Origin of the sequence: Nocardia sp. NPDC050717, from assembly GCF_040654275.1 — a bacterium.
In the GTDB taxonomy this organism is placed as follows: domain Bacteria; phylum Actinomycetota; class Actinomycetes; order Mycobacteriales; family Mycobacteriaceae; genus Nocardia.
This window is the reverse complement of the sequence record NZ_JBFAHR010000014.1, coordinates 1-209,272: the sequence shown is the minus strand read 5'-3', so window position 1 is coordinate 209,272 and position 209,272 is coordinate 1. Positions and strand designations below refer to the sequence as shown.

175 protein-coding genes, 1 rRNA gene, 2 pseudogenes and 1 riboswitch are annotated in these 209,272 nt (G+C 69.0%); of the genes and pseudogenes, 81 read left to right on the top strand and 97 right to left on the bottom strand.

Features of this window, described 5'->3' with window-relative positions; translation table 11 throughout:
• Window positions 1-92: ribosomal RNA gene (gene rrf / locus AB0H56_RS25595) — 5S ribosomal RNA — on the top strand; the annotation flags it as partial.
• 264 nt (window positions 93-356) lie between these two features.
• Entirely contained in the window at window positions 357-908 is a 552-nt protein-coding gene (locus AB0H56_RS25590) for a hypothetical protein (RefSeq protein WP_357167793.1), read from the top strand.
• Window positions 909-926: 18 nt separating this feature from the next.
• Here AB0H56_RS25590 and AB0H56_RS25585 read toward each other — a convergent pair whose 3' ends face one another.
• The 8 genes from AB0H56_RS25585 to AB0H56_RS25550 all read right to left on the bottom strand — a co-directional run bounded on the left by AB0H56_RS25585 (window position 927) and on the right by AB0H56_RS25550 (window position 8,808).
• The gene (locus tag AB0H56_RS25585) at window positions 927-2,468 is read right to left on the bottom strand and encodes a CBS domain-containing protein (RefSeq protein WP_357167791.1); all 1,542 of its coding nucleotides are present in this window, start codon (window positions 2,466-2,468) and stop codon (window positions 927-929) included.
• Window positions 2,469-2,708: 240 nt separating this feature from the next.
• Window positions 2,709-4,643 carry a UvrD-helicase domain-containing protein gene (locus tag AB0H56_RS25580; RefSeq protein ID WP_357167789.1) on the bottom strand — a complete coding sequence of 645 codons (1,935 nt, stop codon included), beginning with the start codon at window positions 4,641-4,643 and terminating at the stop codon, window positions 2,709-2,711.
• Between the two features lie 133 nt (window positions 4,644-4,776).
• Window positions 4,777-5,205, bottom strand: a complete 429-nt coding sequence (locus AB0H56_RS25575) for a hypothetical protein (protein WP_357167787.1) — start codon at window positions 5,203-5,205, stop codon at window positions 4,777-4,779.
• A 364-nt stretch (window positions 5,206-5,569) separates the two neighbouring features.
• Entirely contained in the window at window positions 5,570-6,187 is a 618-nt protein-coding gene (locus AB0H56_RS25570) for a hypothetical protein (protein WP_357167785.1), read from the bottom strand.
• A 159-nt stretch (window positions 6,188-6,346) separates the two neighbouring features.
• Complete coding sequence (locus AB0H56_RS25565) at window positions 6,347-7,027, bottom strand: DUF4352 domain-containing protein (RefSeq protein WP_357167783.1); 681 nt, start codon at window positions 7,025-7,027, stop codon at window positions 6,347-6,349.
• A gap of 54 nt (window positions 7,028-7,081) precedes the next feature.
• A complete protein-coding gene (locus tag AB0H56_RS25560) occupies window positions 7,082-7,672 on the bottom strand; it encodes a DUF4352 domain-containing protein (RefSeq protein ID WP_357167781.1) in 591 nt (196 codons plus the stop codon).
• A 65-nt stretch (window positions 7,673-7,737) separates the two neighbouring features.
• Entirely contained in the window at window positions 7,738-8,316 is a 579-nt protein-coding gene (locus tag AB0H56_RS25555) for an exonuclease domain-containing protein (RefSeq protein WP_357167779.1), read from the bottom strand.
• Window positions 8,317-8,427: 111 nt separating this feature from the next.
• Entirely contained in the window at window positions 8,428-8,808 is a 381-nt protein-coding gene (locus tag AB0H56_RS25550) for a hypothetical protein (RefSeq protein WP_357167777.1), read from the bottom strand.
• Between the two features lie 413 nt (window positions 8,809-9,221).
• Here AB0H56_RS25550 and AB0H56_RS25545 point away from each other — a divergent pair, with 413 nt between their 5' ends.
• From AB0H56_RS25545 to AB0H56_RS25525, 5 genes and pseudogenes are all read left to right on the top strand, one after another.
• Window positions 9,222-11,162 carry an N-6 DNA methylase gene (locus AB0H56_RS25545; RefSeq protein WP_357167775.1) on the top strand — a complete coding sequence of 647 codons (1,941 nt, stop codon included), beginning with the start codon at window positions 9,222-9,224 and terminating at the stop codon, window positions 11,160-11,162.
• A 235-nt stretch (window positions 11,163-11,397) separates the two neighbouring features.
• The gene (locus AB0H56_RS25540; RefSeq protein ID WP_357167773.1) at window positions 11,398-12,525 is read left to right on the top strand and encodes a hypothetical protein; all 1,128 of its coding nucleotides are present in this window, start codon (window positions 11,398-11,400) and stop codon (window positions 12,523-12,525) included.
• Between the two features lie 50 nt (window positions 12,526-12,575).
• Window positions 12,576-13,283 carry a hypothetical protein gene (locus tag AB0H56_RS25535; protein WP_357167771.1) on the top strand — a complete coding sequence of 236 codons (708 nt, stop codon included), beginning with the start codon at window positions 12,576-12,578 and terminating at the stop codon, window positions 13,281-13,283.
• Window positions 13,284-13,363: 80 nt separating this feature from the next.
• Entirely contained in the window at window positions 13,364-13,816 is a 453-nt protein-coding gene (locus tag AB0H56_RS25530; protein ID WP_357167769.1) for a hypothetical protein, read from the top strand.
• 138 nt (window positions 13,817-13,954) lie between these two features.
• Window positions 13,955-14,104: pseudogene (locus AB0H56_RS25525) on the top strand (integrase core domain-containing protein); the annotation flags it as partial.
• Between the two features lie 158 nt (window positions 14,105-14,262).
• Here the strand turns inward: AB0H56_RS25525 and AB0H56_RS25520 are convergent.
• The 5 genes from AB0H56_RS25520 to AB0H56_RS25500 all read right to left on the bottom strand — a co-directional run bounded on the left by AB0H56_RS25520 (window position 14,263) and on the right by AB0H56_RS25500 (window position 19,567).
• Window positions 14,263-15,564 carry a uracil-DNA glycosylase gene (locus tag AB0H56_RS25520; RefSeq protein WP_357167767.1) on the bottom strand — a complete coding sequence of 434 codons (1,302 nt, stop codon included), beginning with the start codon at window positions 15,562-15,564 and terminating at the stop codon, window positions 14,263-14,265.
• Window positions 15,565-15,623: 59 nt separating this feature from the next.
• Window positions 15,624-16,295, bottom strand: coding sequence for a hypothetical protein (locus AB0H56_RS25515; RefSeq protein ID WP_357167765.1), 672 nt, complete (start codon window positions 16,293-16,295; stop codon window positions 15,624-15,626).
• Window positions 16,296-16,356: 61 nt separating this feature from the next.
• Complete coding sequence (locus AB0H56_RS25510) at window positions 16,357-16,698, bottom strand: hypothetical protein (RefSeq protein WP_357167763.1); 342 nt, start codon at window positions 16,696-16,698, stop codon at window positions 16,357-16,359.
• 11 nt (window positions 16,699-16,709) lie between these two features.
• Complete coding sequence (locus tag AB0H56_RS25505; protein ID WP_357167761.1) at window positions 16,710-17,069, bottom strand: hypothetical protein; 360 nt, start codon at window positions 17,067-17,069, stop codon at window positions 16,710-16,712.
• Complete coding sequence (locus AB0H56_RS25500) at window positions 17,066-19,567, bottom strand: AAA family ATPase (protein ID WP_357167759.1); 2,502 nt, start codon at window positions 19,565-19,567, stop codon at window positions 17,066-17,068. Before AB0H56_RS25500 ends, AB0H56_RS25505 begins: the two co-directional genes overlap by 4 nt.
• A gap of 408 nt (window positions 19,568-19,975) precedes the next feature.
• Here AB0H56_RS25500 and AB0H56_RS25495 point away from each other — a divergent pair, with 408 nt between their 5' ends.
• On the top strand, window positions 19,976-21,841 hold the full coding sequence (locus AB0H56_RS25495; protein ID WP_357167757.1) for a DNA/RNA helicase domain-containing protein: 1,866 nt from the start codon (window positions 19,976-19,978) through the stop codon (window positions 21,839-21,841).
• 17 nt (window positions 21,842-21,858) lie between these two features.
• Here the strand turns inward: AB0H56_RS25495 and AB0H56_RS25490 are convergent, their stop codons facing one another.
• The 7 genes from AB0H56_RS25490 to AB0H56_RS25460 all read right to left on the bottom strand — a co-directional run bounded on the left by AB0H56_RS25490 (window position 21,859) and on the right by AB0H56_RS25460 (window position 41,110).
• Window positions 21,859-23,985: a DEAD/DEAH box helicase gene (locus AB0H56_RS25490; RefSeq protein ID WP_357167755.1), complete on the bottom strand. Its 2,127-nt coding sequence runs from the start codon at window positions 23,983-23,985 to the stop codon at window positions 21,859-21,861.
• 131 nt (window positions 23,986-24,116) lie between these two features.
• Window positions 24,117-25,430 (bottom strand): BREX system ATP-binding protein BrxD, encoded by a 1,314-nt coding sequence (brxD, locus tag AB0H56_RS25485; protein ID WP_357167753.1) that lies wholly within the window; start codon window positions 25,428-25,430, stop codon window positions 24,117-24,119.
• A gap of 364 nt (window positions 25,431-25,794) precedes the next feature.
• Window positions 25,795-28,611 carry a BREX-2 system phosphatase PglZ gene (gene pglZ / locus AB0H56_RS25480; protein ID WP_357167752.1) on the bottom strand — a complete coding sequence of 939 codons (2,817 nt, stop codon included), beginning with the start codon at window positions 28,609-28,611 and terminating at the stop codon, window positions 25,795-25,797.
• Window positions 28,608-32,504, bottom strand: coding sequence for a phage resistance protein (locus AB0H56_RS25475; RefSeq protein ID WP_357167750.1), 3,897 nt, complete (start codon window positions 32,502-32,504; stop codon window positions 28,608-28,610). Before AB0H56_RS25475 ends, pglZ begins: the two co-directional genes overlap by 4 nt.
• Window positions 32,504-36,142 carry a BREX-2 system adenine-specific DNA-methyltransferase PglX gene (pglX, locus tag AB0H56_RS25470; RefSeq protein WP_357167748.1) on the bottom strand — a complete coding sequence of 1,213 codons (3,639 nt, stop codon included), beginning with the start codon at window positions 36,140-36,142 and terminating at the stop codon, window positions 32,504-32,506. Before pglX ends, AB0H56_RS25475 begins: the two co-directional genes overlap by 1 nt.
• The gene (gene pglW, locus AB0H56_RS25465) at window positions 36,139-40,620 is read right to left on the bottom strand and encodes a BREX system serine/threonine kinase PglW (RefSeq protein ID WP_357167746.1); all 4,482 of its coding nucleotides are present in this window, start codon (window positions 40,618-40,620) and stop codon (window positions 36,139-36,141) included. Before pglW ends, pglX begins: the two co-directional genes overlap by 4 nt.
• A 130-nt stretch (window positions 40,621-40,750) precedes the next feature.
• Window positions 40,751-41,110, bottom strand: a complete 360-nt coding sequence (locus AB0H56_RS25460) for a DUF732 domain-containing protein (RefSeq protein WP_357167744.1) — start codon at window positions 41,108-41,110, stop codon at window positions 40,751-40,753.
• Between the two features lie 248 nt (window positions 41,111-41,358).
• Between AB0H56_RS25460 and AB0H56_RS25455 the strand changes: the two genes are divergently transcribed.
• Window positions 41,359-42,741: a serine/threonine-protein kinase gene (locus AB0H56_RS25455; RefSeq protein WP_357167742.1), complete on the top strand. Its 1,383-nt coding sequence runs from the start codon at window positions 41,359-41,361 to the stop codon at window positions 42,739-42,741.
• Between the two features lie 55 nt (window positions 42,742-42,796).
• Window positions 42,797-44,353, top strand: coding sequence for a serine/threonine-protein kinase (locus AB0H56_RS25450; RefSeq protein ID WP_357167740.1), 1,557 nt, complete (start codon window positions 42,797-42,799; stop codon window positions 44,351-44,353).
• A gap of 63 nt (window positions 44,354-44,416) precedes the next feature.
• Here the strand turns inward: AB0H56_RS25450 and AB0H56_RS25445 are convergent, their stop codons facing one another.
• Genes AB0H56_RS25445 through AB0H56_RS25435 form a run of 3 tightly spaced genes read right to left on the bottom strand, consistent with a single transcriptional unit; the run spans window position 44,417 to window position 51,413 of the window.
• Window positions 44,417-47,215 carry a DEAD/DEAH box helicase gene (locus AB0H56_RS25445; RefSeq protein ID WP_357167738.1) on the bottom strand — a complete coding sequence of 933 codons (2,799 nt, stop codon included), beginning with the start codon at window positions 47,213-47,215 and terminating at the stop codon, window positions 44,417-44,419.
• 55 nt (window positions 47,216-47,270) lie between these two features.
• Window positions 47,271-49,349 carry a DUF262 domain-containing protein gene (locus AB0H56_RS25440; RefSeq protein ID WP_357167736.1) on the bottom strand — a complete coding sequence of 693 codons (2,079 nt, stop codon included), beginning with the start codon at window positions 49,347-49,349 and terminating at the stop codon, window positions 47,271-47,273.
• A 45-nt stretch (window positions 49,350-49,394) separates the two neighbouring features.
• A complete protein-coding gene (locus AB0H56_RS25435; protein ID WP_357167734.1) occupies window positions 49,395-51,413 on the bottom strand; it encodes a hypothetical protein in 2,019 nt (672 codons plus the stop codon).
• 211 nt (window positions 51,414-51,624) lie between these two features.
• Here AB0H56_RS25435 and AB0H56_RS25430 point away from each other — a divergent pair, with 211 nt between their 5' ends.
• The 5 genes from AB0H56_RS25430 to AB0H56_RS25410 all read left to right on the top strand — a co-directional run bounded on the left by AB0H56_RS25430 (window position 51,625) and on the right by AB0H56_RS25410 (window position 61,679).
• On the top strand, window positions 51,625-52,920 hold the full coding sequence (locus AB0H56_RS25430; RefSeq protein ID WP_357167732.1) for a serine/threonine-protein kinase: 1,296 nt from the start codon (window positions 51,625-51,627) through the stop codon (window positions 52,918-52,920).
• Between the two features lie 38 nt (window positions 52,921-52,958).
• Window positions 52,959-58,112: an AAA domain-containing protein gene (locus tag AB0H56_RS25425; RefSeq protein ID WP_357167730.1), complete on the top strand. Its 5,154-nt coding sequence runs from the start codon at window positions 52,959-52,961 to the stop codon at window positions 58,110-58,112.
• A 159-nt stretch (window positions 58,113-58,271) separates the two neighbouring features.
• Window positions 58,272-59,354, top strand: a complete 1,083-nt coding sequence (locus AB0H56_RS25420; protein WP_357167728.1) for a Fic/DOC family N-terminal domain-containing protein — start codon at window positions 58,272-58,274, stop codon at window positions 59,352-59,354.
• Window positions 59,355-59,624: 270 nt separating this feature from the next.
• Window positions 59,625-60,386, top strand: a complete 762-nt coding sequence (gene gntA / locus AB0H56_RS25415; protein WP_357167726.1) for a guanitoxin biosynthesis heme-dependent pre-guanitoxin N-hydroxylase GntA — start codon at window positions 59,625-59,627, stop codon at window positions 60,384-60,386.
• Between the two features lie 414 nt (window positions 60,387-60,800).
• Complete coding sequence (locus AB0H56_RS25410) at window positions 60,801-61,679, top strand: ATP-grasp domain-containing protein (RefSeq protein ID WP_357167724.1); 879 nt, start codon at window positions 60,801-60,803, stop codon at window positions 61,677-61,679.
• Between the two features lie 153 nt (window positions 61,680-61,832).
• Here the strand turns inward: AB0H56_RS25410 and AB0H56_RS25405 are convergent, their stop codons facing one another.
• Together AB0H56_RS25405 and AB0H56_RS25400 are read right to left on the bottom strand one after the other, a co-directional pair.
• On the bottom strand, window positions 61,833-63,116 hold the full coding sequence (locus AB0H56_RS25405; RefSeq protein ID WP_357167722.1) for a hypothetical protein: 1,284 nt from the start codon (window positions 63,114-63,116) through the stop codon (window positions 61,833-61,835).
• Entirely contained in the window at window positions 63,113-63,328 is a 216-nt protein-coding gene (locus AB0H56_RS25400; protein ID WP_280217969.1) for a hypothetical protein, read from the bottom strand. Before AB0H56_RS25400 ends, AB0H56_RS25405 begins: the two co-directional genes overlap by 4 nt.
• A 246-nt stretch (window positions 63,329-63,574) precedes the next feature.
• Between AB0H56_RS25400 and AB0H56_RS25395 the strand changes: the two genes are divergently transcribed.
• Entirely contained in the window at window positions 63,575-64,891 is a 1,317-nt protein-coding gene (locus tag AB0H56_RS25395) for a hypothetical protein (RefSeq protein WP_357167719.1), read from the top strand.
• Between the two features lie 41 nt (window positions 64,892-64,932).
• Window positions 64,933-65,754, top strand: a complete 822-nt coding sequence (locus tag AB0H56_RS25390) for a DMT family transporter (RefSeq protein WP_357167717.1) — start codon at window positions 64,933-64,935, stop codon at window positions 65,752-65,754.
• Here AB0H56_RS25390 and AB0H56_RS25385 read toward each other — a convergent pair.
• The 4 genes from AB0H56_RS25385 to AB0H56_RS25370 form a co-directional block, all read right to left on the bottom strand.
• On the bottom strand, window positions 65,714-66,502 hold the full coding sequence (locus tag AB0H56_RS25385; RefSeq protein WP_357167715.1) for a phosphoribosylanthranilate isomerase: 789 nt from the start codon (window positions 66,500-66,502) through the stop codon (window positions 65,714-65,716). The two genes, AB0H56_RS25390 and AB0H56_RS25385, sit on opposite strands and share 41 nt — an antisense overlap.
• A 49-nt stretch (window positions 66,503-66,551) precedes the next feature.
• The gene (locus tag AB0H56_RS25380) at window positions 66,552-67,130 is read right to left on the bottom strand and encodes an NERD domain-containing protein (protein WP_357167713.1); all 579 of its coding nucleotides are present in this window, start codon (window positions 67,128-67,130) and stop codon (window positions 66,552-66,554) included.
• Between the two features lie 174 nt (window positions 67,131-67,304).
• Window positions 67,305-67,583 (bottom strand): MoaD/ThiS family protein, encoded by a 279-nt coding sequence (locus tag AB0H56_RS25375; RefSeq protein ID WP_357167711.1) that lies wholly within the window; start codon window positions 67,581-67,583, stop codon window positions 67,305-67,307.
• Between the two features lie 2 nt (window positions 67,584-67,585).
• Entirely contained in the window at window positions 67,586-68,683 is a 1,098-nt protein-coding gene (locus AB0H56_RS25370; protein ID WP_357167709.1) for an exo-alpha-sialidase, read from the bottom strand.
• A gap of 286 nt (window positions 68,684-68,969) precedes the next feature.
• Between AB0H56_RS25370 and AB0H56_RS25365 the strand changes: the two genes are divergently transcribed.
• The 4 genes from AB0H56_RS25365 to AB0H56_RS25350 all read left to right on the top strand — a co-directional run bounded on the left by AB0H56_RS25365 (window position 68,970) and on the right by AB0H56_RS25350 (window position 71,225).
• Window positions 68,970-69,512, top strand: a complete 543-nt coding sequence (locus AB0H56_RS25365) for a hypothetical protein (RefSeq protein WP_357167707.1) — start codon at window positions 68,970-68,972, stop codon at window positions 69,510-69,512.
• Window positions 69,513-69,582: 70 nt separating this feature from the next.
• Window positions 69,583-70,317: a glucose 1-dehydrogenase gene (locus AB0H56_RS25360; RefSeq protein WP_357167705.1), complete on the top strand. Its 735-nt coding sequence runs from the start codon at window positions 69,583-69,585 to the stop codon at window positions 70,315-70,317.
• 96 nt (window positions 70,318-70,413) lie between these two features.
• Window positions 70,414-70,953, top strand: a complete 540-nt coding sequence (locus tag AB0H56_RS25355) for a nitroreductase/quinone reductase family protein (protein ID WP_357167703.1) — start codon at window positions 70,414-70,416, stop codon at window positions 70,951-70,953.
• Window positions 70,954-71,072: 119 nt separating this feature from the next.
• Window positions 71,073-71,225 carry a hypothetical protein gene (locus tag AB0H56_RS25350; RefSeq protein ID WP_357167701.1) on the top strand — a complete coding sequence of 51 codons (153 nt, stop codon included), beginning with the start codon at window positions 71,073-71,075 and terminating at the stop codon, window positions 71,223-71,225.
• 2 nt (window positions 71,226-71,227) lie between these two features.
• On the opposite strand, the gene AB0H56_RS25345 is transcribed toward AB0H56_RS25350, so the two are convergent.
• The 11 genes from AB0H56_RS25345 to sucB form a co-directional block, all read right to left on the bottom strand.
• A complete protein-coding gene (locus tag AB0H56_RS25345) occupies window positions 71,228-71,482 on the bottom strand; it encodes an Ada metal-binding domain-containing protein (RefSeq protein WP_357167699.1) in 255 nt (84 codons plus the stop codon).
• A gap of 2 nt (window positions 71,483-71,484) precedes the next feature.
• Window positions 71,485-72,201, bottom strand: coding sequence for a 2OG-Fe(II) oxygenase (locus AB0H56_RS25340; protein ID WP_357167697.1), 717 nt, complete (start codon window positions 72,199-72,201; stop codon window positions 71,485-71,487).
• Complete coding sequence (locus AB0H56_RS25335) at window positions 72,198-72,812, bottom strand: methylated-DNA--[protein]-cysteine S-methyltransferase (protein WP_357167695.1); 615 nt, start codon at window positions 72,810-72,812, stop codon at window positions 72,198-72,200. The genes AB0H56_RS25340 and AB0H56_RS25335 overlap by 4 nt, the downstream gene beginning before the upstream one ends.
• A complete protein-coding gene (locus AB0H56_RS25330) occupies window positions 72,809-73,306 on the bottom strand; it encodes a sigma-70 family RNA polymerase sigma factor (protein WP_357167693.1) in 498 nt (165 codons plus the stop codon). The genes AB0H56_RS25335 and AB0H56_RS25330 overlap by 4 nt, the downstream gene beginning before the upstream one ends.
• A gap of 7 nt (window positions 73,307-73,313) precedes the next feature.
• Window positions 73,314-73,820: a methylated-DNA--[protein]-cysteine S-methyltransferase gene (locus tag AB0H56_RS25325; RefSeq protein ID WP_357167691.1), complete on the bottom strand. Its 507-nt coding sequence runs from the start codon at window positions 73,818-73,820 to the stop codon at window positions 73,314-73,316.
• A 102-nt stretch (window positions 73,821-73,922) separates the two neighbouring features.
• Window positions 73,923-74,234: a pyrimidine/purine nucleoside phosphorylase gene (locus AB0H56_RS25320; protein ID WP_232997700.1), complete on the bottom strand. Its 312-nt coding sequence runs from the start codon at window positions 74,232-74,234 to the stop codon at window positions 73,923-73,925.
• Between the two features lie 74 nt (window positions 74,235-74,308).
• A complete protein-coding gene (lipA, locus tag AB0H56_RS25315; RefSeq protein ID WP_280340033.1) occupies window positions 74,309-75,331 on the bottom strand; it encodes a lipoyl synthase in 1,023 nt (340 codons plus the stop codon).
• Complete coding sequence (gene lipB, locus AB0H56_RS25310) at window positions 75,328-76,077, bottom strand: lipoyl(octanoyl) transferase LipB (protein WP_357167689.1); 750 nt, start codon at window positions 76,075-76,077, stop codon at window positions 75,328-75,330. Before lipB ends, lipA begins: the two co-directional genes overlap by 4 nt.
• Window positions 76,078-76,120: 43 nt before the next feature.
• A complete protein-coding gene (locus tag AB0H56_RS25305; RefSeq protein ID WP_357167687.1) occupies window positions 76,121-76,624 on the bottom strand; it encodes an N-acetyltransferase family protein in 504 nt (167 codons plus the stop codon).
• Entirely contained in the window at window positions 76,624-77,520 is an 897-nt protein-coding gene (locus AB0H56_RS25300) for a TIGR01777 family oxidoreductase (RefSeq protein WP_357167685.1), read from the bottom strand. The genes AB0H56_RS25305 and AB0H56_RS25300 overlap by 1 nt, the downstream gene beginning before the upstream one ends.
• A gap of 16 nt (window positions 77,521-77,536) precedes the next feature.
• Window positions 77,537-79,306, bottom strand: a complete 1,770-nt coding sequence (gene sucB, locus AB0H56_RS25295; protein ID WP_357167683.1) for a 2-oxoglutarate dehydrogenase, E2 component, dihydrolipoamide succinyltransferase — start codon at window positions 79,304-79,306, stop codon at window positions 77,537-77,539.
• A gap of 256 nt (window positions 79,307-79,562) precedes the next feature.
• On the opposite strand from sucB, the gene AB0H56_RS25290 reads away from it, so the two are divergent.
• Window positions 79,563-79,907, top strand: a complete 345-nt coding sequence (locus AB0H56_RS25290; RefSeq protein WP_110040843.1) for an oxidoreductase — start codon at window positions 79,563-79,565, stop codon at window positions 79,905-79,907.
• A 1-nt stretch (window position 79,908) separates the two neighbouring features.
• Here the strand turns inward: AB0H56_RS25290 and AB0H56_RS25285 are convergent, their stop codons facing one another.
• On the bottom strand, window positions 79,909-81,420 hold the full coding sequence (locus tag AB0H56_RS25285; RefSeq protein ID WP_357167681.1) for a leucyl aminopeptidase: 1,512 nt from the start codon (window positions 81,418-81,420) through the stop codon (window positions 79,909-79,911).
• 200 nt (window positions 81,421-81,620) lie between these two features.
• On the opposite strand from AB0H56_RS25285, the gene AB0H56_RS25280 reads away from it, so the two are divergent.
• The 7 genes from AB0H56_RS25280 (at window position 81,621) to AB0H56_RS25250 (ending at window position 89,680) form a co-directional block, all read left to right on the top strand.
• The gene (locus tag AB0H56_RS25280; RefSeq protein WP_357167679.1) at window positions 81,621-82,232 is read left to right on the top strand and encodes a GNAT family N-acetyltransferase; all 612 of its coding nucleotides are present in this window, start codon (window positions 81,621-81,623) and stop codon (window positions 82,230-82,232) included.
• A 125-nt stretch (window positions 82,233-82,357) separates the two neighbouring features.
• Window positions 82,358-83,149, top strand: coding sequence for a hypothetical protein (locus tag AB0H56_RS25275; protein WP_357167677.1), 792 nt, complete (start codon window positions 82,358-82,360; stop codon window positions 83,147-83,149).
• Window positions 83,146-84,255: a hypothetical protein gene (locus AB0H56_RS25270; RefSeq protein WP_357167675.1), complete on the top strand. Its 1,110-nt coding sequence runs from the start codon at window positions 83,146-83,148 to the stop codon at window positions 84,253-84,255. The genes AB0H56_RS25275 and AB0H56_RS25270 overlap by 4 nt, the downstream gene beginning before the upstream one ends.
• Window positions 84,252-85,733, top strand: coding sequence for a hypothetical protein (locus AB0H56_RS25265; protein WP_357167673.1), 1,482 nt, complete (start codon window positions 84,252-84,254; stop codon window positions 85,731-85,733). The genes AB0H56_RS25270 and AB0H56_RS25265 overlap by 4 nt, the downstream gene beginning before the upstream one ends.
• A complete protein-coding gene (locus AB0H56_RS25260; protein WP_357167671.1) occupies window positions 85,730-87,031 on the top strand; it encodes an AAA domain-containing protein in 1,302 nt (433 codons plus the stop codon). The genes AB0H56_RS25265 and AB0H56_RS25260 overlap by 4 nt, the downstream gene beginning before the upstream one ends.
• 286 nt (window positions 87,032-87,317) lie before the next feature.
• The gene (locus AB0H56_RS25255; protein ID WP_357167669.1) at window positions 87,318-89,303 is read left to right on the top strand and encodes a nitrate- and nitrite sensing domain-containing protein; all 1,986 of its coding nucleotides are present in this window, start codon (window positions 87,318-87,320) and stop codon (window positions 89,301-89,303) included.
• Window positions 89,300-89,680 (top strand): DUF742 domain-containing protein, encoded by a 381-nt coding sequence (locus tag AB0H56_RS25250; RefSeq protein ID WP_357167667.1) that lies wholly within the window; start codon window positions 89,300-89,302, stop codon window positions 89,678-89,680. Before AB0H56_RS25255 ends, AB0H56_RS25250 begins: the two co-directional genes overlap by 4 nt.
• Here AB0H56_RS25250 and AB0H56_RS25245 read toward each other — a convergent pair.
• Both AB0H56_RS25245 and AB0H56_RS25240 read right to left on the bottom strand, forming a co-directional pair.
• Complete coding sequence (locus tag AB0H56_RS25245; protein ID WP_357167665.1) at window positions 89,677-91,632, bottom strand: GMC family oxidoreductase N-terminal domain-containing protein; 1,956 nt, start codon at window positions 91,630-91,632, stop codon at window positions 89,677-89,679. The two genes, AB0H56_RS25250 and AB0H56_RS25245, sit on opposite strands and share 4 nt — an antisense overlap.
• Before the next feature lie 110 nt (window positions 91,633-91,742).
• Complete coding sequence (locus AB0H56_RS25240) at window positions 91,743-92,183, bottom strand: carboxypeptidase-like regulatory domain-containing protein (protein WP_357167663.1); 441 nt, start codon at window positions 92,181-92,183, stop codon at window positions 91,743-91,745.
• A 202-nt stretch (window positions 92,184-92,385) separates the two neighbouring features.
• Between AB0H56_RS25240 and msrA the strand changes: the two genes are divergently transcribed.
• Both msrA and AB0H56_RS25230 read left to right on the top strand, forming a co-directional pair.
• Window positions 92,386-92,898, top strand: coding sequence for a peptide-methionine (S)-S-oxide reductase MsrA (msrA, locus tag AB0H56_RS25235; RefSeq protein ID WP_357167661.1), 513 nt, complete (start codon window positions 92,386-92,388; stop codon window positions 92,896-92,898).
• 188 nt (window positions 92,899-93,086) lie between these two features.
• Window positions 93,087-94,151, top strand: coding sequence for a hypothetical protein (locus AB0H56_RS25230; protein WP_357167659.1), 1,065 nt, complete (start codon window positions 93,087-93,089; stop codon window positions 94,149-94,151).
• Between the two features lie 48 nt (window positions 94,152-94,199).
• Here AB0H56_RS25230 and AB0H56_RS25225 read toward each other — a convergent pair whose 3' ends face one another.
• Window positions 94,200-94,451 (bottom strand): hypothetical protein, encoded by a 252-nt coding sequence (locus AB0H56_RS25225; RefSeq protein WP_357167657.1) that lies wholly within the window; start codon window positions 94,449-94,451, stop codon window positions 94,200-94,202.
• A 115-nt stretch (window positions 94,452-94,566) separates the two neighbouring features.
• On the opposite strand from AB0H56_RS25225, the gene AB0H56_RS25220 reads away from it, so the two are divergent.
• Window positions 94,567-95,601: a hypothetical protein gene (locus AB0H56_RS25220; protein WP_357167655.1), complete on the top strand. Its 1,035-nt coding sequence runs from the start codon at window positions 94,567-94,569 to the stop codon at window positions 95,599-95,601.
• A gap of 10 nt (window positions 95,602-95,611) precedes the next feature.
• On the opposite strand, the gene AB0H56_RS25215 is transcribed toward AB0H56_RS25220, so the two are convergent.
• The 3 genes from AB0H56_RS25215 to AB0H56_RS25205 form a co-directional block, all read right to left on the bottom strand.
• A complete protein-coding gene (locus AB0H56_RS25215; protein ID WP_357167653.1) occupies window positions 95,612-96,241 on the bottom strand; it encodes a hypothetical protein in 630 nt (209 codons plus the stop codon).
• Between the two features lie 81 nt (window positions 96,242-96,322).
• Window positions 96,323-97,876, bottom strand: coding sequence for a phosphatase PAP2 family protein (locus tag AB0H56_RS25210; RefSeq protein ID WP_357167651.1), 1,554 nt, complete (start codon window positions 97,874-97,876; stop codon window positions 96,323-96,325).
• Window positions 97,877-97,972: 96 nt separating this feature from the next.
• On the bottom strand, window positions 97,973-98,161 hold the full coding sequence (locus AB0H56_RS25205) for a hypothetical protein (protein WP_357167649.1): 189 nt from the start codon (window positions 98,159-98,161) through the stop codon (window positions 97,973-97,975).
• 148 nt (window positions 98,162-98,309) lie between these two features.
• Here AB0H56_RS25205 and gcvT point away from each other — a divergent pair, with 148 nt between their 5' ends.
• The gene (gene gcvT / locus AB0H56_RS25200; protein WP_357167647.1) at window positions 98,310-99,410 is read left to right on the top strand and encodes a glycine cleavage system aminomethyltransferase GcvT; all 1,101 of its coding nucleotides are present in this window, start codon (window positions 98,310-98,312) and stop codon (window positions 99,408-99,410) included.
• Between the two features lie 26 nt (window positions 99,411-99,436).
• Window positions 99,437-100,537 (top strand): branched-chain amino acid aminotransferase, encoded by a 1,101-nt coding sequence (locus AB0H56_RS25195; RefSeq protein WP_232997724.1) that lies wholly within the window; start codon window positions 99,437-99,439, stop codon window positions 100,535-100,537.
• A 64-nt stretch (window positions 100,538-100,601) separates the two neighbouring features.
• Here the strand turns inward: AB0H56_RS25195 and AB0H56_RS25190 are convergent, their stop codons facing one another.
• The 6 genes from AB0H56_RS25190 to AB0H56_RS25165 form a co-directional block, all read right to left on the bottom strand.
• Window positions 100,602-101,315: an MBL fold metallo-hydrolase gene (locus AB0H56_RS25190; RefSeq protein ID WP_110040822.1), complete on the bottom strand. Its 714-nt coding sequence runs from the start codon at window positions 101,313-101,315 to the stop codon at window positions 100,602-100,604.
• 132 nt (window positions 101,316-101,447) lie between these two features.
• The gene (locus tag AB0H56_RS25185) at window positions 101,448-102,197 is read right to left on the bottom strand and encodes an adenosylcobinamide-GDP ribazoletransferase (protein ID WP_357167817.1); all 750 of its coding nucleotides are present in this window, start codon (window positions 102,195-102,197) and stop codon (window positions 101,448-101,450) included.
• Between the two features lie 35 nt (window positions 102,198-102,232).
• Entirely contained in the window at window positions 102,233-103,303 is a 1,071-nt protein-coding gene (gene cobT, locus AB0H56_RS25180) for a nicotinate-nucleotide--dimethylbenzimidazole phosphoribosyltransferase (protein WP_357167644.1), read from the bottom strand.
• A 190-nt stretch (window positions 103,304-103,493) separates the two neighbouring features.
• On the bottom strand, window positions 103,494-104,030 hold the full coding sequence (gene cobU, locus AB0H56_RS25175) for a bifunctional adenosylcobinamide kinase/adenosylcobinamide-phosphate guanylyltransferase (protein WP_357167642.1): 537 nt from the start codon (window positions 104,028-104,030) through the stop codon (window positions 103,494-103,496).
• 34 nt (window positions 104,031-104,064) lie between these two features.
• Entirely contained in the window at window positions 104,065-104,997 is a 933-nt protein-coding gene (locus AB0H56_RS25170; protein ID WP_357167640.1) for an alpha/beta hydrolase family protein, read from the bottom strand.
• Between the two features lie 149 nt (window positions 104,998-105,146).
• Complete coding sequence (locus AB0H56_RS25165) at window positions 105,147-106,118, bottom strand: helix-turn-helix domain-containing protein (protein ID WP_357167638.1); 972 nt, start codon at window positions 106,116-106,118, stop codon at window positions 105,147-105,149.
• Window positions 106,119-106,204: 86 nt separating this feature from the next.
• Here AB0H56_RS25165 and AB0H56_RS25160 point away from each other — a divergent pair, with 86 nt between their 5' ends.
• Window positions 106,205-106,372, top strand: a complete 168-nt coding sequence (locus AB0H56_RS25160; protein ID WP_167456445.1) for a hypothetical protein — start codon at window positions 106,205-106,207, stop codon at window positions 106,370-106,372.
• Between the two features lie 55 nt (window positions 106,373-106,427).
• On the opposite strand, the gene AB0H56_RS25155 is transcribed toward AB0H56_RS25160, so the two are convergent.
• Window positions 106,428-107,030 carry a DUF3043 domain-containing protein gene (locus AB0H56_RS25155; protein ID WP_357167815.1) on the bottom strand — a complete coding sequence of 201 codons (603 nt, stop codon included), beginning with the start codon at window positions 107,028-107,030 and terminating at the stop codon, window positions 106,428-106,430.
• Between the two features lie 315 nt (window positions 107,031-107,345).
• Here AB0H56_RS25155 and erpA point away from each other — a divergent pair, with 315 nt between their 5' ends.
• Together erpA and AB0H56_RS25145 are read left to right on the top strand one after the other, a co-directional pair.
• Window positions 107,346-107,702 carry an iron-sulfur cluster insertion protein ErpA gene (gene erpA / locus AB0H56_RS25150; RefSeq protein WP_067496006.1) on the top strand — a complete coding sequence of 119 codons (357 nt, stop codon included), beginning with the start codon at window positions 107,346-107,348 and terminating at the stop codon, window positions 107,700-107,702.
• A 122-nt stretch (window positions 107,703-107,824) separates the two neighbouring features.
• Window positions 107,825-108,793, top strand: a complete 969-nt coding sequence (locus AB0H56_RS25145) for a carbohydrate kinase family protein (protein WP_357167636.1) — start codon at window positions 107,825-107,827, stop codon at window positions 108,791-108,793.
• 54 nt (window positions 108,794-108,847) lie between these two features.
• Here AB0H56_RS25145 and asnB read toward each other — a convergent pair whose 3' ends face one another.
• A complete protein-coding gene (gene asnB / locus AB0H56_RS25140; RefSeq protein WP_357167813.1) occupies window positions 108,848-110,791 on the bottom strand; it encodes an asparagine synthase (glutamine-hydrolyzing) in 1,944 nt (647 codons plus the stop codon).
• A gap of 457 nt (window positions 110,792-111,248) precedes the next feature.
• Here asnB and AB0H56_RS25135 point away from each other — a divergent pair, with 457 nt between their 5' ends.
• Together AB0H56_RS25135 and AB0H56_RS25130 are read left to right on the top strand one after the other, a co-directional pair.
• A complete protein-coding gene (locus AB0H56_RS25135) occupies window positions 111,249-112,343 on the top strand; it encodes a cytochrome c oxidase subunit II (protein WP_357167811.1) in 1,095 nt (364 codons plus the stop codon).
• A gap of 10 nt (window positions 112,344-112,353) precedes the next feature.
• Window positions 112,354-112,770: a cytochrome c oxidase subunit 4 gene (locus AB0H56_RS25130; RefSeq protein ID WP_019046172.1), complete on the top strand. Its 417-nt coding sequence runs from the start codon at window positions 112,354-112,356 to the stop codon at window positions 112,768-112,770.
• A gap of 63 nt (window positions 112,771-112,833) precedes the next feature.
• Here the strand turns inward: AB0H56_RS25130 and AB0H56_RS25125 are convergent, their stop codons facing one another.
• Entirely contained in the window at window positions 112,834-114,321 is a 1,488-nt protein-coding gene (locus AB0H56_RS25125) for an MFS transporter (protein ID WP_357167634.1), read from the bottom strand.
• Between the two features lie 172 nt (window positions 114,322-114,493).
• Window positions 114,494-115,054, bottom strand: a complete 561-nt coding sequence (locus AB0H56_RS25120) for a hypothetical protein (RefSeq protein ID WP_357167632.1) — start codon at window positions 115,052-115,054, stop codon at window positions 114,494-114,496.
• A gap of 28 nt (window positions 115,055-115,082) precedes the next feature.
• On the opposite strand from AB0H56_RS25120, the gene AB0H56_RS25115 reads away from it, so the two are divergent.
• Window positions 115,083-115,682 carry a TetR/AcrR family transcriptional regulator gene (locus AB0H56_RS25115; protein ID WP_357167630.1) on the top strand — a complete coding sequence of 200 codons (600 nt, stop codon included), beginning with the start codon at window positions 115,083-115,085 and terminating at the stop codon, window positions 115,680-115,682.
• Window position 115,683: 1 nt separating this feature from the next.
• On the opposite strand, the gene AB0H56_RS25110 is transcribed toward AB0H56_RS25115, so the two are convergent.
• Both AB0H56_RS25110 and AB0H56_RS25105 read right to left on the bottom strand, forming a co-directional pair.
• Window positions 115,684-116,973: an FAD-binding oxidoreductase gene (locus AB0H56_RS25110; protein ID WP_357167628.1), complete on the bottom strand. Its 1,290-nt coding sequence runs from the start codon at window positions 116,971-116,973 to the stop codon at window positions 115,684-115,686.
• 33 nt (window positions 116,974-117,006) lie between these two features.
• Window positions 117,007-118,563: an alkaline phosphatase D family protein gene (locus AB0H56_RS25105; RefSeq protein ID WP_357167626.1), complete on the bottom strand. Its 1,557-nt coding sequence runs from the start codon at window positions 118,561-118,563 to the stop codon at window positions 117,007-117,009.
• Window positions 118,564-118,808: 245 nt separating this feature from the next.
• Between AB0H56_RS25105 and AB0H56_RS25100 the strand changes: the two genes are divergently transcribed.
• On the top strand, window positions 118,809-119,681 hold the full coding sequence (locus AB0H56_RS25100; RefSeq protein WP_357167624.1) for an alpha/beta hydrolase: 873 nt from the start codon (window positions 118,809-118,811) through the stop codon (window positions 119,679-119,681).
• 9 nt (window positions 119,682-119,690) lie between these two features.
• On the opposite strand, the gene AB0H56_RS25095 is transcribed toward AB0H56_RS25100, so the two are convergent.
• Both AB0H56_RS25095 and AB0H56_RS25090 read right to left on the bottom strand, forming a co-directional pair.
• Window positions 119,691-120,716 carry an AraC family transcriptional regulator gene (locus tag AB0H56_RS25095; RefSeq protein WP_357167622.1) on the bottom strand — a complete coding sequence of 342 codons (1,026 nt, stop codon included), beginning with the start codon at window positions 120,714-120,716 and terminating at the stop codon, window positions 119,691-119,693.
• A gap of 38 nt (window positions 120,717-120,754) precedes the next feature.
• Window positions 120,755-122,143: an AarF/UbiB family protein gene (locus tag AB0H56_RS25090; protein ID WP_357167620.1), complete on the bottom strand. Its 1,389-nt coding sequence runs from the start codon at window positions 122,141-122,143 to the stop codon at window positions 120,755-120,757.
• Between the two features lie 159 nt (window positions 122,144-122,302).
• On the opposite strand from AB0H56_RS25090, the gene AB0H56_RS25085 reads away from it, so the two are divergent.
• Complete coding sequence (locus AB0H56_RS25085) at window positions 122,303-124,594, top strand: serine/threonine-protein kinase (protein ID WP_357167618.1); 2,292 nt, start codon at window positions 122,303-122,305, stop codon at window positions 124,592-124,594.
• Window positions 124,595-124,625: 31 nt separating this feature from the next.
• Here AB0H56_RS25085 and AB0H56_RS25080 read toward each other — a convergent pair whose 3' ends face one another.
• The 10 genes from AB0H56_RS25080 to AB0H56_RS25035 form a co-directional block, all read right to left on the bottom strand.
• A complete protein-coding gene (locus AB0H56_RS25080; RefSeq protein ID WP_280219165.1) occupies window positions 124,626-125,354 on the bottom strand; it encodes a lysophospholipid acyltransferase family protein in 729 nt (242 codons plus the stop codon).
• Window positions 125,355-125,471: 117 nt separating this feature from the next.
• A complete protein-coding gene (locus AB0H56_RS25075; protein WP_357167616.1) occupies window positions 125,472-126,467 on the bottom strand; it encodes an ROK family protein in 996 nt (331 codons plus the stop codon).
• Complete coding sequence (locus AB0H56_RS25070) at window positions 126,464-127,342, bottom strand: hypothetical protein (RefSeq protein WP_357167614.1); 879 nt, start codon at window positions 127,340-127,342, stop codon at window positions 126,464-126,466. The genes AB0H56_RS25075 and AB0H56_RS25070 overlap by 4 nt, the downstream gene beginning before the upstream one ends.
• The gene (locus AB0H56_RS25065) at window positions 127,332-128,582 is read right to left on the bottom strand and encodes an ArsA family ATPase (RefSeq protein ID WP_357167809.1); all 1,251 of its coding nucleotides are present in this window, start codon (window positions 128,580-128,582) and stop codon (window positions 127,332-127,334) included. Before AB0H56_RS25065 ends, AB0H56_RS25070 begins: the two co-directional genes overlap by 11 nt.
• Window positions 128,583-128,608: 26 nt before the next feature.
• Entirely contained in the window at window positions 128,609-129,046 is a 438-nt protein-coding gene (locus AB0H56_RS25060; RefSeq protein WP_232997742.1) for an SRPBCC family protein, read from the bottom strand.
• A gap of 51 nt (window positions 129,047-129,097) precedes the next feature.
• Window positions 129,098-129,493, bottom strand: coding sequence for a polyketide cyclase / dehydrase and lipid transport (locus AB0H56_RS25055; protein ID WP_357167611.1), 396 nt, complete (start codon window positions 129,491-129,493; stop codon window positions 129,098-129,100).
• Between the two features lie 43 nt (window positions 129,494-129,536).
• On the bottom strand, window positions 129,537-130,664 hold the full coding sequence (locus AB0H56_RS25050) for a glycosyltransferase family 4 protein (RefSeq protein WP_110040802.1): 1,128 nt from the start codon (window positions 130,662-130,664) through the stop codon (window positions 129,537-129,539).
• A gap of 32 nt (window positions 130,665-130,696) precedes the next feature.
• Window positions 130,697-131,710 (bottom strand): hypothetical protein, encoded by a 1,014-nt coding sequence (locus tag AB0H56_RS25045; RefSeq protein WP_357167609.1) that lies wholly within the window; start codon window positions 131,708-131,710, stop codon window positions 130,697-130,699.
• 7 nt (window positions 131,711-131,717) lie between these two features.
• The gene (locus tag AB0H56_RS25040) at window positions 131,718-132,731 is read right to left on the bottom strand and encodes an NlpC/P60 family protein (RefSeq protein ID WP_232997746.1); all 1,014 of its coding nucleotides are present in this window, start codon (window positions 132,729-132,731) and stop codon (window positions 131,718-131,720) included.
• A 226-nt stretch (window positions 132,732-132,957) separates the two neighbouring features.
• Window positions 132,958-133,527: a C40 family peptidase gene (locus AB0H56_RS25035; RefSeq protein ID WP_110040799.1), complete on the bottom strand. Its 570-nt coding sequence runs from the start codon at window positions 133,525-133,527 to the stop codon at window positions 132,958-132,960.
• Window positions 133,528-134,184: 657 nt separating this feature from the next.
• Between AB0H56_RS25035 and AB0H56_RS25030 the strand changes: the two genes are divergently transcribed.
• From AB0H56_RS25030 to AB0H56_RS25020, 3 genes are all read left to right on the top strand, one after another.
• Complete coding sequence (locus tag AB0H56_RS25030) at window positions 134,185-136,137, top strand: DEDD exonuclease domain-containing protein (RefSeq protein ID WP_357167606.1); 1,953 nt, start codon at window positions 134,185-134,187, stop codon at window positions 136,135-136,137.
• A 275-nt stretch (window positions 136,138-136,412) separates the two neighbouring features.
• Window positions 136,413-136,964, top strand: a complete 552-nt coding sequence (locus AB0H56_RS25025; protein WP_357167604.1) for a hypothetical protein — start codon at window positions 136,413-136,415, stop codon at window positions 136,962-136,964.
• Window positions 136,965-136,968: 4 nt separating this feature from the next.
• Complete coding sequence (locus AB0H56_RS25020) at window positions 136,969-137,244, top strand: Lrp/AsnC ligand binding domain-containing protein (protein ID WP_357167602.1); 276 nt, start codon at window positions 136,969-136,971, stop codon at window positions 137,242-137,244.
• Window positions 137,245-137,253: 9 nt separating this feature from the next.
• Here the strand turns inward: AB0H56_RS25020 and trpD are convergent, their stop codons facing one another.
• Both trpD and AB0H56_RS25010 read right to left on the bottom strand, forming a co-directional pair.
• Complete coding sequence (gene trpD / locus AB0H56_RS25015; RefSeq protein WP_357167600.1) at window positions 137,254-138,315, bottom strand: anthranilate phosphoribosyltransferase; 1,062 nt, start codon at window positions 138,313-138,315, stop codon at window positions 137,254-137,256.
• A 93-nt stretch (window positions 138,316-138,408) separates the two neighbouring features.
• Complete coding sequence (locus tag AB0H56_RS25010) at window positions 138,409-138,828, bottom strand: hypothetical protein (protein WP_357167598.1); 420 nt, start codon at window positions 138,826-138,828, stop codon at window positions 138,409-138,411.
• A 181-nt stretch (window positions 138,829-139,009) separates the two neighbouring features.
• Here AB0H56_RS25010 and AB0H56_RS25005 point away from each other — a divergent pair, with 181 nt between their 5' ends.
• From AB0H56_RS25005 to AB0H56_RS24990, 4 genes are read left to right on the top strand one after another with little or no spacing between them, the layout of a single operon-like run.
• Window positions 139,010-139,621, top strand: a complete 612-nt coding sequence (locus AB0H56_RS25005) for a heme-copper oxidase subunit III (protein WP_110040793.1) — start codon at window positions 139,010-139,012, stop codon at window positions 139,619-139,621.
• Window positions 139,622-139,676: 55 nt separating this feature from the next.
• Window positions 139,677-140,540, top strand: a complete 864-nt coding sequence (locus AB0H56_RS25000; RefSeq protein WP_232997752.1) for a cytochrome c — start codon at window positions 139,677-139,679, stop codon at window positions 140,538-140,540.
• Window positions 140,541-140,545: 5 nt separating this feature from the next.
• A complete protein-coding gene (locus tag AB0H56_RS24995; protein ID WP_357167807.1) occupies window positions 140,546-141,685 on the top strand; it encodes a ubiquinol-cytochrome c reductase iron-sulfur subunit in 1,140 nt (379 codons plus the stop codon).
• Complete coding sequence (locus AB0H56_RS24990; protein WP_357167596.1) at window positions 141,682-143,304, top strand: cytochrome bc complex cytochrome b subunit; 1,623 nt, start codon at window positions 141,682-141,684, stop codon at window positions 143,302-143,304. The genes AB0H56_RS24995 and AB0H56_RS24990 overlap by 4 nt, the downstream gene beginning before the upstream one ends.
• 63 nt (window positions 143,305-143,367) lie before the next feature.
• Here AB0H56_RS24990 and AB0H56_RS24985 read toward each other — a convergent pair whose 3' ends face one another.
• Window positions 143,368-143,865 carry a polyadenylate-specific 3'-exoribonuclease AS gene (locus AB0H56_RS24985; RefSeq protein WP_357167805.1) on the bottom strand — a complete coding sequence of 166 codons (498 nt, stop codon included), beginning with the start codon at window positions 143,863-143,865 and terminating at the stop codon, window positions 143,368-143,370.
• Window positions 143,866-144,001: 136 nt separating this feature from the next.
• On the opposite strand from AB0H56_RS24985, the gene AB0H56_RS24980 reads away from it, so the two are divergent.
• Window positions 144,002-145,387 (top strand): class II 3-deoxy-7-phosphoheptulonate synthase, encoded by a 1,386-nt coding sequence (locus tag AB0H56_RS24980; RefSeq protein ID WP_110040895.1) that lies wholly within the window; start codon window positions 144,002-144,004, stop codon window positions 145,385-145,387.
• A gap of 246 nt (window positions 145,388-145,633) precedes the next feature.
• Here AB0H56_RS24980 and pknB read toward each other — a convergent pair whose 3' ends face one another.
• Window positions 145,634-147,568 (bottom strand): Stk1 family PASTA domain-containing Ser/Thr kinase, encoded by a 1,935-nt coding sequence (gene pknB / locus AB0H56_RS24975; RefSeq protein ID WP_357167803.1) that lies wholly within the window; start codon window positions 147,566-147,568, stop codon window positions 145,634-145,636.
• A 133-nt stretch (window positions 147,569-147,701) separates the two neighbouring features.
• Between pknB and AB0H56_RS24970 the strand changes: the two genes are divergently transcribed.
• Entirely contained in the window at window positions 147,702-148,070 is a 369-nt protein-coding gene (locus AB0H56_RS24970) for an Rv2175c family DNA-binding protein (protein ID WP_357167594.1), read from the top strand.
• A gap of 279 nt (window positions 148,071-148,349) precedes the next feature.
• Here AB0H56_RS24970 and AB0H56_RS24965 read toward each other — a convergent pair whose 3' ends face one another.
• Window positions 148,350-150,638, bottom strand: a complete 2,289-nt coding sequence (locus tag AB0H56_RS24965; protein WP_357167801.1) for a heavy metal translocating P-type ATPase — start codon at window positions 150,636-150,638, stop codon at window positions 148,350-148,352.
• Window positions 150,639-150,800: 162 nt separating this feature from the next.
• On the opposite strand from AB0H56_RS24965, the gene AB0H56_RS24960 reads away from it, so the two are divergent.
• Together AB0H56_RS24960 and AB0H56_RS24955 are read left to right on the top strand one after the other, a co-directional pair.
• A complete protein-coding gene (locus AB0H56_RS24960; RefSeq protein WP_110040789.1) occupies window positions 150,801-151,163 on the top strand; it encodes a metalloregulator ArsR/SmtB family transcription factor in 363 nt (120 codons plus the stop codon).
• 28 nt (window positions 151,164-151,191) lie between these two features.
• Entirely contained in the window at window positions 151,192-151,479 is a 288-nt protein-coding gene (locus tag AB0H56_RS24955; RefSeq protein WP_357167592.1) for a hypothetical protein, read from the top strand.
• Here the strand turns inward: AB0H56_RS24955 and AB0H56_RS24950 are convergent.
• The 4 genes from AB0H56_RS24950 to AB0H56_RS24935 form a co-directional block, all read right to left on the bottom strand.
• On the bottom strand, window positions 151,463-152,524 hold the full coding sequence (locus tag AB0H56_RS24950) for a phytoene/squalene synthase family protein (RefSeq protein ID WP_357167590.1): 1,062 nt from the start codon (window positions 152,522-152,524) through the stop codon (window positions 151,463-151,465). The genes AB0H56_RS24955 and AB0H56_RS24950 overlap by 17 nt on opposite strands.
• Window positions 152,521-154,185 carry an alpha-(1->6)-mannopyranosyltransferase A gene (locus AB0H56_RS24945; protein ID WP_357167588.1) on the bottom strand — a complete coding sequence of 555 codons (1,665 nt, stop codon included), beginning with the start codon at window positions 154,183-154,185 and terminating at the stop codon, window positions 152,521-152,523. Before AB0H56_RS24945 ends, AB0H56_RS24950 begins: the two co-directional genes overlap by 4 nt.
• 102 nt (window positions 154,186-154,287) lie before the next feature.
• Window positions 154,288-155,958: a phytoene desaturase family protein gene (gene crtI / locus AB0H56_RS24940; protein WP_357167586.1), complete on the bottom strand. Its 1,671-nt coding sequence runs from the start codon at window positions 155,956-155,958 to the stop codon at window positions 154,288-154,290.
• Window positions 155,959-155,963: 5 nt separating this feature from the next.
• On the bottom strand, window positions 155,964-157,289 hold the full coding sequence (locus AB0H56_RS24935; protein ID WP_357167584.1) for a polyprenyl synthetase family protein: 1,326 nt from the start codon (window positions 157,287-157,289) through the stop codon (window positions 155,964-155,966).
• A gap of 154 nt (window positions 157,290-157,443) precedes the next feature.
• On the opposite strand from AB0H56_RS24935, the gene AB0H56_RS24930 reads away from it, so the two are divergent.
• Window positions 157,444-158,385 carry a methylenetetrahydrofolate reductase gene (locus AB0H56_RS24930; RefSeq protein WP_357167799.1) on the top strand — a complete coding sequence of 314 codons (942 nt, stop codon included), beginning with the start codon at window positions 157,444-157,446 and terminating at the stop codon, window positions 158,383-158,385.
• Window positions 158,386-158,388: 3 nt separating this feature from the next.
• Here AB0H56_RS24930 and AB0H56_RS24925 read toward each other — a convergent pair whose 3' ends face one another.
• From AB0H56_RS24925 to AB0H56_RS24880, 10 genes are all read right to left on the bottom strand, one after another.
• Window positions 158,389-158,901, bottom strand: coding sequence for a DinB family protein (locus AB0H56_RS24925; protein WP_357167582.1), 513 nt, complete (start codon window positions 158,899-158,901; stop codon window positions 158,389-158,391).
• A gap of 78 nt (window positions 158,902-158,979) precedes the next feature.
• A complete protein-coding gene (locus AB0H56_RS24920) occupies window positions 158,980-160,128 on the bottom strand; it encodes an LLM class flavin-dependent oxidoreductase (RefSeq protein WP_357167580.1) in 1,149 nt (382 codons plus the stop codon).
• The gene (locus tag AB0H56_RS24915; RefSeq protein ID WP_357167578.1) at window positions 160,125-160,934 is read right to left on the bottom strand and encodes a DUF1684 domain-containing protein; all 810 of its coding nucleotides are present in this window, start codon (window positions 160,932-160,934) and stop codon (window positions 160,125-160,127) included. Before AB0H56_RS24915 ends, AB0H56_RS24920 begins: the two co-directional genes overlap by 4 nt.
• Window positions 160,931-162,298, bottom strand: coding sequence for an NtaA/DmoA family FMN-dependent monooxygenase (locus tag AB0H56_RS24910; RefSeq protein ID WP_357167576.1), 1,368 nt, complete (start codon window positions 162,296-162,298; stop codon window positions 160,931-160,933). Before AB0H56_RS24910 ends, AB0H56_RS24915 begins: the two co-directional genes overlap by 4 nt.
• Window positions 162,295-163,410 (bottom strand): LLM class flavin-dependent oxidoreductase, encoded by a 1,116-nt coding sequence (locus AB0H56_RS24905; RefSeq protein ID WP_357167574.1) that lies wholly within the window; start codon window positions 163,408-163,410, stop codon window positions 162,295-162,297. The genes AB0H56_RS24910 and AB0H56_RS24905 overlap by 4 nt, the downstream gene beginning before the upstream one ends.
• Complete coding sequence (locus AB0H56_RS24900; protein ID WP_357167572.1) at window positions 163,407-165,134, bottom strand: ABC transporter ATP-binding protein; 1,728 nt, start codon at window positions 165,132-165,134, stop codon at window positions 163,407-163,409. The genes AB0H56_RS24905 and AB0H56_RS24900 overlap by 4 nt, the downstream gene beginning before the upstream one ends.
• Window positions 165,131-166,114 (bottom strand): ABC transporter permease, encoded by a 984-nt coding sequence (locus tag AB0H56_RS24895; protein WP_357167570.1) that lies wholly within the window; start codon window positions 166,112-166,114, stop codon window positions 165,131-165,133. The genes AB0H56_RS24900 and AB0H56_RS24895 overlap by 4 nt, the downstream gene beginning before the upstream one ends.
• Window positions 166,107-167,183, bottom strand: a complete 1,077-nt coding sequence (locus AB0H56_RS24890; protein WP_357167568.1) for an ABC transporter permease — start codon at window positions 167,181-167,183, stop codon at window positions 166,107-166,109. Before AB0H56_RS24890 ends, AB0H56_RS24895 begins: the two co-directional genes overlap by 8 nt.
• Window positions 167,184-167,185: 2 nt before the next feature.
• Complete coding sequence (locus tag AB0H56_RS24885; RefSeq protein ID WP_357167566.1) at window positions 167,186-168,805, bottom strand: ABC transporter substrate-binding protein; 1,620 nt, start codon at window positions 168,803-168,805, stop codon at window positions 167,186-167,188.
• The gene (locus AB0H56_RS24880; protein WP_357167564.1) at window positions 168,802-169,872 is read right to left on the bottom strand and encodes an LLM class flavin-dependent oxidoreductase; all 1,071 of its coding nucleotides are present in this window, start codon (window positions 169,870-169,872) and stop codon (window positions 168,802-168,804) included. Before AB0H56_RS24880 ends, AB0H56_RS24885 begins: the two co-directional genes overlap by 4 nt.
• Window positions 169,873-169,880: 8 nt before the next feature.
• Window positions 169,881-169,974, bottom strand: a riboswitch (SAM riboswitch).
• A gap of 211 nt (window positions 169,975-170,185) precedes the next feature.
• Here AB0H56_RS24880 and AB0H56_RS24875 point away from each other — a divergent pair.
• Window positions 170,186-170,884 carry a hypothetical protein gene (locus AB0H56_RS24875; RefSeq protein ID WP_357167562.1) on the top strand — a complete coding sequence of 233 codons (699 nt, stop codon included), beginning with the start codon at window positions 170,186-170,188 and terminating at the stop codon, window positions 170,882-170,884.
• A 137-nt stretch (window positions 170,885-171,021) separates the two neighbouring features.
• Here AB0H56_RS24875 and AB0H56_RS24870 read toward each other — a convergent pair whose 3' ends face one another.
• From AB0H56_RS24870 to AB0H56_RS24850, 5 genes are all read right to left on the bottom strand, one after another.
• Entirely contained in the window at window positions 171,022-172,200 is a 1,179-nt protein-coding gene (locus AB0H56_RS24870) for a glycosyltransferase family 2 protein (RefSeq protein WP_357167560.1), read from the bottom strand.
• Between the two features lies 1 nt (window position 172,201).
• Window positions 172,202-172,981, bottom strand: a complete 780-nt coding sequence (locus AB0H56_RS24865; protein WP_357167558.1) for a DUF3153 domain-containing protein — start codon at window positions 172,979-172,981, stop codon at window positions 172,202-172,204.
• A gap of 101 nt (window positions 172,982-173,082) precedes the next feature.
• The gene (locus AB0H56_RS24860) at window positions 173,083-174,129 is read right to left on the bottom strand and encodes a carotenoid biosynthesis protein (RefSeq protein WP_357167556.1); all 1,047 of its coding nucleotides are present in this window, start codon (window positions 174,127-174,129) and stop codon (window positions 173,083-173,085) included.
• Between the two features lie 178 nt (window positions 174,130-174,307).
• Window positions 174,308-175,885: an NAD(P)/FAD-dependent oxidoreductase gene (locus AB0H56_RS24855; RefSeq protein WP_357167555.1), complete on the bottom strand. Its 1,578-nt coding sequence runs from the start codon at window positions 175,883-175,885 to the stop codon at window positions 174,308-174,310.
• Window positions 175,882-176,511 (bottom strand): N-acetyltransferase, encoded by a 630-nt coding sequence (locus tag AB0H56_RS24850; RefSeq protein WP_110040774.1) that lies wholly within the window; start codon window positions 176,509-176,511, stop codon window positions 175,882-175,884. The genes AB0H56_RS24855 and AB0H56_RS24850 overlap by 4 nt, the downstream gene beginning before the upstream one ends.
• A 116-nt stretch (window positions 176,512-176,627) precedes the next feature.
• Between AB0H56_RS24850 and AB0H56_RS24845 the strand changes: the two genes are divergently transcribed.
• From AB0H56_RS24845 to ftsZ, 15 genes are all read left to right on the top strand, one after another.
• A complete protein-coding gene (locus AB0H56_RS24845) occupies window positions 176,628-177,077 on the top strand; it encodes an SAV_6107 family HEPN domain-containing protein (protein ID WP_110040773.1) in 450 nt (149 codons plus the stop codon).
• A gap of 125 nt (window positions 177,078-177,202) precedes the next feature.
• Window positions 177,203-177,631 (top strand): DUF3040 domain-containing protein, encoded by a 429-nt coding sequence (locus AB0H56_RS24840; protein ID WP_357167552.1) that lies wholly within the window; start codon window positions 177,203-177,205, stop codon window positions 177,629-177,631.
• Window positions 177,632-178,050: 419 nt separating this feature from the next.
• Complete coding sequence (gene mraZ / locus AB0H56_RS24835; RefSeq protein ID WP_110040885.1) at window positions 178,051-178,482, top strand: division/cell wall cluster transcriptional repressor MraZ; 432 nt, start codon at window positions 178,051-178,053, stop codon at window positions 178,480-178,482.
• Between the two features lie 182 nt (window positions 178,483-178,664).
• Complete coding sequence (rsmH, locus tag AB0H56_RS24830; RefSeq protein ID WP_357167550.1) at window positions 178,665-179,663, top strand: 16S rRNA (cytosine(1402)-N(4))-methyltransferase RsmH; 999 nt, start codon at window positions 178,665-178,667, stop codon at window positions 179,661-179,663.
• Entirely contained in the window at window positions 179,660-180,826 is a 1,167-nt protein-coding gene (locus AB0H56_RS24825) for a hypothetical protein (RefSeq protein WP_357167548.1), read from the top strand. The genes rsmH and AB0H56_RS24825 overlap by 4 nt, the downstream gene beginning before the upstream one ends.
• Window positions 180,823-182,706 (top strand): penicillin-binding protein 2, encoded by a 1,884-nt coding sequence (locus AB0H56_RS24820; RefSeq protein ID WP_357167546.1) that lies wholly within the window; start codon window positions 180,823-180,825, stop codon window positions 182,704-182,706. Before AB0H56_RS24825 ends, AB0H56_RS24820 begins: the two co-directional genes overlap by 4 nt.
• A gap of 104 nt (window positions 182,707-182,810) precedes the next feature.
• Entirely contained in the window at window positions 182,811-184,466 is a 1,656-nt protein-coding gene (locus AB0H56_RS24815; protein ID WP_357167544.1) for a UDP-N-acetylmuramoyl-L-alanyl-D-glutamate--2,6-diaminopimelate ligase, read from the top strand.
• Complete coding sequence (gene murF / locus AB0H56_RS24810) at window positions 184,463-185,962, top strand: UDP-N-acetylmuramoyl-tripeptide--D-alanyl-D-alanine ligase (RefSeq protein WP_357167542.1); 1,500 nt, start codon at window positions 184,463-184,465, stop codon at window positions 185,960-185,962. The genes AB0H56_RS24815 and murF overlap by 4 nt, the downstream gene beginning before the upstream one ends.
• Entirely contained in the window at window positions 185,959-187,035 is a 1,077-nt protein-coding gene (gene mraY, locus AB0H56_RS24805) for a phospho-N-acetylmuramoyl-pentapeptide-transferase (RefSeq protein ID WP_110040767.1), read from the top strand. The genes murF and mraY overlap by 4 nt, the downstream gene beginning before the upstream one ends.
• Before the next feature lie 50 nt (window positions 187,036-187,085).
• Entirely contained in the window at window positions 187,086-188,522 is a 1,437-nt protein-coding gene (gene murD / locus AB0H56_RS24800) for a UDP-N-acetylmuramoyl-L-alanine--D-glutamate ligase (RefSeq protein WP_357167797.1), read from the top strand.
• Between the two features lie 122 nt (window positions 188,523-188,644).
• Window positions 188,645-190,012, top strand: coding sequence for a putative lipid II flippase FtsW (ftsW, locus tag AB0H56_RS24795; protein WP_357167795.1), 1,368 nt, complete (start codon window positions 188,645-188,647; stop codon window positions 190,010-190,012).
• Window positions 190,009-191,124, top strand: a complete 1,116-nt coding sequence (murG, locus tag AB0H56_RS24790; RefSeq protein WP_357167540.1) for an undecaprenyldiphospho-muramoylpentapeptide beta-N-acetylglucosaminyltransferase — start codon at window positions 190,009-190,011, stop codon at window positions 191,122-191,124. The genes ftsW and murG overlap by 4 nt, the downstream gene beginning before the upstream one ends.
• Window positions 191,121-192,632 (top strand): UDP-N-acetylmuramate--L-alanine ligase, encoded by a 1,512-nt coding sequence (murC, locus tag AB0H56_RS24785; RefSeq protein WP_357167538.1) that lies wholly within the window; start codon window positions 191,121-191,123, stop codon window positions 192,630-192,632. The genes murG and murC overlap by 4 nt, the downstream gene beginning before the upstream one ends.
• Complete coding sequence (locus AB0H56_RS24780) at window positions 192,629-193,318, top strand: FtsQ-type POTRA domain-containing protein (RefSeq protein ID WP_357167536.1); 690 nt, start codon at window positions 192,629-192,631, stop codon at window positions 193,316-193,318. The genes murC and AB0H56_RS24780 overlap by 4 nt, the downstream gene beginning before the upstream one ends.
• Before the next feature lie 131 nt (window positions 193,319-193,449).
• On the top strand, window positions 193,450-194,703 hold the full coding sequence (gene ftsZ, locus AB0H56_RS24775) for a cell division protein FtsZ (protein WP_357167534.1): 1,254 nt from the start codon (window positions 193,450-193,452) through the stop codon (window positions 194,701-194,703).
• A gap of 60 nt (window positions 194,704-194,763) precedes the next feature.
• Here the strand turns inward: ftsZ and AB0H56_RS24770 are convergent, their stop codons facing one another.
• Window positions 194,764-195,309: a hypothetical protein gene (locus AB0H56_RS24770; RefSeq protein WP_280221076.1), complete on the bottom strand. Its 546-nt coding sequence runs from the start codon at window positions 195,307-195,309 to the stop codon at window positions 194,764-194,766.
• 170 nt (window positions 195,310-195,479) lie between these two features.
• On the opposite strand from AB0H56_RS24770, the gene AB0H56_RS24765 reads away from it, so the two are divergent.
• The 9 genes from AB0H56_RS24765 to AB0H56_RS24725 all read left to right on the top strand — a co-directional run bounded on the left by AB0H56_RS24765 (window position 195,480) and on the right by AB0H56_RS24725 (window position 206,583).
• Complete coding sequence (locus AB0H56_RS24765; RefSeq protein WP_357167532.1) at window positions 195,480-198,263, top strand: AAA family ATPase; 2,784 nt, start codon at window positions 195,480-195,482, stop codon at window positions 198,261-198,263.
• Between the two features lie 141 nt (window positions 198,264-198,404).
• Entirely contained in the window at window positions 198,405-199,139 is a 735-nt protein-coding gene (pgeF, locus tag AB0H56_RS24760) for a peptidoglycan editing factor PgeF (protein ID WP_357167530.1), read from the top strand.
• The gene (locus tag AB0H56_RS24755; RefSeq protein WP_357167528.1) at window positions 199,136-199,867 is read left to right on the top strand and encodes a YggS family pyridoxal phosphate-dependent enzyme; all 732 of its coding nucleotides are present in this window, start codon (window positions 199,136-199,138) and stop codon (window positions 199,865-199,867) included. Before pgeF ends, AB0H56_RS24755 begins: the two co-directional genes overlap by 4 nt.
• Before the next feature lie 105 nt (window positions 199,868-199,972).
• A complete protein-coding gene (locus AB0H56_RS24750) occupies window positions 199,973-200,728 on the top strand; it encodes a cell division protein SepF (protein WP_110040758.1) in 756 nt (251 codons plus the stop codon).
• An 89-nt stretch (window positions 200,729-200,817) separates the two neighbouring features.
• Window positions 200,818-201,120, top strand: coding sequence for a YggT family protein (locus AB0H56_RS24745; protein WP_110040757.1), 303 nt, complete (start codon window positions 200,818-200,820; stop codon window positions 201,118-201,120).
• A 60-nt stretch (window positions 201,121-201,180) separates the two neighbouring features.
• Window positions 201,181-202,041, top strand: a complete 861-nt coding sequence (locus AB0H56_RS24740; protein WP_357167525.1) for a DivIVA domain-containing protein — start codon at window positions 201,181-201,183, stop codon at window positions 202,039-202,041.
• Window positions 202,042-202,124: 83 nt separating this feature from the next.
• A complete protein-coding gene (locus AB0H56_RS24735) occupies window positions 202,125-202,325 on the top strand; it encodes a hypothetical protein (protein ID WP_110040755.1) in 201 nt (66 codons plus the stop codon).
• A gap of 276 nt (window positions 202,326-202,601) precedes the next feature.
• Window positions 202,602-205,733, top strand: a complete 3,132-nt coding sequence (gene ileS, locus AB0H56_RS24730; RefSeq protein ID WP_357167523.1) for an isoleucine--tRNA ligase — start codon at window positions 202,602-202,604, stop codon at window positions 205,731-205,733.
• A 334-nt stretch (window positions 205,734-206,067) separates the two neighbouring features.
• On the top strand, window positions 206,068-206,583 hold the full coding sequence (locus AB0H56_RS24725) for an NlpC/P60 family protein (RefSeq protein WP_357167521.1): 516 nt from the start codon (window positions 206,068-206,070) through the stop codon (window positions 206,581-206,583).
• A gap of 9 nt (window positions 206,584-206,592) precedes the next feature.
• On the opposite strand, the gene AB0H56_RS24720 is transcribed toward AB0H56_RS24725, so the two are convergent.
• Window positions 206,593-207,468, bottom strand: a complete 876-nt coding sequence (locus tag AB0H56_RS24720; RefSeq protein ID WP_110040752.1) for a UTP--glucose-1-phosphate uridylyltransferase — start codon at window positions 207,466-207,468, stop codon at window positions 206,593-206,595.
• A 93-nt stretch (window positions 207,469-207,561) separates the two neighbouring features.
• Here AB0H56_RS24720 and AB0H56_RS24715 point away from each other — a divergent pair, with 93 nt between their 5' ends.
• Both AB0H56_RS24715 and AB0H56_RS24710 read left to right on the top strand, forming a co-directional pair.
• On the top strand, window positions 207,562-208,950 hold the full coding sequence (locus AB0H56_RS24715; RefSeq protein ID WP_357167519.1) for a DNA polymerase IV: 1,389 nt from the start codon (window positions 207,562-207,564) through the stop codon (window positions 208,948-208,950).
• Between the two features lie 56 nt (window positions 208,951-209,006).
• Window positions 209,007-209,272 (top strand): annotated as a pseudogene (locus tag AB0H56_RS24710) (hypothetical protein); the annotation flags it as partial.

Here is a 209,272-nt window from a genome sequence, read left to right as displayed (position 1 = left end):
CGCCCGGTCCCATTCCGAACCCGGAAGCTAAGGCCACCTGCGCCGATGGTACTGCACTCGACAGGGTGTGGGAGAGTAGGACACCGCCGGACATATTCTGCGAAAGGCCCCCAGCATCTGCTGGGGGCCTTTTTGCGTTCTCGATCTCTCGATCGTCCAATGATCGCCCCTCCCAACGGAACTGGCGCTACTCTGTGCCGGTGAGTGCAGAACTCCCGCCCAGCGAGGGCGAACCGAAGGCCCACGTCCACGGTCGCGCGAGCCTCGGGGCGGAGCACCGGAGTGGACAGAACGAGTCGTATACACGGAGTGCCCGGTCCAGCACGAACTTCGGTGTGTGGCGGCGTGAATCCGAGGTGAGCCGTGAGGGCACGAAGGAGAAGCGCAACACCCTGAAGCTGGCGGTCGCAGGTGGCTTCCTCGTGGCGGGCGTAGTGGGCGCGGCCATCGTGTTCATGGCTTTCCAATCCGATGCGCATGGCGACGCCGCACCGAGCGTCGGGTCCACAACATCCGCTGCCCTTTCCGGAGCGCCGGCCGTGGTCACCACCTCGGTCTCACCGACCACGATGAATCCGACTGCGACGTCGGTGATCTCGTCACGCACACCGACCGCGGTGCTCACCCAGCCCTGCCCGGCCGGCACGGTCTGCTGGTGGGGGATGCCCGACTTCAAGGACCTGCTGCACTCACTCCCGCACGGCGAGGTGCCCTCGGTCGATCCGCAGAACTGCTTGGAGCTCGGCGTAGCTAGTCTCGGCCCGCAAGGCGCCGGCTCCATCGTGAACGGCGGATCCGTCCCTCAGACCTTCTGGGAGAACGGTGACTGCACCGGCCGATCGTTCGTCATGAAGCCGGGAGAACAACTCGCGAAGCTGCCCGTGTTCCCGTTCTCCGTCAGCGGCTGACCGCGGTTCGACTCGGCATCACGGGTTGGGTTCCGCGGTCCGCAACACCTGGAGCAGCCCGTGCACAGCTGCTTCCTGTCCAGCCGACAGCGGATCGGTGGCGAAGTGCATCAGTTCATTCCGTACCACCCGCACCTGCTCGACCAGCTCGATCACCTGCCTCTGATCCAACCGCCACCCGAGCTTGCGCCAACTCGTCGGACTCTGCAGCAGATGCACATACCCACCGAACGTCAGATGCTCCGGCTCGGTGACATACGCCCGCCGATTCTTCGGCGCCGCCGCCTTGAAGTCCTCGGTGTCGAGGTGATCCCGCGCCGCCCTGCGCAACCGATTCTCGGCCTCCTCGATGAGGACGAACGGCTTCGCCAGCGTGCCGAATTGACGCGTCAGGTCCGCGGCAGTGAGGATCCCGGTCACCCGCACCCGATCCGGATCCCGCACGAAGATGAACCCGTGGTCGTAGATCGCCTCGATCTGGTCGAGCAGGGGAGCGTCATGATCCACCACGATCGCGGGCACCGTGGCATCGGCCAGCGTCGGATGATCCGTCGCGATGTGCGCCCGCCCGATCGACTCCCAGGTCACCGCCCCGTGATACGCCCCGTCGTGCTCATCGATCACCGCCAGCTGCGAATACTGGTGCCGCACCATCGTCGTCTTCGCGGTCGTGAGCTCCACACTCGACGGCACCGAAACCAGCGCCGCCGGCAGACTTCCCAACCGCCTCGTCATCGGCTCGGGCTCGACGACATTCTCCACCGACACCCGCTCCGCGGCCCGTGCACCGCCCACCGCCGGCTCACTCTCGAGCGGCACGATCGCGACCACTTCACTGAGCGGCCCCTCGGTGAACGGCGGCCGCGTGGTGAGCCCGTTCTCCGCCAGATCCGCCTTGATCATCGCGACCGCGGCAGCAGTCCGCCGCTCGAACCCCCAGTGCTCGAGCAGACTCCGCACCGTCAACTCCCGCGGATTCCCCGCATCCCGCGCCCCGGCCTCCGCGAGCAGCTCATCGGACCCCGTCGCCGCCACATCACCCACATACCCGGGATCGCTCCCGTGCTCAGCGAGATGCGCGATCCGCACCGCCGCATTGTGCCGCCGCAGCCCACACACCGTGAGCAGCGACCCGAGACTGGCCCGCAGATCAGACCGAATAGCCTCCCACGGCACATCGGTCCGGACCCACTCCACCCGGCGCACCTGCCGAAACGACTCGGGCTCCTGCTCCCGATACTCGTACTCCCCGGCAACCCGCCCGATCGCGACCACCCCGGCGGGCCCCTTCAACGGCATCACCACCAGATCGCCTTCCACGATCTCGGTTCCGAACTTCCACAACTGTCCGGCCCAATTCCCCACCACCGTCGCCGAAGCCTCCGGATAGGCCCGCCGAATCCCCGCCTTCAACTCCTCCCAGGTCCGATACTTCCTGAGATCTCCCACCTCATCCCACCCGACAATCACCGACCCCTCCGCGAGAGCCCGCCCCTCCCGCTGCCCATGACTCCCGGCCCGTACCAGCCAAGCATGCTGCGCCCGCCCACCATCAACCACCGTCTGATCCTCCCCGCCGTGGAACACACTGCCTACCAAAATAGTTCAGCACCGGCGCTCATGCAGCGACCAATGTGGATGTCGATACGGCGTTCCCACCGCACGGCCAAACGGCGGTACCGGTGAAGCAGCGCGAAGGTCTGCTCCATGTCCCGCGGCTGACGGTGACCTTGTCTCGGGATCTCGGGCGAAGTTCAGCGAGAGTGGTGGGACTGCGTCTCGACCAAGTCGGAGGAGCCTTCAGTCGGTCAGCGTGCACACCCAGAGGTAGTCCCGGGCACGGCTCGCGGCCACCAGGTGCTGGCGGGAGCGGAGAGCGTCGGTGTCGCGCCCGCCGGGGTGGGTAGTGGGTGGATTCGCCAGGAGGAGGAACACGGCGGTGAAGTCCATGCCCTTGGCGCGGTGGACGGTGCCGACTTTGATGTCGGTCGGTTGGGTGCCGTCGTAGTGCTCGAGTGGCATGGCGCGCAGGCCCGCCCTGCGCAAGACGGTGAGGTAGCGGTCGATATCGCTTCTGGTGGCGACGATGACGGCGACGTCGGCATCGGGATTCAGGTTCGCGTCGCGAATGGCCTGAGGGAGCGCGGCGAGTGATTCGCGGCGGGTGAGTCGGGCTTCGACGACGTGGCCATCGGGGAGGGTGGCGTCGCTTTCGCGGATGACGACGCCTGCGCCGCCATTGAGGTCGTCGACGGAGCCGGCTGTTTCGATGCGCTGGACATAGGACAGGACCGCGGCGCGATTGCGATAGTTGGTGCGCAGGATGCGGCCGCGGCCACCGGGGACCGGGATGCCTGCCTCGGCCAGGGTGCAGCTGCCCACGTAGACCCGTTGCTGGCTGTCGCCTACTAGGAGCAGCTGCGAATCCTCACGGGCACCGGCGATTTCGTAGACGAGCTGGAGTTGGCGGAGAGTGAAGTCCTGGACTTCGTCGACGACGACCAGGCCGAATCGTTCTTCGCCGGTGAGGGGGCGAGCACGCAATTCCTCGACGGCGAGGGCGATGAGGTCGTTGAAGTCATGTGCGCCCCGCGCCGCGAGACCTTCCTCGTAGGGGACGTACCAGTCTTCCCAGACGGTATGGCGCATCGACGGCAGCAGGCTGATGCCCTCGCGGCCAGTTCGCTGTACCGCCAGATAGCTGGCGGAGTCGCGCAACCCGCGACCCTTGATGATGCGGTCGATTTCGTCGTGCCAGTAGCCGAAGTCGGTGCCTTTGACGCTGGTGAGGGTGTCGCGAACACGGCGCCACGCATCCGCGAGGGAGGCATTGACGGCCGCCTCGTCGAGGTTGAACGGTACGTCCCGGTCTTTGAGGAATCGGAGGGTCCAGGCGTGGAGGCCGGTGAAGAGCGCGCGGTCGGCCGCCCGAGGGGCCAAGTGGGCGAAGCCGCGTTCGTGAAAGGTGGGAAGGGTTTTCACGAACGTGGTGAACATCAGGCGGCCCGGATTGCGTTTGGCCCAGTGGGCCATGCGATGCAGGGCGACCACGGACTTACCGGTGCCGGCGGGCCCGCTGATACGTGCGGGACCGTTGAAGTTCGCGTGAACCAAGGAGAGCTGAGCTGGGTCGAGGAAAGTCATCCAGTCCCTGAACGGGCGGGCCAGGGCGGCGGCGCGCTCGGCCTCGTTGAGGTCGGTTTCGGTAAAAAGCTCAGCGGGAGCGTCGGATTCGTCGAACAGATCGAGTCGAAGATGCGTGTACTTGTCGATGGTGGAAGCCGTGAGTTGGGCGACGCGGGCAGGCTTGTAACGCCGGTCGCCTCCGGTCAATGTGGCGACGAAGCCGGGTTCGTCGACGACGTGTATGCGTCCGTCGGATTCGGGGCGGACCCGGCCGGGGAGTACCACGACGATCTCGGCCATGTGCGGGACGAAACGGAAGTCGTCGAGGGCCAGGCGCGCGAGCGGTTCCTCGGCCTGCTTGCGCAGTTCACCGAATTGAGAAGGATTCGGCATGGTCGCGGCGAACACGACGGCGAACATCCCGGTGGGGCCGATTGCGAAAGCTGTGGGCCTACCGGGGCGGAACGCCGTGGTGCGGACCAGCAGCTGCCAGCCTTCGTTGGCGAGAATGCCCGTGAGCACGCGACGTTCCGACGAGCTCAGGTGGGTCTGGACGGCGAGCGCCTGCTCGGCGGCGCGCAGGCGCCGCTCACGTCGGATGTTGGCCATGGTTCCCCCAACCTGGTCGATGTCGCCGCTTACGGTGTCAGGCGACGCTAATCCCTTGCTGGACAACATAGTTGAAGATCTGCGCCGTCGCATTGGTTCCCTCGACACCAGCGAGAGTCGGCTTGACGCGGTTCTAGCAGAGGGCGTGGATGAAGACAACCTCGGATGTGTCCTTGGTCGTGTAGGCGACCCACCTGGTCTGGGCGAGCTGCTCTTCGTCGGCGCGATAGGCCTGCTCTGATTCCAGCAGTGGGAGACTCTTCGTGTCCCGCCAGTGGTACTTCCAATCTTTCGGCACTCCGGCAATGAATTTGGCAAGGCCTGACTTGGTCTTGAAATCATCCATTTCGTCGGCGGGGATTTCCACCACTGCGGTAACCACTTCGTCTCCGAAACCCGTCTGCTGCTCGAATTCGACGAGTTCGACGCCGTGTGGGAAGACGAGCGAGCCGCAGGTCTCGAGGGATAGGAGGTCTTTGCGCTCGCTCGAGCAGGCTGTCAGTGCAAATGATTGCGCGCCTATCGCAGCGGTGAGGAGTACAAAGGTCAGTCTTCGTTTCATAGCCTCTGCGTCCAGGTCTGGATGGTGTCGGATTGTCTGCGGGCTATAAAACTTCGTGCCCACCCGAATTCTTCGAGATCACGCATGTGATTGCCGATGGAGTTGGCTAGGTTTCGCTTGACGTTGCCGAATGGAATCCAATTCTTCGTTTCAAAGTTGTAGTAGTCCCAGATGTACACCTTGTTGCTCAATTCAGCGTACAGCCCGTCGTCTCGGGAACGTACGATCGTGTCGCTTCCGACTGACACATCGAAGTGCCCGATCCCGAACTCGACGTCTGGATCCCTTGTTGGTCCGCAGCCCTTCCAGTCGGAGGTGAGCTCCCGACCTGCCCGGTGCCGTCCAAGCCGAGATGGCTGATTGTCTATTTGGGCTGAACCTTGGTGAACACGCAGCCACCCGATACCTTGACGCCCTGTCCATCGTCGACCGTGAGGTAGCCAGGGCCACTGAGATTGTCGTTCTCGATGATGTTGGATACTGCGCCGCTGGTGGGGTCACGTCGCAGCTCGTAGTAGCAGGAACTGGCGCCGTCGGTCTTGTAGGTGCCGGACTCGATGTCTGTGCCGGCGATGTAGATGCCTGCGGTGATCACCGTGCGAAGTTCGGTGATCGTGCCGGCCAGCCGAACCGCCTGAGTGTAGCTGGCAGATGTTCCGTAGTACTTGACCGATTTGACGATGAATTCCTTCGAGAGGTCGCGCGTGAATCCGGACTGGGTGAGAATGTCGCGAACGGACTCGTAGGTGCTGCGCCATTCCGCGTCGGAGATGCCTTCTGGAAATGCGCGGGCGGACGTCTTTGCCAGATCGATCAGGGACTGGTCACTGTTGGACAGCATGTAGGTTCTGTTGCTTCGAAGGTCACGAATGAAGTCTGCGTCGCTCACCACCGAAGTCGTCGTCGGTGCCACGCTCATGGTCGTCGTGCTGACCGGGCTCGTTGTCGTTCCGTCGCCGGATGAGCAGGCGGCGACCGACATCGCTGTTGCTACCACTGTCAGGGCGGTGAGGACCGCATGCTTGGATCTGTGAGTTGTGAGGCGGGCGCGGGCCGTCGGACACATGGAAATCTCCGTTCTTGATGTGCAGAATTCGGCGTTGTGGGTCTGCGCGAGACCGTTACAACTGGGCGGAAAGACCTAGCCGACTCGGACCTTGACCCCTCCTGAGAAGATCGAGTCGTGAAACTGCAGCACCGCGGGCACAGTCCCCGGCGGTACGTCGAACACAATGGCCGTGCTCACACCCAGACCCGGATTGAGCTCGATGCTGCCGAAGTCGTCCGACAGCGCCGCATTGGCGCCAAAGCTGCTGTCGAACTTTCGATTGTGCTCGTCGTAGAGGTGCTGGTTGGCGCCGTAGAAGGTGCGGGCTTCGTTGCCGATATTGGTGACCTGGACCCGAACCACGAGGAACTCTCCGGTGGCGCGCTCTGACCAGAAACCACTCCCGAGCGCCGTGGCACCCTGCTCGATGCCGGTCACCAGAAACTCGAATTTGCCGTCTCGCACCGCTGTCCCCGCGGGCGCCGGCTGGTTCTTGGCCGGTTTCGGGGCGACGGTGGTCGGCGACGTGGGATCGGACGGGATGCCTACGCCCTGAACTACACGACTGGTTGTGGTCGCGCGCGAATGATTCGTGGACTCGGATGAGTCCGCACCGATAGCGAACACACCGAGCAGGCACACGCCGATGCACGAACCCGCGATCCACAGGATCAGCGCGTTGTTGTTCATGGGCGGCGGCCGGAATCCGGGAGCAGGATTGGGGCGCGGCGCGTTGAAGGGCGGTTGAGGTGGATAGCCGGGCGGGTTCGTCATGGTGGTTCCTCGGTTCGAGGCGCCGGGACACATTCGTCCCGGCGCCGAGGTCAGCTACTTCAGTGCGACACGCACGCCGCCGGAGAACGCCGAGTCATGGAACTCGACCGCCGCGGGCACAGTGCCCTGGGGCACGTCGAATACAAGGGTGATCGACACTTTGTTGCCGGGATTGATCTCTTCGGCCAGATGGTCATTGACGTTGAGCTCGGCACCCGTGTCGTTGGCGAATTCGCGCCCCTGATCGTCGATCAGCTTCTGATTCGACCCGAAGTAGTGCTGCGCCACGGTGCCGACGTTGGTCACATCGATGTGCACCTGCACGAACTCGCCCTGCGCCTGTTCCTGCAGGATGTCGTTGGTACCGATCACCGCCACCGGTTCTTCCACACCGATGACAAGGAAGGAGAACTTTCCGTCGCGGACTTCGGACCCGGCCGGCGCGGCAGTGTTGCGCTTCTCCTCTGCCTTGGTGACCTCATTCGCCGCTCCGCCGATCAGTGCGACGCAGCCTCCGAACATCAGCAGGATGACGGCAAGGATGCCGCCGACCACCCAGGGCCACACCTTTCTCCTCCGCGGCGGCTGCGGGTAGTGGGGTCCCTGCGGGTAGCCGGGCTGGGAGGGGTACTGGGGGTTGGCCATCGTGACTCCTGGGAGATAAGAGAATTGGTATTCAGTTGTCGGAATTTGGCTGCGATCGACCGCAATCAGCCGTAGACCCCGCCGAGCACGCTGAGCGGTGAACCGTTGATCTGGGCCAATGCATCGATGGAGGCAGCGCCGGCCAGGCGGGCCAAGGCGAGGGTGATATCTGCGGCCGCGGCGGCGTCGGCTCCCGCTTCGTGGTGCTGGTCGAGCGTCACCCCGAGCGCGGCGGATACGGTGCTGAGCTTGTAATTCGCCAGCCGCAGTTGCTGTTTCGACCACGACAACGAGCATCCGTACGACCATCGGGGCAGCGGTGCGCCGCTGAACTCGCAGGCCCGCATCATGTTGTTCATGTCGAACGTCGCGTTGTGGGCAATCACTGGCAGGTCGCCCACCAGGGCTCGTACCTCGGGCAGCCGTTCGGCGAAGGTGGGCTGGCCCGCGACAGTCGCCGGCGTGATCTTGTGGATGCGCACATTGAACGGCGCGAAACTGTCAACGGCGGCAGGCGGCCTGCACAGCAGCGAGTAGGTCCGCATCCGGACGCCATCACGGACAACCGCAACGCCGATCGAACAGATACTGCCGCGGGCCGGGTTGGCGGTTTCGACGTCGAATGCGGCGAACGACAAAGTCATCGGGGTTCCTTCAAATGCTGGATCGTGTGGTTCGGCGGCCTGTTCCGGGCGTGCGGGGTCGCGCCGCGGCAGTGCCTGCCGGGCGGAACCAGCGGGGTGTATCGGTGGTCGTCAGTTCCTGCGGCGCTCGGTGAGCTGTCGCCGAACCCGGTCGAACAGCCTGCGGAGCCGGGCGGTCGCGAAGGAAGGCCGCGGTGCGGGTGGAGTAATCGGCCGCACGCCGAGCCGGGCTGCCAGCTGCGCCGGGGTCGGCACCGGGCTGCTGCTGACGGGAACGTCCAGCTTGATCGGCGCGCGGACCGGCGAAGTTTCCGCACGGCTCGCCGAGTACTGCTCGACCGTCTGACTGGTGAGATGCCAGCCGTGACATGCCGGGCACTGGTAGCACCGCACCTCGCGACGTCGAGGGTCACGCGTGTCGATGCTGCCGAGGACGAGTTCGGCATCAGCGCGGGTGAAGTACCGCCGTTTGCCGTGGAAGCAGCGGGTCATCGGGGTTCGAAGTCGCTGTTTGCGGAGATCGTCGCCATTCCGGAGAGTCAGCGTGCGTGAGCTTTCTGACCGGTGCCGATGGCCTCGAGCTCGTCGGTGGGTGGACATACGCTCTCCTCTCGAGTGATGGAAGGCACGACGAAACACGGCCCGGGAGGGCCGGATCATGGTTGGGATCTGTTGTGGAGCAACAACTTCGGTGTGCTCCATCTGGTCGGCGGGTGTGTCGCTGCCGATGGTTAGAAGGTAGCAGCTTCGTCATCCAACCGTCAACAGGTTGACAATGTTTTCAAGGAATCGACCTGTGAACGTGTGCCTTGCGTGGTCGGAATGTTGAAAACATCGTCAACCTCGATGCGTGTAACCTTGCGCTTGACGACCACTCCATGTGGTGGCAGGTCGAAAGGAGACATATGTCGGACTCAACCGCCACAGTCGCCGCAGCGGAGATCGCGCGGATGGCCGGCGTCACCCGCGCTACAGTCAGCAATTGGCGCCGTCGGCACGCCGACTTCCCGGCCCCGGTGACCGGTGGCTCCGAGGCTCGACCGCTGTTCGATCTCGGCGAGGTGCAGGAATGGCTTCGCGGTCACGGGGTGCAGACCGCCGACTCACCGTTGCAGCGATTGCGCACCGAGCTACGGTCCGGTGTCGAACCTTCCGCCGTGCCGGAGCTGATGGAGGTGGTCGGTGACCTAACTTCGGCATCCGACACGCCAGTGCACGCAGCCCTCCGCGGCGCCATGGCCGCGTCTGACGTCAAGCAGGTGCTGGATGTACTCGCCGAGCGCGGCTTGGATGCGGTGCCGAGCACCGGTGTCTACCCGACAGACCCGCCGGTCGCTGCTCTCATGGCCGACATCCTCACCGCCGCAGCCTCGCCGCGGCCGCGCAGCCTGCTTGATCCCGCGTGTGGCAGCGGCGCTCTTCTTCTCGAAGCGGCCAGGATCGGTGCCACCGCGCTGTCCGGCCAGGACGTGCTTCCCGTCCAAGCGGCCCGCACTACTGCCTTGCTGCACGCGAAGGTTCCCGGCGTAAGGGTAGATATCCGTACAGGCGACAGCCTGCTCGACGATGCCTTCCCCGGTGAGCAGTTCGACGCTGTGTTGGCAAACCCGCCCTACGCGCAACGTGATTGGGGTGCGGAGTCGTTGGCTGTCGACCTTCGCTGGGAGTACTCGGTGCCCCCTCGCGGCGAATCCGAACTTGCCTGGGTTCAGCACATCCTTGCGCACCTGCGTGTCGGAGGGACTGCCGTTGTCCTTCTTCCGCCTGCCGTCGCCTCCCGAACATCGGGTCGTCGAATCCGAATGGAACTGCTCCGTGGCGGTGCCCTGCGTGCGGTAATCGCGCTACCGCAGGGAGCATCGACTCCGCGCCAGGTCGGTCTGCAGATCTGGGTGTTGCGTCGACCTGGGGCCGAGCCGGCTGAATCGGTACTGTTCGCCGACTCGGCACGACTGTCCGGACATGGTGACGCCCAATCGGATTGGCAAGTTCTCGCCGAACGGGTCCTCGACTCATGGCGAGCGTTCGACCACGGTGACGTGGATACGGCCACTGTCGCAGACTTTTCTGCTGTCGTCCGAACCATGGACATTCTCGACGACGATGTCGACCTGACGCCCGCCCGCCGAGTCCGCGCTGCCATCGACCCCGGCAACGTGGCGGCCGCCGCACAAGCCGCTATCGCGCTTCTCGGCGAGCAGCTCGCCGAACTTCGCAGCGTCGCGGGGACGGTGCAGGAGTGGTCCACCCGCGGCGACACCGCTCTGCGGACTGCCACGGTCGGAGATCTCGAACGAGGGGGGGCGGTTCGACTCGTGCGGACAACCTCTGAGGCTGCCGCCCCCGACGCCCCTCAGCGCCCTGTGCTGTCCGGTCGTGACCTCTTGACTGGTCAAGGCCCATCCGGCCTCACCGGCACAGGTGTACCGGTATCTGCCGAACTCATTCGCGAAGGCGACGTCCTGGTGTCCAGATTCCGCGACGATCACGGCGCCGCGCAAGGCGCCCGCGTCGCCGAGGGCGCCGATATCGGCGCGGTCCCCGGCGCCGGCGTCATCATCTTCCGGACCGATCCGACCCGGATGGATCCCTGGTTCTTCGCCGGCTTCATCGGTAGCCCCGACAACGCGGCGGCGATGCTCGGTTCAACCACGATTCGACTCGATCCGTCCCGGCTCAAGATCCCGATCCTGCGCCTTGCCGAGCAGAAGCCGTACGCCGAGGCGTTCCGTCGACTGCATCTGCTACGAGTAGCGGCGGCCCGGACCGCCGATGCAGCCCTCAGCGCCGCCGAGTTGATAGGAACAGGCTTGACCGCGGGGGTGCTTGGTCCAAGCCGCGAGTAGCGGCCGACCAAATGGGAACCTTCACGACGCCCAGCCCGGCTCGTGCAGTGCTGTGGCCTGACGTGCGTTGCTGCCTTCTCGGTGGATCAGGAGAGCGGCCGTTGTCGCCGCGCCCGACATGACCGTATACACTCCCGTCCGAAGGGGTGGTGTACTCAATGTTATTGTTCGGCAAGGTGATTGACTGTGAGTCGACAGGCGTCGGACGATGCCTGTCCGGTCTCGTGGTGCTCGCGTGACTGACCTGTCGGTGCAGCTTTCGAACTGTGCGGGATTCGCTGTAGACCTTGGGGAGATAAATGCGTGCTCGGCGTCGAACGTCTCACGCCTGCTGCCGGCGATCTCATTACCAGCCGAGTCGTCGGGGCTGATAGCGACCGTGGCGCCGTCGCTGGAGAAGTTTTGCAGTGCGGTCGGCGCAGCGCTGAACGCAGAGGCGACGGCTCTCGGCGCCCTCGGCGACAACTTGTCAACGGCAGCAACGCAGTTCGGTTCAACTGATGAGACAATCGCGGCTGCGATCTCCGCGACGTCGAATGATGTAGCGGCTGGGACGGCGCAGGTTGCCGACGGCGCGAGTTACGGTGTGACCCGATTCGGCGGGCTGCAGCTCCCCAGCCTTCCTGCCGTGCCAGACAATCCGTCCACGGTGCGGCAGACTGTGGAATCGGTGATTGGCCTGGTCTCGGTCTACGACGAGAGACTGAGTGTCGCAATCGGAGTCCAGCCGACGGTTGATCTGCTCTCGCCGTTGGTGGGCGACTGGGAAGCGATACAAGCGATCGGTAAGCGGATCGGTTTGCTTGGAATCAATGACTATGTGACGTCGCAGAACCTCATCAACGGCACCAATTGGCTCCAGGGCACGTGGTCCGGCGAGGCTGCCGAGTCATTCGGGTTCGCTACGAAAAACTTCGGAGAGACTGTCGGCGGCAGAAGCGTCGACCTCGACGTCGTATCCAAGGTGCTCGAGTACGGCGGACCCTACATCGAGCGCCTGGTGTACAACCAAGCGGCGGATTTGTGCGGAAAAATTCTGCAGCCCATGACATTTCTTGGGGCAACATTTCCGCTGGGTGCATGGGCCCCGCACATCAATAACCCGATCAACGAGACAATGAAGTCGGAGATAACCGGCGCGCTGGATGCGCTCCAAGTCGCGGCAACGACACGTCAGGGGGAGATTCAGGCGGCGGTCGAAAAGATCTCGTCCGCGCTCGATTACGCGCCGGGTCGTGCGGTACCAGCCTTCAATTCCGGTGAGTTCGATCTTCCGGAGAAGATAGCAATCGATATCGGCACTCGAAAGTTTGGATATGGTGACAACATGTGGTGGGAGGATCGCGTTGACTCCGTATTCTGACCCAGCTGCTTCCGGTGTGCGAACCGGTGCCTTCAGGGTGGTCGATGTAGATGGCGAGTGAACTCCCCGGCATGCCGCCGACGCCGCCACCGGATCCGGGCCAGGGCCCGCATGGATCTCAGCCGCTGTGGGCTCGATACGATGACCTGCAGTTCTTCGACCAGATGATCTACGCAACTGCGGCTGCCGATGCGGCCGGACTGACCAATGCTGCTGATCATCTCGAACACTACCTTGCGAACACCGGCACGGATTGGAAGCTGGATCCGGATCGGATCATGAATGACGAGCCTGCGTTGAAGTTGCATTTTGACAACCTCATTACGGTAGAGGTTTCAAATATCGCGAGACGTATCGGCACTGTCTCAACTAATCAATCCATCACGGCCTCCTTCCAGGCCGCGTGGAAAGAGTACATCTTCGCCGACCGCGATTGGTACCTGGCAATCGGAGCGGTGGAAACTGCTGCTTGCGGAGCGGTTAAGATCGAGAAGCTCGCTGATGAAAACGCGCAGTATCGCGTTGAACTGGTCTATCAATGCCACTTGTACGATCGCTATAACTGGGATGGCGACAAGCAGACCGAGATCGGTGGATTCACTTGGACCGATCGTGAACTGGGCGCCTTACATACTGCAGGTCTGGCGAAGGAGTTCGACATGATCGGCTCGTCTACGATCAAACGCTATGTGGGAGATCTTCCCTCGACGGGCGATCTGAGTCTGCCCGCGCCAAGTGGGACGGGGACCCCTCGATGACACAACCCCCAGCTGGAAGGCAAGGTTTCAGCCGCCGACGACTGCGGACGTGGCTTACATGGGCGGTGGGATTGTGCTTAGTGCTTTCGCTCGCGATGTACGGATGCAATCGTGCTGTCAACCACGCCGTCGATCGGATGATGGTGCCAGACGTCGAGATGTCGACCAGTCCGGCGTTGGTGCAAGAGGCAACCGAGTACGGTGGGTGGGTCCTGCCGAAGGGTGTCGAGGTGCTGCTCGCAAAGCGCGAAATAATTCGCGATAGAAAGTATCAGATCGCCGTGAAAGCATCCCCTGGGGACCTCGCTCTAATGCTGAGCCAGTCTCGATTTCCGAATGTGCTCCAGCACCGCGGAACACCCTACCCAGTCACGACGATCGCCGGGCCGCCGCTGGAGTCATCGCCGCGGGTGGAGCAAGGACAGGAGGCGTGGTTCACTTCGTCGTCGGGCAAAGTGATGATTCGCGAAGTAACCGTTGATATTCGGGATGAGGCAACGCGAATCGTCCATATCGAATTCCGCGGAGTCTAGTGCCGCGTATCGGAAGGTTGATGCTCAAACCCGACAGTGGGGCGGCGGGTTGATCATCGACCGGTGACCGGCGATGCTGCCGGTGGAGGTGGTGCCGGTGGCTCGCAAGCCGGATGTGTTCGTCAGGGCTGTCACGCCCAATGCCTCAACATCAACAGCTTCTGGTCGTTGCCCCAAGCCCGCGTCGTGATCAGCGTCTGGAAGGACGAATACAACCACCGCCGAAGACATTCCGGCCCGGGCTACAACACCCCAGCCGGATACGCTGCAACCTGCATCCACCGGTAAACGGCTCTCACATGCGGTGGACCGAACCATGGGGTCCCGTCAGAATGTCGTCGGCGGGATGAAGACGGCTCCGGTGGTGGTCCGCCACGAACGCACACTCGGATGATACGAGCAATGTTGGCCGCCGTCGTGGGGACCTCGGGGATCGAGCGAGCGATTCAATCGAGCAGCGCGGCGGCCTTCGCATACGCGTGGGCGATATCGGCCTGGCGGCGCTGTCGCTCTTCGACGTCGGGCGTCCAGAGTGCCTGCTGGCTGGTGTGGTAGGTCTTGATCACCTCTAGACGATTGGCGATGCGCGGGTGTTTGCGCTCAAACCGTCGCCACGCTGTCTGGGCGGCACCCCCATGCGCGATCAGTACCTCGAGATCTGGCAGCAGATCGATCAGTCGGCGCAGCGGGTCGAGCCCACGGTCGATCTCGCCTGATGCGGGGTTGCGGTTGATGTACCAGGGATAGGCGTTCCACACCGTGAGGTCGGTGGGACTGATACCGGCATCTGTGACGAACCCGAGATGCCGTTCGGCGGACGGATCGTCATTCTCGAGCGACAGGAATCCGCTGCCCTTGTCCTGCTGGGTGCGTGGACCAGGATCGCGAAACACTGCCAGGATTCGTGCCTCGATGCCACCGTAGGTGGGTGCGACGTACGGCATCCATTCGCCCTGCTCGCTGCGAAGCGCGTCGACGAGCTGGTTGATCGGTGCCAGGCGATCTACATAGACGAGGGAATGCTGGTGCCGCCGGTACTCCGGGTCACGCATGCGTCGGGCAAGGAGCACCGGCGCGGCTGGTTCACCGTCGCTCGGCGTTTCGTCGGCGGCTTGCGCGTCGGTCAACTCGGAATCAGACGGCGCCGAACCTGTGTCCGCTGGGCCGTCGTCGCCTTCACTGGAACCGGGTGGGCACTGATCGAACATTGCGGCGTGAAGCCGGGTCAAAGCATCTTCCGGATGGAACTGGCCATCGAATCGGTTCCGCAGATACAGGTCGATGGAGTCGACCATCGCATTCGACTGGAGCACAACTTCGCGGATGGACGACGGTTTGATGGTCGTCACGAATTGCTCTCGGAGGAAAGGGAATTCACGGCGTGCGTCTGACGTGGACTGACGGATGGAGTCTCGATACATCCGTCGCTCCTCACGCACGGACCCGGTCGAGAGGTCCTCTCGGGTTGGCATCTCGGAGCTGAGTTCTCGCTGCGCATGCTCGATCGCGCTGATGTGACCGACGACGGACTTCGCTGCCTGGTAGAACGAATCCTCGGCATCTTTGATCTGAGGATCCTGCGCCGTCGACGGGTGGTTTCGTCGGTATCGGCGTTCCTGCCATTCGTCCTTCAGCTCGCGGGCGCGTTTCCGCGCAGCGGTGAGACGCGTCCGTGTGCTCGCCGTAACTTCGGACATCTGCGCCCGCGCTGCGGACGGAGCTTGCGCGATGCGTTTCCTCAAACCCATCGCTCAGCCCTTCTTTCTGTTCGAGGTCGCAGGATTCGGCATCGCCACACCGACGATAATCAGTTCCGACCGGCAACGGAGGAATTCCGCGCGGATACCGAACAATCCGGGCACCAGCGATCACGTCGGGCAAGTTCGCGGGCGTGGCCCTGGCTGTACGTCCCGTACAGCGTGCGGTGTTCGGTGCACGTCGCGAACACATCCGGATCGACTTGATCGGCGGCAACCACACGATAGGTGGACAGTTCCGCCACGGAGATCGGCTTGCCCGCACCGGGACGATATGGTGCGGTCTCGATGACACCGCCAGGCCGCCATTCGCCGGCCTTACGATCTGGGTCAACGGAGCCGAGCCGTCGGCACAGCCTCTCCTGGACAACAGGGCCTCTCGCCTTGTCTTCCTCGAGCCGTGCCTCTTCCTGACGGCGCCAATATGCTGCCCGTTCAGCGCCTTCGGCGAACTTGGCAGTGAGGATCGCCTGCGCGGCCGGTGCGGACTCCGCGGCGAGCTCCAGCGCCAGCGAATCGGCACGGCGGCCGGTCGTGCGTTCACCAGTACTCACAGTCTGACCGATCTGGAGTGCACCGGTGGAATCGAGATAGGCAGTCCGAACGACGAACCTCCATTGTCGGGGCGCCACCTTCCGGAGGTAGACCGCAACGCCTCGATCGTGATCGGTGATCGTCCGGTCGGCGCGCCCGCCGAGTTCTCGCTGCACAAGTTCACTCATTCCGTTGGCTACCTTCTACATTCACGAGACTTACAGTGACGACCTGTTGTCGAGTCGGTCATCAGCACGGGCCGGGGATTCGGTGACGCTGCTGGTCGGCGATCCACCACGAGAGTGCGCCGGACCCGGCTCCGATGAGGGCACCTGGCACCGCGCCGATGATGAAGACGGGCAGGCCGGCGAACGCGCCGATCGCTGCGCCGATACCGGCGCGCACTTCCAAGGTGTCGCCGGGCGTCATGCACATGGCTACCGGATGTCCCGCGGCGTCGAGACTGATCAGGATCGCGGCCGGCGGGGCTGCAGACGCGGGGATGGGAGGCGTCGCCTCAGCAGCCGCGGGGCCGGCAGTTCCGAGGGCGATCAAGGCCGAGCCGGCAAATGCGGCGATGGTGGTCTTCATGGTTGATTCTCCTATTGCTGATGGGTTGACTTCGAGGTGATCCGTTCGTGTAGCTTCTGCACGATGCCGAGCAGATGGATCACTTCCTGGTGGGTCGGTGAGAGCTGGTACGCGTGGTGGTGGCAGGCCTCTGACAGTCGCGCCCACGCGTATTGCGCTTGTGTCGCCACCTCGGGGCTGTCGCGGTAGGCGACCTCCAGGAAGGAGAGGCGTGCGTTGCCGCTGGCCCGGCCGGGTTCGATCCCACGTGCTCGGAGCAGGTCGCCGATGATCTCTTCCAACGCCGTTCGCGTCAGCCAGGCACTGATCCGGTTGGTGTGTGGTGTTCGGCCCGCGACCTGGTCGGACGCAAGCGTCAGCAGGACGGTCATTTGGCCGCCGCCTCGATGTCGCGCACCATGCGCTGAACGTCTTTGGCTGCCTGCCGAGGGTCTGTCCCTACGGCGAGCCCGTTGTGCATCTTGGAGCCGACCGTGCTCAACGCCGACTTGAGGTACTCCGCGCGTGCCCACTGGTCGAGGACATGATTCTCCCGCGGCTCACCGAAGATGGCGAGGGTCACCTTCGACCGGGTGGTCGTGGCCGCTTCCCACTCATTTTCGAGCGTTGTAAGTGGCTTTCCCGCACGGATATTGCGGGTGAAGTAGCTGTGCCGTGCCGCTGCCTCCACCGCGAATCGCAACATCCCTGGCAGCGTGCGACGGAGTGCTTCGTCAGGGATCTTGTTCTTCTCGTACTCCATGACGAGCCCGAACGCGTCGGACAGGTAGCGGCGGGACGGGTCGGTGACTGGTGTGATGCACACCTGTGAGTCGTTGTTGCGGCTCACCTCCACGATCGTCGCGGTGAAATTCGCGCGGCGCACCGCGGCGGGCAGCCTGTCGTCGTGGGAGAAGACGATGACCTGTCGGGTCTGGGCGAGTTCGCTGAGCAGCGAAACGAGTCCGTCGACCTTGGCGGGGTCCATCGCCTGAACCGGATCGTCGAGAACAAGGAAGCGGAAGGGTGATTCGGCCATGGTTGCGCGTGGAAGAAACAGGGCCAGCGCCATGGCGTGGAGTTCGCCCTGGCTCAACACGGTGAGTCCGCCTGCAGGTACGCCGTCGACCTTCGAGTCGATTCGAAGCCTGCGCCGGGTCGAGGTGCCTTCCAGGACGAGGTCACCGATTTCGATGTTGCTTTCCTGCTTCAGCATTTCCCACGCGTGGATGGCTCCTTCGCGGATCGGCGCGAGCCGTTCGTTGCGCAATCGAATATCGTTGTCCTGCAGCCATTTCTTCGCATCGTCGAGCTGGTCGACGAGAGGCTTGTCCGCGAGCCATGCTTCCCAGGCCACGCTCCATGCGCGTATGCGGGCATTAAGTGGCTGCCAGTTGTCCTCACGCGCGGACACGCATTCGGCGGCGGCATCGGTGAGCTGATCGATGGCCTCCACCAGCGCATCGACCTCGGATTCGAGGTGATCGGCGATTTGCAGCATGGTGGGGGTGGCGTCGCTGCGGGTGATCGATCCCCACCGGTTCCACGCGGTGCGCGCGGCGGCGACAGCCGATTCGAGTTCGGGCACGGGGGAGTGGTCGAGAACCGAGGGTGGCTTCGACAGCATGCCCAGCGCTTCGGACTGCGCCAGCTCCACCATTTTTCGGGCCTGAGTGAGCGCGGTCAGGTGGTCGCGCTCGGCGCTGACGGCTTCTCGACTCAGTGTGGCCCACGCGTTGTCGAGATGCCCGCCCTGGCACACCGGGCAGGTCATGTCGCCATGCTCAGCGTGTACCCGGAGGGCCTGTTCGAGCAGGTCAAGGGTGGCGAGCTGCTTGTCGCTGGCCGCGACGCCGAGCTCGGCAAGCGCGGTCATACTCGATCGCAAACGTTTCGCCACGGACTTCGCGTCGTCAGAGGTGACGGGAGCGCGCAGCTGTGCGAGCGTGCGGAGGCCTGCGAGCGGACCGTTGTCAGTCTCGGCGTTGTGCAGCAGCTCGCGCAGGCGAGCGAGGTCGGGCAGGGTCTTCTTCAGGACGGGCGCAACGGCAGCGGCGCGGTTGTCGTCGAGTGCGGCGGCCTCGGTAGCGAGGTCGCGGCGCTGTTTGGCGAGCTCGTCGCCCGGTCCCTTGCGGGCCTTGTGTCGTACCTGGATTCGGTTGATCGCATCCGTGAGCTGGCCGACGCCGAGCACCCGCGACATCGCGTCGTGCAGGTCGCTCGGTGCGCCGGTGAGCATGGCGCCGAGCTCGTCGTAGGAGAGGATCGGCCGGAACTGTCGCAACGGTCCGTCCCATCCGAGGTCTGCGCGTCCGATCTGCTGTTTGCCACCGCGCCGTTGCGTGCGGGTGGTGTGCTGGTCGACATCGGTTTCGCCGTCTGCCCAGTTGATGCTCACCGTGATCGGGTCTTCGCCTTCCTCGACCAGGTGAACAGCGATTCGTGCCGTTGGGTGGTGCAGGTTGCGCCACTCATCGCGCCACTGGGTCGACTTCTTGCCGATCCAGCGGTAGGCGCTGTCGGTCAGCGTGAGCTCCAGTGCTTCGGAGATGCTCGATTTCCCGGAGCCGTTGCGGCCGGCGACGATGGTGAGGCCTGGTTCGGGTCGAAGTGTCAGCGTGGTGGCCGGGCCGATTCCTCGGAAGCCTTCGACGTCGATCGCGGTGAGGAAGGTGCCGCGTGAACTATCCGGTGCGGCAATCGAGTTCGTGTCGGTGACCGGTCGGTCTCGTGATGCGCCACCGAGGTAGTCGTCGAGCGCCCGGTCACCCTCGAGCGCCGCGAGGATCACGAGGCCGACTTCGTCGCTCGAGTCGGATCGGTCGAGTTGAGCGGCGATCCAGGGAAGGAGATCGGTGGGGGCAGAGTGTGCCTCAGCGTTGTCTTCCATGCGGTGAACCCTTCTCGTGCTGAACTGAATCGGGTGGAACCTGGGGGCAGAGGGCATACAGCGGGCGCCCGACTGGGTGGTGATCGCGGGCCGGGAGCGCCTTGGCGAGGGGCCGGTTGTACAAGTACAGCCTGCACTGAATTGAAAACATTGTCAAATTACAACTTGGGTATTGACAAGTCCCTTGGTCTGCCGTCGCGCAGTACGCCCAGGTGATGCATCGCCTTCTTGGCCCGCCAAACCGGTGCCTCTGAGGGTTGGGTGGGGCCTGGCGTGCGATACGATCTTGGTTGTCGGATTGCGGCCTGACGGGCTTCCACCGTGTGGATATGCCTCCGCTGCACGGGGTTTCGTGCTGTCTGGGGAAATGGCGTGGTGACAAGGGCTCTGCGAGCGACTGCAGCTGACGTGCTGAACTGGTCTTCCGAGGCTGTACTCGCTGACATACTGGCCGATCATCTGCGACGGAAGACTTCGCGTCGCGATGCCGAGGCGCGGTCGTGGAGTGCGAGTCTTCCGCTCATCGCGCAGCACTTGATCGACCTCGGGCTGGACCGGGTCGAGATGCTGCTCGAATATCGGCTGCCTGCGGCGAGTTCGCGAGCGGATGTGATCCTCTGTGGGGTCGATCCCGACACCGGCGCAGACACGTACGTGGTCGTCGAGCTCAAGCAGTGGAGCGCGGCCGAACTGGAGTTCAACAGTGACCGTATCGTCAGGGCGACTGGACTGCCGGGGGAGCAGCTTCATCCGATCGACCAGGTCCGGGGCTATTGCAAATACCTCACTCAGTACCTCGAGGTGTTGCACGATCGGCCGCGAGCCGTGCACGGCGTTGCCTACTTGCACAATGCGACCGAGAGTTCGATCAGCAGCCTGCGTGCTCGGCAACCCGATCAATCCGGGCGCATGTACACGGCCGACGGCCGCGAGGACTTTCTCGGGTTCCTCGCAAAACGACTGGCGCCGAAGTCCGGTGCCGCGGCAGCTGAAAAGCTGCTCGAAAGCCCGATTCGGCCGCGGGCAGACCTGATTTCCTTCACCGCATCGGAACTACGTCAGGCGACGGAGTATTCGCTGCTTGACGCTCAAGAGATCGCCTACCGGCGTGTTATCGATCAGGTGCGTCTGTCGCATAGGCAGGACGGCAAGGGCGTTGTCATTGTTACCGGCGGTCCTGGAAGCGGCAAGAGTCTCATCGCAATCACTCTGTTGGCGGAATTGCACCGCGAAGGAAAGAGGGTCCAACACGCGACCGGATCGCAAGCGTTCACGGAGTCGCTACGAAAATTCCCGGCCGCGGGATCGAGCACGCTCAAGAAACTGTTCCAGTTCTATCGAACCTTCGCCAAGTATGAAAAGAACGAACTGGATGTGCTGATCTGCGATGAGGCGCATCGTATTCGAGCTGTTTCAACCAACAGGTTCTCGAAGCAAAGTGAACGGACGGGACGACCGCAGGTCGACGAGCTCATCGCTGCGGCAAACGTACCCGTGTTCCTCCTGGATGAGCACCAGGTCGTTCGGCCAGGAGAGGTCGGGACGTATCGCGAGATTCATGATCATGCGACGCGTGCCGGTTGTCGCGTTCACCATGTTGAGTTGGATGGGCTGTTCCGATGCGGCGGCAGCGAAGATTATGAGGAATGGGTTCGACGGTTGCTGGGACTTCGGGTAGGTGGACCGACTTCCTGGACCGGCGATCCGAACTTCGAGGTTCTGGTGGCCGAGTCACCGCAGGAGATGGAAGATTTTCTGCGAGCGAAGGACGCGGAAGGCCAGGTAGCGCGGATCACCGCCGGATACTGCTGGCCCTGGAGTGATCCGAACCCGGACGGTAGCTTGGTCGACGATGTCAGGATCGGATCGTGGTCCATGCCGTGGAATCTCAAGAGCGACAGGTCGGTCAACGGTATCCCGTCCCGCTTGTACTGGGCGACGGAGCCAGCCGGGATCGATCAGATCGGTTGTGTCTACACGGCTCAGGGGTTCGAATTCGACTGGACAGGTGTGATTATCGGCCCCGACTTGGTTGCTCACAACCGGGTGCTGAAGAGTGTCCGGGCAGGAAATCTGGACAAGGCAATGCGGGCCAAAGACCTGTTCGACCAAGAATTCGACCGGTTGATTCGTAACATCTACAAGGTGCTGCTCACGCGGGGGATGAAGGGTGTCGTTCTCTACGCCACCGATCCGGACACCCAGGAATTGCTCGTCAGCCTGGCCCCCCGGCTGGCACACCCCGAGGTGACGTCACCTCGGATCGACGCGTGACCGATAGCGTGTGAGGATCACTGCAAGTGCAAGCTGGTGCGCTCGGCCAATGCTTTTCGAGCACCGTCGACATCTGCCAGGCGCGCGGAGACCGTGGCTGTTGCCAGGCTGTCGGGTAGCACGTCGGAGAATTTCAGTCCGCGGACTGCTCGCTCGTCTGCAATCGGAAGCACCAGCGCCGAGTGGGGTCTACGCAGTTCGGCCACTGAGATGTGCCACATCTCGGCGGTCAGGTCCGGTCGGAGGCGGATGCTGAAATCGTTGGGCCGCTGAGCGGGATCGACGATCGTCGACAAAGTCGCAGCGAGAGTGGCGTTTGCGCGGAAGCCTGCGAAAGTCCACCAGCGCACGGCATCACCCTCGCGGTCTATCACCGTGGCGTTGCCCTTGACATTGCGGACCGATTTCGTCGCTCGGATGTCCGCCAGCTCGTTCTTTGCGCGCCGAGTGAGCGTGACCGGGGGATCGTCGCCGAGCAGCACATCCCGAATGGCCCGCGCCAGCTCGAAGGACAGCCCGCGCAACCCGACGTTCGACCATTTCGCGACACCGCCGCTCTCGGCAGGTTCGACGAACGCCCGGCGACGAGACCAATCGATGTAGGTAACTCGCCAGCTGCGGCCGGCAAGCAACAATAGTCGCGGCCCTGGCCGGTCGTCTGTCAGTACCGAGGGGTCGGTATGGCCGATTTCTTGGCGACCGGCCAGCACCGTGAACTGTGGCGGTGCCGTGAAGGCAGCGGTCAGATCGAGGAAGTGCCGTTTGCCGAACCGCTTTTCCGCGGAGGGCCCTATGTGGAGAAGGCCGCCGTCCTCGTCGAGGTGTCCCTCCGCGACCAGGTGGCGCAAGATCGATGCAGCACTGATGTCGAAGGGCGGCAACCCGTTCCATTCTTGCGCCCAGATCCGGTCACCGATCGAGTGCTGTTGCAGTGTGACGGCGAGGAGTTGCTGTGCAACCAGGTGACGAGGTTCGGGCGGCGCGATGATCGGCTCGACCCAGCCGCGGCTCCACAGGAGTATGAGGGCGGCAGCTTGGACAAGGGTGTCCGCTGTGGTCGCAAGGAACAGGCAATTGCGTGTTGTGCCCGCACGACGACCGGTTCTGCCGATCCGCTGGAGGAACGAAGCGACTGTTGTCGGCGAATCGATCTGGATCACGCGGTCGAGATCGCCGACATCGATGCCGAGTTCCAATGTCGACGTGGACACGATCACACAGTCACGTGCTTCGGCGAAAGCTTGTTCGGCCCTGGCGCGTTCGTCGACCGAGAGCGAAGCGTGGGAAAGGAACACCGTTACCCCGCGCATGCGCAGCGCGGACCCGAGCTCTTCGACCTGCCTGCGGGAGTCGCAGAACACCAGGCGCTTTTCACCGCGGTGCAGTGTCGCGATGACCTTGGCCGCATTCTCCAGCGACGCTACGTAGTCGAGTTCGACGTTGCCCGGCGGCGACGTTGTCCGACCGGGAGTCGGGAGTGTGACACCGGGCGCGACCACGCGCGCTGCCCGCGTGCCTGCCCCCGATCCCTGCAGCCAGGTGAGGAGTTCGGCGGGGTTGCCGACCGTGGCGGAGAGGCCGATACGTTGGATGGGGCGGCCCGCGACACGTTGGAGTCGCTCGAGAACGGCCAGCAGGTGCCAGCCACGGTCGTCGCCGGCGAAGGCGTGAACCTCGTCGATGACGACGGCGCGGATGTTACCGAGGAGCTGGTTGTGATCGGTTTTCGTCCCGATGAGCATTGCCTCGAGTGATTCCGGCGTGGTCAGCAGGATGTCGGGGTGCTCACGACGAATCCAGTCGCGTTTGGCGTTGGAGATGTCGCCGTGCCACAGCGCGGCCCTGCGGCCGAGCCATTGGGCGTAGCCGTCGACCCGCGGTGCCAGATTGTTCAGCAACGCTTTGAGCGGACACAGATACAGCACCGAGGTGCCAGTCCAACGGCGCTGCGCCATCGCACTGAGTAGCGGGAAGCAAGCCGCTTCTGTCTTGCCGCCCGCTGTCGGCGCGAGCAACACGACGTCCTCGCCCGCGAGGAGCGGTTCGATCGCCTCGCGCTGCAAGGGGCGAAGACCTGGCCAGCCGAGCGTGTTGACGATGTGGTGCACCACCACCGGATCGAGTCGATCCCATACGTCGTTCACAGGCCGATCTTCCCATGCATTCCAATCCACCAGTTCGGTCGCCCGCTACGGCTGGCGTGGTCGAGGATGTGGGCGGAGCAGATTCAAGGGGTGTCTGTGGTGACCGGCAGACGAGGTGCTGACTCCCGAGGTCACAGGTCGAGGTCGATGTCGTCGGCGCTGACGAGATTGCGTTCGGCATCGGTGAGTTCTGCGACGCCGACTGTCAGTGTGTAATGCTCACGGGGGTCGAAGTCGGGGAACTGGTCGATGCGGTCGAGTACATCGCCGACCAGCTTCTTGAGGTAGACCCTTGGTGCGATGCCGACTTTGCCGCCGAGTGTGCCGCTCACCGCGGTAGCCAAGTCGGCGATGTAGGCGTCGTCGGCGACTCGTCGGATACGGTCCGGCTCGGCGCTGCCGTCGGCGTAGAGGTTGCGGATCGTGCTGCCCAAGGCCACGAGGGATTCCATTGTGAATCCGGGCAAGCGCAGCTGGACAGCTCGCGGATTGTCGAAACGCGGGTCGGTCGTGAAATCGGTGGCGAGGCGCTGAGCCAGGGGCGACAATCGCTGCACGCCTTGTTGCCCGTCGTAGAACGCGGGCGTGCCGGTGATGAGCAGGTAGAGACCGGGAAACCGGCCGGAATGAACCTCGTCGATGAGTTGGCGCAGCGCGTTGAGTGCTTTGTCCCGGGCATCCGAGCGCACCCGCTGCAGTGTCTCGACCTCGTCGAGGACAAGGAGCAGGCCGCGGTGGCCACTGTCGCGCAGCACCGTCAGCAGACCCTGTAGGAAGCCGAGTGCGCCGAAATGGTCGAGCTCACCGCGGACGCCAGCGGCCCGGCGTGCGGCCGCCGCCACGTTGGGCTGGCCACCCAGCCAGGCGATGATCGCAGATGCCGTGGCTTCGTCGTTGTCGAGCAGGGCGCGGTGGTAACCGCGCAGGGCCGTGGCGAACGACGGAGCATGCCGCGATACTTCAGCGAGCCGCGCGGCCATCAGTTCGCTGACCGCGTCGGGTAGGCCTTCCTCATCGGCGCCGGCAGCCAACGCGTCTTCCTCGAGCGCATAGAACCAGGCATCCACCACAGGGCGTAGCGCGCTGGGCGGAAAACTCGTGGTGGTCAATTGCTCGGTGACCCGGCGATATACGGTCTCGAGTTTGTGCAGCGGCGTCTCGGTCTCCGAGATCTGGATCTCCGCGACGGCGAACCGCTTCGCCCTGGCCCGCTCGCCCAGCCACCGTGAGAAGAACGTCTTGCCCGATCCGTACTCGCCACGGACCGCTTTGAACACCGCGCCGCCGGAAGCGACGGTGTCCAGCTCGGCATCGAGGGCCGCCTCGAACCGGTCGAGGCCGGTCGCCAGCAGGTCCAGCCCGTTACCTGGCACGGCGCCGCGGCGAAGCGCGTCGATCACGTCACGGCGGCGGACGGCGCTGACCGAGGAAGGAACGCTATTCACCTGGGTGATCTTTCCATGCGGGGGTTTCCGGGAAATGCTGCGCGTAGTGGCGGAACTTGTCGGGGGCGGACGCGACCATAGGGGGAAGTGACACTCGGACCCGTCGAGAGGATCGTGATCGGCTGTGATGCGAAACGAGTTTCCAGCAACGTGCGCGATGTGTGGCGATGATCTGGCCCCAGGCCAAGGCCTGGTACAGACCAGGCGTCATCGGCCGTACCCGGTGCTGTGCGACTCCTGCATGACCGAGGTCGACGAGAACGAAAAGGAGGCGCGGGACCTGATGGGCTCCTCGGACTGATCGTTGCGAGGCACCCACGATTCGGACGGCACCCTGCCGCCGCGCACACCACCGCGCGATACGTCAATGGATGCCGAACTGTGCCCGAAGCAACCCGACGTCTAGCCGCAATGTGCGGCCATCGGCCAGCGTCTCCAGGACCTGGACGCCATCCACGTTGAGCAGCTGCCCGAGTACTGCAGCGAATCCGTGCGCCCTGATCGGTGGATCACCGACCCGCTGTGCAAGGGCTGTGGTGGACTGCGGACCGTCGAGCAGAGCGCGAATGGCCTTCTCCAGCTTGGCGCTACTCGGTTTGCGCGCGAGCTGTTCCAACTGCGCCGCGAACACGTCCGAGGCGAGGAGCCGGCCGACCAGGTCCTTGGCTGGATCGGCCGGTGGTGACAGCGGCTCATGGCTCGGCAGCGGTATGTCGAGCGTGATCTGTGCGGCGGACTCTTCTGCGATCCGGTTGGCCACGCGCTTGGCAGCCTTCTTGACGACTATCGGAGCCTCGGGCTCGGGCAGTGCATCACCATCGTCGCGCCACCAGGTCGGCCGCTGGTCACCCAGCTCGCGCCAGCCGGCCGGCCGATCGGCGCCGTAGGGGAGAAAGGCCAGAACCGGAATGGTGATCTCGGCCAGCGAAGCCCCACCGTGATAGCCGGCCTTTTGGGCCGTGTAGCGGGAATCGTTGTCCCACAAGGCAACAATCGTCGCGTTGGGCTCGGGCCAGACGACGCGCGGACCGTGCAGCGTGATTTCGGTTTCGGAACCGCGATCGAACTCGGCGGGCAGACGGTGACGCGCCGATTCGATATTGGGCGCGACGACGGTCGTGCCGTGTCGATCGATGACGTGACCGTGATCGCTCGTGATCAGGACGACCATGCCCTGGGCGGTGGCGGCCGAGGCGAGGGCCCGCAGATCACCGATCTCGCGAGCCTCCCAGCCGGAGTCGTCGAGTTTTGCCTCCTTGGCGAGGCGGTCGTCGATCGTATTGAGGACTACCGCGACGTGGCAGTCCGGATCATTGATCGCGGTGCTGAGATCGGAGCCGAAACGGTCGCCTGCCTTGCTGCGGAGGTCGTTCTTGTGGAAGACGGCGGCCCGCTTGGCTCCCCAGAACGAGTGCGCGGGGAACACGCGCTGCTCGGTCTTCTGGTCACCCTTCATGAGCTTGCCGGCAAACAACGAAGTGCGCGAGACCGCGGTCAAGCTCGGCAGCGCCGCTGCCATGCATCGGCGGCGAGCCTCTCCTTCGGACAGCGGATCGTGCTCGGCGAAGGTAGCGCGCAGCTCACCTGCCAGCTCGGTGGCAATAGCGGCGCTCATACCGTCGACCACGATCAGCAGTACGCGATGCTCGGCGGCGAGCGGACGGACCACTCGGTGGAGGAAAGTTTCCACAGTGAGCAGGGACGCTGGTGCCGTGCCCGCATCTGTCCACACAGCGAGGTTCTTCGCGAACTCGCGGTCGAATTCGCGGCGCACAGCGCGCGCCCGGCCGGCGATGGTTTCGTACGCGACGCGCAGTGCCGGATCGTCGTCGCCGCCGGCGTCGAGGTAGTCGAGGGCGCGGTCGGCCCATGCCGTGCTGTGCATCTGACGGTTCAGCGCGCCACCGACGTGACTGTCCACCGTCGGGTCGGGCTCGGTGGCCAGCCACCGCGTCAGGCGTTGGGCCATGCGAACCCGGGTGATCCGCACGCGATGATCGGCGGCAAGGTCGTGGGCGCGCAGCGCCGCGACGGCCCGGTCGATCTCCGCCCGATTACCCCGGCCGAGCGCTTGTCCGGCAGCGGCGAATCGGGCTTCGAGCCCCGCGGTGAGCAGGGGGCTCTGTGCGGCGGCCTCGCCTGCGCCGAACTGTCGCACCAACAGATCAGCTTGGGCGAGGACAATTTTCGCGGTCTTGTGTGCGGCAAGCGCGGCGTCGTCCAACTCGTCGTCGAGACCAGCGGCAGCACGTGCTTTCACAAGGAGATCGCGAACGTAGTCCTCGCAGGTGCGCCCATAAGTAGCGAGCAGGCGGTCGAGCGCTTCGCCCTGAACAGGAGGCCGATCTCCGAGCCAGCGCTCGACACGCCCACGCGCCTGATAGACGGTGTTGCCGGGTGTGGCGTGTTGCCACAGGGCAGCGCACACCAGTCCGTATGCGAGCGCTTCCGACCCGTGGTCGGCCACGGTCAACGCGGCCACGGCTGTGCCGGTAGCACCACTTTGTTCCGGCTCGCTGAGGAACTCGATGAGGCCGTCACGTTCAGGGGCCCGGAGATCGAGTAACTGCTGGGCCGCGCCGGGGCGTTGAGTCCACTCGAGCAGGGTGACGGGGTCGATACGGTCTGTGCCCGACTCGATGCGTAGTCGACGTCCGGTCAGAGCGGTGAGTGCGGCGACACGAGACAGGACGCGACCTGCCATCGCGGTGGGCCACCCCCGCGCGCCCGCGGCGTCGAGCAGTGCTTCGCAAGCCCAGCCGTCCCGTTTGAGCCGAGGATCGAGGGATATGGCGCCGAACGACTCTCGGACGATGTCCCAACGGTCGATCGCGTGCACGCGTCCTCGATGTGCGCGCGCGAGGATCGCGGGATCGAGATCGTGTTCCTCGATATCGGTGAGGAGTACGAGAACCCGCGGGTCGGGGGTGATCTCGCGGGCGTGCGCCAGGACGGTTTCGTGCACCGCAAGTGGCGACGCTGCTACCGCTACCCGGGCTCGACGGCCCTCAGCGAGCGAGAGGACAGGGTCGCCCTCCCACTCCGGTTCACCGCGAAGCAGGAGGGTGACAGGGCCGCCTGGCGTGGCCAGCTCGGCTTGAATCCTCTTGTGTGCCGAAAGATACTGGGCGACAGTCGCCCTCGACATCCGCAGGGCGGTGGTTTCGGTCGTGCTGGTCATTCGACGACCCGCCACGTGATTTCGACTTTCGCGGTTGGCTCCAACTCTGCCAGCTCAGCCAGCTGTGCGGAGAAGCTGGCGACGGCCTCGCGTGCCGTAGTGGTGTAGATACCGGTCCGGCGACCTGCGTGCGACTTGTCGGGGCCGATCGGTGGCGTGCTGGATTTGGTGCTCAGATCGATGTCGTCGGGAGTGGGTGTGGGTGGGGCGATCACCGGTGCGGGCTCTACAGGAGCCGGTGCGTCCTTCTGCCGGCGGAGGGCATCCTCACGCAGCTTTCGCGTCGTCAGCTCGGTGACCTGTCGGTCGATCGTGCGCAGTGCCGCAGCAAGATCGGCTGAGCGCTGATCAGCCCGTGCCGTCGTGCGCAGTGAGTCGAGCAGCGACGTGCCCGCGGGTCCGAGCAATGTGGCCTGCTCGAGGTTGCGCCAGGCTGCGTGAGTCAGCGCAGAGGTCACCTGATCGGCGGACTTGATCGAGGTCGCGTACCGGTCGGCATTGACCCCGGCCAGGTCGAACCGGGCCAGTGTTTCGACAGTCTTCTTCGCCCCCGCGGACCCACCGGTACCGACCGCGGCAAGGGTGGACAGCAGCTCGAGCGAGCGTCGGGCCAGGGCAAGCCGCTCACCGGCGTCGCTGTCGTCGAGCTGGAGGAACTCGGCGTGCTTCTCCAGCTGTTCGACAAGGCGCGCGGCGGAGTCCTGGTACCTGGTGGCGGCACCGTTGATCTGACGCGCGAACTGCTGCACCGGTCCACCTCGAAGGAGCGTCGGAGCCTTCTCGCCGAGGATCACCTCGAACCGGTTACGGGCGGCGTCGAAGTCGGATTCACTCGGCAACGGCTGAGTGCGCAGTGCGTCACCGTTTTGGATCTTGGTGAGTTCGGGTGTGTCGATGGGCACGCCACCGCGGACCCAGATCCGGTCGTCCATTTCGGCGAACGAGGCGATCACCAGGTTGGCGATATGGGGTTCCAAGCCACGCGGTGTGGGCTGGTCGATCCAATCGGCGAGCGAGATGACCGACAGGTCGCCGGTGCTGCCGTTCGTCTGCGCGGCTCGGCGGAAGTGGTCGGCCCACCGCTTGGACAGCTCGAAGTAGGCCTCCTTCTGCTGGCCCAGACCGAGCGGTTCCGCGATTCGGCGCATGAGTGCGCGCTCTTTCGCAGGCACTTCGAATCGTCCATCGCGGGCTTCGGCGGCGCCTTTTACCTGTGCAAGAACGACTTTCGCTTCGGTCGCCTTGACGGCTACGCCCGTCCCCTCTCGGTCGAGGTCCGGATGCTCGGGGAACTGGTGGGCGAGGAGCTTGCCTGCGAGGTTGCGGATGGCATCGTGCAGTGGCTGGCCGATCGAGACGGTAAGCCCGTCGATATCGGGCAGCGGGTGGAACAGCTCGCCCAGGTCGTTGGTGACGTCCTCGGGCTTGCGTTCGGCCAGGCCGTAAGCCTGCTTGAAGGTGGCGAGGACGCGCTGTCGCAGGACCTCACGCTGCGATTCGAGCAGCTGCTTGGCGCTGGCCCGGTTGTCCGGGTTGAGGTGCTGGGCGTACTGCGTGTCGAACCGATAAGGATCGGCGAGCGCCTTCGTGATGACCAGCAGCCGCCGGAAGTCCTCCCAGCGCGGTTTGGTCAGGTGGGTGGGCAACCACGCAACGGTGTTGGGGTGATTGGTGCCCTGCTCTTCCTTGAGCCGCCGAATACGGTCCGCATCTTCGATCGGGGTGTGGGTCCCTTCGTCGTAGGGCAGGTCGATGACAATGCGCCAGCGCCCCTCGATGGCGGGCTGCAGATCATGATTGGGCAGCGCGTCGTCGTCGCTGACGTTGCCGAACACCACTTCCGCGACGCGGTTGGACCCACGCCAGACGAAGCGCAGCTCATCGGCATCGAAGCGGCCATTGGCACGATCGAGCCCGAACTCCTCGGCGAGCAGGTCACGGGCGAGGGCGAGCCGGTTCGCCGGATTGTCGTTGACCTGCGCGTTGGCGATCACCGACTCGACGTCGACACCGGACAGTTCCAGGCGCACACCGGGATTGGCGTCGGTACCGGTGGGCTTGATCTCGGGGAAGCGACCGGCCCATTCGCCGATCATGTCCTTGATAACGCCCTCTTCCCGACCGGGGATCATGGTGGTGATCGAGCCGTAGTTGAGCGCGCCGAGACGGCGAATCGTCAAATCCCGCAGGGCAGGTACGCTAGGCGCCAAGGCCGCCAGGAGTATGGTGCAGGCGAGTCGGTTCTGGCCGACGAACTTCTTGCAGTTGCCGAGAAGTTTGGCATCGGTGATGGTCTCGCGCCGGTTGATATAGGCGTCGATGTCGTCTTCGGTGACCTCGCACGTGTTCAGCAGGTACGGGCGCAGGCGATGGCTGTAGAGCTTGTCGGCAGCGTCGAACAGGACCTTCTTGTCGGCGACGAAGGGACGGTCGCCACCGCGGGTGAGCTGTTCATAGAGGTCGCCCAGTGGGACCAGGTCGCCGAGGCGCAGCTCGTTGCGGTGATCGGCAAGGAGCTGGCCCATCAGCTTCAGACCGGTGCGGGAGCGCTGGAGGGCGGCCGAGATGTGGACGAGGGTGTCGAGGAAGGCGGGGGAGAACGGGTAGCTCAACCGGAAAGACGCCTCATCGGCGCCGGTGGTCGATTCGTCAGATCCGAGAAGGGTGTCCCACACCTTCGGGCTGAGCTTCCTGGTCCGTTCGAACGCCGCATCGAACTGGACTACAGCGGCTTCGTCGCGCGGCTTGAGCAGTCGGGCATGCGCGATCTGCGGCAGGTTGCGGTCTTCGAGGCTGATCAGGTCGAAGCGGCCGGACGCGTGGTTGAGGGCATCCTGAATTGCTGATTCCGCGGCGCCCGCGAGTTCCTCACCGACCAGCTCGCGGAGATCGCGCTGGCGAGCGATGAACGAGATGATCGGGATATCGCGACGAGCATCGCCGCCTTCACGGAAGTTGGTGATCTTGCTGGCTTCGCGCGCGACCCGCTTCTCGTCGTGGATGAGGCTGGCCAGCCACAGGATCAGCTCGTCCAGGAACAGGATGATGCCGTCGTAGCCGAGCGATTTCGCGTGGGACGCAATGACGCTGAGGCCGGCGTCGAGGGAGATGAAGCCGGTCTCGTCCTCGGCGGCGCGCTGGGTGAAGCCGGGCAGGAGCGTGGTGCCCGCATCGTGGACGAGCTTGGCGCGCAGCTCCGGCGGGGTGGACGGACTGACCAGATTGAGGCCGCTGCCGTCGTGGGCCTCGGATGCGGCGAGCGCGGCATCGACTTTCTCCGTGGTCCAGAAGGCGGTCGGATCACCCCATTCGTCGTCCTCTTCGTCTACGTGGTCGCTGTTGAGTGCCGCGAGGAACGACTCCTCACCCATTCTGGTGCGCAGTGAACGCAGGTCGGTGAACAGCGCGTCGGTGCGGTACACCGGCGGGATGATCGCGTCGGGATGCCGCTTGCGGACGAAGTCGACGTACCCGCCCAGCACCCGCTGCTCCATCGCTTTGGCGTCGATCATGTGATACGGCACCATCAGGAACTTCTTGCCGTCCGACAGCAGCCACTCATGCTTGGTGAGCAGCGGGTCGAACTCACTGCGGGAGCGCGCGGCCGGGTTGCCGGACAGCAGGGCGTAGAGCACCGCCATGAAGTGCGACTTACCGGCACCGAACGAACCGTGCAGGAAGGCAGGCTTCGAGGTGTTGCCGTCGAGCGCCGACTTGATCAGCGCGAGGGCTTCATCGAAGTTGCCGAGAAGGCGCTCGGTAAGCACATAGTCCTCGACAGCCTTGGTCGAACCCTCCTGGGTGACCGCGTCTGCCAGGGTGAGCACATAGTCCGAGCCGGCGATGTGCTCCTTGATATCGATGAGGTCGCGCAGAAGTGGGCGCTGGTCCATCAGTTGTCCCCCTGGGCTGCTTCAGTCTTCTTGGTGGTGCGCTTCGCTGTCGTGCGGCGACCGCGGGTTGCGGGTTGTGGGCGCCAGTTGCGCAGGTCGTCGTCGGTCAGGCCGTGTTCGCCCTGCCTCTCGTGGCGGTCGCCTGCGAGGAAGGTCGAGGGGGCGATGCCGAAGTCCGGATCGATCTCGTTGTGCCACTGGTCGAGCCACGGCTGCAGTTCGAGCAAGCCCGCCAGGAACGGGGTGATCTCCTCGGTGGAGAGGCTGTGCTCGGCGAGGTAGATGGCGATGGCCATGGCTTGTTCTCGGTGGTCCCAGCCTGCCCAGCCGTAGAGCTCCGGGGTTGCGGTGTTGGTGGCGCCGTAGGAGATGAAGCGTTCCTTGGGCACGTCGAGTTTGCCGCGGGCCTGCCAGAAGGAGGTGCGCAGGAAGTCGGCGGAAGTGTATTTGGGTGGGACCGGGATGGTCTTGCGGTATTCGTTCTTTTCGTGGCCGTCGGGCATGCCGTCTTCTTGACGCTGCATGTTCCAGACGTTCTCCCAGTCCTTACGCTTCTTGAGGCCGGATGGCTTGTAGCGCAGGGCAGAGACGAACGGGACGTGCTGGTCAGTGATGAGGTCGCCGACTACCTTTGCCAGATCGGTGCGGGGTGCATAGAGCGCTGAGACGGAGACGAAGTCGTCATCGGAGGCCAGGCGATCGGTGAGTCTGGACAGGGTGAGGATCTGCGGTTGGCCACTGTCGCCGAACCACAGGTCCCGGGACTCCATGCGGTGGAGAAGCCAAGAACCGAGCGCCTGCTCCTGCAGCGAGTCCCAGCCATCGGTCAACCATCGACGCTTGTTTTCCGGTCGTTCAATCATCCCGAGCGCGCGGTTCGAGTCGATTGCTGCGATCCGTTGCTCGATGATATGGCGGTACTCGTTCGGCCAGTGTGCAGGGATTTCCACAATAGGAGTGGATCGGTGTCGGCGGAACCAATCAGTTTCGAGGCCTTCGTTTTCGACAAGCCGGGCCAAATGAATCTCGAATGCGCGTTCTCCGAGGTTGACCTCAGGGATTTCATAGGAGTGGGCCGTGAAGTCGCGGTCAGTTAGGCCGTAGATCGAATATACCTCCCAGTCAAGTTCCTCCTGGAGTGCAACCATTTTTCCGCGGAGGTGGTGCCACTTGTCGCGGGCATCACGAATTGCATCGGCGGTCGGTATCGAAGATGCGCAGATCGATGCAGGCGACACCGAATTCAATTCGGCAGCCAACCGGTCAAGCTTCGTGCCGATGGCTTCTGGGTATCGGTCTGGTAGCGGGAAATCCTCAAGATTGCTGCCGGTGAATTCATACCGAACCGTCCATTTTTCGGACTCTAGCCCGCGCCCTACACCATTGCTTGGCTTGTCTTGGCTCACCATCTTGAGCCAGAAGCAGGCGGTGGAGCTGTTGAGCAGCCCGAGCAGCCGCAGATGCTCCTCCTCGCTCGCCCCCTCCGGCAACTTGATCACCGGCGCGGACTGCTTGAACACCTTCCCGCCCCGGTCCAGCACGAAATGGTTGTGCGTTGCTACGAAGGCGAATGTGATGGATAGGGGGTTCCTGTAGCGGTCAGCCACCCATCGATACCATGTCCACCATGGCTTCCCAAGATCTTCCTGGCTCTTTCCATTGAAGTCGGTTGTCGAACGCAGATGACTGCGAACTCCCCAAAGCAGCGTACCCCATGCGCTGTTCTCGTCGTATGGGAGTGGTTGAAGTTCGGAGTCGTAGGGAGTAATGGCTTGTTCATAGCAGTGCGTGTCCCAGTCTCGGACAACCTCTCCAATGATTAGCCATCGAGCCATCGGATCTACAATGCTGCGACGATTCAGAGCGCCGGGCGTGCTGATAAATGCGTCATCCTGCCCAGGAAAGCTGGCGAATCCGATATCGCGCCCCAGGCTTGCGCGCAGGATGGATGATCCGGTGTCGTTGATCTGTTGCACCATTTCGAGCCCGCCGTCGACCAGGATCCAGGGCTGCTTAGAGAAGTATCGGTGGCGATCGAGATCGTCGACTGAAACCCACTGACTCACGCTAGGAGCGCTGTCGATTTGGTCGACGATTGCGCGCCAAACTAGGCCATTCTCCGGTTCGAGGGGTGCTTTTGGTTCGCCCTGCACACTTCGGACGGTCCGGATTGTTGTTGATCGGTTCTTTCCTGACCGGCGTGTTCCGACGAGGATTACGGTTGGCGTGCCGTGTCCCGGGATGTAAGCGCCCGAGGTGTCTACGACCTCGGTGAGTTCGACTGTGTGCGCGAAGAACTCTTCGATTAGTTTGGTTCCGAATTCACGCTTCATGAAGGAGTTGGCGGTAATTTGCCCGACTAGGCCGAAGCCGCGGCCGTCAGGGCCGCCAACCTTTGCCAGCTCAAAGAATCTTTGTGCGAAGGGGACTGACAGTGCGTATTTGCCTGCACACGCCTTGTAGAGTCCGCGGTATATCTCGTTGAGGTTCTTGTCCTTAACCGTGATGTATGGCGGGTTGCCGACCACGACGTGGTACTTGCCCGGGCTGAGAATTCCTGGATGCTCGTGCACATCCTCCGTCGCGTAGGAGAACTCGGCAAGCGGGTCGCCGTCGTCCCCGTCGAGGCTGAGCTCCAACTGTCGAGACTTGATCAGTGAGTCGCCGACGGCGAGTTTGATCGGCCAGTCATAGCGTGTCGCTTCTGCGAGGCTCCGGACATTCGCGGCGGCCATTGCGGCTACGAGGAGACGGAACCGGGCAACGGCGATAGCGAAGGGATTGAGGTCGACGCCATGGACGGACTTCAGTGCGGCCTGGACGCGTTCGTGCCGATCCTTGGTTGGCTGCTCGACGGTCCAACCCTCGTTCAGTCGTTTGAACGCTCCGAGCACGAAGTGTCCTGATCCGCAGGTCGGGTCGATAAGTTTGATCTCCGTGTACCCGAATTCGCGAATAGCGGGCTCGAGGGTGCGGTCGAGGATAAATTCTTCGACGAACTCTGGGGTTTGGAGGAGGGCGTAATTCTTGCGGATGTCTTCGGAGAGGTCCTGGTAGAGGTCGCCGAGGAAGCGGGTGTCCCAGCCGTTGATACCGTCTTCGTCGAGGGGGTCGGTGAAGTTGTGGACGAGGACGCCGTGTTCGTCGCGGGTGCGCCAGAATTCGATGAGGTCGCGGGCGCCGTCGTGGGAGAGCGGGATTTGGTAGAGGGCGTTGTGGGCGGGGTCGAAGAGGAGTTTGCCCGCCTGGCCTGCGCCGAGTTCGGCGAAGGCGGTGGTAAGCCAGCCGCGGTACGTGGGGTCCGGGTCGGATTCGACGTAGGCGTCGTAGCGGGCGTGGGCGAGTTCGCGGCGGTCGTCGGTGGGGCCGGTGAGGTAGGGCTCGGCGATCAGGTGGTTGTCTTCGCAGAAGCGGACGAAGACGGTGCCGAGGACCCAGGCGACGGCGACCTGGGTGATGCGTTCGTCGAGCCAGGAGGTCTCGGTGGCTGCGGTGCGGTTGAGTTTGCGGGCGTGAGCCCACTCGTCGTGCAGGCGGGACTTCACTTCGGGCAGGGCGCGTAACTGCTTGTTCAGATCGTCCTCTGCCGCGGTGACCTGCTTCTTCAGGTCGGAGAGCAAGGCGGCGCGGTCGATCATGCGGAGACTCCTGAATCGGTCGAGGGGCTGGCGCGGTGGATATTGTTGATCCACGAGGCAGGGAGCTGGATCCACTCGTTGAGAGCGGACTGGTACGGCACGGCAACGGCGCCGAGGTGCGGCGGGCGCATCGGGTCGGACTGCGGGCACAGCAGCCACAGACCGCCTTTGCCGCGGCGGGCCTGCTCGGCCAGGCGGCCGAGCACACCCATGGCGTCGTAGCGGGCGAATACCAGGGTGTCGGTGAGTAGCAGCGGCCCGTTACCGGCGATGTTGTCGGCGATCTCGGCTTCGATGCGGCTCCACGCGGTGCGGGCGTATTCGGAGAACTTCATGGCGGGACGGGAGCCAGGCGGCGCGATGTCCGCGCGCAGGATCGTTTCCCAGGTGGGCTTCGTATTCGGGGGGACCAGGTCGTGCATGGTGGCCAGGAACAGCGCTGTCGCCGACATCGGGCGGGCCGCGAAACGGTCCCGCAATTCGGCAGCGGCGTTGGGGCGGTCCTTGTCGTCGTTGCGCATGATCGGCGCGGTGAGCACGCGGAAGCCGTCTCGTGGAGCCGCACCGACGAGCAGTTCCTCGGCGCGGGCTGCCTTGGCGAGGTTCGGGTCGTCGGAGTAGCGGCCCGCTGCGTGTGAGTTGACGGCTGTTGTCCAGCGGGGGGTGTGCTCGGTGAAGCTGGAGGTCTCGTCGGCGTGCTCGGGGATGTAGCGCTGGACCCGGGACACGGGGTGCGTCGCGACGACCAAGCCGAAGCCGGCTTCTCGCAACGCTTTCGTGAGCTCCGGGGTGGGCAGGTCCTCGTCGCTGCCCGCGATGGACAGTTCAGGGAACCGTGCCAGGATCCGGTCGAACACCGTGCGCGCCAGCAGACCGGGCTGCTGTGGCAACGGCATGCCAGGGGTCAGAGTGATCAGGCCGGCCTGGGTCAACCTGACAGCTCGCACCAAGGGCAGGTCGCGCGGGTAGATCTCCAGCCGTGGGGTGACCGCAGCCCTGCGGGACGCGCTCACGGCCACCTGCACCAGACGGCGTTCGTCCAAGGTGAAGGCGCCTTCCGGTGGCTCGATGGCGCCGAGCCGGTCGAGGACCGTCGCGGCGGTCGGCAATGTTTCCTGATCTGCCAGCGTGTCGGCGGTTTTGCCCAGTCGCAGAGCGTACTGCGCCAAGGCGGGCGCGGCAGGTGTGTCGAAGGAAGCGTCTTCGTCGGCTTCGAGCGCCAACACGACCACCGGGTTGGCGCCGGAATCACGCTTCTGCGCGACGTAGAACGCGGCCTCATCCGGTGCGAGTTGTTCTACTTCGACGACCACTCGCAGCGCAGCCAGGCCCAAGACCCGGCGTTGTGCACGATCGTGCAGGCGGGTGCCGCGACGGGCGATGAGCGCGTCGGCGAGTTCGGTTGCCGCTGCCACGCGACCGAAGTTCTCCAGCAGTTCCAGCATTTGCTCGCGCAGCGCCTGGACAGCGGGGTCCTTTTTCCATTGCGTGCGTTGGGCTCGCAACAGCTGGGCTACGCGGCCCGAGGTCAGGCCGAGGGTCTCGGCCACCGCGGACTGGGTCGGCCAGGCGTCGAGCTCTGGCAGGTCACCCGCGCCCGGGATGCGGAGTAGCCGGGCCACTGCGTCGACCTTGTTGGTGTTGGACCCGTTGTTGTTGCGCTCGGGGACGAAACCGGCAGCGAGAGTATCCAAGCTGAGGGTGCGGAGCAGGCCGGCACTGAGGTCGGTTCCGGCTGCGGTGAGCTCGGCCTTGGCTTCTTTCCTGGCTTCCGGGGTGAGCGGTGCCGGCTCATCCTTGCCGAGGCGCTTGCCCCACTCCTTGAGGCGGTCTTGGATTTCGCGACGAGCGCGCGCACCCAGCCCGGGTGCGTTGATCAGCTTGCCGCGGCCGTAGTCGAGCAGCTCGCCGACGGTGTTGACGCCGAGGCCGTAGAGGAACTGCTCAGTGGCCGCCGTCATTCCCGCCTGGGAAAGATGGGTGTCGACCGTCGCTTGTTCCGCGATCTGGCGGCGCTGGTCCTCGGGTGATACTTCATCCACGTCGGCGGGCGGTGCCGGATGCGCGCTCAACGGCCGTGACGGCACCGAGCGAGTCATGTCCAAGAAGATCTTGCGCCAGGCGTCGCGCATCGGCTTCAGATCCGAAAAGCGTTGGGCTACATCACGATGCAAGGCTTTGCGGAAGAACGCGACCAGGCCGTCGCGGACGGACGGGTCGAACGCGTCCGCGGCGACCTCGGGGTACGGGTATTCCGCGGCGTCGAGCTGGCTCGGGAGCACGCTGCCATCACCCCAGCGGGGCAGTTCACCCGAGGCCATCTCATGCAGGGTCACCGCCAGTGCATAGCGTTCGGCGTGTGCGTCGTAGACACCGCGGGTCAGAGTCGTGATGAACGGGTCGAGGTAGCCGTCGGTACCCGCCTCGGTGTTCTGCACCGGGTAACCGGCCAGCGAGAAGTCGATCAGGACAAGTTCGCGAGTCCTGTTGGGGCGCACGCGGATAGCGATGTTGTCCGGCTTCAGATCGCGATGCCAGACGCCTTCGCCTTCGAGGAAGTCGAGGGCGCCGAACAGGTAGTCGCTGTAGGTCTCGAGGCGACCGACCTGCAGGCGGCCGTTGTCGCGTAGCTCGCGGGCAACGGTTTCTTCGGTGCGGTGCTTGGATTCGGTTTCCAATCCCTGTTCGTCGCCGACATATTCGAGGACCAACGCAGTGCGGTCAGCAAGGGTGAGCACGCCGGGGTCGATCAGGTCGATGATGCCTGAGTGACGCCGCAGGCCGCGGAGAACGCTCGCCTCGCGTTTCAGCACCTCGCCGCGGTCGTCGGAGAGAGCGACCTTGAGCACCACATGGTTCTTGCGGTTGCCGGAGTCGGCCGCCAGATCACGGACGAGGAGGGCACGGCTCGTCGATCCGGTGCCCAGCCGGCGACGCACCAACCAGCGTCCTGCCAGCACGTCGTCGCGGACCGCTTCGAGAGGGTCTTTGTCCGGTGTGCTGGGCTCTTCCTCCGGGGTGGTCAGCGCGTTCTCGACATCCTCGAGCAGCTCGATGAACTCGGCGATCGACGTCAGCCGCCGGGTCGGCCGGTAGTCCGTCGCGGCCGCGACCAGGAGGTCGACATCCTGCGGGAGATCATCGACGACCGCGCTGGGCCGCAGGTCCTCGCCGGCTTCGAACCGTGCCAGCAGTTCTGCTTGAGCTGTGGCTGGTGCCTTGCCGGTCACCAGCAGATAAGTGAGCATGCCGAGGCCGTAGACATCCATCGCGATGGGATCGGGGGACGTCGCGGCGACCTCAGGCGCCAGATAGGCATCCGACCCGGTCGAGAGGTGTTGCGCCGACAGCAGCGTCGGTGCGTGGCGCGTCATGGACAGGGCGGTACCTGCCGAACGCTGCGTGGCCACCTGCCAGTCGGAAATTTGCAGCAGTGGTGCGCGCCACCGCTGGGTTTCGGACGTACCGCGTTGGGGAATCACGTGGATCGACCGGGCGGCGAGCGCGCGGTGGTACAAGCGTGAGGAATGCGCAGAGCGCAGTGTCTCGGCCAGCTGGCGCACCAAACCGATGCGATCGCCGATATCCAGCGATTCGCCGTACCGGGCGAGGTAATCATCCAGGTGCAGGGTGTCGGGGTGGTACCGGAAGATGAGCGCGGGCCCCGCGGAGTGCGCGGAGGAGTCGAAATGCTCCAGCTGGACCGCGCCCTGGTGACGGAATCGGCGCAGGACCGCCGCCTCTCGGCGTGCGGCGGCATCCACCGACTTGCGGGACTCCTCGTCGGCGCCACGTTCGCGCAGGTAGACACGCACGCGAACGGGTTCCCTCAGCTCGGTGTGGACGGCGAGGTAGTCCTGCCACGTCGGGCCCGCATCGATCGGCTTGCGCTGCAACAGGTACGGACCGACGGTGAACTCGGCATCGCTGCGGCGCACGCCGGCATCTTCGAATGCCTTCTTGATCTTGCGCGCCAGGCGGGCATCGATCCGCCGTCTGGCGTCGGTGACCGGAGCGTTGAGCCGGTCCAGTAGCTCTTTGATCGTGTGCGTGTTGGCGCGGTCGCCCGCGGGCAACTCGAAGCGCAACCCCTGGTTGGTGAGGCAGACCGCCGAGCTGACGAAGACGCGAGTTCCGTTGGCGCCGAGCAGGCTCGCGAGCTCCTTGCTCTTCTGGTTCACCAGATGCAGTGGACTCCGGAACAACCTGCGGTCACCGCGCTTGTTCGTCTGAACCCAGTCGCCGCCCTCCGAGGTCAGGCGACCGCTCCAATCTTTGAGCTCGATCATGTGCACCCCGTTCGGGGCGATCACCAGCAGATCGACCTCACGTACATGGCCGGTGTCGGCGGTGAAGGTGAAGTTCGACCAGGCAAACCACGGATCGACATTCGGCAACTGCGTCCGGATAGCTTCCAGCCCCCGGCGCTCGTGCTCGAAACTCGACTCGGTGACCGTTGTCCACCGACCCTCGTCCATACTCGCGCGTCCTGTTCTCGTCGTCCCTGCATCGCCCGGCCGCCCCGCCGTCGCGACGTCCACAGTAGCCGTCGGAATGCGTGCTCGAAGCATCGACGGCCAACCGTGAGTTTGCCGCGTCGCGGTGATGTCAGTCCTGGTACTGCGGGCAATATGCCTCGATTGCGGCAGCCAGGAAGGTGAAGGGGTACTCCAACGTGTCTTCCGTGCTCTCCGCCAGCTCGATCCGATTGGCCGCGGAGTTGCCGTGGGCGTCGAGCCAGCGGCATTCCGACTGCGCCAGCCGAATGCCTGCGTCCTGGACATCGCAGTCTTCTCTGTCGAAGTAGGACTCGCGCAGGAACAGGCGATCGGCGTCGCTGCGCGGGCCACATCCGCTGCTCGAACCGCCGGCGGAGCCGGTGTTCGGGGCGGCGGCAGCGCTGGGGGCAACGGCGGTGAGGGTCAGCGCGGTTGCGCCGATCACGAGCAGGGTGGGAAGCGTGCGCATGGGTGGTCCTTGAAGATGCGTTGACGGAGCGGGGTGTGACGGGAAGAAAGTCAACTCCCTGGAGACTTTGCTCTACGGGACTACCGCGTTGAGCAATGTAAACCATATGTGAAGCTGAAAGCATTGTCAATCAATGGTGCTTCCGTTCTGGCGACGGGTGAACAGGTCGGCGGGCGAGATGGGAAGATGTAGGGGGTGTGCGGGTTGCTCGCCGTGGCATCGTGGACGGACTGACGGAGGTAGGTGCCGTGCAACCAGAGGTTGTCGGGGGGCGGTACGAGCTCCGTGCGCAGATCGGGTCCGGCGGGATGGGGCGGGTCTACGACGGATTCGATCGCAATCTCAAACGGCGTATCGCCGTGAAGTTCACGCAGCCGAGCCTCGACGGCGAGCCTGGCTGGGCCAAGCGCTTCCTGCGTGAAGCCGAGGTGATGGCACGACTGAGCCACTCAGGGTTGCCCGCGATCTACGATGCGGGCCTCCTGCCGGGCAGCCCCGAACGGCCGTATCTTGTGATGGAATTCGTCGAGGGCGTCACCTTCGACGAATTGCTTGCCAGCTATGGAGCGCTGCCGATCGGTGTGGTGGCAGCGCTCGGTGCGCAAACCGCCGCGGTGCTGGCTGCCGCGCACCGTCATCAGGTCTTCCATCGCGACCTCAAGCCGTCGAACCTCATGCTGTGTCCCGATGGGACCGTGAAGGTCCTGGATTTCGGGCTGGCACTGGTTCTCGACAGCGACGTGACCAGCTACACCACTACAGGAACCACGCTGGGTACCCCCGCGTTCATGGCGCCGGAACAGGTCGAAGGAAAAGCTGTCGTTCCGCAGACCGATCTGTATGCGCTCGGGCTGGTGCTACACGAAATGCTCACCGGAAAGCGGGTGATGACCGGTGGGACGCCTTTTGTCGTGTGGCAGAACCAGATTCACCGGCCGGCACCGGAGATTGCGACTGCCCGTCCCGAGATCCCGGTCGAGTTGGCAGAACTGATTATGCGTATGCTCGCCAAATCGCCTGGGCAACGGCCCTCCGACGCTGCCGTCGTGCATGCCGGCCTGCTCCGGCACGCCGGAGGACTGGGTTCGTTGCCGGAAGTGACCGGCCTCGACGGGCCTGCGCTGATGTATGCGCTCGCTGTGGGCGCCGCGGAGAAACCCGAGCTCGGCCATGAGGACGTGACCGACAGCTCGCCGACCGCCCCGGACAGCGAAAGAAGCGGATTGCGGCAGGCGGTCGAACGCACTCGCGAGCTCTCCGACGAGGAAAGCGCGAGCAGGCTGAAGACTGTGGTGGACGCCGTCGTACCGGTTCTCGGCGCACATGACCGCGAAGTGGTCGAGGCACGGACCAGACTCGCAGACCTTCACCTCGAGACCAGTGAGTACCGTGAGGCTGCAGACCTGTACCGCCCACTGATCGACGAGCTGACCGAGGCGTGGGGGCCCTACGATGACCGGGTGACGTATTGCCAACGGCAATTGGCCCGCTGCGACGTCGCCGCAGGTGATGCTCGGGGCGCTGTGCAGCGGCTGCAGCGGCTTCACACACAGATGGCCATTCGGTACGGTGAGCAGGATCGCCGCGTCATCGAACTGGCCGCACAGATCCGAAACATTCGGGCCGACTGACCGGCCGCGGAATCTCAGTCCGCACGAGGCTCGAAGAAACGGCAGGTGATGGACGGTGCGGACGCGCATCGGCGCGCGATACGAGCTGATCGACCAGATCGGCTCAGGCGCGATGGGTTCGGTGTGGCGCGGTTACGACACCGTGCTCGACCGCGAGGTCGCGGTCAAACTCATTCGGTTGAACCAGGCCCGATCCGGCGCCGACGTTGCCGAGCTTGCCGAACGGTTTCGACGGGAAGCCAGGGTCACGGCCCGGATTCGGCACCACGGAGTCCCACAGGTGTTCGATGCCATTCTCGACGCCGAACTCGCCGATGTTTGCCTCGTGATGGAGTACATCTCCGACGCGTCCACCCTGAAGCACTACCTCAGCCAAGGTGTCGAGCTGCCGGTCAACTGGGCTGTTGCCGTCGCCGCGCAGATCGCTACGACGCTCGCATATGCCCACGCCCTGCCGGTGGTGCACCGTGATCTCAAGCCGGACAACATCCTGCTCACGGATGACGGCACGGTGAAGATCATCGACTTCGGCCTCGCCGCCCTGCTGGCTTCCGATGCGCCGAAACTGACGATGACCGGCATGTTGCTCGGCAACGTCGAGTACATGTCACCAGAGCAGGGAATCGGCGGAAAACCCACGCCACGGAGCGATCTGTACGCACTGGGCGGCATCCTGTACGAGATGCTGTGCGGCCGACCGGTGTTCACCGGCAGCGCGCCCATCGTCGCCAACCACCATGCCTTTACCGACCCGGTCCCGCCTGTCTCGGTTCGCGCGGATATCCCATCAGACCTGAATCTGTTGGTGCTCGATCTTCTCGCCAAGTCGCCCGAGCGTCGACCGGTTGATGCGGAGGCGGTGTACGACCGACTGCTGGCTCTGCTGCTGTCTCCTGTAGCTCCCCGGAGTTCGGAGGCAGCACCGACAGGCTATCCGGACCCTGCCCAGATCTTTCGACGGCCGAATGCCCCCAGGCGGGCTGCTTCACGTGGGGCGTGGGCTCGACTGGACGGTAGCGACGCCGTGCTCCACGCAGAGTCCGAACGTGACAAGCAGATTGCCGCGGGAGAAGCCGAATATCAGCAGCTGGTCGACGAAGGTCGTTTCGCGCAGGCAGCGGACGTGCTTGCCAGGCTGGTGCCGGACATGGCGACTGACAGCGAGGACCGCCGAGCTCTCGAAATTCGGGGAAAGGTTGCGCGAGCCCTGTTGTCCGGCGGGGAGTTCCGCAGGGCTGGCGCCGAATTCGATCACCTCGCAGATCGTTACGCGCTGCTGGTCGGCCCTGATGATGAGCTGACGCTGCAGTGCCGGAAGTCCGCGATGTTCTGTCGGGCGGAGATGGGTGAGCTGGCTACCGCCGTCGCTGAGATCAGGACGCTGCTGGCACAGGTGCGTGGTAGCCAGGGCGATGGCAGTCAGCTTGCGTTGGAGTTACGCCTGGAGCTCGGGCGGCTGTTGATGTTGCTCGGGGAGCGGGTCGAAGCCTCAGTTGTGCTCAATGAGGTCTACGACGATCTCCTTCTCGTACGAGGGACTGAGGACGCCACCACTTCCGCGGCCCTCGAGGTGCTCGACCAGCTGGCAGCCTTGGAGCCACCGTCCAGCTGATCAGCCCGGTTCGTCGGGCGCATCAGTTCTGCCCATTGTCCAGGCCAGGAGTATCGGGCCCACCTAGTCGCCACAGGACCGGCAGACACTGTGGACGCCTTTTCGGGGGCCGCCGCTGATTTCTTCGCGGACCCGCAGTGACCCGCAGCCGCAGCGCACCGCGTGTTCGCCGGTACCGGGTGCGTCACCGACGGTGCGGCGCAGGAACTGGCGTCGGAGCGCGTCGGCCAGGCCGGCGTGGTCCGTGCGGAGCAAGGTGCCGGATCGACTGCCGAGGATCGGGCCGGTCGCAGACCACACGACAGCGTCGGCGACTATGCACGACTCATAGACCGGGCGAAGTGGATGCAGCATCGTGTGGTGGTGGCGCAGCGGGTCTTCCACGCACCGCAGGCTCGTCGGGTCCCCGGCTCGGTACCAGATCGACACTTTCACGGCGTCTGGGAGCATGGCGATCGTCTCGGAGATCTGACGTGTGAGCGGCCCGTCGGTGGCAGCCGTGAAGATGTCGACGGTGCTGGTTGCAGCGGCGATGTCGTCGAGCACCTGGGTGAGGTCTTGCTCGCGCCGTGTTGGGCCCTCGCTGTCGGCGACCGTCGGCCAGGGTCGGAGCTCGGCGTATTCGCTCATATGTGAGAGGAATCGGCGGACCGGGGTGCCCGCCGGGCAGATGGTGCGCAGATAACTCATGTCGGCCAACAGGATTGCTTGTTCGCGGGCGCGGCTCATAGCGACGTTCAGTAGCCGGGCGCCTTCACTCCCCATGTGGGTCTCGGTGAACCAGGTGTGCGGGGCGAATCGACTGCCGGTCGACTCGACGGCGTCGTAGAGCACGATGTCGGTTTCGCCGCCTTGGAACCGGTGGACCGTGGATGCCACTGCCGCAGGCTGCAGACCGGACGTGAGCGCCTGTAGTAGGCGGGCTTGCGGGACGAACGGACTGATCAGGCCGACAGAACCCGGGTTGGTTGCACTGGTCAGGGGAACATGCAGGACATTGGCCGCGAGTTGGGCGTTGGCAAGGTTGTACCGGGAGCTCGTGCCGCCTCGGCGGGCAACAAGAGCGGAGAGGGCGCCGGTGTCGACGATCACCACCTGTGGCTGGTGGGTGGGGACCGTCCGGGCCGGCCGGGTGTGGACCGATGACGCGGTGCGCAGATCGACCTCGAGATAGAAGGCGGTGCCGATGGCGTCCCCGATCTGCCGGCGCATGCGGTGTTGCTGGTTCAAGGCGATCAGATTCGCCGGTGGTCTGCCACGACGCACTGCTTCGGCGATCCCGGACTTCTCGAATGCACTGCGGCCGAGCCACTCTCGGGAGCCAGGTGTGTCGGCCTGAACGATCGGAGACAGCTGACGGAAATCACCGGCGATGACGGTATGACCATTTCCGGCACCCGCGACGAGCATCGCCATCGACGACGAGACCATGCTCGCTTCATCGATGATGACAGTGTCGAAGTTCTTGCTGTACAGGCCCTTCAGCATCACTTGATGAGTAGTGCAGGCGACCAACTTCGCGTTTCGGATCACCTGGTCGCGAACGTCCCCGAGTAACGCGCTGAGTTGGCGCTGAAACTCGGTGTGATCGGCGATTTTGCGAGTCAAGGCACTGCGGTCGGGCGACTTGGCTTCGGTGGCGACCTTCAGGCGATCGCGCAGTTCGCTCAGTTCGGCCTGGATCTCCACCAGCCGGCGTGCGGCTCTTTCCCCGGCGACCGCGGCAATCTCGTCGAGGATGACCGGTGTGGGCAGACCGATGAGCGCGGTGTTGTCAGTGACTCCGATCCGGGCGATCTCACCGTTGCGGAAATTCGGTCGCCGGGCCAGTAGTGCGCTGAGCGCCACATCTACGGCGGCGTTGGTAGGAGCTGCGAGTAGGACCGTTCTTCCCGAATCCAGGAGTTCTGCGAGCAGAGCGGCAAGAGTCGTGGTTTTGCCGGTGCCGGGCGGGCCCCACAACCAGGTGACCCGCGGCTGCAAACCATGCGCGACAGCGCAGGCCTGCCGATCATTCAGGCCGACAGCGATATAAGGGTCGACCGGCGGGACAGTGTCGAGGAGGCCGGCCGCGCTGATCGTGGCCAGCGCGGCCTCCGTGCAGAAGCCAGGTGCCGTGTCGGCACGGAAGTCGGCGTAGGTCTGAATCTGGCGGTGCACCAACCACGACAAATCGCAGCGTAGCCGCGCCGTTTCGCGAAATATGCTGTCGGCTGGCACTTTCAACGTGATCTCCGCGCCGAACTGAGTGAGAACTTCGGCTTCGACCGGCTCGGCGGCGCCGGAGTTCTCGGCAGGTACGAGCGTGGCGGTGAGGCCCTCGCGAACATTGTCGCTGCTCTGGATCTCATAGCGGACGATCAGCCGAGTGGGCGCGCGCTCGACCAGCTCACCGGCAACCAGTGGTATCTCCTGCTGTGTCCGCTGGCGTGTGACAGTGGATAGTTCGTCGCGCAGCGCTGCCGATACCTGCGCGGCGATGGCGGGCCAGGACGGGTGGATCGGGTATTCGGCAGGCGTGTCGGGGGTTTCGTCGTCGAGCAGGAGCTCGCGCATCTTGCGCAGTTCGACCCTGCTGCTGATGTCGATTCCGGGCTGTCTGCGAAGGCCGATCTGGCGGTCGGCCTCCCGGCGTTCTGGCCGCGTCTGCGCCGGCCGGACCGTGCCCGGCACGGCCCATGTGTTGGTCCACGCGTCGAAGGTCGCCAATCCGAACTCGTTGCACAGCAGGAACAGTTCGGTGGAGTCGATCCGAATCCCTCGCTCGGCGAGTTGCGCAACGAGTTCCGCGGTTGTTTGAGGCCCGGCGTCGAGAACCAGGCGAATCGCCTGCTGTTTCCGGTCGGATCGGCTCTTCGTCACGCACTGCTCCGTCGCGAGATGACTTCAGACTGGATTCGGCAGAAATCGGCCGATCCTATGTGGCCAGCGGGTGGTCATGACCGGCCTGTACTGGACCGGACTGCAGCAGCTGTTGCAACTCGGTGGGCGTGAGGCGCTGGGTCGAATCGGCTCGTCCGGACGCGGAGAATCGGACACCTTCGCTCTCGAGCAGCTGGCGGGGGTCGTCGGTGCGGTCAGGATCCGACCAGCGGAAGCCATCGGCGAACGTGCCACCTGCGCCGAGGACTCGATGGGCGTTGGGGGCGGGATGGGTACGCATGCGGTTGCCGAGAGGTTGAGGCGCCGTTCCGAGTTGGGCGGCAAGGTCGCCGTAGGTGGTCCATCGGCCCTCGGGAAGGGCCGTGAGGAGTTCGGAGAGGGCCGTCCAGAGCGGATTTTCCGGAAGCTCGGATTCGTCGACGGGTCCAGGCCAGAACTCGATGATCCGCTCGGCCAAGCTGAGCCCGCGCTTTTCGATCTGTCCGGGTCCCCAGGACTCGTGTGCGGCGATCTCCTGATTCATCCGAATGCTGCTGGCACGCAATGTCTCACGCTTGCGGGCGAACTCGTGGTTGCTCAACGACTCGTTGTAACCGGTCAGTGTGAGGTTGCCGAGCGTGTGGACATAACGCTCGTGGAGGGTGTCGACGTTGTCCTCGCCGAATTCGGCGCTCAACTGTGCGCGCCACTGGGCCGAGAGTTTCTGGGGCATCACATGCTCGATCGTGAGTGACGCGGGGGATACGGACTCACGGGTGGCGAAGAGGTTCTCGATCCACGTCATCATGACCTTGCGCTGAGCTGCCCGGCCGTACAGATAGAACGGCGTGCTCGAAATTCCCTCGATGAGCTGCTTGTCGGTCGCGTAGTGCTTCCGGCCGAGTGAGAAGTGCATGCGGAGAGCCGCATCCACGGGCATCGAGGTATCGAGTTGGGGTACCGCCTCGGCGAACAGCCGGTTGAGGTTCATGGTGGTGCGACCGGTCAGGAACCGGCGGACCAGGAGGGACTCGATGTAGAGGAGCGCAGTCGCGAGTTGCTCGTCGGTCGCCTTGCCCTGATCGCGCAGCACCAAAAGGTGCAACACCAGGGGTGCAGGGGTGTTCGAGTCCCATTCGGCCAGCCGGGAAAGCCGCAGCCGTACCGCTGGATCCGACTCCGTCTCCGGCTGCAGAATCAACCGGTAGAGCCTGCCGAGTCGGGCGATCCGTTCGACCTCGGCCACGATGTGAGCTTCGGTCGCCAACTTCTCCAGTCGGGCCTGCTGCGCTGCGAAGGTCTGGCCCTGCTTCAACTTCGGCCGTTTGTGCAGGATATCGATCCAGAACAGGGTTTCGATGCGCTCGTTACCGAGGGATTCCTGCAACGGCAGCCAATGTGTGCGGTACACCTCCTCGCTCCGCGAGGGCAAACGCATGAACAGGTAGTTACGCAGCAGGTCGCCCTGAGTGAGCATGAGTCCGGTGTTGTTGAGCGACTGGAAGATCCGGTGCACATTGTCACTGGCGTGAGCGCTGATCGAAACGACCGATAGGCCTGAAACAACGGCATCAACGATCTGCGACAACCCGAAGGACATGTCCTCTGCGTCGGCCACGGCACTCAGTCGGCCTTGGAAGAACCGGTAGGCGTTGACGACTCGTCCGTCGTCGTCAGGAAGCGGTCGGCCATCGATCACCGCGGTGTACGCGGGTCGGTCGACCTGTGTCGGCAGGAGCTTGAGTCGGTCGGGGTCGTCGTTGTATTGATTCGTAAGAAGTTGGTTGTGGATTCGGTCGCTGTCGCGGCTTGGCGAACCGTCCACTTCTCGCAGGAAATCGCGGATCGCGGCGAGCAACAACGTCAGTGTGGTCAAGCGTTGCTGACCGTCGACGACGAGGAACTGAGTCACAGTCCCTGCGACGCTCGCGGGTGCAGGCGCGAGAACCACCGAGCCGATGAAGTGAGTCGCGCGAGGCTCGTCGAGCCGGTCCTCGGCCAATTGGATGACGTCATTCCACAGTTCCTGCAGCTGTTCATCACCCCAGCCGTATGGCCGCTGATACAGCGGAACAAGGTACTGCGAGCTCCCCTCGAGAATCCGCTGCAGGCTGGTTTCCTGTGCCGCGACCACTCGTAACTCCTTCGTTGGATACCACCGAACACCGACGAGGTGCCGCTACTCGAACACGACGCCTTGCTCGGCTGCCGCCGCATCGATCAGGCGTGCCACTGCTGTCAGAAGCGCATTCGATTCCGGCGCCCGTCCCGTTACCGGCATCGGCGCGCCGCGCTCCAGTATTCGGACGTCGAGGGCCTGGGCTCGACGGGCGACCGAGCCGCTGCCGGACATCGCGTAGGCCTCTACCCACTCCGCGTGTGGTTCCTCGACGATGCGACTCTCGACCAGATCGGTGAGGCGACTGGTGACGGCGATCATGAAGTTGTCGATCAGGACCTGGCGTTCCTCGGGGGTGGGCCGGGCCCCGAGCCATCGCTGCGGGTTCTGGACGATGTTCCAGACCTGCTCGTTCAGGGATTCGCGGAGTTCGGCGACCGGCTTGAGGTTGTCGTATTCGTTGTTGTCCCACCGGTTCGCGACTCGGCGGGCCAGTGCTTTGATGCGGCTGCCGTGCTCGGGAAGGACCGAGGCGTGTGACTTCAGCTTGAGCAGGACCTGCCACTTGCCGCGGAACTCGACAACTGCCGCCGAGATGCCATCGAACAGCTCAGCCTTGCGATACACGGGGCGAGACTCGCCTGCCCGGTTCGCGATTTCCGGATCGTGGATGTGTGCCAGCAGCTTGTCGAGTTCCTCGATGGTGCGGCGGCCGGCGTTGCTGGTCGGCTTGAGCTGTTTGTGGATGCCGCCCACGAAGAACGCGCCGTGCTCGAGGCGCTGCTGCAGTACACGTTCCGCCGATTCGAGTGCGGGGTTGACCTGGCGGCCTTCGGCGCGGAGCTGGCTCAACACATTGTGCAATGACTGACGGACATGTTCTTCGCGCTCGGTGAAGGTGTCCAGGTTGTCACCTTTGACCTGATCGAAGTGGGTGAACAGGAAGTGCAGCTTCGCGGAGTGCCCGGAGATGGCAACGCTTTTCAGTGCGGCGGCCGCCGCTGCCTGCATCGGCTGCTGGGCATTGTCGACGAGCAGCACGGCGTCGACCTGGTCGAGTTGGCGCGAGATGCGGGTCGACAGTGGTGAGGCGTGGGATTTCGCATGGCCGAGACCTTCGCCGTCGATGAGGACCAGACGTGGGCGGGTCTCGGCCCATTTCGGAACGAACGGACCGCTCACGCGAACTGCACTCACCAATGGGGTGAGCAGGCGACCGAACAGTTTGGCGTTGTTGCCGGTGAAACGGGTGATGGTGGTGAGGAACTCGGCCCGGTTGGTGCTCTGCAGGGTCCACAGGATGGGCCAGTCGCGGGAGTCGTAGCGCAGCTCACCGATATCGACGGCTTCGAATCGCCGCAGGAGTTCGGCGAGGAGCATGTTCACGATCTCGGCGAAGCGTGGGTTCCGCGGGAGGTCGGAATCAGCGTTCCGTTCCACGTATTTGGCGACTTCGTCGGGCGGCATCGCGTCGGCGATTTCGACCGCGTACTCCTCGGCCATCAGCCGGAGCGACTGGATGGCGGACTTCAAAGCCAGAGCGGTGGCGGCCTCGTCGATCTGGCCGAAATCATCGGGGTCGAGGTCGTCGTCTTCGTCGTCATCGTCTTCGTCGTCGATGACGTCGTCGGCCGAGGCGGCCTGGATTCGGCCGAGGGCGTAGCTGAACCGGAACCTCTGATTCACGTGGTCGAGCAGCTTGCGGCCGACGACGGCGTCGTCTTTGCCTGCGTAGGCAGCCAGGGCGGCCTCGACGACGTTCTCCTGGAGGTGCCCTTCGATCACGTCACGTGGCGCAAAGGTGACCGCAGCGCGGAACGTGAGTTCGTCGCTGACGATCACTTCCATGTCGGCGACCGTGGTCTTCGCGGTGGAGGTCGACGGGAACTTCTCTGTCCTCGGGTTCGTGCCGAGCAACTGACGGACGACCGTTGTCTTGCCGGCACCGGTGGTCCCGAGCAGCAGCACTTTTCGGTAGCCATCAGTGCTGGTCGGCAGCGGTATGGAACGCTCACGCAAAGACAAGGAATCGGTCTTGGAAAGGTCCACGCCCCCGTTGGCCATGTCGCTGTCACCCATCTTGCTGCTGTCGGCTGGTGGTTCCAGCCCCGGCAACTGTAAGATCGGCTGAAAACTATGTCAAACAACGTGCACCGAATGCTGTAGTGGCGCAAAGTCGACCGAATGGTTTGCCTTACAGTCGGTCTGGGTAAGCATAGAGGCCACCTCTGCCGCCCGTGTTCCTTTCATCCGGTATTTTGTTCCTTCGACCGAGAGGCACGGAGGGGTGATGGTGGTGCTGCAACCGCAGGTCGTCGGTGGTCGGTACCAGTTGTCCGACCAGATCGGCGCCGGCGGTATGGGTCAAGTGTTCGCCGCATACGATCGCCACCTCGACCGCCCGATCGCGGTGAAGCTCACCCGGCCGGACCTGGATACCGACCCCCAGTGGACTCAGCGGTTCATCAGGGAAGCGCGGCTGATGGCCCGCTTGGTACACCCAGGGCTGCCGGCGATCCATGATGCCGGAATCGAGCCGGGCCCACCCGAGCGTCCCTATCTGGTGATGGATTTCGTGCACGGTGTGTCACTGGATCGGATCGCCGGATATCGCAGCATGCTGCCGGTCGGAGTGGTCGCATCGATCGGCGCCCAAGTGGCGGCGGTGCTGGCGGCCGCGCATCGGCAATCCATCTTCCATCGTGACCTGAAACCGTCCAATGTGATGTTGTGCCCGGACGGCACTGTGAAGGTTCTCGACTTCGGGTTGGCTGTGCTTCTGGACAGTGACGTCTCCCGGCTGACCTCCACTGGCAACACCCTCGGGACGCCTGCCTATATGGCGCCCGAACAGATCAACGGTGACCCGGTCGTGGCGCAGACCGACCTTTACTCACTGGGCTTGGTGCTGTACGAGTTGCTGACCGGTGCGCAGGTGATCACCGGGAGCACACCTTTCTTGCTGTGGCGCAAGCAGATCGAGCTGGTGCCGCCCGAGGTCTCGACGTTGCGTCGCGACGTTCCGCGAGACATCGTCGCTCTGTTGTCGGACATGCTCGCCAAGAATCCGCGGAAACGGCCGCGCGATGCGTCTGCTGTGCACAGCGTCCTCCATCGGCATATCGGCGGGCTCGACGACCTCGACGATGTCCGCGAGCCGACAAGCCCGGCGCGAATGTATGCGCAGGCGCTGGTGGCTCCACCGAACTACCGTACGGCTCGCACGCTGATCGCGCCACCGGCCGACATCGCCTTCATCGAGCCGCGCACCGCGCCCACCTTGCAGGGGTTCGGTGACGACCGACGTGGAAGTGCGGACCGGCATTTCGACGCAGGTGAATTCGCGACCGCGGCTGAGCTGTATCGAACGTGCGCCGAGGAACTGACGGCCGCGAACGGGCCGTATGACGAACAGGCGATGTACTGCGTCCAGCGACACGCGATATGCCAACTGCGCCTCGGTAATCCGAAGGCAGCACTGAATCGGCTCAAGCGATTGCACCAGCAGATGGCTGTGCGATTCGGTGCGCAGGACCCTCGCGTCATCGAGCTGGCGACTCAGATCGACGGCATCCACGTTCGCTGAGCACCACGGTTGCTCACTACTGTTATTGGAGGATTCGGGTGATCGACACTGCGAACGGGGAACAGGTTCCCACCGATCTGGCCGGTCGTGGTGCGCGGCTGTTCGACTTCTTGGCGCATGCGCAGCAGCTACGGGTGAGCCGAATCAAGGACATCGCCACCTATCAGCGCGATGGTGAAGTCATCTGGGTTGCCGACCTGCCCGCCGACCCCGCCGTCACCTATCAGTCCGACGAATCCGGCGCGCCATTCCTCATCGTCGAGAAGACACAGGTTCCGCCTGCGCCCGCGCCGCCGCCGATCCTGCGGGACTGGCTGGTCGGGACCATCGACGATCCCGAGATCGAGCCCGAACTGGAGCCACGTCGGTTCGATGCCGCCGGAGCCGAACTCGAACTCGCCGACCACCCGGACGTTGCCACCGCCCACGCCGAGTGGCTGCCGCGGTGGTGCGAGTGGGCATCGGTGGCACGGGTGAAGCTTGCGGTGCTTGCGCTTTACCAGACCCTGTACGAGGTCTACACCCGATATGAAGGCGAGCGGGAGACCTTCGAGGTCGTCTTCGGGCTCGGTTTGCTCACTTGGCAGAACAGCGCGGTCGGATCGGTGCGCCGCCACGTGCTCACGGTGCCGGTGACGGTGCGGTTCGACTCCGGATACGGTGCGCTGTCCGTCGCCCTGGACCCGACGAGTACCGGCTACACCCCGGAACTGCAGGACATCGTGGAGGCGGGCCAGATGTCGGCGCCCGGTGATCTGCAACGCGCCGAGGACCAGGCCAGAACCGGCGACGTGAGCGCATTCGAGCGGGCGGATATCGCCGCCTTGGTCAGGATGTTCGTCAATTGCATCAACCCTGATGCCGAATACCGTGACGATCTCTCGCCCGCGGCCGCGACATCGAGCCCGGTCGCCTACTACGCGCCCGCGATCGTGCTCCGTAAACGAAGCAATCGGGGCATGGTGAACGCGTTGCGGGCCGTCGCCGACAACATCAGGAACACCGGCCTGATGCCGGCCGGGATGATGAACCTAGTCGATCCAGATCATGAACCTGTCGTCACCACCTGTGACGACACTGGCGCGATCGTCCATGACGGGCCGGACAAGTTTCTCCCGCTGCCGCTCAACGACGTTCAGCTGCGAATCCTCGACCACGTCGACCGCCATGCGCACACACTCGTCCAAGGGCCACCCGGCACCGGCAAGACGCACACCGCGGCCGCACTCATCACCCACCTGCTCGCGCAGGGCAAACGGGTCCTCATCACCGCCCACACCGACCGGGCGTTGCATGAGGTGAGGAACCGACTGCCAGACGAAATCAAGCCGCTGTGCGTGACAGTCGTCGGGGATTCCCGGACAGAGCTCGAAGAACTGAAGACTTCGGTGAGCCGCATCAACCAGGCTGCCGCAGAACATGATCCGCTTCGCTCGAAGCGCACTGCGGCGGCCACCGAGGCGCAGATCGAGGAACAGCGCCGCATCCGTGCAAGGCTGCATCGTGACTTGGTCGATTTGCGGGAACGGGACGTCACCGAACATCGGATCGGCGACCTGACCGGCACCATCGCAGACATAGCTACCCAGTGGGTTATGGACCGAGACGTTTTCGAGTGGACCACGGGTCTCCTCGAAACCGGTTCGAACGAGCAATGTCCGTTCTCGGCTGACGAGCTGATCGAATGGCTCGGTCTGCTTCGAGATCCTGATCTCGCAGACCCGGAGGCCGCGGCACCGGACCTGGTCGCGGCCGCAGATCTGCCCAGCGCGGACGATTTCGAGCACCGTCACGCCCAGGAAGAAGCAGCCGGTAAGCGGCGGGAATCGTATTCGCGCCATCATGGAACACACACAGTCGCTCAGTTGCTGGCGATGTCGCCGCAGGAGCGTGCCGCGCTCGGTCGCGCCGTGGCGGAGCTGGACACTCGGGCAAAGGACTTCGCCGGGCGGCCAGATGCATGGGTGCGTGCGGCCGCTGAAGCGATCCGAGCCGGTCACCAGCACGGGTGGCAAGGATGCGCGCAGATCGTCGACGCTCTCATCTCGCAGGCCGACGCCGCGTTGTCGGCAATCGGATTCGCCGATGTGCAGGTGCCCGAGGGAGATCTCGCGCCACTGCTGTCGTTGGCCGAAAACCTGCGTAGCCATATCGAGCAGGGTGGCAAGTTCGAGATCAAAACCGATGGCACTCCGAAGTTGGGTTTCCTCACTCCGCGAGTCGTCAAAGACGCACAGCCGTTGTTCGAGAACGTCCGCGTAGACGACCGGATCCCGACCAGGGTTGAACAGCTCACCGCCTTCCTGGAAACCCAGAACTGCCGGCGACTGCTCGGTCGTCTCGACGCCGCCTGGCCGGTGCAGATCCCCGTGGCCGGAACGTTGCGTGACAGGGTGGCTGCACACCGGACTGCGCGGGCGGTGCTCAGCCAGGTACTGACATACGGTGATGGGCTCGCTGCGACGAGTAACGCGTTGCGCAACGTCGGGATTGCGGTACCCGACTGGGCCAAGGCGGAAGACGTCGCGCATCTGCTGGAGGCATTCGCTGCCGTCGAAGCCGAGCTGGCGTGGCGGCAGACCAGTGAGCCCCTGGCTGCGCTCACCGAACAACTCGACCGTTGGTGCCGTGATCCTCGGGCGACGGACAACCTGCATGCTCTGGCGGACGCCGTTCGTGCACGCGACATCGCCGCATACCGGCATGCGGGGGATCGTCTCAACCAGCTTCACCAGCTCCGGCACAGGTTCGCGCGACGACGCGAACTCGATGCCAGGATTGCCGGACAGCCCGGCTTGCACGCCGCGGTGATCGCAAATCTCGACGATGCCGCGTGGGCCCGCAGGTTCACGGACTTCCGGGCAGCGTGGCAGTGGAATGCGATGGGCACGTGGCTGGCCAGTCACAACGTTGGCGAGGTGAATGGCCTTTGTCACCGCCTCGACGATGTCGAGGAGCAGTTGCGGGTCCAGGCAACAATATTGGCGACGACCCGCGCATGGGACCGGGCGATCGACAGACTCACCTACAAGGCCAGAGCAGATCTCAAGCAGTACTCGGATCTGGTCAAGGATCTGGGCAAGGGCACCGGCCAGAATGCGGCACGAAAGCGAGTCGGGGTGCAGCGCGCGCTGGCGAAATGCAGGCCCGCGGTGCCGGTGTGGATCATGCCGATCTACCGTGTGGTCGAACAGTTCGAGATCAAGCCGGACATGTTCGATGTGGTCGTCGTCGACGAGGCTTCGCAAGCGGGCGTCGCCGCGGTGTTCTTGCAGTACCTCGCACCGAGGGTTGTCGTGATCGGTGACGACAAGCAGGTATCGCCGTCGGCCGTCGGTGTGAACGAAGACGAGCTCGTCAGCCTCAGTAAGCAATACCTGGCAGGCGATCAGTACGCCGACACGTGGAAACTGCCAAAGCGCAGCCTGTTCGACGAGGCGGCGATGCGGTATCCGAAAAAGTTGACGCTGGTCGAGCATCGCCGGTGCGTCCCCGAGATCATCGGGTTCTCGAACAAGATCGCCTATGAGCCGGAAGGCGTGTCGTTGATCCCGGTGCGGCGGTTCGGTAGTGACCGCCTGCCACCGGTCCGAGCGGTGTATGTCGAGGGTGGGCAGGAGATTCGGTCGAAAGTCAACGAGGTCGAGGCCGACCGGATCGTCGAACAGATCGCTGCCTGCGTGGCAGACCCCGCATACGACGGCAAGACTTTCGGTGTCATCACGCTACTCGGTACCGAACAGGCAAAGGTCATCTGGCGCAAGCTGATCGACGTTGTGCCGCCGGAGGAACTCGAGGCACGGCGCCTGCTCTGCGGAAGTGCCGCAGACTTCCAGGGCGCCGAGCGCGATGTGGTTTTCCTGTCGCTGGTCGCTGCTCCGCGCGAAGGTGGCCGACTGACCTCGCAGACGAAGGACGAAACCGTACAGCGCTACAACGTGGCTGTCTCGCGTGCTCGTGATCAGGTCTGGTTGTTTCACTCGGTGACCACCCAGCATCTTGCCAACAGCGAGGACATGCGATTCCGGCTGCTGGACTATTTCCTGGGAGTTCAGGCGGGCGTCGAGGAATCGGATTCTTCCCCCGAAAGGTTCAGCGATGACACACTGAGGAATCCGTTCGAATCACTGTTCGAACAACGGGTCTACAACGGTCTCGTCGACCGGGGATACCAGGTCACCGCGCACCATACGGAGACGGCCTGCGACCTGGACATGGTGGTGACCGGTCGGGGCGGCCAGCTCGCCGTGCAATGCGACAGCGATCGCTGGCAGGGCGCCGAAGCCTACCGAGCCGAGCTGGCATTGCAGCGCGATCTGGAACGGTGCGAGTGGCCGATTCATCGGATTCGGCAGGCAGATTTCATCGTCGACCAGGACGGCGCACTGGATGCCCTGTGCGCGGTCCTCGGCAGTAACGGAATTCTGCCGCGTGGCGAAGACCCGGTCGAGGAAATCGACACCGTGGCCGAATCGGTTGAGCCGCCCCAGCTGGAGACGGACCTCCTCGATGAATTCGTCTGGGAACGGCCAGAAGCGGCACCATCCGCGACGGCAGCAGCTGACGAGCCCGCGGTCGAGATCGGCGACATCGGCCTGACGGACCAGGCGCGGTGGTTGAAGCCCGCACCCTCCGCGCCGGAATCCACCGCACTGCGTGCGGAACCGTCAGCGGACGCGCTCCGTGAGTACTCCGAGTTCACGGGTGCACTGGAGAGCCCGACCACCGCCCCGCATGCCACTATCGTCGCCGATCTGTGCGGCATCGTCGGTGTCGAAGGGCCGGTAACCGGATTGCGCTTGCGCGCGGCCTACGTCAGCGCGGCCAAGACTCGGGAGCGTGACAACGTCAAGGCCGCCATTGATCGCGCGCTCCACGCCGCGGTAGCGCACGGTCGACTGCTGGTCGACGATCCGCTCGATCTGGGTGACCCCGGTCTGATGGCCTATCGGGTGCCCGACCAGCCACTGTCGAGATGGCGACTGCGTGGTCCGCGCCAGATCGAACAGATCCCACCCCGGGAGCTGGCCGAGGTCATGGCGCGTCACGGACAGGAGCTCGGCTGGACAGACCAGGGCGGTTTGTTCCGTGCGGTGATCAAGGCGTTCGGTCAGGTGCGCCTGACCGGCAACGCAAGCGCGGCACTCGAACGGGTCATAGGACTGGCGCGGTCGCAGGGGGAGGTCAGGTGAAGCGCGAGCCGGTTGTTGGGTAGCGCCCAGGGCAGAGCTTCGGGCCGAGCACTAGGAGAACTTGCACAGCACGTGCAAAACAACTTCACATATCCCCGAAATATGTAAAGAAAATCAAGAAAACTTTACATGTCCTGCCTGTTGTGGCAGGTTGTGTCGATGACCAGCTGGCGTCCGGATGTCCCATACAACGACCTTCCGGCGGTTCCGAAGCCCGAGATTCTCGAGACGCGACCTGTGCTGAAAGCGGCGATCGCGGCAAACCGGGCACTGGCGCAGCTCGACCAGGCAGCCATGGCTATGCCCAACCCTACGGTGCTGATCAATACGATTCCGCTGCTGGAGGCGCAGGCCAGTTCGGCGATCGAGAACATCGTTACAACCACTGACGCCCTCTTCAGACACGTTGACGACGATGCCAACGCCGACGCCGCCACAAGAGAGACCCTTCGATACCGACATGCGCTCCGGATCGGGTATGACCACACAGTGACCCGGGGGCTCACCGCTTCGACCGCGGTCGAGGTGTGCGGGATCATCAAGAACCGGCAGATGAGGCTCCGTGATCTGCCGGGTACCCGCATCGGAAATCCGGCGACGAACGAGATCATCTACAGCCCGCCCGAAGGTCAGGAGATCATCGCAGCGAAAATGGCCGACTGGGAGCGGTTCGTACACTCCGAAGACGGCGTGGATCCGCTGGTCGTCATGGCTGCCGCGCACTACCAGTTCGAGGCCATCCACCCGTTCTCCGACGGCAACGGGCGGACCGGACGCATCTTGAATGTGCTGATGCTGGTGGAAGCCGGGCTGCTGCGGCTCCCGGTGCTGTACCTCTCGCGCTACATCATCGACACCAAGCGGCAGTACTACCGGCGGCTGCGTGCGGTCACCGCGGAGAGGGACTGGGAGGCCTGGTTGCTCTACATTCTCGCCGGTGTCACCCAGACTTCGGAGACCACTGTGGCGAAGATCAACAACATCCGGCAGCTCCAGGAGAACTTCGCGCAGCGGGCCAGGGCAGTGTGTAAGGGCGGGTCCGATTCGGAGTTCCAGGCAGTGCTTTTCGAACAGCCGTACTGCCGCATCGCCACGGTGATGGAACGTTGTGGTGTTTCGCGGCCGACCGCGACGGGCTGGCTGAACGGGCTGGCCGAAGCCGGGATGATCCGGGACGTGAAGATCGGTCGGGACCGAGTGTTCATCAATGCGGAATTCCTGGATTTGCTGACGGCGCCCTGACTCGTTCGTCGGCACAGGTCTGATCGCCTCGCCTCAGAACGGTAGGGGCTCGTGAGGAGGTGATCGCGTCACAGTGAGTCGTGGTCGAGCGGTCGATAAGCAGGTAGCGCCCTGCTGCACGACGATCGTGGGGCGACCCGCTGACGTGATTCGCAGCACTTGATGGGGACCGACCAGGCCCTCGAGCGGGGCAAATGGTAATCGATGTCGTTTCTATCGATTCGCGCGCGGGCTGGTCGGCTGACAGGATCAGCGCGCAGTGTGGGCGAGGTGGCTGCATTCGCCGATTCGATCGGAGCGCACCCGCTCGGTGTCGGATGTGGTTGGAAAGGATCGGCGGGGTTGACGACGGATGCGCGGGCTGAGGTGGAGCGGTTCCTTCTCGGAGATCGGTTCGCTTGTCTGGCGGGTCGCTCCGCCTGGCGGCAGGGTGGGATCACGCATCGCCATTATGAGGTGATGGGCGGGGATGAGTCGGCTCGGTTGATGGCCGCGGATCTGGCTGAGTTCGTCGGTGGGGCGGACTGGGGGTTGCGGAAGTTCACCAGTTTCATCGCGACGTTCGAGCAGCCGCGAGGGGTGGATGAGCTGCGGTTCGAGGAGTTGTTGTGGGAGCATCTGCAGCTGTTGCACGAGGCGGACGCGGATCGGTTCGGGTGGGCCGAGGGGTGTTCGTCGGATCCGCAGTCGAGTGAGTTCAAGTACAGCGTGGCGGGGCATCCGTTCTTCGTGATCGGGCTGCACGAGACGCATCGGCGGTTCGGGCGGAGGCCGCCGTTTCCGATGCTGGCGTTCAATTCGCATGAGCAGTTCGCGCGGATCAAGGCCGATGGAATGTGGGATCGGCTGGCGGACAAGATCCGGAAGCAGGACATCTCGCTGCAGGGGGATATCAATCCGAATCTGATGGAGTACGAGACGTTGTCGGAGGCGCGTCGGTACTCCGGGCGGCCGAAGCCGGTGGATTGGCAGTGTCCGTTCAGTGCGCGGCCGGCTGCGGAGCGTGAGTTGGCGGGTTCACAGCACATGTGACGCGTCTCGATCTCCTCGAGGGGGTTTCATGGCCGGCACGCCGATCGAGCCACGGCCATTGACGGGACTCGAATCCGCGGTCGTCGGCAAGTTGCTGGCTGAGGGCTGGGTCGAGGCGGCGAATATCTGTGCCAGGTCTCCCAGGCGCAGGTCATCGCGACGTGGGGCGAAGGGTCGCCGAGTGTCGACCTCATCGTTCAGCCCGGACCTGCGCGGGCAGTGAGTCGAACCGAGGGAATCATTGCCGAGGGCACCGTCTCGGATCAGCACGGATCATCGGTCGGGGAGCTCATTGTGTGGGTCGAAGATGGTTGGCTCAGCGGGATCGAATATGCCTGGTACACGGACGAGCGGCCGGCGGCGCTTCCTGATCCGGAACGGGTCGAGGTGTATAGCAGGCCCTAGGATTCGGCGGTGACTGCGACATTGTTGTTCTGTTCGGACCCTCTGAATCCCCGGCGGGTCGACGACCACTTCGCCGCGCAGGCCGAAGCCGTGCGGACAGCTGGTGGAACGGTCGCGTTGCTGGACCACGATGCGCTCATCGCCGGTGAACTGAATGCGGCTGTGCGGCGGGTGCCGCGGTCCGCTGGAACGATGTGGTATCGCGGTTGGATGATACCGGTGGATCGCTATCGTGATCTGGCGCAAGTGCTTTCGGGGCGAGACTGTGCGCTCGCGGTGTCGCCCGAATGTTATGCGAAGGCCCATGAGCTGCCGGGCTGGTATGAGCCTTTCGCCCTGTTGACACCGCGGTCTCAGTGGACGGTGACGAAGCCCGGCGAGGTGCCCGGTGAGTCGGTGCTGGCGGGACTGGCCGGATCGCTCAGTGCCGGTCCGGGGATCGTGAAGGACTACGTGAAGTCGCGCAAGCACGAGTGGGACACCGCTTGCTACGTGGCCGATCTGCGGGACACCGCCACGTTGCAGCGCATCGTCGAGCGGTTCGTCCAATTGCAAGGGGAGTACCTGGCCGGTGGGGTCGTGTTGCGTGAGTTCGAGGACTTCACCGATGATGCGGGCGGTCGGGCGGCGGAGGCCAGGGTGTGGTGGCTCGACGGTGAACCTGTCTTGGTCGGACCGCATCCCGACGATCCCGCGGCGTGCCCTGCACCTGACCTGTCGGCAGTGAGGCAGGCGGTGTCAACTCTCGGCTGCCGGTTCGTGACCACCGATGTCGCTCGGCGGGCGGACGGCAACTGGAGGGTGATCGAAGTCGGTGACGGGCAGGTCAGTGACCTGCCGTCGGGGGTGGATGTGATGGCGTTGATCGGGCCGCTGGTCGCTGGGTGAGGTCGGCGAGTTCGGGTCCGGAGTCGAGTCAGCGGCCCGATACGTCGACCGCTGTCCACCTCGATGGCGACCTGGAGGTCTCGCGCCGAGGTGGCCTGGTGTCCCGGATCGCCGGTGCGAGCGAGGTCCGAGGCGGCGATGGACCTGCGGCGGTCAGGATCTCGAGTTCGAGCGTCCCGACAAATCCGGCGCCGCGTAGTTCCCGAACATTTCCGAGACGACGTCCAGCCCGCAGTTCGCCGCGCGGACGGCCAGCAGTTTGCGGGTGCGGTCAGGGAGTTCGGGGATGAGAGTGACGAGGGTTTCCCAGGCTTCGGTGTGGTCGGGGCCTAGGACGTCGATGAGGGAGTCGAGTTCGGGGAGGGCGTCGAGAAGGGCGAGGACTCGGGGTCGCGCGTCGGGGACGGAGAGGGCCAGGGGGATGACGGTGGGGGCTTCGGGGGCGGCGTCGAGGATGAGGGTGCGGAGGGAGTCGTCGTCTTCGGCGAGGACTCGGGTGGCTATGGCGCGTTGCTGGGATTCGTCGAGGTGGGGGACGAGGGGGAGCAGGGCTAGCCAGAGGTTTTGGGTGAGGGAGATGTCGGAGACGCGGGCCAGGGTGGCGGGGTCGTGCATGACGGGGCGTTGGGCGAGGCGTTGCAGGCCGGTGAGGGAGATGTCGGCGGCGACGGGGAGCAGGGCGTCCCAGGCGTCGAGGGCGGCTACGACGGTGAGGAGGCCGTCGAGGATCTCGTCTTCCTGTTCGGCGACGATATCGGCCATGCGGGCGCGTTCGGCGGGGCCGATGATGTCGAGCAGGGAGATGGCGTCGGCCCACTTCTCCTCGGCGTACATGGTGGCGACCATGCCGGGGACGCGGTCGGTGACCATGCCGAGCAGGCGTTCGGCCTGGGAGCTGTCCTCGAGGTGCAGGCCCACCTGGAGGATGTCGCGGTCGGCGGCCTGGGGGAGGGCGGCCCAGAGGACGGATTCGGGCATCGCGCCGGCGAGGCGGCCCATGGTGAGGTAATCGCCGCGTTCGATCAGGACGCGGGCGACCTCGGCGGCCATGGTGTCGGGGACGCGGGCGATCACCTCGGCGGCGCGTTTCGGGTCGAGCAGGACGGTGGCGTCGGCGAGGAACTCCGGGGACAGGGATTCGGCGATGGCGACCGCGCGGGCCGGCTCGACGGCGCCGGCGACCGCGGCGGCCAGGGCGGGGCCGAGGGCCTTCTCGGCGACGAGGGCTGCGATCGGTTTGGGGACCAGTTTCACCGCGGCGGCGACGCGCTGCATGCGGACGACGTCGCGGCCGGACAGTTCGTCGCTGACCTGGTCGCGGAAGGTCTTGATCGCCGAGGCCGGTTGGGTGGCAAGGAATTCCAGCTCCGCAGGGTCCACGTCGAGGACGCGGGCCAGCTTGGCGATCTCGGCCATCGTGTGGCGCAGGGTGGTCATAGTCCCAGGACCTTTCGGACGGCGGGGCGGGCCAGGCGGGGGATCAGGTGCATGCCGGCGCCGAGGGCCTCGTCCATGGCGGCCTTGCGGGCGGCCAGGGCGGATTCGACGAAGGTGTCGAGGCGGGCCAGGTCGTCGGTGTCGAGCGTCGCGAACTCCGGCGGGGGTGGGGTGCCGAGGGTTGCGGTCAGCTGGGCCAGGCGATCCGGCACGGGGGTGGCTCCTTCGAAGATGTTGGGGGAGTGGTGATTACACGATAGTCGTAGCGGTCGCCCGGCACCGCGCGAGCGTTTGTCGCCACCGGCCGCGGGGTATCTCACCTGGACTGGAGGGGGAAACGGCGTCGGTGCCGAATCGGTGTCGGTCGACCGAACACACGAACCGCGGAGACCGCCTTCTGCTTCCATGTACATGAATGCGCCTGTCTCTGAACAGGTCTCGAGCTCGTGGGAGTGGGCATGTCCAATCTTGATGAACGGATGGGGTTGGCGGTCGAGTGGCTCGAGCGCAATCAGTTCTCTGACGGGGCGGGCGGCGCCGGCTGGGGATGGGTGCACGACGTGCCGCCGAATCCGCAGAACACGGCGGAGGTGGTGTGCGCGCTGACCGCGGCGGGACTGGCGGTTCCGCGCGCCGAGGAGGTACTGCGGCTGGTGCGGCGGACGATGATGGTGCCCGCCTGGGCGGGCGAAGGCGAGTTCACCGGCGCGATCGATATCGCGTGGCGACTACGCGCGCTGCACTGCCTCGGGGTGAGTTTCGTCGATCCGGATGTGCGTTCCTGCATCGACGCGCTGGTGCGGGAACAGGACGAGGAGACCGGTGGGTACCGGATGTCGGGCACCACCGGCCCGATCTCGATCACCGCGACTGCCACCGCGATGCACGCGCTGGCGCCGTTTCTCGGATTCGGTGAACAAATCGCCAAGGCGACCGAGCGCGGGGTGGGGTTTCTCGTGCGGACGATGCTGTCCGACGACGTCCGGGTCGAACCTGTCTACGCCGCGGCACAAGTCGTGACCGTGCTGGCCAGGACCGAGTTCTCGTCGCTGGGCGGTCGGCGGCCTCGGCGGGCCTCGGAACTGGCGATCGAGCGGATTCTGGAGGGGCTCGAGGACGACACCGACTGCAATGAAGAAGAGCCCTATCATCGCGGGGAGGTCGCGCACACGTGGCGGCATCTCAGTTTGCATCTCGCGGTGGGCGCGTTGTTGTCGGCGAACGCGGAGCTGATCTTCCATCCGACGGTGCGCGCGGCGCTGACCGAGATGTTCGATCTGCAGGAGATGTCGGCCCAGCACGCCGAATTCGGTGGGTTCCGTACCTCGGCGGAGGGTTTCCACACCTCGTACGCGACCAAGCTGGCGATCGAGACGATGACCTATGTCCGGGTCGCAGTCGGCGAAACCGTGAATCCCGGCAGGATCTTCGACATCATCTGCCGGTTCCAGGGCGCCCATCACACCGACGGGAACACGGTGGCGGTCTGGGGGAAACGGCGGCTCGTGCTCAACAGCGCCGCCGGTCTCGCGGTGTTCGCGCTCTGTGCGCTCGCGGCGATCACGATCGCCCTGGTCGTGGTGATCTTCAACGACAAGCTCGGTGACTTCGCTTCGCGCGCGTTGCTGGTGTGGAGTACGGCGTACTTCGCGATCGGCGCGCTGATCTGGTTGGTCAGTAGATTCCCGGCGGTGTCGTCGACCCGGATCGCGGCGGGGATCTTCGCGGGATTCACCGCGGTGGTATTGCCCATTGTGACGTTCATGTTCTCGTGACCGTCGCCGGATCATCGGTCGCCCGGTCGTCGATATGGATCATGCTCGGCGCGACGCTGCTGTGGGGCGCGTCCAGCGCCGCGCTGGCCGCCGTGGACGGAGCGCTCACCTCCTCGGCGCTGGTCGCGGCCGCCGGCGGGGTGACCTTGTTGATGATCGCGGGAGTCCGTGGGCAGCGTCCGCTCCGGGTGTTCACCGAGACCCCTTGGCTCTATGTGCAATTGGGTGCGCTGGAGGCGGCGAATCTGCTGTTGTTCGTCGCGGCGTTGAAGTGTGGGCCGCTGCCGGTGGTGGTGCCGCTGCACCTCACCGCGCCGCTGCTGCTGCTCGGCTTCGCGGTCTTGCGTGGGCGGCGACCGATGACGGTGCCGGTGGGGGTGGAGTTCGTGCTGGTCGCCGTCGCGATCGCGGTGGCGGCGGGTGGCTCGGCCGATATCGGGACGGGCCGGGCGGTGCTGGGATGTGTCCTGGCGGTGGGCAGCGCGGTCTGTGTGGCGTTGCTGGTGAGTCTCATCGCGCGGGAATCCCCGCAGCGACCGACCATCGCCTCCGCGGGGTGGCAGCTCGCGGTCGCCAGCGCGCTGGGCGCGGGTCTGGTCGCGTCCGATCCGCCCACCGTGTCGGTGGTCTGGGCAATGGTGTTGATCGGTGCGCTGCTGCTCGGGCCGGGGTTCGTGCTGTATTGGCTGGGGTTGCGGCATCTGGACGCGACGACGGCGAGCATTCTCGGCTTGAACGAGGCGGTGTTCGCCGCGGTGGTGAGCGCGTTGTTCACCGACACCCCGATCACCGCCGGGGCGGTGATCGCCGGGGCGCTGGTGCTCAGCGCGCTCCTGCTCCGAGAAGGGCTTTCGGCTCGGTGAAGGTCGCGTGCAGGGGGTGATCTGTGTAGGTCCAGGAATGGGCGATTCGGGTGAAGGCTTCGCATCTGGTCGCTGATTTGTCGAGGTCGCCGGGTTCTTGCACGCCGGTGTTGACGTCGACGCTGTGCGGGCGGACCTCGTCGATCGCCTCCCGGACGTTGTCGGGGGTGAGGCCACCGGCGAGGGAGACCTGCGTCGAGGTTCCGGCGAGGGCTTCGACGATCTTTCTGCTGATCGTCCAGTCGTGGACGCGTCCGGTGCCGCCGATGCGGTCGGATGTCCGGGTATCCAGGACGACCCCGGCGCAGCCGAATTCCGCAGCTCGGAGCGCTGCGTCCAGGGCATCGGCGGGGCCGGCGCCGTCCAGGTCGGTGACGTGGACGGCTCGATAGACCTCGCGGCCGTCACGGTGGTTCATTACCGCGTGCACGGTTTCGTCGGGTATCAAGCCGTGAAGCTGAATTCGTTCGACACCGATGAGTTCCGCGAATCCCAGTATCGTGTCCGGGTTCGCCTCGTGGGTCACCAGTGTCCGAGTGACCGCGCCCTGACCCCACAGCTCGATCGCTCGCGTGGACAGACGCTTGGCTTCGTCCGGGAGCAGGCAGTCTTCGCTGAAGTGGGTGACACCGCAGATCAAACCCACCGCTTCGGCACCCGCCGTGTGTGCCTTCGTCAGATCGTCACCGGACCGGATGCCACAGATTTTCGCCTTGACGTGGAGGGGTTCCGGGTCGGAGACAGTCATGGGCACGAGGATACGAGCCCGGACCGGGGACGACCACGTCAGTGGGGTTTCACGGTACCGACCGGCCGTTGTCGTCGTTCGTGAAGCTGACGGGGCGCGCGAAAGTGGTCAACGCTTCCGCGAGGCGGGAGACCCGATCCGGTGGCATGCGGTGACGCGGGTCGTGGGTCGGCCGGGACAGGCGGCTCACCAACTCGTCGACGGTGTGCACGTAGCGGCGGTTCAGCGCGGGCAGATTCAGCTGGACGCGGTGGTCGGTGAAACAGACGCCCGTGCGCACGATCGCCGGTTCGTCGGCGTGACGCAGCTGCTTCATGAGCAGTGCGCTTTTGAAGTACGCGTATTCGAGGACATTTCCGTGATCGACGCGGTGTCCGTTGAACGCGGTCTGGATCCAGCGGTCGTTTTCGACATCGACCGTCCCGGACCATGCCTTCAGCTCGATCATGTGCAGGCCGCTCGGGGTGGTCAGCAGCAGATCGATTTCGAACGGATTTCCGTCTGTGACAGGGAGTTCGAAGTTGGACCAGGCTCGCCACGGGCCGTCCGTCGGGAGTCGCTGGATGATGGCGTCGAGTCCACGGCGCTCGTGGTGGTGCTCGGACGCGCTGACGGCGGTCCATGGCATGGTGGGCCCGGGCGCCCGACGGCTTTTCGGCATCTGGCCGGGATTCGGTCGTGCCGGGGCAGTGGACGTCGCCGGAGGGCCCGGAAGTGGTGGATCGACCGCCATGTTGCCTCGCAGTGTTCGTCGAGTTCGATGGCGCGAAAAGTAGCAGGGCGCACCGACATCGACCGACTATCAGCGACTACCCCCGGCTACCGCGGGGATGATCATCAGTTCGCTGTTCGGGCGTAGTGGGGTGTCGGCGCCCTGCAAGGTGCGGCATTCGTCGCCGTCGATGAAGAAGTTGACGTAGCGGCGGAGGGTGCCTCGTTCGTCGCGGAGGCGGCGTTCCAGGGCGGGGGAGCGGGTGCGGAGGTGGTCGAGGGCGGCGGCGAGGGTGGGGGCGTCGATGGTGAGGGATTTGGCGCCGTCGACGTAGGGGCGGAGTTGGGCGGGGAGCAGGACGGTGGCCATGGTCAGGGGAGGACGGCGGCGCGGACGCAGAGGACGTCGGGGAGTTTGTCGGCGACGAGGGTCCAGTGGTCGCCTTCGTCGGGGCTGCAGTAGACCTCGCCGTTGCGGGTGCCGAAGTAGATGCCGGTGGGGTCGGCGTTGTCGGCGGTCATGGCGTCGCGCATGACGGCGGCCCAGAAGGGGACGGTGGGGAGGCCGTCGGTGCTGGCTGTCCAGGTGTCGCCGGCGTCTTCGCTGCGGTAGACGGCGCAGGTGGCGTCGGGTGGGAAGCGGAAGCGGTCCATGTCGGCGACGAGGGGGAAGGTGTAGAGGACGCCGGAGCGGCGGGGGTGGGCGACGATGGGGAAGCCGAAGTTGGCTGGGGGAAGGTCGGAGTCGATGGACTGCCAGGTGGTGCCGTCGTCGGTGGAGCGGAAGACGCCGCCGTGATTCTGCAGGTAGAGGGTGGTGGGGGCGTCGGCGTCGCGGGCGACCTTGTGGACGCACTGGCCCCATTCGGGGAGTTCGCCGGGCAGGAAGTCGGCGGTGACGCCCTTGTTGGTGGGGCGCCAGGTGGTGCCGCCGTCGGCGGTTTGGTAGACGCCGCCGGTGGACATGGCGACGGCGAGGCGCTGCGGATTCGTGGGGTGGGGCAGGACGGTGTGCAGGGCCAGGCCACCGCCGCCCGGTTCCCACTGTGGGCGGTGCGGATGGTCCCACAGGCCTCTGACCAGCGTGAAAGTTCGTCCGCCGTCGGTCGATCGGAACAGGGCCGAGGGTTCGACGCCGGCGTAGACCACCTCGGGTTCGGCGTCGGTCGACGGTGTGATCTGCCATACCCCTTGCAGGGCGGCGTCGGTGTCGTCGGGGAAGGCCAAGGGGGCGTCGTCGGGTTCGGTCCAGGTCGCGCCGAGGTCGTCGCTGGCGACCATGGTCGGGCCGAAGTGGCTGTTCAGGACGCCGGCCAGGAGGCGAGGGGTGTCGCGACGGGTGTCGATCGCGAGGGCCTTCACGTCGGCGACCGGGAACTGGGGCGGACTCACGGTCCAGCTGGCACGGCCGTCCGAACTCCGGGCCAGGAACAGGCCTTTACGGGTTCCGATTCCGAGGAGCACGTCCATGCGAACCTCCAGGTCGGCGCGGCGACGCGGACGACATGAGCGTACTCCCGACGCGCGATCGGACTACACAATCGCGGCGCATAGGGGATACTTGTCCGATCGTGCGCGACCCGTCGCACGAGCGTGACATTTTCGCGACCATTTCGTAATCTGACAGAGACCTTGTTCTCGACAGTAGCTGGTGATTGAAAACGTGCCTGGTCAACATCGCGTTCCCGCGGCTCCCACGGGCCGCGCATCTCTGGCTGTGTGCAGCCTCGCCGCGACTGTGCCTGCGATGATCTGGATGGCGTTGCGGCCGGCCGGGTCCGAGGTGCAGCAGGTCAGTGCGGTGGAACCGCACACGCCGTCGGCGATCGAGCTCGATCCGCTGCCCGCGCTCGCGCACGACGCGCCGCTACCGGAGCCGGGACCGCCGCCGGTCTCCGCCGACGACGAGGACGCCAAGCTCTCGGCGATGAAGGCCAAGCTGCTGTGCTCGACGGAGTGGAAGGGCACGCAGCCGCACGTTGCGCAGGTCAGCCACATGGTGCAGAAGATGTTCGGGCTCTCCGATATCGGTGGCGCGCACGGTCGGTACGACGGTGACCACGGCGCGGGTCTCGCGCTCGACATCATGACGTCGAACCCGGCGCAGGGCGACGCGATCGCCGCGTTCGTCCTGGCCAACAAGGCGCGCTTCGGCGTCACCTATGTGATCTGGCAGCAGCAGTTCAACGACGGCAGCGGCTGGTCCTACATGGAAGACCGGGGTAGCGCGACCCAGAATCACTATGACCACGTGCATGTTTCGTTCGCTTCGTACGGCGCCGCGAACCTCACCTGCTGATATCGCCTCGTGAACCGGGCGGCCCTCCTACGGTGAGGGTGGCTCAGTTCGATCGAGGAGGAATGCGGATATGGGACGATTGGCGGGCAAGGTCGCGCTGATCAGTGGCGGAGCGCGGGGGATGGGTGCCGCGCACGCGCGCAGGTTCGTTGCCGAGGGTGCCTCGGTGGTGTTGGGGGACGTGCTCGACGACGAGGGTGCCGCGGTCGCCGCGGAACTCGGCGACGCGGCGATCTACCGGACCTTGGATGTCCGGGAGCCGCAGCAGTGGGCCGACGCGGTGGCCGCGGCCGTCGAAACCTTCGGTGGGCTGCACGTGCTGGTGAACAACGCGGGGATCGCGAACGGGAATCTGCTGGTCGACTTCGCGCTCGAGGAGTGGCAGCGGATCATCGACATCAACCTCACCGGGACGTTTCTCGGGATGCAGGCCGCGGTGCCCGCGATGAAGGACGGTGGGTCGATCGTGAACATCTCCTCGGTCGAGGGGATGCGCGGCAGCCCGGGGCTGCACGGGTACACGGCGACCAAGTTCGCGGTGCGCGGGCTCACCAAGTCGGCGGCGCTGGAGCTGGCGCCGCAGGGGATCCGGGTCAACTCGGTGCATCCCGGACTGATCGCCACGCCGATGACCGAAGGGATTCCGGCCGACTTCCTGCAGATTCCGGTGCAGCGGGCGGCCGAGCCGGACGAGGTGTCGGCGCTGGTGGCCTATCTCGCCTCGGACGAGGCTTCGTACTCGACCGGTGCGGAGTTCGTGGTCGATGGTGGGCTCACGGTGGGGATTCCGCACAAGAGTTCGTGAGCAGTGCCGTGGCGGGTCGGTCTCGGCAGGCCCGCCACGCAAGACCCCGGTGGGCTACCGCTCGACTTCCGGCCGCCGCGGGTTCACCATTGAGGCGTGGATGCTACCGAGTCCCGCCGCAGCCGGGCCCGGGGTGAACTGGCCAGACACGGTCGCCTGATCCGCAGCTCGCGCGACGGCAGGCTGCTCAGCGCGGCGATGGCTCCCCTGTTCCGCCTGTACACGCCCCGCGGCTACGGGATCCTGACCACCACCGGCCGCCGCAGTGGGAAGGCGCGGCCGAAATGCGTGCGCGTCCTGCGCGAGGGCCGCCGCGCGTATCTGGTCGCTCTCATGCCGCCCCACATCACGGTGCAGCGGCCCGACGCGGTCAACGCCTGGGTGCACAATGTGCGCGCCGATCCGCGCGTCAGCCTGAGACTGCCCGACGGGACGCATTCCGGCGTCGCCAGAGAGATCACCGACCCGGCCGAGCTGGCCACCGCACGGGATCTGCTCTGCGGCACGGTCGTCGGTCTCGACATCGGTGAATGCGCGGTGCACCTCCGTGGCATCCCCTCGCGCGCCAAGATCCGAGACCTGCACGCCTACTGGTTCGACACGGGACGTGCGGTCGCGGTGGATCTGATCGACTGAACACCTTTCGGATCGTGGCCGCACAGTCGACAGACTGGTACACGCTGATGTCCACCGACGGAACCACTTGGGGGCACCCACAATCGGGGCTACTCTGGAGGTCGGCTGGAGGAGGGGTTATGGCTGACGAGGATCCGCGGGCGAAGTGGCGGCAGTTGCCGCCGGAGCCGGAGCGGTTGGTCGAGGAGACGTCCGTGGAGACGCGGGCGACGGATGCGGGGGTGCCCGCGGTGGATGTGACCGAGGAGTTCGTGCGCAAGTACGGGTTGTGAGGTCACGGGGTGGCTTTCCAGCGCGCGTAGCGCTCCGGGCAGCAGACGGCGCACGGGCGGTAACCTGCTGCGACAGCGGTGCGTTCGTCGGGGAAGAACACTCGGTGCGCGGCGTAGTGGCCGCGGGACAGTGCGCGCAGCGCTGACGGGCAGTTCAGGCGGCCGTAGATCTTCGTGCGGCGGTGGCCGCCCCAGGCGCCCGGTGTCGGGGAGCGGTAGGGGCGGCCGTCGGCGCCGAGGAGCTGGTAGGTGCGCACAGTCAGGCGGCGTCGTGGAAGACCAGGGCGAGGGTGGTGCGGTGGCCGGAGCGGATGGCGGAGACACCGTGGCGGACCGGGGCCGCCGACCAGCCGCGCGTTGAGCGGACAGGGCGGTCGCGGGTGGTGAACAGGTAGCCGTGACCGTGCGGGAGCAGGGTGGCGGTGCCGCGGGACTGGGCGCGGGGGCGCTGTTCGAGGAGCAGGAATTCGCCGCCGGTGTGGTCGACGCCGGGCTCGTTGAGGTTGATGACCACTTGGAGCGGGAAGACCAAGTCGCCGTACAGGTCTCGGTGCAGGGCGTTCCAATCCTTGGGACCGTAGCGCAGCAGGATCGCGGTGGACTTGGTCTGGCCCGCGTCGTGGCACATCCGCAACCACTCGTCGAGGGTGTCCGGCCACGGTGTCTCGCGGCCGAGTTTGCGCCACCAGTCGCGGGCGATCGGGAGCAGGCGCGGATACAGTGCCTGCTTCAGGCGTTCGATCGGTTCCGGGTAGGGGGCACGCAGGTACCGGTACTGGCCTTCGCCGAATCGGTACTGCCCCATGGTGATCGTGGAGCGGAACAGCTCCTCGCGGTCGTAGAGGTCGCGGATCTCGGCGGCCTCGGTCGGTGTGAGCAGCTGGGGGAGCAGGGCGCCGCCGTACTCGTCGAGTTCGGCGGTGATCGCGGGCCAGTCGCCCGCCGCGACCCGGTCGTGCCAGGGGTCGGTGGTCATGCCGCCTCCAGGGTGAGCAGGGCGGTCTTGGCTGCGGCGCCGCCGATGTAGCCGCCGAGGCTGCCGTCGGTACGCACCACCCGGTGGCACGGCACCACGACCGGCAGCGGGTTGGTGGCGCAGGCGGTGCCCACCGCGCGCACGGCCTTCGGATTGCCGACGAGCTCGGCGACCTCGCGGTAGCTGCGGGTCTGGCCGTAGGCGATCTCGGGCAGATGGCGCTGCACGAGCTGGCGGAAGCCGTGCGACAGTGACAGATCCAGATCGACGTCGAAGGCGCGGCGGCGGCCGGTGAAGTACTCGTCGAGTTCGCGGGCGACCACGTCGAGCCGGCCAGGGGCGCGCAGGATTCGGGGACTCAGCTTCTCGCCCAGCGTGGCGAGCACCCGATCGTGGTCCTCGCTGGCGTAGGCCACACGGACCAGGCCCCTGGGGGTCGCGGCCAGCAACAGCTCGCCGACCGGGGAATCGACGGTGGTGTAGGCGATGTCGAGCAGGTCGGCCTCGTCGGCGCGTTGCGCGAGGCGCTGGTGCAGGCGGGCCATCAGGTCGGCGTCGACGGGTGTCGACAGCAGGGCGGTCAGGTCGCCATCGCGTCCGGTCTCGGTCATGCGTGGACTCCTTCCATGATGGCGCCCGGGTAGGTTCTTCGGAGCTTCTTCAGGCCGTCGGCGGCGGCCCGGCGGGCCGCGTCGACGGTGCCGCCGAGGATGCCGGCGATGTCGGCGTAGGGCAGGCCCGCGACGAAGTGGTAGGCGATGGCCTGGCGTTGCTTGGGTGGCAGGGCGGAGACCGCCGCCCACAGGTCGGGTTCGCCCGCACCGGGAATGCCCAGGCGCGTGGGGGATTCGGGCAGCTCGTCGACCGGCAGCGCGGTGCGGTTCGCCGCGCGCACCACGTCGATCGCCTTGCGGTGCGCGATCGTCACCAGCCACGCCTCGACATTGGCGTCGGCGGGGAGATCGGGGTAGGCGCGCATCGCGGCGAGGAAGGTCTCCGACCACGCGTCCTCGGCGTCGTGGGCACCGAGGACGACGCGGCAGACCCGCAGCACGGTCGGTCCGTGCTGCTCGACGATCCGCTCGAACGGTGGCTTCATCGTCATCCCGGGGTCAGAACAGCCGGCCGGCGCTGACGGGGGCCGGTGCTTCGAGGTCGAGCAGTGCCCGTTTGCGTGGCAGCCCACCGGCGTACCCGGTCAGTGAGCCGTCGGCGCCGACCACGCGATGACACGGCACGAACACGCACAGCGGATTCGCGCCGACGGCCTGGCCGACGCGCTGGGCCAGGGCGCGGTCGCCGAGGCGCTCGGCGATGCGGCCGTAGGTGGAGGTCTCGCCGCGCGGAATCGCCGCGACGATCTCCCACACGGCACGCTGGAAGTCGTCGCCGCGCGCGGACAGCGGCAGGTCGAAGCTCAGGCGACGGCCCGCGAGGTACTCGCGCAGCTGACGGGCGGCCTCGGTGAGCAACGGGTCGGCGGGGGCCTCGGCGCCGAAGGTCTCGATGCCGGGTCGGCGGACGTGGTGACGGAAGTACAGTCCGGTGACGGCCGCGCCGGTCGCGACGAGGGTGATCGGTCCGAGATCGGTCTCGACCACGGTGTGGCGGATGCTCATCTGCGGTGTCCTTTCGTTGTCCTACCGAGAAGACGAACGGGGAACGCCAGACGTGAGATACGAAAATCGGGTGCCGCCGGTGCACGGCGGCACCCGGATCGATCAGCCGTAGTGGCAGACGTAGTGCACGGTGTCGACGACCTCGATGTCGAAGGAGCTGTCGCCCGGCACCTCGAAGGACTCGCCACCCCGGTAGGTGACCGCCTCGGTCGCCCCGGCCAGGGTCACCTTGGCCTCGCCCGCCACGAGTTCCATGCGCTCGGGCGCCGCGGTGCCGAAGGTCAGCGACGCGGGCTGGATGACGCCGACCGACTTCTTGGTGCCGTCGGGCAGCTCGAGGCTGTAGCTGACGCACTTTCCGTCGAAATAGACATTGGCCTGCTTGGTGACGGAGACGTTCTCGAACTTCGACATGGGTCCTTCCGGGGGGTGAGGGGACCCTTAGTCTACTGACGGGCCAGAGCTCACCGAGCCCTGGCCCGGCGCCGTCAGCTGCCGTAGCGGGCCAGCACGGAGCTGGCTTCCTGGGACGCGGTGCCCTCCTGCGCCAGGTGCGCCATGGCCTCGGGGATCTCGCGACCGTGATGGGCCATTGCCTGGGCGTAGAGGCGGCCGGCGCGGTAGGAGGAACGGACCAGCGGCCCGGCCATCACACCGGCGAAACCGAGTTCCTCGGCCACCTTGGAGTGCTCGACGAACTCCTCCGGCTTCACCCAGCGATCCACCGGATGGTGCCGCGGCGAGGGCCGCAGGTACTGGGTGATGGTGAGGATGTCGCAGCCCGCCTCGTGCAGGTCGCGCATCGCCTCGGTGACTTCCTCCGGGGTCTCGCCCATGCCGAGGATGAGGTTGGACTTGGTGACCAGACCGGCCTCGCGGGCCGCGGTGATCACCGCGAGGGAGCGCTCGTAGCGGAAGGCCGGACGGATGCGCTTGAAGATGCGCGGCACCGTCTCCAGGTTGTGCGCCAGCACCTCCGGGCGCGTCGAGAAGACCTCGGCCAGCTGATCGGGGTCGGCGTTGAAGTCGGGGATGAGCAGCTCGACGCCGGTGCCGGGGTTGAGTGCCTTGATGGCGCGCACGGTTTCGGCGTAAAGCCAGGCGCCGCCGTCGTCGAGGTCGTCGCGGGCGACGCCGGTGATCGTGGAGTAGCGCAGGCCCATGGCCTGGACGCTCTCCGCGACGCGGCGAGGCTCGTCGCGGTCGAGCGCGGCGGGCTTGCCGGTGTCGATCTGGCAGAAGTCGCATCGGCGCGTGCACTGCTCACCGCCGATGAGGAAGGTGGCCTCGCGGTCCTCCCAGCATTCGAAGATGTTGGGGCAGCCCGCTTCCTCGCAGACCGTGTGCAGGCCTTCGCGCTTCACCAGGCCCTTGAGCTCGGAGTACTCCGGGCCCATGGTGGCGCGGGTGCGGATCCACTTGGGTTTGCGCTCGATCGGGGTCTCCGCGTTGCGCGCTTCGATGCGCAGCAGCTTGCGTCCGGCGGGGGCAGAGGCGTCTACGGAGGTCACTGCACCGACTCTACGCTCGGGGCCGTCGCGTTCGCGGCGCTGGTGGTGCGATCAATGTCATGGGGCCGAACGGGAATTTCGCCGTTCAGTGCGGCAACGATCGCGGTGGCGACGAGCGGCTTGAGTTCGGCGACGGTGACCTCGCGGCCGAGTTCGCGGGTCAGGGTGGTGACCCCGGCGTCGCGGATGCCGCACGGCACGATCGCCTGGAAGCCGTCGAGCGCGGAGTTGCAGTTCAGCGAGATGCCGTGCAGGGCCACGCCGCGCTGCACGCGCACGCCGATCGCGGCGATCTTGCGTTCGGCCAGCCACTCGGTCGCCGGCAGCCACACACCCGAACGACCGTCGATGCGCCCGCACTCGATCCCGAGCCCCGACACCACCTGGATCAGCGCCTCCTCGAGCCGCCGCACGTACTGCACGACGTCGACCGGCTCGGCCAGGCGGATGATCGGATACCCGACCAGCTGACCGGGCCCGTGCCAGGTGATCTTGCCGCCGCGGTCGACCTGAACCACCGGGCTGCCGTCGATCGGCAGATCCTCGGCCTCGGTGCGGCGGCCCGCGGTGTACACCGAGGGGTGCTCGAGCAGCAGCAGCCTGTCGCTGCCTTCGCCTGCGGCACGCTCGTCGGCGATCTGCCGTTGCAGCTCCCAGGCGGCGTTGTATTCGATGAGTCCGAGATCCTCGACCACGATCGGGGTCGTATCGAATCGTGCGGACGCGGTGGGGCGCGTGTCGTTCACCACCCTGACGTTACGCCCACCGGCCTGCCCGGACACAAGCTGGTCAGACGTCGAGCGGGAAGTCGCGTTGCAGCAGCGTCAGGTCCATCCAGCGGCCGAATTTGTGGCCGACTTCAGGCAGTTGGCCGACGGTGCGGAAGCCGAAACGCTCGTGCAGCACGATCGACGGCGTGTTGCCGGATTCGATCGCGGCGATCATCGCGTGCACGCGCCGCGACTCGGTCGCCCGGTCGATGAGCGCGCCGAGCAAAGCGGTGGCCACGCCGCGCCGGTGGAAGCGGCTGTCGACGTAGACGGAGTTCTCGACGGTGAACCGGTAGCCGGTCTTGGGGCGCCACTGCCCGTAGGACGCGTAACCGGCGACCTCGCCGTCGATCTCGGCGACGATGATCGGCATGCCCGCGGCGGTGCGGTCGGCGAACCAGGCGAGGCGGTCGTCGAGGTCGACCTCGTCGGTGTCCCAGATCGCGGTGGACTCGGCGATATTGGTGTTGTGGATCGCCAGGACGGCGTCGAGGTCGGCCTTGTCGGCGTCGCGCAGCAGCATCAGCGGTCTCCGAACGCGGCGGTCAGGGCGGCGCCGATCGTGGGGTGCTGGAAGGTGTAGCCGGCCTGTTCGAGCGCGGCCGGAATCGCGCGGGGGCCGTGCAGGATCGCCTCGTCGGCGAACTCGCCGACGAGCGCGCGCAGGGCGAACCCGGGCACGATGAACGGCGCGGGCCGGTGCATCGCGCGGCCGAGCGCGCGATTGAATTCGGCATTGGTGACCGGTGCCGGGCCCGCGGCGTTGATCGGGCCGGACAGCTCGGGACGGGTGAGCGCGAAGACGATCGCGCCGATCTCGTCGTCGAGGGAGATCCACGGCATGTACTGGCGGCCGCTGCCGAGGCGACCGCCGAGGCCGAGCCAGTACAGCGGATGCAGACTGCTCAGCATGCCGCCGTTGCGGGCCAGCACCACCGCGCTGCGCACCAGGACGGTGCGCACGCCCGCGGCGCTCGCCGGTTCGGTCGCGGCCTCCCAGTCGCGGCACAGGGTCGCGAGGAAACCGGCTCCGGCGGGGGAGTTCTCGTCGACGACGGTGTCACCGGTGTCGCCGCCGTAGTAGTGCGCGCCGCTGGCGTTGACCAGCGTCGGCACTCCGGCGGCGGCGACCGCGGTGGACAGGACGTCGGTGGGGGTGATGCGGCTGTCGCGCAGTTCCTGCTTGTAGCCGCCGCTCCAGCGGCGGCCGCCGATGTTCGCGCCGCACAGGTTCACCGCGGCGTCGGCCCCGCGCAACGCCCGCTCGTCGAGCTGGGCGCGCGCGGGATCCCACGTGAATTCGTCCGGCGCCGCGGCCGCGCGGCGCACCAGTCGGGACACCTCGTGCCCGTCGCGGCGCAGTGCCGCGACGAGCGCCCGGCCGATCAGCCCGGACGAACCGGCGACCACCACCTTCATCTGTCGAATTCCCGGATCACAGACCGAGATCGGCCTCGAACGAGGCGTCCTCGAGACGGTGCTTGACGGTGGTCAGGAAGCGACCGGCGTCGGCGCCGTCGATGAGGCGGTGATCGTAGGTCAGCGGCAGGTACACCATCGAGCGCACGCCGATGGACTCGCCACCGGTCTCGTCGGTCACCACCACCGGGCGCTTGACGATCGCGCCGGTGCCGAGCATGGCCGCCTGCGGCGGAACCAGGATCGGGGTGTCGAACAGCGCGCCCTCGGAACCGATGTTGGTGATGGTGAAGGTGCCACCCGAGAGCTCGTCCGGCTTCAGGCCACCGGTGCGGGCGCGGTTGGCGATGTCGGCGATCGCGCGGGCCAGCCCGGCCAGCGACAGGTCGCTGGCGTTGTGGATGACCGGCGAGAGCAGACCCTGCTCGGTGTCGACCGCGATACCCAGGTGCACCGACGCGTGGTAGGTGATCTCCTTGGAATCCTCGTTGTAGGAGGCGTTCACGTTCGGGTGCACACCGAGGGCCTCGACGACGGCCTTGGCGAAGAACGGCAGGTACGTCAGGTTGACGCCCTCACGGCTCTTGAAGGAGGCCTTCGCGAGCTGCCGCAGATGCGCGATCTTGGTGACGTCGGCCTCGTGGACCTGGGTCAGCTGCGCGGTGGTCTGCAGCGATTCGCGCGTCTTGGTGGCCGTGATCTGCCGGATCCGGCTGGCCTTCTGCGTGGTGCCGACCAGGCCGGCCAGCTTCGGCGCGGCGGTCTGCTTGGCCGGGGCCGCGGCGGGCGCGGCAGCGGCGGCCGGAGCCGGGGCGGCGGGCGCCTTCTTGGCCTCGGCGGCGGCGAGCACGTCCTGCTTGCGGATGCGGCCGCCGACACCGGAACCGGTGAGGGTCGACAGGTCGACGTTGTTCTCGTCGGCCAGCTTGCGCACCAGCGGCGTCACGTACGGGGTGCTGCCGTTGCCGCCTGCGGCGGGCGCGGGGGCCGGAGCCTTCGCCGGCGCGGGGGCCGGGGCGGGCGTGGAAGCCGGAGCCGGAGCGGGCGCGGGAGCCGGGGCGGGCGCGGGCTTGGGAGCCTCGGCGGCCGGAGCGGGCGCCGGGGCGGGCTCGGGTTCCGGAGCGGGGGCGGGAGCCGGGGCGGGCGCCGACGCGGGCGCACCGCTGCCGATCACACCCAGCTGACCACCGACGGCGATGACATCGTCTTCCTGCGCCGAGATCTCGAGCAGCGTGCCCGCGACCGGCGAGGGGATCTCGGTGTCGACCTTGTCGGTGGACACCTCGAGCAGCGGCTCGTCGACGGCGACGGAGTCACCGACGGCCTTGAGCCAGCGGGTCACGGTGCCCTCGGTGACGGACTCGCCCAGCTCGGGCATCTTCACCGGGGTGCCGTCGGCGGCGGACGCGGCGGGCGCGGCGGCCGGAGCGGGCTCGGGTTCGGGGGCGGCGGCCGGGGCCTGCGCCGCGGGGGCGGGCTCGGGTTCCGGCGCCGGAGCGGGCTCGGCGGGCGCGGCGGCAGGGGCGGGCGCGGACGCGGCGGCCTCGCCGGGCTCGCTGATCACGCCGAGCTCACCGCCGACCTCGACGATGTCGTCTTCCTGGGCGACGATCTTCGACAGCACACCGGCCGTGGGCGACGGGATCTCGGTATCGACTTTGTCGGTGGAGACTTCGAGCAGCGGTTCGTCGACCTCGACCGTGTCTCCTTCCTGCTTCAGCCACCTGGTCACCGTTCCCTCGGTGACGCTCTCACCAAGAGCCGGCATCTGGACGGAGAAGGCCATGTTCTCTGACTCCTCGACTGTTCGACGGGTAATACAACAGTGCTTCGTTTCCGGCAGACACCCGTCGCGGGTCGCGGCGAGCATCCACCCCACCGGCCTCGGCGGGGCACCCGGGAATCGTTGGTTCTTGTTCCGGCAACCATCCTTGCACTCGCTCGCCGTCGCTGTGGCGCAGGGCGGCGATCCGGGCAGAGCTGGCACCATGGAATGTACGGCGGTGAGCAGATTTCCGCCGCAAAGCAGGAGGTTGTTACCGGTGGGTTTGCTGGATCGTTTCCGCGGTGGGCGCGGCCGGAGCAGGACAGTCGCGCGCGGTGAGGCGTCGGAGATCGCCGCGCTCGCCGAGTGGGCGCGCTCGCGGCGCGGCGTGGAAGCCTTCATCGAACCCAAGACGACTGTGACCGATGTCACAGCGGTGCTGGTCGCCGTGGACGGGGAATGGACCCGCCGGATCGTCGGTGAGCGTGGCGCGCGGCGACTCGCCGGTGCGCTGAAGATTCCCGTGTACGACGTGAACAAGACCGGCTACCCGCAGCGGATGCGCGACTACGATGCCCGCCGCCGCGTCGAGCAGCGGCGGGCCCGCGAGCAGGAGGGCTGACCTACTCCGCCCCGATCTCCTCGATCACGGTGATCAGGGTGCGCACCGGGACGCCGGTGCCGCCCTTGCCGATGTAGCCGAACGGGCCGCCGGTGTTGTAGGCCGGACCCGCCACGTCCAGGTGCGCCCACTGCACGCCCTCCGGCACGAACTCCTTGAGGAACAGCGCCGCCGAGAGCATGCCGCCCCAGCGGTGCGCGGCGACATTGGCCATGTCGGCGACCTTGGAGTTGAGGTCGGTGCGCAGCTCGGCGGGCAGCGGCATCGCCCAGCCGTTCTCGCCGACCGCGCGCGAGATGGCGGCGACCCGGTCACGGAATTCGTCGGTGCCCATCACGCCGGGCGTGCGGGTGCCGAGGGCTACCATCTGCGCGCCGGTGAGGGTGGCGACGTCGATCAGGTAGTCGGGCTCGTCCTCGGCGGCGCGCACGATCGCGTCGGCCAGGATGAGCCTGCCCTCGGCGTCGGTGTTGAGCACCTCGACGGTGGTGCCGCCGTACTGGGTGAGCACGTCGCCGGGACGCTGCGCGGTAGCCGAGGGCATGTTCTCGGCCATCGGGACGGTCGCGGTGACGGTGACCGGCAGCCCGAGGCGCGCGGCCAGCAGGGTGGTCGCGATGACCGCCGCGGCCCCGGCCATGTCGGAGGTCATGTTCTCCATGTTGGCCGCGGGCTTGATCGAGATGCCGCCGGTGTCGAAGGTGATGCCCTTGCCGACGAGCGCGATCTTCTTCGGCCCGCCCGCGTAGGTGATGCGCACCAGCCGCGGCGGCCGGGCCGAGCCCTGGCCGACGCCGACGATCCCGCCGTAACCGCCCGCGACGAGTGCGTTCTCGTCGAGCACCTCGACCTCGAGCCCGGCGGCCTCGGCGAGCAGGCGGGCGCGGTCGGCGAACTCGGCCGGGTACAGGGCGCTCGGCGGCGTGTTGACGAAATCGCGCGCGGTGGCGACGGCCTCGGCCACGAGCTGAGCCCTGAGCAGCTCCAGCACGCCGAACTCCGGCTCGGGAACCAGCAATTCGACGCGCAGCACCGGCTGCTCGTCCGGCTTCGGCGCGCTCTTGGCCGACTTGAACGTGGTGAAGGAGTAGGCACCCAGGTAGAAGCCCTCGGCCGCGGCCGACAGGTCGATGCCCGACAGCGTGGTCGCCACCAGTTCGGTGCCGCTGAGCGCGCGCCCGGCGACGCCGGCGCTGCGGCGCACCTGCTCGGCGTCGAGCTTGTCCGCCGCGCCGAGACCGACCGCGAGCACGCTGGTGACGTCGGCCAGCGCGGCGGGCGCGGGCACCCTGGTCAGTTCCTCGGGCTTGCCCTTCGCGCCGACCGCGCCGAGGGCGTCGAGCAGTTCCGCGCGGACCTCGGGGGTGAGCACGTCGCCGAACAGGTCGGCGGGGACGATGGCCGGGCCGTTCTCCGAGGAGGTCAACCCGATCACCAGCACGTCGGTGTCCGGGCTGATGGATTCGATACGTGCCAGTTCCGGTCCGAGTGAACGATCTGCAACAGCGGTCATTGCCCCAGGTTATTCGGTGCCGGTTCGATGCCGCACCGCGACGCCGTCGAGCAGCAGTCCGGCGCCGGCGGTGAGCAGTTCGCCGAACGGGAGTTGGGTGAGCGCCGCGCAGGCCCGTTCCAGTGAGTCGAACAGACGGGCCCGGTGGCGGTCGGCCTGGCTAACCTGGCACGAACGCTGTCCACCCGGAGGAGAGAACGATGATTCCGCACGTCTGGCGCGCCGGTCCCGCCGAACTCGAGAAGGTGACGGCGGCCTTCGCCGCGGGCAGTGCCGACGAGGTCGTGGCGACCTGGATCAAGGCGGGCGACCCGGCCGTCGAGGAGGCGTACCGGACCGTCCACGTCCCGCGGTTCGTCGCGAAGTCGATGGCCGAGGACGAGGTGTGGGTGGCGGGTACCGAGGACGAGGTCTGGGCGGTGTCGCTGTGGCAGCGGGCCACCTCCGCCGACCGGTTCCGCGCCGAGGCCGCGGAAGTGCGGGCGCTGGCCGAGACGGTGCCGGACAACGTCTCGGTGCGGCGGATGGCGGCGGTCTCGACCCTGGTCGCCGACGCGCATCCGCGCGAATTCCCGCACCACTACCTGCATGTGATCGTGACGGTGCCCGAGCATCGCGGGAAGGGCGCGGGCGGGGCGATCCTGGCGGAGCGGCTCGCGGGATTCGCGGCGGCGGGGGAGCCCGCGTTCCTGGAGGCCAGTACGGAACGCTCGTCGCGGCTCTACGCCCGGCGGGGGTTCGCCCGGACGGGCGAGCCGATCGTGCTGCCCGAGGACGGACCGACGCTGCTGCCCATGTGGTTCCGCGGCTGAGCCGGCAACCCGGCCCGGTCCGCGCGCCACCGGCATCGAACGAATCCGGCGCGGCGCGCGGCAATCTCGCCGCGAATACTGGCAATCACTGGACAATACTGGAACGCCTGAATACGCTCACGCTCGTGACGGAGTCGGCCGAGGAGCTGGAGACGCGCATCGCCGCGCTCCGGGCCGAGGTGCGCCGCGCCGCCGCGTCCGGTGACCGGGCCACCGCCCGGCAGTTGCGCACCCGACTGCGGCAGGCCGAATCCGCCTGGGACGCGGTGGTACTCGGCGCGGCCGCCGAACCCGGCGAACCCGAGCAGATCGACGCTCCCGCCGTGCCGGTCCGCGAGCACGTGCATCGGGCGCTCACCCTGCTGTCGGTGCCGTCCGCGCCGAAACTGGTGCTGGCCACCCACGACGCCTTCTTCTCCGGCGAACTCCAGCCCGCCCGGCTCACCAGCCTGCGCCGCGACGAGGAACGATCCTTCCGCTCCGCGCCCTACGCCCGGCCGTACTACCTGTGCGCCGCGCTCACCACCGACCTGCTGTCCCCGGCCAGGGGTGTGATGGCGGTGAGTTCGTGGCCGCTGGAACGCCGGATGGTCGGGCCGCTGAGTCCGCGCGTCGGCCTGCTGACCTCGGCCATCCGCCTGGCCGAACATCTTTCGGCCCATCCGGGCGATTCGGGCGGGCGGCTGCTCTGGCGGCTGGCCACCTCGATCCCCGGCGTGTCGGGCGGTCCGGACGCGCTCGATCCGGCGAAGGTGATCGAGGCCGCCCGCGGCGAGTTGGCGGTGCACGAGGACGAGGACGCGCGCGCCCGGCGTGCGGCCGCGCGCCGGGCGGCCGAACAACTGGCCGATCCGGCCGCGCAACTATTCGGTGTGCGGCTGGGGGTGGCCGACCGGCGACGAATCGAGGTGACATGAGGGAGCGGAGCGAACGCCCCACGAGCACGATCGCGGCACAGTTGGACCGGTTGCGCGGCGCCGCGCCGGCGACCAGGCACAACGCCCGCACGATCGCCGCGCTGACCGCGAATCCGGGGTGCGCGCGCCGCGCCCTGCTCGACGCGGCCGCGGTGGACAAGACGGTGATCGCCCAATCGCTGGGGTTCCCACCGCAATTCGGCCAGTCCCAGTTCGCGATCACCCGCGGCAACGCCTTCGAATCGATGGTGAAGGCCAACGGCTGCGCCGAACTGCTGGCCCTGCTGCGCGACACCCTCGGCCTCACGCTCCCCGAAGTCGCCTACCACGACCTGAATTCGGTGGGCGAGAACACCGGCAACGCCGTCCGCTACCAGCGCACGAAGCAACTGCTCGCGAGCAGCATCGCCGCAGGCGACGGCACCCTGTTCGACCATCCGATGCTGCGCCTCGACATCGCGGGCGCCACCGCGTATCTGGAGCCCGACGTGGTCGCGGTGCAGCTCGACGGCAAGTTCCACGTCGTGGAGATCAAGGCGTTCCCGGTGATCGACGGACAGGCCGACCCCGCGCAGGTGGCCGCCGCCGCGCGGCAGTCCGCGGTGTACGTGATCGCGCTGCGCGAGTTGATGACCGAGATCGGGGAGTCACCGGAGCTGGTCTCGCACAACACGATCCTGGTGTGCGCCAAGGACTTCACCAACCGGCCGACCGCCGAACTGGTCGACCTGCGCAAGCAGCTCGCGGTCGTTTCCCGGCAGCTGACCAGGCTCACGGCCATCCCGGATCTGCTCGAGGTCCTCCCGCCCGAGGCCACCTTCGCGCCCGGTGAGGATCTGGAGAAGACCATCGCCGCCATTCCGGCCAGGTACGCGCCCGAGTGCATGTCGAGCTGTGAGCTGGCCTTCGCCTGCCGCGACGAGGCGCGCACCTGCGGGTCGGTCGACGCGCTCGGCCGCGGCGTGTGCGACGAGTTCGGCGGCATAGACAACATCGACACCGTCCTCGGCCTCGCCGACGGCACCCTGGAACCGGGGCCGGAGCACGCCGACATCACTGCGATCCTGCGTACCGCGCATCGCTTGCGGCTGGAGATCGCCGGATGAGCGTGCTGTCGGCTCTCGCCAAGGCCGAGGCCGTCCGGTCCGGCCGCGCGCAGCCCACCGCGGCGGTGCGGCACACGCACCTCGCCGAGCGACCGCTGGTGGCGGTGCCGTTGCGGCTGGCGGGCGAGGCGGCGGCGCCGTTGGCCGTCATGATCGGCACGTCGGCCGGCGACCAGAACGTGCTGATCGTGCCGCAGCCGCGCGACCGGGTGCTGCGGCTGCGCTTCATCGAACAGCTCGCCGATGTGCTGCTGCCCTACGTGGCGTCGTTCCTGGCCGAGGCCGAGGAACTCACCAGCAAGTCCGGGGAGACCTACACCCGCTGCCTGGACGCGCCGCAGCTGTGGACGCCGAACCCCGGCGGCGTGAACTTCCTGAAGCTGCTCGGCCGGTCGGTGCGCTTCCACCGCACCGACGGCGACAACGCGGTGCCCGCGTCGATCCCGCTGCTCGGCCGCTGGCTCACCTGGTTCGGCGACCGCGCCGAACACCCCGGCTCCGCGGTGCTGCCCGCGATGACCACGGTCCTGGCCCAGCACTGGGCCTCGGGCCAATCCTCGCTGGAGGACGGCAATCTCGCCGCCCTGCTCGGCTGGATCGATCCCCCGCGCGGGCTCACCGGCGCCGAAGCCGCCGCGATCGCCGAGGACCCGCTGCAGACCCCACCCGCGGGCCCGGCCACCGATCCCGGCTTCGACAACGAGGAACTCGCGCCGCTGATCACCGCCTACAACACCGCCGCCGACGAGAACGCGAGATCGGTGGCCGCCGAACGGCTGGAGCGGTCGCTGCGCGGACAGCTCGAGCCCACCTGGCGCCTGATGTGGCGGGCGCTGGAGCTGCTGCGCGGCCTGCCCGCGGGCGCGAGCGTCGTGAACCGGTGGACCGACGATCGCGGCGCGTTCTCCTACTTCGCGGCCGAGGTGGCCGAGGGGGTGCCGCAGGCGCGGCGCGATCCGGCCGTGCGCGCGGTGCGCAAACTGCTGGAACGCGAGCGCGCGCTCGAGGCACTGCAGGCCCAGTGCGCCTTCGACGACCCGCTGCTCATGCTCGAGCACCGGGTCACCGGCGCCGCGTTCCGCGGGACGGTGACGCACAGCGAACCGGACCGCATCGACCGATCCGGGGCACGCCCGAAACTGCGGCCGCACATCCACATCCGCACCAGCGACCCGTTCACCGCCACGCTCGGCGAGGAACTGACCTGCGTGGAACGGCCCAAGCAGAGCGGGGTGGTCGTCGAGATCGAGGGCGACACCCTGGTTCTCGAACTCTCCGGCGGGATGGGCCGCAAGCTCGTCGCGGAGCCGGGCTCGGTGCCCGCAGCCGGGGAGGTGCTCGGCTTCGCCCGGTTCAAGCCGTCACCGTTCAACGGTCAGCTGAATCTGCCCGCGCGCGAGGACACCCCGTGGACACACGGCGGTCCGCCACCGGAGTGGACGCCGCCCACCGACGACGAGGGCGAGGAGCTGGAATGAGCGCCGCGGACGAGGCCGTCGCCGGCATTCTCACCGACCTGCGCGACGAGAGTCACCGCGCGCTGGTGGTGGATTCCCCGCCGGGAGCGGGCAAGTCGACGCTGGTGGTCCGCGCGGCCAGGCAACTCGCCGAGGACGGCGACCAGCGGATGATCGTCGCCCAGACCAACGAGCAGGTAGACGACCTCATCGACCGCCTCGCGGGCGCCGACCCCGGCCTGCGCATCGGGCGGCTCTCCAGCTCGATGTATGTGACCAGCGAGCGCGTCGACCGGCACGCGAACGTGCGCGTCGCGACCAAGCCCGGCGATCTCGCCGACCGCACGATCGTCATCGGGACCGCGGCCAAATGGGCCACCGTCACCGAGGGCAGCTGGTCGCACGCGATCATCGACGAGGCCTATCAGATGCGCTCGGACATGCTGTTGCGCATCGCGAATCGCTTCGATCGCGGCCTGTTCGTCGGTGATCCCGGGCAGCTCGATCCGTTCGCCACCGTCGAGACCGCGCGCTGGGCCGGGCTCACCTGGGACCCCACCATGAGTGCCGTCACCGTGATGCTGGCCAACAACGGCAACATCCCGATCCACCGGCTGCCGGTCTCCTGGCGGTTGCCCGCCACCGCGGCCCCGGTGGTCTCGAAGGCCTTCTATCCCTTCACCGGTTTCGAATCCGGTACCGGCTTCGGCGACCGGCGCCTGGACTTCGGCACCCGCGGCATGGGCGGACCGATCGACGCGGTGCTCGAACAGGCGGCCGAAACCGGCTGGGGCTGGTACGAATTGCCCGCCCGGCACACCCTGCGCACCGATCGCGAGGCGGTCGCCGCGCTCGCGTCGATCGCCGCCAGGCTGCTCGAACGGGGCGCCACCGCGCATTCGGAGTCGGGGAGTCATCCGGTCACCGCCGAGCGGATCGCGATCGGGACCGCGCACCGGGACCAGGCCGACGCGGTCCGCACCGCGTTGCGTGGCAGCGCCGCCGAGGCGGTCACCGTCGACACCGCCAATCGGTTGCAGGGCCGCGAATACGACGTCACCCTCGTGCTGCACCCGCTCTCGGGCCGCCGCGACGCCAGCGCGTTCCACCTCGAGGCGGGTCGGCTCTGCGTGCTCGCCTCCCGCCATCGCCACGCCTGCGTCCTCGTCGGCCGCGCCGGCATTCCCGAACTCCTCGACGCCCATCCCTCGGCCGAACCGGTCCACCTCGGTGTCCCGGTGAAATTCCCGGACGGGTGGGAAGCGAATCAGGCGGTGTTGAGTCATCTTTCGCACCATCGCGTGCGCGCGACGCCCTGAGTCCGTTCGCGCGAGCGGAAACGCGCGGGTCCGCGGTGCTCGCCGGCGTGTTCTCGATGGTCGCGCTGGGCTTTCGCGGCGCTCGTGCCGGGCCGGTTCCGCTCGGCATCGCGTAAGCTGCGAGTTTGCTTGACGCATCGGCCTTTTCGGTCTACCGCAAACCGCGCGCGGCGACGGCCGGTCGGTTACTCTCTCCGCGAAAGACAAGCGTGCCGAATCGTCGGTTTCGCCCGACGCGGGCACGCGGCGGAGCGCTGGGGCGGCTCCGGGAGCGGAAAGATTCGGTGTGAAGGTCTGGCGTAGCGCGCACGGGGTTCGTGGCAGGGTCGGCGTGCGGATCCGCCTGTTGTCGATCGTGGTGATCTCCAGTGTGATTCTGCTGGTCACCGGGGGTGGCACGGCGGTGTACCTGGTGAACTCCGCGCAGAAGTCCACCGACTGGGCGGAGCTGGCCAGCAGTACCACCGGACCGGCCATTCTCATGGTGTCGGCCTTCCAGGAGGAACGCAGGCTCTCGCTGCTGCGCCTGGCCGGTGATCCGCCCGCCGCGGCCGCCCTCGTCACCGCGCGGCAGCGGTCCGACGAGGCGCTGGCGGCCGTGATGGCCAAGGGCGACGCCGCCCGCGAGCTCAATCCCGACGGCTCCCGCGAGGACATCGAGGGCTACAACAAGCTGTTCGCGATGGTGCCCACCGTGCGCGGTGGCGTGGACACCCGGCAGATCCCCTCCGCCGACGTGTTCACCTTCTTCACCCAGGTGATCGGCACGATCATCGCCGCCTCGGTGCTGGCGGCGCGGGTGGCGCCGGACGCGAAGATCGGCATCGAGCTCGGCCACGGCGTCGAGCCGCTGCGGGCGGCCGAGGCGCTCTCGCAGGCCGACACCCTGGGCTCGGTGGCCCTGACCAACGGCCGGATCTCCACCGCCGAACTGCTCGACTTCGGCCGCCGGGTCGGCGAGTTCCGGAGCCAGGTGACCTACTCCGGTGCCGTGTTGAAGGGCGCCCGGCTCGCCCAGCTCGGCGCCGTCACCGGCAGCCCGGACTGGCAGCAGGTGACGGCCATGCAGGACGCGCTGCTGGCGCGCGGCGCGGTCAACGACAACCGCCGCGACGACGAGCTCCCGCTGAGCATGGCCGGCTGGCAGGACGCCTCCCGCCACGTCAATCGCTCGCTGCAGCAGCTGTGGCAGGACCAGAGCGGCGACGCCCACGTGATCGCCAGGGCGCAGGGCAGCACCGACACCCGCAACGCGCTGCTCGGTGGCGCGCTGGTCGCGCTGCTCGCGGTGGGCGCCTTCCTGGTCGCGCTCGTGCTGGCCAACCGGTTCATCGCCCGCATGCAGCGGTTGCGCCACGACACCCTCGAACTCGCCGACGAGCGGATGCCGGAGCTGATGAAACGGCTCGCGGCGGGGGAGACGGTCGATCCGAAGGCGGAGACCTCCCGGCTCGACTTCGGCTCCGACGAACTGGGCCAGGTCGCGGCCGCCTTCAACCGCGCGCACTTGGCGGCGGTGTCGGCGGCGGTCGCCGAGGCGCGGACCAGGGCGGGCATCAACACGGTGTTCCTCAACATCGCCCACCGCAGCCAGGTGGTGGTGCACCGGCAGCTGGCCCTGCTCGACCGGGCCGAACGCGACGAGGCCAACGCCGATCAGCTCGAACTGCTGTTCCAGCTCGACCATCTCGCCACCCGCACCCGCCGCAACGCCGAGAACCTCATCATCCTCGGCGGTGAACAGCCCGGCAGGCGCTGGCGCAACCCGGTCGCACTGATCGACCTGGTGCGCGGCGCGGTCGCGGAGAGCATGGACTACACCAGGATCCAGACCAAGGAACTGCCCGAGGTCCGCATCGCCAGCCACGCCGTCGCCGACGTGATCCACCTGCTCGCCGAGCTGATGGACAACGCGACGGCGTTCTCGCCGCCGGAAGCGCAGGTGCTGGTGTCCGGCGTCGTCGTCGGGCGCGGTATCGCGGTGGAGGTCACCGACCAGGGCCTCGGCATGGCCGAAGGCGAACTCGCCGAACGCAACGCGATGCTGGCCGACCCGCCCGAGTTCAGTGTGGCCACGCTGCAGGGCAATTCCCGGCTCGGCCTGTTCGTCGTCGCGAAACTGGCGAGCAGGCACAACATCTCGGTCCGGCTGTCGGAATCGGTCTACGGCGGCATCCGCGCGGTGGTGCTGATCCCGTCCGCGCTGGCCGAGGCCGCCGACCAGTCCTCGCCGATCTCCGGGCAGTTCCCGGCCGTCCTCCCGCGCGCATGAGCGACGAGCGCGAACACTGGTACGAGGAGGACGCGGGCCCGATCGTGCGCCTGTACGCCGTGACCCGCGGGCGCGGCCGGACCCAGCGGCCCGAACTCGACCTCACCACATTGCTGGTCGACGCGGGCGCGGGCACGCGGCTGCGGCGGACCGACCCGGAGTACGCGGCCATCGTCGAGCTGTGCCGGACGCCGATGGCGGTGGCCGAGGTGTCGGCGCACCTGGGCCTGCCGCTGAACCTGGCCAAGGTGCTCATCGGCGACCTGCTCGACGAGGGCAGGCTGGTCGCCCGCGCGCCGCAGCACACCGCGGCCGGTCACGCCGACCTCGATGTGCTGCGGGCGGTGCTGGCGGGAATCCGCCGGGTCGACAGCTAGGCGAGCCGCGCGGCCAGCCGCTTGGCGTTCATGTAGCCGATCGCCTCGATGGTCACCATCGGGTTCACGCCCGGCGCGGTCGGGAAGCTGGACCCGTCGGCGACGACGATGTTGTCCACCTCCCAGGTGGCGCCGTCCGGGTTGGTCGCCGACAGGTCGGCGGTGCCGCCCATCCGGGCCGAGCCCATGATGTGCAGGGCGCCCAGCGAGCACCGGCCGGGACCGTAGCCTGCCTTCTTGCAGGCGGCGTCGAACTCCGCGAGGGAGCCGCGCACGCCGGGCTCGAACGAGATGCCGGCCTGGTGACCGGAGTAGATCCGTTGCGCGCCGGCGGCTTCGAGCACCGAGGCGGCGCCGACGATGCCGGTGTGCAGGTGGCCCGCGTCGTAGTCGGAGAGCCGGTACTTGACCACCGCTTCGCCGCTGCCGTCGACCGAGACGGTGCCCGGGTCACGGTCGCGGGTGATCACGCCGATGGAGTTGGTGCGCGCGAAATCGAGCATGGCCGCGCGATGATCGGCCGCGCCCCGCCAGCTCATGAAGCCGGTCGCCAGCCCGGGATGGATCGGGCCGGTCTCGTAGATGACGCCGTAGCCGTTGCCGTCGAGGTCGGCGTGGTGCCTGCTGATCCTGCCCTGCAGGGCGCCCTCCCACGGCCGGATCTCCTCCTCGAACACGCCGAACACCGCGGCCGCCGGATGCAGGCGCAGGTACCGGCCGATGTTCTTGTTGCGCAGGCCCGAGCGCAGCAGCAGTGCCGGTGTCTGGATCGCGCCCGCGGCCACGACCACCGCCCGCGCGCGCACGGTGATCTCCACGCCGTCGCCGGTGCGCGCGGTCACCGATTCGGCGGTGCCGCCGCGCACCGTGATGGTGCGGACGTCGGCGTCGACGACCAGGCGGGCGCCGTGGGCGGCGGCGTCGTGCAGCCAGGTCTTGGTCACCGACTGCTTGGCGCCGAGCCGGCAACCGTATCCGCACCGGCCGCATTCGACCGCGGCGTCGCAGGCGTCGCCGACATTGCGCGGCAGGGTGTCGACATCCCAGCCCAGCGCCTTCGCGCCGCGTTCGAGGATGCCGTCGCGCGCGGACAGGGGCGACCTGTTCCCCGTGACGCCGATGCGGCGCTGCACGGTGTCGAGGGCGTCGCCGAACTCGTCGTCGGCGAACTGGGGGACACCCGATTCGGCCCACTCCTTGCGCACACCCTCGGGGGTGGGCAACGACGTGCTCCAGTTGACGACGGTGCCGCCGCCGAGGCAGGAACCGGCGACCAGCGTGATCTGCCCCTCCGCCGAGGACGGGGGACCGGGGGCGTACAGGCTGGTGAGCGCGTCGAGCTCACCGTTGCCGAAGTCCTTGTCGTCGTAGTAGTTTCCGCGTTCGAGGACCACCACGTCGAGACCGGCCTCGGCCAGCACCGCCGCCGCGACACCGCCGCCCGCGCCCGAGCCGACCACGACGACATCGCAGTCCAGCGTCGTCGTCTCGGTGAACCGCTGCGGGGTGAGACCCGGCGCGGGCGCGTTCGCGACCGGACCCGTCGGAGCCGGGTAGCCGATCCGCTCCCACAGCGGATTCGTGCCGGTGGGACCGGGGGTGACGTTGTAGGCCAGCAGCGACGCCTGCTTCAGCGCCTGGAACACGGCCCTGGCCGGCGCGAGGCCGGAATCGCCGAGGCGAAGCAGCGCGGCCTCGCGCCGCTCCTGCGACAGCGAGGAGAACCGGCGGAATCCGCTGCCGGTGAGCAGACCGAAGGCGCGGGAATCCCACAGTCCCAACATCATCGCGAGTTGTTTCTTGTCGGCCTCGCGGGGATTGCGGCCCAGGATCCGGAAGATCGTGTCGACCGCGCCCAACTCCGTCGCCGCGGGTAGCCCGAACTCGTCGCCCGGCAGGAATGTGTCACAGATCGAACCCAGCGCTGCCCGCTGTTCGGTTGTCGGCTCCATGCGGAAACCACCCCTTCTCACTCTGGGGTGAGTTCTATCACGCGCGCTGCGACGGCGCTGGGTGTCAACGGGTTTCGGGCCGGGCGGTGGTGCACCCGGCCCGAAACCGGTCAGTCGCGGCCGGTGGCGGCGGTGAACTGCAGGGTCTTGCGCGCCGGAACCGTCAGCTCGACATCGGCCGCGGAGATCGAACGCGCCGCCGTCGCGCTGCGATAGGCGATCAGGCGGTAGCGGCCGGGCTGCAGACCGCGGAAGCTGGCCTGGCCGTCGGCGCCGGTGGACAGGTGCCGGTGGATGGTGTCGCCGCAGACGTCGTCGCCGGTGAGCACGACCTTGCCGCCCGCGATCGGGGTGCGGGAATCCGACTCGATCAGGACGGCGTCGATCTGGCCGGTCGCGGAGGCGTCGGGGGCACCCAGGTATAGATCGTCGTGTCGCGATTGTCTGGCTTCGCACGGTGAGGTCTGCTCGACCGTGTCCGCGCCGCCGGGATGGGCCGCCGCCGCACCCACCGCCGCCGCGGTGAACGCGGCCGTGGCCACTGCGATCATCAAGCTCCGGGTAACGCCGCTACCTGGCATTTCGCCGCTTTCCTCCGTTTTCCTGGGTGACTTCGGGGGCACGCACGGATGTTCCTGAGGTATGGCTCGCGCGGCGAGCTTACTGGCGGGAATTTCACGCTCGTCAGGGGAGTTCCACAGAGGCGGTTGTGGCCGATCTGTGCGACCGTGGAAGCTCTACGAAGGAGGACGCGTGACTGAGACCCGCAAGGCGATTCTGGCCGGTGGCTGCTTCTGGGGCATGCAGGACCTGATCCGCCGACAGCCCGGAGTGCTCTCCACCCGGGTCGGCTACACCGGCGGAAGCAACGACCACCCCACCTATCGGAACCATCCCGGCCACGCCGAGGCAGTCGAGATCGAATACGACCCGGCGCGGACCGACTACCGGGCCCTGCTCGAGTTCCTGTTCCAGATCCACGACCCCACCACCAAGGATCGCCAGGGCAACGACATCGGCTCCAGCTACCGCTCGGCGATCTTCTACCTTGACGACGAGCAGCGCCAGGTCGCCCTGGACACCATCGCCGACGTCGACGCCTCGGGCCTGTGGCCCGGCAAGGTCGTCACCGAGGTGACCCCGGCGAGCACGTTCTGGGACGCCGAACCCGAGCACCAGGACTACCTGCTGCGCTACCCCGACGGCTACACCTGCCACTTCCCCCGCCCCGGGTGGAAGCTGCCCAAGCGGGCCGACGCCAAGTAGCCCGGGCGAACCGACCCCCGAACCGGGCGGCCGTCGTCATCGATGGCCGCCCGGTTCCGCTCTGTCCTGGGAAAAGGCGGTACGCCGATATGAAATGATCAGGACATCGGCGTGACCGTGGCGCCGGATCGGAAGACTCATATATCGGCGGCTCCGGCCGTCGCACAAGGTGAGGGGATGCGATTCGGATGACGTATGGACAGCAGCAACCCGGATATCCACCGGCGGGTCCGAAACTCGGTGTCGGCGACGCCATCGGATACGGGTGGGAGAAATTCAAGAACAACGCGGTGGTGTGGATCGCCATCATGCTGATCGCCTTCCTGATCCAGGTGGCGATCAACTTCCTGTTCGGGCTCGGCAACTCGACCGACACCGACTACGACGGTGGCATCAGCATCGGGTTCGGGATCTGGCAGTTCATCGGCACCGTCGTGAGCGCCGTGGTCGGCTACCTGATCTCGGCGGCTTTCGTTCGCGGGGCGCTGCACGAAACCGACGGGCGCAAACCGGGATTCGGTGACTTCTTCCAGTTCACGAATGTCGGCGCGGTGATCCTGGCGGGCATTCTGGTCGGTCTGGCGACCGGTATCGGTTTCGTCCTGTGCATTCTGCCGGGCATTGTCGTCGCGTTCTTCACGTGGTGGACGATGCAATTCGTGATCGATCGCGATCAGGACGCGATCACCGCCATCAAATCCAGCTTCTCGGCGATCTCCGGTAATGCCGGACCGTTGCTGCTGCTGGCGCTGGCACTGTTCGGCATCAATATCGTCGGCGCGCTGCTGTGCGGCCTCGGCCTGCTGGTGTCGGTGCCGTTGACGATCATCGCCTCCACCTACGCCTATCGGGTGGTGACCGGCGGGCCGGTGGCCGGGGCGGCGAGTGCGCCGGAACCGGGATATCCGCAGTACGGCGGGCCCGCGGGCGGATTCGAGCAGCCGGGGTATCCGGGACAGCAGGGTTACCCCGGGCAGCAGGGGTACCCGGGTCAGCAGGGATATCCGGGGCAGACCGGTGAGCCGGGGTATCCGGGTCAGCAGGGGTACCCGGGTCAGTCCGGTTACCCGGGGCAGCAGGGATATCCGGGACAGCCGGGCTACGGTGGCGAGCCGGGCTACGGTGGCCAGGGAACCGGTGGCGCCGGCTCCGGCAGTCCCGACCAGCCGCCGAGCGGCGGTACGCCGCGGGATCCCGGCAGCGGGCCCGATCTGGGGAAGCCGGGCAACGGGCCGAACGACATCGAACGCTGACCGCGTTCGGCGAGGGGCGTGCGAGGAATCGCACGCCCCTCTGTCGTGCTACTCGCAGCCGATCCCGTTACCGTCGCGGTCGAGACCGTACTCGTCGGGGCCGATCACCCGCACGCGGCCGGTGTAGACGGGGCCGTTGCCGGAGCCGCCCTCGCAGTCGACGTCGCTGACGATGGGCAGGCAGGGAGTGTAGGACCGGTGGCAGTTGCCCTCCGCCTGCGCGGTGGCGACGGTGGGCGTCGCGATCGCGAAGGCGAAGGCCGCGACGGCGGCCGATCCGAGGGTGACGGCGAATTTCATGGTGCTCCGTTCAGTTGTACAGCGGCGCACAGCTTTTCACGGCTGGGCGATTTGCCGGAAATCTGCTTGTCGGTACCTGCCGGTAGCATTAGGGACATCCGGAAGGGGAGGTCCGATGCGGGAGACGCGGCGGGGACGATCGTGGTGGACGCGCGGCGCGGTGATCGCGCTCGCGGTGGTGCTGGTGGTGGTGTCGCCGGTGGCTCTGGCGGCGATCTATCTGCTGGCCCAGAACGTCGGCGAGCAGTCGGAGCAGGCGCGGACACGGGGCAAGGACGCGTTCTGGCTCGGGCACGCCTGGGTGGACGGCCGCAGGACCGACGCCGATGTCGATCGGTTGGCGACATCGCTGGCGGGCACGGGAATCCGGGATCTGTACGTGCACACCGGACCGCTGGAGCATGACGGCAGCCTGCGCGACGATTTGGCGCCCCGCGCGCAGTGGTTCGTCGACGCCGTGCACGCGAAGTTGTCCGGCGTTCGCGTGCAGTCGTGGCTCGGCGACATCCTGCGACCCGAATTCGACGGCCTCGACGTGGAATCGGGGGTCTCCCGGGAGCGCGTGGTCGCCTCCGCGCGGCGGGTGCTGGCCTACGGCTTCGACGGCGTGCACTACGACCTGGAACCGGTACGGTCGGGCTCGCCGGGATTCCTGGCCCTGCTCGACGCGACGCGGGCGGTGACGTCGGCGGCGGGCGTGCCACTGTCGGTGTCCGCGCCGGTCATCGATCCGCTGCCGGGCCTGCACTCGGTGGGGATCGCGGTCGCCGATCACGGAAAGTGGTGGAGCCAGGGCTATTTCGCGGAGGTCGCGCGGCGCGCCGATCAGGTGGCGGTGATGTCCTACGACACCGCGATGCCGACGAAAGCGCTCTACAGCGGATATGTGGCACAGCAGACCGCGCTCGCGGCGGAGGTGACACCGCGCGAGGTCGACCTGCTGATGGGCGCTCCCGCGTTCTGGGCCGACGATCCCGGCCATCACGGCGCGGCCGAAACCGTGGCCGCCGCGGTCCGCGGCATTCGGCTCGGACTGTCCAGGACCGAGGTGGACCGCGCGAACTTCGGCGTGGCCCTGTACGTGGATTTCGCCGCCACACCGCGTGATTGGGCGGACTACCGGCGCGACTGGTGCCGATTACCGAGCTGACCGGCGGGCCTCACGCCGCGGTGCGGATGAGCCAGGGATGGCCCGGGTGGACTTTCGCCAGCCAGGCCGTCAGCCGGGCGCGCCGATCCTCGGACAGCAGCGGCAGGGCCCGGCGGAAGTCCGCCTCGTCCTTGGGGCGGTTGGCCTTCGCCTTGAACAGCAACACCACTTCCGGGATGAGATAGGGGATTCCGGATCCGGTGGTGCGGATCAGGTCGGCGTAGGGCAGCGTGATCGAGGGATCGCGACGGCAGATCCAGGTGTCCCCGTCATGCGGCTCGCGGAACACATCGAGGTGGAAGGCGCCGGTGAACGGGTCCCGCAACCAGGTCTGGTGCAGGTCGAGCCGGTCGATGGCCCTGGCGTAGGGATACAGGTGGCCGTCGCCGACGATGTCCCATTCGTACTCGGGGAACGCGGCCGCGATGTCGGTGAAAGACGCTCGGGGAACGGCGATCTCGACGTCGAAGTGCGCGCGCGAGATGCCGCCGGCGAACAGGTCGATGGCCCAGCCGCCCGCCACCGCCCACGGTGCCGGGCAGGACGCGAGGCGAGCGGCCACGACGCTCGGGGTCCACGGGTCCCAGCGGCGGTCGGTTTCGGATTCGGTGATCGGACGTGCGCCGTCCGGTGAGCTCATGACTCCATCATGTCCGCGGGCGCCGCTCGCGCAAGGCGATGGTGACCGATGGTGATCGAGGTGAGACGGGTTCGTGAGGATTCAGCGGCGCCGGTCGGTGAGCCAGGCCAGCGGGCGGCGATGATGCGGACGGGCGCGGTTCTCCCAGCGCGGGTTGCTCTCGTCGCGCCGGTACACCGGGACGCGCCCGGCGACGAGGAACCGCAGATCCCGTGCGGCGCCGAGGACTTCACCGTCGGCGGCCACCCTGACCGGGTTGTGCAGGGCGACCGAGAGCTCGCGCATCTGACGCTCGCCGTAGACCCGGCTGTGCCCGATGGCGGCCAGCATGAGCGCGATGACGGCACGGGTGCGGGACCAGCGCACATCGGCGCGCAGCCAGCGGACATCGAGCAGACCCTCGTCCAGCCGGGAACGGAACGCGGGCACCGCGCCGTGCGGGTGATACGGCCCGTTGCCGATGAACAGGAACCACAGGTCGTGCCAACGTTCGTCGATCCGGATGCGGATCGGCTCGGCCCGGCGCAGGGTGACGATCAGCGCGGCGGCGAAGGCGGGCCACTTGCCCCAGCGGTCCTCCCACCGCTCGCGCAGCCGGACCAGATCCGGGTAGGCGCCGATGCTGGCGGTGTTGATGAGGTGGTGGGTCCGCGGGCCGTCGGAGGTCTCGAATTCCACTGCGGCGATGTCGACTTCGACCGCCTCGCCTGCACCGGTCGCGTCGGCCACCTCACGCAGGTCGTACACGCCGAGATCGCGGGCGAAGTGGTTCAGGGTGCCCGCCGGGACCACGACCAAGGGCAGGTCGTTGCGCAGCGCCACGGCGGCGGCCGCGGCGATGGTGCCGTCCCCGCCCGCCGCGCCGACCGCGACGATGGTGGGGTCGAGCGCCTCCTGGAGCTGCTCGGCGGCGTCACGGCCGGGTGCGGTGTGCAGCAGCGTCGCTGCGGGCAGCGCTTCGGCGATGTCGGGGGTGGGGTCGTAGTTCGCGTCCCCGGATCGCGGATTGATCAGCAGGAGCAGGCCTTTGCCGTCGACGAGGGCGGGCACGTCGCGGACCGGGTGCGCCTCGGCCTCGTCGGATTCGCGGATCGGCCACCAGCGGCGGGTGGCCAGCGCGACGCCGGTGCCGACGGCGGCGCCGACCAGGACGTCGGAGGGCCAGTGCGCACCGGTGTGGATCCGCGAATAGGCCACCGCGGCGGCCACGGGCGCGACGGCCAGTGCCGTGCGCGGGCTCTCCAGGGCGACGGCGGTGGCGAAGGCCGCGGCGTTGGCGCTGTGGCCGGACGGAAACGACGACGACACCGGCGCGTCGACGAGGCGGCGACCGTGCGGCATGAGTTCGGCGGGTGGGCGCCGTCGCGGGAACAGCGACTTGAGCACGAGATTCACGGTGAAGCTGGTGCCCGCCAGCGCGATGACGCCGCGCAGCGCCGCCCGCCGCGGCGGGCCCGGCTTGGCGGCCAGCGCGGCGGCCGTCGCCAGCCACAGGCCGCCGGTGTTCGCCGATTTCGTCAATCGCAGCATGCCGCGATCGGCCACGGACTCCGGGATCCGGGACACCACCCGGCTGGCCGTCTCGTCGATCCGGGCGACCCTGTGGAACCTGCGGCGGCGGGGCAATGCACTCACACACAAAACACTACCGCCGTTGTCCGTGAGCATCTTTCGCACGCGGGACCGACTCCGGCGGCGCCGGTGTGGTCGAGTGCCCCGCCGCCCGTCGGATTACGGGGTGGCGCCGACCGGGATCTGCGGCGGGTTGCAGTCCGCGGTGGGGGTCTCGCCCGACAGTGACTGGAGGATGCAGCCGAGGTTGATCGATGACGAGCCGGTGTCGGCATGGGCGGCGGGGCTGACGACGAGCAGGGGAGCGGCGACGAGGAGCGCGCCGAGGCAGAGATTACGAATGTTCACCCGGCTACTCTCGCAGCGAAGATCATCGGAGGGAAGTGTGCGACGGCCCCCCAATTGCTGGGGCTGGTGGCCGACCGGCCGTGGCGGTCTCCGCCCCGGGCTCGGAGGGTGTACACGGCGCGGGGCGCGCCCGATAAGCTCTGGGCCCATGACCGACAACGCGCTGCTCGAGGGCCCCATCCACGCTGTTCACGTCGAACTCGGCGCCACCTTCGCGCCGTTCGGCGGGTGGGAGATGCCCGTGCAGTACGGCGGCACCGTCGGCGAGCACACCGCCGTGCGCACCACCGTCGGCCTGTTCGACGTGAGCCACCTCGGCAAGGCGACCGTCGCGGGCCCCGGCGCCGCCGCGTTCGTGAACTCGGCGCTCACCAACGACCTCGCGCGGATCCGGCCGGGCAAGGCCCAGTACACCCTGTGCTGCGCCGCCGACGGCGGGGTGATCGACGACCTGATCGCCTACTACGTCAGCGACGACGAGGTGTTCCTCGTCCCCAACGCCGCCAACACCGCGGCCGTGGTCGCGGCACTGCGCGCGGTGGCCCCCGCGGGCGTCACCGTCACCGACGAGCACCGCGAGTACGCCGTGTTCGCGGTGCAGGGTCCCCGGTCGACCGAGGTGCTCGCCGCGCTCGGCCTGCCCACCGACATGGAGTACATGGCCTACGCCGACGCCGAATGGGACGGCCGCCCCGTGCGGGTGTGCCGGACCGGCTACACCGGCGAGCACGGCTACGAGCTGCTCCCGCGCTGGGCCGACGCGGAACCGGTCTTCCGCGCCCTGGTCGCGCAGGTGGAGGCGGCCGGTGGCCAGGCGGCCGGGCTGGGCGCCCGCGACACCCTGCGGACCGAGATGGGCTACCCCCTGCACGGCCACGAACTCTCCCTCGACATCACCCCCAACCAGGCCCGCACCGGCTGGGCGGTCGGCTGGAAGAAGCCGGAGTTCTGGGGCAAGGCGGCGCTCGAGCAGGAGAAGACCGACGGGCCGCGCCGCACGCTGCTGGGCCTGAAGGCGCTCGACCGCGGTGTGCTGCGGCAGGGCCAGACCGTGCTGCGTGACGGCGAGCCGGTGGGTGAGACCACCTCCGGCACGTTCTCCCCGTCGCTGAAGGTCGGCATCGCGCTGGCCCTGCTCGACACCGGAGCGAAGCTCGAGCCCGGCGACGAGGTGGAGGTCGACGTGCGCGGCCGCCGGCTGCGCTGCGAGGTCGTCAAGCCGCCGTTCGTCGACACCAAGACCAAGTAGTTTCGCGCAATGGATAGGATCGCATCATGACAGTCGCTGCACAGTTCACTCGTATTCCGCACCCGGCGCCCACCTCGGCCGAGCAGCGGGAACAGGTACTGGCGGCTCCCGGTTTCGGCCGGTTCTTCACCGACCACATGGTGTCGATCGACTACACCGACGGCGCGTGGGGCAATGCCAGGGTCGAGCCGTACGGCCCGCTGTCGATGGACCCGGCCACCATGGTGTTCCACTACGGTCAGGCGATCTTCGAGGGGCTCAAGGCCTACCGGCAGCCCGACGGCACCGTCGCCACCTTCCGGATCGACGCCAACGCCGCGCGGTTCCGCCGCTCCGCGGCGCGGATGGCGATGGCCGAGCTGCCGGAGGAACTGTTCGTCGAGTCCGTGCGCCAGCTGCTGGAGGTCGACAGCGACTGGGTGCCCGCCGCCGGTGGCGAGGATTCGCTGTACCTGCGGCCGTTCATGTTCTCGACCGAGGCCGGGCTCGGCGTGAAGCCCGCCGCGTCCTACAAGTACCTGCTGCTGGCCTCGCCCGCCGGTGCGTACTTCCCGCGCGGCGTGAAGCCGGTGCGGGTGTGGCTGTCCACCGAGTACGTGCGGGCCGCGCCCGGCGGCACCGGCGAGGCCAAGGTGGCGGGCAACTACGCGGCCTCGCTGCTCGCCCAGGCGCAGGCCACCGAGAAGGGCTGCGACCAGGTCGTCTGGCTGGATGCCTGCGAGCGCCGCTACGTCGAGGAGATGGGCACGAACAACCTGTTCTTCGTCTTCGGCAAGGGCTCCGAGGCCCGGCTGGTGACCCCGGAGCTGTCCGGCTCGCTGCTGCCCGGCATCACCCGCGACTCGCTGCTCACCCTGGCCGCCGATTCGGGTTACCCGGTCGAGGAGCGCAAGGTCACGGTGGAGGAGTGGCGCAAGGGCGCCGAATCCGGCGAGATCAGTGAGGTCTTCGCGTGCGGTACCGCCGCGGTGATCACCCCGGTCGGCTGGGTGCGCTCGGCCGAGGGCGAATTCAGCATCGGTGGCGGCGAGCCCGGCGAGGTGACGATGGCGCTGCGCGACACCCTCACCGGCATCCAGCGCGGCACCTTCGCCGACACCCACGATTGGATGCGGGTGCTGGACTGAGCGCCGGCTCGCTCGAAGAGGCCCGCCGCTGACGTGGCGGGCCTCGACTAGGCCGGGCGGGTGCTCAGCCCGGCATCAACGCCTGCCACTGCTGCAGGGTCTGCGGGCGGAGCACGTAGTTGTTCTCGCGGACCGAAGACAGTGCGGCACTGGGCTGTTCGGAATACCAGTGGCCCGGGTACACGACCGGGTTGCCGTCGAGCGCGGCCAGATTGCGCAGGCTGCGGAACATCTCGTCGGAATCGCCGCCGGGGAAATCGGTGCGGCCGCAGCCGTCGACGAACAGGGTGTCGCCGGAGATGAGGCGCCCGTCGAACAGGAAGCACTGGCTGCCCGGCGTGTGGCCGGGGGTGTGCAGGAGCTCGATCTCCAGCGCGCCGACCTTCACCTTGTCGCCGTTGTCGTGGCCGGTCAGTTCGCTGGGCGCGATCCCCGTGGTCTGGGCGACCCAGTCCAGTTCCTGCTTGTTCACGTGCACCGGGACGCTGGTCTTCTCCAGCAGTTCGCGCACGCCGCCGAGGGTGAAGCCGAGCATGGTGCCGCCGACGTGGTCGGGGTGGTGGTGGGTGGCGAGCACGCCGGTGACGGTCATTCCGTCGGCCGCGGCCACGTCGACCAGGTCCGAGGCCTTGTACGCGGGATCGACCAGCACGGTCTCGCCGGTATGTCGGTCGCCGATGAGATACGCGAAATTGCGCATCTGCGTGGCGATCGGATCGCCGACGGCGTAATCCCGGCCGGACAACAGCTGGCGGAAGTAGAGGCGCTCGGAAGACATGTCATCACCTTATTGCCACCGGTGTGCTGGGGGCGCACCCGAGTACCGATGAGTGAGGTGGTCTGTGGGAGCACACAACCACCGAACCCGCGAAATTATGACTAGTGCGGGTTTCACATTTGTGCGGGTTGGCTACCCTGTGAGCGAGAATCCTACGGCCGCAAGTGAAACCGTGATCTCCACGACGGCGCCGAGCACATCGCCGGACAGGCCGTCGAAGCGCCGCACGCAATGCCGGACGATCAGCGCGCAGAGCGCGAGCACCGCCAGGACGACGGCCGGGCCGAGCCAGAAGTTGCCCGGCACCGCGAACACCGCCGCGAGCACGGCCAGGACCGGCCACCCCACCACCGCGCCCGGCGACTGGGTCCCCGCCACCAGCGTGCCGAACCCGGAATCGGGCGCGGCCGCAAGCCCGCGACGGCACGCCGGGACGACGGCGACCCGGCCCAGCGTTACGGCCAGTCCGAGCGCGAACCAGTGGCCCTCGTCGGCGAGGGCGGCGAAGGCCACGGCCTGGACCGCGATGGCGAAGATCAGCGCCGCCACCCCGAACGGACCGGCGCCGCCGGACTTCATGATCTGCCGGGCCCGCTCCGGCGGCCCGTAGCTGCCGAGCCCGTCGACCGTGTCGGCCAGGCCGTCCAGGTGCATGCCCCTGGTCAGCAGTCCGAGGGCCCCGACGGTGAGCAGTCCCGCCAGCAGGGTGGTGAGTCCGGCCGTCACCGACAGCCACATCGCCGCCGTCGCGAGCCCGCCCAGCACGAGCCCGACCAGCGGCGCGAGCGCGATGGCCTGCCCGGCCGCGTGGCGATCCACCGCGGCCGGTCCGGTGATCGGCAGGACGGTGAGCCAGGAGAAGGTCAAGCACACCGCGTTCAGGACAGCCTGCGGCCGGGCCCACGCCCCGGGGCGGTTCACTTGACCAGGTCGACGGCGTCCGGCTCGTCGGCGGTGCTCACGCCCGCGTCGGCGAAGGTCGACATCTCCGCGAGCGTGGCGACAGCGGCGCGCAGGATCGGCAGGGCGGTGAGGGCGCCGGAGCCTTCGCCGAGGCGCATCTCCATGTCGATCAGCGGTTCCAGGCGCAGATGCTTCAGGGCCAGGTCGTGGGCCGGTTCGGTGGAGCGGTGGCCCGCCAGCCACCAGGCCTTCGCGCCCGCGGCGAGGTCCTCGGCGACCAGGGCGGCGGCCGTGACGACGACACCGTCGAGGATCACCGGGGTGCGCCGGGTCGCGGCCTGGGCCAGGAAGCCGGTCATGGCGGCGAAGTCGGCGCCGCCCGCGACCCGCAGCAGGTCGACCGGATCCTTGGCGACGGGGCGGGCACGGCGCATGGCGTCGCGGATGGCGGCGACCTTGCGGATCCAGCCCGCGTCGTCGACGCCGGTGCCGCGGCCGACGGCGGCGACCGGCTCGGTGCCGGTGAGGGTGGCGATCAGGACGGTGGCGGGCGTGGTGTTGCCGATGCCCATGTCGCCGGCGATGAGCAGGTCGGCGCCCGCGTCGATCTCCTCGTCGGCGAGCGCGCGGCCCGCGGCGAGCGCGGCGGCGACCTCGTCCTCGGTGAGCGCGTCCTCGCGGTCGATCGCGCCGCTGCTCCGGCGCACCTTGTGCTGGGCGACGGACGGATCGGTGTCGCCGTCGACGGCGATGTCGGCGACCCGCACGCTCGCCCCGGCCACCGCGGCCAGCGCGTTCACCGCGGCGCCCCCGGCCAGGAAGTTCGCCACCATCTGGCCGGTGACCTCGCTCGGATACGCCGAGACGCCGTGCTTCGCGACGCCGTGATCACCGGCGAAGAGCACCACGCGGGCCCGCGCGAACTGCCGGGGCGGGCACACGCCCTGGCAGGCCGCGACCCAGTTGCCGAGCGTCTCGAGCGTGCCCAGCGACCCGGCCGGTTTCGTGAGCTGGGTCTGGCGCTGCTCGGCCGCCGCGCGCACCTGCGCGTCCGGGGCCGGAACCGGCCCGAATCCGTGAGTCACTTGCGAAGCCTTTCGACAGTGGTGCCGTGTGTCGGATACCGCTCATCTTGCCCGGATCTCGGGCCGCCGCGCCGACCGGCCCGGCTCGCACGGGCGAGGGCCGATGTAGGGCCGTGGCCGTGGCGCAGGTTCGCGCGGACAGCGCTGATCCGGGTGCGCGAGGCCGTCGGCCGCGCGATCGCCGCCCGGGTCACTTCAGCCGCACCGGCAGGCCGGCGACGACCAGGTAGGCCGCGTCGCACACCTGGGCCAGCCGCTGATTGAGCGCGCCGATCTCGTCGCGGAACAACCGGCCCGAGCGGGTCGCCGGGATGACGCCCATCCCCACCTCGGGCGAGACGATCACGAGCGGATGCCGGTAGTTCTCGACCGCCGCGACGAGCGCGTCGCAATCCGGCGTCACGGTGCCGCGCGGCGCGTCCCACGCTTCGCGCGCGTCGAGGCGGGCGGTGAGCCAGGTGCCGATGTCGTCGAGCAGGGTCGCCGGTGCCGGCTCGGTGAGAACCGTTGCGGGCTCGGCGTTCTCGACGGTCGACCAGTGCGCGGGCCGCCGCTCCCGATGTCCCGCGATCCGCGCGGCGAAGTCGCGATCGGCCGGGTCGAGCACCGCGGTCGCCAGGTAGCGGACCGTCGGCGCCTCGGCGACCAGCCCCTCGGCGAACGCCGACTTCCCCGACCGCGCACCGCCGAGAACCAGGGTGCGGGTGGGGGAGTCGCTGAGCGGCATTCCAGCACGGTAGCAAGCACCGCGCCGAGCCCGCTCAGGCGGACAGCGCGGCCAGGATCATGGGGCGGGCGGTGCTGAGGGACTGCTGCCAGTACGGCCAGGTGTGGGTCCCGTTCAGGATGTCGACGCGGGCCGAGATGCCCAGCGCGGTCACCCGGTCGCGGAAGATGCCGGCCGCGGTGGCGCTGGTCGCTTCCAGACCCATCGCGTTGATCGTGTTGCCGATGCCGTTGGCCAGGTCGAGCGGGCCGGGCAGGCCGTTGCCGGTGCTGACGTAGATCGGCAGCCCGCGCAGCCGTTCGGCCTGGACGGTGGCGTCGTTGCGCGCCCACGCGGGATCGCCGACCGGGCCCCACATGTCGTCGACGTTGAAGTTGCCCTCGTCGATCATGGCCGCGCGCATGGCCTGGTTCCACAGGGGATAGGTCGGGTTCACGAACCCGGAGAACGAGCCGGCGAAGCGGAACTGGTCGCGGTGGTGGGCGGCAAGGACCAGCGCGGCGTTACCGCCCATGGACGCCCCGACGATGGCGTTGTTCGTGCGCGAGACGCCGTACCCGGCCAGGAAGTCGGGCAGCTCGCGGGTGAGGAAGGTTTCCCACTTGTAGGTCGTGGCTTGCCGATTGGTGCTGCTCGGCCGGTACCAGTCGGTGTAGAAGCTGGAGTGGCCGCCGACGGGGAACACCAGCGTCACGTCGTCGTCGGCGAATTGGCGCAGCGCGTCGGTGTCGGTGGTCCACTGGCTGTGATCGCCGGGCGCGCGCAAACCGTCGAGCAGATACAGCGCCGCGCCACCGCCGCGCTTGGCCCACTGCACCTGCACCTTGATCGGGCCCATGCCCGACGGCACCCACAGTTCCTCGAAACCGCCTGCGGGAGTGCGCATCGCGGGCACCGCCGCCGCCGTCCCGGCCACCGTGGCGGTGCAGACCACCACCGCGGCGGTAGCCGTGGTGAGAGCCTTCATCAGCCGTCGAACATTTCCCCGCCTGGCACGCAACACCCGGTCAGCTCACCAAGCGCCGAGGTCACGGTCAAGCCGACCATGAGGGTCGACAGTCCCGGAGGTGGGGAACTGTGCTGTTCACCAATGGTTTTCGCGCTCTCGGGAAAATTTCAGCTCGCGCGGTCCGGCGCGCCGAATCGGCGCCGGTACTCGGTGGGCGCGATGCCGACCTGGCGCTGGAAGTGGTGGCGCAGCAGCGCGCCGGAGCCGAAGCCGGATCGGTCCGCGATGCGCTCGAGCGACATGTCGGTGGTCTCGAGCAATTGCTTGGCGAACAACACCCGCTGCGTCGTGAGCCACTTGACCGGGGTGGTCCCGGTCTCGGCGGCGAACCGGCGGGCGAAGGTGCGGGTCGACATGCTCGACCGGGCCGCGAGCTCGTCGACGGTGTGCGGGTGGGCCAGATTCTCGGTGAGCCAGCTCAGCGTGCTCGACAGGCCCTCGGAGCGGCACTCCGGGACGGGCTGCTCGATGAACTGGCGCTGGCCGCCGTCGCGCTGCGGCGGCACCACCATGCGCCGGGCGATCCCGTTCGCGGCCGCCGAGCCGATCTCGCGGCGCACCAGATGCAGGCAGGCGTCGATGCCCGCCGCGGTGCCCGCGCTGGTGATCAGGGTGCCCTCGTCGACGAACAGGACGTCGGGGTCGACGGTCGCGTCCGGGTAGCGCGCGGCGAGCGCGTCGACATAGCGCCAGTGGGTGGTGCACTTGCGCCCGTCCAGCAGCCCGGCCTCACCGGCGAGGAAGGCGCCGGAGCAGACCGTGAGCACGATCGCGCCCGCGTCGGCGGCCGCGCGGACCGCCTCGACGACTCCGGGCTGATAGCTGTGGCCCTGGGCGAACGGGAAGGCGGGAATCGCGACGAGATCGGCGTGGACCAGCTCGTCGAGACCGTATTCCGGGGTCACCGTCACGCCGGGGCTGGTCGAGCGCAGCGGCTTGCCCGGTTCGGCGCCGCAGACCCGGAAGTCGAAGCCGGGCAACCCGTCGGCGGTGCGGTCGAGCCCGAAAACCTCGCAGACCACGCCGAATTCGAACATGGCGAGTTTGTCGTTGAGGACGACGGCGACACGCGAGAGCATCAACCCATGCTACGTGGCCGAATATTTACGCACAATGACAGTGCTGCCACTTTCGGCTGAAAACTGATGAGCGCAAAATTTCTGCCATGGTTACTTTCTTGCTCGTCCTCGCCGCCATCGTCGTCCTCGCCCTGGTCATCGGGCACGGCACCGCGGGCTCGACCGGGGTCGTCGACCGCGACGCCCAGCGGATCGATGCCGAACTCGCCGCCATCGCCGGGTACGCCGCCAACATCCGTCCCGGCCTGCACTGAAACCCGAATGCCGTCCCACCCGGCGGGTGGAACGGCATTCGGCGTGTGCGTGGCGCTAGACGGCGTCGCCGGGGCCGACCCGCGGCTTGGGGGCGCGCATCTTGCGGATCTGCGAAGCGCGCACGAAGGCGTACCAGCCCAGCTTGAAGCCGGTGTCGGTGGTGTCGGGGAAGCGCTCGATCACCCGGTTGTTCACGATCTTGCCGAGCACGAAGCCCTCGATGATCATGAACACCATCATCACCAGCATGGCCAGCGTGACGATGGTCTGCAGGCCCGGCGCGACGAACATCGACAGGATCAGCACCAGCGCCATCGGCATGAACAGGCCGACCAGGTTGCGGCGGGCGTCCACCAGATCGCGCACGTAGGCGCGAACCGGGCCCTGATCGCGGGGCAGCAGGTACTTGTCCTCGCCGGCCAGCATCCTGGCCCGGCGGTCCTGCACGGCGGCGCGGCGATCGGCGGCGGCGGCCTTGCGGTCCTCCCTGGTGCCCTTCGTGGCCTTGCGGCGCGCGCGGGCCTCCTTGGCGGTCAGCGGGGCCGGGGCGACCGGGCCGCGGCGTTTGCCTTCGGCGTCACGCCTTTTCGGGGTCGGTCGACCCTTGCCCGGCGTGGTGGAAGCGGGTGCGCTGGCGGTCTGTTCGACGTCCGGCACCGAGGGGTCGACGGACTCGTCGATGGTGCTGGACTCGTCGCGACGGAACAATTTCACGTTCACCAGGCTATTCGATCGGGTCGGCCGGGGGGAAATGCGGTCGGTGCACCGGTGCGGCCGGTCTCACCCGGGCGACCGGTGAGAGCTGGGTCACCGGGCGACGGGGCGTAGTGTGGGGCGCACCACCGAGGTCGTGTCCACGCTGCGTGCCAGGGGTGGCAAAATAGGAATAGCAGCGGCCGCGACGGAGTTGGAATGAGTCGTGCGCTGTGCACCTGAGGTCCGTTCGACGGACTGACCGACTTAGGAGTGTCCATGACTGTGCAGAACGAGACCGCCACCGAGACCCACGGTGCGACGCTGACCGACGCTGCCGCCGCCAAGGCGAAGGCGCTGCTCGACCAGGAAGGTCGCGACGACCTCGCCCTGCGGATCGCCGTGCAGCCGGGTGGGTGTGCCGGTCTGCGCTACCAGCTCTTCTTCGACGATCGCGTCCTCGACGGTGACATCGTCGTGGAGTTCTCCGGTGTGAAGCTGGCCGTCGACCGCATGAGCGCCCCCTACATCCAGGGCGCCTCGATCGACTTCGTCGACACCATCGAGAAGCAGGGCTTCACCATCGACAACCCCAACGCCACCGGCTCCTGCGCCTGCGGCGACTCGTTCAACTGAGGCACGACAGGTTGCGCTGAGGTGAACCACTGGGGGTAGCAGCTTGCTACCGTTGAAGTCCGGGATCGGCTGATCCCGGACTTCTCTTGTTTCCGCGCCTAGTGTCGAAGGGGCCTCGCCTCGTGTCTGTTGCTGTGTCCGCGTCCATTGCCACCGACCATCTCATGCGATTTCCCGGGAAGTTCGCCGATGCGCTGCTTGCCGATCAGCTCGACCATGTGTCCCTGAGTTTCCTCGTCGACGATCTGCAGATCCGGCGCGGTGGCGTGGCGGGCAACATCGCCTACGCGATGGGTCTGTTGAAGCAGCGGCCGCTGCTGGTCGGCGCGGTGGGCGCCGACTTCACCGAATACCGGCAGTGGCTGGAGAGCAACGGGGTCGACTGCTCGGCGGTGCACGTGTCGAGCACCGCGCACACCGCGCGGTTCGTCTGCACCACCGACGAGACGATGGCGCAGATCGCCTCGTTCTACCCGGGCGCGATGAGCGAGGCGCGCGATATCGACATCGCCGCCGTCGCCGCCGCGCACGAGGTCGACCTGGTGCTGGTCGGCGCGAACGATCCCGAGGCGATGATCGCGCACACCCGCCAGGCCAAGGCCGAGGGCATCGCCTACGCCGCCGACCCGTCCCAGCAGCTGGCCCGCCTCGACGGTGAGCAGGCGGCCGAGCTGGTCGACGGCGCCGCCTACCTGTTCACCAACAAGTACGAGTGGGCCCTGCTGCTGCAGAAGACCGGCCTGAGCGAGGCCGAGATCGCCGCCAAGGTCGGCATCCGGGTGACCACGCTCGGCGGCGAGGGCGTGCTCGTCGTCGACGCCGAGGGCAACGAGGTCCGGGTCGGCGTGGTTCCCGAGGTGGCCAAGGTCGACCCCACCGGTGTCGGCGACGGCTTCCGCGCCGGCTTCCTCACCGCCCACCGGGCCGGTCTGAGCATCGAGCGCGCCGCCCAGCTCGGCTCCCTGATCGCGGTGCTGATCCTGGAGACCACCGGCACCCAGGAGTGGACCCTCGACACCCAGGACGCCATGACCCGCCTCACCAAGGCCTACGGCGCCGAGGCCGCCGACGAGCTGGCTCCGCTGCTCTGAGCCGAAACGCGAACGCCCCCTGGATCTTCCGATCCAGGGGGCGTTCGTCGTCGATCAGAGCGACACAGGGTACGCGGGCTCCTGGATCTCGGGCTTGATGCGGTCCTCGACGAAGATGCCGTGCCAGACCATGAAGACCAGCAGGGTCCACAGGCGGCGGCTGTGGTCGGACAGGCCGGTCTTGTGGTCACGCAGCATCTGCAGGACCGCGGCCTTGTCGATGAGGTGGTCGGTCTGGGACTCGGCGATCTGGGTCTCGGCCCAGTCGTAGAGTTCGGTGCCGCGCAGCCAGTGCCGCAGGGGGACGGGGAAGCCGAGCTTGGCGCGGTTGAGGACGTGGTCGGGAACGATCCCGTCCAGCGCCTGGCGCAGCGCGTACTTCGAGGTCTCCTTGGTGATCTTCTGGTCGTAGGGCAGGCCCTGGGCCACCCGCATGACCTCGTTGTCCAGGAATGGCACGCGCAGTTCGAGGGAGTTGGCCATGGTCATCTTGTCGGCCTTGACCAGGATGTCGCCGCGCAGCCAGGTGAACAGGTCCAGGTGCTGCATGCGCGCCACCGGGTCCCAGCCCGCGGACTGGGCGTAGATCGGGGCGGTGACGTCCTGGTGGGTCCACTCGGGCCGGAACTCGCGCAGCACCGAGCGCAGCTGCGCGTCGTTGAAGCTGCGGGCATTGCCGTAGTAGCGGTCCTCGAGGGTGAGCGAGCCGCGCTGCAGCAGCGACTTGCCACGCTTCCCGTCGGGGATCCGGTCGCCGAGCTTGCCGACGAGCTTGCGCAGCCCGGCGGGCAGGTACTCGAAGGGCTTGAGCGACAACGGCTCCCGGTAGATGGTGTAGCCGCCGAAGAGCTCGTCGGCGCCCTCGCCGGAGAGCACCACCTTGACGTGCTTGCGGGCCTCCTTGGCCACGAAGTACAGCGGCACCAGGGCCGGGTCGGCCACCGGATCGTCGAGGTACCAGACGATCTCGGGGATGGCGGCGGCGAACTCCGCGGGGGAGACCACCTTGACGATGTGGCGCGCGCCGATCAGCTCGGCGCTCTCGGCGGCCACGTCGACCTCGGAGTAGCCCTCGCGCTCGAACCCGGTGGTGAAGGTGATCAGCTTCGGGTTGTGCCGCATGGCCAGCGCCGCGATGGCGGTGGAGTCGATGCCGCCGGACAGGAACGAGCCGACGGTGACATCGGCGCGCATGTGCTTGGCGACCGAGTCCTCGAGCGCGGCCGCGATCTCGGCGTAGCGGGCCTGCGCGGCGCCCTCGGCGAACGGGCGCACCCGGAAGTCGGGGCGGAAGTACCGGGTGGCCTGCGGCGCCTGGCCCACCTTCACCGTGGCGTAGGTGCCGGACTCGAGGCGGCGGATGTTCTTGTGCAGCGACTCGGGCTCGGGCACGTACTGCAGCACCGTGTAGTGCTCGAGGGCGCGCGGGTCCAGGTCGTCGGCGACGCCGAGCGGGCTGAGCAGTTCCAGCACGCTCTTCTTCTCGCTGGCGAAGGCGGTGCCGCCGGGGCCGGTCGCGTAGAACAGCGGCTTGATGCCGAACGGGTCGCGCGCCAGGAACAGCTCCTGGGTCTCGGTGTCCCAGATCGCGAAGGCGAACATGCCGCGCAGCTTGCGCACGGCCTCGGGGCCCCAGAAGTGGAAGGCGGCCACGATGGACTCGCCGTCGCCGTCGGTGGCGAAGATCTTGCCCTCGGGGAACTCGGCGCCGTGCTCGGCGGCCAGCTGCTCGCGCAGTTCCAGGTAGTTGTAGATCTCGCCGTTGAAGGTCATGGCGTAGCGCTGCGGGTTGTCGGCGGGGCCCCACCGCAGCGGCTGGTGCGAGTGCTCGATGTCGATGATCGACAGGCGGTTGAAGCCGAAGATCATGTGCTCGTCGTGCCAGGTGCCCTTCTCGTCGGGCCCACGGTGCCGCTGGCAGTGCAGCGCGTCGTACACCTGATCGACCACCTGGGTCGTCGCCGGATCAGCTGTCAGGAATCCGAGCAGTCCGCACACGGTGTCGGCAACCTTCTCTCGTTCGGTGGACGCGCCGGTGAGGGCGACCATGGGTCGCTGGACGTGCTCGACGCGTGGGCTTGAATGCACTCAACAATGTTGAACGCGGTGAACTCTACCGAGTATGCGCCCACGGCGCCCAGACGAGCGGATCGGTGCCGCTCGAACGGTCTCAGCGGTTCGTCGCATGCGGCGGTCCGAACCGTCGCATGCGACGAACCGCAGGTCGCGGAGTTTCGTTCGGCCCACGCGGAGTGTCGAATACGACCCCGCGACAAGTCGGCGCCCGCTTTGGTCTACGCTGCGTAGTACTCAGGTCCTTCTCAGGTGTGCAGGCCTCACAGCGGCAATACTCGAGGGCGGCCTGAAACGTGCTTGAAAACGGTGTCGGAACGGGCGGATCGCGGCCCGGACGACGCAATGTGTCGGAATGTGTAGCGACCAGGAAGGCGTGAGCGTGGCGCACAAGGCGAGCGAAGAGATCGGGGCACGACCCGTTCGGGGTCGGCAGGGCCGCATCCTTCGACGGGCCGGGCTGGCGGTGTCCTTGGGGATCACTGCCGTCCTGGTCTCGGGCTGCTCGATCGACAATGTTTGGCTGCGGTTCGGCTGGCCCTCGGGCATCACGCCGCAGGCCACCCGGATGCGGGAGCTGTGGACCTGGTCCGTGCTGGCCGCGCTCGCCATGGGCGTGCTGGTCTGGGGTCTGACTTTCTGGACCGTCATCATGCACCGCAAGCGCAAGAACTCCCCGGAGTTCCCGCGCCAGACGGGCTACAACGTGTCGCTGGAGCTGACCTACACGGCGATCCCGTTCGTCATCATCGCGGTGCTGTTCTACTTCACCGTGGTCGTGCAGAACTACGTGCACGAGAAGACCGACAACCCGGATGTCACCGTCGACGTGACGGCCTTCCAGTGGAACTGGAAGTTCGGCTACCGCAACGTGAACAACGTCGGTGGGCTCACCTGGAACGGCATCGACACCGAGCGTGAGGCGGCCGCCCAGGAACAGCTCGACGAGTACGCCGAGCGCAAGAACGAAGAGGGCCACCCGCAGCCGGGTCCGGTGCACGGCAAGCCCGCCAACGACATCCTCTCGTACCTGCACTACGACAAGGTCGAGACCATCGGCTCCAGCACCGAGATCCCGGTCCTGGTGCTGCCGACCGGCAAGCGCATCGAGTTCCAGCTCGCCGCCGCCGACGTGATCCACGCCTTCTGGGTGCCGGAGTTCATGTTCAAGCGCGACGTGATGCCGAACCCGAAGGAAAACCAGTCCGACAACGTCTTCCAGATCTCCGAAATCGAGAAGGAAGGCGCGTTCGTCGGCCGCTGCGCCGAGATGTGCGGCACCTACCACTCGATGATGAACTTCGAGGTCCGCGCGGTCTCGCCGGAGAAGTACGCCAAGTACATGCAGGCGCGCATCGACGGCAAGACCAACGGCGAGGCGCTCGAGTCGATCGGCGAGTCGCCGGTGGCCACCTCCACGTACCCCTTCAACACCAAGCGTGACATCAAGAGCGCTTCGGTGAACGAGAGCAAGTGAGGATTCTGATATGAGGATCGAAGCGCGGATCTTCGAACTGCTCACGGCGTTCTTCATCCTGGTGGGCATCGTCTACGGCTTCTTCACCGCGCAGTCGCGTACCGGCATCGAGTGGGCGGGCACCACCGCGATCGTGCTGACCGCGGGCCTGTCGCTGATCATCGGCACCTACTTCCGGTTCGTCGCGCGCCGCATCGACCTGCGGCCCGAGGACTACGAGGAGGCCGAGATCGTGGACGGCGCAGGCGACCTGGGCTTCTTCTCGCCCGGTAGCTTCTGGCCCATCCTGCTGGCCGCCGCCGGTTCGGTGACCGCGCTCGGCCTGGCGTTCTTCCAGTTCTGGCTGATCGGCCTCGGCGTGGCGCTCGTGCTCGCCGCCGCCGCCGGCCTGGTCTTCGAGTACTACCTCGGCGCCGAGAAGCACTGAGACAACACGAAATCGCCGCACCCTCTCGACCGAGTGGGTGCGGCGATTTCGTCGTTCACGGGGTCAGTGGGCGAACACCAGTCCTTCCTCCTCCGGCCCCTCGACCTTGGGTGCCGACAGCTGCACGATCCGGCGGGGCAGCGCCACCGCGACCGCCGCACCGATCACCGCCGTCGCGGCGCCGATCAGGAACGCGATCGTGAAGCCGCGGTCGAGATAGAACACCGCGCCCTGGGTCATCTCCGGCGGGATCGGGGCGATGTAGGAGTTGTTCATGACCGTGAACGCGATGACCGGCAGGATCGCCGGGAACACGCTCTGCGAGACGCCGACCAGGCTCGCGGTGGTGGCCTGCAGCTGCGGCGGGACGGCCTCGATCAGCAGGTTCGGGATCGCGGCGTAGGCCATGCCCATGCCGGTACCGAAGACGCCCGCGAAGACGATCAGCAGCGGCTTGCTGTCGTGGGTGAAGGCGGTCAGCGTGAAGCCGAGGGCCATCAGGAGCATGCCGATGGTCATCAGAACGCGCGGGCGGACATCGCCGCGCCCGACCAGCAGACCCACCGCGACACCGCCGACCACGACCATCAGGCCCACCGGCGCCTGGAAGATCGCGAAACCCTCCGCGCTGACGCCGAACCCGTAGCCGAGACCGAGCACGTCCGGGGTCATGGCCAGCATGGGCAGCAGGATGGTGAACAGTCCGCTGGCGCCGTAGCAGAGCCCGGCCCCGATCGTGGTGAGCAGCACCGAACGGCGGCCGAGCACCTCGAGGTCGATCAGCGGTTCGCGGATCATCCGCGCCGTCACCAGCCACGCCACCAGCAGCGCCACACCGCCGGCCAGGTAGGCCAGGGTCGACCCGTCACGCCAGCCCCACGTCGGCCCGAAGCTGACCGCGATGAGGATGCCCGCGATGCCGCCGCCGAGCAGCAGCGCGCCGAGCGGATCGATCCGGGAGCGCAGGCGCACCGGCGATTCGGCGGTGGTGAAGAAGATCAGCACGCCCAGCACGGCGAGGCCGATGACGAAGAACCAGAAGATGCTGCGGAACCCGTGGTTGTCGATCAGCCAGCCGGTGAGGAACGGCGCGGGAATCGCGATCAGGCCCATGCCGCTGGTCGCGATGCTGACCGCCAGCGCGATCGTCTTCGCCGGGAACACGTCCCGGATCAGCGAGTAGCTCAGGAACAGGCAGGGAATGAGCAACCCGGTGAGCGCGCGGCCCGCGATCAGGACCGCGTAGCTGCCCGCGAGCGCGGACAGCAACGAGCCCGCCGCCGCCACGGCCACACACCCCAGCAGCGCCTTGCGCTTGCCGTACATGTCGGCCAGCTTGCCGATCAGTGGCGCGGTGACCGCGCCCACGAGCAGGAACGAGGTCAGCAGCCAGGCACCCTGGGTGGTCTGGTAGTGCGCGGCGATCGACGGCAGCGCGGTCGAGATCATCATGTAGCTCACCGCGAGCATCTCCAGCAGGAGCACGATCGAGGCGAGCGACAAGATCAACCGTGGTGTCCAGCGGGTCGGTGCGGGGTGGGATGCGACCATCGGAGGTCCTTTCAGAGGTCCCGCATTCGAAGGAGTACCGAATGCGTAACCGGCATCACACTTTCTCCCGGCCCGTCTCACTGCGAGAAATCCCGGCCACCGGGAGACGGAAATGGTGGACGTGCGGATCGGCGGCCTCGAAACCAGTGCTGAGCTGCGTGTACACCGTGTATCACATCTCGCGAACACGTGCAGGCGGAGTGCAACGTCGCTCGCGCAGACGACCTCGGAGATAGCCGAGCGTCGCCGCGATCAGCGCGGGCGGCCACAGCAGTACGGCCAGGTAGGCGGCGGTGCACACGGCGTTGCCCAGCGAGGCGGGCGCACCGTCGAACGGATTCACCCAGGACCAGCGCCACATGCTCATGGCGCACAGAGCGAGCAGGATCGCGGCGCCGCCGAACGCGAGCCCGCCGACCAGTGCCGCGGGCGCGCGCCTGCCGGCGAGCAGCGGGACCCAGTGCGGTACCCGGTCGCCATCGGGGCGGACCATGCGCACCGCCAGGAGGGCGGCGCCCAGTTGCAGGGCGGCGAGGGTCAGCACGTAGCTCGATCCTGGGCCGGGAATCTGCTGCTCGGCTCGCCACTGCGCGGGCGTGCCCAGATCCCAGCCGAGGCCGAGCAGCACCCGCCACAGCACGGTCGGCGCTGCGGCGGCGACACACAGCCATGCGGCGGCGGTCGCCCAGTTCGGTAGGGTGTCTTGTTTTAGAATCCGCTTTCTAGAACGCATATTCTAAAACTAGGGCTAGACTGCTGCAGTGGCAAGACCGCAGAAATATACGCTCGACGAGCTGCTCGACGCGGCCGCTGCCGCGGTGCTCGAGCACGGCCTCGAGGCGACCCTGAGTCAGGTGTCCGCCCGGATCGGCGTGCCGACCGGCTCGATATACCACCGGTTCGCCTCGCGTGAGCACCTGATGATCGCGTTGTGGTTGCGCTCGATCCGCCGGTTCCACGAGGGGTTTCTGGCCGCGGCACTGGAACCCGACGCGCGGACGGCGGTGCGCGACTGTGCCGTGCACATCCCCAGGTTCTGCCGGGAGCATCCCGCCGACGCGCGCGCGATGATGCTGTACCGACACGCCGAACTGCGCACCACGGCGCCGCCGGAGCTGCGAACGGAGGTCGAGGCGGTGAACGAACGGGTGTGGGCGGCGCTGTTGGAGCTGCGTCTTCGGCGCTTCGGCGAGGGCCGGGTCGCCGAGCGCGAGACACTCGTGCGAGCCGCTGTCGTCCAAGGGCCGTATGGGCTGGTCCGGCCACATGTCGGTGGGGTGATTCCGGCCGAGCTCGACGATATCGTCGTCGCGGCCGCCGAGGGGATCCTCACGCTGGGTGATGACCCCCTCGATCGGTGACTCACACGCTGTAGCGCAGTGCCTGTTCCGAGCGGCAGATGTCGTCGATGCCCGCCACGATCTCGCGCAGCTGCTCCGAGGGCAGGGCGGAGGGGCGCAGGCGGCAGGTGAAGGTGATCAGGCCGTAGTCGGCGGGCGCGAGGCCGCGGGCGGCGGCCTCGGCGCGCAGGTAGGGCGAGCGCACGCCGTAGGTCATCGCGGAGATCACGGTGAAGCAGCCGGTGCGCTCGCGGTGCTCGGCGAACAGGTCGTGCAGGCCGTAGAACACCGAGCCGTAGTTGGCCAGCGGGGCGAACACCCCGACGCGGTAGGCGGGACCGCGCTCGGAGGAGCTGATGACGGTGTCGGCGAGGTACTCCGCGTCGCGGATGGTGAGCACCTTCGGTGCGAACATCAGCGCGCCCGCCGCAGCGTTGCGCACCGGCATGCCGGCGCGACCGCCCGCCGCGGAAGCGATGGCGCCCAACGACTTCCGGGTGCGCGTGCCGACCTCGCGGCGGGCCCGCAGGCCGCGCGTCGGGGTGGCGGGGTAGAGGCTGGACCACTGGCCGAAGCGGACCGCGCCGAGGGTCACCTGGCCGGTGCCGACGGGCCTGGCCACCTTCAGCGGCGCGGTGTCGACCCAGCGGCCCACCTGCAGCGCCGCGCTGCCCGGGTTGGTGATCTCGGTGGTGGCGTGCTCGACGAAGGAGTCGAAGTCGAGGAACCGGTCGGCGTCGGTGGTGAGCCAGGTGTGGTCCTTGTCGACCTCCACCACGTCGAGAGTCAGCGCGGTGATGATGCCGGCGCGCCCACCCGCGCCGAGGATCCGGTGGAACCGCTCGGTGTGATGGGCGCGGCCGCAGGTGCCGATCCGGCCGTCGGGGTCGACGTACTCGAGGTCGACGATCTGGTCGATGAACATGCCGTACCGATGCGAGGCGGTGCTCACCCCGCCGACCGAGGCGAATCCGCCCGCGGTGATGTCGCGGTGATCGCCGACCACCGGCAGGCCGAGTCCGTGCGCGCCGAGGCGCCGGTCGATCTCGGACAGCTTGGCGCCCGCCTGCACCCGCACGGTGCGCCGGCCCAGGTTGATGTCGAGGACCGAGTTCATCTTGCGCAGCGAGAGCACACCGCGTTGATCGGTCAACCCATAGGACTCTTCGGTCTGCTCGCCGCCACGAACGGTCAACCGCTCCGCGCGATCCCGCGAATCACGTACGGTGCGAACGACATCCGCGGTGTCACGGGGGAGATACTCTTCGGAGATGACGGTGTGCGGCGTGCCCATGACCGCATAGCTAACCACAGCTCGGCGATTCTTGCGCACGGTACCTCGCACCTACTTCCGCGTAGGCGCGAGCTGCTTGGTGAACAGTACCGCGCCGGTCGCGTCGCACAGGTCAACCGTGAATTCGCCGGTGCGCCCGTCGATGCGGACCGCACCGAAATGCTGGTACTGCGCGTCGAGCGGAGAGGCGTTCGGGGCGGGCGGCGCGTGCACGAACACGGCCTCGGGGCCGAAGGTCGGGTCGAGCTGGTTGGGGCCGAACGCGCCCGCGTTGAGCGGGCCGGACACGAACTCCCAGAACTCGTCGAAATCGGTGAAGGCGGCGCGGGCGGGGGAGTAGTGGTGCGCGGCGGTGTAGTGCACGTCGGCGGTGAGCCAGACGACATCGGTGACCCTGTTCGCCTTGATCGCCGAGAGCACCTGGGCGATCTCGGTTTCCCGGCCCGAGGGCGCCCCGGGAGCGGCGTTGGCCGGTCCCTCGAAGGCGGTCTTGCCGTCGGGGACGATCAGGCCGAGTGGCAGGTCGGCGGCGACGATCTTCCAGGTGGCCTTCGACTCGCGCAGGCTCTCGATCAGCCACGTGGTCTGCGCGGCGCCGAGGACGCTGCCCCTGGGCGCGGTGTTGGCGTCGTTGGCGTCCTTGTAGGTGCGCATGTCGAGGACGAACACGTCCAGCAGCGGGCCGTACGGGATCTTGCGGTAGAGGCGGCCGTCGACGGCTTCCTTCGGTTCGAGCGGCATCCACTCGTGGAAGGCCTGCCACGCGCGGGTGGCCAGGGTGTCCATGGAGCGCTCGGCGTAGCCCTTGTCGGCGGCCACGGTGCCGCCGGGGTACCAGTTGTTGGTGGTCTCGTGGTCGTCCCACTGGACCACCTGCGCGACAGCGGCGTTGAAGCGGCGGTAGTTGTCGTCGGTGAGGTTGTAGGCGTAGTTGCCGCGGAACTGGTCGAGGGTCTCCGCAGGCGCGTTCTTGGCCTCGGCGGTGACATTGCGCCAGATCCGGCCGTCGGGCAGGGTGACCGACTCCTTCAGCGCGTTGTCGGCGTAGACGCAGTCGCCCGAGTGCAGGAACAGGTGCGGATCGCGGGCGGCCATCGTGCTGAAGATCTTCATGCCGCCCAGGTCGGGGTTGATGCCGAAGCCCTGGCCCGCGACATCGCCGGACCACAGCAGCGAGAGGTCGGCGGGCGCGGTCGGCGCCGTGCGGAACACGCCGGTGGCGGTCTCGGAGGCGGCGCCGTCCTCGCCCTCCAGCCGCACCCGGTAGTGCACCAGCTGACCGGCGGGAAGCCCGTTGACGCGCACGCGGCCGGTGCCGTCGGTGGCCGGGGTGAGCAGCGGGCCGGTGAATCGTTTGACGTCGCTGAACTTCTCGGTCGCCGCGGTCTCCACCACCAGCGTCGCGGGCCGGTCCGAGCGCGCCCAGATCAGCGCGCCGTCGCTGCGGGGATCGCCGACGGCGACACCGTGGGTGAGGGTGGGCCTGGCCCGCACGAGCCCGGGTCCGTCGCCGTCGCCGCATGCGGCGAGGGCGGGAGCGGTCACCAGACCGGCGGCGGTGGCGCGCAACAGGGTGCGCCGGGACATCGCGAAATCCGAACGAGCCATGTGTCTCACAGTGCGACGCCGCGCGGAACGGTGGAACGCGGCAGCGGCAACAGCGCGTGAACGCTGCCGTACGGAACGGACTGTTTGCCGGATCGAGTAACTTTACCGCCGGGGCGCCTCTGTGACCCGGGTCGCGCGGTGCCTACCGTGGGCGGCATGACGGGAACGCGAGTGGCGCCACGATCCGTGACAGCACCAGCCGGTATCGGGACACGATGCCAGGGCGAACCGATCGGAGCGAAGCGATGAGTGCGATGCAGACGGTGTTCCGGACGATCATCCGCCACGGGCTCCGGCCGCTGCTGCGACCGGAGGTGCCACTCGGGGTGCGGCGCAGGGCCACCGGCGCGCTGGGCGTGGTGCGCAGGCTGCCACGGGGGACACAGGTCAGCCGGACCGAGCTCGGTGCACGCCCGGCCGAACGGATCGATCCCGCCCACGCGTCCGGTGCGGGTGTCGTGCTGTATCTGCACGGCGGTGGTTACACCATCGCGGGACCGCCCACGCATCGCGCGCTGGCCGCGCACCTCGCCGAGGCCGCCGGGCGGCCGGTCTACGTGCTCGACTACCGCCTCGCGCCGGAACACCCCTTCCCTGCCGCGCTGGACGACGCCGTCGCGGCCTATCACGACCTGCTGGCCGCAGGCCACACCGAGATCACCGTCGCGGGTGATTCCGCGGGTGGTGGACTGGCGGTCGCGCTGGCGGTGACGCTGCGAGCAGGCACGGCGCCGGGGCCCGACGCGCTGCTGCTGATCTCACCGTGGACCGACCTCGGCCTGTCGGATCCGTGGCTGACCGGCCGCGTCGACGACATGCTGCCGCTGGGCTGGCTGCGGCAATGCGCGCTCGCCTACGCCGCGGATCCGGCCGATCCGCTGGTGTCCCCGGTGTACGCCGACCTGGCCGGGCTGCCACCGGTGACCGTGCACGTCGGGGCCGAGGAGATCCTGCGCGCGGACGCGGAACGGCTGGCCGAGTCGTTGCGCGCGGCCGGAGTGCCCGTGGAGCTGACGGTGTTCGACGGGATGTGGCACGTCTGGCATCTGCACGCCGGGCTGTTCCGCGCGGCGACGGACGCGGTGGCCGCGCTCGGCGCCGCGGTGCCGCGCGGCTGACGGCGTCGCTCAGCCGACCGCGTGCCGGTCGCGATAGGCGCGGGGCCCCATGCCCTTCCAGCGCCGGAAGGCCTGCGAGAAGCTCGACACCTCCACATAGCCGAGGCGGTGGGCGATCTCGGCGACCGGCAGGCCCCTGGTCACCAGCAGTTCCTCGGCCAGCTGAGCCCTCACCTCGTCGAGCAGCGCCCGGTAGGAGGTGCCCTCCTTGGCGAGGTGATGGCGCAGCGTGCGCTCGCTGAGGTGCAGCATGGTCGCCAGGCGCGGCGCGTTCGGTGGCTGGGCGAGGTGCTCGACGAGGATGTCCCGCACCCGGCCTGCCGTGCCGCCGCGTGCCGTGCGCCGGTCCAGCAGATCGCGACAATGTGCCAGGGTGCTGGCGGCGGTGTGCTCGTTGGCCTGCGGCAGCGGCACGTCCAGATGGGTCCGGTCGAAGCCCGCCAGGCATTCGTCGGCGCCGAATTCCGGTGTCAGACCGAAGATCTCGGTGTAGAGCGGCAGCGCCGCCCGCGCCGGTTCGGGAAAGGCGAAGCGCACAGTGCCGAGCGGCACCGGATCGGCGAGCAGATCCCGGTTCAGTGTCTGGATGGCGGCCATGTCGCGCTCGATCACGAAGCGCCGCAACGGCTCCGGAACGCCGGGGGCGGTGAGGGCGAGCTGCAGGTCACCGTCGATGCGGCGCACCTCCACGTCGCTGAAGGCGAAGGTGAGGTCGACGAACTGCAGGCCGGCCTGGATCGCCGAGCGCAGCGTGGGACTGCTGATCAGCGCGAAACCCCACATGCCGTAGGAGGTGACGCGGAACAGGGTGCCCGCCCGCAGTCCGAGGCCCGGCGGATCGCCGAGCGCCCTGACCACATTCGCGATGACGGTCAGCTCGGCGGTCGCGGAGATCTCGGCCCTGGGATCGGCCAGCAGGTCGGCGCGCAGGCCGGTGTCACGCAGACAGGTCCGGAGCGGGACACCGTGCTCCTCGGCGAGGCGGATCGTCAGCAGCGCGCCGACGGGCGTGCGCGGTATGTCCCAGTGCACCACGAGCCGATTCTAGGAGCGGGCGGAATCCGGGTGCGCCGCTACAGACCCGCGGCGGCCGCGGTCTCGGGGTACCAGCGGGTGCACTCCGCGCGCAGCGGAACCTCCGTGCGCAGCTGGCACAGCACCGCGATGCCGCCGAGGAACGAGCGCAGGATGGGTGTGTGGTCGGGTGGCATCGTCAACTGGCGCAACACATTCGACAACCGCAGGTCGGTGGCCAGCCGGACCTGCTCGCGCAGCCAGTCGGCCGTGAGCGGGTAGGTGGGCGCCAGCAGGGCCTCGCGGACCGGTCGCAGGCGGGCCGCGACGGTGGCGATGTCGAGGGCACGGCCGGGGGCGACGAAGCCGTGGCGGCGGATGGCGGCCTCGAGATCGGCGGGGGAGTCGGCGATGACGGCGGCGCCCACGTCACCGGCGACGTCGAGAAAGGCCGAGGGCCACGGGGTGCAGGCGCCGAAGTCGACCACGCCGAGGCGCCCGTCGGGCATGCGCAGGAAGTTGCCGGGGTGTGGATCGCCGTAGACCAGCGCGGCGCGGGCGGGCGCGGAGAACAGGAAACGCAGGATCAGTACGCCGAGCCGGTCGAGTTCGGCCGCCGCGCCGCGCGGGATCAGCTGGGTCAGCGGGACACCTTCGAGCCATTCGGTGACCAGCACGTCTCCGCGCTGCGCGATCACCCGGCTGAGCACGACATCCGGGTCGTCGGCGAAGGCGGCGGCGAACGCGCGCTGATTGGCGGCCTCGCGCGCGTAGTCGAGTTCGGCGCGGATCTCCTCGCACAGCGCCTCGATCACCGGCCGGGTGTCGGCGCCGGGCAGCAGGGCGGTGAACAGCGGGGTGGCGCGGCGCAGCACCTGTAGATCGGCGAGCACCGCGGTGCGCGCGCCCGGGTACATGACCTTCACCGCCACCGGGGTGCCGTCGTGCCAGCGGGCACGATGGACCTGCCCGACCGACGCCGCGGCCGCGGCGCGGTCGTCGAATTCCAGGAACAGCGAACGCCAGTCGCCGCCGAGGTGGGTGGCCAGCTCGGCGTGCACGGCGCCGGGCAGCATGGCCGGAGCCGAATCGTGCAGGCGGGCAAGGGCCTGGCGATACGGTTCGGCCAGATCGGGGGCGAGGCCGAGTTCGAGCAGGCCCAGCAGCTGACCCAGTTTCGCGACGCAGCCCTTGAGTTCGCCGAGCACCTGGAACAGATGCTCGGCGGTGCGCAGACGGATGTCGCGTTGCACCTGGGCGGGATCGCGGCCGACGGCACGCTTGCCGAGCCCGGCGATCCGGCGGCCCGCGTAGGCCACGGGCACCGCGGCCAGGCGCGCGCTGCGGGCGACCTTGCCGGTCGGCAGGGCGGTACCGCGCGGTTCGGCGGCGGGCTCGGTCCGCCGGAGCAACGGTGTCACCCGCCTGTCCGGGTCTGCCTCGACCATGTGCCACCTCGCTGCCCCGCCGACACCGATCCGCCGGTCGGCTCTGCCCTCGCACGAGGCTATCAAGTCGGTGGGTGGGTCAGGGCGGGGTCGCGTGACAGCGAGGCCGCCGCCCCCGACATGGTGTCGACGGATCGCCCGCGGCGTTACGATGCGGAGATGGCGCACTCCGCCCCGCCTGCCTCCGGGGTGACCGTCCATTCCGACCGGTCGCCGGAGACATCGTGTGGCAACCAGGTCACCGACGCCATCGAACGCTTCAGCGCGGCCTGGCGCGACACCGGGATGCCACCCGAACTGGTCGACTACCTGCCCGCGGCGCCCGCCCTCCGGCGGGTCTCGCTGATCGAACTGATCAAGATCGATCTGGCCAACCGGTGGCAGCGCGGCACCGCACCGAAACGGCTGGCCGACTACGTCGACGAACTGCCCGAGCTGCGCACCTGGCCGCTGCCGCCCGAGCTGATCTACGAGGAATTCCACCTGCGCCGCCGCGCTGGCGGCTCGGTGGACGTGGGCGAATACACCGCCGCCTATCCCGAACAGGCCGAACAGCTTTCGCACCTGCTGACCACCGAGGACTACCACAGCACGCTGCTCGGCGCGGCCGCCGAACCCACCGCGCCCACCGGTCTCGACGAGCTGGCGGCCGGGCAGAGCATCGACGACTTCGACCTGATGGCCGGGCTCGGCCGCGGTGCGTTCGCCCGCGTCTTCCTCGCCCGGCAGCGCTCCATGCAGCGGCTGGTGGCGGTGAAGATCTCCCGCGACAAAGGCACCGAACCGCAGACGCTGGCCCAGCTCGACCACGACTACATCGTGCGTGTGTTCGACCAGCGGGTCGTCGAGGGGCCGGGGCTGCGGCTGCTGTACATGCAGTACGTGCCCGGCGGCACGCTGCTCAACGTGCTGGAACGGGTCCGCGTCACCCCGCCCGACCAGCGCGACGGGCAGTTGCTGCTCGACGTCATCGACTCCGTGCTCGCCGCGAAGGGGGAGATCCAGCCCGCCGAATCACCGGTCCGCGCCGAGATCGCCGGCCTGTCCTGGCCGGAGACCGTGGCATGGCTGGGACGCCGGCTGGCGCAGGCGCTGGACTACGCGGGCGGGCTCGGCGTCCTGCACCGCGACGTGAAACCGGCGAACGTGCTGCTCACCGCGGAGGGAGTGCCCAAGCTCGCCGACTTCAACATCAGCTTCAGCGGCAACGTCTCCGGGGACAGTCCGGTGGCCTACTTCGGCGGATCGCTGGCGTACATGTCACCCGAGCAACTGTCGGTGGTGCATCCGGACCGGCCCACCGCGGCCGCCGACCTCGACACCCGCAGCGACCTGTTCTCGCTCGCGGTGGTGCTGTGGGAGCTGCTCACGGGCCGCAAACCCTTCGGCGACGACACCGCCGCCGGCGGTGACCGCACCGCCCTGGACTCGATGCTCGACCGGCGCGCGCACAGTCCGGGCGACCTGCCCTACGGCGACCTGCCGCCCGACACCCCCGCCGCGCTGCGCCGCGCGCTCGTGCGCGCCCTCGAACCCGATCCGGCCGCCCGCTGGGAACGCGGTGCCGACATGGCCCAGCAGCTCCAGGTGTGCCTGGACGCGCGGGCCCGCGATCTGGTCGACCCACCCGCGGGCAGCGCGCGGCTGCGGGCACGCAGCTGGATCCACCCCATCATGGCGCTGGCCATCGCGGTGCCCAACGCCCTGGCGATCCTCTACAGCTACAACCACAACCGGACCCTGATCTTCGGCAAGCTCGACGCCGACGCCCAGCGGACCTTCGACCTGGTCGCCTGGACCTGTTACGGCGTCGGTTTCGTGATCGGCGCCGTCGTGACCGTCACGCTGGTCATGCACCTGTGGTTCATCATGCACGGCCTGCGCACCGGCCGCGGCTACGATTCCCGCGCGCTGGCCAGGGCGCGCTCGGACACGCTGCAGCTCGCCGGCCGCAACGTGCTCACCTGCTTCGTGCTGTGGGTGATCGCCGGGATCGCGGTCCCGCTGTCGGTGCAGCTGTCCGGGAGCAACCTCGGCGCCGAATCCTCGGCCCACTTCTTCCTGACCCAGATCGTCTGCGGCGCCATCGCCATGGCCTATCCGTACTTCCTGGTCAGCTTCTACGCGGTGCGCTGCCTCTATCCGGCGTTCCTGTCGCTGGGCGGGCTAGGTCCCGCCGACGGCGCGCAACTGCGCGCGCTCGAACGGCGCAGCACCTATTTCCTGACGATCGCCGCCGCCGTCCCGTTGCTCGGCGCTGCCGGGGTGACCTTCATTCCGCCCGCCGACATCCCCTCGGTGATCGTGCCGCTGCGCGTGCTGTGCATCGGCGGCGCGCTGGCCTTCGTCGGCGTGTACTGGCTGTTCCGGATGCTGGAACGGGATCTGGCCGCACTGGAACGCGTCGCCGCGCATCGCGGCCCGGAAACACTTCCGCCGCACGGCGCGTGATGCGGCGTGCGGCGGAAGCGACGAGAACAGCTCAGCCCGCGGCGGTGTCCGGGATGCGGGTGGCCTCGAGCTGGCGGTCGGTGGGGGCGACGCCCTTCTTGAGGCTGTGCGCGTACACGTCGACGTATTCCTGGCCGGTGAGGCGCATCAGCTCGTACATCACTTCGTCGGTGACGGCGCGCTCGACGAAGCGGTTGCCGCTCATCCCCTCGTAGCGCGAGAAGTCCAGCGGGGCGCCGAACTTGAGGGTGACCTTGTGCCTGCGCCACTTGAACGGTCCGGGCGGGCTCACCTTGTCGGTGCCGATGACGGCGACCGGGATGACCGGAACACCGGTTTCCAGCGCCAGCCGCGCCATGCCGGTCTTGCCCTTGTAGAGGCGGCCGTCGGGGGAGCGGGTGCCCTCCGGGTACAGGCCGACCAGGCGGCCCTCGTCGAGCAGCTTGCGGGCCGCGTTGAGCGCGTCCTCGGCGGCGGTGGCGCCGCTGCGATCGATCGGGTACTGGCCGGTGCCGCTGAAGAAGAACTTCTGCAGGCGCCCCTTGAGACCGGGGGTGTTGAAGTACTCCGCCTTGGCGAGGTAGTTGATCCGGCGCGGGCTCAGCAACGGCGCGAACAGCCAGTCGGCGAACGACAGGTGATTACCGGCCATGATCGCGGGCCCGTCGGTCGGCACGTTCTCGACGCCCTCGACCACCGGCCGGTTGTATAGGTGCATGAACGGTCCCGGGAAGACGAACTTGAGCAGCCAGTAGAACATGGCGTCCTTTCCTCGGAACCGGAATCGTGGGGTGCGGCCTCGTCGGCTACCGACTTTACCGCTGGTCGCAGGTCACAACCAACCCGAGACGGTGTCCACGTCACAGTGGTGTGGCGCTTATCTCCCGCTGTGGCCCGCGACCGGTGCGCCGACCGCCGCCCTGGCCAATTCCGCGGCACCGATCATGCCTGCGGCCTCCCCGAGCTGGGTCGTCCGCAGGCGCGCCAGCGGCCGGTGCCCGGCCCCGGTGACCGCGCTCGCGTAGTGTTCGCGGGCCTCGTCGAGGAACAGCGGCGCCGAACTGCTGACGCCACCGGCGATCACGACCAGATCGGGATCGAAGATGTCGCTGACGAAAGCCAGCCCCAGGCCCAGCCAGCGGGCGAAGTCGGCCAGCACCCGCACCGCGAGCTCGTCGCCGTCCTGCGCGGCGCCCGCCACCCGGCGGCCGGTGAGCGAGCCGGGGTCGCGGCGCACGTCGCGGGCGAGCACCGAGCGCGCCGAGTCGGTCGCCAGCAGTTCGATCGCGGTGTCGGCCAGCGCCGTCCCGCTGCAGTAGCGCTCCCAGCAGCCGCGCTTGCCGCACGGGCAGGCCCGGCCCTCCGGAACGACCTGGAGGTGACCGAGTTCGGGAGCGATGCCGTGGCTGCCGCGATAGAGCTGCCCGTCGATCAGCAGGGCGGCGCCGATGCCGGTGCCGATCGCGATGAGGACCACGGTGTGCCCGCCCGCCGCCGCGCCGAAGCGGTACTCGGCCCAGCCCGCGGCGTTCGCGTCGTGTTCGAGGATCACCGGCAGTTCCAGGCGAGTGGAGAGCCGCTGCGCGACGGGGGCGTCCTGCCACGGCAGGTGCGGGGCGAACCGGACGGTGGACCGATCGGCGGAGATGAACCCGGCCACCGCGAGCCCGACGGCGGCGACCGGGTGACGGCGCGCGAGGTCACGCACGGCACGGTCGATCGCGTCCTCGAGCGCGCGCTCGGAATGCGGCGTCGGCGCCTGCACGGTGTCGAGCACCTCACCCTCGGCGTCGACGACCGAGGCGCGGATGTTCGTGCCACCGACGTCGATCCCGACGGTGAGCAGATGCTGCGGGTCGATCCGTTGGGTCATCCCCGGATCGTCACCGGAATGTCGACATAACGCGAGCGTGGCGCGCGGGCGGCGCGCGATCTGTCGGCTTCGGCGGCGCGCTGCGGGCCGGAGGTGGTCAGGCCGATGCCGGAGTCCTCGGGCGCGGGGGTCTGCGGAGGCGCGTATTCGTCGACGCGGCGTGGGCGCGGGGTTCCGGTGCGGTGCCGGGAGCTCCGGCCGGGGGTCGGCCCGGCGCCGGATGGTGGCGGCGTCGGCGCCGCGGTGCCTGAGCCGCGTGGTCCCTCCGCGGGGGCGTCGCCGGTCGGCGGCTCGGTGCGGAACATCCCGCCGGTCGTGCCCGAGCCGTGTGGGCCCTCGGCAGCTGTCGCGCCTGCTCCCGACGCGGGTGGCCCGGCGGCGGTGCCACCCGCTCCGGCGGGTGTGGATCGACCCGAAGCCGTGGCGGCGCCCCGTGCCGTGGTCGTGTGTGGTCGGTCGGCGTCCGGGAATCCGACCGGATCTGTCCCCTGGTGTTGTTCGGCGGCGCGCGCGAACTGCTCGGCCGCGTGGTGCGAATCATGGTGGGCGGCAGCGTATTCCGCCCATTCCGGCGGGAAGACAGGGTCGACCGGAACGCCGGCGAGCGCCTCGCGCAGGACCGTCACCATCGAGGTGCCGTGCTCGGCGAGCGCGGCCACCACATCGTGGTGATCGCCGCGGACCAGCGCGGCGGCCGCGCACACCGGGCACCACGCGCAGCCGCCGAGATCGGCCTGACCGTCGGCCGCGGTGCGGCGCAGCACGGGTTCGACCCTGGCCAGCAGCACCTCGGCGAGCAGCCGCAACTCCTCGGTGAACTCGGCGAAGCCGTCGGGGTGGTGGCCGCGGCGCTCGGACTGGGAGTCACTGCTCATCTGCGGTCGCCTTCGTGTAGTTCGGATCGGCGGGCCACACCTGCGGATCGGGCCGGAAGCGGACCACCAGGTGACCGTCGTCGAGCTCGGCGCCCGCCACGATGCAGCGCCGCAGCACCGGGGCGAGGCGGACACGCGTGCGCACGCCGTCGGCTCCCACGATCAGATCGTCCTCCACTCGGCCCAGCCGCAAGGTGCCGGGATCGACCACCGGCAGCCGCATCCGCATCGCGTACACGGAGTCGACACCGGAGCCGGACTCCCATCGAACCATCGGTTCGCCCGAATCCGCTTCCCGAGCGGCCGGGCCGGGCCGCGTGTCGAGCGAATAGGAGAACGCGACCAGCGCGTTCACCCCCACCGGTTCGGCGCCGGCGTGCTGGGCGAGCAGGATCGGCACATCGCTGAGTTGCTCGTGCAGCCGCGCCACCACCTCGAGCTGCTCGGCGCGGCGGTTGAGGTACCAGTGCACGGCCGGATGGGCGCTCTCGCCCGGCGGCGGCACCGGCGCGAGCACCTTGTTCACGACCACCGCGTCCAGCCGCAGTCCCAGCAGCGCGGCCGCCGAGCGCACCCGGCGCGCCTCGGCCACCGCGACCTGTTCGGGGCCGGTGATCAGCCGCGCGCTGGTGCGGGCCGGGTCGGCGAGCAGATCCCTGACCCGGGTCACCGCCCCGACGATCCGCTCCACGGTGGCCGCGAGCACGGCCTTGCGCAGGTCGGTGCCGATCGCGCTCATCGCGCGCGCGTGCCGGGGCCAGAGCCGGTCCAGATAGGTGAGCAGGGTGTCGGGCGCGGTGACGATGCGCAGCATGTCGGCCGAGGGCGGGCAGTCCACGATCACGACGTCCCAGTCGTCCTCCTCGGCGAACTGGGCGATCTCCACCAGCATCAGCAGTTCCTGGACGCCGGGCAGCCCGGTCAGCTCGGCCGGGTCAAGCGCGGCCAGGTCGATGCCGTGGTCGTGGCCGCCGCCGCGCTCCAGCATGCCCACCACATCGCGGAACCGGTCTTCGAGCAGGGCGAGGGAATCGATCTCGATCGCCTCGAGCCCGGGCGCCACCCTGGCCACCCCGGTGACCGTGCCCGGATCGTGCGGGAACCGCACGCCCAGCGCGTCACCGAGGGAATGCGCCTGATCCAGCGAGGCGATCAGCACCCGCAGGCCCGCGCGCGCGTGCGCCAGGCCCGTCGCGCAGGCCAGCGTCGTCTTCCCGACACCGCCCTTGCCGACGAACAGTTCGACCCGGGTACCGCCGGTGGCGCTCAGCCCTCGACCCGCTTCTTCAGTTCCTTCAAGGCCGTATCGGTGATCACCTTCTCGGCCTTGCGCTTGAACATGCCGATCATCGGGATGTTCAAGTCGACCGTCAGCTCGTAGACGACCTCGGTGCTGCCGTCGGGCCGCTCGCGCAGTTCGTAGCTGCCGTCCTGCGCCTTCTGCAGGTCACCGCTGAGCAGCCGCCAGCTCACCGCCTTGCCGTCGGCCCGCCAGCTGTAGGCCAGCACGTAGGTGTCCTTCACGACGCCCGCGTCGAGCACGAAGCGCGCGGTGCTCGCGCGGCCCTGTGCGTCGGTCTCGAGCACCTCGACCGACTGCGCGGCCGCCACCCACTCCGGGTAGGACGCCAGATCCGCGATGACGGCCATCACCTGCTTCGACGGCGCCTCGATGACGATCGATCTCTGGGTCCGGTCGGCCATGGCGGCGGAGTGGTTCCTTTCGTGCGGACGAGCAGTGTGCCGGGGCGCCGGTCAGGGCGCCGCGACGGCCGCGGGCGCGACGCCTGCGGGGCGGCCGGCCTCGAGCCGGGCCTTCAGTTCGAACGACATGTCCTTCCCGGCGACCCGGCGCGCGCGGTTGGCCGCTGCCAGCGCGCGCGGGGCGAGCGGCTTGGCCGCGGTGGGCTCCGCATGCAGGAAGTAGTGCAGGATCGTGCCGTCGGCGAACGCCTCGAGCCACACCTCCATGGTGCCGTCCAGTGGGCCGGTCACCGTCCAGCGGATGCCCTTGTCGCCGCGATCCTCGCGCACGTCGAGGCGCAGGTCGGGCCACCAGCGGCGCCAGTTGTTGGTGGCGCTCAGCACGTCGGCGATCGCGGCGGGCGGCGCCGCGAGGAAGGTCTGATCTGCGACCTGGATACTGCTCACCTCGCTGAGCGTAGTGGACGCGGCCCCGATCGCGGCCGGGGTGTCACCGCAGCAGCTCCCGCAGGCGGGCGCCCTGGCGGTCCCAGTGCCAGTTCTCCTCCACCCACGCGCGCCCCGCGGCGCCCATCGCGGCCGCTTTGTCGCGGTCGGTGAGCAGCTCGACGACGGCGTCGCTGATCTGCTCGACGGAGCGTCCGTGCACCACCAGGCCGGTCTCGCCCTCGCGCACCGTCTCCGGTGCGCCGCCGGAACTGCCCGCGACCACCGGCACCCCGGTGGCGGAGGCCTCCAGGTAGACGATGCCCAGGCCCTCCACGTCGAGCCCGGCGCCGCGGGTGCGGCACGGCATGGCGAAGACGTCGGCGAGGGTGTGGTGGGCGGCCAGTTCGCCGGAGGGCACCCGGCCGGTGAACACCACGCTGTCGCTCACCCCGAGCGCGTCGGCCAGCGCGCGCAGCTTGACCTCGTAGGGCCCGCCGCCCGCGATCACCAGGACCGCGCCGTCGACGCGCTCGCGGATCTCGGTCATCGCGACGATCAGCATGTCCTGCCCCTTGCGCGGGACCAGGCGCGACAGGCACAGCACCGTCGGCCGATCACCGAGGCCGTAGCGGGCGCGCAGTTCGGCCCGCGCCCCCGGATCGGGCCGGAACTCGGCGGGATCCACGCCCGGCGGCAGGTATTCGAGCGCGGCGCGCGGCCCGAACGCGGAGGCGAAGCGGCCGCGGGTGTACTTGCTGACGTAGGTGACCACATCGGTGTTCTCGCCGATGGACCGCAGCACCTGACGGGCGCCGGGCAGCATCGACCAGCCGACCTCGTGCCCGTGCGTGCTGGCCAGGATGCGTTCGGCGCCCGCGCGCCGCAGCATCGGCGACATCGCGGCCAGCGGGGCCGCCGCGCCGAACCACACGGTGTCGCACTCGTGTTCGCGCAGCAGCGCGCTCGCCCGCCGGACCACGCCCGGCGTGGGGAGCATGAGCGTCGTCGGGTGGCGAACGACGCGGAACTTCTGCGCGGCGTCGAACTTCTCGTGGCTGTCCCCGCGCCAGCGCGGCGCGTACACGACCAGGTCGTCGGGCGGCAGCTGATTCGCCAGCGCCTGCAGATAGGACTGGATGCCGCCCGGCCTAGGCGGGAAATCGTTGGTAACCAGCAGCGTTCGGGCCATAAGTGAACAACCTAATGGGTTGGTGGCAGTGGTCAGACGGCGCGGCCACGCAACCAGGCGCGCCAACCGTCGAGCAGCTCGGCGCGGGAGGCGCCGAGCACGGCGGAGAAGGCGGCCTCCTGCGCCGCGGCGGATTGCGGGCCCGGCGCCAGCCGCTGATACAGCGTGGTGAGGGTGCCGGGGCCGTAGCGGTCGGCGAGGAAAGCGCAGGCGCTCCACGCGGACTCGTAGGCGACGGCGGCCTCGGGACCCGCGAACTCCGCGTCCGCGACCAGGTCGGCGGGCAGCGCGCCCGCGCGCAGCCGGGTCGTCAGGGTCGGCGCGATCTGGGAGAAGGTGTTGCCGCTCGCGCGCTGGGCCACGTATTCGGCGTAGCCCTCCGTCAGCCACAACGGGGCACCGTCACCGGTCGCGGCCCTGGTGGCGACGTGCGTGAGCTCGTGCCGCAGCAGGGTCGCCAGGCCCTCGTCGCCGACCCGGCGCCGGGCGTCGGGGTTGAACACGATCCGCTGATCGGTCGGTGTGGTGCCGGGGACGTAGGACCCGGTGAGGGAGACCGCGGCTACCTCGGGCGTGGTCGCGGCGCCCGCGGTCCTGGTGAGCGCCGTGAACTCGGTGGGAGTCCCGGCGACGACGAGCACCGGCGCGCGATTCCAGTCCTGGCCCCAAACGGCGCTCACGTCGGCGATCGCCGGACCGAGCTGCTGTTCGAGGACATCGAGATCCGCGCGATGGCTGGGATGGGCCACCAGCAGCGCGTCGGCGCCGTCGCCCGCCGCGACCCGGCGCACCAGGATCGGGCCGAACGGCTGCACGTCGCGACGTACCGGGGTGAGGCGGGGATCGTCGATGGGCTCGGCGGTGCCGAGCACCTCGGCCTCGTCGGTGGCCAGCTGCAGCGGACCGGCGTTGCGCGGCACCAGGATCAGCGCGACGCACGCCCCGGTCAGCAGGGTGACCGAGGCGAGCGCGAGCACGAATTCGAGGCGGCCGTTGGCCGAGAACCAGGATCGGAGGCCGGACGTCCGGCGCGATGGATCGGTCACCGCCGGCTCAGTATCGCCGGGCCGAGTGGTACGGAGTGGTGTTGATCGGCGCCACGGCCACGGGTACGCCGAAGGTGGAGGCGTGCACCATCATTCCGTTGCCGGCGTAGATGCCGACGTGCGAGATCTCGGGATAGAACAGCACCACGTCGCCGGGCTGCAGATCGTCCTTGGCGACCGGGGTGCCGAAGTTCGCCTGCTGCGAACTGGTGCGCGGCACGTCCTTGCCGACCTGCTTGAACGCCCACTGCACGAGCCCGGAGCAGTCGAACTGATCGGGACCGGTGGCGCCCCACACGTACGGATCACCGACCCGGGTGAGCGCGGCGGCGAGCGCGCTGGTGCCGCTGCCGGGAACCAGTCCCTGCAGCAGCGAGTCGCGGTCGAATCCGGGCGGGAACGGGGAACCGGCCAGGGTGGACTTGTCCTTGGCCGAGAGCGCGCCCCACGCCTCGACGACCTGGGTGGTGGCCGCGCTGAGATCGTTGCGCTTGCGGTCGACGTCGGTGCGCACGGCCTCGGCGGCCGCGGTCGCGGTGCGCGCGGTGTCGGCGGCGGCGCGGGCGGCGGTCTCGGCGGCGGTGGCCGCGTCGGCGGACTTCTTGAACTCGCGCACGCTCGCGGCGGTCTGCTGGCTGAGCACGTCGAGGGTCGACATCTTGTCCAGCAGCTGCTGCGGCGAATCGCTGGACAGCACCGCGAACATGCGATCGGTGCGCGCGCCGGTGTAGGTGGCGATCGCGGTGCGATCGATCATCGGCTGGAACTTGCGCACCTCGGCGCGGGCGGCGTCGGCGACGGCGGTGCTGGCGGCGAGCTTGTCGTCGGCCTCGCGCTGCACGGCGAGCTTGGCGTCGAGATCCTGCTGCGCGGTGAGGGAGGCCTGATTGAGGGCCTCGGCCTGCCGGGACAGGTCGACCATCCTGGCGATGGCGTCACTGGCGGTGGTCGGCAGCGCGACCGGGTCGGCGAGGGAGGGGCCGGCGGCGTAGGTGGCGCACACCAGGATCGCGGCGGACATGACTCCGGCGATGCCTCGCGGCACGCGCGGATTCCGGTGGTGTGCAGTCACTGTGCGCCGTGCCCCGTTCTCTCGATGTCCGCCGATACAGCGCCTTACCCGAACCGGATCCCCGCGTCCGCCGAGAAGGTCTCGATCAGGTTACGGAACTGTGTATGCCCGTGTCCAGTAGGCCACGGAGGGGTCACGGTGCGCCCTTCCCCGCGAACGACGCACCGTGTCCGCGTCAGAAGCGGCGCGCGCCCGCGAACGGCATCGAGGAGACCGGCGCGACGTGCACCGGGCTGCCCGAGGTGGCCGCGTGCACGACGTTGCCGTCGCCCGCGTACAGGCCGGAGTGGCCGCCGCCGTAGAACGACACCAGGTCGCCGGGGCGCAGGTCCTCGAAGGCGACCGGGGTGCCGGCGCCGAGCTGGGCGCCACTGGTGCGCGGCAGCTCCATGCCCGCCTGGCGGTAGGCCCACTGGACCAGACCCGAGCAGTCGAAGGCGTCCGGGCCCGCGGCGCCGTAGACGTAGGGGGAGCCGACCTTGCTCAGCGCGGCGTCGAGCGCGATGTCGGCGGCGGTGGCGCGCGGCGCGGTGAACACCTGCGGCGCGCCCGGGGTCTCGATGCCGGGGATGCCCTGCGGGATCGGGATCTCGTTGGGCACCTCGAAGGTGCCGATGCCGGGGACGGTGACCGGCGTCGCCGACGCGGGAGCGGCCGGCAGGAGGAACGCGCCGATGGTGGCAGCGCCGACGGCTCCGGCGGCAACGGCTCGCTGCGCCTGACGCTTGACGGTGTTGGTCGCCATGATGCGGGTACTTCCAATCTGCCCCACGACGCCGGGTCCGTATGACGCGGCGGGCTTCATCCCGCCGAACCGTTGGCCGGTCTACGGGACTCCGTGAGGTCTCGAAAAGGTTACGAAGACATCACGGTGGTTTGTAAAGTCGGACATCGGTCCGGGAAGCGATTCGGCCCGATCGGCCGAACATTGCCTGCGAGCTGCGTCACACCCGATCACGAAACGATAACGCCAGGTCGTCTCGGCGGCATTTCCGACTGACTTCCGGCGCGTCGCCACCTCGCGATGCGGGCGGTCTCTCGCGGCGAATGCGCAGGTCGACTCCGCGCGTCGGGGTGACTCGCGGCGTGTCGAGCGGCGAGCCGCGCGGGCGGCGCGCCGCCGGTCCGGCGCCGCCGTAACCGGCAATACGTCTTACCCGATGTAATTCGGCGTAGTCATACGATCTTGATCCAAACTGTGAGCCCGATCTCAATGCCTGATGTTCGGGGTCATTTCGCTCGCACCGGAACGAAAGTCTCGCGGCGAATTGTCGCGGGCGAGGATGTCGCGATCGGTCCCGCTGGCCGGGACCTGAGGTTTGCCTGCGGTGTGAACCCCGTTGCGGCGGAGGGGGTGCCGGGACGGCGGATCGTGTCGGACCCCCGCCCTACGCTGCACGCCGTGCCCGATCCCGCTCCGCAGCCGGTCGCCGTGCGTCAGCTGGCGTTCGACGAGCTCGATACGCCGTTGTACGACACCACGTTCGTCGTGGTCGACCTCGAGACGACCGGGACCAGCCCCGAGGGCGACGCGATCACCGAGATCGGCGCGGTGAAGGTGCGCGGGGGAGAGGTGCTGGGGGAGTTCGCGACCCTGGTGAATCCGGGCTGTGCCATCCCGCCCGCGATCGTGCACGTCACCGGGATCACCACGGCCATGGTGTACGAGGCGCCGCGGATCGAAGCGGTGCTGCCCGGCTTCCTCGAATTCGCGGCGGGCGCGGTGCTGGTGGCGCACAACGCGCGCTTCGACACGGCCTTCCTCAAGGCCGCCGCCGCGCGCCAGGACATCGCCTGGCCGAATCCGCAGGTGCTGTGCACGGTGAAGCTGGCGCGCCGGGTGCTCACCAGGGACGAGGCGCCCTCGGCGCGGCTGGGCGTGCTGGCCAGGGTGCTCGGCGCGTCGACCACGCCGACCCACCGCGCGCTCGACGACGCCCGCGCCACCGTCGACGTGCTGCACGCGCTGATCGCCCGCGTCGGCAACCAGGGCGTGCACAGTCTCACCGAGCTGCTCGACTATCTGCCGAACGTCACCGGAACCCAGCGCGCCAAACGCGCCTTCGCGGGCGATCTGCCGACCGCGCCGGGCGTGTACCTGTTCCGCGGACCGTCCGACGAAGTCCTCTATATAGGGACCGCGGTGAATCTGCGCCGCCGCGTGCGCACCTACTTCACCGGCTCGGAGACTCGCGGCCGGATGAAAGAGATGGTGGCGCTGGCGCTTCGGGTCGACCACGTGGTGTGCGCGCACGGCCTCGAGGCCGGCGTGCGCGAGCTGCGGTTGCTGGCCGCGCACGCGCCGCCGTACAACCGCCGCTCGAAGTTCCCGCGCCGGGGCTGGTGGCTCACGCTCAGCGACGAACCGTTCCCCCGCCTGGTCGCGGTGCGCACGCCGACCCGAACCGCGGTGGGTCCCTTCGGTTCCCGCGCCGACGCCGTCGATGTCGCCGCCACCGTCGCCGAGTTCGCGGGACTGCGCACCTGCGCCACCCGGCTGACCCGCGCGGCCCGCCACACCTGCCCGCCCGCGATCGTCGGCGGCTGTCCCGCCGCCCGCCCCGACGGCGACCTCGACGCCGCCGCCTACGCCCCGGCCGTGCAGTCGGTCCGCGACCTGTTCACCGGCCGCGCCGACACGCTGCTGCGCGCCATGCTCGATCGCATCGAAACCCATTCCGCCGCCGAGCATTTCGAAGCGGCCGCACGTCTGCGTGATCGGGCCGCCACCGTGGTCACCATGCTGCACCGCACCCAGCGCCTCAGCGCCCTGGCCCGGATCGCCGAGCTCATCGTCGCCCTGCCCGACGGCGCGGGCGGCTGGGAGTTCTCGATCATCCGCTACGGCCGCCTCGCGGCCGCCGGCGTCGCCCGCCGCGGCACCCCGCCCATGGCGGTGGTCGACCAGCTCGTCGCCGCCGCGGAGACGGTCATCCCGGATCTGGGTGACGCTGCGAGAGGCTCTTCCCGGCAGCCGACCGCGGCAGCCGAGCCGAAACCTCTGCCCGGCGTTGCGGCCGAGGCTGATCGGGTGGACACGATGTCGGCGGGTCCACCTGTGCCGTGGCCCGCCGTATCGTCCGAAACGCCGGTGTCTGCCCCGCCCGCCGACGATGCCCTGTTCGCCCTCGCCCCACCGCCCGAGGACGCCATCCCGCCGTTGCGCGGCGCCCCACCCGAGGAAGTCGGCGTCATCGCCCGCTGGCTCGCCAAACCGGGCGCCCGCATCGTCCGCACCAGCGAGGGCTACCACGAACCACTCCACGGCGCCGCCCGCTGGACCGGCTGGGCCCAACTGGCCCGCGCCGCCGCGACCACGCCCACCGCCGCCGAGCAGTACCTGTCCGAACGCTGACCGGCGGCGCCCCGGAATCCTGCTGAAAGGTCGGTCGGCGCTGCCGGCCTCGCTCGAGGTGGCGCGGCCGCCGGTCGGCCTGGAGCGGCTGGCTCGCGCCGCCGCGACCACTATCGACGCTGCCGAGCAGTACCTGTCCGAACGTTGAGGTGGTGTGATCGAGAGTGGCTCGACCGGGCTGCCGGGTGAACCTGCCCAGCCCGCCGGGCGCCCGGTCCGGGATCATGGAGGCGGTGTCACGCGCGGTGGCAGCGGGCGAAAGGGCGAGGACGCGGATGTTCGTGAAGGTGTGCGGGCTGACCACCACGGAGCAGATCGACTGGGCCGTCGAGCTCGGATACTCCGCGATCGGCGTCATGGTGACGCCCAGGAGCAAGCGTTACCGCACTCCCGAACAGGCGCGCGCGCTGGCCGACCACGCGCGCGGCCGCATCACCACCTTCGTGGTCGCGTTGACCGCCGACGAGGTCGCCGAGGTGGCCGACGCGTTCGATGTCGTGCAGCTCTACGAGTGGAGCGACCGCCCGAACCTCGCGTTCTGCTCGTCGACCCCACCGGAGCCGGGGCAGACCAGCGAATACTTCTTCTACGACGCCAGTGCCGGGTCCGGGATCTTCGAGGAGTTCCCCGACTGGGTCCGGGCCCTGCCCGGCAAGGTCGTGCTGGCGGGCGGCCTCGACGCCGACAATGTGGCCGCCACCATCGCGCGGCACCGGCCCTACGGCGTCGACGTCTCCAGCTCGGTGGAATCGGCGCCCGGCGTGAAGAGCCGCGAGCTGATGCGACGCTTCAAAGCGGCCACCGAGCGGCCCGAAGTTCTAGGCTGATCCCATGATTACCGCGATCGTGCTGATCCAGGCCGAGAACTCTCGTATCCCCGAGACCGCGCAGGCGCTCGCCGACACCGCAGGAGTCGCCGAGGTGTACTCCTGCGCCGGTGACGTCGATCTGATCGCGATCGTGCGGGTGCGCGACCACGAGCGCATCGCCGAGGTGGTGACCAGCGGCATCGACAAGGTCGACGGCGTGCTCCGCACGACCACCCACATCGCGTTCAAGTCGTACTCGAGCGCCGATGTGGAGGCCGGATTCTCGTTGGGGGAGTGAGCCTTTCGCTCAGCGCTCGTCGAGGGTGTTGGTGAGCTGGGCCCAGGAGTCGAGCAGTTTCGCCGCCGCGCCGCTGTCCACGGCGGCCGCGGCGCGCTCCAGCCCGGCCGTCAGCGCGGCGTTCAGATCGAGATCGGCGTCGCCTGCGCCGCGCGACAGGTCGTAGGCGACGATCGCGGCGGCCGAGTTCAGCAGCGTCGCGTCACGCACCGGGCCCGGCGTCCCACCGAAGACCTCGCGTGCGATACGCGCGTTGACCGTCGCGTCCCCACCGCGCAGCGCGTCCAGATCCACGCGGGGGATGCCCAGCGCCGTCGGATCGAGCACGGTCTGCCGGATCCGCCCGTCGCTGACCACCCACACATCGGTGAGGTCGGAGGTGGTGATCTCGTCGAGTCCGTCGCGGCCGCGCACCACCAGGGCGCTCGCGCCGCGCTCGGCGAAGACACCCGCGATCACGGGGGCCAGATCGGCGAACGCGCAGCCGATCAGGCCGGCGCGCGGCTGCGCCGGGTTGGTGAGCGGTCCCAGCACGTTGAACACGGTGGGGATACCGATCTCCTTGCGCGCCGGACCGGCGAAACGCAGCCCGGAGTGGAACAGCGGCGCGAAACAGAAGCCGATTCCGGCCTCGCGCACCGACCGCGCCACCGACTCCGGTCCGAGCGCCAGCTTCACGCCCAGCGCCTCGAGCACATCGGCGCCGCCCGCCTTGGACGAGGCCGCGCGATTGCCGTGCTTGACCACCGGCACCCCGGCCGCGGCGACCACCACCGAGGACATGGTGGAGATGTTCACCGACCCGGACCGGTCACCGCCGGTGCCGACGATGTCGACCGCGTCGCCGTCGACGTGCACCAGGCGGGCGTGCCCGAGCATGCCGGCGACCATGCCCGCGAGTTCGGTGGGGGTGGGGCCCTTGATCTTCATGGCCACCCCGAACGCCGCGATCTGGGCGGCGGTGGCGTTGTCGGTGAAGATCTCGTCGATGACCCAGGTGGTGTCGTCCGCGGCCAGGTCACCGCCGTCGGCGAGGGTTCCGAGCACCTGGGGCCAGCTGCGCACGCTCATCTGCTCCGCATCTTTCGTTCGACCGACAACGTCTGCGCGAACTCTGCTCGCGCGCGCCTGTATCGCGCAACCCTATTGCGCTGCCGAGCAAGTCTAGGCGGCGCCGCGCGGTGGTTGCAGCGCGTCCCAGCCGTCGGCGACACCGTCGTGGCGCTGGGCCAGGCCCGCCATCCGTGAGCGTTCCTGCGAACACGACAGCGGATCGAGCAGTTGCACCCGCTGCAGGACGACCGGTACCAGCTCGCCCTCGCTCTGTTCGGCGGGTTCGGCCCGCCGGTAGCCGTCGTAACCGGCGATCTCGCACGCCGCGTCGATCCGCTCGGCGGGCAGGCGCAGATGGTGCCGCAGCACCGCCTCGGCCTCCCGGTCCAGTTCGGTCGCCCGGTCCAGCGCCGTCGAACACGCCTCGGCATCGTCGAAACTCGCCGCGACCACGACGAGATCGGCGCGCTCCGGGTCCAGTGTCTCGGCGTGCCCGCCGAACAATCGCCGCCACATCCGCACCACGACCATCGCGACCTCCTTCGTCTCAGGTTATCCACATCTGGCGCTGTCACAATGGGTCCTCGCACCCGGTGTCGCCAACACGCCGAGGCGGGTCCAGGACCCCCTCTGTGCGTGGGTTTTCCGATTCCCGCGACAAACTTTCGTACCCGGGTACAGCTGTCGTACTACGAAGAGTCATACTTACCCCGTGACGACCGCAGTAGGCACCCCAGGATCGGCCATTACTCAGCGTGTGCATTCGCTGAACCGGCCCAACATGGTCAGCGTCGGAACCATCATCTGGCTGTCGAGCGAGCTGATGTTCTTCGCCGGCCTCTTCGCCATGTACTTCGTTGCGCGCGCGCAGGCGCACGGCGACTGGCCCCCGGAGCCGACCGAGCTGAACATGACGCTCGCCATTCCGGTGACGGCCGTGCTGATCGCATCGTCGTTCACGTGCCAGATGGGCGTGTTCGCCGCGGAGAAGGGCGACGTGTTCGGCCTGCGCCGGTGGTACCTGATCACCTTGGCGATGGGCACCTTCTTCGTGTTCGGCCAGGGCTACGAGTACTACCACCTGGTCCACGAGGGCACCTCCATCGCAGGCAGCTCCTACGGCTCGGTCTTCTACATCACCACCGGCTTCCACGGTCTGCACGTGATCGGCGGTCTGATCGCGTTCGTGTTCCTGCTGATCCGCACCACGCTGAGCAAGTTCACGCCCGCGCAGGCCACCGCCGCGATCGTGGTGTCGTACTACTGGCACTTCGTCGACATCGTCTGGATCGGGTTGTTCGCCACGATCTACTTCGTCCGCTAGGCGCGGGCGCACAGCATTTGCACAAGTCGGTTCCGTCTACTCCAAAGGGACACAGATGAGTTCATCTCCCCCGTCGGCCCCAGAGCCCGCTGGCCCCGGCAACGGTCAGGCCGCCAAGACGCGTAAGCAGCGTCGTGTTCGCCGTCGTATCGCGGGCGGTCTCGCGTTGCTGGTGGGTCTGGTCGGGGCCGGCTTCCTGGCCACGGCGCTCACTCCCGAGCCGCAGGTCGCCACGGCGAACCAGGACCAGTCCGCGCTCATCCGCGAGGGCAAGCAGCTCTACGACACCTCGTGCATCACCTGCCACGGTGCCAACCTGCAGGGCGTCGAGGACCGTGGTCCCAGCCTGATCGGCGTCGGCGAGGCCGCCGTCTACTTCCAGGTGTCCTCGGGCCGCATGCCGATGACGCGCAACGAGGCCCAGGCCGAGCGCAAGCCGGAGAAGTTCGACGCGCATCAGACCGACGCGCTCGGCGCGTTCGTCGCCGCCAACGGCGGTGGCCCCTCGGTGATCCGCGACGCCAACGGTGAGGTCGCTCAGGAATCGCTGCGCGGCGACGACATCGCCCGTGGTTCGGAGCTGTTCCGCATGAACTGCGCCTCCTGCCACAACTTCACCGGCCGTGGTGGCGCGCTCTCCAGCGGTAAGTTCGCCCCGCCGCTGGCGCCGGCCAGCGAGCAGCAGATCTACGACGCGATGCTCACCGGCCCGCAGAACATGCCGAAGTTCTCCGACCGGCAGCTCTCGCCGGAGGAGAAGCGCGACATCGTCGCCTACGTCAAGAACTCCGTCGAGGAGAAGTCGCCCGGCGGCTGGGACCTCGGTGGATTCGGTCCGGCGACCGAGGGTCTGGCGATCTGGGTCATCGGCATCACCGCCGTGGTCGGCGCCGCGATGTGGATCGGATCCAGGACATGAGCGCCATGAGTGGACAGGAGCACAACGACATGGGTCGGGAACCGACCGAAGCCGAACTGGACGCGATGTCGCGTGACGAGCTGGTCGAGCTCGGTACCGCGCGTGACGGCGTCGATGTCGCCTACCGCGGCGAGCGGTGGCCGGTCCCCGGCACCCGCGCCGAGAAGCGCGCCGAACGTCAGGTGACGTTCTGGTTCGCCATCTCCGGCCTGGCCGCGGCCGCGCTGATCGGTGTCTTCCTGTTCTGGCCCTGGGAATGGAAGGGCAAGAACGACGAGGGCCACGCCGCCTACTCGCTGTTCACCCCGCTGGTCGGCCTGACCTTCGGCATCTCGGTGCTCGTCATCGGTATCGCCGTGGTGCTGATCCGCAAGAAGTTCATCCCCGCCGAGATCTCCATCCAGGAGCGTCACGACGGTCCGTCCGACGAGGTCGAGCGCCGCACCCTGGCGGCCGAGCTGCAGGACGCGCTCGACACCTCCACCCTGGGTCGCCGCAAGATGATGCTCGGTACCGCGGGCGCCGGCGTCGGCGTGCTCGGTATCGGCGCGCTGCTGGTGTTCGTCGGCGGCATGGTGAAGAACCCGTGGGCCAAGCGCGAGAAGTCGCCGCTGTGGGTCTCGGGCTGGACCCCGGACTTCCCCGGCGAGACCATCTACATCCGTCGCGACACCGGTCGCCCCGAAGATGTCGTGCTGGTGCGCCCGGAGGATCTGGACGCAGGTGCCATGGAAACCGTGTTCCCGTGGAAGGAGAAGTGGCGCGGCGACGCGCACGAGACCCTGCAGTCGCTGCGCGGTGTCCGCAACTCCGTCATGCTGATCCGGTTGCGTACCGAAGACGCCGAGAAGGCGATCAAGCGCAAGGGCCAGGAGAGCTTCAACTACGGCGACTACTTCGCCTACTCGAAGATCTGCACCCACCTCGGTTGCCCCACCTCGCTGTTCGAGCAGCAGACCAACCGCATCCTGTGCCCCTGCCACCAGTCGCAGTTCTCGGCGACCGAATGGGGTAAGCCGGTCTTCGGTCCCGCTGCCCGCGCACTGCCTCAGCTGCCGATCACCGTCAACTCCGAGGGCTTCCTGGTCGCCAACGGCGACTTCATCGAGCCGCTCGGCCCGGCCTTCTGGGAGCGTCGTTCATGAGCACTCTGGTGGCGAACCAAGCCAACGAGATGGACGAGCGGTATCGTGCCGCCGCGTTCGTGAAGCGGTCGATCAACAAGGTCTTCCCGACCCACTGGTCGTTCCTGCTGGGTGAGATCGCGCTGTACGCGTTCATCATCCTGTTGCTGTCGGGTGTGTACCTGACGCTGTTCTTCGACCCGTCGATGGCGCACGTCACCTACGACGGCGCCTACCAGCCGCTGCGCGGCGTCGGCATGTCGCGGGCCTACGAGACCGCGCTGAACATCTCCTTCGAGGTGCGCGGCGGTCTGTTCGTCCGGCAGATCCACCACTGGGCGGCCCTGCTGTTCGCGGCGTCGATCATCATCCACCTGTTCCGCATCTTCTTCACCGGCGCGTTCCGCAAGCCGCGTGAGGCGAACTGGGTGATCGGCTCGCTGCTGCTGATCCTGGCGATGTTCGAGGGCTTCTTCGGCTACTCGCTGCCCGACGACCTGCTCTCGGGTACCGGTCTTCGTGCCGCCTTCGGTGGTATCACGATGAGCCTTCCGGTCATCGGTACCTGGATGCACTGGCTGATGTTCGGCGGCGACTTCCCCGGCGACATCATCATCCCGCGCCTCTACATCGCGCACGTGCTGCTGCTGCCCGGCATCATCCTGGCGCTGATCGGCGCGCACGTCGCGCTGGTCTGGTACCAGAAGCACACCCAGTTCCCCGGCCCCGGCCGCAAGGAGACCAACGTCGTCGGCGCACGCATCGTGCCGGTGTTCGCCGCGGACCAGGGCGCGTTCTTCGCCTTCACCCTCGGCATCGTCGGCATCATGGGTGGCGTCCTGCAGATCAACCCGATCTGGAACCTGGGTCCGTACAACCCGTCCCAGGTCTCGGCGGGTTCGCAGCCGGACTTCTACATGATGTGGACCGACGGTCTGGCGCGTCTGATGCCGCCGTGGGAGCTCTACCTTGGCCGCTACACGGTTCCGGCCGTGGTCTGGGTCGCGCTGGTGATGGGTCTGGTGTTCACCCTGCTGATCGCCTACCCGTGGATCGAGAAGCGCCTCACCGGCGACACCACCGCGCACCACAACCTGCTGCAGCGTCCGCGCGACGTGCCGGTGCGTACCGCGATCGGCGCCATGGCGATCGCGTTCTACGTGGTGCTCACGCTCTCGTGTGTCAACGACATCATCGCGCTGAAGTTCGACATCTCGCTGAACGCGACCACCTGGATCGGCCGCATCGGCGTGCTGCTGCTGCCGCCGCTGGCGTACTTCGTCACCTACCGGTTCTGCATCGGTCTGCAGCGCAGTGACCGGGCGGTGCTCGAGCACGGCATCGAGACCGGTGTGATCAAGCGCCTGCCGCACGGTGAGTACATCGAGGTGCACCAGCCGTTGGGCCCGGTCGACGACCACGGCCACCCGATCCCGCTGGAGTACCAGGGCGCCGCGGTGCCGAAGAAGATGAACAAGCTGGGTTCGGCGGGCAAGCCGGGCACCGGTAGCTTCCTCTTCGCCGACCCCAAGGCCGAGTCCGACGCCTACTTCGCCAACGAGCACGCCGAGGAGCACAAGATGCTCACCGCGCTCGCCGAGGAGCAGGCCCGCGACAACAACGGCTCGCACGGTCACTGACCGCGCACGCAGCACGAGAAAGGCCCCGAGTCACGCGACTCGGGGCCTTTCGGCGTTTCCGGCTCAGAGCCGCGGGGTGCGGCGGTAGGCCTCGATGGCCTCGAACTTGGCCAGGTTGTGCCTGGCGTCGGCCAGGGCGTCGTGGGCGTCGCCGGGGATGGGCGGCAGGTCGGGGCTGCCGTGCGCGACCCAGTGCTGGCGCAACTCGTTGGTGTAGCGCGGCATGTCCTTGGGCAGGGCGGTCATGTCGCCCCACAGCTGGCACAGCGCCACGTGGTCGTAGGCGGAGACCCAGGCCCACAGTTCCGGATGCACGCCGGAGCGCGGCAGGAAGAAGGCGTGCAGGTCGTCGCGGATCTGCGCGCGGGTGCGATACAGGTGCGAGCCCGCGGGCGGCAGCTTGGGCAGCACGTGCCTGCGGACCCACGGGCCCGCCCGGCCCGCGTCGAATTCGGTGGAGACGGCGTAGTATTCGCGCCCGTCCTCGCAGACGACGCCGATCGAGATCAGATCGATCGTCACGCCGTCCTCGATGAATTCCGAATCATAGAAATATCGCAGGGAGATCGCCTCTTCGTGCCGGTGGGCGGCGGTCCGCGCGGACCGCCGTGACCCGCGGGTGGGTCAATGTCAATGTGGAACCCTATACGGGGCCCGCGCGTGACCTGCGCACGCGATGGTTCCGTATTCTGATCTGGTGACCTGGACCGTCGACGTACCCATTGACCGCCTGCCGGAACTGCCGCCGCTGCCCGCCGAGTTGCGCAGCAGGCTCGACGCCGCCTTGGCCCGGCCCGCGCTGCAACAGCCGTCCTGGGACGCCGACGAGGCCGCCACCATGCGCACCGTGCTCGAGAGCGTGCCGCCCATCTGCCTGCCCGCGGAGGTGGAGGAGCTCAAATCCCAGCTCGCCGCGGTCGCGCGCGGTGAGGCGTTCCTCATGCAGGGCGGTGACTGCGCGGAGACCTTCGCCGACAACACCGAACCGCACATCCGTGGCAACATCCGCACCCTGCTGCAGATGGCCGTGGTGCTCACCTACGGCGCCAGCCTGCCGGTGGTGAAGGTGGCGCGGATCGCGGGCCAGTACGCCAAGCCGCGCTCCTCCGACATCGACGCGCTGGGACTCAAGTCCTACCGCGGCGACATGGTCAACTCGCTGGTCGCCGACGAGGCGCTGCGCCGCCACGATCCCTCGCGCCTGGTCCGCGCCTACGCCAACGCCAGCGCCGCGATGAACCTGGTCCGCGCGCTCACCACCGCGGGCATGGCCGACCTGCACAAGGTGCACGACTGGAACCGCGACTTCGTGGCGCAGTCGCCCGCGGGCGCCCGCTACGAGGCGCTGGCCGAGGAGATCGACCGCGGCCTGCGGTTCATGACCGCCTGCCAGGTGAACGACCCGAGCCTGAAGTCGGCCCGTATCTACGCCTCGCACGAGGCGCTGGTGCTCGACTACGAGCGCGCGATGCTGCGGCTGAGTGAGAGCGAGACCGGCGAGCCGCTGCTCTACGACCTGTCCGCGCACTTCCTGTGGATCGGCGAGCGCACCCGTCAGCTCGACGGCGCCCACATCGCGCTGGCCGAACTGCTGGCCAACCCGATCGGCCTCAAGATCGGCCCGACCACCACGCCCGACCAGGCCGTGGAGTACGTCGAGCGGCTCGACCCCAACAACGAGCCGGGCCGGCTGACCCTGGTGGCCCGGATGGGCAACGGCAAGGTGCGCGACGTGCTGCCGCCCATCATCGAGAAGGTGCAGGCCACCGGTCACCAGGTGATCTGGCAGTGCGACCCGATGCACGGCAACACCCACGAATCCTCGACCGGCTTCAAGACCCGCCACTTCGACCGCATCGTCGACGAGGTGCAGGGCTTCTTCGAGGTGCACCGCGCTCTGGGCACCCACCCCGGCGGCCTGCACATCGAACTGACCGGCGAGAACGTCACCGAGTGCCTCGGCGGCGCGCAGGACATCTCCGACCTCGACCTCGAGGACCGCTACGAGACCGCCTGCGACCCCCGCCTGAACACCCAGCAGTCCCTGGAACTGTCGTTCCTGGTAGCCGAGATGCTGCGTTGATCTGAGCGCTGGCGCGCTCGAGGTCGCGGCCCTTTGTGTCCCGTCGATCAGGCACCATTGCTTGCTCCTTCGTCGCTTGCGCAACGGCGCCTGATCGACGGGACGGCCGCGACCCGCCGCTGACGCGGCGGACCCTCCTCGGGGTCGGGTCGTGCGGGGCCGGGAGTGCGGGCGGTCAGGTGCGGGCGGTCAGCGATTGCCGCGTCCGGGCTTTTCCTTGTCGTCTTTGTCCGGGGCCTGTGCTCTTCAAGGCAGGGCGGTCAGCGAGACGACGCTGCCCGCCTCCACATTCGAGTTGAAGCCGGGGACCTGGCCGATCACCAGCGAGCTGTCGGAGTCGGTCAGCGATTTGACCTCCACCCGCAGGCCCAGCTGCTGCAGTTTCGCGCGGGCGTTGCCGACGCTCTGACCCATCACATTGGGCACCTTCACCGCGTTCGACACGATCAGGGTGACGCTGTCGCCGGACTGCAGGGTCGTGCCGACGGCGGGTTCGGTGGCGATCGCCTTGTCGCCCTCGATGCTCTTGTCGTACTGCACGCGGGTCTCGCGGACGGTCAGCCCCGCGGTGGTGAGCGCCTCGGCGGCCTCCTCGGCGGTCTTGCCGCGCACATCGGGCACGTTGACCGGCTGCGAGCCCTTGCTGCGGTACACCTTCACCTGCGCGCCCATCGGCAGCACGGTGCCCGGCGCCGGGTCCACCTTCGCCAGTGAGCCCTTCGGCGCGGTGCTCGGCGCCTCGCCCGCGTCGATCGGCTGCAGGCCCGCGTCGCGGATCGCCTCGTTGGTGGCGCTGATCTGGTCGCCGGGCTTGATGTCGGGCACGCGCGGCTTGCCATTGGAGATCAGTACCGCGATGGTCGAGCTCTTGGTGACCCGGGAACCCGCCGAGGGATCGGTGCCGACGACCCCGCCCACCGGAATGGTGTCGGAGGCCTTGTTGCGCAGCACCGTCTCGAAACCGGCTTCCTGCAGCACGGCGACGGCCCGCTCGGAATCCATGCCCGCGATGGGCGGCACCGAGGTGTAGCGGCCGACGCCGAGCCACCAGCCGCCGATCCCGACCAGCAGGGTGAGCGCGGTGACGATCGCGGCCCACACCATGCCGGTGCGGCGCGAGGCGGCCTCGTTGGGCACGTACGGGTGGTGCGGCGCGGGTGCGTGCGCCGGGGCGTACTCGTCGGCCCGCGGGCGCGGGGCGGTGACGACCTTGGTGTGCTGGGGCTGATGATCGAGTCCAGGGGACGGATGCATCGCCACCGGATGCGGCGTCATCGGGCGGTCACCGGGGTGGTGCGCGGCGCCGGTCCGGTAGCTCTCGCTGAGATGTTCGGCCGAATCCCGCGGCGCCGGAACACGATACGGCGGCAGGGCGAGTTCCATCGCGATCGTCTGCAGCCGCGCCGCCATCTCGTTGGCGTCGGCATAGCGCTGCTGCGGGTCGCGGGCGGTGGCCTTGGCGACCAGTTCGTCGAGCTCCGGCGGCACGCCGTCGATGAACTGGCTCGGCGGCGGCACGTCGTTCTCCACCCGCTGATACGCCACCGACAGCGAGTTGTCGCCGGTGAACGGCACCCGGCCGGTGAGCAGTTCGAAGATCAGGATGCCGAAGGAGTACACGTCCGAGCGCGCGTCGGCGGTGCCGGTGGTGACCTGCTCGGGGGAGAGGTACGCGGCGGTGCCGAGGATGACGCTCGCGGAGGTGGTGTTCGCGGCGGCGACGGCGCGGACCAGGCCGAAGTCGGCGATCTTCACCTCGCCGCCGTCGGAGATCAGCACGTTCTCCGGTTTGATGTCGCGGTGCACCAGGCCGGCGTCGTGCGCGGTGCCGATGGCGCGCAGCACGGGTTCGGCGACGGCGCGCACGGCGTGCGGCGGCATCGGGCCGCGTTCGCGCAGCAGCTCGCGCAGCGTGCCGCCCTCGACCAATTCCATGATCAGGAACGGGTATTCACCGTCGATGCCCTGGTCGTACACGGCGACCAGCGACGGATGCTTGAGCTTGGCGACCGCGCGCGCCTCGAACTCGAAGCGGGTCAGGAACTGGGGATCCCCGGCGAACTTCGGATCCATCACCTTGATCGCGACCGGACGATCCAACCGGGTGTCCGTGCCACGGAACACCATCGACATTCCGCCGCGCGCGATCGGCGCATCGATGCGATAGCGCCCTTCCAGCATCTGGCCGATCAAGTGATGTCCTCCGGCAGTAACGACGAGCGAATGGCCACCGTGTGCGGCCCCCACGATCGTAGCGGGGTGCCACCGCTGTGCCCGACGATGCGTGCCGGGCCACACGTACTACCCTGTGCGGGTGAGTGCCTTCCCCTGCAGCGACGACGTGCTGCCCGACACCGAAACCCTCCTCCCGCTGCCCGAGGTCGCCGACCTGCTCGGCATCCCGGTCACCGCCGTGCACCAGTTGCTGCGTGACCACCAGATCCTCGCGGTGCGCCGGGGCGGTGTCGCCGGGATCCCGGCCCGCTTCTTCGACGACAACGACGAGGTCGTCCGGATGCTGCCCGGTCTCATCACGGTGATGCGCGACGGCAAGTACTCCGACGAGGACATCCTGCGCTGGATCTTCACCGAGGACGACTCCCTCCCCGGCCGCCCCGTCGACGCCCTGCACGGCCCACTGGCCCGCGAGGTCGTCCGCCGCGCCGCCGCCGAACCCTTCTGAGCACTCGCTCCGCACGGCTCTCGGCGCGGACCGTGCGCCGCTGAGCACGCGTTCCGCCGTTGCCACCGATATCGCACACCGAGTCGTATCGACGATCCGTGGGGCGGTCGAGGTTCTCAAGCTGACGCTGCGCCGGGTGATCGAGGTCTGCGGGCTGACGGTGCGGGGCCGCCGAGGTTCGTGGCTGGACGTATCGCGGCGTGGCCGAGGTTCGCGGGCCGACGTTGCGCCGGGCGTCGAGGGGCGCGGACCGTTCAGCCATCGGCCGCGGTCGGGCGGCTACCGGCTGCCCGCGGCCTGGTGGCGGGCTTGATGCCAGGCGGTGGAGCGGAGCAGTCGCAGGCCGTTGAGTCCGACGATGACTGTCGAGCCCTCATGGCCGAGCACGCCCAGCGGCAGGGGGAGATGGCCGAACAGGTCCCACACCACCAGCACGGCGATGAAGGTCGCCGCGATGGCGAGGTTGGCCAGTACCACCCGGCGGGCCCGGCGCGAGAGCGCGATGACGGTGGGGATGGCGGTCAGATCGTCCCGGACGACGATGGCGTCCGCGGTCTGCACCGTGAGATCCGAACCGGCCCCGCCCATCGCGATGCCCGCGTGCGCTGCGGCCAGGGCGGGCGCGTCGTTGATCCCGTCGCCCACCATCGTCACCCGCTCGCCCCCGCTCTCCAGTGCGCGCACCGCGGCGACCTTCTCGTGCGGTAGCAGCCCCGCCCGCACCTCGGTGATGCCGACCTCCTCGGCCAGCCTTTCCGCCGTGCGGTGATTGTCCCCGGTGAGCAGAACCGGTGCGCCGCCCTGCATCCGGGTGAGCGCGGCTACCGCGGCGCCCGCATCCGGGCGGACCTGATCGGCGAACCCGAGTACCCCGATCGGCTCCTCGTCACAGACCACCACCACAGCGGTCCGGCCACGCGACCGGATCGCCGCGACGAGGTCGGCCTGGGGCGTCGAGGCGACCCCCTCGGTCGGCTGCCCCGCGTCGGCGGTCAGGGCCGTCCGCACCCGTGAGAGAAGCGGCGCCGCGGCACCGAGCGATGCGTGGCCGTCGCTGTCACCGTCACGCGCCGGTGCGTCGATCGCCGCAGACGGGGCGGCAACGCCGGGCGGTACCGTTACGCCACCGCGTACTCGTGGGCCGGGCTGTTGTTCTGTCGCTTCCGGCAGCACGCGAGCCGGGTGGCCGACAACGTCGGGTGCTGGGGCCACGCCATCGCGTAGCCGTGTCGCGGACGGCGTGGGCAGGGCAGGCAGCGCCGGATCCGCGGGATCGGTGTCGACGTCGGGTGGTGGTGCCGCGCCGTCGCGAAGGCACGTCGTCGGATGCTCGGGCGCCTCCGGCAGCCCAGGACCCGCCGGCGGGGGCGTGCCGGGTGAGCCGACGCGCACCAGGTGGTGGTCGACGCGGCCGGAGACACCGCGGCCCGGTCTGGCGGCGAACTCGGTGACCGCCGGTAGCGGGATACCCCGTTGCCGGGCGAGGCGGACGGTCGCGGCGGCCAAGGGGTGCTCGCTGGGGAACTCGACGGCCGCGGCCAGGCGCAGAATCCGGTGCTCGGCGGCCGGGCCGGCCGAGGCGCCGGGCAGCGGATGGATCTCCACGAGCTCGGGGGTGCCCCGGGTGAGCGTGCCCGTCTTGTCGAAAGCGACGCGGGTGGTGGCGCCGAGCTGTTCCATCACCACGGCCGATTTCACGAGCACACCGTGGCGCCCGGCGTTGGCGATGGCGGCCAGCAGCGGCGGCATGGTCGCCAGCACCACGGCGCAGGGGGAGGCGACGATCATGAACGTCATCGCGCGCAGCAGCGAATCACGCAGTGTCGCACCGAGAATCAGCGGCACCGCGAACACCGCGAGGGTGACGACCACCATGCCGATCGAATAGCGCTGCTCGATCTTCTCGATGAACAGCTGGGTCTTGGCCTTGGTGCGGCCCGCCTCCTCGACCAGCGCCGCGATCCGCGCGACGACCGAGTCCTCGGCCCTGCGCTCGACCCGCACCCGCAGGGCGCCGGTGCCGTTGAGGGTGCCGGCGAACACCTCGTCACCGGCGGCCTTGTCGACCGGCAGCGGTTCGCCGGTGACGGTGGCCTGGTCGACCTCGCTCGCCCCGTCGAGCACGCGCCCGTCGGCCGCGATCCGGTCGCCGGGGCGCACCAGGATCACCTCGCCCACGGCGAGGTCGGCGGCGGCGACGGTCTGTTCCACTCCGTCGTCGAGCCTGGTCGCCGTGTCGGGTGCCAGGGTGAGCAGGCCGCGCACCGAGTCCTCGGTGCGGCGGGTCGCCAGCGCCTCCAGCGCGCCCGAGGTGGCGAAGATGACGATCAGCAGGGCGCCGTCGATGATCTGCCCGATGGCGGCCGCGCCGATCGCCGCGACCACCATCAGCAGGTCGACGTCGAGGGTCTTCTCGCGCAAGGCCTTCAGGCCCTCGAGGCCCGGCTCCCACCCGCCGGTGGCGTAGCAGGCCAGCAGCAGCGCCCACCACAGCCAGCTCGGCCCGCCGGTGAACTTCGCGACGAGGCCGAGCGCGAACAGGGCGGTCGCGGCGGCGGCCCAGCGCATCTCGGGGATGGCGAACAGCCGGGTGCGCGGCGCCGCGACGGCGGCCGGGCGGACGGCGGTGGACGAGACCACGAAGCACCTCCGGATCAGGGACAAGGCACCCGAGAATAACAGATCATATGAAGAGGTATTCATGTGCTGGTCTCCGCTAGACTCCACGCCATGGGACACGGTGTGGAGGGCCGCGACCAGCCGATGAAGCGGCTGGACGCCACTGCCGCCGCGCACGTGGCCACCACCCTGCAGGCGTTGGCGACTCCGAGCCGCCTGCTGATCCTCTCCGAGCTCCGGCAGGGTCCGCGGCCGGTCACCGAGCTCGCCGAGGCGGTCGGGATGGAACAGTCCGCCGTCTCCCATCAGCTGCGATTGCTGCGCAACCTGGGCCTGGTCACCGGCACCCGCGCCGGGCGCAGCATCGTCTACAGCCTCTACGACAACCACGTCGCCCAACTGCTGGACGAGGCGGTCTACCACAGCGAACACCTGCGCCTCGGCCTCGCCGAACGCCCCGACATCGCAGGCTGAGCATCCGGCACGGCGGCATACTCGGACCATGACGAGGGATCGTCCGGGTGAGCTGCGCCCGGGAGACATCTACGAGGACTGTCACTTCCACCCCGTGCTGTGCACCTACATCGACGACGGCGACGAGATCGGCGGCATCTCGCTGATCGACGCCACCTCGCCGCGCGCGTGTTCACTGAGCCATTGCGCTGTCATCAAGCTGTCCCTCGCCGACGTGGTCGCGGCGCGAGCCGATTGGCCCGGCTACCTCGCCCGCCGCAAGGCCGAGTTCGAATCCGGTGACCGAGCGACCGACGGCCTCAGCCGCGAGTCGTGAAGCCCTTGGCGGCCACGAGGATCCGGCGGTGGTTCGGTACCGTCGCTCGCCGCTGGAACACCTGGTGGTCCGCCGCCTCGATCCGGTCGAGGATCTCCGCGTAGAGCACGGCGGCCGTGCGGATCGCCGGGCGCACGCGGGGTTCGAGCAGGTCGATGCCCGGGGTGGCGCGACGGTAGATGTCGCGGTTGAGCGCGATCAGGTGGGCCAGCGCGCGCCGCAGCGGCCGATCGGTGCGCCCACTGGCCCGGCAGGCCCGCAGGCGTTCCTCGTCGACGCCGAACGCGGCCAGTTCGGCGGTGGGCAGGTAGACGCGGCCGCGGTCGAGATCCTCGCCGACGTCGCGCAGGAAGTTCGTGAGCTGGAACGCCTCGCCCAGCGCCGCCGCGGCGGGTTCGGCCTCGGCGACGGGGACGACCGTGCCGAGCACCGGCAGCAGTTGCAGCCCGATGGCGGCCGCCGACCCGCGCATGTACTCGCGCAGCTCGGCCATGGTGGCGTAGTGGGTGCGGTGGGTGGCGGTGCCGGGGACGTCCATGCGCATGGCGTCGAGGAAGGTCCACAGGTGCGTGTGCGCGATGTCGTAGCCGTGGATGGTGTCGGCCGCGGCGGCGAGGATCTGGCGGCGGCGCGGATCGGCGAGGTCGACGGTGCCGTGCTCGAGGGCGCGGCGCAGCTGCTGCTCGACCAGGTCGAGGTGCTGGGCCGCGCCGATCGCGGGCCCACCCGGGGTGCCGCCGTCGCGCGGATCGAGCACGTGGCCGGGGTTGTCGGCGTGGTCGACGATGTCGTCGACCATCCTGGCGAAGGCGTACAGCGCGTGCACGGCCCGGCGCCGCGGCGGGGTGAGCAGGGTCGTCGCCAGATAGTAGGTGCGGCCGTGCTCGGCGGCGATCCGCCGGCAGGTCGCGTAGGCGGCGTCGAGGTCGAGCGGGGCTCTGTCGCTTGGTGATTCGCCCCGGCGCTCGGGGTCCACCGCCCGGTGGGTGGCGACGGGGTTCGTCCTCGACCCGTCCGGTGCCGCCGCGCGGCGTATCCCGCTCATGCCGGGAGGGTCGGCGCCGGTTCCTTCGTCGCGGCTCGCGCACTGGCCGACCGCAGATGCAGCGGGTCGACGACGCGCAGCGAGAGCGCGGCGACCACGGCGGCGAAGGTCGCCAGCGCGACGTGCCAGAAGTTGTACAGGCCGATCGACCCGTCGGGCTGGAACACCAGCATCAGCCAGGTGCAGATGCCGACGAGCCACTGCAGGGTCACCGTCGACAGCGCGAACCCGGCGGCCAGCGCCAGCGGCCACGAGTAGTACCAGGGCAGCGCGGCGGGGGAGAGCAGCACGATGGCCACGAAGGCGATGACGATGCCGAGCACGGCCTCGCGCTCGGAGTGCCGGAAGCGCCACCAGATCGCCACCAGCAGCGCCACCAGCGCGAACTTGCACAGCTCGCGGGTCACGCTGAGCACGGGGTCCAGGCGCAGCGGGGTCACCCAGGTGACCATGTGCGCGAGGATCGTCGGCAGCGACAGCCAGTTGATGATCTTGTTCGAGCCCTGCAGTGCCGTCACCCAACCGAATCCGACCCCGGCGATCGCGGAGGCGGCCAGGAACACCAGCGCGAACACGCTCACGCCGAGACCGGCGATCTTGGCGAAGGTGAACAGCGGATGCGGCATGTCGGCGGTGGCCCTGGCGGCGTCGGGATGCTTCTGATCCTCCGACACCCCGGCCGCCTCGGGATGCTCGGCGGCGCGCTGGGCCGCGCGGCGTTCCTTCTCGTGCAGGATCCAGATCCACACCAGGAAGGGCAGCGCCACCCCGGCGGTCGCCTTGATCGCGACGCCGATGGCGACCACCACGATGCCCGCCACGTGATGGCGTTCCAGCACCAGCGCGATGCCGGCGCACATCAGCCCGACCATCAGCATCTCGTTGTGCACGCCGCCGATGAGGTGGATGAGCACCAGCGGGTTGAGCACGGCCAGCCACAGCGCGACCGTGGGCTTGCCACCCAGGTGCTTGGTCAGATACGGCACCGCCCACATCATCAGCGCCAGGCCGGGCAGCATCGCGAACCGCAGGGCGATGGTGCCGCCGATGACGCTGTCGCCGGTGATCATCGTGATGGCGCGGCCCATGAGCAGGAACACCGGACCGTAGGGCGCGGTGGTGGTGGTCCAGACCGGGCTCACGTTCTCGAGCAGCACGCCGGGGTTGGCGACGGGACCCACCTGGTAGGGGTCGAAACCGTCGCGCAGCAGCGCGCCCTGGGCGAGATAGGAGTAGGCGTCGCGGCTGAACATCGGCGCCGCGAACAACAGCGGGGTGATCCAGATACCGACGATCGCGCGCAGTTCGTTGAGGGTGACGGTGCCGCCGCCGCCCTTGCCGATCGTGGTGCGGCCGAGGCGAACCCACGCGGTGATCATCATCAGCACGCCGGCCCAGATCAGGATCGTGGACAGCGCGTATCCGTGCCCGAACCGCAGCCACGACAGGTGCAGTGCCTCGAGCAGCGGGTCGCGCTTGCGGACCGCGCCCGCGCCGAACCCGCCGAAGGTGATCATCGCCGCGCCGAAGAAGCCCATCACGGCCGCGTGGCCTTCGGGGCTGCGGGCGAAATCGCCCGCGGTGCGTAGCCACGACCGGACGCCGGGATCGGTCCCGGTGGGCAGGTGGCGCTGCGGCTCGAGGGTGCGCGTGGTGTCCATGGGGCCTACGGTCGTCTCGGGGGGCGGCATCTTCGGTCGGTCCCCCCGGATGGTCGGCGGTCGCAACCGCGAGCTGATGATGTCGGCCGTCAGTTTACGGCTTCACTGTCGAACACTAACCCGGTGGTCGGTCGCGGTGCGCGCCCGGCTGCCTCCGATTCGCGCCGCGGCCAGCTTGCCCGACAGCAGCGTGGTGGGCACACCGACCCCCGGAGTGGTGCCGCAACCTGCGAGAACGACGTTGTCGACACCCCTTGGCAGATTGCGCGGCCGGAACGGGCCGGTCTGGCGGAACAGGTGCGCGATCGAGAACGGCGTGCCGGCGATCATGCCCTGGGCGGCCCACGTCGCCGGTGTGTCGACGTGGTCGACGCGGAAGTGGTCGGCGATGCCGGTGTAGCCGCGGCGCTCGAGTTCGGTGAGCAGTTCGCGCAGATACGCCGGGGCCAGGCGTTCCCAGTCCAGCGGTGCCGCGTCGAGGTTCGGGCACGGCGCCAGCAGGGAGAACGGCTCGTGCCTGCCGTCCGCGCGGTCGATGTACTGGCCCGGGTCGGTGAGGGCGGGCCGGGTGAGCAGCAGGGACGGGTCGCTCATCAGCCGCCCGCGCCCGCGTGGCGCGGAGATCTCGGTGAAGGTCCGTGCCCACGCCGCGCCGAATTCGATCGTGTGATGAGCCTGCACGGGCCAGCGCGCCGCGATGTCGGCCGGCACGGTCCCGTGGGCGACCACCGCCGAGGGAGACGCGCGCAGCCCGCGCCGGAATCGCAGCCCGAAGCGGGGCAGCGAGCCCAGATCGGCGGTGACGACCACGGCATCGCAGGGGTGGCGCTGTCCGTCGGCGGTGCGGACCGCCTCGGCCCGGCGCTGCGCACCGAACCGACGCCCGGACCGTCCGGCGCGCGGATCGGGTGCCCCGCCGCGTGTTCGGGTGCTCGCCGCACGATCGTCCCCGCGCGATCGATCGCCCCCGGCCACGGCGGTGTAGTCGATTCCCGTGACCTCGGCGCCGAGCCGCAGCCGCCCGCCGGCCTCGGTGAACGCCGCCGCCAACGCGGTGGTGATCGCCCGCATACCGCCCTCGGGGAAGTAGACGCCGAGGCAGGTGTCCATGTTCGGGATCGCGCCGTAGAGCGCGAGCGCCTTGTCCGGCACGGTGCCCGCGTACAGCGCCTGGAAGGTGAACAGCCGGGCCAGCCGCTCGTCGCGCAGGTAGGACCGCACCCGCGGGCCGAGCCTGCCGAAGCCGCCGAGACCAACGAGGGTGGCGAGTGCGGCCCGCGACGACGCGCCACGCACCAGGTCGAGGGGGGAATCGAAGTTCGCGTCCATGAAATGGTCGAATTCGGCGTGGTAGATCCGGCCGAGCCAGGTGCGCAGGCGCCGGTAGTTGGCGGCCTCGGCGGGCCCGCAGGTCCGGGTGACCTCGGCGGCCATGGTCTCGGCGTCGTCGAAGACGCGGATGTCGGACCCGTCGGCATACCGTGCGTGATAGGCGGGGGTGAGCCGGTGGATCCGCAGCCCGACGTCCTCGCGGGTGCGGCCGACCGCGGCCAGCGCCTCGTCTATGACCTCGGGCAAGGTGAGAACCGTTGCCCCGCTGTCGATCTCGTAGTCGCCGAACCGGTAGCGGCCCACCCGGCCGCCCGGGTGATCGGCGCGCTCGAGCACCGTCACCTCGAGGCCGGCGCCCCGCAGATGCAGTGCGGCGGCCAGTCCGGCCAGCCCCGCGCCGACCACGACGACGTGATTCACCTGTCCCGCCACGCGTGTCATCCCGGTCACGCGGCGCGACGGGTGGCGGCCAGCGCCATGGCGTGCAGCAGCTCTTTCGCGGCCGGGGTGGCGCTGCTGGCCGCCACGGCCGCCAGGCCGGCGTCGGTGAGCTCGGTGATCCGGCGCTCCACGTCGTCGACCGCGCCGAGCTCGGTGAGCAGGGCGCGCAGCCGGTCGACGGCGGCGTCGTCGAGATCGGTGCCGAGCCCGTCGCGGATCAGCGCGGCGGCGGCCGGATCGGCCCGGCGCAGCGCCTCGGCGACGAGCACGGTGCGCTTGCCCTCGCGCAGGTCGTCGCCCGAGGGCTTGCCGGTGACGGCCGGGTCGCCGAACACGCCGAGCAGGTCGTCGCGCAGCTGGAAGGCGATCCCGACATCGGTGCCGTAGGTGCGCAGCGCGGCGACCAGCGCCTCGTCCGCGCCCGCGAGCGCGGCGCCGAGGTGCAGCGGCCGTTCGATCGTGTACGCGGCGGTCTTGTAGCGGTTGATCCGCAGCGCGGCCTCGACCGATTCGTCACCGCCCGCCTCGCCGTTGACGTCCAGGAGCTGACCGCCGAGCACCTCGGTGCGCATCCGCGCCCACACCGGAGCGAAGCGCGCCAGCGCGGCGGGGGCCAGGCCTGCCTCGTGGACCAGGTCGTCGGCCCAGGCCAGGGCCAGATCGCCGATCAGGATGGCGACCGCGGCACCGTACTCGGCGCCGTCGCCGGGCCAGCCGGCCGCGCGATGGCGGTCCTCGAAGTCGACGTGGACCGTCGGGAATCCGCGCCGGGTGCGGGAGGAATCGATGATGTCGTCGTGCACCAGCGCGCACGCCTGCACCAGTTCCAGCGCCGAGCACGCGGTGAGCACCGCGGCCGCGTCGGGGCCGCTCGGGTCGCCGCCCGCACCGAGCCAGCCGGTCCACGCGAAGCCGGGCCTGGTCCGTTTGCCGCCGCGCAGGACGAACTGTTCGAGTGCGTCCGCGGCATCGACGAAGACCGGTCCCAGCGGATCGACGATCTCGCGCCGGGTGGCGAAGAAATCGGTGAGCACCCGCTCCACCGCGGCGACGAACGCGGGCGTGCCCGGTGTGAGCGCGCCGAGGTCGACCGGGGCCGGGGTGTCGTGGACGGACCGGGCGAGCGGGGTACCGATTCCGGCGGACAGGGTGGCCTCCAGGTGCGAAAAGTGGGCGAGGGATGGACCTGGTCGCGCGCGGTGCCGAGCGCACCGGCGTTCAGTCGCAGGATACGCGGACCCCGGGGCGCGCCGACCGGTGCACATCGCCGGTGCGACCGAGGCCACACCCGGCGTGTCGGCGGGCACATCGACCACGACTTTCGTGTCCATCGGGGTTGACGGGCACCCCGCGCCGGGGGTGCGATCAGGGCGTTCGCGCCCCGGTCCGTGCCGCCGTCACGGTGCGCACCACTACACTGAACCGGTGACTTTCGACAATGGACGGGGACGTTCGACCCCAGATCGACCCGCCCAGAAGCAGCCGATCGTCTCGAACACCCCCTCGGTGGTGCAGAGCCTGCGGACCCACGCGGGCAGCGGTGTGCCCTTCTCGGTGGAGTTCAATCCGCCGCGCGACGCGGCGGGCGAGGCCAGGCTGTGGCGCGCGGTGCGTGAGTTCGAGTGCATGCACCCGGCCTTCGTGTCGATGACCTACGGCGCGGGCGGGTCCACCAAGGACCGCACCGTGCGCATCACCGGTGAGCTGGCCACCGAGACCACGCTGCTGCCGGTCGCCCACCTCACCGCCGTCGGGCACAGCCTCGACGAACTGCGCGCGCTCGTGGGCTCCTACGCCGATTCGGGCATCCGCAATCTGCTCGTCCTGCGCGGGGATCCGCCGGGCGACCCGCTCGGTGAGTGGCGCAAGCATCCCGAGGGCGTGGAGTACGCCGAGGAACTGGTGCGCATCGTGCGCGATCTGGGTGACTTCCACGTGGGTGTCGCCTCGTTCCCGCAGGGCCACCACCGCTCGCCCGATCTCGACCACGACACCCGCTACCTGGCCGCGAAACTGCGTGCGGGCGCGGAGTATTCGATCACCCAGATGTTCTTCGACGTCGACCACTACCTGCGGCTGCGCGATCGCGTCGTGGCGCTGGATCCGGTCGAGGGCGACAAGCCGATCATCCCCGAGCTGATGCCCATCACCTCGCTGCGCACCGTCGCGCGCGCCGAGGAACTGTGCGGCCGCCCGCTGGCGCCCGCCGTCCTCGAGCGCCTGACCCGCGCCGCGGGCACCGGCCCCGAGGAGGACAAGGCCGCCGTGCGCGCCGAGGGCATCCAGATCGCGACCGAGATGGCCCAGCGCCTGATCGACGAGGGCGCCCCCTGCCTGCACTTCATCACCCTCAATTTCGCCAAGGCCACCAGCGAGGTCCTCACCAACCTCGGCTACGGCGTCACGGCGGCCCCGCTCAGCGCCTGAGCGCTACACGCCGGTCGTGCCGTCGAGGCGTTCGCGCAGCAGGTCGGCGTGGCCGTTGTGCCGGGCGTATTCCTCGATCATGTGCACGTAGATCCAGCGCAGGCTGACCTCCTGGCCCGCCATCCTGCCGGTGTCGGCCAGGTCGCGGTCGGCGCAGAGTTCGCGGGCGCGCGCGATCTGCGCGTCCCAGGTGGCGAGCGCGTCGGCGAGGGTGGCGCCGGGCGCGACGGTGAATCCGCCGTCGGGCCCGTCCGGATCGGCGGCGGGGTCGTAGATCGGCGGCACCCGCTCGCCCGCGAAGACCCGCTGGAACCAGTTGCGCTCCACCTCCGCGAGGTGCTGCACCAGCCCGGTCAGCGTGAACCCCGACGGCGGCACCGCCGCGGTCGCCCCTTGCACGTCGTCCAAGCCGGCACACTTCCTGGCCAGCGTGGCCCGATGGAAGTCCAGCCACCCCTCGAGTGTCGCCCGCTCGTCGGCATTGAACGGCGGCACCGGCCGCTCCTGAGAACTCATGTCCCGAGTATGGCCACGACCCCTGACAAGTCACCGAGCCGCCGGGGCTGTGGAGGGTGGACTCCACAGCCCCGAGGCTCAGGCGGCGCGGGCCGCGCGCAGGCCCCAGGCGTCGGCCAGGAGGCGGTGGGATTCGAGGCGGTCGGCGTGGTCGTGGGTGATCGTGGTGACGAGCAGTTCGGCGGCGCCGGTGACCCGGACCAGGGCCTCGAGCCGCTCGGTGACGGTGTCGGGGGAGCCGACGATCTGGGCGGCGAGGCGGTCCTCCACCAGGCGCAGCTGGTCGGCGGTGAGCGGCGCCGCGGTGGCGGGGTCGAGGTATTCGCTCGCGCCGGAGCCGCTGCGGATGCTGTGCACCCAGTGCCCGTAGGTGCTCGCGTGGTGGCGGGCGGTGGCGTCGTCGGCGGCCACCACCACGTCGGCGGACACGATCACGTGCGGTTCGGCGAGCACGGCCGACGGCCGGAACGCCGCCCGATACGCCTCGACCGCGTCCAGCGCGGTGCCGGGGGCGACGTGATACGCCGCGGCGAACGGCAGCCCGAGCCGCCCCGCCACCTCGGCGCTCTCCCCGGCGGTGCTGCCGAACAACCACAGCTGCACGCGCGCGCCCTCGCCGGGCACCGCGTGCAGCGCGATGTCGTCGACGGTGAACGTGCCGTCGAGCAGCGCCCGCACCTCGTCGACCTGGTCGGGGAAGTCCGGCGCCGTGGCGCCCGGCTGCTGCAGGGCTTCGAGCGAGGCGACGAACCTGGACCGGTCGGTGATCCCGCGCGGATCGAACGGCGGCGGCACCACCACGCCGTCCCGGATCCTGGTGCGCCCGGTCACCGCGTCCACCACCGGCCGGCCGCCCTTGGCCGCCGACTTCTCGGCGCCGAACTGGCCGCGACGGTGTCCCGACCGGCCGAGGCCGAGATCGAGGCGCCCCGGGTGCAGTGCGTCGACGGTGCCGAAGGCCTCCACGATCGAGGCGGAGGTGTGATGGCCCACCTGCACCGCCCCGGTTCCCACCCGGATCCGTGAGGTCGCGGCGGCGACGAGCCCGAGCAGGGTGAGCGAGGCCGAACTGGCCACCGACACGAAGTGGTGTTCGGCCAGCCAATACCGGTGGTAGCCCCACTGTTCGGCGTGCTGGGCCAGATCGACGGTGTTGCGCAGCGCCTGCGCGGCCGAGGACCCCGCGCTGATCGGCGAGAGGTCGAGAATCGACAGGGGCACGGTCACAGCTTCGGATCCTGTTCTCCCGCTTCGATCGCCACGCGCAGCCGGTTCTCCGCCGGCGCCACGGGGCAGGTGGCGTAGTCGGTGAACGCGCACGGCAGGTTGACCGCCCGGTTGAAGTCCAGCGTCACCGTGCCGTCGGCGTCGACGGCGCCGATCGCGAGCGAGCGCGCCGCCGGATAGGTGGTGACGCCGCTGGTGGCGTCGGTGAACAGCACCTTCAGATCCGCCGGTGTGCCGAAGGCGAGCAGGGTCGCCGCGGTGTCGCCGATCCGGAACTCGATCAGGCCCGCCGCGCTGTGGTGATGCTCGAGCCCGTCGACGACCGCGCCGGTGGTGACGGTGCGGGCGGTGCTGAAGGGGGTGAACCGGCCGGCGACGACCCAGCGCGGATCGGCCGGATAGGTGGGCACGCCGGTGAATCCGGTGAGGGTCGCCGCCGCCGGATCGTGCACGCGCACCGCGAACTGCCCGGACCGCCGGATCACCTCGAGCACCCGGTCCTCGTGCAGCACGCTCAGCCCGGGTGCGCCCTCGGCGGGCGTCAGGATGTGCACGCCGGCGATGCGTTCGCCGTCGACGTCGAGCCGGTCGCCCGGCTTGGCGGTGATGAACACCTTCTCGTCGGTGACCCACCAGGTGCCGGGCAGCCCGTCGAGGTGGTCCGGGCTGTCGGTGAGCCAGTGCAGCGCGGTGAGGCTGAGCCAGCCGAGCGGGTCGCGCAGGCCGTCCTCGCGGGCGTCGTGCCAGCGACGCCAGTCGTCGAGGAACGTCGTGGTGGCGCTGGCGGTGTCGAGGGTGATCGTCATGAGGCGCGTGCTCCTTCGGCGGCGGTGCGGTGGTGGGGATGGCGCAGACCGAGGTGGTCGCGCAGGGTGGTGCCGGTGTAGGCGGTGCGGAAACTGCCGCGTTCCTGCAGTTCCGGCACCACCCGGTCGACGAATTCGTCCAGCCCCGCCGGGGTGAGGTGCGGGACGAGGATGAATCCGTCGGCGGCGTCGGACTGCACGTAGTGGTCGATCTGCGCGGCGACCTGGCCGGGGGTGCCGATGAACTGCTGACGCGCGGTGACCTCGATGATCAGTTCCCGGATGCTGAGCTTTTCGGCTGCGGCGCGCTCGCGCCAGGTCTTCGCCAGGGCGAGTGGGTCTTTCGTGTGCCGCACCCGGCCGCGGGTGATCTCGCTGGTGGTGTCGGGGTCGATGTCGGGCAGCGGGCCGTCCGGGTCGTAGCCGGACAGATCGCGGCCCCAGACCTGCTCGAGGAAGGCGATCGCGGTCTGCGGGCTCACCTGCTGATACCGGATGTGGCGGGCGCGCTCGTGCGCCTCGGCCTCGGTGTCGCCGAGGACGAAGGTGGCGGCGGGGAAGACCAGCAGCTCGTCGTGGCCGCGCCCGTACTTCGCGAGCCTGCCCTTGATGTCGGCGTAGAACCGCTGCCCCGCCTCGAGCGTGCCGTGCACGGTGAAGATCGCGTCGGCGGCGCGCGCGCCGAACTCGCGGCCCTCGTCGGAATCGCCCGCCTGCAACAGCACCGGATGGCCCTGCGGGCTGGGCGGCGTCACGAACGGCGCGTCGATGTCGAATTGGGTGCTGTGGAACGAGGTTCCGGGGATGTCGCGGGCGAAGACGCCGCGTTCCCGGTCGACCACGAGCGCGTCGGCGGGCCAGCTGTCCCACAGCGCGCGGCTCGCCTCGACGACTTCCGCGGCCCGCCGGTACCGCTGGGCGTGCTCCAGATAGCCGCCGCGACGGAAGTTCTCGCCGGTGAACGCGTCCGAGGAGGTCACCACGTTCCAGGCCGCCCGGCCACCGGAGAGATGGTCCAGCGTCGCGAACTGCTTGGCCAGCTCGAAGGGTTCGTTGTAGGTGCTGTTGATGGTGCCCGCCAGCCCGAGCCGGTCGGTGACGGCGGCCAGCGCGTTGAGCACGGTGAAGGTGTCCGGCCTGCCCACCACGTCGAGATCGTGGATGTGCCCGCGGTGTTCGCGCAGGCGCAGCCCCTCGGCGAGGAAGAAGAAGTCGAACAGCCCGCGCTCGGCGGTGCGGGCCAGGTGCTCGAACGAGGCGAACTCCACCTGCGACTTCGAGGCGGGATCGGCCCAGACGGTGGTGTTGTTGACGCCGGGGAAGTGCGCGGCGAGGTGGACTTGCTTGCGTGGCTTCGCGGTCACAGCGCTGCTCCTCGGGCGTAACGGCTGGCGGGTCGGGGGAGGGCGAGACGGTCGCGGAAGGTGTCCGGCGGGCCGGTGGGGGCCGGACGCTCGGGGAGGGCCGCCAGCGTGGCGTAGACGGCCAGCGGGCGCAGCACGACGCCGTCCGCGCTGCCGGTCGCGCCGATCTCGGCGAGCAGGTCGTCGAGCCCGGCGGCCGTCCCCACGTGCTGGAGACCGGCCGCGGGCTCGGTGCCTGCCCATCGGTCGAGTTCGTCGACCTCGGCGCGGGCACGGTCGGCCGAATCGGCCAGGTGCACAGGCAGATCGAGCAGGACGCGGACGGAGTCGGGATCGCGGCCTGCGGTGGTGATCGCCGCGCGCAGCGCGGTGCGGAGCGCGGCGGCACCGGCCGGATCGGCCGCGGTGATGCGGACGAGGTCGGCACGGCGGGCGGCGACCTCGGCGGCGGCCGGATCGTCGGCGCGCACCGTCACGATCGGCTGGCCCTGCGGCGACCTCGGCGTGATCGACGGGCCCTTCACCGAGAAGTGCTCGCCGTGGAAGTCGATGTAGTGCAGGCGATCCCGGTCGATGAAGCGGCCGGTGGGGACGTCACGGATCTCGGCGTCGTCCTCCCAGCTGTCCCACAGTCGGGTGACCACCTCGACGGCTTCCTCGGCCTCACGCCAGAGCGAGTCGGTGGGCTGGACGTCCTTGCGGCCGAAGGCCTTCGCCTCGACGGCGGTGCCGGACACCTCGACCTCCCAGCCCGCCCGGCCCAGGCTCGCGAAATCGAGGGCCGCGATCGCCTTGGACACGTGGAACGGTTCGGTGTGGGTCACCGGCACCTGCGGAACCAGCCCGATCCGGCGGGTCAGCGGCGCGACGCGGGCGGCGATCGCGACGGCGTCGAGCCGCCCGCGGGTCACGCCTGCGCCACCCGGCTGGAGGCCGAAGGAATCGGGCAGGAAGACGGCGTCGACGCCGAGCCGCTCGGCCCGCGTCACCGCCTCGGTCCAGTAGGCGGGGCCGAAGACGTCCTCGGCCCGCGAGTCGGCGCGGCGCCAGGACGCCGGATGCGTTCCGGTGCCCTCGAGGTCGAGGCCGAGGAACAGGGGTGGCGCGCTCATCGGGTGGGGTCCTTTCGGTCGGGCGTGGCGATCCGGCCACCGGGGGTGGGAATCGCGGCGAGCAGTTCCCGCGTGTAGCCGTGCCGTGGCTCGGTGAACAAGGTGGCTGTCGGCCCGGTTTCGACGATGCGGCCGTGCCGCATCACCGCCACCCGGTCGCTGATCTGGCGCACGACGGCCAGATCGTGGGAGATGAACAGGTAGCCGAGCGCGAGTTCGCGCTGCAGGTCGTCGAGCAGTTCGAGGATCTGCGCCTGCACCGAGGCGTCCAGCGCGGAGACCGGCTCGTCGAGGACCAGCAGGTCAGGGCGCAGTGCCAGGGCGCGGGCGATCGCCACCCGCTGACGCTGCCCGCCCGACAGTTCCGCGGGCCTGCGCTCGCGGAATCCGGCGGGCAGCGCGACCTGGCCGAGCAGTTCGGTGACCCGCTCGGTGCGCTCGGGGCGGCGGCCGACACCGTAGGCGTGCAGCGGTTCGGCGATGATGTCGCCGACCGCCCAGCGCGGGTCGAGCGAGGAGTACGGGTTCTGGTACACCACCTGGAAGCGTCTGCGCAGCTCGCGCAGCCTGCGCCGCCTGGCGGCGGTGAGATCGTGCCCGTCGAAGGTCACCGTGCCGCGGTCGGGTTCGGTGAGCCGGACCGCGATGCGCGCCGTGGTCGACTTGCCCGATCCGGATTCGCCGACCAGCGCGAGCGTTTCGCCGCGGTCGAGACTGAACTCGACGTCGTCGACGGCGGTGACGTCGGCCGCGTGGAACCGCTTGTGCAGCGCGCGCACCGACAGCAGCGGCGTCTCGGCGCGGGCGCGTGGCGCGCGGAACCCGGTGGGCGCGAGCGCCGGTGACGCGGCGAGCAGCCGACGGGTGTAGGGATGCGCGGGCTCGGCCAGGACCGATTCGGTCGCGCCGGACTCGACGACCGCGCCGTCGGCCAGCACCACGAGCCGGTCGGCCCGTTCCGCGGCCACGGCGAGGTCGTGGGTGATCAGCAGGACCGCCGTACCGCGTGCCGCGATCCGCTCGGCCAGCCGGTCCAGCACCTGCCTGGCCACGGTGGCGTCGAGTGCGCTGGTCGGCTCGTCGGCGATGATCAGGTCCGGCCCGCAGGCCAGCGCGATCGCGATGAGCACCCGCTGGCGCTGTCCGCCGGACAGCTCGTGCGGATACTGCCGCGCGCGCACCGCGGGACGGTCCAGCCCGACCTCCTCGAGCAGGTCCAGCGCCCGCAGCCGCGCACCCCGGCGATCCGCCAGCTTGTGCACCAGCAGCGCCTCGGCCACCTGATCACCCACCCGCAGGACGGGATTCAGGGACAGACCCGGGTCCTGCGGGACGAAGCCCACCCGCGTCCCACGTATCCGGCGCAGGGCCTTCTCATCGGTGGGATCGACCGGTTCGCCGTCGAATTCGACTCCGCCCGAGGTGATCCGGGCGGAATCGCCGAGCAGCCCGATCACCGAGTGCGCCAGCGTCGATTTGCCCGAGCCCGACTCGCCGACCAGCGCCACCACCTCACCGCGCGCGACCTCGATCGAGGCGCCACGCAGGGCGTCGACCGGACCGGCGCTCGATCGGTAGGTGATCCGCAGATCGCGCACGCGCAGCAGGGGTTCGCTTCGGGCGCTGTCGTTGTCGGCGTTCGGCAGGCCGTCGTCCGAGGTGTGCTCCTGCGGACCGGTCGGCGTTTCCGAGTTCGTCGGCGCGGCAGGGGACGGGATGCTCATCGGTTCTGTGTCCTTCCCGCGAAGCGGCCGAGGCGTTGGGCCGAGAGCACCACGGCGACGATCACCAGGCCGGGCAGCGTGGTGAGCCACCAGGCCGTGGCGAGGAAATTGCGACCCTCCGAGATGAGCGAACCCCATTCGGGCGTGGGTGGTTTGGTGCCGTAGCCGAGAAAACTGAGTGAGGACACCGCCAGCACGGCCATCCCGAATTCGACCGCGGCCAGCGCGAGGACCGGCTGGAACGCGTTGGGCAGCACATGCCGCGCGAGCACCGTGTACCAGCGCACACCGGAGGCGTGCGCCGCCTCCACGTACGGCGCGTGCCGCACCCGCAGCACCTCCGAGCGCATCACCCGCGCGAAGTTCGCGATGAGCGCGATGCCGACGGCGAGCGCGACATTGCGGGTGCCGAAGCCGAGCGCGGTCACCAGCGCCAGGGACAGCAGCAGCGAGGGGATGGACAGCAGCACGTCGACCACCCGCATGATCGCGGTGTCGAGCAGCCCGCCCGCCGCCCCCGAGAGCAGGCCGAGCAGCGTGCCGACGACCAGGGCGATGCCGACCGCGGTGAGCGTCGCGGTCAGCGACAGCCCGGCGCCGTGCACCATCCGGGTGTAGAGATCGCGGCCGAGGTTGTCGGTGCCGAACCAGTGCGCCGCGCTCGGCCCCTGGAACTTCTCCGCGGGCACGCCCGTCAGCGGGTCGCCGGGGGCGAACACCGAGGGCGCCACGGCCCAGCCGAACGCCACCGCGAGGATCACGCCGGACAGCACGAGCCCGAGATTCCCGCGCGCCCACCGGACGGCGCCGGCGACGCGGGACGCCGGCAGGCGTAGGTGCGCGAGCGACCACCCGTCGGTGCGGGCCGACGGGGGAGTGCCCGCAGCGGAATCGGCATCGCCGGCGGCCTTCTCGAGGGCGACAGCCGTGCGTCGCGCATCGCGCTGCTCGGGTCGGTAGTGGGAAACGACCTCAACCATGCTGTACCCCTTCGGAATCGCGGGCCGCACCCCTGGACTGCCCACCGCTCGCCGCGGCGGTCACCGGCACGAGGTCGGCGGAGACCGGGAGAGCCGGGTCGGTCGCCGCTGCGCCACCGCCGGTCGTCGTGGCGCGCACCCCCGCGATGCGCGGGTCGATCAGCGGATACACCAGGTCGACGGCGAGGTTCACGAGCACGAAGATCAGCGCCGACAACAGCACAACGCCCTGCACCACCGGAATGTCCTGATTGAGCACCGCGGTCTGGGTCAACCGCCCGACGCCTGCCCTGGCGAACACCGACTCCACCACCACCGAGCCCGCCAGCATGGTTCCGGCCAGCACGCCGGCGATGGTGAACGCGGGCACGCTCGCCAGCCGGGCGACGTGGCGACGCTGCACCCACCAGCGTGAACCGCCCTTGGCCAGCGCCACCTCGGTGAACGGCTGCCGCCAGGTCTGCGCCAAGCCGGCCGCGAGCACCTGGGCGATGACCGCGCCGATCGGCAGGGCCAGCGTCACCGCGGGCAGCAGCGTGCCGCGCAACCCGGTGCCGCCGAACGCGGGAAACCAGTGCAGCCGGAACGAGAACAGCTGCAGCAGCAGCAGACCCGTCCAGAACGTCGGCACCGAGACGCCCAGTGGCGGCAGCGCGGCGAGGGCGTTGCGCAGCCACGCGCGCCGGGTGTAGGTGGCGGCGAAGGCGATCGCGGTGCCGCCCGCGACCGCGAACAGCAGGGCCAGACCGGCCAGTCCGAGGGTGGCCGGTATCGCGTCGCCGATCGCCTCGGTCACCGGCTGCCCGGTGTTGATCGAACGGCCCAGATCACCGGTCACCGCGTTGCCGAGCGCGCTCAGGTACTGCTCCCACAGCGGCTTGTCCAGGCCGTAGCGGGCCTGCATCTCGGCGATGGCCGCCTTGTCGACCGGCGTGCCGGTGCCCGCGCCGTCGGCGGCCATCGAGACCGGGTCGGCCGGCAGCAGATACAGCACGACGAACGAGACGGTGAACGCCGCCCAGATCACCCAGATCGCCTGCAGCAGCCGCGATCCCACGTAGCGGACCATGGTCAGCGCCCGCTCAGCCAGGTGTCGAAGAACTGCAGCCGCGCCGAGGCCTCGAACTTCAGATCCTGGGTGCCCGCCGCCGCGCCGATCGCCTGCGAGAGCTCGATGGTCGGGACGTAGAGGCCGTTGTCGAGGATCTGCTGCTGCGCGGTCTTGATCAACTCCGCCCGCGCAGCCGGGTCGTTGGTGGCGAGCTGCTTGTCCAAGGTCTCGTCCAGCGCCGGGATCGGGCCGCGCGCGTTGAGATTGCGGCCGGTGACGGCGAAGGAAGTGCGCAGGATGTCGCCGTCGGCGCGGGTGGAGTTGCCGTAGGTGGAGTCGTAGTCCTTGGCGTTCATCTTGGCGGTCCACTCCGGCAGCGACACCAGGTCGAGCCGCAGGTCGACGCCGACCTGTCGCAGCTGCTGCTGCACCAGCTCCAGGATCGCCTGATTGCCGGCGAACACCTGGCTGAAGGTGACCGAGAAGCTCAGTCGCTCACCGTTCTTCGCGCGGATGCCGTCCGGGCCGGTGGTCCAGCCCGCCTGGTCGAGGATCGACTTCGCCTTCGCGGGGTCGTAGGGCAGGCGCGCCGAGAGGTCGGTGTAGGCGGGTGTCGCCGAGGCCAGCGTCGAGGTCGCGGTCTTGAACTGCGGGCCGAGCACGGTGTCGACGAGTTGCTGCCGGTCGAGCGCGGGCAGCAGCGCCTGGCGCACCGCGGGATCGCGCAGCGGACCGCGCGTCACATTGACGTGCAGGCCGAACGGTGTGCCGGGGTTGGACGTGGAGAGCACCCGACCGCCGACCGCCTCGATCTGTGGGGCGTCCTGGGGCAGCGCGTCGCTGATCGCGTCGAGCTGACCGGAGACGAGACTGCCGGTGCGCACCCCGGATTCGGGGACGACGGTGAACTCGATCCGATCCAGGTACGCCTCGCCCTCGTGCCCGAAAACGTCCGAACCCCAGTGGTATCCGGTGCGCTTGGCCAGCGCCACGGAGACGTCCTGCTTGTATTCGGCGTAGGTGAAGGGGCCGCTGCCGATGTTGTCGCCCGCGCACCTGGCCTCGGCCGGTTTCGCGTTGGTCGCCTGGCCGAGGATGCCGAGTTGCGGGGTCGAGGAGGCCTGCAGGAACTGGGCGTTCGGCTGGCTGAATTCGACACGGGCGGTGAGCTTGTCGACCGCGGTGGTGCCGACGTAGTTGGTGAGGTAGCTCGTGCCGAGCGGGGCCTTCGCGCCGCCGAGCCGCACGACCGCGTCGAAGGTGTCGCGCACCGAGTCGGCGGTGAGCGGGGTGCCGTCGCTGAAAGTGACCCCGTCGGCGAGCCGGAAGGTGAAGACCTTGGCGTCGGGGCTGATCTCCCAGCTCTTGGCCAGCCACGGCGTGATCGCGCCGGTCTTCGGATCCTGATCGGTGAGCGAGTCGACGATCTGGCGGGCGACATAGATCGACTGGTTCGACCCGGCCTGCGCCGGATCCGAGCACGAGGGCGCCTGCGACAGGCCGTACCGCAGCGTGCCACCCGGCTGCGGCGGACCGGCCTGCCCGCCGGGACCTCCCGACTCCCCGCCGCACGCGGCCACGGTGGCGGCGGTGGCGAACACGCCGACGACGGCGGCGAGACGATGACGAGAACCGATCACGGGGTGACTCCAGAGAATTCGCGGCCTGCGGCCAGGGGACGGCTGGGAATGCGGCGGCGCAGCTCCGGCGCCACCTCGGCCTGGAACAGCTCGAGGCTGCCCAGGTAGTCGGCGTCGGCGCGGCCTTCGCGCTCGGCGGAGAGGTGGATCACCTCGTGCCCGAACCGCTCGTGATAGCGACCGACCTTGTCGATCACCTCCTGCGGGCTGCCGATCAGCGCGGAACTGCGCGCGACGAAGTCGTCGAGGGTGTCGAACACGAGGGGCAGGCCCAGCTTTCGCGCCAGCGCCGACCGCGCCTCGAACAGCGGGGCGTACACCGCCCTGGCCTGCTGCGAGGTGGGCGCGACGTGGAAGCCCGCGGTACCGGCGCCGACCAGCGCGTCGGCCGGGTCGTGGCCGTGGTGTGCCCAGCGCTCCCGGTAGTGCCGCACCAGTTCGGCGTAGGGCTCGATCGGATGGGTCACGTTCGCGGAGAACAGCGGATCACCGTGGCGGGCGGCCAGTTCCACCGATTCGCGGCTGGTCGCGCTGCCGTGCCAGACCCGGATCCGCGGCTGCCACGGTCGCGGCAGCGCCTTCGCCGCGGTGAGCGGTGGGCGGAAACGGCCCGACCAGGTCACCTCGTCGCTGTCCCACAGGGCACGGAACAGCTCGTAGCCCTCGCGATTGCGATCCCACTGATCCTCGGTGGTGACGTGGTAGAGCCGGGCCTGCGCGGCGCCGTTGCCCTTGCCGATGATCAGCTCCAGGCGCCCGTCGGCGAGATTGTCCAGCGTCGAGTAGTCCTCGAACGCGCGCACCGGATCCAGCAGACTCAGCGTGGTCACCGCGGTGAACAGGGTGATCCGCGAGGTGACCGCGGCGAGGTGGCTCAGCAGCACCGGGGGAGCGGCCGAGAGGAAGGGGTCCTCGTGGCGCTCGCCGACGGCGAACCCGTCGTAGCCCAGCTCCTCGGCCAGGCGCGCCTGCTCGACGACCTCCCGGAACCGGTCCCTGGTCGCCGGGACAACGCCGGTGTGCGGATCGGGCACCCTGGTCACCAAGGTGAACAGCAGAAACTTCACGTTGACCTCCTCCATCGAACCCGGCGGAAGCACCCACACCCGGTCACGGGCGGGTTGCTGCGACGTCGTGGAGCCAGGTCTCTCGGTCGCTCTGGATGGTGTGCCCCAGCCATCGAGCCCGAGCTGAACCAGCATGGGGCACAGGCGCGATCGCGCACAACGGTAGAAATCAGCGTGAGCGCAGAGCTTCGATCCGGGGCCGAACGCGACGACAATGTGCGCGACGCGCCGAACAAGGATCGCCGCCACCTGGGCGGATTCGGTCCGCGCGGGGAGTAGCCTCGGCCTTCTTCACGTCGATGAGGAGTGCGCCGTGTTCGATTCGCGTCCGAAGACCACGCTCACCACGCTGGCGGCCTGCGCCGCCGCGCTCCTACTCGCCGCGCCACCCGCGGCGGCGGAGCCCGCGGTAACCAGGGATGCGCCCGCGACGCAGGCCGCGGGGCCGGGTGACCTGCTCGGCGCCTATCAGACCGTCGTCGCCACCCTCGAATCGCTGGGCGTCCAGCCGTTCCTGTACCCCACGGTCGCCGCGAACTGCGCCGGGGACGGGCTCGGTCTCGTCCCGGCCGTGGCGGGCGCGGTGCCCGGCCCGTGGCCGTCGAACACCGTCCAGATCCCCGGCCTCGATCTCACCGCGGTGAAGTCCGGGCAGACGATGTTCACCTTCCTGCCCTACGGGCTCGCCCCGGACACCGCCGCCACCAAGACCTCCGGCATGCAGGTGGCCTGGCTCAACATCAGCACCGGCCGCGGCGGGATGGCCTCGATGGGGTCGATCGCCGACATCGTCCGCGCGCTGGTGCCGCCCGAGGTGCCGGTGGAACTGCGGCCGCTGGCCGAGACGGCCATCCGCGACTTCCTCTTCACCGCCATCCCCGTCGGCGGTGTGCGCGCGGTCCCCGTCGACACCGGGCACGGCACGGTGCTGGCCGCCGTCTTCGGCACCACCGACAACGCGGGCCGCTCCTGCTTCTTCTTCCCGACGGTGGGCATCACCGAAGTCCCCTGACCCGACGCGGGTTTGCCGCTACGCACCCGAAGGGGTGGATCGCGCTACTCCGGGTGAGTTCGCGTCTGGTCGGCGCGGAGCGGGCGGAACAGGTCGGCGGGTTCGTCCTCGCCGGGTGGGCGATGAGGGCGGACTGCTCAGCCGAGCCGGTCGGCGACCCGCGCGGCGCTCGGGGTGACGAGTGGCCGCTGCTTCCAGCGCAGGTCGCCGGAGCGGTGACGGCGGTGCGAGCGGGCCCACAGCGACAGGTACTTCAGGACGCCCACGGGATGGGCGAGGGCCGAGGTGAGATCGGCGCCGGTCGGGCGGCGGCGGCTCTCGAGGCGCCGGGCGACGAGCCGGCCCGCGACGGCGGCGAGATAGCCGAGCAGCCCCGCGCGGCGGACCGGCCCGCGGCCGAGCAGCAGCGCCAGCGGTGGGACCCAATAGGCCAGCGCGGCAACGACTCCCACGGCCGCGCCCGCGTCGACGCGGCCGCCGTAGGCCGACCACAGCCAGCGCGTGTAGCCCTCGGCGAGTTCGGCAGCCCCGGTGTACATCCGGGTCGTGGCCGCCGGGCCCGCGGTGACCAGCGCGGTGCGGTGCCCGGCCCGGCGCAGCGCCCTGGCCAGGTCGAGGTCTTCGGTGGCGCTCGCGGCGACGCCCGCGTGCCCGCCACCGGCGCGATAGGCGGCCGCGTCGACCGCGAGGAACTGCCCGCACGCCACGGCGGTCGACGGGCGCAGGCTGTGATTGGCCGGACCCAGCGGCAGGGTGGACGCCCACGACCACGCCAGCAGCGGCTGCACCAGTCGCTCCGTCGGTGACCCGGTCTCCTGCACCGGCCACGCCGACACCAGACCGGCTCCGCGCTTGCGCAATTCGGTGACCGCTGCCGCCACGGCGTGCGGCGCCAGGCGCACATCGGCGTCGACGAAGACCAGCGCGGCGGCGTCGGTGCGGGCGGCCAGGCGCGCGCAGGCGGCGGCCTTGCCGGTCCAGCCGGGCGCGGGGTGGGCGGCCGAGCGGAGCACGCTGAACCGGTCGTCGCCCGCGATCGCGGCGATCGCGGCCTCGTAGGTGCCGTCGGTGGAGGCGTCGTCGAGGATGAGCACCCGCAGCCGGGGGACGCCGGTCTGGGCGCGCAGATCGGCGATCAGGGCGGGCAGCCTGTCGGCCTCGTCGCGGGCGGGGACGCAGACCGTCACCGGCTCGATCACGCCCGAGACCCGGCGCGGCAGGGTGCGCAGGGTGGCCAGGTTGTAGAGGGCGGTGCTCGCGCCGAGCGCGGCCAGGCCGGTTCCGGCCCAGGTCAGCGTGCGTGCCGCCGCGCCCATGTCAGCGGCCGAGCCTGCGCCGGGCGATCTCGTCCCACATCTCCCGTGGCGAGAACCGGCCGCGCGGCGCGTTCGGCGCGGCGGGGTTGCGATCACGGAAGGCCAGGCCGGCCACGAGCGCGGCGACGGCCAGGGTGATGCCGCCGACGATGCCGGCCCAGCCCGCGAACGAGCGCGTGTTCGGATCGGCGTACTTCACCTCGGCGCGCAGCGAGGAGGTCTCGCCGGCGGGCAGCTTCCACGAGACGGTGTTGTCGCCCTCGCGGGTGCCGTTGGTCTTGGCGACGCGGGCCGGGAACGCGATGGAGAACTGCACGTCCGAGCCCTGCGGCGGCAGCGACTCGAGATCGACACGCCCGGTGAGGCTCACCAGATCGCCGCTACGCTTGAACTCCAGGGTGAACAGGCCCTGCGTCTGGTCCGACAGGCCGCCCAGCTGGCCGACCTCGCCGAAGGACAGATCGTCGAAGAACACCTGGGTGCCCACGAAGCCGTCCTGGTTGTACTTCTCCACCCGCACCTTCGCCGCCAGCTGGTCGGGCGCCTTCAGCTGCGGGCCCTTGTCCTCGGAGTTGGTCGGCACCACCGCGGCCACGATCCGGCCCGACACGCGGTCGTTGGACGACACGCCCATCGACACCTGCACCCGCAGGCAACCGGTCAGCGCGGACACCAACAGGGCCAGCAGAACGGTGACGGCGGCGACGCGCCGCGCGGGGACGGATCGGCGCGGTGACGGCGTGGGCTTGTCGGCGACGGGACTCGGCTGCACGGGTGACATCGTGCCAGGCCCGGGCCCGAGAACCCACACGACGGGCCCACCCCGCGCCACCGACCGGCACCGAACAGGCGTTTCCCGGGGAATTCGGCGGGCTGGCCGGGTCAGCCGGTGCGGGCGTGCCGCGCGAGCAACGGGACGCCGAGCAACCCCAGCCCCGCGAAACCCCAGGCCGCCGACGCGGGCAGACCGAGGAAGACCGCGTGCGCGAGCGTGGAACCGAGCCAGGTCCAGGCGAAGACGGCGACCGGCACCGCCACCGAATCGTCCCGCGCCGGCGGGAGCAACCGGTCCAGCACGGTCAGCAACACCGCCATGAGCGTCGCCACCAGCGCCCAGCCGAGGTAGTTCGTGTACGGGATCTGCGGCAGGCCGGGCAGCCCGGCGTCGGTGACGCGCCAGGTCCACTGCCCGTCGGCCACCATCTGCGGATCGAGGAACAGGTCCCACCCCACCGCGCCGAGGACGAACACTCCGCAACGCAGCGCGCTCGTGGCAGCCGTCCGAGCCTCGGCGGTGATCTCCCGCGCCGCGGCCTGCCTCGTCGCGAAGTCGCCCGCGAGCGGGCGGCTGGGGGCGCGTCGGCCTGCCGGTTCCGCGGCGGTGGCCGGTTGCTCCGCGGGCCCGACCTCCGGCAGCGCTCCGTCGGGCGCGGCGCGGTGTCGCGGGTCGTCGGGCTCGGCGTCTGGCATTCGGCGTGCCGTGGTGAGCAACCCGGCGACGATCCAGATCGGGTACAGGCCACCGGTCCACGCCAGCGGGACGATCAGGGGCACGTCGGCGAGTGCGGGGCCGAGCCGGTCGACGGCGTAGGAGTAGGCGCCGAACGGATATCCGGTGGCCGTTCCGATCATCTCCGCGAGGAGGCCGAGACCGGACACGATCACGAAGAACCCGGCGGCCCAGCGCACTCCGCGCGTCGTCACGGCGTGCAGCAGTGCGGTCGCCACGGTCAGCAGGACCACCGCGACGGTGATCCGGTCCCGCGCCGCCCCGGCACTCAACGGGTAGGTGATCTGGACCAGCACCAGCGACACCGCCGCGACAGCGGGGATCGCCCGGGCCGGTGCCGCACCCACCCAGGCGCGGACCGCATCGCCCGCACGCGCGGCGACGCCGGGCACTCGGCGGAACCGGCCGGCGCGAATCACCGTGGCCTCCCGTGCGGCCGTGCGGCCTCGGCGGGGCGCCGCACGGTCGCGTGGCGACGGGCACCGGATGAGCCGCGCGCCGTCGAGGGTCGATCGCCCGGTCCGGCAGTGCCGGGCGGCGGCTCCCCGCTCGCGTCAGGCGTTCGCGCGAGCACGGGGCTCGGGTTTCGACGCGCTGTCATCGCTTGTGTGACACGGTGAATCGTCGCTTGCGCCGGTCGCCGAGGAGCAGCCTGGCGGCGCTGCGCCCGCTGGCACCGGACACGCCGCCGCCCGGGTGGGTGGAGGCGCCGGTGAGGTAGAGCCCGGGGGCGCCGGGCACCCGCTGGCCCGACAGTTCGGGCAGCGGCCGCCACAGCATCATCTGGTCCAGCGACATCTCGATGTGCATCACATTGCCGCCGCGCAGACCCATCTCCCGCTCGAGGTCGACGGGCGTCTGGACGAAGCGCTGCCGCACCGAGGACGCGAATCCCGGTGCGTACCGCTCCACTTCGGCGATGACGCGGTCCGCCTCGTGCTCGGCGTGCGCCGTCCAGTCGCTGCCGTCGGCCAGCGCGTAGGGATGCCACTGCGCCCACAGCGAGAGTTGATGCTCACCGGGCGGGGCGATGCTGGGGTCGAGCGCGCTGAAACTCATGGCCAGCACCACCGGGCGTGGGGGCAGCGTGCCGCCCATGGCCGCGCCGTGCGCCAGCCGCAGCTGATTGCGGTCGCCGACCAGGAACTGCAGTCCGTGGGCCGACTCCTCGGCCGTCGCGCCGGGGTACTCCGGGAGCCGATCGGTGGCGAGGCGCACCACCATGCCGATGCCGGGGCCGACCCGGATCCGCCGCTGCCAGTCGTCGAGGGCGCCCGCGTCGAAATCACCGGCGCGCAACAGGTCGAGGGTGGTCAGGATGTGCGAGCCCGCGATCACCGTGTCGGCGCGCAGTTCTCGTCCCGCCGCGGTCCGTACCCGCCAGCCGTCGCCGTCACGGCGCAGGGCGGTGACGGCCTCCCCGAGGTGCAGGTCACCGCCGTCGGCACGCAGCCGGGCGATCAGCGCGGCGCTCAGTGCCCCACTTCCCCCCACGGCCCGGCCGGGCGGCAGCCGGTGCATGAGCGCGGCGAAACCCGCCATCGGCGCCGAGCCGGGCTCCGACATCGGCGGGCCGGACTGCGCGCCGAACCAGGCCAGCGAGGCCTTGAGCCGCTCGTCGTCGAACCAGTGGTCCAGCAGCGCGTCACCGGTCTGCAGGAACTCCCGCGACAGCGCGCTCCCGCCGTCGCGCGCGTCCAGCCCCCAGAACGAGCGCAGCAGGCGGCCGGGGGTCGGCGGCCCGCCGAAGGAGCGCATCACCCGCGCGCTGCGCTCGCCCCACACCGCGACGAATCGGCGGTAGGCATCGGCGTCGCGCGCGCCGCAGGCGGCCGCGATCGAGGCGCAGGTGGCGTCGAGATCCCGGTGGAAGACGATCGGTGGGCGCACGCCGTCGGACGGGGTGAAACCCCATGGATCACAGTCGAGATAGCGCAGCCCGAAGCGCGCGAGCTCGAGCTCCTCGACGATTCCGGTGTGCCGGATCATGATGTGCGCCGAGGACCCGCGATCCACCAGATGACCGGGGAACCGCTCGACCGTCGAGACCGCGCCGCCGGGCACCTCGTCGCGCTCGAGCACCGTCACCCGCTGTCCGGCCCGCGCCAGGTAGCAGGCGGCGACCAGCGCGTTGTGCCCCGAACCGACGACGACGGTCGTCCCCGCCGCGCTCACGCCCGGCTGCCCGGCAGCGGCAGACGCCGCCCCAGGATGGCGAACGGCCTGGTGTCGCCCGCGAACACGAAATTGCGGATCACATCGGTGAAGCCGGCCCGCCGGTACAGCCGCCAGGCCCGGTTGGCCTCCTCGGGGACCTCCGGTGTCGACAGCAGCACCGCGGCCTCCGGCCGGTCCGCCAGCAGCCGCTCGAGCAGCGTCGATCCGATGCCACGGCCCTGCGCCGCCGGATGCACGTGCAGTTCGGTGAGCTCGAAGTAGTCGGCGAGCAGATCGCGGGCGGCCGCTTCGGGCCAGCCGCAGCGGCGCATACCGGTGTGCACCTGCTGATGCCACCACTGCCGCGGCGCGCCGCTGTAACCGTAGGCGATCGCGACGATCGGCGCGGTGCGCAGGTCGACCGCGCCGGAGTCGTCGGGCAGCACGGCCGCCACGGCCCGCCATCCGGCGCGGGTGGTGTGTTCGGTCCACATCGGAGCACGGTGGTGCTCGGTGCCGCGCGGATAGTCCATGGCTGCCACATAGACCGACAGCGCGTCGTGCAGGCGCGCGCGCAGGGCGGCGACACTGAGGTCGACGACCACGGGTGCGGGGGTGGTGTGATTCGGCTTGACGGCTGTCATTGCTCTCGTCGCTGGCGCGCAGGCGCGGAAGTTGTCGGTGGGTGTCCCTATATTCAAACCCAATTCAAACGTTCGAATGCTTGTTCGATCTGTGCGAGGGGCGAAAGGGGCAGCAGATGGCTGGTCGCAACGATGGTCGGGAGCACGCGGGGCACGACGGTCGCGCGGGCGGCCTGCTACGGCAGGCCGATGCCCTGCTCACCGATTCGGCCTGGGAGCACGAGCCAGGGGAGCGCTTCCGCACGGCCTACCTGGCCGCCCTGCGCGGCGCGGGCGCCATGATCGCGCTCACCGGCGCCGACCGGGCGCCGCGGGCGCGCTCGCGCAGCGCGTGGGTGCTGCTGAGACGTGCGACACCCGAGTTCGCGATGTGGGCCGACTACTTCGAGGCCCATTCGCAGCTGCGGGCCGATCTGGAGGCCGGACTCGATCGCAAGATCACCGACACCAGGGCCGACGAGTTCTGTTCACGCGTGGGCGCATTCCTCTACGACATCGACGATGCGCTGGTCGCCGCCGCCAAGACACGCCCGCAGCCGGGCCGCGACCGGGACATGACCGCTTAGTTATCACCGAGTAGGTGGTACGGCTTCGATCGAACTCGTATCATGGGGAGCAGATAGCCGCCAAGGTCGGCTACCCGTCGCCTACCCGGAGGCGACCAGCCACGCCTAGTGCCGGGGGAGGTACCGTGCCACTCTCCGAGCACGAGCAGCGCATGCTCGAACAGATCGAGAGCGCTCTCTATGCTGAGGATCCGAAGTTCGCCTCGTCCGTCCGCGGCGGACGCCTTCGCTCCACGTCGAGTCGACGCAGACTGCAGGCGGCGGCGCTGTTCGCCGTCGGCCTGTTCCTGCTCGTCGCCGGCCTGGCCGCCCCGTTCAAGCCGGGCGGTTTCCCGATCATCAGCCTCGTCGGCTTCATCGCCATGTTCGGCGCCGGAGTCCTGCTCATGATCGGCAACTCCCGCAAGTCCGCTCATCAGGACTCGGGCGAGACCTCCGCGTCGGGTGCGAGCCCGTCGGGCGGCTCGTCCGGTCGCGGTGGCCGGCCCCGCAAGTCGGGCGGCTTCTCCGAGCGGATGGAAGACCGGTTCCGCCGAAGGTTCGAGCAGGAGTAGCTCCGCTGTAGCCGGAGCACGACGGCATCGAAGGCGGCGCCGCACCCAGCCGGGTGCGGCGCCGCCTTCGCCTGTTCTGCGCCCGATTCCCCGATGACGGCGTGATCAGGGCGCTTCCCCCACCTTCCCCACCGTTCCCCACCGCGCCCCCGCGCGCGGTGACGGCGCGTGTTCGCACCCGTCGCACCTGCGAAGTTTGCTGAACGTTGTCGGAACCGCAGGTTGCCGACCCGCGCGGGTTGTCCGAACACGCGATAGTCGCGAATCTCGGTGATAGCTGGCATGACCTGCGGAATTGTGCCGGCGGGGACCAGGATCACCCGGGGTTTCGATTGAAAGTGGGGGAAAGTGGGGTAATGTGGGTCGCGCACTACAGGAGAGGCCGTACGGCGAGGTGATCCAGTAGGGAGGTGGCCGGGATGTTTCTCGGTACCTACACCCCCCGATTGGATGACAAAGGGCGACTGACGTTGCCTGCGAAGTTCCGAGACGATCTGGCGGGAGGGTTGATGGTCACCAAAGGTCAAGACCACAGCCTGGCCGTGTATCCGAAAGACGAGTTCACCGCGCTCGCGCGGCGGGCCGCGGCGGCGTCTCGAAGCAATCCGCAGGCAAGGGCTTTCGTCCGCGCGCTGGCGGCGGGCACCGACGAGCAACGTCCGGACGCACAGGGCCGGATCACGCTGTCGCCGGACCATCGGCGCTACGCCAATCTCGCGCGGGATTGCGTGGTGATCGGTTCGGTCGACTTCCTCGAGATATGGGACAAGCAGGCGTGGGAGTCCTACCTCGCCGAGCACGAGGAGGACTACGCGCAAGCCAGAGACGAGTCGCTGGGCGGGATCTTCTAGCCGGAGCACGCGAGTGCTGCGAGGCCTCTGCCCGGGCGCGGACCCTGACGTACTTCCCCGACGCCAGGTGCCGCGCCTCGGTCAGAGACCTCGACGCATTCGCTCATCGCAAATCTCATTCGAAAGCACTGTGTGGCAAGGCGACCCGTCTGCGACGCGAGGCAGTATCCCGGGAGGTCGAGGTGAACCATGACACCGAGAACCCCCGTCATGTGCCGGTCCTGCTCGAACGAGCCGACGAGCTGCTCGGCCCCGCGCTGAGCGAACCGGGCGCGGTCTACCTCGACGCGACCCTCGGTCTCGGCGGGCATGCCGAACACTTCCTGCGCACCTACCCGGACGCGCGCCTGGTCGGCCTCGACCGCGACACCACCGCGCTGCGGCTGGCCGGGGAGCGGCTCGCGCCCTACGCCGACCGGATCACGCTGGTGCACACCCGCTACGACGGCATCGCCGACGCGCTCGCCGAGGCGGGCCTGCCCGAAACCGATTCCGTCTCAGCGATTCTGATGGACCTCGGGGTGTCGTCGATGCAGCTCGACGAGGCCGACCGCGGCTTCGCCTACTCCGTCGACGCGCCGCTGGACATGCGGATGGACCCGACCACCGGCCCGACCGCCGCCGACGTGCTCAACACCTACAGCCACGGTGACCTGGCCAGGGTGCTGAAAACCTATGGCGACGAACGGTTCGCGGGCAAGATCGCCTCCGAGGTGCTGCGCAGGCGCGCGGTCAAGCCGTTCACCACCAGCGCCGAGCTGGTCGAACTGCTCTACGACACCATCCCGGCCGCGGCGCGGCGCACCGGTGGACATCCGGCCAAGCGCACGTTCCAGGCCCTGCGGGTGGAGGTCAACGGAGAGCTCGATTCGCTGCGCGCGGCGCTGCCCGCGGCGCTCGACGCGCTGCGCGTGGGCGGGCGGATCTGCGTCATGTCGTACCAGTCGCTGGAGGACCGGCTGGTCAAGCAGGAATTCGCGCCACGCATCGTCTCCAGGTCGCCGATGGATCTGCCGGTCGAATTGCCCGGTATGGGACCGGAATTCCGGATGCTCACCCGCGGCGCGGAGAAAGCGACCGAGTCCGAGATCGAGGTCAACCCGCGATCCGCGCCGGTGCGGATGCGCGCGGCCGAACGGATCGCGGAGAGGTCAGGGAGGACACAGGAGGGGACACGATGAGCCTGCGGACGAGCACCGTCGCCGTGCCGGGCCGGACGGCCCGCCGCGCCGAGACGGCCGAACGGGTGAAATCCGGTGCCGCACAGCGGGCCTACGCGCGCAAGCGCACCAGGGAGCAGCTGCTCGACGGCATCGAGCTGCCCGAACGGGCGTCGAGCATGGCCGGGCGGATTCCCTTCGTCACCGCCATCATCGGTCTGCTCGGCTGCGGTCTCGCGCTCACCCTGCTGCTCACCACCCGTGCCGCCGAGGACAGCTACCTGCTCGGTGACGCCAGGGCCGTCAACCGCAAGCTCGCCGACGAGCGCGCCGCGCTGGAGCGTGAGGTCGCCGCCGCCGACTCCGCCCCCGAATTGGCCGCGCGCGCACGGGAACTCGGCATGATCCCGGCCAAGGACCCGGCCCGGCTGGTGCTCGGTCCCGGCGGTGCGGTGACCGTCATCGGGACACCGAGCCCGGCCCAGGGCGCGCCTGCGCCGCCGCTCAACGCGCCCCCGACCACCACCCCCACCGGTCCGGTCCCCGGCCATGCGCAGGCGCAGGGCGAACGTGTGGTGCCGGTGCAGCCGGGCATCCCGTCGTCGAGCCAGGCGCCCGCGCCCGCACAGGCCGCGCCCACGACACCGGGCGGTGTCCCCCACGGCGGCACCCCGGCCGCGCCTCAGGCTCCGGCCGTCGCGCCGCAGCCCGCCGTCGCTGTCGCGCCTGCCCCGCTCGCCACCGCTCCGGCGGAGGGAACCGCCCCGGCGGAGGGGACGTCGCCCGCACCGCTCGCGCCCGCCGAGGGGCAGACCCCCGCAGGCGGACAGGCGCCCGCGCCGCTGGCCCCCGCCGACGGTCCGGCGCCGATGGCGCCCGCCAACGGTCGCCTGCCCGCGCAGGCGGCACCGGAAGGCCAGGCGCCCGCCCCGATCAGTGGCCAGGTCCCGGTCGAAGGCCAGGCAGCGGACGGCCAGGCGCCTGCGCCGATCAGCGGCCCTGCTCCGGTCGAAGGACAGGTCCCGCCGGTTCCGCCGGCCACCGGCCCCGCCGAGGTCACCGCACCCGCCGACCAGGGCCTACCGGCCGACACGCCGCCGCCCGCACCGGGTGTCGCGCCGGGACCGGGCGGACGGGCCCCGAGTGAGACACCGCGGATCGTGGCTCCGGAGGGCGGTCGATGAGGCAGAGCGGGCCCGCGTCGCGACAGCGTCGCGGGCCGGTCTCGTCGAGGGCCCGCCGCACGCGCTCGCTCTCGCCGGACCGGCCGATCCGGTTGCGGCTCGGCGTCGGCCGGGTCACCCTGCTGGCCTCGCTGGCGGTGGTCGCGCTGCAACTGCTGTACGTGCAGAGCATCGCCGCGCCCGCGCTCTCGGCGCAGGCGGCCTCCCAGCGCACCACGAAGGAGACCGAGGCCGCCGTGCGCGGCCCGATCACCGACCGCAACGGCAACCGGCTCGCCTTCACCCTCACCGCGAAAGCCCTGCACTTCCAGCCGGTCCGGGTGCGTCAGCAGCTGGCCGACGCCAAGAAGACCAAGCCGAGCGCGCCCGATCCGGAGCAGCGGCTGAAGGACATCGCGAAGTTCGTGCACGACAAGCTCGGCGCGGGCGCGCCGAAAGAGGAAGAGCTGCTGGACAAGCTGCGCAGCGACAAGACCTTCACCTACCTGGCGCGCAATGTCGATCCGCGGGTGGCCTCCGAGATCGTCGCCAAGTTCCCCGAGGTCGGCGCCGAACGCCAGGATCTGCGGGAGTACCCCGGCGGGGTGCTGGCGGCCAACGTGGTCGGCGCGACCGGCTGGGACGGGCACGGCCAGATCGGCCTGGAATCCGCGCTGGACTCGGTGCTCGCGGGCACCGACGGTTCGCGCACCTACGACCGCGGTTCCGACGGCGCGGTGATCCCGGGCAGCTATCGCGACCAGCAGCCCGCCGTCAACGGGTACGGCGTCGAGCTCACCCTCGACGAGGACATGCAGTACTTCGTCCAGCAGCAGGTGCAGCAGGCCAAGCAGCAGTCCGGCGCGTCGGCGGCCTCGGCGGTGGTGCTCGACGCCAAGACCGGTCAGGTACTGGCCATGGCCAACGACAACACGTTCAATCCCGCACTGGGGCCCCAGCATTGGGCCTCGGCGAACATGAGCAACCCCTCGGTCTCCGAACCGTTCGAACCGGGCTCGGTGAACAAGATCATCACCGCGGCCGCCGCCATCGAGTACGGGCTCACCTCGCCCGACGAGGTGCTGCAGGTGCCCGGCTCGATCCGGATGTCGGGTGTCACGGTCAACGACGCCTGGCAGCACGGCACCGCGCCCTACACGACCACCGGCATCTTCGGGAAGTCCTCCAACGTGGGCACGCTCATGCTCGCGCAGCGGGTGGGCGAGGACCGCTTCGCCGACATGATCGACCGCTTCGGCCTCGGCAAGCGCACCGGCATCGGCCTGCCCGGCGAGAGCCCGGGCCTGGTGCCCGCGCGCGATCAGTGGTCCGGCGGCACGTTCGCGAACCTGCCCATCGGTCAGGGTCTTTCGATGACGACCCTGCAGATGACCGGCATGTACCAGGCCATCGCCAACGACGGCCTGCGCATCCCGCCGCGCATCGTCAAGGCCAAGGTCGCCCCCGACGGCACCCGCACCGAGGAACTGCAGCCCGACGGCGTGCGTGTGGTGAGCCCGCAGACCGCGGCCACGCTGCGCTCGATCTTCCAGGCGACCGTGCAGAAGGACCCGATGGGCTACCAGATGGGTACCGGTCCGCAGGCCGCGATCGAGGGCTATCAGGTGGCGGGCAAGACCGGCACCGCGCAGAAGGTCGACCCGGCCTGCCGGTGCTACTCGACCTCGTCGTACTACATCACCTTCGCCGGCATGGTGCCCGCCGACAACCCCCGCTACGTGATCGGCATGATGCTCGACGCGCCGGTCCGCAGCTCCGACGGCACCGGGGGCGGATCGGCCGCGCCGCTGTTCCACACCATCGCCTCCTGGGCGTTGCAGCGCGACCGGGTGCCGCCCTCACCGGAGCCCAAGCAGCTCGTGCTGGAGGCGGGGCTCTAACTCCTGCGCCTTGGCACAACCCGCGTTGTCCGTCCGACACCGCGCGTCGGTAACCTGACTGCTCGTCTCGCCCACGCGCTCGATCACTCTCAGAGAGGAGCCTTGTGCCCGCGCAGTCCAGCCCGCACGCGCTCCGGCCCACCACGCCGCCGTCGACGTCGCTGCAGGCCCTGCTGGACCTCACCGGCGCCACCTCGGCGACGCCGGTACCCACCGAATCGACGGTCACCGGCATCGAGCAACGGTCCAACGCCGTGCGCCCCGGTGACCTGTTCGCCGCCCTGCCCGGCGCCACCTCGCACGGCGCCCGCTTCGCCGCCGACGCCATCGCCCGCGGCGCGGTGGCCGTGTTCACCGACGCCGAGGGCGCCGCCCTGCTCGGCGAGGTCACCGTGCCGGTGCTCGTGCGCGACGATCCGCGCGCCGTGCTCGGCGAACTGTCCGCCGAGATCTACGGTCACCCGAGCGATCGGCTGCGCATCATCGGCATCACCGGCACCTCCGGCAAGACCACCACCTCGTATCTGGTGGAGGCCGGGCTGGTCGCGGCGGGGCTGTCCACCGGCCTGATCGGCACGATCGAGACCCGCATCGGCGGCAGGCGGGTGCCCAGCGCGCTCACCACCCCCGAGGCCCCGCAGCTGCACGCGATGTTCGCGGCGATGGTCGAGCAGGGCGTGCAGGCGGTCGTGATGGAGGTGTCGAGCCACGCGCTCGCGCTCGGCCGGGTCGACGGCGTGCGCTTCGCGGTCGGCGCGTTCACCAACCTGTCCCAGGACCACCTCGACTTCCACGCCGACTTCGAGGACTACTTCGCCGCGAAACGGCGGCTGTTCGAAGCGGATTCGCCGATCGCCGCGCGGACCGCGGTGATCTGCGTCGACGACGAGTGGGGCACGCGCCTCGCCGGTGATCTCACCGACCCGATCACCGTGTCGACCGTCGGCGCTGTCCCCGATGCCGCGACCGGGAGCTCTGCCGCCGGTGCGTCCCGGCCCGCCGGGCGCGGCGGCGCCACCTGGCAGGTCGCCGGTGACGTGCGGGCCACCGGCGGTGCGCAGGAGTTCACCGCGGCCGGACCCGAGGGGGATCTCACCGTGCGGCTGCGGCTGCCCGGCCGCTACAACGTCGCCAACGCGCTGCTCGCCGTCGCGACCTGCGCGGCGGCCGGTGTCGATCCCGCGGTGGCCGCGCCCGCGCTGGCCACCGTCGACGTGCCGGGCCGCATGCAGCGGGTCGAGCGCGGCCAGGACTTCCTCGCCGTCGTCGACTACGCGCACAAGCCCGCCGCGGTGGAATCCGTGGTGGCCACGCTGCGCGGGCACCTCACCGAGGCGGGCCGCGGCAGGCTGGCCGTCGTCGTCGGCGCCGGGGGCGACCGCGACTCGGCCAAGCGCCCGCTGATGGGCGCGGCCGCCGCGCGCGGCGCCGACCTGCTGATCGTCACCGACGACAACCCACGCACCGAGGACCCGGCGGCCATCAGGGCCGCCGTGGTGGCCGGTGCGCACGAACTCCCGGACACCGACCGCGGCGAGATCCGCGAGATCGGTGACCGCGCGGCGGCCATCGCCGCCGCCCTCGCCTGGGCGCGTTCCGGCGACGTGGTGCTCATCGCGGGCAAGGGCCACGAGGCGGGACAGGAGATCCAGGGCGTCAAGCATCCCTTCGACGACCGCGAGGTGGTCGCGGCGGCGCTGGAAGCCCTGCAGACACGACACAGTCCGCAGACGGACTCGGAGGACTTGACGGTTTCATGATCGAGATGACACTGCGGGAGATCGCGGACGTCGTCGGCGGCGAGCTGCACGACGTACCCGACCCCCAGGCCCTGGTGACCGGTTCGGTCGAATTCGATTCGCGCCGAATCGGTTCCGGCGATCTGTTCCTCGCGCTGCCGGGCGCCACCTCCGACGGACACGATTTCGCCGCGAACGCCGTCGCCGCGGGCGCGGTCGCCGTGCTGGCCGCCAGGCCGGTCGGGGTGCCCGCGATCGTCGTCGGCCCCGAGCTCGGCTCGGTCCCGGCGACCTCGGTCGCGCTGAGCCACGACAGCGACGGCTCCGGCGCCGCCGTGCTGGCCGCCCTCGCCGAGCTGGCGCGGGTCAGCACCGAGCGGCTGGCCGAGCGCACCGGCCTCACCGTCGTCGGGGTCACCGGGTCCTCCGGCAAGACCTCGACCAAGGATCTGCTGGCCGCCGTGCTGGCGCCGCTGGGACCGGTCGTCGCGCCGCCCGGCTCGTTCAACAACGAACTCGGCCACCCGTGGACCGCGCTGCGCGCCGACGCCGACACCAGGTTCCTCGCGCTCGAACTCTCCGCCCGCGGGCCCGGCCACATCGCCGCGCTGGCCAGGATCGCCCCGCCGCGCATCGGCGTCGTCCTCAATGTCGGCACCGCCCACCTGGGCGAATTCGGCAGCCGCGAGGCCATCGCGCAGACCAAGGGCGAGCTGGTCGAGGCACTGCCCGCCGACGGCCTTGCCGTCCTCAACGCCGACGACCCCAATGTCGCCGCCATGGCCTCGCGGACGAAGGCCCGCGTGGTCCTGGTCGGCCTGTCCGGCGACGCCGACATCCGCGCCACCGACGTCGTCACCGACGACCAGGCTCGCGCCCGGTTCACCCTGCACGCGGGCGGGCAGTCCGTGCCCGTCCAGCTGGCCGTGCACGGCGAGCACCAGGTCGGCAACGCGCTGTCCGCGGCCGCCGTCGCGCTGGAATGCGGCGCCGACCTCGCGACGATCGCGGCGGCGCTCTCCGGCGCCACCGCCGCCTCGGCGCGCCGCATGGACGTGCGCACCACGGCCGCTGGGGTGACCGTCATCAACGATTCCTACAACGCCAACCCCGATTCGGTGCGGGCCGCGCTCAAGGCGCTGGTCACCCTGGCCAAGGCGGGCGAGGAGCCGCGCCGCAGCTGGGCCGTCCTCGGCGAGATGGGCGAACTCGGCGACACCTCGGTGATCGAACACGACGCGATCGGCCGCCTCGCGGTCCGCCTCGACGTCGACCGATTGATCGTGGTCGGCACCGGACGACCGTCCCGGGGAATGCACCAGGGCGCGGTGATGGAAGGCTCATGGGGCGAGGAGTCGATCCTCGTACCTGATATCGACGCGGCGATCGCGCTGCTCGACGACGAGATCGCCGCGGGCGATGTGGTACTGGTCAAGGCGTCGAAGGCGGTCGGCCTGTGGGCCGTCGCCGAGCACCTGACCAGGGCAGGGGAAGGTAGCACGGAGGCCACTCGATGAGGCAGATTCTTTTCGCGGCGGGGATCGCACTGGCGGTGTCGATCCTGTTGACGCCGTTGCTGATCCGGGTCTTCGCCAGGCAGGGCTTCGGCCAGGAGATCCGGGTCGACGGACCGGCCAGCCACCAGGCCAAGCGCGGAACCCCCACCATGGGCGGTGTCGCGATCCTGATCGGCATGTGGGCGGGCTATCTCGGCTCGCACCTCATCGGCATCGGCTACAACGCCGAGGGGCCGACGGCCTCGGGCATGCTGGTGCTCGGGCTCACCACCGCGCTGGGTGTCGTCGGGTTCCTCGACGATTTCATCAAGCTGCGCAAACAGCGCAACCTCGGCCTGTCCGCGGCGGGCAAGTACGTCGGCCAGATCGGCGCCGCGGTGATCTTCGCGGTGCTGGTGCTGCAGTTCCGCGGCGAGAACGGGCTCACCCCCGGCAGCAAGCACATCTCCTATGTGCGCGACATCTCGACGGTGTCGCTGGGCGCGATCGTGTTCGTCATCCTGGTGTGCCTGCTCGTGGTGGCCTGGTCGAACGCGGTCAACCTGACCGACGGCCTGGACGGTCTGGCGGCGGGCTCGATGAGCCTGGTGCTGGGCGCCTACGTGATCATCACCTTCTGGCAGTACCGCAACGCGTGCTCGACCGCCCCCGAGGCGGGGTGCTACAACGTGCGCGACCCGCTGGACCTGGCGCTGGTGTGCGCCGCCGCGGCCGCCGCGTGCATCGGCTTCCTGTGGTGGAACGCCGCGCCCGCCAAGATCTTCATGGGCGACACCGGCTCGCTGGCCCTGGGCGGCATGCTCGCCGGGCTCTCGATCACCACCCGCACCGAGCTGCTGATGGTCGTCATCGGCGCGCTGTTCGTCGCCGAGGCGGCGTCGGTGGTGCTGCAGGTGGCGGTGTTCCGCACCACCCGTAACCGGTTGTTCAAGATGGCGCCGTTCCATCACCACTTCGAATTGAGCAAGTGGGCCGAAACCACGGTGATCATCAGGTTCTGGATCCTGGCAGGCATCGCCGCCGCCGTGGGTCTCGGACTGTTCTACAGCGAATATCTTTCGCAGGTCGGGTGAGGACGAACATGGTCGAACACTCTCCCCGCGCATTGCGCTCCCCGGGCCCGATGCTCGAATTCCTGCGTGGCCGTGACGTTCTGGTCGCGGGGTGGGGCGTCTCCGGGCGCTCGCTGATCGAACCGCTGCGCGACATCGGCGCGCACCCGGTGGTCACCGACAGCGGCGCCAAGGCGCTGGCCGAGGCCGCCGAACTCGGCCTCGAGGTCGCCACCAGCGTCGAGCTGGAGAACGCCGATCTGAGCCGGTTCGCGCTGGTGATCACCAGCCCGGGCTGGCGGCCCGACTCGCCGGTGCTGGTCTCGGCGGTCACCGAGGGCATCCCGGTCTGGGGCGACGTGGAATTCGCCTGGTGGGTCGATCAGGCCAGGATCTACGGCCCGGTCCGCAAGTGGCTGGTGATCACCGGCACCAACGGCAAGACCACCACCACCAATATGACCCACTCGATCCTGCGTGCCGCCGGGATCGCCAGCGTGGCCTGCGGCAACATCGGCCTGCCGATCCTGGACGCACTGCGCCGCAACCCGGGTCCGCAGGTGCTGGCCGTGGAACTGTCCTCGTTCCAGCTGCACTGGGCGCCGTCGGTGCGGCCAGAGGCGGGCGTGGTGCTCAATGTGGCCGAGGACCATCTCGACTGGCACGGCGGCCTCGACGCCTACGCCGCCGCCAAGGCGCGCGCGCTGACCGGCCGGGTCGGCGTCGTCGGTCTCGACGATCCGGTCGCCGGGTCGCTGGCCCGCAAGGCCAAGGCGCGCCGGACGGTCGGGTTCCGCATCGGTGTGCCCGCCGACGGTGAGCTGGGCGTGGTCGACGGCAAGCTGCTCGACCGCGCGTTCACCAAGGCGGCTATCCTCGCCGAGACCTCCGACATCAGCCCGCAGGGGCCCGCCGGCATCGCCGACGCGCTCGCCGCCTCGGCGCTGACCAGGGCGATCGATGTCGCCCCGCAGTTCGTCAAGGAGGGCCTGGCCGAGCACAAGGTGGGTCCGCACCGCACCGCGTTCGTGCGCGAACTGGGCGGTGTCGACTTCATCGACGACTCCAAGGCCACCAACCCGCACGCCGCGCGCGCCGCGATCATGGCGCATCCGCACGTGGTGTGGCTGGCGGGTGGTCTGCTCAAGGGTGCCAGCGTCGACGACCTCGTCGAAGAGGTCGGTGACCGGCTCGTCGGGGCGGTGCTCTTCGGCGCCGACGCGCCGGTGATCGCGGCCGCGTTGGCGCGACACGCGCCCGAAGTCCCGGTCATCGAGCTGGGCGCGGGAGACGATGCAGACATGGAGTCGTCGAGATCCCAGCGTGCCGAGGCGGTCATGGGTCGCGCGGTCCGCGCCGCGGCGGGCCTGGCCCGCGCCGGAGACACCGTGCTCCTCGCCCCGGCCGCGGCCTCCCTGGACATGTACGACGACTACACCCACCGCGGGCGCTGCTTCGTGGACGCGGTGACGGCACTGGAAGACGGTGACATCGGGCGGGCCCTATGACGGAGACGCGCCCGGCTGAACCGTCAGCGCCCGGAGGAGGCAGCTTGCGTAACCACGTAGGGCGCCGGGGCAGGCGGAATGCGGCACAGCCGGGGTGGGCGGGGGAGCGCTTCGGCGCTTGGTTGGCCCGTCCGCTCGCGTCCTTCCATCTGGTCGTCACCATCGCCACGCTGCTGACCGTGCTCGGTCTGGTGATGGTGTTGTCGGCGTCGAGCGTCGAGGCCTACGCCGGGGGTGGGTCGGCGTACGCGCTGTTCATCCAGCAGGCGATGTTCGCCGCGCTCGGCGCCGTCGCGTTCTACATCGCGTTGCGGCTGCCGCTGCGATTGCTGCGGCAGTGGTCCTTCCCGATCTTCAGTCTCTCGGTGATCGCGCTGGTCCTGGTGCTGATCCCGGGCATCGGCGCCGTCCACGGCGGCGCGCGGCGCTGGTTCGACATCGGCCCGCTGTCGATCCAGCCGTCCGAGGTCGTCAAGGTGACGCTGGTGGTGTGGGGCGCGCATCTGCTCGCCTCGCGCCGCGGCGCCCAGCTCAAGGACCTGCTGGTGCCGCTGGTGCCCGCCGGTCTGCTGGTGTGTCTGCTCGTGGTGCTGGAACCGAACCTGTCGACCACCATCGCGTTGGGCATCGTGCTGATGGCGCTGCTGTGGTTCGGCGGGCTGCCGGTGCGGTTGTTCGTCGGGATCATGGTCAGCGGCCTGGTCGCGGCCTCGGTGCTGGCGCTGTCGGCCGGGTACCGCTCCGATCGGGTGCGCGCGTTCTTCAACCCCGGTGACGACCCTCAGGGCGTGAATTATCAGGCCAGGCAGGCCAAGTACTCCCTCGCCGACGGCGGCATCCTCGGGCGCGGGCTCGGGCAGAGCCGCGCGAAGTGGAGCTACCTGCCCAACTCACACAACGACTTCATCTTCGCCATCATCGGCGAGGAACTCGGCTTCCTGGGCTGCATGGTCGTCCTGGCGCTGTTCGCGCTGTTCGTCTACACCGGGATCCGGATCGCGCTGCGCTCGGTGGACCCGTTCCTGCGGCTGCTCACCGCCACCGCGACCACCTGGATCACCGCCCAGGCGCTGATCAACATCGGCTACGTCGTCGGCCTGCTGCCGGTGACCGGTCTGCAGCTGCCGCTGGTCTCCGCCGGTGGCTCGTCGCTGGCCATCACCCTGTTCATGTTCGGCATCATCGCCAGCGCCGCCCGGCACGAGCCGGAGGCGATCTCGGCGCTGCAGGCGGGCCAGGACGGCCGGGTGAGCCGGATGTTGCGCCTGCCGGTGCCCGAGACCTACACGCCGTTCAAGGCCGACGCCCCCCGCCGCGCCACCCCGAAGGTCAGGGCCGAGCGGCCGCGTCCGGCGGCCCGGCGCGAGGCGCCCGCCCCGCGCCGCCGCCGGGCCCCGCAGAGCCGCGGCACCAGTTCGTTACGGTCGACCCGGGCATGGGAACCGACCTATCCGATGCCACACTCCAAAGAACGAGGTAGATCCAAGTGAGTCACCCGCGCTCCGGGTTGTCGGTGATCGTCGCCGGCGGCGGCACCGCAGGGCATATCGAACCCGCGCTGGCCGTCGCCGACGCGCTGCGCACGCTCGACGCGTCGATCCGGGTCACCGCACTGGGGACCGAGCGCGGGCTCGAGACGAAGCTGGTCCCCGAACGCGGTTACCCGCTCGAGCTGATCCCGCCGGTGCCGTTGCCGCGCAAGCCCTCCGCCGATCTGCTGCGCCTGCCCGGCCGGGTGCTGGCCTCGGTGCGGCGGACCAGGGCCGTCATCGACGAGGTGCAGGCCGATGTGATCGTCGGTTTCGGCGGCTATGTCGCGCTGCCCGCCTACCTCGCCGCGCGCGGTGGGCTGTTCGGCCGTCGGCGCGCCGTGCCGGTGGTGGTGCACGAGGCCAACGCCAAGGCCGGGATCGCCAACAAGGTCGGCGCGAAGCTGGCCGCGAAGGTGCTTGCCGCCGTCCCCGATTCGGGACTGGCGAATGCCCAGGTCGTCGGTATCCCGGTGCGCGCCTCGATCACCGGGCTCGACCGGACCGCCCTGCGCGCCGAGGCACGCGCCCACTTCGGGCTGCCCGCGGAGGGGCCGGTGCTGCTGGTGTTCGGCGGATCGCAGGGCGCGCGCAGCCTCAACGAGGCCGTCTCGGGCGCCGCGCCGCAACTGGCCGCCGCCGGGATCTCGGTCCTGCACGCGCACGGCCCCAAGAACAGCGTCGAGGTGAGCACCGCCGACGCCGAGTCGCCCTATGTCGCGGTGCCGTACCTGTCCCGGATGGACCTGGCCTACGCGGCCGCCGACGCGGTGGTGTGCCGCTCCGGCGCGATGACCGTGGCCGAGGTGTCGGCGGTCGGGCTGCCCGCCTTCTATGTGCCGCTGCCGCACGGCAACGGCGAGCAGGAGTTCAACGCGCGGCCGGTGGTGGCCCACGGTGGTGGCAGAATTGTGGCCGACGCCGACCTGACCCCGAAATACGTGATCGACGAGGTGATCCCGCTGCTGCTCGAGCCCGCCCGACTCGCCGAGATGAGCCGCGCCGCCGCGAGCGCGGGCCATCGCGACGCGGCCGCCACCGTGGCCCGGATCGTCACCGAGGTCGCCCGATGACCGGCGCGAGCGGCATCAGCGAGGCCGCGGGCACCGACCTGCCGCCCGAACTCGAACGGGTGCACATGGTCGGCATCGGCGGCGCCGGGATGTCCGGCATCGCCAGGATCCTGCTCTCCCGTGGCGGCGCGGTCTCCGGGTCCGACGCGCGCGAGAGCCGCGGCGTGCTGTCGCTGCGGGCGCGCGGCGCGCAGGTCCGCATCGGCCACGACGCCGACGCTCTCGACCTGCTGCCCGGTGGCCCGACCGTCGTGGTCACCACCTATGCCGCCATCCCGAAGACCAATCCCGAACTGGTCGAGGCGAATCGGCGCAACATCCCGGTGCTGCTGCGTCCGACGGTGCTCGCCGCGCTGATGCGCGGCCACAAGACCCTGCTGGTCTCGGGCACTCACGGCAAGACCTCCACCACCTCGATGCTGATCGTCTCGCTGCAGCACTGCGGCGCGAATCCGTCCTTCGCGGTCGGCGGCGAGCTCAACGAGGCGGGCACCAACGCCCACCACGGCAGCGGTGACATCTTCGTGGCCGAGGCCGACGAATCCGACGGCTCCCTGCTCCAGTACGACCCCGACGTCGCCGTGGTCACCAACATCGAGTCCGACCACCTCGACTTCTTCGGCACCGACGAGGCCTACATCCAGGTCTTCGACGATTTCGCCGACCGCCTCGCCCCCGGCGGCCTGCTGGTGGTGTGCCTGGACGATCCCGGCTCGCTCGCGCTGGCCCACCGGGTCGCGCCGCGGCTGCGCGAACGCGGCGTCGAGGTCCTCGGCTACGGCTCCGGCGAGCTGGCCGACGCCCCGGTGCCGGTGGGCGCGCGCCTGCTCGGCTGGCAGCCGCGTGATGTCGGCGGCATCGTGGAATTCGAGCTGGCGGGGGAGCACACCCCGCGCACGGTGCGGCTGTCGGTGCCGGGCAGGCACATGGCGCTCAACGCGCTGGCCGCGCTGCTGGCCGCCAAGGCGACCGGCGCCGATGTCGACGAGATCGTGCAGGGCCTGGAGGGCTTCGGCGGCGTGCACCGCCGCTTCCAGTTCACCGGCCGGGAGAACGGCGTGCGCGTCTTCGACGACTACGCCCACCATCCCACCGAGGTCCGCGCGGTCCTCGAGGCCGCCGCGCAGCTGGTCGAGCAGGAGGCCCGCGACGGCGCCCGCACCCGGCGCGGCCGGGTGATCGTGGTGTTCCAGCCGCACCTGTACAGCCGCACCGCCACCTTCGCCACCGAGTTCGGTGCCGCGCTGAGCCTGGCCGACGAGGTCGTGGTGCTGGACGTGTACGGCGCGCGCGAGGAACCACTGCCCGGTGTCAACGGCGCGCTGGTGGCGCAGGCGGTCACCGAACCCGTGCACTACCAACCGGATATGTCGAAGGTCGGCAGGCAGGTCGCCGCGCTGGCCCAGCCCGGCGACGTGGTGATCACCATGGGTGCCGGCGATGTCACCATGCTCGGCAACCAGATCCTCGACGGCCTCCGGGCCCGGCCGCAGCAGGGCGGCCGGTGAGATTGCCGATGCCCGCCGCGCGCGGGTGGCGCGGCTACCGCCTCTGGACGGTGGTCGGGTTGCTCGTGGTGACGGTGCTGGTCGTGCTGGCCTGGTTCACCCCGGTGCTGTCGGTGCGCACGGTGCGCGTCGACGGGCTGGCGGCGGTGCCGGAGCAGGAGGTGCGTGGCCGGCTCGAAATCCCGGACGGCCGTTCGATGTTGCGCATCGACACCACCGCGATCGCCCGGCGCGTCGCGCAGATCCCGAAGGTGCGGTCGGTGCGGGTGCAGCGCAAGTTCCCCTCCACCGTGCTGGTGACGGTCGTGGAGCGAACACCGGTGCTGTACTTCGAAACACCGGACGGCGCGCACCTGATCGACGCCGAGAGCGTCGAATTCGCGATCGAGGCGGCGCCGCCGGTCGCCGTGCCGAAATTGCTCACCGAGGGGTCCTTCACCGGACCCGCGGCGGCCCGGGCCGCCGTCGATGTGCTGGTCACGCTGCCGCCCGCGCTGTCGGTGCAGGTGGGTGAGGTTGTGGCACGGTCGAATTCGGACGTCTCACTGAACCTGCGTGACGGCAGGAAGGTAGTGTGGGGCGGCACGGGCGACGGCGAGCGCAAAGCTGCCGTCGTGCTGCCACTGCTGACCCGTGAGGGGACCGTGTTCGACGTGTCGAGTCCGAATCTGGTCACGGTAAAGTGAGCGAAACGTCGGCGCGCCTGCGCCGGGATCGCGCTGGCTGCGAATAGCGTTCCGCAGCAGTCGGATACTTGACATAACGCCAACCCTATGGTTGAGGTTGAGGGTTTAAGATCGAAGGAAGGCGAGAGCCCATGACGCCCCCGCACAACTACCTTGCCGTGATCAAGGTCGTCGGTATCGGCGGCGGCGGCGTGAACGCCGTCAACCGGATGATCGAACAGGGACTCAAGGGAGTCGAGTTCATCGCGGTCAACACCGACGCGCAGGCGCTGCTGATGAGTGATGCCGACGTCAAACTCGATGTCGGCCGCGAGCTCACCCGCGGCCTCGGCGCCGGGGCCGATCCGGAAGTGGGCCGCAAGGCGGCCGAAGACCACAAGGACGAGATCGAAGAGGTGCTCAAGGGCGCCGACATGGTGTTCGTCACGGCGGGCGAGGGCGGTGGCACCGGTACCGGTGGCGCGCCGGTCGTCGCCAGCATCGCCCGCAAGCTGGGCGCACTGACCATCGGCGTGGTCACCCGGCCGTTCTCGTTCGAGGGCAAGCGCCGCGGCAACCAGGCCGAGGTCGGCATCAACCTGCTCCGCGAGTCCTGCGACACGCTCATCGTCATCCCGAACGACCGGCTGCTGCAGCTGGGCGACGCGGCCGTGAGCCTGATGGACGCGTTCCGTTCGGCCGACGAGGTGCTGCTCAACGGTGTCCAGGGCATCACCGACCTGATCACCACCCCTGGCCTGATCAACGTCGACTTCGCCGACGTCAAGAGCGTGATGTCGGGTGCCGGCTCGGCGCTGATGGGCATCGGCTCGGCGCGCGGCGAGGGCCGCTCGGTGAAAGCGGCCGAGACGGCGATCAACTCGCCGCTGCTCGAGGCATCGATGGACGGCGCGCACGGCGTGCTGCTCTCGATCGCGGGCGGCTCCGATCTCGGCCTGTTCGAGATCAACGAGGCGGCCTCGCTGGTGCAGGAAGCGGCCCACATCGAGGCCAACATCATCTTCGGTACCGTCATCGACGACTCGCTCGGTGACGAGGTGCGCGTCACCGTGATCGCGGCCGGTTTCGACGGCGGTGGACCGTCGCGGTTGCGCACCGAGCACACCGCGGCCCCCCGCAACGGCACCAACCCGATCGGGTCGGGCCGGGCGGGCGAGATCGGCCAATCCCGCACCGAAGCGCCTGCCAGGGCCACCGAGCCGGCCGGCAGCGGAGTCTCCGGCGGCCGCACCGCCGCGCCGAGCTACCGCGACACCGAGCGGTACCGGGAGTCGGAGCGTCAGCGCGTCACCGAGCGGGCGATGAACCAGGTGAACAACCCGGATCAGCGCGACGACGGCGACGATGACGACGACATCGAGGTGCCGATCTTCATGCGCCGCTAGGCGGAAACGACGAAAGCGCCCGGACTCCGTCGAGTCCGGGCGCTTTCGTCGTTTCGGGGCTCAGCTGGTGGTGTCGCTCAGGCAGAACGTGGTCTTCGGGTCGTTGACCACGAGCACCGAATCGGCGTCCTCCCCGCACAGCTGCTCGTCGACCTGGCCGTCGACGCGCGAGACCACCTTGAAGCTGGCGTCGGAGGCGGTGCACGGCACGTACTTGTAGCCGGTCATCATGCCCTCGTTGTAGCAGCTGCCCTCCTTGAAGTTGGGCGCCAGACACAGGAAGGCGAGGGTGCCGCCGCTACCGTAGGTCTCCTCGTAGGAGGTGTAGTCCTCGTGGCACTCGACCTTCTGGTCGTGCGTCTGGACGACCTTGTACACCGCCGTCTCGGACGAGCAGTCCACCGGCTCGGTCTTCGAGTCGACCACCGACGCCGAGATGACGTTGATGCACGCACCGACCTTCGAACGGGCGGTGTCGGACTTGCCCGCGTCCTGGACCACCTCGGTGGCCTTCTCGACCGCGGAGCACCCGGCGGTGCCGAGTGCCGCGACCGCGAGCAGGGCGATCGCGCACCGCGAAACCATTCCCTTGCCGGTGAACGTCATGCGAACCTACTTTCTGGAGTACCTCACCGCGGACCCTTCGGCGGTGATCGGCCTCGCCCACCCAACCCCACCCCCGACCGGCGAGCATCCGGGAAACCACGGGAATTGCTGGACGGTGGTCCGGGTTACGCTGTGACCCTGCCGATCCGGTGTGCGAAGGGTGTCAAACGATGATCGAACGCGCCTTCGTCGGCCGCGCCGCCGAACTCGCCACCCTCACCGCGACCTTCACCGCCCCCGACGGCCCGTGGCTGCTGCTGGTCGAGGGCCCGGCGGGCATCGGCAAGTCGCGCCTGATCGCTCACTTCGCCCACGCCGCCCCCTGCCGCGTCCTCACGGTCACCGGCGCCGAGGACGCCCAGCTCCAGCCGCGCTATCTGGCCGACGACATCGCCGAACAACTCGGCGACTTCGCGACCACGGTGGGCGACGTCGCGCCGCGGGATCGTGGGACGGATCGGGTCGACGCGCTCGGGTCGGGGGCGGAGGTGGTGGCCGATGTGGGTTTCGCGCGGCGGGTGCGGGGTGGGCTCGGGGCGGTGGAGACCTTGCTCGTCGTCGATGACGTGCAGTGGGCGGATCGGGAATCGTTGCGGGTGCTGGCGTTCGTGATCCGGAACCGGCCGAGGGGCGGGTTCCGGGTGGTGCTGGCCTATCGGGACGGTGCCTGTCCGCCGATGCTCGCCCGGCTGCTGCGGGCGCCGCGGGTGCGTTCGGTCCATCTGCGGGTTCCGCCGTTCACCGCGGCCGACGTCGACGGGCTGTTGCCGGGGGAGACGCGGGCGCGCCGGGCCAGGCTGCTCAGCGCCTCGCACGGCAATCCGCTGTATCTGTCCCTGCTGGCCGCGCTGCCCGAACCCGAACTCGAACGCACCCTGCGCGGGGAGAACCCGGACCCGGCCTCCGACGACTACGCGGTGCTGGACCGGACGATCCGCGCGGAACTGGCGCACCTGCCCGAGACCCAGCGGACCGTCGCCCAGGCGGCCGCCGTCTGCGGCGTGCCGCCCGACCTCGACTTGCTCGGGGCCACCGCCGGTCTGCCCGCGCAGACGGTCGCCGACGCGCTCGACGGGCTGGTCCGGCGCGGGGTGGTCGTGCTGGGTGCGGGCACGGTCACCTTCGTCCACCCGCTGGTGCGCACCGCGGCCTACCGCTCGGCCGGGCCCGGCTGGCTGACCATGGCGCATCGCCGCGCCGCCCAGGCCCTGCGCGCCAGGGACGCGCCGATGCCTGCCCGGGCCGGGCAACTCGAACACGCCATGCTCGGCCGCGACGAGGTGGCGGGCGCCGAACTGCGGCAGGCGGCGGCGCAGGTCATCGCCGACGCGCCCGCCGCCAGCGCGCGCTGGCTCGCGATCGCCCAGCGGATCGCGCCGTCGACCGCCGATCCGCTGGCCGACGCGGTCGCGCTGGGGCGGGCGCTGCTCTTGTCCGGCGCCGCCGCGCGCGCGGGCGAGGCCCTCGACGCCGCCGCCGCGACACCGGGGCCACACCAGCTGGAAGCCCTGCTGCTCGCGGCGCGCTGCGCCCGCATGCTCGGACGCGTCGACCAGGCCCGCTCGCTGCTGGCGCGCGCCGCCGACCTGCCACGCCGGGCGGACGACGGCCCGGACCAGCTGGAACTGGCCATCCTGGAGATGCAGGACCATCAGGACGCCGACGGGCAGGCCCGCCTGGACGCGCTGTTCGGCTCCGCGGCGATCGAGGACCCCGCCGTGCGCGCCGCCGCCACCGCCCTGCGCGGAATCGGCTTCATCGCCGACGGCAGGCTGGCCGAGGCCGAACAGCTCTACCCCGTGTGCGACCGCGCCCTCACGGCGCTGGGCGACATCGGATTCCGCGAGGTCGTGCACGCGATCCCCGCCTTCGGCTGGTGCGCCTACTTCCTCGACCACGACGCGGCGGGCCTGGCCCACCTCGAGCGCGCGGTCCGGGTGAGCCGCCGCTACGGCCGCACCTACGCGATCGCCGAACTGCACACCGTGCGCGCCTACTCACTGGCCAAACTCGGCCGTCTCGACGACGCGATCGCCGCCGCCGACGACGCCACCGCCGCGGCCACCACCTTCCACTACCCGGATCTGCTCGCCTTCGCCGGCGCGATCAAGCTCCGCACCCTCCAGCTCACCGCACCGGCGGACCTGGTGGCCGCCCAGTGGCACACCGTCGCCGCCCTCCCGCGCCCCGCGATGCGCTGGTGGCGCCAGGTCGTCGACATCACCCTCGCCGAAACCGCCCGCGCCCTGAACCTCCCGCACCCCGTCACCCCACCCCTCGACCAGCGACCAGGCCCCCTGCATCCGACCCACCTCGCCCGGGCCGCCCACGCCGCCATCGCCGACCACGACCTCACCGGGGCCGCCGACCTGGTCAGCCGTGCGGAGACCGCATGCGGCGGAGCCCTCGCCACCGACCCGGCGGAGCCGGAACGCGAACTCTTCCGGGGCAGCCAGGTCGGCGCCGCCGCCATGGCCAGGGCCGACTACGCCGCGGCGATCGGTGACCTGGCCTCGGCCGCGCGGGCCGCCGAGCTGGCGGCGACGGCGTTCACCCGCGCCGGAATGGTGGTGCACGCCGCGCAGGCGGAGCTGTTCGCCGGGATCGTCGCGGGCCGCTGCGGTGACTTCGGCGCGGCCACGAGCCGATTCGCTTCGGCGCGTGCGGTATTCGTCGCCGCGGGCGCGCACCGCCTGGTCGCCGAGACGACGAGCGCGCAGCGCAGTCTGGCGGGCAGTCGCCCCGTCACCGGCGCCGACGCGCTGACCCGGCGCGAACGCGAGGTAGCCGACCTGGCCGCGCGCGGCCACACCAACAAGGACATCGCCGCGCTGCTGTACCTGAGCCCGCGCACCGTCGAGGACCACCTGAGCCGCGTCCTGCGCAAGCTCGGCCTCACCGGTCGCGCCGGAATCGCCCGCCGACTCGACGAACTCGACCACACCCCGGCCTAACGGCTCCACCCGGCCGCGAGCCTCCGACCACGGCGCGGCCTGATCGCGCGATGCGCCAGGCAGCCGCGTGTCCCGCGGCATTGATCGATGTCACCACTTGCGTACGACCGGCACCCCGCCGCGCGCACTACCCTCGTTCCCATGACTTCCGCACCGCCGACCGTGACCGTCCGCCGGGTGACAACGACCCGCGCCGGTGGCTTCTCCGCCGCCCCGTACGACTCGTTCAACCTGGGCGATCACGTCGGTGACGATCCGGAAGCCGTGCGCCGCAATCGGGTTCGCCTGGCCGAGGGCATCGGGCTCACCCCCGACCGCCTGGTCTGGATGGAGCAGGTGCACGGACGCAATGTCGAGATCGTGGACGGCCCGCGGGCCGAACCGGTCCCGGTGACCGACGCGCTGGTCACCACGGTGCCGGACCTGGCGCTCGTCGTCCTCACCGCCGACTGTGTCCCGCTGCTGCTCTCCGACGACGAGGCGGGTGTGATCGCCGCGGTGCACGCGGGCCGCATCGGCGCCCGGATCGGCATCGTGCCGCTGGTGCTCGAGGCGATGGTCTCGGCCGGCGCCAGGATGGAGCGCATCGGCGCCTTCCTCGGCCCCGCCGCCTCGGGCCGTCAGTACGAGGTCCCCGCCGCGATGCGCGCCGACGTGGAGGCCCACCTGCCCGGCAGCGCCACCACCACGGTCCGCAAGACCCCTGGCCTCGACCTGCGGGCGGGGATCAGCAGGCAGCTCACCGAGGCCGGGATCGGCGGCATCGCCCTCGACCCGCGCTGCACCATCGAGGACAAGACCCTGTTCAGCCACCGTCGCGGCGCCCCGACCGGCCGTATCGGGAGCGTGATCTGGATGGATACGGCGCACGCATGACCACGACCGACTCCGACACCCGCGAAGCGGAACTCTCGGCCCGCCTCGACGGCCTGCTCGCCCGCATCGACGCGGCCGTGGCGGCGGCGGGCCGACCGGCAGGCTCGGTCCGTCTGCTCCCGGTGACGAAGTTCTTCCCCGCCACCGATGTCGGCATCCTGTACCGCCTCGGCCGCCGTGCCTTCGGTGAGTCGCGCGAGCAGGAGGCCTCGGCCAAGGTCGCCGAGCTCGGCTACGACGACGTCGAGTGGCACATGATCGGGCGGCTGCAGCGGAACAAGGCCCGCGCGGTGGCGCGCTGGGCGCACACCGTGCACTCGGTCGACAGCGAACGGCTGGCAAACGCGCTGGACCGGGGCGCGCAGGACGCGCTCGCAGCCGGTGAGCGTACCGCGCCCCTGCGTGTGCTGCTGCAGGTGAGCCTGGACGAGGACCCCGGGCGCGGGGGTGTCGCACCCGCCGATCTGCCCGCGCTGGCCGACCTGGTGGCGAAGGCTCCCGGACTGCATCTGGCCGGTCTGATGGCGATTCCGCCCCTTGACGCCGCCAGTGATGCGTCGTTTGCGAATCTTGCGACTTTGCACACTTCGCTGCTCGCGCAACACGCCGAGGCGACCGAACTTTCTGCAGGTATGTCGGGTGATTTGGAAGTCGCGGTCGAACACGGTTCGACTTGTGTGCGTGTCGGAACCGCGTTGATGGGCGCCCGACCGATAACCTCGGCGTAGCAAAGAAACCTCATCAGTCACATTCGACACATACGATTGGGCCGAAGAGGCGCTGAGCAAGAACTTCAACACCCGGCCGCCACCGGGGCCGAAGGAAGGTCCATCATGAGCACGCTGCACAAGTTCAAGGCGTACTTCGGCATGGTTCCGCTCGACGAGTACGAAGACGATTACGTCGACGATCACGCCCCTCGCGGCGCCGACGAGCGCCTCGGCCGCCCTCGCCCGCGCAGCTACGACCGCTACGCCGAAGACCGTTACGGCTCCGACCGTTTCGAGGACGAGCCCGACGACTACCCGCAGCCGGCCTACAAGTCGGCCTACCAGGCACGTCGCGACGACTACGTCGCCGACACCTACGCCGACGAGCGCTACGAGGCGCCGCGCCGCCCGACCAGGATCGAGACGGCGCCCTCCTCGGGTCGCTCGTTCCGGGCAGGCGGCATCGCCCCGGGGATGCGCGGCTCCACGCGCGGCGCGCTCGCGGTCGATCCCGACGCCGAGGAGCGCAGGTTGGAGGAGCGCATGCGACCCGAGCCCGCGGCGGCGCGGCGGCCGGGGATCTTCGAGGACGGAGGCCCCTTGTCCAAGATCACCACGCTGCGTCCGCGCGATTACAGCGAGGCCAGGATCATCGGTGAGCGTTTCCGCGAGGGCAACCCGGTGATCATGGACCTGGTCGATCTGAGCAACGCCGACGCGAAGCGACTGGTGGATTTCGCAGCGGGTCTCGCATTCGCCCTGCGTGGTTCGTTCGACAAGGTGGCCACGAAGGTGTTCCTGCTCTCACCGGCCGATGTCGACGTATCGGCGGAAGAACGCCGCCGCATCGCCGAAAACGGCTTCTACAACCAGAAATAGCCCCGACTTCCGTCCGCTGATGATGGCCGCCCGCGCATCGCGCGGCGCGGCCATTTTGCACGCCGCCGATTTTGCGGCAGAGTGAAGCCGTGGCCCTGTTCGCGGTTCTGTACCTGGTGCTTTTCATCTTCTGGCTGTTGCTGATCAGCCGGGTGATCGTCGAGTTCATTCGCAGTTTCGCGCGTGATTGGCGCCCGACCGGTGTGGTGGTGATCATCTTGGAGGTCATCTTCACGATCACCGACCCGCCGGTGAAACTCCTGAGGCGGTTGATACCTCCTGTGAATCTCGGGGGTATTCGGCTCGATCTGTCGATAATGGTCCTGCTCTTCGTGGTCTTCATCCTGATGTCCATCGTGGGTAGGCTCGGGCAGCCCGTGACCTCCGTGTGACATACTGAATCGAGAAGACCGCTTGCTAGTTCTCCAAAAGACGCGTGAAGGGATCCTTCGATGCCGCTGACTCCTGCCGATGTGCATAACGTCGCGTTCAGCAAACCGCCGATCGGGAAGCGCGGCTACAACGAGGACGAGGTCGACGCCTTCCTGGACCTCGTCGAGCAGGAGCTTTCGCGCCTGATCGAGGAGAACGCCGACCTGCGTCAGCGGGTCGCCGAGCTCGACACCGAGCTGGCCGATGCCAAGAAGAACCGCGGATCCGCCCCGGTCAACGCCGTGAAGGCGCCCGTTCAACAGGCACCGCCACCGGCACCTGAACCGATCGCGCCACCGGTGCCCGCCGCGCCGCCCGCGCCGATGCCGGTCGCCGCGCCGGTCCGGGACAACTCCGGCCCAGACGCGAACATGCAGGCCGCCAAGGTGCTGACGCTGGCCCAGGAGATGGCCGACCGGCTCACCACCGACGCCAAGACCGAGGCCGAGGGCCTGCTGTCGAACGCGCGGGCAAACTCCGAGCGACTGGTCGGCGACGCCCGCACCCGCTCGGAGGCGATGATCGCCGACGCGCGCCAGAAGTCCGACGCGATGCTGGCCGACGCGCAGAACCGCTCCGACACCCAGCTGCGCCAGGCCAAGGACAAGGCCGAGGCGCTCACCGCCGACGCCGAGCGTCAGCACGCCGAGATCATGGCCACCATCACCCAGCAGCGCACCGTGCTGGAGAGCCGCATCGAGCAGCTCAAGACCTTCGAGCGCGAGTACCGCGTGCGGCTGAAGTCGTACCTGGAGTCGCAGCTGGAGGAGCTGGAGAACCGCGGGTCGGCCGTGCCGGTCGACGGCGGCGAGTTCGCCGGCGAGACCAATGGCTCCGCCAACGGCTTGGCTCCCGCCTCCTTCGCCAAGGGCGGCAAGTAAACTGGACCCGGATCGCGCGGCACCCCGCGTGATCCGGGAACGCCCAGCTTTCGTCGGGCTGCTCGGGTTTCTTGGGAGTCAGCATGCTCGTCTTGACGCTCGTCCTCGCGGCAATCGGATTCGGACTGCTCGTCGCGGCGCTCGCCACCGGTTCGGTGCTCTGGGCGTGGGGGTGCATCCTGGTCTGCGTGATCGGCGCCGCCACCCTGCTGGTGAGCGCGCTGGCCGCGCGCAAGCCCGAGAACGACGAGGTCCGGCCCGGGCGGCACGTCCGACGGGACTGACCGCGGGAATATTCGCTGGACGGTTCCCGCTAGAATCGACACAGACACGGCACTGATCCGGCCATCACCGGGGAGTCTTCGGAAGAACGGCGCGCAGGCGCTCAGTAGAACCGAACGGGTGAGCCCGTCACAGCTCACAACGAGAGGCCCGCACCGCTCCGACCAGGACGGCACGGGCAAGCGGGGTGGTACCGCGGTTCGGCGCACCGGCGTCGACATCGTCCCCGTGCCCAGGATTCGCGCCGACGGCGCGGCGGCACGAGGAGTGAATCCGCGATGGCGGACGAGACAACCACCGGTGCATACCCCCGGGTCGATTTCGGCGCGGGTTCCGGCGCGTCCTTCCCGGAACTCGAACAGCAGGTTCTCGACTACTGGGGCCGCGACGACACCTTCCGCGCCAGCGTCGACAATCGCGACGGCGGGGCCGAGTTCGTCTTCTACGACGGCCCGCCCTTCGCCAACGGCCTGCCGCACTACGGCCACCTGCTCACCGGCTACGTCAAGGACCTGGTCCCGCGTTTCCAGACCATGCGCGGCAAGAAGGTGGACCGCCGCTTCGGCTGGGACACCCACGGCCTGCCCGCCGAGATCGAGGCCGAGAAGCAGCTCGGCATCACCGACAAGTCGCAGATCGACGCGATGGGGCTGGCCGAGTTCAACGCGGCCTGCAAGTCCTCGGTGCTGCGCTACACCGGCGAGTGGCGCGACTACGTCACCCGCCAGGCGCGCTGGGTCGACTTCGACAACGACTACAAGACCCTCGATCTCGACTTCATGGAGTCGGTGATGTGGGCCTTCAAGACCCTCTACGACAAGGGCCTGATCTACCAGGGCTTCCGCGTGCTGCCCTACAGCTGGTACGAGCAGACCCCACTGTCGAACCAGGAGACCCGCCTCGACGACGCGTACAAGATGCGCCAGGATCCGGCGGTCACCGTCGACATGGTGCTGTCGGTGCCCGCCGAGCACCCGCTGGCCGCGCTCGACGGCGCCAACGCCCTGATCTGGACCACCACCCCGTGGACGCTGCCCTCCAACCTGGCGATCGCCGTGCACCCCGACGTGCGTTACGTGCACGTCCAGGCCGCCGACGGCAAGCGCTACGTGCTGGCCGCCGAACGCGTGTCGCACTACGCCCGCGAGTTCGGCGAGGAGCCGACGGTGCTCGGCGAATACGACGGCGCGGCCCTGGCCGGCCTGTCCTACCGGCCGCCGTTCGGCTTCTTCCTCGGTCACCCGAACGCGCACCGCGTGCTCACCGCCGACTACGTCACCACCGATTCCGGCACCGGAATCGTCCACCTCGCACCGGCTTTCGGTGAGGAGGACATGGACGTGGCCTCGGCCAACGGCATCGAGATCGTGCAGCCGCTCGACCCGGCGGGCAAGTTCACCTCGATGGTGCCGCCGTACGAGGGCCTGATGGTCTTCGACGCCAACCCGGTGATCATCAAGGACCTCAAGGCCGCCGGAAAGCTGTTGCGGCACGAGACGATCGAGCACTCCTACCCGCACAGCTGGCGCTCGGGCCAGCCGCTGATCTACATGGCCGTGCCGTCCTGGTTCGTCGCGGTCACCAAGTTCCGCGACCGCATGGTCGAGCTGAACAAGCAGATCACCTGGGTCCCCGAGCACATCCGCGACGGCCAGTTCGGCAAGTGGCTCGAGGGCGCGCGCGACTGGAACATCAGCCGGAACCGCTACTGGGGCAGCCCGATCCCGGTGTGGGTCTCCGACGACCCGGCCTACCCGCGCGTGGACGTCTACGGCTCGCTCGACGAGCTCGCGCGCGACTTCGGCGTGCGCCTGGACGACCTGCACCGCCCCGGCATCGACAACCTCACCCGGCCCAACCCCGACGACCCGACCGGGAAGTCGACCATGCGCCGGGTCCCCGAGGTGCTCGACTGCTGGTTCGAGTCGGGCTCGATGCCCTTCGCCCAGGTGCACTACCCGTTCGAGAACAAGGAGTGGTTCGACAGCCATTTCCCCGGCGATTTCATCGTCGAGTACAACGGGCAGACGCGCGGCTGGTTCTACACCCTGCACGTGCTCGCGACCGCGCTGTTCGACTCGCCGTCGTTCAAAACCGTTGCCGCGCACGGCATCGTGCTCGGTGACGACGGCCTGAAGATGTCGAAGTCGAAGGGCAACTACCCCGACGTCAACGAGGTCTTCGACCGCGACGGCTCCGACGCGATGCGCTGGTTCCTGATGAGCTCGCCGATCCTGCGCGGCGGCAACCTCATCGTCACCGAGCGCGGCATCCGCGAGGGCGTCAGCCACGCGCTGCGGCCGCTGTGGAACGCGTGGACCTTCCTGCAGCTCTACGCCTCGAAGCCCGGTGTGTGGCGCACGGATTCGCCGAATGTGCTCGACCGCTACATCCTGGCCAAGCTGGCGGCCACGCGGGATGTGATCACCGAGGCGCTCGAGACCTACGACATCGCCGGTGCCTGCGACGAGCTGCGCTCGTTCGCCGACGCGCTCACCAATTGGTATGTGCGCCGGTCGCGTTCGCGGTTCTGGTCCGAGGACCGCGACGCGGTGGACACACTGCACACGGTGCTCGAGGTGGTCACCCGACTGGCGGCGCCGCTGCTGCCGCTGATCAGCGAGGTGATCTGGCGCGGCCTCACCGGCGAGCGCTCGGTGCACCTGGCCGACTGGCCCGCCGAGACCGAGCTGCCGCACGATCCCGAGCTGGTGGCCGCGATGGACGAGGTGCGCGTGGTGTGTTCCACCGTGCTGAGCCTGCGCAAGGCCAAGAACCTGCGGGTGCGGCTGCCGCTGGCCGAGGTGACCATCGCGGCGGGCGACGCCGAGCGGCTGGCGCCGTTCACCGCGCTGATCGCCGACGAGGTCAACGTCAAGAAGGTCGACCTGACCACCGATGTCGACGCGCACGGGCGGTTCGAGCTGGCCGTCAACGCGCGCGCCGCGGGACCGCGCCTGGGCAAGGACGTGCAGACGGTGATCAAGGCCGTCAAGGCGGGGGAGTGGTCGGAGTCGGCCGACGGTGTCGTCACCGCCGCCGGGATCACCCTGCTGCCCGAGGAGTACACCCAGCGCCTGGTGGCCGCCGAACCCGAGTCCACCGCCGCCCTGCCCGGCAATGCCGGTCTGGTGGTGCTGAATTCGGTGGTCACCGAGGAGCTGGAGGCCGAGGGCTGGGCCCGCGACCTCATCCGTGATCTGCAGGAGACCCGCAAGTCGCGTGGCCTCGAGGTGTCGGACCGGATCACCGTCACCCTGGAGGTCCCGGCCGAGCGGCTGGCCTGGGCGCAGACCCACCGCGAGCTCATCGCCGGTGAAATCCTCGCCACCACCCTCGATTTCGGCAGCGCGGGCACCGACGCCGCCGAACTCACGGGCGGTGTGAAGGCGGTCGTCGCCAAGGCCTGATCGCGACACCCGAGGGGCGGAGCCGACTTTCGGCTCCGTCCCTTCTCGCTGCGCCGGAGCTGACCGAAGGTAACGATGCTGACAATTTGCTGAATCTTCGAGACAGCGACGTGATCTTCGCGCACAATCGAGGTGTTACTGCTGATGCGCATGGAACCGCTGAGGCGACAGTAATTGCTTGTGACGATTGTCCTGTGGAAACAGTGCCGTGCCCTCGGTGACCGCTCGGGGCGCGGCACTGCACCCCGGGGTGGCGCCGCCGTCAGGGTTGGCGATGCCACCCGATAACCGACCAGCCGGGCCCACCGGTCCGGCCGTGAGGAAGGGCGCGCGCATGAGACGAAAAGTTCTGCGACGGTTGGCCTTCGGCTTCGTCGCCTCCCTCGCCACCACCCTCGTCCTCGCCGGACCCGCCTGGTCCCAGACCGGCAGTGCCTCGGGCTCGGGCGAATCCGGCTCCGCCTCGGGCAGTTCGAGTGGCTCGGGCGGTATCCCGCTGCCCAGCGCCACCGGCATCGGCGCGCTCACCGCGGCCGCCACCCAGATCGGCAAACCCTACGAGTGGGGCGCGACGGGCCCGCACGCCTGGGACTGCTCGGCCCTGGTGCAGTGGGCCTTCCGGCAGGTCGGCGTCACCCTGCCGCGCACCACCTGGGAGCAGGCGAAAGTCGGCATGCCGGTGACGTTCCGCGGGCTGGCGCCCGGCGACGTCGTCGTCCTCAACGGCGACGGCTCCCACGTCGGCATCTACGCGGGGATGGGCCAGATCCTCGACGCCCACGCCGCGGGCGTCCCGGTCGGCCTGCATCCCCTGCGCGAATTCGACATCTTCACCATCCGCCGGTTCTGAGCGCTCGGCTCAGTCGACGAGCTGACGCAGCAGCGGTCCGTACTCGGGATGGGCCAGGGCCGAGGCGAACTGGGCGACGAGGTAATCGGCCGGGTTGCCGGTGTCGTACCAGCGGCCCTGGATCACCTGGCCGTACACCGCGTGGTTGGCGGCGTAGCTGTTGATCGCGTCGGTCAGGTACACCTCGCCGTTCTGGTGGGTGTACCACTTCTCCGTCTGGACCTGCAGCTCCTCGATGATGCCCGGGGTCACCACGTAGCCGCCGATCGCCGCGAACGCCGACGGGGCGTCCTCGGGCTTGGGCTTCTCCATCAGGCCGGAGATGCGCAGCAGCCCGTCGTCGAGGTCCTCGCGCACGACCGGGACGCCGTAGCGCTGCGACTCGCCCGGCTCCATCGGAAGCAGGGCCAGCACCGGGCAGCCGGTGGATTCGTAGGCGGTGATGAGCTGCTGGGCACGCGGCACCTCGGCGACGAACACGTCGTCGGGCCACAGCACCAGCATCGGCTCGTCGCCCAGGTGGCGGGCGGCGTTGAGCACGGGCGTGCCGTTGCCGTAGGGCCCGTGCTGGTCGAGGTAGGTGATGTGCCCGGCGGCGGAGAGCTCGCCGACCTCCTCCACCGCATCGGCGAAGGCGGACTTGCCGTCGGCGCGCAGCTGCGCGACCAGTGCCGGGTTCGGGCGGAAGTGATCCTGGATGAGCGACTTGCCGCCGCTCACCACGATGGTGATGTCGGTGATACCGGAGGAGACCAGCTCACGGACGGTGTGCTCGATGACCGGCTTGTCGCCGACCGGGAGCATCTCCTTGGGCGTCGCCTTCGTCAGCGGGAGCAGTCGGGAGCCGATGCCCGCAGCGGGAATGACAGCCTTGCGGATCTTCATTCCCCGATCATCACACACCGGGCCGGGTTGTCGCTGTGGCACGGCTGTCAGTCGGCTGGGAAACCTGTCGGCGGCGCGGCGTAGATTGCGGGCGTGAGCACCGACGCCTCCGCCGCCGGCGCCCCGGCCAGGCCCGATGCCGCGGTCACGGCGCGTCGCTGGGTGCTGCACATCGATATGGACGCGTTCTTCGCCTCGGTCGAACAGCTCACCCGGCCCACGCTGCGCGGCCGCCCGGTACTGGTCGGCGGCGCCGGACAGCGCGGGGTCGTGGCGGGCGCCAGTTACGAGGCCAGGGTGTACGGGGCGCGCTCGGCCATGCCCATGCACCAGGCGCGGCGGCTGATCGGGGCCTCGGCGGTGGTGGTGCCGCCGCGCGGCGCGGTGTACTCGCTGCTGAGCGGGCAGGTGTTCGACACGCTGCGCGGCCGGATCCCGGTTCTGGAGACGCTGTCGTTCGACGAGGCGTTCGCCGAACCCGCCGAACTGGCGGGTGCCACCGTGGCCGACGTGCAGGAATACTGCGCGATGCTGCGCGCCCTGGTGCGCGAGCGCACCGGACTCACCGCCTCGATCGGCGCGGGCACCGGCAAACAGCTGGCCAAGATCGGCTCCGGCCTGGCCAAACCCGATGGGATGCGGGTGATCTCACCGGCCGAGCAGGGCGAGCTGCTGGCCGGGCTGCCGGTGCGCAAGCTGTGGGGGATCGGGCCGGTCGCCGAGAGCAGATTGCGCGGGCTCGGCATCGAGACCGTCGGGGCGTTCGCGGCGCTGCCGGAATCGGAGGCCACCTCGATCCTGGGCGGCAGCATCGGCACCGCGCTGCACCGGCTCGCCCGTGGCATCGACGACCGGCCGGTCACCGAGCGGGCCGAGGCCAAACAGATCAGCGCCGAGAACACCTACGAGCGCGACATCGTCACCCTGCCCGAGTTGCGCGGCGCCGTCGCCGCGATGGCCGCGGCCGCCCATCGCCGCCTGGAGCGTGACGGCCGGGCGGCCCGCACCGTGGTGCTCAAGCTCAAGAAATCCGATATGAGCATCGTGACCAGGTCGTTCACCCTGCCCTACGCCACGGCCGACCCCACCACCCTGGCCGCGGCCGCGCAGCGCTCGGCCATCGACCCGGCCGAACTCGGACCCATCCGCCTGGTGGGCGTCGGCTACGGCGGCCTGTCGCTGGTCCGGCAGGAATCGCTGTTCCCCGAACTCGATCAGGCGCTGCCCGCGGACTCGACGATCGAGGACACCGCCGCGTCCGCCGCCGAACCCGAACCGTCGCGCGAGGCGCCTGCCGGACACTGGTTTCCGGGCATGGACGTGCGCCATCCCGACTTCGGCCACGGGTGGGTGCAGGGCGCGGGCTACGGCGTGGTGACCGTCCGCTTCGAGACCCGCTCGACAGGCCAGGGCCCGGCGCGTACCTTTCCAGCCGACGACCCGGACCTCACCCGGGCCGACCCTCTCGACAGCCTCGCGTGAGTAGTAGCCTCGACTACCGCGATGGAACTCCCACCTCGAACGCAAAGGACGAGCAGTTGAAGCTTCGTACGACCGGACGTGTCGCGATCGCCGGACTGGCCGTGGTCGCCGCCCTCGGACTGAGCGCGTGCAGCGACGACAAGGGCGACAAGCCCGCCGCCAAGCCGACCACCAGCAAGGTCGCCAGCACCACGGCCGCCACGAATCTGCCCCCGGTGCCGACCGTGGACGAGCTGAACCAGCAGCTCACCACCGCGCTGGATCCGTCGGTGCCCAACGATCAGAAGCTGGACTTCGTGCAGGGCGGGGAGGCCGATCCCGA

Coding starts and splice junctions, on each gene's coding strand:
- AB0H56_RS25305 (WP_357167687.1), bottom strand. CDS start 76,624: ATGCTGCTGCGCGACGCCGACAAGGCCGACCTCGACGCCGTCCTGGCG.
- AB0H56_RS25050 (WP_110040802.1), bottom strand. CDS start 130,664: ATGGCCCGAACGCTGCTGGTTACCAACGATTTCCCGCCTAGGCCGGGC.
- AB0H56_RS25085 (WP_357167618.1), top strand. CDS start 122,303: ATGGCGCACTCCGCCCCGCCTGCCTCCGGGGTGACCGTCCATTCCGAC.
- sucB (WP_357167683.1), bottom strand. CDS start 79,306: ATGGCCTTCTCCGTCCAGATGCCGGCTCTTGGTGAGAGCGTCACCGAG.
- AB0H56_RS24995 (WP_357167807.1), top strand. CDS start 140,546: ATGAGTGGACAGGAGCACAACGACATGGGTCGGGAACCGACCGAAGCC.
- AB0H56_RS25060 (WP_232997742.1), bottom strand. CDS start 129,046: ATGGCCGACCGGACCCAGAGATCGATCGTCATCGAGGCGCCGTCGAAG.
- AB0H56_RS24820 (WP_357167546.1), top strand. CDS start 180,823: ATGAGGCAGAGCGGGCCCGCGTCGCGACAGCGTCGCGGGCCGGTCTCG.
- AB0H56_RS25215 (WP_357167653.1), bottom strand. CDS start 96,241: ATGAGCTCACCGGACGGCGCACGTCCGATCACCGAATCCGAAACCGAC.
- murC (WP_357167538.1), top strand. CDS start 191,121: ATGACCGGCGCGAGCGGCATCAGCGAGGCCGCGGGCACCGACCTGCCG.
- AB0H56_RS25100 (WP_357167624.1), top strand. CDS start 118,809: ATGAGTGCGATGCAGACGGTGTTCCGGACGATCATCCGCCACGGGCTC.
- cobU (WP_357167642.1), bottom strand. CDS start 104,030: ATGCCGCTCAGCGACTCCCCCACCCGCACCCTGGTTCTCGGCGGTGCG.
- AB0H56_RS25350 (WP_357167701.1), top strand. CDS start 71,073: ATGGCTGACGAGGATCCGCGGGCGAAGTGGCGGCAGTTGCCGCCGGAG.
- AB0H56_RS24890 (WP_357167568.1), bottom strand. CDS start 167,183: ATGGTCCGCTACGTGGGATCGCGGCTGCTGCAGGCGATCTGGGTGATC.
- AB0H56_RS25430 (WP_357167732.1), top strand. CDS start 51,625: ATGGTGGTGCTGCAACCGCAGGTCGTCGGTGGTCGGTACCAGTTGTCC.
- AB0H56_RS24895 (WP_357167570.1), bottom strand. CDS start 166,114: ATGGTTGAGGTCGTTTCCCACTACCGACCCGAGCAGCGCGATGCGCGA.
- AB0H56_RS25195 (WP_232997724.1), top strand. CDS start 99,437: ATGACAGTCGCTGCACAGTTCACTCGTATTCCGCACCCGGCGCCCACC.
- AB0H56_RS24925 (WP_357167582.1), bottom strand. CDS start 158,901: ATGAGTTCTCAGGAGCGGCCGGTGCCGCCGTTCAATGCCGACGAGCGG.
- AB0H56_RS25535 (WP_357167771.1), top strand. CDS start 12,576: ATGGCGAGTGAACTCCCCGGCATGCCGCCGACGCCGCCACCGGATCCG.
- AB0H56_RS25070 (WP_357167614.1), bottom strand. CDS start 127,342: ATGAGCAGTGACTCCCAGTCCGAGCGCCGCGGCCACCACCCCGACGGC.
- AB0H56_RS25375 (WP_357167711.1), bottom strand. CDS start 67,583: ATGGCCACCGTCCTGCTCCCCGCCCAACTCCGCCCCTACGTCGACGGC.
- AB0H56_RS24720 (WP_110040752.1), bottom strand. CDS start 207,468: ATGAAGATCCGCAAGGCTGTCATTCCCGCTGCGGGCATCGGCTCCCGA.
- AB0H56_RS25475 (WP_357167750.1), bottom strand. CDS start 32,504: ATGGACCAGCGCCCACTTCTGCGCGACCTCATCGATATCAAGGAGCAC.
- AB0H56_RS25000 (WP_232997752.1), top strand. CDS start 139,677: ATGAGTTCATCTCCCCCGTCGGCCCCAGAGCCCGCTGGCCCCGGCAAC.
- AB0H56_RS24915 (WP_357167578.1), bottom strand. CDS start 160,934: ATGACGATCACCCTCGACACCGCCAGCGCCACCACGACGTTCCTCGAC.
- AB0H56_RS25320 (WP_232997700.1), bottom strand. CDS start 74,234: ATGTCGAAGTTCGAGAACGTCTCCGTCACCAAGCAGGCCAATGTCTAT.
- AB0H56_RS25435 (WP_357167734.1), bottom strand. CDS start 51,413: ATGGGTGACAGCGACATGGCCAACGGGGGCGTGGACCTTTCCAAGACC.
- AB0H56_RS25390 (WP_357167717.1), top strand. CDS start 64,933: ATGCTCGGCGCGACGCTGCTGTGGGGCGCGTCCAGCGCCGCGCTGGCC.
- AB0H56_RS25560 (WP_357167781.1), bottom strand. CDS start 7,672: ATGGCCAACCCCCAGTACCCCTCCCAGCCCGGCTACCCGCAGGGACCC.
- AB0H56_RS25500 (WP_357167759.1), bottom strand. CDS start 19,567: ATGGAAGACAACGCTGAGGCACACTCTGCCCCCACCGATCTCCTTCCC.
- AB0H56_RS24850 (WP_110040774.1), bottom strand. CDS start 176,511: ATGACAGCCGTCAAGCCGAATCACACCACCCCCGCACCCGTGGTCGTC.
- AB0H56_RS25325 (WP_357167691.1), bottom strand. CDS start 73,820: ATGAGCATCCGCCACACCGTGGTCGAGACCGATCTCGGACCGATCACC.
- mraZ (WP_110040885.1), top strand. CDS start 178,051: ATGTTTCTCGGTACCTACACCCCCCGATTGGATGACAAAGGGCGACTG.
- AB0H56_RS25260 (WP_357167671.1), top strand. CDS start 85,730: ATGAGCGCCGCGGACGAGGCCGTCGCCGGCATTCTCACCGACCTGCGC.
- AB0H56_RS25075 (WP_357167616.1), bottom strand. CDS start 126,467: ATGACCCAACGGATCGACCCGCAGCATCTGCTCACCGTCGGGATCGAC.
- AB0H56_RS25190 (WP_110040822.1), bottom strand. CDS start 101,315: ATGTCTTCCGAGCGCCTCTACTTCCGCCAGCTGTTGTCCGGCCGGGAT.
- AB0H56_RS25280 (WP_357167679.1), top strand. CDS start 81,621: ATGATTCCGCACGTCTGGCGCGCCGGTCCCGCCGAACTCGAGAAGGTG.
- AB0H56_RS25580 (WP_357167789.1), bottom strand. CDS start 4,643: ATGGCCAACATCCGACGTGAGCGGCGCCTGCGCGCCGCCGAGCAGGCG.
- AB0H56_RS25550 (WP_357167777.1), bottom strand. CDS start 8,808: ATGACCCGCTGCTTCCACGGCAAACGGCGGTACTTCACCCGCGCTGAT.
- AB0H56_RS25385 (WP_357167715.1), bottom strand. CDS start 66,502: ATGACTGTCTCCGACCCGGAACCCCTCCACGTCAAGGCGAAAATCTGT.
- AB0H56_RS24725 (WP_357167521.1), top strand. CDS start 206,068: ATGAGACGAAAAGTTCTGCGACGGTTGGCCTTCGGCTTCGTCGCCTCC.
- AB0H56_RS25025 (WP_357167604.1), top strand. CDS start 136,413: ATGTTCGTGAAGGTGTGCGGGCTGACCACCACGGAGCAGATCGACTGG.
- AB0H56_RS25505 (WP_357167761.1), bottom strand. CDS start 17,069: ATGACCGTCCTGCTGACGCTTGCGTCCGACCAGGTCGCGGGCCGAACA.
- AB0H56_RS24865 (WP_357167558.1), bottom strand. CDS start 172,981: ATGTCACCCGTGCAGCCGAGTCCCGTCGCCGACAAGCCCACGCCGTCA.
- AB0H56_RS25230 (WP_357167659.1), top strand. CDS start 93,087: ATGACGTATGGACAGCAGCAACCCGGATATCCACCGGCGGGTCCGAAA.
- ftsZ (WP_357167534.1), top strand. CDS start 193,450: ATGACGCCCCCGCACAACTACCTTGCCGTGATCAAGGTCGTCGGTATC.
- AB0H56_RS25555 (WP_357167779.1), bottom strand. CDS start 8,316: ATGACTTTGTCGTTCGCCGCATTCGACGTCGAAACCGCCAACCCGGCC.
- AB0H56_RS25510 (WP_357167763.1), bottom strand. CDS start 16,698: ATGAAGACCACCATCGCCGCATTTGCCGGCTCGGCCTTGATCGCCCTC.
- AB0H56_RS24735 (WP_110040755.1), top strand. CDS start 202,125: ATGCTCGTCTTGACGCTCGTCCTCGCGGCAATCGGATTCGGACTGCTC.
- AB0H56_RS25035 (WP_110040799.1), bottom strand. CDS start 133,527: ATGGCGACCAACACCGTCAAGCGTCAGGCGCAGCGAGCCGTTGCCGCC.
- AB0H56_RS25240 (WP_357167663.1), bottom strand. CDS start 92,183: ATGATCGCAGTGGCCACGGCCGCGTTCACCGCGGCGGCGGTGGGTGCG.
- murD (WP_357167797.1), top strand. CDS start 187,086: ATGCTCGAATTCCTGCGTGGCCGTGACGTTCTGGTCGCGGGGTGGGGC.
- AB0H56_RS25020 (WP_357167602.1), top strand. CDS start 136,969: ATGATTACCGCGATCGTGCTGATCCAGGCCGAGAACTCTCGTATCCCC.
- AB0H56_RS24845 (WP_110040773.1), top strand. CDS start 176,628: ATGGCTGGTCGCAACGATGGTCGGGAGCACGCGGGGCACGACGGTCGC.
- pglX (WP_357167748.1), bottom strand. CDS start 36,142: ATGATCGACCGCGCCGCCTTGCTCTCCGACCTGAAGAAGCAGGTCACC.
- AB0H56_RS25225 (WP_357167657.1), bottom strand. CDS start 94,451: ATGAAATTCGCCGTCACCCTCGGATCGGCCGCCGTCGCGGCCTTCGCC.
- AB0H56_RS25330 (WP_357167693.1), bottom strand. CDS start 73,306: ATGACGATGAAGCCACCGTTCGAGCGGATCGTCGAGCAGCACGGACCG.
- AB0H56_RS24755 (WP_357167528.1), top strand. CDS start 199,136: ATGACCACGACCGACTCCGACACCCGCGAAGCGGAACTCTCGGCCCGC.
- AB0H56_RS25125 (WP_357167634.1), bottom strand. CDS start 114,321: ATGGTCGCATCCCACCCCGCACCGACCCGCTGGACACCACGGTTGATC.
- pglZ (WP_357167752.1), bottom strand. CDS start 28,611: ATGACCAGCACGACCGAAACCACCGCCCTGCGGATGTCGAGGGCGACT.
- AB0H56_RS25120 (WP_357167632.1), bottom strand. CDS start 115,054: ATGCGTTCTAGAAAGCGGATTCTAAAACAAGACACCCTACCGAACTGG.
- AB0H56_RS25460 (WP_357167744.1), bottom strand. CDS start 41,110: ATGCGCACGCTTCCCACCCTGCTCGTGATCGGCGCAACCGCGCTGACC.
- AB0H56_RS25080 (WP_280219165.1), bottom strand. CDS start 125,354: ATGTTCTACTGGCTGCTCAAGTTCGTCTTCCCGGGACCGTTCATGCAC.
- AB0H56_RS24950 (WP_357167590.1), bottom strand. CDS start 152,524: ATGAGCGGGATACGCCGCGCGGCGGCACCGGACGGGTCGAGGACGAAC.
- AB0H56_RS24935 (WP_357167584.1), bottom strand. CDS start 157,289: ATGGACACGAAAGTCGTGGTCGATGTGCCCGCCGACACGCCGGGTGTG.
- murF (WP_357167542.1), top strand. CDS start 184,463: ATGATCGAGATGACACTGCGGGAGATCGCGGACGTCGTCGGCGGCGAG.
- AB0H56_RS25010 (WP_357167598.1), bottom strand. CDS start 138,828: ATGGTCGTGGTGCGGATGTGGCGGCGATTGTTCGGCGGGCACGCCGAG.
- pknB (WP_357167803.1), bottom strand. CDS start 147,568: ATGCTGGAAGGGCGCTATCGCATCGATGCGCCGATCGCGCGCGGCGGA.
- AB0H56_RS25300 (WP_357167685.1), bottom strand. CDS start 77,520: ATGAAGGTGGTGGTCGCCGGTTCGTCCGGGCTGATCGGCCGGGCGCTC.
- AB0H56_RS25370 (WP_357167709.1), bottom strand. CDS start 68,683: ATGGACGTGCTCCTCGGAATCGGAACCCGTAAAGGCCTGTTCCTGGCC.
- ileS (WP_357167523.1), top strand. CDS start 202,602: ATGGCGGACGAGACAACCACCGGTGCATACCCCCGGGTCGATTTCGGC.
- AB0H56_RS24905 (WP_357167574.1), bottom strand. CDS start 163,410: ATGAGCGCGCCACCCCTGTTCCTCGGCCTCGACCTCGAGGGCACCGGA.
- AB0H56_RS25105 (WP_357167626.1), bottom strand. CDS start 118,563: ATGGCTCGTTCGGATTTCGCGATGTCCCGGCGCACCCTGTTGCGCGCC.
- AB0H56_RS25395 (WP_357167719.1), top strand. CDS start 63,575: ATGTCCAATCTTGATGAACGGATGGGGTTGGCGGTCGAGTGGCTCGAG.
- AB0H56_RS25160 (WP_167456445.1), top strand. CDS start 106,205: ATGGTTACTTTCTTGCTCGTCCTCGCCGCCATCGTCGTCCTCGCCCTG.
- AB0H56_RS25165 (WP_357167638.1), bottom strand. CDS start 106,118: ATGCTCTCGCGTGTCGCCGTCGTCCTCAACGACAAACTCGCCATGTTC.
- AB0H56_RS25245 (WP_357167665.1), bottom strand. CDS start 91,632: ATGGAGCCGACAACCGAACAGCGGGCAGCGCTGGGTTCGATCTGTGAC.
- AB0H56_RS24825 (WP_357167548.1), top strand. CDS start 179,660: ATGAGCCTGCGGACGAGCACCGTCGCCGTGCCGGGCCGGACGGCCCGC.
- AB0H56_RS25220 (WP_357167655.1), top strand. CDS start 94,567: ATGCGGGAGACGCGGCGGGGACGATCGTGGTGGACGCGCGGCGCGGTG.
- crtI (WP_357167586.1), bottom strand. CDS start 155,958: ATGACACGCGTGGCGGGACAGGTGAATCACGTCGTCGTGGTCGGCGCG.
- erpA (WP_067496006.1), top strand. CDS start 107,346: ATGACTGTGCAGAACGAGACCGCCACCGAGACCCACGGTGCGACGCTG.
- AB0H56_RS24750 (WP_110040758.1), top strand. CDS start 199,973: ATGAGCACGCTGCACAAGTTCAAGGCGTACTTCGGCATGGTTCCGCTC.
- pglW (WP_357167746.1), bottom strand. CDS start 40,620: ATGGACGAGGGTCGGTGGACAACGGTCACCGAGTCGAGTTTCGAGCAC.
- AB0H56_RS25285 (WP_357167681.1), bottom strand. CDS start 81,420: ATGACCGCTGTTGCAGATCGTTCACTCGGACCGGAACTGGCACGTATC.
- AB0H56_RS25130 (WP_019046172.1), top strand. CDS start 112,354: ATGAGGATCGAAGCGCGGATCTTCGAACTGCTCACGGCGTTCTTCATC.
- AB0H56_RS25265 (WP_357167673.1), top strand. CDS start 84,252: ATGAGCGTGCTGTCGGCTCTCGCCAAGGCCGAGGCCGTCCGGTCCGGC.
- AB0H56_RS24945 (WP_357167588.1), bottom strand. CDS start 154,185: ATGGACACCACGCGCACCCTCGAGCCGCAGCGCCACCTGCCCACCGGG.
- gcvT (WP_357167647.1), top strand. CDS start 98,310: ATGACCGACAACGCGCTGCTCGAGGGCCCCATCCACGCTGTTCACGTC.
- AB0H56_RS25545 (WP_357167775.1), top strand. CDS start 9,222: ATGTCGGACTCAACCGCCACAGTCGCCGCAGCGGAGATCGCGCGGATG.
- AB0H56_RS25380 (WP_357167713.1), bottom strand. CDS start 67,130: ATGCCATGGACCGCCGTCAGCGCGTCCGAGCACCACCACGAGCGCCGT.
- AB0H56_RS24740 (WP_357167525.1), top strand. CDS start 201,181: ATGCCGCTGACTCCTGCCGATGTGCATAACGTCGCGTTCAGCAAACCG.
- mraY (WP_110040767.1), top strand. CDS start 185,959: ATGAGGCAGATTCTTTTCGCGGCGGGGATCGCACTGGCGGTGTCGATC.
- AB0H56_RS25515 (WP_357167765.1), bottom strand. CDS start 16,295: ATGAGTGAACTTGTGCAGCGAGAACTCGGCGGGCGCGCCGACCGGACG.
- AB0H56_RS24960 (WP_110040789.1), top strand. CDS start 150,801: ATGGGACACGGTGTGGAGGGCCGCGACCAGCCGATGAAGCGGCTGGAC.
- AB0H56_RS25420 (WP_357167728.1), top strand. CDS start 58,272: ATGACCAGCTGGCGTCCGGATGTCCCATACAACGACCTTCCGGCGGTT.
- AB0H56_RS25565 (WP_357167783.1), bottom strand. CDS start 7,027: ATGACGAACCCGCCCGGCTATCCACCTCAACCGCCCTTCAACGCGCCG.
- AB0H56_RS25365 (WP_357167707.1), top strand. CDS start 68,970: ATGGCGTTGCGGCCGGCCGGGTCCGAGGTGCAGCAGGTCAGTGCGGTG.
- AB0H56_RS24900 (WP_357167572.1), bottom strand. CDS start 165,134: ATGAGCATCCCGTCCCCTGCCGCGCCGACGAACTCGGAAACGCCGACC.
- AB0H56_RS25170 (WP_357167640.1), bottom strand. CDS start 104,997: ATGAAGGCTCTCACCACGGCTACCGCCGCGGTGGTGGTCTGCACCGCC.
- AB0H56_RS24990 (WP_357167596.1), top strand. CDS start 141,682: ATGAGCACTCTGGTGGCGAACCAAGCCAACGAGATGGACGAGCGGTAT.
- AB0H56_RS25575 (WP_357167787.1), bottom strand. CDS start 5,205: ATGAAACGAAGACTGACCTTTGTACTCCTCACCGCTGCGATAGGCGCG.
- AB0H56_RS24955 (WP_357167592.1), top strand. CDS start 151,192: ATGACGAGGGATCGTCCGGGTGAGCTGCGCCCGGGAGACATCTACGAG.
- AB0H56_RS24770 (WP_280221076.1), bottom strand. CDS start 195,309: ATGACGTTCACCGGCAAGGGAATGGTTTCGCGGTGCGCGATCGCCCTG.
- AB0H56_RS25040 (WP_232997746.1), bottom strand. CDS start 132,731: ATGTCCGCCGCGATCCTGGTGTGCGCCACCTACGCCGCCGGCCCCTCC.
- AB0H56_RS25405 (WP_357167722.1), bottom strand. CDS start 63,116: ATGACCACCCTGCGCCACACGATGGCCGAGATCGCCAAGCTGGCCCGC.
- AB0H56_RS24870 (WP_357167560.1), bottom strand. CDS start 172,200: ATGGGCGCGGCGGCACGCACGCTGACCTGGGCCGGAACCGGCCTGGCC.
- AB0H56_RS25360 (WP_357167705.1), top strand. CDS start 69,583: ATGGGACGATTGGCGGGCAAGGTCGCGCTGATCAGTGGCGGAGCGCGG.
- AB0H56_RS25335 (WP_357167695.1), bottom strand. CDS start 72,812: ATGACCGAGACCGGACGCGATGGCGACCTGACCGCCCTGCTGTCGACA.
- AB0H56_RS24965 (WP_357167801.1), bottom strand. CDS start 150,638: ATGCGCTGGGCCGCCGCCGCGACCGCCCTGTTCGCGCTCGGCCTCGTC.
- pgeF (WP_357167530.1), top strand. CDS start 198,405: ATGACTTCCGCACCGCCGACCGTGACCGTCCGCCGGGTGACAACGACC.
- AB0H56_RS25570 (WP_357167785.1), bottom strand. CDS start 6,187: ATGTCGGTCGCCGCCTGCTCATCCGGCGACGGAACGACAACGAGCCCG.
- AB0H56_RS25270 (WP_357167675.1), top strand. CDS start 83,146: ATGAGGGAGCGGAGCGAACGCCCCACGAGCACGATCGCGGCACAGTTG.
- AB0H56_RS24765 (WP_357167532.1), top strand. CDS start 195,480: ATGATCGAACGCGCCTTCGTCGGCCGCGCCGCCGAACTCGCCACCCTC.
- trpD (WP_357167600.1), bottom strand. CDS start 138,315: ATGAGCGTGCGCAGCTGGCCCCAGGTGCTCGGAACCCTCGCCGACGGC.
- AB0H56_RS25520 (WP_357167767.1), bottom strand. CDS start 15,564: ATGGGTTTGAGGAAACGCATCGCGCAAGCTCCGTCCGCAGCGCGGGCG.
- AB0H56_RS25090 (WP_357167620.1), bottom strand. CDS start 122,143: ATGGTCGAGGCAGACCCGGACAGGCGGGTGACACCGTTGCTCCGGCGG.
- AB0H56_RS25250 (WP_357167667.1), top strand. CDS start 89,300: ATGAGCGACGAGCGCGAACACTGGTACGAGGAGGACGCGGGCCCGATC.
- AB0H56_RS25340 (WP_357167697.1), bottom strand. CDS start 72,201: ATGACCACCGACCCCTGGCACGACCGGGTCGCGGCGGGCGACTGGCCC.